The 230,686-nt window shown below is 31.4% G+C and carries 182 protein-coding genes, 2 tRNA genes, 1 other RNA gene, 15 pseudogenes and 1 riboswitch (2 of these 201 running past the window's edge); of the genes and pseudogenes, 26 read left to right on the forward strand and 174 right to left on the reverse strand.

Annotated elements, in window-relative coordinates:
* The 4 genes from argF to MPTP_RS04945 form a co-directional block, all read right to left on the reverse strand.
* Nucleotides 1-569: the 5' portion of an ornithine carbamoyltransferase gene (gene argF / locus MPTP_RS09580; RefSeq protein WP_013773986.1), read on the reverse strand. Its footprint begins 454 nt before the window's first position; the window shows 569 of its 1,023 coding nt (coding positions 1-569); the start codon lies at nt 567-569; the stop codon falls past the left edge of the window.
* Between the two features lie 21 nt (nt 570-590).
* Nucleotides 591-1,814 (reverse strand): arginine deiminase, encoded by a 1,224-nt coding sequence (arcA, locus tag MPTP_RS09585; protein WP_013773987.1) that lies wholly within the window; start codon nt 1,812-1,814, stop codon nt 591-593.
* Nucleotides 1,815-2,431: 617 nt separating this feature from the next.
* Entirely contained in the window at nt 2,432-4,471 is a 2,040-nt protein-coding gene (nagE, locus tag MPTP_RS04940) for an N-acetylglucosamine-specific PTS transporter subunit IIBC (protein WP_013773988.1), read from the reverse strand.
* A gap of 30 nt (nt 4,472-4,501) precedes the next feature.
* Complete coding sequence (locus tag MPTP_RS04945; protein ID WP_013773989.1) at nt 4,502-5,341, reverse strand: PRD domain-containing protein; 840 nt, start codon at nt 5,339-5,341, stop codon at nt 4,502-4,504.
* Nucleotides 5,342-6,187: 846 nt separating this feature from the next.
* Here MPTP_RS04945 and MPTP_RS04950 point away from each other — a divergent pair.
* The gene (locus MPTP_RS04950; RefSeq protein WP_013773990.1) at nt 6,188-6,529 is read left to right on the forward strand and encodes a metal-sulfur cluster assembly factor; all 342 of its coding nucleotides are present in this window, start codon (nt 6,188-6,190) and stop codon (nt 6,527-6,529) included.
* Nucleotides 6,530-6,809: 280 nt separating this feature from the next.
* Here MPTP_RS04950 and MPTP_RS04955 read toward each other — a convergent pair whose 3' ends face one another.
* The 15 genes from MPTP_RS04955 to parE form a co-directional block, all read right to left on the reverse strand.
* Entirely contained in the window at nt 6,810-7,151 is a 342-nt protein-coding gene (locus MPTP_RS04955) for a hypothetical protein (RefSeq protein WP_013773991.1), read from the reverse strand.
* 701 nt (nt 7,152-7,852) lie between these two features.
* Nucleotides 7,853-8,219, reverse strand: a transfer-messenger RNA (tmRNA) gene (ssrA, locus tag MPTP_RS09265).
* A 759-nt stretch (nt 8,220-8,978) separates the two neighbouring features.
* On the reverse strand, nt 8,979-9,608 hold the full coding sequence (locus MPTP_RS04960) for a putative bacteriocin export ABC transporter (RefSeq protein WP_013773992.1): 630 nt from the start codon (nt 9,606-9,608) through the stop codon (nt 8,979-8,981).
* Between the two features lie 2 nt (nt 9,609-9,610).
* Nucleotides 9,611-10,015: a DUF1430 domain-containing protein gene (locus tag MPTP_RS04965; protein ID WP_041363481.1), complete on the reverse strand. Its 405-nt coding sequence runs from the start codon at nt 10,013-10,015 to the stop codon at nt 9,611-9,613.
* Nucleotides 10,012-11,331: a hypothetical protein gene (locus MPTP_RS04970; RefSeq protein WP_013773994.1), complete on the reverse strand. Its 1,320-nt coding sequence runs from the start codon at nt 11,329-11,331 to the stop codon at nt 10,012-10,014. Before MPTP_RS04970 ends, MPTP_RS04965 begins: the two co-directional genes overlap by 4 nt.
* Before the next feature lie 27 nt (nt 11,332-11,358).
* Nucleotides 11,359-11,652, reverse strand: coding sequence for a hypothetical protein (locus MPTP_RS04975; RefSeq protein WP_013773995.1), 294 nt, complete (start codon nt 11,650-11,652; stop codon nt 11,359-11,361).
* Nucleotides 11,653-11,721: 69 nt separating this feature from the next.
* The gene (locus MPTP_RS09745; protein ID WP_080580431.1) at nt 11,722-11,907 is read right to left on the reverse strand and encodes a lactococcin 972 family bacteriocin; all 186 of its coding nucleotides are present in this window, start codon (nt 11,905-11,907) and stop codon (nt 11,722-11,724) included.
* Nucleotides 11,908-12,782: 875 nt separating this feature from the next.
* Entirely contained in the window at nt 12,783-13,436 is a 654-nt protein-coding gene (locus tag MPTP_RS04980) for a hypothetical protein (RefSeq protein WP_148267221.1), read from the reverse strand.
* Nucleotides 13,433-14,125: a helix-turn-helix domain-containing protein gene (locus MPTP_RS04985; RefSeq protein WP_013773998.1), complete on the reverse strand. Its 693-nt coding sequence runs from the start codon at nt 14,123-14,125 to the stop codon at nt 13,433-13,435. Before MPTP_RS04985 ends, MPTP_RS04980 begins: the two co-directional genes overlap by 4 nt.
* Nucleotides 14,126-14,302: 177 nt before the next feature.
* Nucleotides 14,303-15,241, reverse strand: a complete 939-nt coding sequence (locus MPTP_RS04990; protein ID WP_013773999.1) for a DUF1803 domain-containing protein — start codon at nt 15,239-15,241, stop codon at nt 14,303-14,305.
* Nucleotides 15,242-15,494: 253 nt separating this feature from the next.
* Entirely contained in the window at nt 15,495-16,421 is a 927-nt protein-coding gene (locus MPTP_RS04995) for a manganese-dependent inorganic pyrophosphatase (RefSeq protein ID WP_013774000.1), read from the reverse strand.
* A 91-nt stretch (nt 16,422-16,512) separates the two neighbouring features.
* Nucleotides 16,513-17,277: a pyruvate formate-lyase-activating protein gene (gene pflA / locus MPTP_RS05000; RefSeq protein ID WP_013774001.1), complete on the reverse strand. Its 765-nt coding sequence runs from the start codon at nt 17,275-17,277 to the stop codon at nt 16,513-16,515.
* A gap of 138 nt (nt 17,278-17,415) precedes the next feature.
* Entirely contained in the window at nt 17,416-19,662 is a 2,247-nt protein-coding gene (gene pflB / locus MPTP_RS05005) for a formate C-acetyltransferase (protein ID WP_013774002.1), read from the reverse strand.
* Between the two features lie 211 nt (nt 19,663-19,873).
* Entirely contained in the window at nt 19,874-22,315 is a 2,442-nt protein-coding gene (gene parC / locus MPTP_RS05010; protein ID WP_013774003.1) for a DNA topoisomerase IV subunit A, read from the reverse strand.
* Between the two features lie 11 nt (nt 22,316-22,326).
* Nucleotides 22,327-24,387, reverse strand: coding sequence for a DNA topoisomerase IV subunit B (parE, locus tag MPTP_RS05015; protein WP_013774004.1), 2,061 nt, complete (start codon nt 24,385-24,387; stop codon nt 22,327-22,329).
* Between the two features lie 333 nt (nt 24,388-24,720).
* Here parE and plsY point away from each other — a divergent pair, with 333 nt between their 5' ends.
* A complete protein-coding gene (gene plsY, locus MPTP_RS05020) occupies nt 24,721-25,350 on the forward strand; it encodes a glycerol-3-phosphate 1-O-acyltransferase PlsY (protein WP_013774005.1) in 630 nt (209 codons plus the stop codon).
* A 198-nt stretch (nt 25,351-25,548) separates the two neighbouring features.
* Here the strand turns inward: plsY and MPTP_RS05025 are convergent, their stop codons facing one another.
* The 18 genes and pseudogenes from MPTP_RS05025 to MPTP_RS05110 form a co-directional block, all read right to left on the reverse strand.
* Nucleotides 25,549-26,424: an aldose 1-epimerase family protein gene (locus tag MPTP_RS05025; protein WP_013774006.1), complete on the reverse strand. Its 876-nt coding sequence runs from the start codon at nt 26,422-26,424 to the stop codon at nt 25,549-25,551.
* A gap of 14 nt (nt 26,425-26,438) precedes the next feature.
* Nucleotides 26,439-27,227, reverse strand: a pseudogene (codY, locus tag MPTP_RS05030) (GTP-sensing pleiotropic transcriptional regulator CodY).
* 17 nt (nt 27,228-27,244) lie between these two features.
* Entirely contained in the window at nt 27,245-28,651 is a 1,407-nt protein-coding gene (gene hslU / locus MPTP_RS05035; protein WP_041363545.1) for an ATP-dependent protease ATPase subunit HslU, read from the reverse strand.
* 15 nt (nt 28,652-28,666) lie between these two features.
* On the reverse strand, nt 28,667-29,215 hold the full coding sequence (hslV, locus tag MPTP_RS05040; protein ID WP_013774008.1) for an ATP-dependent protease subunit HslV: 549 nt from the start codon (nt 29,213-29,215) through the stop codon (nt 28,667-28,669).
* A gap of 35 nt (nt 29,216-29,250) precedes the next feature.
* Nucleotides 29,251-30,150, reverse strand: a complete 900-nt coding sequence (gene xerC, locus MPTP_RS05045) for a tyrosine recombinase XerC (RefSeq protein ID WP_013774009.1) — start codon at nt 30,148-30,150, stop codon at nt 29,251-29,253.
* 192 nt (nt 30,151-30,342) lie between these two features.
* A complete protein-coding gene (trmFO, locus tag MPTP_RS05050; protein WP_013774010.1) occupies nt 30,343-31,653 on the reverse strand; it encodes an FADH(2)-oxidizing methylenetetrahydrofolate--tRNA-(uracil(54)-C(5))-methyltransferase TrmFO in 1,311 nt (436 codons plus the stop codon).
* 244 nt (nt 31,654-31,897) lie between these two features.
* A complete protein-coding gene (gene topA, locus MPTP_RS05055) occupies nt 31,898-33,979 on the reverse strand; it encodes a type I DNA topoisomerase (RefSeq protein WP_013774011.1) in 2,082 nt (693 codons plus the stop codon).
* 118 nt (nt 33,980-34,097) lie between these two features.
* Complete coding sequence (gene dprA, locus MPTP_RS05060; RefSeq protein WP_013774012.1) at nt 34,098-34,970, reverse strand: DNA-processing protein DprA; 873 nt, start codon at nt 34,968-34,970, stop codon at nt 34,098-34,100.
* Between the two features lie 63 nt (nt 34,971-35,033).
* Nucleotides 35,034-35,816 carry a ribonuclease HII gene (locus tag MPTP_RS05065; RefSeq protein WP_013774013.1) on the reverse strand — a complete coding sequence of 261 codons (783 nt, stop codon included), beginning with the start codon at nt 35,814-35,816 and terminating at the stop codon, nt 35,034-35,036.
* On the reverse strand, nt 35,816-36,670 hold the full coding sequence (gene ylqF / locus MPTP_RS05070) for a ribosome biogenesis GTPase YlqF (RefSeq protein WP_013774014.1): 855 nt from the start codon (nt 36,668-36,670) through the stop codon (nt 35,816-35,818). The genes MPTP_RS05065 and ylqF overlap by 1 nt, the downstream gene beginning before the upstream one ends.
* 162 nt (nt 36,671-36,832) lie before the next feature.
* Nucleotides 36,833-37,375: a membrane protein gene (locus tag MPTP_RS05075; RefSeq protein WP_013774015.1), complete on the reverse strand. Its 543-nt coding sequence runs from the start codon at nt 37,373-37,375 to the stop codon at nt 36,833-36,835.
* A gap of 8 nt (nt 37,376-37,383) precedes the next feature.
* Nucleotides 37,384-38,358, reverse strand: a complete 975-nt coding sequence (locus tag MPTP_RS05080; protein ID WP_013774016.1) for a nucleoside hydrolase — start codon at nt 38,356-38,358, stop codon at nt 37,384-37,386.
* 21 nt (nt 38,359-38,379) lie between these two features.
* Nucleotides 38,380-38,424, reverse strand: a riboswitch (PreQ1 riboswitch).
* Between the two features lie 357 nt (nt 38,425-38,781).
* Nucleotides 38,782-39,330 (reverse strand): signal peptidase I, encoded by a 549-nt coding sequence (lepB, locus tag MPTP_RS05085; protein ID WP_013774017.1) that lies wholly within the window; start codon nt 39,328-39,330, stop codon nt 38,782-38,784.
* Nucleotides 39,331-39,378: 48 nt separating this feature from the next.
* Nucleotides 39,379-40,856: pseudogene (locus MPTP_RS05090) on the reverse strand (S41 family peptidase).
* Between the two features lie 50 nt (nt 40,857-40,906).
* Entirely contained in the window at nt 40,907-41,125 is a 219-nt protein-coding gene (locus tag MPTP_RS05095; RefSeq protein WP_013774018.1) for a YozE family protein, read from the reverse strand.
* Between the two features lie 44 nt (nt 41,126-41,169).
* Complete coding sequence (locus MPTP_RS05100) at nt 41,170-41,811, reverse strand: YpmS family protein (RefSeq protein ID WP_013774019.1); 642 nt, start codon at nt 41,809-41,811, stop codon at nt 41,170-41,172.
* Complete coding sequence (locus MPTP_RS05105) at nt 41,811-42,707, reverse strand: SGNH/GDSL hydrolase family protein (protein WP_013774020.1); 897 nt, start codon at nt 42,705-42,707, stop codon at nt 41,811-41,813. The genes MPTP_RS05100 and MPTP_RS05105 overlap by 1 nt, the downstream gene beginning before the upstream one ends.
* Nucleotides 42,708-42,938: 231 nt before the next feature.
* Nucleotides 42,939-43,781 (reverse strand): DegV family protein, encoded by an 843-nt coding sequence (locus MPTP_RS05110; protein WP_013774021.1) that lies wholly within the window; start codon nt 43,779-43,781, stop codon nt 42,939-42,941.
* An 863-nt stretch (nt 43,782-44,644) separates the two neighbouring features.
* Between MPTP_RS05110 and MPTP_RS05115 the strand changes: the two genes are divergently transcribed.
* Nucleotides 44,645-45,736, forward strand: coding sequence for an iron-containing alcohol dehydrogenase family protein (locus MPTP_RS05115; RefSeq protein ID WP_013774022.1), 1,092 nt, complete (start codon nt 44,645-44,647; stop codon nt 45,734-45,736).
* Nucleotides 45,737-45,983: 247 nt separating this feature from the next.
* Here the strand turns inward: MPTP_RS05115 and MPTP_RS05120 are convergent, their stop codons facing one another.
* The 6 genes and pseudogenes from MPTP_RS05120 to obgE form a co-directional block, all read right to left on the reverse strand.
* On the reverse strand, nt 45,984-46,496 hold the full coding sequence (locus MPTP_RS05120) for an adenine phosphoribosyltransferase (protein ID WP_013774023.1): 513 nt from the start codon (nt 46,494-46,496) through the stop codon (nt 45,984-45,986).
* Nucleotides 46,497-46,501: 5 nt separating this feature from the next.
* A pseudogene (gene recJ / locus MPTP_RS05125) lies at nt 46,502-48,788 on the reverse strand (single-stranded-DNA-specific exonuclease RecJ).
* Between the two features lie 96 nt (nt 48,789-48,884).
* Nucleotides 48,885-49,694 carry an SDR family NAD(P)-dependent oxidoreductase gene (locus MPTP_RS05130; protein ID WP_013774027.1) on the reverse strand — a complete coding sequence of 270 codons (810 nt, stop codon included), beginning with the start codon at nt 49,692-49,694 and terminating at the stop codon, nt 48,885-48,887.
* An 8-nt stretch (nt 49,695-49,702) separates the two neighbouring features.
* The gene (rnz, locus tag MPTP_RS05135) at nt 49,703-50,635 is read right to left on the reverse strand and encodes a ribonuclease Z (RefSeq protein WP_013774028.1); all 933 of its coding nucleotides are present in this window, start codon (nt 50,633-50,635) and stop codon (nt 49,703-49,705) included.
* A 448-nt stretch (nt 50,636-51,083) separates the two neighbouring features.
* Nucleotides 51,084-51,617 (reverse strand): hypothetical protein, encoded by a 534-nt coding sequence (locus MPTP_RS05140; RefSeq protein WP_013774029.1) that lies wholly within the window; start codon nt 51,615-51,617, stop codon nt 51,084-51,086.
* Nucleotides 51,618-51,769: 152 nt separating this feature from the next.
* The gene (gene obgE / locus MPTP_RS05145; protein WP_041363482.1) at nt 51,770-53,098 is read right to left on the reverse strand and encodes a GTPase ObgE; all 1,329 of its coding nucleotides are present in this window, start codon (nt 53,096-53,098) and stop codon (nt 51,770-51,772) included.
* A gap of 723 nt (nt 53,099-53,821) precedes the next feature.
* Between obgE and gap the strand changes: the two genes are divergently transcribed.
* Nucleotides 53,822-54,832 (forward strand): type I glyceraldehyde-3-phosphate dehydrogenase, encoded by a 1,011-nt coding sequence (gene gap / locus MPTP_RS05150; RefSeq protein WP_013774031.1) that lies wholly within the window; start codon nt 53,822-53,824, stop codon nt 54,830-54,832.
* A gap of 169 nt (nt 54,833-55,001) precedes the next feature.
* Here gap and fur read toward each other — a convergent pair.
* The 7 genes and pseudogenes from fur to MPTP_RS05185 all read right to left on the reverse strand — a co-directional run bounded on the left by fur (nt 55,002) and on the right by MPTP_RS05185 (nt 65,715).
* Nucleotides 55,002-55,474: pseudogene (fur, locus tag MPTP_RS05155) on the reverse strand (ferric iron uptake transcriptional regulator).
* A 114-nt stretch (nt 55,475-55,588) separates the two neighbouring features.
* Nucleotides 55,589-56,455: a CvfB family protein gene (locus tag MPTP_RS05160; RefSeq protein ID WP_013774033.1), complete on the reverse strand. Its 867-nt coding sequence runs from the start codon at nt 56,453-56,455 to the stop codon at nt 55,589-55,591.
* 433 nt (nt 56,456-56,888) lie between these two features.
* Nucleotides 56,889-58,841, reverse strand: a complete 1,953-nt coding sequence (locus tag MPTP_RS05165) for a cell division site-positioning protein MapZ family protein (RefSeq protein WP_013774034.1) — start codon at nt 58,839-58,841, stop codon at nt 56,889-56,891.
* Between the two features lie 262 nt (nt 58,842-59,103).
* Nucleotides 59,104-60,213, reverse strand: a complete 1,110-nt coding sequence (gene rpoD, locus MPTP_RS05170; protein WP_013774035.1) for an RNA polymerase sigma factor RpoD — start codon at nt 60,211-60,213, stop codon at nt 59,104-59,106.
* Nucleotides 60,214-60,275: 62 nt separating this feature from the next.
* A complete protein-coding gene (gene dnaG / locus MPTP_RS05175; RefSeq protein ID WP_013774036.1) occupies nt 60,276-62,162 on the reverse strand; it encodes a DNA primase in 1,887 nt (628 codons plus the stop codon).
* 399 nt (nt 62,163-62,561) lie between these two features.
* Nucleotides 62,562-64,889, reverse strand: coding sequence for a cation-translocating P-type ATPase (locus MPTP_RS05180; RefSeq protein WP_013774037.1), 2,328 nt, complete (start codon nt 64,887-64,889; stop codon nt 62,562-62,564).
* A 211-nt stretch (nt 64,890-65,100) separates the two neighbouring features.
* The gene (locus MPTP_RS05185; RefSeq protein WP_013774038.1) at nt 65,101-65,715 is read right to left on the reverse strand and encodes a lysozyme family protein; all 615 of its coding nucleotides are present in this window, start codon (nt 65,713-65,715) and stop codon (nt 65,101-65,103) included.
* 173 nt (nt 65,716-65,888) lie between these two features.
* Between MPTP_RS05185 and MPTP_RS05190 the strand changes: the two genes are divergently transcribed.
* Together MPTP_RS05190 and mprF are read left to right on the forward strand one after the other, a co-directional pair.
* Nucleotides 65,889-66,620, forward strand: coding sequence for an alpha/beta fold hydrolase (locus MPTP_RS05190; RefSeq protein WP_013774039.1), 732 nt, complete (start codon nt 65,889-65,891; stop codon nt 66,618-66,620).
* Nucleotides 66,617-69,215, forward strand: a pseudogene (mprF, locus tag MPTP_RS05195) (bifunctional lysylphosphatidylglycerol flippase/synthetase MprF). The gene MPTP_RS05190 and the pseudogene mprF overlap by 4 nt, the downstream one beginning before the upstream one ends.
* A 409-nt stretch (nt 69,216-69,624) precedes the next feature.
* Here the strand turns inward: mprF and pyrE are convergent.
* The 16 genes and pseudogenes from pyrE to MPTP_RS05275 form a co-directional block, all read right to left on the reverse strand.
* On the reverse strand, nt 69,625-70,257 hold the full coding sequence (gene pyrE, locus MPTP_RS05200) for an orotate phosphoribosyltransferase (protein ID WP_013774042.1): 633 nt from the start codon (nt 70,255-70,257) through the stop codon (nt 69,625-69,627).
* A complete protein-coding gene (pyrF, locus tag MPTP_RS05205) occupies nt 70,248-70,976 on the reverse strand; it encodes an orotidine-5'-phosphate decarboxylase (RefSeq protein WP_013774043.1) in 729 nt (242 codons plus the stop codon). The genes pyrE and pyrF overlap by 10 nt, the downstream gene beginning before the upstream one ends.
* Before the next feature lie 2 nt (nt 70,977-70,978).
* Complete coding sequence (locus tag MPTP_RS05210; RefSeq protein ID WP_013774044.1) at nt 70,979-71,905, reverse strand: dihydroorotate dehydrogenase; 927 nt, start codon at nt 71,903-71,905, stop codon at nt 70,979-70,981.
* The gene (locus MPTP_RS05215; protein ID WP_013774045.1) at nt 71,902-72,684 is read right to left on the reverse strand and encodes a dihydroorotate dehydrogenase electron transfer subunit; all 783 of its coding nucleotides are present in this window, start codon (nt 72,682-72,684) and stop codon (nt 71,902-71,904) included. The genes MPTP_RS05210 and MPTP_RS05215 overlap by 4 nt, the downstream gene beginning before the upstream one ends.
* A 276-nt stretch (nt 72,685-72,960) precedes the next feature.
* Nucleotides 72,961-76,146 carry a carbamoyl-phosphate synthase large subunit gene (gene carB, locus MPTP_RS05220; RefSeq protein ID WP_013774046.1) on the reverse strand — a complete coding sequence of 1,062 codons (3,186 nt, stop codon included), beginning with the start codon at nt 76,144-76,146 and terminating at the stop codon, nt 72,961-72,963.
* Nucleotides 76,125-77,225: a carbamoyl phosphate synthase small subunit gene (locus tag MPTP_RS05225; RefSeq protein WP_013774047.1), complete on the reverse strand. Its 1,101-nt coding sequence runs from the start codon at nt 77,223-77,225 to the stop codon at nt 76,125-76,127. Before MPTP_RS05225 ends, carB begins: the two co-directional genes overlap by 22 nt.
* Before the next feature lies 1 nt (nt 77,226).
* Entirely contained in the window at nt 77,227-78,510 is a 1,284-nt protein-coding gene (locus MPTP_RS05230; RefSeq protein WP_013774048.1) for a dihydroorotase, read from the reverse strand.
* 3 nt (nt 78,511-78,513) lie between these two features.
* Nucleotides 78,514-79,313: pseudogene (locus tag MPTP_RS05235) on the reverse strand (aspartate carbamoyltransferase catalytic subunit).
* 12 nt (nt 79,314-79,325) lie between these two features.
* Nucleotides 79,326-80,606, reverse strand: a complete 1,281-nt coding sequence (locus tag MPTP_RS05240; protein ID WP_013774052.1) for a solute carrier family 23 protein — start codon at nt 80,604-80,606, stop codon at nt 79,326-79,328.
* Between the two features lie 25 nt (nt 80,607-80,631).
* On the reverse strand, nt 80,632-81,207 hold the full coding sequence (gene pyrR / locus MPTP_RS05245; RefSeq protein ID WP_375782335.1) for a bifunctional pyr operon transcriptional regulator/uracil phosphoribosyltransferase PyrR: 576 nt from the start codon (nt 81,205-81,207) through the stop codon (nt 80,632-80,634).
* A gap of 245 nt (nt 81,208-81,452) precedes the next feature.
* Nucleotides 81,453-82,361, reverse strand: coding sequence for an RluA family pseudouridine synthase (locus MPTP_RS05250; RefSeq protein ID WP_013774054.1), 909 nt, complete (start codon nt 82,359-82,361; stop codon nt 81,453-81,455).
* Nucleotides 82,312-82,824, reverse strand: a complete 513-nt coding sequence (gene lspA / locus MPTP_RS05255; RefSeq protein WP_013774055.1) for a signal peptidase II — start codon at nt 82,822-82,824, stop codon at nt 82,312-82,314. Before lspA ends, MPTP_RS05250 begins: the two co-directional genes overlap by 50 nt.
* A gap of 333 nt (nt 82,825-83,157) precedes the next feature.
* Nucleotides 83,158-84,831 (reverse strand): formate--tetrahydrofolate ligase, encoded by a 1,674-nt coding sequence (locus MPTP_RS05260; RefSeq protein WP_013774057.1) that lies wholly within the window; start codon nt 84,829-84,831, stop codon nt 83,158-83,160.
* A gap of 133 nt (nt 84,832-84,964) precedes the next feature.
* Nucleotides 84,965-85,393 (reverse strand): EbsA family protein, encoded by a 429-nt coding sequence (locus MPTP_RS05265; RefSeq protein ID WP_013774058.1) that lies wholly within the window; start codon nt 85,391-85,393, stop codon nt 84,965-84,967.
* A 211-nt stretch (nt 85,394-85,604) separates the two neighbouring features.
* The gene (gene ybaK / locus MPTP_RS05270) at nt 85,605-86,108 is read right to left on the reverse strand and encodes a Cys-tRNA(Pro) deacylase (RefSeq protein ID WP_013774059.1); all 504 of its coding nucleotides are present in this window, start codon (nt 86,106-86,108) and stop codon (nt 85,605-85,607) included.
* Between the two features lie 101 nt (nt 86,109-86,209).
* Nucleotides 86,210-87,388, reverse strand: coding sequence for a class I SAM-dependent rRNA methyltransferase (locus MPTP_RS05275; protein ID WP_013774060.1), 1,179 nt, complete (start codon nt 87,386-87,388; stop codon nt 86,210-86,212).
* A 445-nt stretch (nt 87,389-87,833) separates the two neighbouring features.
* On the opposite strand from MPTP_RS05275, the gene MPTP_RS05280 reads away from it, so the two are divergent.
* The 3 genes from MPTP_RS05280 to MPTP_RS05290 all read left to right on the forward strand — a co-directional run bounded on the left by MPTP_RS05280 (nt 87,834) and on the right by MPTP_RS05290 (nt 91,306).
* Nucleotides 87,834-89,954 (forward strand): LTA synthase family protein, encoded by a 2,121-nt coding sequence (locus MPTP_RS05280; protein ID WP_013774061.1) that lies wholly within the window; start codon nt 87,834-87,836, stop codon nt 89,952-89,954.
* 113 nt (nt 89,955-90,067) lie between these two features.
* Nucleotides 90,068-90,745 carry a hypothetical protein gene (locus MPTP_RS05285; protein ID WP_013774062.1) on the forward strand — a complete coding sequence of 226 codons (678 nt, stop codon included), beginning with the start codon at nt 90,068-90,070 and terminating at the stop codon, nt 90,743-90,745.
* A 279-nt stretch (nt 90,746-91,024) separates the two neighbouring features.
* Complete coding sequence (locus MPTP_RS05290) at nt 91,025-91,306, forward strand: hypothetical protein (RefSeq protein ID WP_013774063.1); 282 nt, start codon at nt 91,025-91,027, stop codon at nt 91,304-91,306.
* A gap of 70 nt (nt 91,307-91,376) precedes the next feature.
* Here the strand turns inward: MPTP_RS05290 and MPTP_RS05295 are convergent, their stop codons facing one another.
* The 3 genes from MPTP_RS05295 to MPTP_RS05305 all read right to left on the reverse strand — a co-directional run bounded on the left by MPTP_RS05295 (nt 91,377) and on the right by MPTP_RS05305 (nt 95,596).
* Nucleotides 91,377-92,852 (reverse strand): sensor histidine kinase, encoded by a 1,476-nt coding sequence (locus MPTP_RS05295; protein WP_013774064.1) that lies wholly within the window; start codon nt 92,850-92,852, stop codon nt 91,377-91,379.
* Nucleotides 92,849-93,571 (reverse strand): response regulator transcription factor, encoded by a 723-nt coding sequence (locus MPTP_RS05300; RefSeq protein ID WP_013774065.1) that lies wholly within the window; start codon nt 93,569-93,571, stop codon nt 92,849-92,851. The genes MPTP_RS05295 and MPTP_RS05300 overlap by 4 nt, the downstream gene beginning before the upstream one ends.
* A 1,506-nt stretch (nt 93,572-95,077) precedes the next feature.
* Nucleotides 95,078-95,596 (reverse strand): hypothetical protein, encoded by a 519-nt coding sequence (locus MPTP_RS05305; protein ID WP_013774067.1) that lies wholly within the window; start codon nt 95,594-95,596, stop codon nt 95,078-95,080.
* Between the two features lie 415 nt (nt 95,597-96,011).
* Here MPTP_RS05305 and MPTP_RS05310 point away from each other — a divergent pair.
* Nucleotides 96,012-97,705 (forward strand): annotated as a pseudogene (locus MPTP_RS05310) (NFACT RNA binding domain-containing protein).
* A gap of 955 nt (nt 97,706-98,660) precedes the next feature.
* On the opposite strand, the gene MPTP_RS05315 reads toward MPTP_RS05310, so the two are convergent.
* Genes MPTP_RS05315 through MPTP_RS05325 form a run of 3 tightly spaced genes read right to left on the reverse strand, consistent with a single transcriptional unit; the run spans nt 98,661 to nt 100,720 of the window.
* Nucleotides 98,661-99,320, reverse strand: a complete 660-nt coding sequence (locus MPTP_RS05315; RefSeq protein WP_013774072.1) for a TIGR01906 family membrane protein — start codon at nt 99,318-99,320, stop codon at nt 98,661-98,663.
* The gene (locus MPTP_RS05320; RefSeq protein WP_013774073.1) at nt 99,321-100,100 is read right to left on the reverse strand and encodes a TIGR01457 family HAD-type hydrolase; all 780 of its coding nucleotides are present in this window, start codon (nt 100,098-100,100) and stop codon (nt 99,321-99,323) included.
* Between the two features lie 5 nt (nt 100,101-100,105).
* Entirely contained in the window at nt 100,106-100,720 is a 615-nt protein-coding gene (locus MPTP_RS05325; RefSeq protein WP_013774074.1) for a YutD family protein, read from the reverse strand.
* An 824-nt stretch (nt 100,721-101,544) separates the two neighbouring features.
* Here MPTP_RS05325 and MPTP_RS05330 point away from each other — a divergent pair.
* Complete coding sequence (locus MPTP_RS05330; RefSeq protein WP_013774076.1) at nt 101,545-102,012, forward strand: methylated-DNA--[protein]-cysteine S-methyltransferase; 468 nt, start codon at nt 101,545-101,547, stop codon at nt 102,010-102,012.
* A 170-nt stretch (nt 102,013-102,182) separates the two neighbouring features.
* On the opposite strand, the gene MPTP_RS09435 is transcribed toward MPTP_RS05330, so the two are convergent.
* The 4 genes from MPTP_RS09435 to MPTP_RS05350 form a co-directional block, all read right to left on the reverse strand.
* Nucleotides 102,183-102,356: a DUF2273 domain-containing protein gene (locus MPTP_RS09435; RefSeq protein WP_080580432.1), complete on the reverse strand. Its 174-nt coding sequence runs from the start codon at nt 102,354-102,356 to the stop codon at nt 102,183-102,185.
* An 88-nt stretch (nt 102,357-102,444) separates the two neighbouring features.
* Nucleotides 102,445-103,002, reverse strand: a complete 558-nt coding sequence (gene amaP / locus MPTP_RS05340) for an alkaline shock response membrane anchor protein AmaP (RefSeq protein ID WP_013774078.1) — start codon at nt 103,000-103,002, stop codon at nt 102,445-102,447.
* Nucleotides 103,003-103,298: 296 nt separating this feature from the next.
* Nucleotides 103,299-104,477 (reverse strand): AI-2E family transporter, encoded by a 1,179-nt coding sequence (locus MPTP_RS05345; protein ID WP_013774079.1) that lies wholly within the window; start codon nt 104,475-104,477, stop codon nt 103,299-103,301.
* Between the two features lie 203 nt (nt 104,478-104,680).
* Nucleotides 104,681-106,366, reverse strand: coding sequence for a ribonuclease J (locus MPTP_RS05350; protein WP_013774080.1), 1,686 nt, complete (start codon nt 106,364-106,366; stop codon nt 104,681-104,683).
* A 767-nt stretch (nt 106,367-107,133) separates the two neighbouring features.
* On the opposite strand from MPTP_RS05350, the gene MPTP_RS05355 reads away from it, so the two are divergent.
* Both MPTP_RS05355 and spxB read left to right on the forward strand, forming a co-directional pair.
* Complete coding sequence (locus MPTP_RS05355; protein ID WP_013774081.1) at nt 107,134-107,592, forward strand: S-ribosylhomocysteine lyase; 459 nt, start codon at nt 107,134-107,136, stop codon at nt 107,590-107,592.
* A 170-nt stretch (nt 107,593-107,762) separates the two neighbouring features.
* Nucleotides 107,763-109,484 (forward strand): pyruvate oxidase, encoded by a 1,722-nt coding sequence (gene spxB, locus MPTP_RS05360; protein ID WP_013774082.1) that lies wholly within the window; start codon nt 107,763-107,765, stop codon nt 109,482-109,484.
* A gap of 236 nt (nt 109,485-109,720) precedes the next feature.
* On the opposite strand, the gene MPTP_RS05365 is transcribed toward spxB, so the two are convergent.
* The 29 genes from MPTP_RS05365 to MPTP_RS05500 all read right to left on the reverse strand — a co-directional run bounded on the left by MPTP_RS05365 (nt 109,721) and on the right by MPTP_RS05500 (nt 148,084).
* Nucleotides 109,721-109,936 carry a hypothetical protein gene (locus MPTP_RS05365; protein ID WP_013774083.1) on the reverse strand — a complete coding sequence of 72 codons (216 nt, stop codon included), beginning with the start codon at nt 109,934-109,936 and terminating at the stop codon, nt 109,721-109,723.
* Nucleotides 109,937-110,054: 118 nt separating this feature from the next.
* The gene (locus tag MPTP_RS05370; RefSeq protein WP_231849626.1) at nt 110,055-110,636 is read right to left on the reverse strand and encodes an alpha/beta hydrolase; all 582 of its coding nucleotides are present in this window, start codon (nt 110,634-110,636) and stop codon (nt 110,055-110,057) included.
* A 183-nt stretch (nt 110,637-110,819) separates the two neighbouring features.
* Nucleotides 110,820-111,515, reverse strand: coding sequence for an L-ribulose-5-phosphate 4-epimerase (locus MPTP_RS05375; protein ID WP_013774085.1), 696 nt, complete (start codon nt 111,513-111,515; stop codon nt 110,820-110,822).
* A gap of 11 nt (nt 111,516-111,526) precedes the next feature.
* Entirely contained in the window at nt 111,527-113,128 is a 1,602-nt protein-coding gene (locus MPTP_RS05380) for a xylulokinase (RefSeq protein ID WP_013774086.1), read from the reverse strand.
* A 288-nt stretch (nt 113,129-113,416) separates the two neighbouring features.
* Nucleotides 113,417-114,508: a GntR family transcriptional regulator gene (locus MPTP_RS05385; protein WP_013774087.1), complete on the reverse strand. Its 1,092-nt coding sequence runs from the start codon at nt 114,506-114,508 to the stop codon at nt 113,417-113,419.
* 238 nt (nt 114,509-114,746) lie between these two features.
* A complete protein-coding gene (locus MPTP_RS09985; RefSeq protein ID WP_231849676.1) occupies nt 114,747-115,409 on the reverse strand; it encodes a glycoside hydrolase family 43 protein in 663 nt (220 codons plus the stop codon).
* Nucleotides 115,378-116,388 carry a glycoside hydrolase family protein gene (locus MPTP_RS09990; RefSeq protein ID WP_013774089.1) on the reverse strand — a complete coding sequence of 337 codons (1,011 nt, stop codon included), beginning with the start codon at nt 116,386-116,388 and terminating at the stop codon, nt 115,378-115,380. Before MPTP_RS09990 ends, MPTP_RS09985 begins: the two co-directional genes overlap by 32 nt.
* 533 nt (nt 116,389-116,921) lie before the next feature.
* Nucleotides 116,922-117,962 (reverse strand): aldose epimerase family protein, encoded by a 1,041-nt coding sequence (locus tag MPTP_RS05395; RefSeq protein WP_013774090.1) that lies wholly within the window; start codon nt 117,960-117,962, stop codon nt 116,922-116,924.
* 274 nt (nt 117,963-118,236) lie between these two features.
* Nucleotides 118,237-118,794: an aggregation-promoting factor gene (gene apf / locus MPTP_RS05400; RefSeq protein ID WP_013774091.1), complete on the reverse strand. Its 558-nt coding sequence runs from the start codon at nt 118,792-118,794 to the stop codon at nt 118,237-118,239.
* 663 nt (nt 118,795-119,457) lie between these two features.
* On the reverse strand, nt 119,458-119,721 hold the full coding sequence (locus tag MPTP_RS05405; RefSeq protein ID WP_013774092.1) for a type B 50S ribosomal protein L31: 264 nt from the start codon (nt 119,719-119,721) through the stop codon (nt 119,458-119,460).
* A 99-nt stretch (nt 119,722-119,820) separates the two neighbouring features.
* The gene (gene rho, locus MPTP_RS05410; RefSeq protein WP_013774093.1) at nt 119,821-121,113 is read right to left on the reverse strand and encodes a transcription termination factor Rho; all 1,293 of its coding nucleotides are present in this window, start codon (nt 121,111-121,113) and stop codon (nt 119,821-119,823) included.
* A complete protein-coding gene (locus MPTP_RS05415; RefSeq protein WP_013774094.1) occupies nt 121,110-122,408 on the reverse strand; it encodes a UDP-N-acetylglucosamine 1-carboxyvinyltransferase in 1,299 nt (432 codons plus the stop codon). The genes rho and MPTP_RS05415 overlap by 4 nt, the downstream gene beginning before the upstream one ends.
* A 457-nt stretch (nt 122,409-122,865) precedes the next feature.
* A complete protein-coding gene (locus tag MPTP_RS05420; RefSeq protein ID WP_013774095.1) occupies nt 122,866-123,732 on the reverse strand; it encodes a class II fructose-bisphosphate aldolase in 867 nt (288 codons plus the stop codon).
* Nucleotides 123,733-123,981: 249 nt separating this feature from the next.
* On the reverse strand, nt 123,982-124,671 hold the full coding sequence (locus MPTP_RS05425) for a Bax inhibitor-1/YccA family protein (protein ID WP_013774096.1): 690 nt from the start codon (nt 124,669-124,671) through the stop codon (nt 123,982-123,984).
* Nucleotides 124,672-125,024: 353 nt separating this feature from the next.
* Nucleotides 125,025-126,365: a UDP-N-acetylmuramate--L-alanine ligase gene (gene murC, locus MPTP_RS05430; RefSeq protein ID WP_013774097.1), complete on the reverse strand. Its 1,341-nt coding sequence runs from the start codon at nt 126,363-126,365 to the stop codon at nt 125,025-125,027.
* A gap of 252 nt (nt 126,366-126,617) precedes the next feature.
* Nucleotides 126,618-127,511: a hypothetical protein gene (locus MPTP_RS05435; protein ID WP_231849627.1), complete on the reverse strand. Its 894-nt coding sequence runs from the start codon at nt 127,509-127,511 to the stop codon at nt 126,618-126,620.
* A 414-nt stretch (nt 127,512-127,925) separates the two neighbouring features.
* Complete coding sequence (locus MPTP_RS05440; protein WP_172956605.1) at nt 127,926-128,444, reverse strand: cell wall elongation regulator TseB-like domain-containing protein; 519 nt, start codon at nt 128,442-128,444, stop codon at nt 127,926-127,928.
* Nucleotides 128,445-128,520: 76 nt separating this feature from the next.
* Nucleotides 128,521-131,295, reverse strand: a complete 2,775-nt coding sequence (locus tag MPTP_RS05445) for a helicase C-terminal domain-containing protein (RefSeq protein WP_013774100.1) — start codon at nt 131,293-131,295, stop codon at nt 128,521-128,523.
* Nucleotides 131,296-131,959: 664 nt separating this feature from the next.
* Nucleotides 131,960-133,438, reverse strand: a complete 1,479-nt coding sequence (locus tag MPTP_RS05450) for an APC family permease (RefSeq protein ID WP_013774101.1) — start codon at nt 133,436-133,438, stop codon at nt 131,960-131,962.
* 126 nt (nt 133,439-133,564) lie between these two features.
* Nucleotides 133,565-137,917 carry a PolC-type DNA polymerase III gene (locus MPTP_RS05455; RefSeq protein WP_013774102.1) on the reverse strand — a complete coding sequence of 1,451 codons (4,353 nt, stop codon included), beginning with the start codon at nt 137,915-137,917 and terminating at the stop codon, nt 133,565-133,567.
* Between the two features lie 267 nt (nt 137,918-138,184).
* Complete coding sequence (locus tag MPTP_RS05460) at nt 138,185-139,909, reverse strand: proline--tRNA ligase (RefSeq protein ID WP_013774103.1); 1,725 nt, start codon at nt 139,907-139,909, stop codon at nt 138,185-138,187.
* A gap of 66 nt (nt 139,910-139,975) precedes the next feature.
* Complete coding sequence (gene rseP, locus MPTP_RS05465) at nt 139,976-141,244, reverse strand: RIP metalloprotease RseP (protein ID WP_013774104.1); 1,269 nt, start codon at nt 141,242-141,244, stop codon at nt 139,976-139,978.
* A gap of 666 nt (nt 141,245-141,910) precedes the next feature.
* Nucleotides 141,911-142,711 carry a phosphatidate cytidylyltransferase gene (locus MPTP_RS05470; RefSeq protein ID WP_013774105.1) on the reverse strand — a complete coding sequence of 267 codons (801 nt, stop codon included), beginning with the start codon at nt 142,709-142,711 and terminating at the stop codon, nt 141,911-141,913.
* Between the two features lie 19 nt (nt 142,712-142,730).
* Nucleotides 142,731-143,516 carry an isoprenyl transferase gene (locus tag MPTP_RS05475; RefSeq protein WP_013774106.1) on the reverse strand — a complete coding sequence of 262 codons (786 nt, stop codon included), beginning with the start codon at nt 143,514-143,516 and terminating at the stop codon, nt 142,731-142,733.
* Between the two features lie 253 nt (nt 143,517-143,769).
* Complete coding sequence (gene frr, locus MPTP_RS05480) at nt 143,770-144,327, reverse strand: ribosome recycling factor (protein WP_013774107.1); 558 nt, start codon at nt 144,325-144,327, stop codon at nt 143,770-143,772.
* Nucleotides 144,328-144,359: 32 nt separating this feature from the next.
* On the reverse strand, nt 144,360-145,076 hold the full coding sequence (pyrH, locus tag MPTP_RS05485; RefSeq protein ID WP_013774108.1) for a UMP kinase: 717 nt from the start codon (nt 145,074-145,076) through the stop codon (nt 144,360-144,362).
* A gap of 185 nt (nt 145,077-145,261) precedes the next feature.
* Nucleotides 145,262-146,143, reverse strand: a complete 882-nt coding sequence (gene tsf, locus MPTP_RS05490; protein WP_013774109.1) for a translation elongation factor Ts — start codon at nt 146,141-146,143, stop codon at nt 145,262-145,264.
* A gap of 123 nt (nt 146,144-146,266) precedes the next feature.
* Nucleotides 146,267-147,064: a 30S ribosomal protein S2 gene (gene rpsB / locus MPTP_RS05495; protein WP_013774110.1), complete on the reverse strand. Its 798-nt coding sequence runs from the start codon at nt 147,062-147,064 to the stop codon at nt 146,267-146,269.
* A 234-nt stretch (nt 147,065-147,298) separates the two neighbouring features.
* Nucleotides 147,299-148,084: a TrmH family RNA methyltransferase gene (locus tag MPTP_RS05500; RefSeq protein WP_013774111.1), complete on the reverse strand. Its 786-nt coding sequence runs from the start codon at nt 148,082-148,084 to the stop codon at nt 147,299-147,301.
* Between the two features lie 115 nt (nt 148,085-148,199).
* Here MPTP_RS05500 and MPTP_RS05505 point away from each other — a divergent pair, with 115 nt between their 5' ends.
* Entirely contained in the window at nt 148,200-148,475 is a 276-nt protein-coding gene (locus tag MPTP_RS05505) for an acylphosphatase (protein WP_013774112.1), read from the forward strand.
* A 253-nt stretch (nt 148,476-148,728) separates the two neighbouring features.
* Nucleotides 148,729-149,676 (forward strand): membrane protein insertase YidC, encoded by a 948-nt coding sequence (gene yidC, locus MPTP_RS05510; RefSeq protein ID WP_013774113.1) that lies wholly within the window; start codon nt 148,729-148,731, stop codon nt 149,674-149,676.
* Between the two features lie 197 nt (nt 149,677-149,873).
* Here yidC and glyS read toward each other — a convergent pair whose 3' ends face one another.
* The 11 genes from glyS to MPTP_RS05565 all read right to left on the reverse strand — a co-directional run bounded on the left by glyS (nt 149,874) and on the right by MPTP_RS05565 (nt 160,644).
* A complete protein-coding gene (glyS, locus tag MPTP_RS05515) occupies nt 149,874-151,955 on the reverse strand; it encodes a glycine--tRNA ligase subunit beta (RefSeq protein WP_013774114.1) in 2,082 nt (693 codons plus the stop codon).
* A gap of 1 nt (nt 151,956) precedes the next feature.
* Nucleotides 151,957-152,862, reverse strand: coding sequence for a glycine--tRNA ligase subunit alpha (glyQ, locus tag MPTP_RS05520; protein ID WP_013774115.1), 906 nt, complete (start codon nt 152,860-152,862; stop codon nt 151,957-151,959).
* Between the two features lie 519 nt (nt 152,863-153,381).
* Nucleotides 153,382-154,179: a DNA repair protein RecO gene (gene recO, locus MPTP_RS05525; protein ID WP_013774116.1), complete on the reverse strand. Its 798-nt coding sequence runs from the start codon at nt 154,177-154,179 to the stop codon at nt 153,382-153,384.
* Between the two features lie 73 nt (nt 154,180-154,252).
* Nucleotides 154,253-155,155, reverse strand: coding sequence for a GTPase Era (gene era / locus MPTP_RS05530; protein ID WP_013774117.1), 903 nt, complete (start codon nt 155,153-155,155; stop codon nt 154,253-154,255).
* Nucleotides 155,156-155,174: 19 nt separating this feature from the next.
* Entirely contained in the window at nt 155,175-155,573 is a 399-nt protein-coding gene (locus MPTP_RS05535; protein WP_041363484.1) for a diacylglycerol kinase family protein, read from the reverse strand.
* Nucleotides 155,551-156,030: an rRNA maturation RNase YbeY gene (ybeY, locus tag MPTP_RS05540; RefSeq protein WP_013774119.1), complete on the reverse strand. Its 480-nt coding sequence runs from the start codon at nt 156,028-156,030 to the stop codon at nt 155,551-155,553. The genes MPTP_RS05535 and ybeY overlap by 23 nt, the downstream gene beginning before the upstream one ends.
* A 5-nt stretch (nt 156,031-156,035) precedes the next feature.
* Nucleotides 156,036-158,225 (reverse strand): HD family phosphohydrolase, encoded by a 2,190-nt coding sequence (locus MPTP_RS05545; RefSeq protein ID WP_013774120.1) that lies wholly within the window; start codon nt 158,223-158,225, stop codon nt 156,036-156,038.
* 39 nt (nt 158,226-158,264) lie between these two features.
* The gene (locus tag MPTP_RS05550; protein WP_172956390.1) at nt 158,265-159,224 is read right to left on the reverse strand and encodes a PhoH family protein; all 960 of its coding nucleotides are present in this window, start codon (nt 159,222-159,224) and stop codon (nt 158,265-158,267) included.
* 220 nt (nt 159,225-159,444) lie between these two features.
* Nucleotides 159,445-159,897 (reverse strand): GatB/YqeY domain-containing protein, encoded by a 453-nt coding sequence (locus MPTP_RS05555; RefSeq protein WP_013774122.1) that lies wholly within the window; start codon nt 159,895-159,897, stop codon nt 159,445-159,447.
* A 25-nt stretch (nt 159,898-159,922) separates the two neighbouring features.
* Entirely contained in the window at nt 159,923-160,099 is a 177-nt protein-coding gene (rpsU, locus tag MPTP_RS05560) for a 30S ribosomal protein S21 (protein ID WP_002287321.1), read from the reverse strand.
* A gap of 152 nt (nt 160,100-160,251) precedes the next feature.
* Nucleotides 160,252-160,644, reverse strand: a complete 393-nt coding sequence (locus tag MPTP_RS05565; protein WP_375782336.1) for a Fur family transcriptional regulator — start codon at nt 160,642-160,644, stop codon at nt 160,252-160,254.
* Between the two features lie 134 nt (nt 160,645-160,778).
* Here MPTP_RS05565 and MPTP_RS05570 point away from each other — a divergent pair, with 134 nt between their 5' ends.
* Nucleotides 160,779-161,627 carry a pyruvate, water dikinase regulatory protein gene (locus MPTP_RS05570; protein WP_013774124.1) on the forward strand — a complete coding sequence of 283 codons (849 nt, stop codon included), beginning with the start codon at nt 160,779-160,781 and terminating at the stop codon, nt 161,625-161,627.
* 337 nt (nt 161,628-161,964) lie between these two features.
* On the opposite strand, the gene MPTP_RS05575 is transcribed toward MPTP_RS05570, so the two are convergent.
* The 3 genes from MPTP_RS05575 to MPTP_RS05585 form a co-directional block, all read right to left on the reverse strand.
* Complete coding sequence (locus MPTP_RS05575; protein WP_013774125.1) at nt 161,965-162,252, reverse strand: ArsR/SmtB family transcription factor; 288 nt, start codon at nt 162,250-162,252, stop codon at nt 161,965-161,967.
* A 198-nt stretch (nt 162,253-162,450) separates the two neighbouring features.
* Nucleotides 162,451-164,175 carry a phospho-sugar mutase gene (locus MPTP_RS05580; RefSeq protein WP_013774126.1) on the reverse strand — a complete coding sequence of 575 codons (1,725 nt, stop codon included), beginning with the start codon at nt 164,173-164,175 and terminating at the stop codon, nt 162,451-162,453.
* Between the two features lie 526 nt (nt 164,176-164,701).
* Nucleotides 164,702-166,135 (reverse strand): aminotransferase-like domain-containing protein, encoded by a 1,434-nt coding sequence (locus MPTP_RS05585; RefSeq protein WP_013774128.1) that lies wholly within the window; start codon nt 166,133-166,135, stop codon nt 164,702-164,704.
* Between the two features lie 115 nt (nt 166,136-166,250).
* On the opposite strand from MPTP_RS05585, the gene thiD reads away from it, so the two are divergent.
* The gene (gene thiD / locus MPTP_RS05590; RefSeq protein ID WP_013774129.1) at nt 166,251-167,072 is read left to right on the forward strand and encodes a bifunctional hydroxymethylpyrimidine kinase/phosphomethylpyrimidine kinase; all 822 of its coding nucleotides are present in this window, start codon (nt 166,251-166,253) and stop codon (nt 167,070-167,072) included.
* A 20-nt stretch (nt 167,073-167,092) separates the two neighbouring features.
* A complete protein-coding gene (locus MPTP_RS05595; protein WP_013774130.1) occupies nt 167,093-167,632 on the forward strand; it encodes an ECF transporter S component in 540 nt (179 codons plus the stop codon).
* Between the two features lie 137 nt (nt 167,633-167,769).
* Here the strand turns inward: MPTP_RS05595 and guaC are convergent, their stop codons facing one another.
* Nucleotides 167,770-168,747 carry a GMP reductase gene (gene guaC, locus MPTP_RS05600; protein WP_013774131.1) on the reverse strand — a complete coding sequence of 326 codons (978 nt, stop codon included), beginning with the start codon at nt 168,745-168,747 and terminating at the stop codon, nt 167,770-167,772.
* Between the two features lie 300 nt (nt 168,748-169,047).
* On the opposite strand from guaC, the pseudogene MPTP_RS05605 reads away from it, so the two are divergent.
* The 4 genes and pseudogenes from MPTP_RS05605 (at nt 169,048) to rpsT (ending at nt 173,205) form a co-directional block, all read left to right on the forward strand.
* Nucleotides 169,048-169,673: pseudogene (locus MPTP_RS05605) on the forward strand (MBL fold metallo-hydrolase).
* Nucleotides 169,674-169,708: 35 nt separating this feature from the next.
* A complete protein-coding gene (locus MPTP_RS05610; RefSeq protein WP_013774133.1) occupies nt 169,709-170,401 on the forward strand; it encodes a histidine phosphatase family protein in 693 nt (230 codons plus the stop codon).
* 479 nt (nt 170,402-170,880) lie between these two features.
* Nucleotides 170,881-172,743 (forward strand): heavy metal translocating P-type ATPase, encoded by a 1,863-nt coding sequence (locus tag MPTP_RS05615; protein ID WP_013774134.1) that lies wholly within the window; start codon nt 170,881-170,883, stop codon nt 172,741-172,743.
* A gap of 207 nt (nt 172,744-172,950) precedes the next feature.
* Nucleotides 172,951-173,205, forward strand: a complete 255-nt coding sequence (rpsT, locus tag MPTP_RS05620) for a 30S ribosomal protein S20 (RefSeq protein WP_013774135.1) — start codon at nt 172,951-172,953, stop codon at nt 173,203-173,205.
* Between the two features lie 83 nt (nt 173,206-173,288).
* Here rpsT and holA read toward each other — a convergent pair whose 3' ends face one another.
* The 34 genes and pseudogenes from holA to truB form a co-directional block, all read right to left on the reverse strand.
* Entirely contained in the window at nt 173,289-174,326 is a 1,038-nt protein-coding gene (gene holA, locus MPTP_RS05625; protein WP_013774136.1) for a DNA polymerase III subunit delta, read from the reverse strand.
* A 48-nt stretch (nt 174,327-174,374) separates the two neighbouring features.
* Nucleotides 174,375-176,711, reverse strand: a complete 2,337-nt coding sequence (locus tag MPTP_RS05630; RefSeq protein WP_013774137.1) for a DNA internalization-related competence protein ComEC/Rec2 — start codon at nt 176,709-176,711, stop codon at nt 174,375-174,377.
* Nucleotides 176,683-177,187: pseudogene (locus tag MPTP_RS05635) on the reverse strand (ComE operon protein 2). Before MPTP_RS05635 ends, MPTP_RS05630 begins: the two are co-directional and overlap by 29 nt.
* Before the next feature lie 145 nt (nt 177,188-177,332).
* A pseudogene (locus tag MPTP_RS05640) lies at nt 177,333-177,989 on the reverse strand (helix-hairpin-helix domain-containing protein).
* Between the two features lie 306 nt (nt 177,990-178,295).
* A pseudogene (locus MPTP_RS05645) lies at nt 178,296-179,359 on the reverse strand (SepM family pheromone-processing serine protease).
* Nucleotides 179,359-179,856, reverse strand: a complete 498-nt coding sequence (coaD, locus tag MPTP_RS05650) for a pantetheine-phosphate adenylyltransferase (protein ID WP_013774139.1) — start codon at nt 179,854-179,856, stop codon at nt 179,359-179,361. The pseudogene MPTP_RS05645 and the gene coaD overlap by 1 nt, the downstream one beginning before the upstream one ends.
* Nucleotides 179,849-180,412, reverse strand: a complete 564-nt coding sequence (rsmD, locus tag MPTP_RS05655; protein WP_013774140.1) for a 16S rRNA (guanine(966)-N(2))-methyltransferase RsmD — start codon at nt 180,410-180,412, stop codon at nt 179,849-179,851. The genes coaD and rsmD overlap by 8 nt, the downstream gene beginning before the upstream one ends.
* A 53-nt stretch (nt 180,413-180,465) precedes the next feature.
* Entirely contained in the window at nt 180,466-180,819 is a 354-nt protein-coding gene (locus tag MPTP_RS05660) for a YlbG family protein (RefSeq protein ID WP_013774141.1), read from the reverse strand.
* Nucleotides 180,809-181,249, reverse strand: a complete 441-nt coding sequence (locus tag MPTP_RS05665; protein ID WP_231849629.1) for a YlbF/YmcA family competence regulator — start codon at nt 181,247-181,249, stop codon at nt 180,809-180,811. Before MPTP_RS05665 ends, MPTP_RS05660 begins: the two co-directional genes overlap by 11 nt.
* Nucleotides 181,246-182,355 (reverse strand): CAP-associated domain-containing protein, encoded by a 1,110-nt coding sequence (locus tag MPTP_RS05670; protein WP_013774143.1) that lies wholly within the window; start codon nt 182,353-182,355, stop codon nt 181,246-181,248. Before MPTP_RS05670 ends, MPTP_RS05665 begins: the two co-directional genes overlap by 4 nt.
* A gap of 151 nt (nt 182,356-182,506) precedes the next feature.
* Nucleotides 182,507-182,779 (reverse strand): Fpa/YlaN family protein, encoded by a 273-nt coding sequence (locus tag MPTP_RS05675; RefSeq protein ID WP_013774144.1) that lies wholly within the window; start codon nt 182,777-182,779, stop codon nt 182,507-182,509.
* Between the two features lie 139 nt (nt 182,780-182,918).
* A complete protein-coding gene (gene recQ, locus MPTP_RS05680) occupies nt 182,919-184,691 on the reverse strand; it encodes a DNA helicase RecQ (protein WP_013774145.1) in 1,773 nt (590 codons plus the stop codon).
* 345 nt (nt 184,692-185,036) lie between these two features.
* The gene (gene typA, locus MPTP_RS05685; RefSeq protein ID WP_013774146.1) at nt 185,037-186,869 is read right to left on the reverse strand and encodes a translational GTPase TypA; all 1,833 of its coding nucleotides are present in this window, start codon (nt 186,867-186,869) and stop codon (nt 185,037-185,039) included.
* A 267-nt stretch (nt 186,870-187,136) separates the two neighbouring features.
* Nucleotides 187,137-187,910 carry an inositol monophosphatase family protein gene (locus MPTP_RS05690; RefSeq protein WP_013774147.1) on the reverse strand — a complete coding sequence of 258 codons (774 nt, stop codon included), beginning with the start codon at nt 187,908-187,910 and terminating at the stop codon, nt 187,137-187,139.
* Nucleotides 187,911-188,189: a UPF0223 family protein gene (locus MPTP_RS05695; protein WP_013774148.1), complete on the reverse strand. Its 279-nt coding sequence runs from the start codon at nt 188,187-188,189 to the stop codon at nt 187,911-187,913.
* A 416-nt stretch (nt 188,190-188,605) separates the two neighbouring features.
* Nucleotides 188,606-189,097 carry an HD domain-containing protein gene (locus MPTP_RS05700; protein WP_013774149.1) on the reverse strand — a complete coding sequence of 164 codons (492 nt, stop codon included), beginning with the start codon at nt 189,095-189,097 and terminating at the stop codon, nt 188,606-188,608.
* A gap of 125 nt (nt 189,098-189,222) precedes the next feature.
* Nucleotides 189,223-190,914, reverse strand: coding sequence for an arginine--tRNA ligase (argS, locus tag MPTP_RS05705; protein WP_013774150.1), 1,692 nt, complete (start codon nt 190,912-190,914; stop codon nt 189,223-189,225).
* Nucleotides 190,915-191,334: 420 nt separating this feature from the next.
* The gene (tsaD, locus tag MPTP_RS05710; protein WP_172956392.1) at nt 191,335-192,354 is read right to left on the reverse strand and encodes a tRNA (adenosine(37)-N6)-threonylcarbamoyltransferase complex transferase subunit TsaD; all 1,020 of its coding nucleotides are present in this window, start codon (nt 192,352-192,354) and stop codon (nt 191,335-191,337) included.
* Nucleotides 192,320-192,823, reverse strand: coding sequence for a ribosomal protein S18-alanine N-acetyltransferase (gene rimI, locus MPTP_RS05715; protein WP_013774152.1), 504 nt, complete (start codon nt 192,821-192,823; stop codon nt 192,320-192,322). The genes tsaD and rimI (MPTP_RS05715) overlap by 35 nt, the downstream gene beginning before the upstream one ends.
* Nucleotides 192,820-193,373, reverse strand: a pseudogene (rimI, locus tag MPTP_RS05720) (ribosomal protein S18-alanine N-acetyltransferase). The gene rimI (MPTP_RS05715) and the pseudogene rimI (MPTP_RS05720) overlap by 4 nt, the downstream one beginning before the upstream one ends.
* Entirely contained in the window at nt 193,357-194,079 is a 723-nt protein-coding gene (tsaB, locus tag MPTP_RS05725) for a tRNA (adenosine(37)-N6)-threonylcarbamoyltransferase complex dimerization subunit type 1 TsaB (RefSeq protein ID WP_013774154.1), read from the reverse strand. Before tsaB ends, rimI (MPTP_RS05720) begins: the two are co-directional and overlap by 17 nt.
* Nucleotides 194,080-194,250: 171 nt before the next feature.
* Nucleotides 194,251-196,290: pseudogene (gene pbp4, locus MPTP_RS05730) on the reverse strand (penicillin-binding protein PBP4(5)).
* Between the two features lie 481 nt (nt 196,291-196,771).
* Nucleotides 196,772-197,329 carry an aggregation-promoting factor gene (gene apf / locus MPTP_RS05735; RefSeq protein WP_013774091.1) on the reverse strand — a complete coding sequence of 186 codons (558 nt, stop codon included), beginning with the start codon at nt 197,327-197,329 and terminating at the stop codon, nt 196,772-196,774.
* A gap of 347 nt (nt 197,330-197,676) precedes the next feature.
* Nucleotides 197,677-197,760 (reverse strand) — tRNA-Leu (locus MPTP_RS05740).
* A gap of 103 nt (nt 197,761-197,863) precedes the next feature.
* Nucleotides 197,864-197,946 (reverse strand) — tRNA-Leu (locus MPTP_RS09595).
* A 247-nt stretch (nt 197,947-198,193) separates the two neighbouring features.
* On the reverse strand, nt 198,194-198,673 hold the full coding sequence (locus MPTP_RS05745; RefSeq protein ID WP_013774155.1) for a SprT family protein: 480 nt from the start codon (nt 198,671-198,673) through the stop codon (nt 198,194-198,196).
* The gene (locus MPTP_RS05750) at nt 198,670-200,868 is read right to left on the reverse strand and encodes a Tex family protein (RefSeq protein WP_013774156.1); all 2,199 of its coding nucleotides are present in this window, start codon (nt 200,866-200,868) and stop codon (nt 198,670-198,672) included. The genes MPTP_RS05745 and MPTP_RS05750 overlap by 4 nt, the downstream gene beginning before the upstream one ends.
* Nucleotides 200,869-201,180: 312 nt before the next feature.
* Nucleotides 201,181-202,341, reverse strand: coding sequence for a molecular chaperone DnaJ (gene dnaJ, locus MPTP_RS05755; RefSeq protein WP_013774157.1), 1,161 nt, complete (start codon nt 202,339-202,341; stop codon nt 201,181-201,183).
* A gap of 355 nt (nt 202,342-202,696) precedes the next feature.
* Nucleotides 202,697-204,544, reverse strand: coding sequence for a molecular chaperone DnaK (dnaK, locus tag MPTP_RS05760; RefSeq protein WP_013774158.1), 1,848 nt, complete (start codon nt 204,542-204,544; stop codon nt 202,697-202,699).
* Between the two features lie 51 nt (nt 204,545-204,595).
* On the reverse strand, nt 204,596-205,201 hold the full coding sequence (gene grpE / locus MPTP_RS05765) for a nucleotide exchange factor GrpE (RefSeq protein ID WP_013774159.1): 606 nt from the start codon (nt 205,199-205,201) through the stop codon (nt 204,596-204,598).
* Nucleotides 205,202-205,281: 80 nt separating this feature from the next.
* Entirely contained in the window at nt 205,282-206,328 is a 1,047-nt protein-coding gene (gene hrcA, locus MPTP_RS05770) for a heat-inducible transcriptional repressor HrcA (RefSeq protein WP_013774160.1), read from the reverse strand.
* 364 nt (nt 206,329-206,692) lie between these two features.
* Nucleotides 206,693-207,847 (reverse strand): radical SAM family heme chaperone HemW, encoded by a 1,155-nt coding sequence (gene hemW, locus MPTP_RS05775; RefSeq protein WP_013774161.1) that lies wholly within the window; start codon nt 207,845-207,847, stop codon nt 206,693-206,695.
* A gap of 155 nt (nt 207,848-208,002) precedes the next feature.
* Complete coding sequence (ribF, locus tag MPTP_RS05780) at nt 208,003-208,956, reverse strand: riboflavin biosynthesis protein RibF (protein WP_013774162.1); 954 nt, start codon at nt 208,954-208,956, stop codon at nt 208,003-208,005.
* Between the two features lie 36 nt (nt 208,957-208,992).
* Complete coding sequence (gene truB, locus MPTP_RS05785; protein WP_013774163.1) at nt 208,993-209,904, reverse strand: tRNA pseudouridine(55) synthase TruB; 912 nt, start codon at nt 209,902-209,904, stop codon at nt 208,993-208,995.
* A 333-nt stretch (nt 209,905-210,237) separates the two neighbouring features.
* Here truB and MPTP_RS05790 point away from each other — a divergent pair, with 333 nt between their 5' ends.
* Entirely contained in the window at nt 210,238-210,558 is a 321-nt protein-coding gene (locus MPTP_RS05790) for a magnetosome magnetite crystal formation protein family (RefSeq protein WP_013774164.1), read from the forward strand.
* A gap of 215 nt (nt 210,559-210,773) precedes the next feature.
* On the opposite strand, the gene rbfA is transcribed toward MPTP_RS05790, so the two are convergent.
* From rbfA to rimP, 6 genes are all read right to left on the reverse strand, one after another.
* Nucleotides 210,774-211,124 carry a 30S ribosome-binding factor RbfA gene (gene rbfA, locus MPTP_RS05795; RefSeq protein ID WP_013774165.1) on the reverse strand — a complete coding sequence of 117 codons (351 nt, stop codon included), beginning with the start codon at nt 211,122-211,124 and terminating at the stop codon, nt 210,774-210,776.
* Nucleotides 211,125-211,154: 30 nt separating this feature from the next.
* Nucleotides 211,155-213,641, reverse strand: a complete 2,487-nt coding sequence (gene infB / locus MPTP_RS05800; protein ID WP_013774166.1) for a translation initiation factor IF-2 — start codon at nt 213,639-213,641, stop codon at nt 211,155-211,157.
* A gap of 12 nt (nt 213,642-213,653) precedes the next feature.
* Entirely contained in the window at nt 213,654-213,956 is a 303-nt protein-coding gene (locus MPTP_RS05805) for a YlxQ-related RNA-binding protein (RefSeq protein ID WP_013774167.1), read from the reverse strand.
* Entirely contained in the window at nt 213,953-214,246 is a 294-nt protein-coding gene (gene rnpM, locus MPTP_RS05810; protein WP_013774168.1) for an RNase P modulator RnpM, read from the reverse strand. Before rnpM ends, MPTP_RS05805 begins: the two co-directional genes overlap by 4 nt.
* Nucleotides 214,247-214,263: 17 nt before the next feature.
* Nucleotides 214,264-215,454 (reverse strand): transcription termination factor NusA, encoded by a 1,191-nt coding sequence (nusA, locus tag MPTP_RS05815; RefSeq protein WP_013774169.1) that lies wholly within the window; start codon nt 215,452-215,454, stop codon nt 214,264-214,266.
* An 84-nt stretch (nt 215,455-215,538) separates the two neighbouring features.
* Nucleotides 215,539-216,012: a ribosome maturation factor RimP gene (rimP, locus tag MPTP_RS05820; RefSeq protein WP_013774170.1), complete on the reverse strand. Its 474-nt coding sequence runs from the start codon at nt 216,010-216,012 to the stop codon at nt 215,539-215,541.
* Nucleotides 216,013-216,401: 389 nt separating this feature from the next.
* Between rimP and rnhC the strand changes: the two genes are divergently transcribed.
* On the forward strand, nt 216,402-217,331 hold the full coding sequence (gene rnhC, locus MPTP_RS05825; protein WP_013774171.1) for a ribonuclease HIII: 930 nt from the start codon (nt 216,402-216,404) through the stop codon (nt 217,329-217,331).
* Between the two features lie 255 nt (nt 217,332-217,586).
* Here rnhC and MPTP_RS05830 read toward each other — a convergent pair whose 3' ends face one another.
* The 12 genes from MPTP_RS05830 to MPTP_RS05885 form a co-directional block, all read right to left on the reverse strand.
* The gene (locus MPTP_RS05830; protein ID WP_013774172.1) at nt 217,587-218,432 is read right to left on the reverse strand and encodes a helix-turn-helix domain-containing protein; all 846 of its coding nucleotides are present in this window, start codon (nt 218,430-218,432) and stop codon (nt 217,587-217,589) included.
* Nucleotides 218,433-218,816: 384 nt separating this feature from the next.
* A complete protein-coding gene (locus MPTP_RS05835) occupies nt 218,817-219,140 on the reverse strand; it encodes a DMT family transporter (protein ID WP_013774173.1) in 324 nt (107 codons plus the stop codon).
* A 420-nt stretch (nt 219,141-219,560) separates the two neighbouring features.
* Nucleotides 219,561-219,896 (reverse strand): PTS lactose/cellobiose transporter subunit IIA, encoded by a 336-nt coding sequence (locus MPTP_RS05840; RefSeq protein ID WP_013774174.1) that lies wholly within the window; start codon nt 219,894-219,896, stop codon nt 219,561-219,563.
* A gap of 14 nt (nt 219,897-219,910) precedes the next feature.
* Nucleotides 219,911-221,935, reverse strand: coding sequence for an alpha-amylase family protein (locus MPTP_RS05845; RefSeq protein ID WP_013774175.1), 2,025 nt, complete (start codon nt 221,933-221,935; stop codon nt 219,911-219,913).
* Nucleotide 221,936: 1 nt separating this feature from the next.
* Nucleotides 221,937-223,028, reverse strand: a complete 1,092-nt coding sequence (locus MPTP_RS05850) for a DUF871 domain-containing protein (RefSeq protein ID WP_013774176.1) — start codon at nt 223,026-223,028, stop codon at nt 221,937-221,939.
* A 14-nt stretch (nt 223,029-223,042) separates the two neighbouring features.
* Nucleotides 223,043-224,044: a PTS sugar transporter subunit IIC gene (locus MPTP_RS05855; RefSeq protein WP_013774177.1), complete on the reverse strand. Its 1,002-nt coding sequence runs from the start codon at nt 224,042-224,044 to the stop codon at nt 223,043-223,045.
* Entirely contained in the window at nt 224,022-224,378 is a 357-nt protein-coding gene (locus MPTP_RS10235; RefSeq protein WP_013774178.1) for a PTS transporter subunit EIIC, read from the reverse strand. The genes MPTP_RS05855 and MPTP_RS10235 overlap by 23 nt, the downstream gene beginning before the upstream one ends.
* A 72-nt stretch (nt 224,379-224,450) precedes the next feature.
* Nucleotides 224,451-224,762 carry a PTS sugar transporter subunit IIB gene (locus MPTP_RS05865; RefSeq protein ID WP_013774179.1) on the reverse strand — a complete coding sequence of 104 codons (312 nt, stop codon included), beginning with the start codon at nt 224,760-224,762 and terminating at the stop codon, nt 224,451-224,453.
* A gap of 59 nt (nt 224,763-224,821) precedes the next feature.
* Nucleotides 224,822-225,859, reverse strand: coding sequence for a LacI family DNA-binding transcriptional regulator (locus MPTP_RS05870; protein WP_231849630.1), 1,038 nt, complete (start codon nt 225,857-225,859; stop codon nt 224,822-224,824).
* Between the two features lie 422 nt (nt 225,860-226,281).
* A complete protein-coding gene (locus MPTP_RS05875) occupies nt 226,282-226,584 on the reverse strand; it encodes a DUF1292 domain-containing protein (protein ID WP_013774181.1) in 303 nt (100 codons plus the stop codon).
* Nucleotides 226,585-226,631: 47 nt separating this feature from the next.
* Nucleotides 226,632-227,063, reverse strand: coding sequence for a Holliday junction resolvase RuvX (gene ruvX / locus MPTP_RS05880; RefSeq protein WP_041363249.1), 432 nt, complete (start codon nt 227,061-227,063; stop codon nt 226,632-226,634).
* Nucleotides 227,063-227,329: an IreB family regulatory phosphoprotein gene (locus MPTP_RS05885; protein WP_013774183.1), complete on the reverse strand. Its 267-nt coding sequence runs from the start codon at nt 227,327-227,329 to the stop codon at nt 227,063-227,065. The genes ruvX and MPTP_RS05885 overlap by 1 nt, the downstream gene beginning before the upstream one ends.
* Nucleotides 227,330-227,686: 357 nt before the next feature.
* On the opposite strand from MPTP_RS05885, the gene MPTP_RS05890 reads away from it, so the two are divergent.
* Together MPTP_RS05890 and MPTP_RS05895 are read left to right on the forward strand one after the other, a co-directional pair.
* Nucleotides 227,687-228,439 carry a threonine/serine exporter family protein gene (locus MPTP_RS05890; protein ID WP_013774184.1) on the forward strand — a complete coding sequence of 251 codons (753 nt, stop codon included), beginning with the start codon at nt 227,687-227,689 and terminating at the stop codon, nt 228,437-228,439.
* A 15-nt stretch (nt 228,440-228,454) separates the two neighbouring features.
* Nucleotides 228,455-228,934, forward strand: coding sequence for a threonine/serine exporter family protein (locus MPTP_RS05895; RefSeq protein ID WP_013774185.1), 480 nt, complete (start codon nt 228,455-228,457; stop codon nt 228,932-228,934).
* A gap of 171 nt (nt 228,935-229,105) precedes the next feature.
* Here the strand turns inward: MPTP_RS05895 and MPTP_RS05900 are convergent.
* Nucleotides 229,106-229,955 (reverse strand): annotated as a pseudogene (locus MPTP_RS05900) (TIGR03943 family putative permease subunit).
* A 15-nt stretch (nt 229,956-229,970) separates the two neighbouring features.
* Nucleotides 229,971-230,686, reverse strand: a pseudogene (locus MPTP_RS05905) (permease); it runs 208 nt beyond the window's last position.

Genomic DNA, 230,686 nt, shown 5'->3' on the forward strand with positions numbered 1-230,686 from the left:
TGTTTTGGTGAACAAATATGAATATTTACACCTAAAATAGCACCTGTTACTAATAAACTATTTGCTACATTATTGCGACCATCACCAACATAAACCAGCGTAATATTTTCTAATGTATGAAAGTTCTCTTTCACAGTCATAAAATCAGCAATCATTTGTGTCGGATGCCATTCATCTGTTAAGCCATTCCAAACTGGAACGCCTGAATATTCTGCTAATGCTTCAGCTGTTCTTTGACTAAAACCTCTAAATTCAATGCCATCAAACATACTTCCTAATACCTTGGCTGTATCTTCAACAGATTCTTTTTTTCCAAGTTGGATATCGTTCGCGCCTAGAAATTCTGGATGTGCACCCAAATCAATAGAAGCAACTGTAAATGCAGCACGTGTCCGTGTAGAAGTCTTTTCAAATAATAAGGCAATATTCTTCCCTTCTAGATAACGGTGTGGAATGTTTCTTTGTTTTAAATTTTTTAAATGAAGTGAAAAATCAATCAAATAATTAATTTCTGCTTTTGTAAAATCTTTTTCTGCTAATAAGCTACGTCCTTGAAAAATTGAAGTCATCAGTTTACTCCTCCTTAATATTTAAATATCTTCTCGAACAACCGGCATGCTCATACAACGCGGTCCACCTCGTCCACGTACCAATTCACTACACGGAATATAGTTTAGTTTCACCCCAGCTTCTTCTAGTTTTTTATTTGTAATCACATTTCGATCATAAACAACTACTTCTCCTGGTGCGATAGTCAGTATATTTGAGCCATCATTCCATTGTTCTCTTGCTGCTGCTGTTAGATCATTGCCACCACAAGGAATTAATTGGACGGTCGGTAATCCTAGATAACGGCTAAGAATATTTTCAAGTTTATCTTTTTCTTCTACGATTTTTAATTTTCCTTTTTCCTTTGTAATTGAATAAACCGTTAACTCGCCTCTAATCTCTGGGTGAATCGTAAATTTATCGTAACCAACCATTGTAAAGACGGTATCCAAATGCATAAATTTCCTTTCTTCTCCAATGTTAAAAGCTAAAATATGTTCAAAATTCGGCTCATATTCAAAAACATTATGTGCAAGCGTGTCAATTGAAGCCACGTCGGTTCGTTGTGAAATGCCAACAGCTAATACTTTATCTGATAAAACTAGTTCATCTCCACCCTCTATTCGGGTAGGATAATCACGCCTATATAAATGATTGATTCGACTATTCTTAAACATTGGATGATGATCAAAAATATATTTTCCATAAAGCGTCTCTCTACGACGAGTTTCAGAATACATCCTGTTTAAAGAAACACCACCACCAATCATCGCAAAAGGATCTCTAGTAAAATAAAGATTTGGCATAGGATCAATAAAAAATGGGTAAACATCATCAACAATATCGGTTAGATCATTGGTATTTTTCAAAGTGAACTGATTCTTTCTAAGTCCTGCCATGGTATGATCAATAAATTCACGGGTATTTTCAATAGATAAGAAATAATCTCTAAGTTCTTTTTTTACTTCTTCTCCTTTAATATTTGCTTCGCTTAAATACTCATCAATAAATTGTTGTTTTATTTCATTTGAAGTTAAAGACTCAGCTGCTAAATCCTCTAAATATAAGACCTCTACTCCTTTTGAACGAAGTAGATCAGCAAATACATCATGTTCCTTTCTTGCTTGTTCTAGAAATGGTATATCATCAAAAAGTAAACGTTCAAGATAATCTGGCATTAAATTTTCTAATTCTTCACCCGGTTTGTGAAGTATTATTTTCTTTAATTTTCCAATTTCTGAAAATACATGAATGGGTTTGTCCATAAATAATCGCTCCTATCTATTATTCATTAATTTTTACTAAACTGTTTCAAAGTTAAATAAATGCAAAAGATTGATAATGATTAATAATAAATTCATCACTTTCTTTCTCATTGGAGAATAAAATCATCAAAAAATTTTTTTAGTTAGAATTGAACAATTTTGTTTTTCATTTAGCGCATTTTCTTTTTATTAAAATCATTGATAATAAAATAATTCCCATTACTAAATTTCAAATAGATGTAGTTTATTTATATTTTTTACATTTTTATAATTTTTTCGCTCCTTTCATTCATTATATTTTTATTTTAAAAGGAAAATATAATATTTACCAATTTAACCACTTCATTCATTTATTGTCAGAGTATTCAGAATTTAAATGCGGAATCAGTGGATTGTAATTAAGAAATGACTTATGAAACACTTTAAACGTTGATGGATAAACAATATTAATGCTTAGAAAACTATAAAGTTTTATGAGTATTTTTAAAATATGATTTTTACAACTAAAAAAGCTAGATAGATAAGGATTCTTTCTCCCTGTCTATCTAGCTTTTAATTTAATCATTGATCAAACAAACTGATTGTTATTACATCGATCTTCGTAATTAGCAAATAGCCTATTTAACTGTCAATTCTCCAACAAGTTCATTGGCTTTAACGTTTTGATTGTTCATTTTTAAATCATATTGCTCAACAATATCTTGATTTGTAAAAACAACAATAATATCTGAACTTTTCCCAGCTTTTTTCAGTTCAGCCAAATCGATGGTAGCCACTTTATCTCCTGCTTTAACAACCTGACCTTCCTTGACATGTAGGGTAAATGGTGCACCCTTCAACTCAACTGTATCAATGCCCATATGAAGTAATACTTCAACATTTGATGCTGTTTGTATACCTAAAGCATGCTTTGTTGGAAAAATATTTATAATCTTACCAGCAACTGGTGTATAAATATTGCCATCTTCTGGAAGAACCGCATACCCATCTCCCATCATTTTAGTTGAAAATACTTCATCATTTACCTCAGTAATTGGCACAGCCTTACCCGTTGCAGTGGCATATAAAGATGTTGTTTTTTCAGTCGAAGAAGTTTTCTGCTTAGAATTAGTAGATGTTTCTATTTTTTCTTTTTTTGATTCTGTTGTCTGACTTTCAACATTACCGTTTCGATAACTACCTGGATGATCTTGTAGTTTAATCATTTCATCAGCAACAAATTGAACTTCAGTACCTACAATGACCTGAATGTTTCTATCATTAATTACTTTTACACCTGGTACACCAGTCGCTTTTATTTTAGCTTGATCAACCTTACCAGTATCTTTTACAACCAAACGTAAACGAGTCGTACAATTATCAATAGAAACAACATTGTCATCAGCACCAAGAGCCGTATAAATTTTACGTGCAAGAACAGTAAATTTATTGTCACCAGGAACTATTGTATGATCAATATCTTCTGTTTCTTCACCAGTTCCCTTTTCACGACCAGGTGTCATTAAATTAAGTTTAGTAATAACAAAACGGAAACCAAAATAATAAATGACTGCAAAAACTAATCCTTGTAAAATAAGCATCATTGGATGATTTGCAACCGGATTTTTTAAACTTAAGAAGAAATCAACAAAGCCAGCACTAAATGCAAAGCCTGCCGTCCAATGCATAAATGCAGCAAATGCAAGAGATAGACCAGTAAATACAGCGTGAACGACGTAAAGTGGCCAAGCAATAAACATGAAAGAAAATTCTAAAGGTTCAGTAACGCCTGTAAAGAAGGAAGCAAAGCCGGCTGCTAACATTAAAGAAGCAACTTCTTTTTTCTTCTCAGGACGTGCACATTGATAAATAGCAAATGCTCCAGCTGGTAATCCAAACATCATAATTGGGAAAAATCCAGCTTGATACATCCCTGTTTTACCAATAATTGCTGCACCAGAATCAAGCGCTTTTTGTCCAGCCAAGAAATTACCAATATCATTAATACCTGCCACGTCAAACCAGAAAACAGAGTTTAATGCATGGTGTAGTCCAGTTGGAATTAATAAACGATTAAATAATCCATAAAGGCCAGCACCAACAAAGCCTAAACTTGAAATCCCTCTTCCGAAAGAAACCAATACATTATAAACCATTGGCCACACGAAAAATAAAACAGCGGAGATAATTAACATAGAGATAGCGGACATAATTGGAACAAGTCGTTTACCACTAAAAAATGACAAAGCCATTGGTAATTTTACATTGTGAAATTTATTGTACATCGCTGCGGCAACCAAGCCAGCAATAATACCGACAAACACGTTATTTCCCATTGTACCAAATGCGGGATTAACTTCACTAACATTTTTAAGTCCCTTAATGGCTTGAACAGATTCAGAAGATAATACCATTTTAGGAATTAAATAAGCAACCAAGCCGGCCAAAGCAGCTGCTCCATCTTTATTTTTAGACATTCCTAGAGCTAAACCAACAGCAAATAGTAATGCTAAATTATCTAAAATTGCTGTCCCGCCACTTGCTAAAAATGTAGTAGCTGGGCTTGCACCAATTGTACCAATCAACCAGTTAGCAATCCCTACAAGTAATGATGCTGCAGGCAAAACAGCAACTGGTAACATTAAAGAACGTCCCATTCTTTGCATGTAATCTTTCATTTGTAACACCCCAATATAATTTATTTTTATTTACTTTGAACTGACCATTTTTAGTCGTTCAATGTGAATAGCTAAATAACCTAGTTCCTCATCCGGTACATGATAATGAAAATTTTTACTCAAAAATAGCTGAATTTTTTGTGCAATTTGATAACTATCGCTGTATTTCTTTTTGACAATTTCCAAGATTTCATCATCTAAAACAACATATTGATTTTGTTGAAATCTTTGAATAAATAGTCGTAGGTGGTTAACAAGACGTGAATAATTAAGACTCATCTTTTCATCATGCATATTAATCTTTAATTCTTTTTCAATCAAATGAATGACTTCTGAAACAATGGTAATATCACGAATACTTTTACTATTATCTTTTTGGCCATTTCGTGCACTGTGAATATGAATGGCAATATACCCATCTTCATCATAGCTGAATGGAATATCAAGTGTCTTAGTTAAAAATTCTACTGCCCATTGAGCAATGGCAAATTCTTCACTGTAAAGCGTTTCAATTTCATGAAGCAATTTATTACGTACAATGATGTTATTTTGCGTATTTTCAGCTGCAAAAGCAATATGATCGCATAACCCAATATTAATATGTTCATTTAGCTTTTCGCCTAAAACCCTTTCAGCATAAGTAATAATTTCTTCCGTTGCTAGGAAGTATTGCTCGTCAATTTGTGATAATAAGATTTGTAGTTTTTGAATTCCCTCAGGTTCCATGATAAACATTCGCTCAACCATCGAAGCAGAAAGCAAATCATTTTTCTTCTTATTAAATCCAACTCCTTTTCCTACAGCTACTTTTTCCTGTCCATTATCAAGAACAAGTACAGCATTTTGATTCAATAGTTTTTTAATTTTCATAATGCCCCTCTTCTTTAGAAGTAGATTAATAACATGTCCAGCTAACATACAAATAAAAAAAGTATAGAACAATATCAGTAATGACATAAGCACGCAAAGTAGTCTATGCCATTGAAATTCTTCCATGCCTAGTATTATCTAGTCACATGAAAACGCTATTCACATTTATTAAATAACAGAACATATTCTACAAATATATAGACCATTTGTCAAGACTTTTTGAGCAAACTTAATGGAAAGGATTTTGATTCATGACGAATTATCAAATGAACCATCAATGATATCTATCTTTTAAAAAGATAGATTAGCTAAATAAAACATTAGTATTAAACAACTGTTAGAAATTTGCTATAGTATGAAACGGAGTAAAATTTTAAAGAAATATTTATTTCTATCATTTACAGCCATACGTTTTATCATTCCTATTGTTAATTCTCTAGTAATAAGAACATCTAAATCCTTCCTACTCCATCTGTTAAAGTCATAGTCTAAAAAAATAGTATTTTCTATCTATTGTAAGAATTGAAGCAAAGACTTTAATTTTTAGATAATGTTCTAAAGATTAGATTAAGCTTTTAAATAGCCATAAAATAACTATAGCAGCTAAGAAAATAACTAAAATAAAATTTAAAAATGAATACCAAATTATTATTTGTAAGACGTATGACTTGATTGAATTGACAAAAAATAATTTTGTCCTTTTATATCATTTAAATATTGCTACCTTACTAAAAAATTGATTTAAATACAAAGATACAAATGATTCTGAATAAGAGTTTTAATTTACAAAAATTATCAAAAAAGGTATAATTGACTGAGCGTTTTAAATAAAGGAGTCGATGAACTATGAGTGAAAAACCACAAGAATGGTCTGCTGAGGAAATTGAAGTTATTAAGGAACATATAATAACTGCTTTGGAAACAGTTATCGATCCAGAATTAGGCGTTGACATTGTTAATTTAGGTTTGATTTATGGTGTTGATTTTCAACCAACGGGTGAAACAGTTATTAAAATGACCTTAACCACAATGGGATGTCCGATAGTTGACCTTTTAACCGAGCAAATCCATGAGGCACTCAATGAAGTACCTGAAATTAAAACCGTTGAAGTAAAACTCGTCTGGTATCCAGCTTGGACAACCGATAAAATGTCTCGCTATGCTAGAATTGCTTTGGGAATCAGATAAATCATTAAAATTAATTTTTTAATATGTTATAAATAATAAAAAACTTTCTCATTTAATCGATTTAAAGGGAGAAAGTTTTTTTATTAAGGTTGTTTATTTTTTATTAAATTGTAAAGCGAGCTTTATCCTTTAGCTATTAAGCCTGCTTGTTGATTTAGAAACACTATCAATCCGATTGACAGACTATTTCACCGTGTTCCTTATCATTAAACCATAAAATTTAAATCAATTAAAAACAATCTTTCTATATAAAAAAGATGAAATTGATTTTAGAAATTCCTTAATCTTTAAAAACTTCTAAAAGATTAACACTATTCACCTTTTCTACAATAAATTCATATTCTGCAATATAATGACTGGTAGCATCATGGTTGCCATCTGCATCTGAAAGAATTAAAAAATGACCATATTCTTCATTATTCGCATGTGGAGTAATATTATCTGTATGTATTAGTTTGCTAATTGCATTTGTAACTTCTTTGGCATTCAATTCCTTAAAATCCATGGATTTTCTTATTTTCTTAGTTACTTCAGAACCGTCTATTGTTTGTCCATTTTCATCAAGTTCTGTTATTTCAACTGTCGTTAAGGTGACTCTATAATTTGTATATTGCTTTTCCATTCCTATTCCTTCTTTCTTTTTATTTATACTTCTATTCTACTAATCTATAAATGAAAAAATTCCACGATTTTTCTATTATTTTGATGGTCTATCTCATTAACTAATAGATGTACTAGGAATTACAAGAGCAAATAAATTCGCCATATTTGCCATTAGATATAAACAATTACTAGTCACTTCATTAAAGCGATTCAAGTCTTCTTTCGACAGTTCCAAAGGTTTATTTTCATCATAATATTTATTTGTGAAATTAATGTTGGCTCCTTAAAGTAATTAAAAAAGAAAAAATTTTAATCGATTACACTATTTTTTAATACAATCATCTAATGAATGCATATAGGAGAGCTAACATTAAAATGGAATGCTATAAATTTAAAGAAAATTCAATTGAGATATCAAAAATTCTTTTTCATGAAAAAATACAGTTAGTTTAACGTTGTCAATACTATCAAAAACACTTCAATCAAACTGATTAATTGGTATTGCTATTGAAATAATGGCAATATTGAATTAGTTTGATTGAAACAAGGCAGTGTAATAAATCATTTCATGTGTATTCGAATGAAAATTTTATATTTGCTGAGCTTAAAAGAATTGAATCAAGAAATTGTTGTATAAGTTTCTAAATTCTTAAGATCATGAATTTGATCAATAAAAAACACCTTAAAATGTGATAAAACAACATTTTAAGGTGTTTATCTGTATGGAGACGGCGGGAGTCGAACCCGCGTCCAAACATATCGCCACTTAAACATCTACATTCATAGTCATACTATTGAAGTTTCATAAAAGTTTATGCCGCATGACAGGCCTGAACTTTTACTAGTCTGATTATTTCTGATAAATTCTACAGACGGAAAAATTTATCATAGCCCACTTCATTTAAGACCCTTACTTGAGCACATGGGCGATGCCAAGAGGATCTACGCTAACTGTTTTTAGGCAGCTACAGCGTAAGAATAGTTTTGTTTTTTAGCAGTTATATTTAACTGTAACGTTTTTACGTAGACGTAACCTACGGAATGCCATTCAAGCTCAAACTATGCCTGTCGAATCCGTAACGCCCCCAAATTTTCAAATAGCAATACTTTAATAGTATAACATAATTTCAATCGCTATTCAAAGTGAAACATAAAATAATAGACATTAAACTAATTTTTTTATTCTTCAGATTATACAATGATAATGTTATTTCCAAACAAAAAATCAATCATCTAGAATCAATCTTTCCACCACTCTATTCCCTACACCAATCTTTATAATCCTATTTTTGATCTATTGCAAATAAGCTTTCTCATAGAAAGGTTCATTGCCCTATTATTTTGATGAACAGGAGATAAATTTAGTAAAAGCAATCATTATAAAAAGAAGATAACAGTTTTTCTTTCAAAAATTTTGTCATTATTAATCCTAGTTGAAAATTCTGATTATAAATGAAACTTTTATTGATATACCTGAGTACATGTATTGAAAATAAAGATTAGCGATTGCTTGTTTTTAATATCCAATAGATAGTAATCATATAATCATATAAAAAAAGACCTAAATTTCTAGATTTATTAAACAATTTTTAGCAATGAAAAAAGCGATACAAAAGTCGATTGATTGTCCTATTACAATGATCAGCATTATAACTAATTCTTATAACTTGGTGAGACAATTAGATAAACTGAATCTATTGTAAGTGATAGCTATATTGTAATGATCTAACTAAAAAATGTTGGAATGTTTTTTAGTTAGATATACTTGTTCTGTAATAATCCTAATTATTTCAGTAATAATCCTAACTATCAATAAACAGAGATAAATTCAATCCACCTAATTTTTTTATAGATTGATTATTCTGGAACATGAATTAGCTACTATTGTATCATGGTTAACGATAATGACTGTTTTGCCCTGTTGATTTAATAATTTTAATTCTTTTAAGATGGTATCTCTATTTTTATCATCTAGGGAACCCGTAGGTTCGTCTGCCAAAATCACACTGCTTGGTTTGATTAAGCATCTTGCAATAGATATTCTTTGCTGTTGTCCACCTGAAAGCTCAAAGACTTTATACTGTTCATAGCCGGATAATCCTACAACCTCTAAAACTTCCTGTATCTGTTTCTGTTTTTCTTGTTTATTTTTCTTGACGTATTTTTGTGCTAATGCTAAATTTTGATAAACCGTTTGATCGTCAATTAAAGCATAGTTTTGAAAAATATATCCAATGTTTTCACGGATAACTTTATTTGCTAGTTTGCTGTTAGGTTTAATATTTTTCTGATCGCCTATTTGATAGGTACCACTATTTAATCCTTCAAGTAAGCCTAATATATTTAAAACGGTGGATTTGCCAGAACCACTTTCTCCAACAATGGCAATCATCTCGCCATCATGAATCGTCAGATTGATATGATCTAATACCATTCTATTGCCGTATTTTTTAACAACGTTTTCAAGTACAATCATTTTTATTCTCCTTTAAGAATTCCTATGAGATTTTTACTTTCTTGATAATAAAATATTGACAGACTGATTAAGATGTCGATCAAGGCCAATAAAACGCCTGCACCCAACCCAACAATTGAATGGCTGAAAACTGTTGCTACGATTATTTGAATCAAATACACAAATAGCCAAGCAGCAGTGACTTTTCTATACCTATCAACCAATTTAATTCCTAATGCTCGTTGGATAGAGAGTGTCATTTTATTTGTTGTAAAGTACAATACACATACAAAAGCCGAAACGATTAAAGAGACTAAAAAGATAATCAGTAATAATGTTGCTGCCATTTGAAGACCTAATCGAATGGTATCTACTTGGGTACTTAGAATGGATGCTATTGTTGAGAATTTAAGATTGATGCCTTTCATTGTTTTAGAAGAAAGCTGTTTTGCAATATAGTTTCGATTTTTTTACTATTTTCTATTCTTATGGGACTGTTTACTTCTGTCGTTAATAATTGCATTTTACTTATATAATCTAAATGATTCGATGCTATAAGTTCATAGATTGGATTCGTAAATGTTACAATATCATCATTTAAAAATACATTGGTATTGATTGATTTATTGTAATAATCAATAGTGACTTTCGTCTTTTCTAGCGTGGTATTTTTTCTTGCTTGCTCACCCATACGATTATAAGCCATCATTTTACATAGTTCTTCTATTTTTGCTTTATTCGCTTTGAAAGAAAGTGGTACTAAGAAAACATTCTCATTATGCTCTTTTGGTATTTTCAATGAAATACTCTTTAAATAATTTTCATTTACCTTAATGGTTTGGTATTTATCACTTGGTTTAAACATTTTTCTCGGTTGGTAGAGTGGAAAATTTTTAATTGGATCGATAATGGTACCATAGAAAAAATAAGCATTAATATTTTTTTCCAAATCTAAAAAGAAAATTGATGTCTTATCCTCATTTACTCCATTGTTTAATCTAAAATTTTTGGTGGCCTCCTCAGTTGAAACTCCTATTTTATCAACGGTTAAAAATTTCCCTTCATTAGCAACCTTATTATAAATTTCAGTGGCCTTTAAAATTTCATGAATATTTGCCAAACTTCCAATTAATAATACGGTAGTTAAAATAATCATCAATATTTTTAAAATAAATGTTGTTCCAATTCCTAATCTGAATCTCTGAGAATTTTTAATAAGACTTGTCACTGTTATCTCTTTGATGATTGAATAGGCGAATAACACCGATAAGGATAAAAGGCCAAAAATAATGAGTTGTATAGCTATTAAAGACCATAAAAAATGCGTTGGTAAATAATCAAAATAAAGGATTACAAAACTATCAAAGATAAGAGACACAATTAGACTGGTTAAATAAGGAAATAAAAATAATTGTTTTAAAATCTCTTTTGATTTGAACCCGACTAATTTCCAGACACCTATATTTTTTATTTGCTTCATTGGAATTGAAAGTATACTTAATAGGGTTAGTAGACTTAATATGCTGAATATACCTATATAAATGAATAAATATTCATTTATGTATCCTTTTTTTGAATGCATTTTGGGTGTTTGTAAATCTTTAATTGTCAGTCCAAAAAAATCAGACATTTCTTTCAGAAGTACTTCTTTATTTTTATTTGATTTAGGTATAATAGTATAGATACCATTAGCAGATTTATCATTATTACTAAAATAATTATACAAACTTTGTAATTCAATCACCGGACTTGCAACAAAAGTCGGAATGGTTTAAAAGTTTTGGAAAGGGAAGCTTGCTTGGTTTATAATTGCAGATTTTAGAACTTTATCCTTCGGAAAATCTGTCCTAATAATACTTATTTTTTTTTCATCAGATAATTTTTGAAAAAAAGGAAGCATCTTGTCTGGTGTCTGCGTGGTATTGGAAACATAAATTTTAAATGAATTGCTTGTTTGCTCAATATTTTCCAGACGTTCTTGATCTTTTGTTTGATAAAGATTGATCACGATAAACCCAGAAAAAATGACCATTAGTGCTAAAAAGGCACTAACTATTTTTTTCATGTCTGATACCTCCATATAGAATTTGTATTATTACAAAAAGACGTTGTGCAATTTTTTAGTTATTTGTTATTAGTTTGTATGCGCCCACCAATAATGTAGTCCGGTAGGTGGTACCTTTGTATATTTTGCATTTGACCAAAATCCAGCGTCGCCATATGCACGATGCATATCATTTTCAATTCTACCAACAGATGAAGTATGGTTTTTACTAGCATGGAGATAATCTGAGTATCCAAATGTACCATTCCATCCTATATCATAATTCTATGTCCGCCGCCTATAGTAGCTGCTAAGGTCGTTGTTGCGACCCCAGTACCAAGTAACATCATCCTAACAATAAAGATAATGCATTTTTTCATCATAATTCCTCCCAAGATTAGGATTATCGCACAACTTCATACTAATTGTAAAAAATTTTTAAGAAAATTGCAAGCACTTTCTTTACAAATAGTTATTAAAAATTTTTATGAAGTACTTTTTGTTTTAAATTCTATTGACTATAAAATTAACTATATTTTTAATAATTTTTACTAAAATATACTTTTTTAATACATATTTTTTGAACTAAAAATTTGTTGAGCAGCTATTCTTCACCTCATTTTCCACCAAAATTCAAACTATTTCCTCCCTTATAAGAAATAGTTATCTATAAATTATCTGATTGTTTATTATAAAGTAAAAACAAAAATTCTATCTCTTCTATCCATAGATTTTTTCTACTTTTTATCAATTTAACTAACTAGACCAATTTGATAAGAATATGAAAAAAAGAGTAGAAAACTATGATTTTCTACTCTTTTTGTTATTTTTTCACTGCTTAATTAAAAGGGTAACTTAATTCAGATCAAATATTATTTTTGATCATCCTAGTTAACAATAAAAAGACTTAAATTGGTTTTCTTTTCTGTCTATCTAACTATAAATTATAGCTATTCCCTGTTTCCTTTATTTCTGCTACTTCAATGTAATGAATGGATAACATTTTTTATTAGTATCTGATATCTCTAATAGCAATTTTTAGAAAAATTTAGATAGAAATAGCCAAATAATGACATTTCCTGCTACTTCTCCTTAATATTTTTGCTTTTTCAATGGATAACTAAAAAATTTTTTCATTAAGTTTCTCTTTTTTATTTGCCGTAAAAAATTTCTTCAATCTTCTCACACAATTGCGAAAAATGTGTAGCATTGAAAAGTGGTTGTCCATAAAAGAAGAAACATTTTGGATATAATAGCTCCAATTGAGGCAGATAAAGATCAGAAAGAATCAATTGAGGCACATCTTGTAATGAGTTGACGTATAGAATTGGAACGTCTACGGTTGCTTTAATTCTTCTTTGCAATTGTTGTAGTTGTAAGTTAGGAATTTGTGTAAAAAATAGAATTTTGATTGACTGTTGGTTTTTAAGTTGTTTTTTCTTAAAGAATAGTAGGTAACTCGAAAGTAAAAGTTGCTGATCCACAATAGATGTATTTAGAGAAAGAAAACGACTCATTCTAGTATATTGTTTTTGCCAATAAAAGTCATTAAAAAAGAAGCATTTGATATCCAAAAATGCCGTTTCTGGCAATTGTTTTATGAGTTGTTTATATTGCATAAATAGTCTTTTGATCTTCTTTTGTTCAGCAATGGATAATGAACGGTCAAGAGAGTGAAACAAAACGGATTGTTTATGAACAATTGAATACTCATCGATTAAGGCATGAGGCATTTCTTTAAAGAAAATAGTTGAATTTGTTAACTGTTTAAATTCTTTTTGAAAAAAAATTTTTTTCTTCTTCAATTGCAAATTGTTTTAAAAAAAGCAGAATAATTTCGATTTCTACCAAAAAATCGATCGATCAAAAGCAACTGTTTGCCTTGTGTCTGTAAAATATCTTTAGACAATGAATGGCCATTTTGAATTCTTGATAGGTTAATACTTAAAATAACTTTTGCTTTTAAAAAATCTAAATAGGATACATTATCAAAATGGAGTTCCTGAATCAAAAAATTCTGCAATTCTTGTTCATTAATGGCAGGAAAAGGCCAATTTTCTTCTTCAAAACATTGCCAATAAAATTCAATGAAACAATGCCGAATAGCTGCTTCTTTTCCCTGTATTTTCTGCTTACTTCTTAAGTCGATTGTCACTCCATAGGTAGAAAAAAGACGGTTCACCTTTTTTAAGTACCTAATTAAGGTGGCAATACTAATATAATGTTGTTGTGAAAAAGCTAATAAGCTAGTAAATTGTTGTTGAAATAAAGCATGCACAATTTTATAATTTAAACTTTGTTTAAAATAGGTTTTATAGATCATTGAAAAAGAAGCACCAGGTAACAATCGAAAATAAACCATACGCTGATCAAGAATAAAAATCATTTGTTCATGCCAATAAAATTGATCACTCTCTTTTTGAAACCATTCCAAACTCTTTTTGATCGTTTGTTGGTCTAGATTGACTTGTTTTGCTATTTTGGCAAAAGACATTTTTTCTTTATTGTTCAAAAAAATTAATAATTTTATTAGTTGTCTGTAGGGTTTATCTAATAATTCTTGAAATATAGGCTTCTCCTTCTGTTCACAGTTTAGATCTTAGTTTAACATCTGATATAACCTATTTATTGTCTATGTAGTTAACATAATAAAATTATAGGAAACCAACTGTTATTTATAACTGCTTATTATTTTTATATAATTTAATTTTTGTATTTTTAAATGGTTTAGTAATTGTGCATATAAACACATTTTTTCATATTGTATTTGTTCAGTAGATTTATTTTTTAATGACAAAATTTGAGTTAGTTCATCTAACCATTCATCCCTTAAATCATTGATTGAATTTTCTTCTTTATTATCAAATAATGGATAAGACAAGTTAAAGCAATGATTTTCTGTTAAAGAAAAAATACCCGTCGACAGCATTGATTCATAGAAAATATTTCTTTTGCTTGGTATTTTTCGCTTTTTCGCTGCTCTTGTGACTAGGTATTGTGCTTGTGCTAAAAAATAATCCAATGATACATCCCCTAGTAACTGTTGAAGTTGTTGGAATTCATCGACTTCTGTTTTCCTTAAAGAGGATTTTAGTTGTAATTTCTTAAAATAGCTAGGTAATGTGAATGATGGGCTTGATTCATTTTGAATAGAAATAAAGGCAATCTTGTCATTCTTTATTTGATTTTTTTGAAAAAATGAATCGTTAGAATGGGAAACACCAAAAAAGAAACCACATGAATCCTTCAAAAAATGCCTCCAACATCCTTCTCCTAAAAACCAGACTTGGCTTTTTTCATCTATTTGTTGAAATTGTTTAAAAAAGACAGATTTTATTAATGGAAATTCAGGTTTTTTAGAAAAGATAGGAAATGTTAATGCATAATGTTTCTCTTTTCTTTGCAATAAATGATAGTGAATCATACGATCTATTATTTTTTCGAGGCCTTTTTCGCTATGAAATACTTGTTTTAAGTGTCTCAAGGTAATTGGTATATCCTGATGTTCATCTAAATAAACAACAACCTTATCAAATAGTTCATGTTGGGTAAGTGAATGAATAGCATGCTCATGTTCTTTTGATTGAAAATAATAATGCATTTCTGTCATGATTGTTTACTCCTATGTGCCATTACTATAATAACTGTCATTATAGCATATTTTTTTATCCATAGAATCAATAAAAAAATGAGTAAAGGAAATCTCCCTTACTCATTTTTGTTCAATTTATTTCTTTTATATAACTAAAATTCATAGTTATTTTAAATTTGTATAAATTAGTGGTTATTAAATAGAGATAAATAAAATAGGTGAACATTTAATAATTTCTTTTTATTGAAAAATCATTTTTAGACGATCAAATTTAATTAAATGCCTCAGTCAGTGCTGGAATGACTTGCTTTTTACGTGAAACAATTCCTTTTAAAAAGGCACGATTATTTTTCAATGTTACATTAAACGCTTGTTCTACTTTTTCAGGTGTTGAACCAATAACGAGTAATTCAGAATCACTTGCAATAATATCTGTAATGAGTAAAACAAATACATCATAAGCATTTTTTTCATTTGTGGCACGAATGGCAGTTTCTAATTCATTTTGACGATTCAATACTTCTGACAAATCTACAGTGTTTACTTGTGCCACTCTAACATTTTTTCCACCCATTGAAAAACTTTTTGCGTCTAAATCTAACAATGTTTCAGCAGATTTTGTTTCCAAGTTTGTTCCAGCCTTTAACATTTCTAGTCCATAGCTTTCCAAATCTATTTTTGCAATTTCTGCTAATTTTTTTGCAATATCAATATCCTCTTGAGTACAAGTGGGGGATTTAAATAATAATGTATCAGAAATAATTGCTGATACCATGATGCCTGCAATCGCTGTAGGAATAGATACATTATTCTCTTTGTACAATTTATAAAGAATAGTACAAGTACACCCTACTGGTTCTGATCGATAATATAGAGGATCAGAAGTTTTAAAATTAGCAATACGATGATGGTCTACAACGGATAAAATATTTAGCTCTTCAATGTCAGACACACTTTGTTGAAATTCATTATGATCTACTAGCATGACATCTTTTGTAATTTCAGAAGCCTTTTCTATAATTGTTGGTACTTCAATGGCAAAATGATTTAAAGCGTATAAGGTTTCCTCATTAGGTTCCCCTAAGGCAACTGCCTCGCAGTCTTTTCCTAATTCTTTTTGTAGGTGGGCAAAACTAATTGCTGCACCTATAGCATCTGTATCTGGATTTTGATGCCCAAAAACTAAGATTTTTGACATAGTATCCACTCCTTTTCTCAATTCATTATTAATGATAACAAAAAATAAAAAAGAAACAATAAAAATCGTCTCCTTTTTTACTTTTTCTTTTTTATCGTGTCAGATATCCCTTATAATCATCCACATGCAAGATTTTTTTAGCATTTTTTACACGCTCATCAGTAGGTGGTTCGATTCCTTCTAAAGGATAAGGGATCTTTAAATCTTCCCATTTATATTTTCCCATAGTATGGTAAGGTAACACTTCAAACTTATCCACATTGTTTAAAGTTTTAACAAACTTGTCTAACTCAATCAAATATTCATCATAATCACTTCGAAAAGGCACTAAAACGTGACGTATCCAAACAGGTTGCCCCACTTCAGATAAGTAATGTGCTAAATCAAGAATATTTTCATTATTGAAAGTAGTTAACTCTTTGTGTTTTTCACTATTGATATGTTTAATATCAAGCAAAACTAAGTCTGTGTATTTTAATAATTCATTAAATTGACTAAAAAATGGTTCTTCTCTTGTAAATGGTTTTCCACAAGAATCCAATGTGGTTGAAATTCCTAATTCTTTCGCTTTTTTAAATAGATCAATTAAGAATTCAATTTGAAGAAGTGGTTCTCCTCCACTGACTGTTATGCCACCTTTTTCTCCCCAGTAAGAACGATAATGTAAAGCTTCTTCAATAATTTGATCAGCTGTAACAAGTTTCCCTCCTGCGCCAATTCGCCATGTATCTGGGTTATGACAAAATTCGCAACGCATCCGACAGCCTTGCATAAAGACAACAAAGCGAACACCTGGACCATCTACCGTGCCAAAATTTTCAGTTGAATGAATACGTCCTTTTATTGTTTCAGTCATACTTTCACTCTTTTCTTTTATAAAAATAAAGAAGATGCAACAAGGCTTCTTTAAAATGAAAAAGCAGAGCGCCTTGTTACATTCTTCTTAAGAATAGCTTTTACAGAAATAGAATATCCTCTTAATGATTAGGTTCTATTACATTCTGTCATGTGATGTTCTTGAGATAACATCAGCTTGTTGTTCAGGAGTTAAATCACGGAATTTAACGGCATAACCTGAAACGCGGATTGTTAGGTTTGGATATTTTTCTGGATGTGCCTGTGCATCTAATAACAATTCATTTGTAAACACATTGACATTTAAATGGTAACCACCTTTATCAAAATAGCCATCCATTACATTACGTAAGTTATCAATTCTAATATCATCATCTTTACCTAATCCATTTGGATTAATTGTTTGTGTATTAGAAATGCCATCTAAGGCACATGTATATTCTAATCTTGCAGTAGAGTTAAGTGAAGCAAGTAACCCATTCTTTTCACCTAAGAATTTACCATCTTGATAACTTGGATTTGCTCCTGGAGCAAGTGGCTTACCAGCACGACGTCCATCAGGTGTATTACCAGTTGCTTTTCCATAAACAACATTTGATGTAATTGTCAATAGAGAAGTTGTTGGACGAGCGTTACGATAAGTATGATGACGTTTAATTTGTGTCATAAAGTATTCAAGAATCCAGTTTGCCATTTCATCTGCTTCTTCATTATCATTTCCATAAGTTGGGAATTCATTTTGAGGAACATAGTCAACAGCAACACCATCTTCATCACGAATTACTTTTACATTACCATATTTAATAGCCATTACACTATCTGTTGCATGTGAAATTCCTGCAATACCAGTTGCAAATGTACGTTTTAAATCACTATCCATGAAAGCTAATTGAGCTGCTTCATAAGCATATTTATCATGCATATAATGAATAACATTTAGTGTATTTACATACAATTCAGCCAACCAGTCCATAATGTCTTTATATCTTTCGATAAATTCATCAAAGTCTAGTGTATCGCCTTCCATTGGACGAAATTTAGGTCCTACTTGTGCTTTTGTTTTTTCATCTATGCCACCATTAATTGCATAAAGAGCAGCTTTTGCTAAGTTAGCACGTGCACCAAAGAATTGCATATCTTTACCCATTACTGTCGCAGACACACAACAAGCAATAGCACAATCATCTGATCCCCAGTTAGCACGTAATAAATCATCATTTTCAAATTGGATAGAAGAACTTTCTTTTGCAATTTTTGCAGCAAATGTTCTAAATCCTTCTGGTAAATGTGAAGAATATAAAACAGTTAAGTTTGGTTCTGGAGAAGGTCCCATATTTGTTAAAGTATGCAAAATACGGAAATCATTCTTAGTAACTAATGAACGTCCACTTAAAGCCATACCTGCTATAGATAATGTTGCCCAGATTGGATAACCAGAGAATAATTGATTGTATTCTGGTGTACGAGCAAATTTAACCATACGCAATTTCATAATCAAGTGATCAATCAATTCTTGTGCTTCAAACTCTGTAATTGTTCCATTTTCTAAGTCACGTTGAATATAAATATCCAAGAATGCTGAAATACGGCCAATAGACATTGCAGCACCATTTTGAGATTTGATTGCACCTAAATAACCAAAGTATAACCATTGAATTGCTTCACGGGCATTACCTGCTGGTTGAGAAATATCAAATCCATAAGAAGCAGCCATTTTTTTCAATTCGCCTAATGCACGAATTTGTTCAGTGATTTCTTCTCTTAAACGGATGACATCTTCAGTCATGCTCTTATAACCTGTATTGCTTAAATCTTTCATTTTTTCTTCGATTAAGCGATCAATACCATATAAAGCAATACGACGATAATCCCCAATAATACGGCCACGACCATAAGCGTCTGGCAATCCAGTAATAATTTTATTTTTACGAGCCGCTCTCATTTCTGGTGTATAAGCGTCAAAAACACCTTGGTTATGTGTTTTTCTTAACTCAGTAAAAATTTTTGTCATTTCTGGATCTACTTCATAACCATTTGAAGTTAGCGCATTGTTTGCCATGTTAATTCCACCAAATGGCATAAAAGCTTGTTTCAATGGTACATCTGTTTGTAATCCAACAATTTTTTCTTCTTCTTTAATCAAATAGCCAGGTTCATGTGAGGTTAATGTTGCAGGTACATTATTATCCATGTCATAAACACCGTTTTGTTGATGTTGAACTTCAAATAATTCTTGCAATTTTGTCCATAATTTGTCTGTACTTGGAGCGATTGGTTCCAAAAAGCTATCATCGCCTGTGTATTCTGTGTAATTTCTTTGAATGAAATCACGAGTGTCCACAGAAGTTTTCCACTTGTCTCCTTTAAAACCTTTCCATTGTTCCATCAAGGTAACCTCCTAATAATAAATATATGTATAACAGCTTTACAAACAAAGTATAACACATTCCCTTTTTAAAGCAAGTTTTTATAATTATATTATTATTTTTTTTTTAAAATAATAATAAAATAGCTAGAAAAAGCTTATATATAAAGGAAATTATTTTATAAATAATAAGTCAATTTTAATAGAACAGGTCATTGAAATTATATTTGATTTATTTATAGATATCCATTTGATGAACTTCCAAAATTTGACCTTCTGATTTCTCGTTAATGATAACTGATCCATTAGACATGCGATGGACAAGGGGATAATTTTGACCATTTATTTGTTTTTGTGTCCCTTTTTGAGTAAGAATTGTCAAGTTTTTCGGACTGCTTTCTGCCATAAAAACGATTCGATGCGGTAGATTTTTTAATTCTTTTAATACCATTAATCCACGTTTAGCACGCCCTAATAATGTTAATTCGTCCGTACTCATTCTTTTTATATTTCCTCTTTGTGTAATAAAGGTTACCTCAGTTTCTTTTGTATCATCAATCAATAATCCGTTAACAATAACATCTTCTTCCTTTAAATTCATTGATTTGACACCTGCAGCCTTCGTACCAATAATTGGTACTTCGGATAAAGGAAATCTTAAACCAAAGCCAAAATGGCTAACTAAAAAAACATCAAGATGATTTTGTTTGTCTGTTAGATAGACATTAACCAATTCATCATCATCAATTTTCAATTTCATACAATTTGTTGCTCGACTTTTATAGGTTCGCCATGGCGCAAAATCTGTCATTTTGGTTTGTTTGATCATACCTGCTTTTGTCATAAAGACAAATGTTTTTGTTGCACTTAACTCTTTATATAAATAAGCACCGATAATTGCCTCATCTGCTGATAAATTTAAAATTGTTCGAGAAAGGTGTTCTCCCAATTCTTTCCATCGTAAATCTGGTAATTCATGAACGGGCCGATAGATGACATTTGCCTTATTTGTAATCAATAATAAATGATCAAGAGTATTTACCTGTCTAGCTAGTAATAAAAAGTCTCCGCCTTTTATCCCAATTTCTTCGGGTTTAGACGCATTGTAAGATCTAATACTACTACGCTTGATATACCCTTCATGGGTAACTGTTACAATAACATCTTCTTGGGAAACTAATACCTCTGTATCAATTTTGATTTCTTGAATTTCGTTCTCAATTTTTGTTGCACGTTCATGTGTATATTTCTTTTTCACTTCACGTAATTCTTTTTTCATTACAGCGAACAATTCTTTTTCATTTTCAAGAATTTCAGTTAGCTTTTCTATTGATAATGCAAGCTCATTTGCTTCTTTTTCCAATTGAGTAATATCAGTATTGGTTAACCGATAAAGTTGCAAATTAACAATTGCTTCTGCTTGTTCCTCTGTAAATGCATAGGTTTTCACCAGATTTTGTTTTGCGTTTTTTTTATCTTTACTTTCTCTTATAGTAGCAATGACTTTATCTAAAATTGATAAGGCTTTGATCAACCCAGAGACAATGTGCTGTCTTTTTTTAGCTTTTTCCAACTCAAAATGACTGCGATTTTTAATTACAATTTTTCTATGTGAAATATAACTATTTAAAATATGTACCAAACCAACTTGTCTTGGTGTCATATTATCAATAGCAACCATATTAAAATTATAGTTAATTTGTAATTCAGTATTTTTAAATAGGTAATTTAAGATTCCTTGGGCATTAGCTTCTTTTTTTAATTCAATGACAATTCGTAAACCAGTTCTATCACTCTCATCACGAATTTCTGCCATGCCATCAATCTTCTTATTTAGGCGAATCTCATCCATTTTTTTAACCAAAACTGCCTTGTTTACTTCATAAGGAATCTCAGTTACAATAATTTGCTGTCTTCCACCTCTAAGTGATTCAATCGCTGTTTTAGAACGTAAAACGACCTTCCCTTTTCCTGTTTCATAGGCTTTTTTTAGTTCTTCTTTTCCTTGTAGGATACCACCAGTTGGAAAATCTGGTCCAGGAATAAATGTCATTAGTTTTTCTAATGATGTGTTCGGATGGTCAATGAGATAAATTGTGCCATCGATAACTTCTGATAAATTATGTGTTGGAATTTCAGTCGCATAGCCAGCCGAGATACCTGTTGAGCCATTAATTAATAGATTAGGTACTCTAGCTGGTAATACTGTAGGTTCTTTTTCAGTATCATCAAAATTCCAAACAAAGTCTACTGTCTCTTTTTCAATATCTTTTAAAAGTTCACCACTTAATTCTGACAAACGCGCTTCAGTATAACGCATAGCTGCAGGTGGATCTCCGTCCATACTTCCATTATTACCATGCATTTCAATTAATGTTTCTCGTAATTTCCAATCTTGACTTAAACGAACCATTGCTTCATAGATACTGCTATCTCCATGTGGATGATAATTTCCCATAATATTTCCGACAGATTTTGCTGATTTTCTAAATCCCTTATCAAAGGTATTGCCATCTTTATTCATTGAAAATAAAATTCTACGTTGAACTGGTTTTAATCCATCTCGAATATCAGGTAATGCTCGTTCCTGAATAATGTATTTTGAATATCTACCAAAGCGATCTCCCATTACTTCTTCTAGCGTTAGTTCCTGGATTTCTGATTGTTTTTCCATTTTCTCACTCCCTATTCCAAATCAAATAGGCTGATTGTTTCAGTTTTTTGATTTTGCTCATTCTCATTTGTTTCGTTTAATAATTCATTGGAGACAGAAGCTGAAATTTCTTTTTGATTTTCTTTTCTATCTAAGATACTGCCATCTTCTTCAAGACTAAATTGAACATGAGTTTCAATCCAGTTTCTACGTGGTTCTACCTTGTCACCCATTAGCGTTGTCACACGGCGTTCTGCTTGCGCTGTATCATCAATACGAACACGAATTAAGGTTCTTGATTCTGGCGCCATTGTTGTTTCCCATAGCTGTTCAGCGTTCATTTCTCCTAATCCTTTGTAGCGCTGAAGCATATAACCCTTACCGATTGATTGAATAACATCCTTTAGTTCTTCGTCTGTCCAAGCATATTCAATTTGGGCTTTTTTTCCTGATCCTTTAGATACCTTGTATAAGGGCGGTAAAGCAATATATACTTTTCCTGCTTCAATTAGTGGTTTCATATAGCGATAAAAGAATGTTAATAAGAGAATTTGAATATGGGCACCATCTGTATCTGCATCTGTCATGATAATGACTTTGTCATAATTACAATCTTCTATATTGAATTCAGGCCCAACACCTGCCCCAATAGTATAAATCATAGTATTGATTTCTTCATTTTTTAAAATATCCTGCATTTTTGCCTTTTCCGTATTAATTACTTTTCCTCTTAAAGGCAAGATTGCTTGAAATTTACGATCACGTCCTTGTTTGGCGGAACCCCCTGCAGAATCTCCTTCGACTAGATATAATTCATTTTTTTGAGGATTCCGAGATTGAGCAGGAGTTAATTTCCCAGATAAAAGAGATTCTCCCTTTTTTCGCTTTTTTCCATTACGACTTTCCTCTCGAGCTTTTCTAGCAGCTTCACGTGCCTCACGTGCTTTAATGGCTTTACGAATCAATGTTTGACTCAGTTCGCTATTTTCTTGTAAATAATAGCTCATCTGTTCACCAATTACACTATCCACACTATTTCTAGCTTGAGGTGTTCCCAATTTTTCTTTCGTTTGTCCTTCAAATTGAAGCAAACTTTCTGGTACACGGATTGAAAGAATCGCTGCTAAGCCTTCTCTAAAGTCACTGCCCTCTAAATTTTTATCCCGTTCTTTTAACAAACCAATCCGCCTAGCATATTCATTATAGGCTCTCGTCATCGCTGTTTTCATACCAATTTCATGTGTACCACCATCTTTTGTGCGTACGTTATTCACAAAGGATAAAACATTTTCCGAATAACCATCATTGTATTGATATGAAAGTTCTACTTCAATTCCTTCCTTTTCACCATTGAAGTAAACAATTGGTGTTAAGGTGTCTTTTTCTTCATTTAGATAGGAAACAAATTCTTTAATTCCTTCTTTATAATGAAATATTTCTTGTTTCGGTTCATCTTCCCTTAGATCGGTTAACGTAATTTTAATATCTTTCAATAAAAATGCAGACTCACGTAACCGTTCTGCCAAATTAGTATATGAAAATTGAATGGTTGAAAAAATCGTATCATCTGGTAAAAAAGTTACCACTGTTCCATTTGGCTTTTTAGTTTTCCCAACTTTTTCAAGCGTTCCAACTGGTTTGCCACCATTTTCAAAACGTTCCATATATTCTATGCCATCACGTACGATACGTACCTCTAACCATTTGGATAATGCATTTACTACACTAGCACCGACACCATGAAGTCCACCAGAAGTTTTATAACCGCCTTGGCCGAATTTACCACCAGCATGCAGTACCGTGAAAATTACTTCAACAGTAGGAATACCAGAGGCATGAATTCCTACTGGCATTCCTCTACCTAAATCGGCAATTTTTATACTATTATCTTTTTGAATGGTTACCTGGATGTCATTTCCAAAACCAGATAATGCTTCATCTACTGCATTATCAACAATTTCATAGACCAAATGATGAAGTCCACGATGATCTGTAGAGCCAATATACATTCCAGGTCGTTTTCTAACTGCTTCAAGACCTTCTAAAACCTGAATGGAAGTGTCATTGTATGCATTATTTATTTTTTTAGCCAAAGAAAAAACTCCTTATATATTGGATTCAAGTGGCTTCTTGCCACATTATTTATAATAATACTCTAAAAGTTAGTAAAAAAAAAGAACTTTCCATTTCGCTTTATCACTCTATTTTAAAATAAGCAATTTATTAATTTTTAATCTAGCTATTTATAATATGGTGAATAGCTTGATTTAAATTTAAGAAATAAAATAAATTAAATTGAATTCTTATTATTGAATAAATACGTAAACTATTGATTGCTTTTTCTTTTTTAGTAAAAAAATTGTCCTATTTAATGATTCATGTTAAAATAAGTGAGTTATTAGCTTGAATGAAAATGGGGTTGTTTTATGAAGATAATTATTTTGCTAGTTGTTGCTTATCTATTAGGTTCTATTCCATCTGGTGTTTGGATTGGAAAGTTTTTTTTTAAAAAAGATATTCGACAATACGGCAGTGGCAACACAGGAACTACAAATACATTTCGTGTTTTAGGAGGAACAGCTGGCAGTGTTGTTTTTTTAATGGATCTTTTAAAGGGGACAATAGCAACCTGTTTACCTTATTTATTTTCTCTTCCTATCAATCCTTTAGTTTTTGGTACTGTGGCTGTTTTAGGTCATATATTTCCAATTTTCACTCATTTCAAAGGAGGAAAAGCAGTAGCAACCAGTGCAGGTATGCTTTTAGCTTATAATCCCACATTTTTTGTTTTTTCACTCCTTCTTTATTTTGTGATTCTTTATATTACTAGTATGGTCAGTTTAACTAGTATGATTCAAGCAGTGATTGTGACTTTATCAACGATCATCTTACCAATGACTTTTCCAACGATTTTACCACATTTTGATTGGTTATTAGCTACGATTGCCATTATTATCACCACTTTCATTTTTATTCTTCATAGGGGAAATATCAAAAGAATTAAAAATGGTACTGAAAGTCGTATTAATTTTGGATTAAGTAAAAACAGACGATAATATTCGATAAAAAACTAAAAAACCTATTGAAAATGAAACAATTTCACTTATAAAATAATAAAATGACTACAAATTAATAAAAATAAGAAAAACTTCATTGATTTTAATATTTATGAAGTTTTTCTTATTTTATTGATTAAATTACCTTAATACAGCTATTTTTATATGTTCTTGATGATTGAATTACTAATAAACCATTTATTTAATTGTAAGTTGATAGTGTGTGTTGAAAATCCGATTTGGTGAAAGTAACTGAATCCCTAGTTTATTTGTTAGCTGACCGTCTGTATCGATGGTGTCTGCAATACCCCACCAGGGTTCAATACAAACAAATGGTGCCTTTTTCGGATAGGGCGACCAAATACCAACATAAGGTGCGTCTGTGTAACTTAGTGTAATCCCATGTTGACTTTTATCCGTTTCGATTGAAAAAGCATTATTGCCTTTTGTTTCAAAAATCAACGCATCATTTTTAAACAATTCATGAATTAAATCAATACTTGTATTTGTTTGTGCTAATGTTTTATTTTTAATATTCAAAGCAGAACCACTCAATGGAATTTGTGTTCGTGATTTTTTTGGAAAAAAATTTAAAAAATAATCTTCAAATGTTAATGTTTCTTCTAAAGGAACGTTAAATGCTGGATGGCCACCGATAGAAAAATACATCGTTTGAATCCCAAGATTCTCAACTTGGTAACGAACAATCAAGTTTTGTTCTTCTAATTCATAAGTTAAAACAAGCTCAAAATCAAACGGATAATATTGATAAGTTTCCTTTGTTGATTTTAATGAAAATGTAGCTGATTGATCTGACTGTTCAATCACTTGAAACAGTTGATCACGTGCAAAACCATGTTGAGGCAAATGATACGTTTTTCCTTCATATATATATTGATTGTTTTTTAAACGACCAACAATTGGAAAAAGGATAGGTGAATGTCGATTCCAAAACGCTGGATTCCCTTGCCAAATATATTCTATATTCATTGATTTTGAACGTAAACTAACTAATTCTGCGCCAGCTTCAGCAATTGTGGCAATTAAAAATTCATTTTCTAATTGTACCGTCATTACTAACCCCTCCCTTAATATTCCTTTTCTAATTCATTGATAAACTGATTATTTAAAATTTTTATATAGGTTCCTTTCATCCCCAGGGATTTTGAATCAATAATGCCAGCAGACTCAAGTTTTCGTAAAGCATTTACAATGACTGAACGGATAATACCGATATCATCAGCTATACTTGAAGTCGTTAACCATCCTTCTGTACCATCCAAAGCTTTAAAAATTGCTCGTATTGCCTTTAATTCACTATAGGATAATGTATCAATAGCCATTTTTACAGAAGTTGTATTTCGAACTTCTTCCTCAATGGTTCTAGCTTTTTGATGCAAGATTTGCATACCAACAACTGTTACACTATACTATGCTAAGATAAGATCTTCATCATCAAATTTCTTTTCCATTCGAGATAGGATAATTGTACCTAGTCTTTCCCCTGTTCCATAAATCGGTATAATTGTTGTAACCCCATTGAGAAATTTTTGTCGCCACTCAATAGGAAAAGCAGTTAAATCACTGGTTATAGGAATATTTACAGTTGTTTCATTTAGTTGTTTTGTTGCATTGGTGTACTCATACGGCAATTTTTTCTCTTCAAACATTGTCTTTATTCGGGCATTATTTACGTCTAGTCCTTCATAATAACCAAGTAAAATGCCTATATTATTAATAATATAGGCATTACTGTCAAGAATATCTCCTAAAGATATTGCCATTTTATCATAAGGTAAATCAGTATTCAAACTAAACATATTTTTCTGCTGAAGTAGCTGATTAATTTGGCGCACTTTTTCTATTAAGGTTGACATCTTCTCAACTATCCCTTTTATAAAATATATCGACTTAAATCTTCATTTTGAGCAATATCTATTAATTTTTCATCAACATAAGCTTCTGTAATTGTGATATCTCCCATTTGCATATCTGGTGATTCAAATAATAAATCTTCAAGTAAACGTTCCAAAATTGTATGCAACCGTCTTGCGCCAATATTATCTGTATCACGATTTACACGAAAAGCAATTTCAGCAATACGGGTGATCGCCTCTTGAGTAAAGGTTATATTGACATTTTCTGTACCTACTAAAGCCATATATTGTTTAATTAATGCATTATTTGGTTCAGTTAAAATACGAACAAAATCTTCTGCAGTTAGATCATCTAACTCTACCCGAATAGGAAAACGTCCTTGAAGTTCAGGAATCAAATCACTTGGCTTAGATAAGTGAAAAGCTCCAGAAGCAATAAACAAAATATGATCCGTTTGAATAGTACCATATTTAGTATTTACTTGTGATCCTTCAACAATTGGTAAAATGTCACGTTGAACACCTTCTCTGGAAACTTCACCAGTATTTTGTTGATTTTTTGATGTAATTTTATCCATTTCATCGATAAAGATGATGCCACTGGATTCTGCCAAACGAATGGCTTCGCTATGAATATCAGCTTCTTTGACAAGTTTAGCTAATTCTTCTTTGACTAATAATTCTTGAGCTTCTTTTACTGTAACAATTCTTTCTATCTTCTTTTTGGGAGTGAGTGAGCCTAACGTTTCATTTAGATCAATCCCCATTTGTTCCAATCCATTATTCATTGCGGGCATAGTCTTTTTAGGTTCGTCAATTTTGATCGTTACTTCTCTAGAACCTAATAAGCCTTTTTCCAATTGGTCTAAGACTGTTTTACGACTCACCTTAATATCTTCAGTTACTTCTTCTACTTCTTCTACAGGTTGTTGCATGGATGTATTAAACATTTGCATCATTTGTTCAAGCTGATTATTTGACGATTGCTTCTTCTCTTTTTTTATACCTGGAACTAAAATTTTCGCCAAACGCTGATTGGCTTTTTTTAGTGCCTGTGAATAAACACGACTATATTGTTCCTTTTCAACAATTTGGATGGCATTTTCTACCAGGTCACGAACCATTGATTCTACGTCACGTCCAACATAACCAACTTCTGTAAATTTCGTTGCTTCAATTTTAACAAAAGGCGCGCAAACAATCTTCGCTAAACGACGTGCAATTTCTGTTTTTCCGACACCTGTAGGTCCAATCATTAAAATATTTTTAGGTGTAATTTCTTGTTGCATGGATTCTTCTAGTTGTAAACGTCGATAACGATTTCTAAGTGCAACAGCTACAGATTTTTTAGCAGCTGTTTGTCCAACAACATATTCATCTAATTCTTTGACAATTTCTTTTGGTGTTTTATTTAATTTATTCATCATAAATTCCCTCGTTTATATTTCTTCTACAATAATATTATGATTTGTGAATACACAGATATCTGCAGCAATGGATAAGGCATTTTTAGCAATTTCTTTTGCTGATATTTCTTTATCTCCATAATTTTTCATTGCTCTTGCTGCAGCTAAAGCGAAATTCCCACCAGAGCCGATCGCTAAAATCCCATCATCTGGCTGAATAACTTCACCTGTCCCTGAAACTAAAAGCATTTCTTCCTTATTCATGACAATAAGCATCGCTTCTAATTTTTGCATAGATTGTTGTGTTCGCCATTCTTGTGCCAATTCAACAGCTGCCCTTGTCAAATTGCCATTGTATTCATTCAATTTTCCTTCAAATTTTTCTTCTAAGGTAAATGCATCGGCTACACTACCTGCAAAACCAACAACTACCTCATTATTATAAATTCTTCTAACTTTCTTAGCAGATCCTTTCATAACAACGGATTGTCCCATTGTTACTTGTCCGTCACCTGCCATAGCAAATTTTCCATCTTTTTCAATCGCACAAATTGTGGTTGAATGAAATTGTGATTCGACCATTTTATATTCCTCCATTTACATTTCTTTCCAACTTTTTAGGCACGTGGATGAAATGTTCGGTAATTTTTCTGTAAACTCTCTTTTGTAACATGTGCATAAATTTGTGTTGTTGACAAATTCTCATGTCCCAATAATTCTTGTACAGTCCGCATATCTGCGCCATTGTTCAATAAATGAGTAGCAAAAGTATGTCTTAACATATGCGGATGAATTTCAGTATTTAATGAACTTTTTCTGATTAACTGATTTAATATGTACTCAATACCAGCTGATGTCAATTGATCGCCATAATGATTTACAAAAACATATTTATGTTGTTTTTGATATTTGTTCATAAGAATGTCTCTTCCCTTATGAAAGTATTCTTTTAATGCATCATTTGCAAATGAGCCAAAAGGAATATAACGATCCTTATTGCCCTTTCCATGAACAAATAAGACAGAGGTATCAAAATCAATGGCTTCCATTGTCAAGTTGATGCATTCACCCACCCGAATACCAGTTCCATACAAAACTTCAAGCAATGCTCGATTGCGATAATCCAAGGGAGTATTTCCTGTTGTACTATCGAATAATAAAGCCATCTCTTTTTCATAAAAAAAAAGCGGCAATCGTTGTTGTTTTTTCTTCATATGGACGTAAGAAAATGGATTTTCTTGGATACGTTCATTCTTTAATAAAAATTGATAAAATGAACGTAGACTAGCAATTTTTCTACTAATCGTTGAACGACTGTAGTTGTTCTCATATAAAAAACTTAGATAGACACGAACGTCTAAATGATCAATTGTTAGGTAATCCGTATTTCCGGATTCTTTTAAAAATTGAAAATAATGAGATAGATCTTCCTGATAAGCCAATTTTGTTTTTTGCGAGTAACCGCGTTCAACAATTAAATAACGTAGAAAAAGTTCTGGCCAATTCGTATTTTCCATTATATTTTCCTCCATTAAATTACACAGTAACTTTAGCATAAAGCTTTTTGAAAAACAAATGAATTGTTAGAATTTAACGAATATTTCTAAATATATTCACAATTCAAATTATTTTTTCATTTTTTTAATGAATGATCTATAAACCGATCGTTAACAAATAAAGTATTCACTCTTTTTATACCTTAATATTCATTAATCAGTAACTGTTTTTAAAAAATCTTTTTCTATGTCCAATGCTCGAGTTGCTAATGCTTCATAGCGGATTTTTTTGTCTTTAATTCGTTCTGGTAATTCTGGCAGAAGGCCAAAATTTGCATTCATGGGTTGAAAATGTTTCTTTTCTGTATGTGTAATGTAATAAGCCATGCTTCCAAGTACTGTTTCCCTTGGGAAAATAAGTGGTACATTATTTTTGGTCAATCTTGCTGCATTAATACCAGCTAATAATCCACTAGCAGCACTCTCTACGTACCCTTCTACACCAGTCATCTGACCTGCAAAAAATAAATTATCTCTTTTCTGAGATTGATAGGTTGGTTTTAATAACTCAGGAGAATTGATGAAACTATTTCTATGCATAACACCATAACGAATAAACTCAGCATTTTCTAAACCAGGAATCATTTGAAAAACACGTTTTTGTTCTCCCCATTTTAAATGTGTTTGAAAGCCAACCATATTGTATAAAGAAGCCGCTGCGTTATCTTGACGTAATTGAATAACAGCGAAAGGACGCTTACCTGTTTTTGGGTCTTCCAAGCCAACTGGTTTCATCGGACCAAATAACATAGTTTTTATTCCTCGTTTCGCCATAACTTCAATCGGCATACATCCTTCAAAATATTTTTCTTTTTCAAATGTTTTTAAAGGAACAGTCTCAGCAGCAATCAATGCTTCATAGAATGCCTGAAATTCTTCTTGTGTCATCGGACAATTTAAGTAGGCAGCTTCTCCTTTATTATACCGTGATTTTAAATAGACTTTCTCCATATTAATGGTAGATTGATCAACAATTGGAGCTGCAGCATCATAAAAATAAAATCCCTCTGAATCATTGAAGCATTTAATTTCCTCAGATAAGCATTCTGTTGTCAGTGGCCCGGTTGCAATGACCGTATTATCATTCGGTATGTTAGTGACTTCTTCTTTTTTTATTGTAATCAAGGGATGTTTTTTAATTTTTTCGGTTACCATTCTAGAAAAATTTTCTCGATCTACGGCTAAAGCACCACCAGCTGGAACTGCTGTTTCATCCGCACTTTTAATAATCAATGAATTAAGTTGGCGCATTTCCTCTTTCAATACGCCAACAGCATTTGTTAAACTGTTTCCTCTTAAGGAATTTGAACATACTAATTCAGCAAAGTGATCTGTTTGATGTGCTGGTGTTTGTTTGTTTGGCCGCATTTCATAAAGCTCTACAGCCACGCCATTATTTGCAATTTGCCAGGCTGCTTCACTCCCAGCTAATCCTGCTCCAATTACCTTTACTACTTCTGTCATATTATCCTCTTTTCTTTAAAAGAGACTGAGAAGTTCTTCTCAGTCTAGTTCATTTATAAACAATCTATGTTAATAAAGGTTTCAATAATAAGTAACTTAAAAAGTGTTGTTCACTTGCTTGATTTACAATCAGGAAATATAAAAAAAGCATTTTTGAAAAAGTTATCCACTTTTTAAATGGCATCTAATACCAAAGATATCTAGTTATTTTACAGTTAAGGTACTTTATTTTATTAGAAAAAATTTACTTTTGAACATTTTCCTCATAATCACCATTAATACAGACAACTTGTTTGCCACCTTTTACTTTCTTTTCTACCAAGTATTTTCCACATTTAGGACAGAGACGCCCAACTGGTTTATCCCAAGAAGTAAAATCACAATCTGGATAACGGCTACATCCATAAAAAAGTTTGTTCTTTTTCGATTTTCTTTCAATGACTTGTCCTTCATGACAAATCGGACAACGAACACCAATTTCTTTAACAATCGGTTTGGTATTTCGGCAGTCTGGAAAATTGCTACACGCGTAAAACTTACCATATTTTCCTAATTTAATCACCATTGGATGGTCGCATTCCTCACAAGAAAAACCAGCAGGTTCATCTTTAATTTGGATCTTTTCTATTTTTTCTTCAGCATTGGTTAATTCTTTTTCAAAGGGTTGGTAAAATCGATCGACTACTGTTATCCATTCTTCTTTTCCATCCCCTATTTTATCTAGGTCTTCCTCCATTGCTGCAGTAAAATGGACATCAACAATCTGCGGGAAAAAATCAACAATCAAAGTATTAATAATTTCGCCTAGTTCTGTTGGTTCAAATCGTTTATTTGTTAATTTTACATAATAACGTTTTTGGATAGTTTCAAGTGTAGGAGCATAGGTAGATGGTCGTCCCACGCCATTTTCTTCCAAATTATGAATCAACGCCGCTTCGCTAAAACGAGCAGGTGGTTGTGTGAAATGTTGCTTAGGTTCAATATTGATAGAAGTAACACTATCTCCTTCAACCAATTCTGGTAGAATATTTTCTTTTTCTTCTTTTCCATCATCTCTACCTTCAATATATACCTGCATAAAACCTTTAAATTTTATTTTTGATCCGTTAGCAATAAACATGACCTGATTTTGTTCTAAGGTTACTTTCATTGTATCTAGTAGGGCAGGTGCCATTTGACTAGCTAAAAAACGTGACCAAATCAATGTATAGAGTTTTAATTGGTCTTTATTCAAATATTCTTTAATGGAATCAGGCGTTCTTAAAACACTAGAAGGACGAACAGCTTCATGAGCATCTTGTGTTCCTTGCGCTTTTTTTACTTTTCGCTCTTCTTGTATAGAGAACTCTTTTCCGTAAGTTTGCTCAATATATTCAGTGGCTTCTACTTTTGCTGAAGCCGATATTCGAGTAGAATCTGTTCGCATATAGGTAATTAATCCCACAGTACCTTGTTTTTTTCCAAGTGAAATACCTTCATATAACTGTTGAGCAATCATCATTATTTTTCTGGTTCTAAAGTTCAGCTTTCTTGCTGCTTCTTGTTGTAGACTACTTGTTGTAAAAGGTAAGGCTGGATTCCGTTTCCGTTCTTTCTTTTCAACCTTTGTTACTTGATATTTATTATCTTTTAATTTATCTGTAATTTCCTTCACCGAATCGGCTTTAGGTAATTTTTTCTTTTTACCTTCAATTCCCCAAAAAGACGCTTTAAATTTTTTTCTGCCTTTTTGGAAATTTCCATCTATTGTCCAATACTCTTCTGGAATAAATTCCTTAATCTCTTTTTCTCGATCGATAATAATTTTAAGTGCAACCGATTGGACACGTCCTGCGCTTAATCCCTTTTTCACTTTTCGCCAAAGAATTGGACTAATTGAATAGCCTACCAAACGATCTAAAATTCTTCTGGCTTGCTGGGCGTTGACTAAATCTAGATTGATCGTTCGTGGTTCTTTAAAAGCTGCTTTTACTGCTTCCTTTGTAATTTCATTAAAAACCACCCGGTTTTTTTCATTTGGATCAAGCCCTAATAAATAAGACAAGTGCCAGGCAATCGCTTCTCCCTCACGGTCTGGATCGGCTGCTAGATAAACTTTATCTGCCTTTTTAGCAGCAGTTTTTAAACTTTTAATGACGTCTCCTTTTCCACGAATGGAAATATAATGAGGCGCATAGTCATTTTCAATATCAATCCCCATTTTGCTTTTTGGCAGATCGCGGATATGACCAACACTGGCAACAACTTTATAATTTCTACCTAAATATTTTTCAATCGTTTTGGCTTTTGCAGGCGATTCTACAATTACGAGATATTTATACGCCATCCAAAATAACTCCTTTCGTGCTTCTACTATTATATATAACGACAAAATAGTAAAAACTCATAAATCGTAGTACATCATATGCCATATATTATCGATTTGTCAAGATAAAGGTGTTTTTTCAATAAATCACAAGTTCTTCTAGAATGTCTTGTACAGAAACCGTACACTTAGCGCCATCTTGAATTAAAGCATGACATCCAATGGAATTTGAATGAAAAATACTATCAGGAATAGCAAACACTTCACGTCCATATTCCATCGCAGCCTGTGCAGTAATTAAAGAACCACTTTGTTTTTTTGCCTCAATTACACAGGTTCCAAGAGTTAAGCCAGCAATAATCCGATTTCTAGCAGGAAAATGAAATTTTTTTGGTCCACTATCTGCTGGGTATTCACTAAGAATCAATTGGTCTTTTTCTAATTTTTTCTGTAGCCATTCTGAGTCTTTTGGATAAAAATAATCAAGTCCATTACCAATAACAGCAATCGTTTTCCCTTGACAATTTATTGCCATTTGATGCACATAACTGTCGACTCCCTTAGCTAAACCACTTACTATTGTGAACCCTTCATTTATTAATGAAGGGACAAATTGCTCAATGACTTGTTTGCCATAAATAGTCATCTGACGTGCTCCTACCATTGCCAGTTTTTTCCTATGTAATAATTGTAAATCTCCCTTATAAAATAACAGTGCTGGTGGATTATAGATTTCTTTTAATAATTGCGGATAAATCGAATCTAAAATAGTAAAAAATGAACAGTTTTGTTCATAAAATTTTAATATTTTTTCATGCTTAGACCAATAATACCAAGAATCTAGAAAAATTTTTTTATAAGTTGTAATTTCTGCAATCTTGATAATTTCTTCTACACAGAATTCAATAGTATTTGTTTTTAAGGCATATTGCAAATAGTTTAATCTTCCTAAATTGCCAATTCCTTGACACATGACTAGTTTAAATAGTAAAGAACGTTGTTTGTTTTCCATAAATAAATCCCTTTCTTACACTTTTTCTATTAAGAATATTCGCAAAAAAGAGCAATTTATTTATTAAATTGTTATCATGGTTTTTATTGGAGCAAACGTCTTTCTATGAATAGGTGAAATCCCTTGTTTTTTTAGTCCCTCTAAATGTTCCTTTGTTCCATAACCAGCATTTTTTTCAAATCCATAGCCCGGAAATTCTGCTGCATAATGGACCATCAAACGATCTCTTGTTACTTTTGCAACAATACTAGCAGCAGCAATAGATAAGGAACGTGCATCGCCTTTAATGATGCTTTGTTGGATGGTGGTAAGTGGTAATGTCATTGCATCAATCAATAAATAATCAGGTATTCGTTGTAGGTTTGCAACTGCCTGTATCATTGCTTGTTTTGTTGCTTGATAAATATTTATTTCATCAATCGTTTCATGACTGACTAGACCAATCCCAATAGCTAAAGCTTTTTTACCTATTTCATCAAATAGCCGTTCTCGCGTTTTAGCTGAAAGCTGTTTAGAATCATTTAATTCAAAAATCTGGCAATCTTCAGGTAAAATAACAGCTGCTGCAACGACCGGACCTGCTAGTGGACCACGTCCAACTTCGTCAATACCTGCAATTGCTTGATACCCTTCTTGCATTGCTTTCTTTTCGAATTGTTGCATCTTTTGATAGTGTATTTGTTTTTCTTGCTTTTTCTTTTGACGATTTTGCCACTGTTTCAATGCTTTTTGAACACCAATTCGTTGATCTAATTGCCAAATGGACAGGCGTGGGTCTTCCTCATCTGTTAGCAGGTTTAGTTGATCTTTGATTTGCTGAATAGATTCTGAATTTTTTTTGCTCATCAGTCTTCCTCTCCACAATCTGTGCATCGATCCAATGTATAGGTACCTAATCTACCACTTCTAATTTCTTGAATAATCATATTACTCGTTCGTTCATAATCTGTTTTAAATCCATGTTTCTCACTAATCATTATTAATAATTCCGCTGGAGGTAACTGTATATCTGATTCCGATAAATGAAAGCGTTCTTGTAAACTTTCGGGATAAAAAGTGGTAAAAAATTCTAATCCGTAGATAGCTAGGTCATCACTATATAATAGTTGATCTTTAATCGCTCCTGTTAAAGCTAACTTTTTACCGACCTCTGGATCTTCAAATTTTGGCCAAAGGATACCTGGAGTATCTAATAATTCCAGATCATTTCCAACACGCAGCCATTGTTGTCCCTTTGTAACTCCTGGTTTATTACCTGTTTGAGCAACCTTTTTTCCGATCAAGCGATTCATTAAAGTGGATTTTCCCACATTAGGAATGCCGATACACATCGCTTTAATTGGCCGCTTTTTTAGCCCTTTTTCCTTTTCACGTGCTTGTTTTTCTTTTAATGTTTCTTTAGCAGCTAAAACAATTTTATTTATCCCTTTGTCCTGCTTAGCATTAACCAGCAATGCCGTGTTTCCCAAATTTGTAAAATAATTCACCCATTTTTTATTTTGATCTGGATCAGCTAAGTCACTTTTATTCAATAAAATCAATCGCTTTTTTTGTTGAATAATCTGGTCTAGCATGGGATTTCTTGATGATAAGGGGAGCCTAGCGTCGATCAATTCAAACACAATATCTACATATTTTAATTTTTCGGTAACTTCTCTTTTGGCTTTGGCCATATGTCCAGGATACCATTGAATTGTCATAAATTTCTCCATCCTTTCTTGTTAAAATTTTATCCTTCATTATTGAAGTATAAAATCAATTTTTAACTATATTAGATTGTTAATCAATCACCTAAATTTATGATAAAAGAAAGCTAACAATTTTCAAAGACTAAAAATAGAATAAATATTTTAGTTTACCTTTTATAGACGAATTTTGCTATGATGTGATAATAAATTTATAGCACCTATAACCACACTGACTGTAAATAATCGATCTAAGTAATCAGTACCTACTTGTACAATAAAAACACTTAGTGTTTGATTTAGTCCTAACCCATACAACAATTGAACAATCATACTGGAACCTGAAGAGGTAATCCCACCAAATAACCAAACAGTAATGAAAGAAGATAACAATGTCCCTGGAAAGGTAATTAAGAATGCTTTAAGAGGCAATGCCCAAGTGATTGGTTTACGATATAACAATACTCCTGCCATAAAACCAATACATAGTTGAACTGGCAAAAAATAAAGCGAATATAAATCAACAGTTATTCCCATTAAAAAGGCACTACTGAACCCAACAATCATACCAGCAACCGGTCCAAAAATTGTTGCAGTTAAAATAGTGCCAATCGTATCTAGATAAATTGGTAATCGTAAAAAAAGTGCTAAATTACTAAGTGTAATGTTTAATGCAATTGATAATGCCATAATTGTTATTTTTAAATTATTCGTTTTCATTTATGAATTCATCCTAACCCCAATTGATTTAGATCAGTTGTGATAACTGTCTCTGGTGCATCTAAAAGGACGGTCAAAAACTGAATAAAGAATTCTTTTGTATTCACATCGTTTAAAATTTTACTATTTGCTTTTTCATGCCAAAAATCATAACGATCAACCAATGTTTGTCCGACACTGATTCCCTGTGTTTCAACTGCAACATAGCTCTTGAAACCAGTACAAATTTCAGGCGAAATATAATAAGCAACAGCAAGTGGATCATTGATGACACAACCAAGCAAATGTTCATATTCCCAATGAAAATTAAAATAAAAACGAGTGATTTTCTTTAAATATTCATAGGTTGATGGATTGATCCAACGACAGTATTCTAAAATAGTTGGTGAAAAAACAATTTTTCGAGTAACATCTAAACCAACCATTTCAATCATTCCACCTAATGAAGTAAAAACCTGGGCAGCAGCATCAGGGTCACACCAATAATTAAACTCGGCAACTGGTGAACAATTCCCATGACTTTTATAGGTGCCTCCCATGGAAACAAAACGCGCTATATTGTTACCTAGCTCTGTATTTTTAGTTAGCGCTAAAGCAATATTGGTTAAAGGACCTAAAGCTAAAATACCAACCGGTTGTTTTTTACTAAAAAAATCGGCTAAAAAATCGCTGGCTTTTTTTTCTTGTGGCTGTGTATTTGATTGCCTTGAAAGATGACTCTCTCCTAACCCATCAATGCCATGTGTATCTTGAGCAGATACAAAAGGACGATGCAATGGTTTTTCTGCTCCAAGATATACTGGAATGTCTAAACGATGGCAACGTTCTAAAACTTTAAATGTATTTTCTGCACCAATTTCCACTAGGACATTTCCTGCAACAACACAAATAGCAAGAACGTTTAATTTACCAGATTTAATAGCATATTCTAAGGCTAGAGCATCATCAATTCCTGGATCGCAATCGATAATTACTTGTTGCATTTTTTCCTACCTCCTTTACTGAGATTCTTAGTTTTTTATTCTGGGAAGTTTCCGAACCAGTCCGAGTAAAATTACTCGATTTTAAATGCACCTTATTATGATAATACAAAATAGATAGAAGGGAAAGGAAAATTATCATCTTGCCTAATTCATTTTGCATATACTTCATTATTAAAATCATTTATTCTCTTTAATTAAACTAATTTTATGCTGAGTACACATGTTATTTTATCAACAATCACAGTCAAGATACTTGTTATTTATTTCTTATAATAGTTTTAAATAAACTATTATTAATGATCAATTTCTATGCGCAGCTTCATTGTTTTATCTAGTTATTATTCAAAAAAAGGTTGCTTCTATTCAATAGAAACAACCTTTTTTGATATTTTTATAAACTGATCTTTTGTTTATTGATTTATTTTAAATTAATTTGAAATGATGAAGTGGATAATAGATACATCGAGCTTTTCCAATAATATATTTACTTTTAATTGTTCCAAATGATCGACTATCTTTTGACATTCGTCGATTATCTCCCAAAACAAAGTAACTTTTTTTAGGAATTGTTGTTCGATTGGTTAAATCCTTCAATGTAAAATTGGTTGTATAGGGAATCAACGCATGATCCTCACGTTTATTATTAAATAAAAACGTTTCCTTGACAGCATGATCATTTACATATAATTGATCATGCTTATAATAAATAGTATCTCCAGGCAGACCAATAATACGTTTAATATAGATTGATTGATTTGGCAATTTAAAAATAATAACATCAAAACGACGAATAGGAGAAATTTTTTCTATCAATACCATATCTCCTTGAACTAAGGTTTTACTCATCGAATTGCCATCCACCCGAACAGGAATCAATAAAAATCCTCTTAAAATAAATAAAATAAGTAAGGCAGGAAAAAATAATTTGACTAAAAAAATAAAATGATTTAGATACTTTTTATTTCTTTTCATTTTTTACTCCTTTTTTATTTATTTTCTGTTCATTTGCTAAAAATAATGCTACTTCTTTTTAGTCAGTAATTCTTTGACAGCGGCTTGATAAGCTCTATCATTATTTAAAATCTTCTCTCGTTGATGTAATAAGTACATCTATTATTGGACAACTTTAGTTTTTCTTCAATTACTGTAGCTGTCTTACTGTCTATTTCGCCATTAGCCGGTAACTGGGCCTTTGTTTGAATATCCTCAACAGCCTGTTGTGTTTCATTTGAAAAGACTGAACTCTCTTTATTTACATCATAATTTAAGCTCTGTAAAATGGCATTAGCATTTTTGCACTCATTTGAATTCTCACCTAATTTTAAAGGTTTGTCTACAGAGATTGGTAATAAATAAGCATATTCTGGATAATCTGCTTCAATCGTTGGTTTCAATCCTTTTTTATGAATCCAAGTTCCATTCGGTGTTAGCCATTTTAAAACAGTTAATTTTATCTATGTATCGTCTTTTAAATCTTTAACGGTTTGAACTGTACCTTTACCATAAGTTTTTGTTCCTATAATTGGAACTCCCGCCGATTCATGTAAGGCGGCTGCAAAAATTTCAGAGGCACTTGCACTACCACCATCTACTAAGAGTACAACTGGTTCTTTAACTTTGAACCCATCTTTATCTAATTTATTAGAAGCAACATCTTCGCCCATTTTTTTATGTCTATCTTCAAATTTAACAATAGTTTTTCCATCTTTTAAAAATAAATTCGCCATGTACTCTGCCTGATCTAACAAGCCACCAGGATTTTGACGTAAATCTAACACAAAAGAAGTAGCTCCTTGTTTTCTTAACGACTTAATGGTGGTTTTTAACTCATGATAGGTATTTTCACCAAATGTTGTAATATTAATGGCACCTATAGAGGCATCTTTCTTGTCTATTTCGCCACTCACCGTTTCCATTGGTAAAGTATCCCGTGAAATGGCAACATCAAATATCTTGTCTGCTCTTGAAACAGTTAATTTTACTTTTGTTCCCTTTTTACCACGAATTTCAGAAACAACTTCATCAAGTTGTTTATCTTTAGTTTCTTTTTCATTAACTTTTAAAATAACATCATTTACCTTAAGACCTGCCTTGGCAGCTGGCGATTCTTTAATCGGTGCCTGGACAATTGTTGGTAAGCCATCTTTAGTTGACAAGGTAGCTCCTGTCCCCTCAAAGCTTCCAGAAATTGAATCGTTCAATTTTGTTGAATTTTCCTTATCTAAATAGGTAGAGTAAGGATCATCAAGAGAATCCATCATTCCTTTTAATGCACCATCGACTAATTTTTTCTTGTCCACTTTACCAACATAATTATTATTAATTTCTTCATAAAGATTTTGTACTTTTGTTAGGTTTTCATCTGCTATGCCATTTTGCTTTAAAGTTAAGTTAAGTCGGTGATCAAAATAAATATAACAACCACCGCCAACTAAAAAAGCAGCACAAAATAAAGAAATAATATATTGATAATAGGGAACCATCCGTTTCTTCTTCATAAGACCCCTCTTTTATATAAGATATAATTTTAGATTAAGTTAATTAACAATTAATGATTATTTTCTTGATATTTTCCCCATAGCTCATCAAAAATATCCATGGTTGATAAATAATTAGCATTCATTTCTAGATAAGTAGAAAGCTCATGATAATCTGTTGCCTGTTTGGGAAATTGAATATCCTTAGCCACAGAATCTGCAAATTGATTGATAGAATTATTTGGTGTGCCTCTTAAGGTCATTAAATAATGATAAAAACTTCGTCTCACTTTTTTTAATTCTCTCCTTTTTTATCAGAATTATGGAAATTTGCTTAGTTTTTATAAGTTTTATCTTTTGGCAAATAAACACTTAATTGAATCTTGTCATCTACCAAGTTAATTTTATTTGCTCGAATAAACAGTCCATTTCTCATTTGAAAACGATCTAGATGGAGTACAACAAGTTTTTCTTCTGGATTGACAGTTACCCATTCCGGTAATTTATAACTTCTTTCTACAAATCTTAAAACATCTTTAATTGGCAATCCTAAGGTACCTATGGATAAACTTTTAGCCTTTAATTGCACATTCCCATTATTCATTACATAGGGATCAAAATATAAATAAAAAGCAATATCATGTCCTAAGAAACGAAGTGTTCCTTTCAGCATTGCTTCATTTTCTAAATAAAAATCATACTTAATTACCGCATCTTTTTGAAGATCCTTTAAATAAAAGTCCATAAATTGATTAACTTGTTTTTTTGTACTATGTACAGTCATAACAGGTGTACTTTCTTTTACTGTCGTTGCTTTGGATGAAAATTTGTATTCGGGTTCTCTGATTTGAGTAAGCCTTAATCCAAGAAAAAGAGCAGTGCCTGCAAGAAAACCGATTAAAATTAAAAAAGCAAATTTCCAAGGATTAATTTTCTTTTTTGTTTCTGTTTCTTTTAGCTGATTTGATCGTTTCATTAATTATCCAGCTCCCTCTCTCCTGCAAACCAGTTTTTCTGTGTCTTGTCTAGCTCTTTGCGGATAGCTTTGGCCATTAACTGATACCCCAAATTGTTTGGATGAAAATGATCTTCTTCGTATAATGCATCATTAGTAATGTCCATATTTTTTTTATTGCTTGAATCTTCAGCAACGATTCCCGTTTTGTTATTTATTCCTTTATATAAAAGATTATTAATTGAAATAAAATACATATCATTTTGTTTTTCTATAGCTGATAAAGTATGAATATTCCAATCATCGACAATCTCCTGAATTTCTTTAATATCAGGAAAATACAAATAAAAAGGATTATAAATTCCCAATATGTAAATAGGTGCTTTCTTATTATATGAACGTATCTCTTCTAGCAAAGAAGTCACTTTTTGCTCATAATGTTTTGCCGGTTGTTTAAAAGTAGCTACGGTTAAGCTTAACATATTCTTGCTAAATACCTGCATTAAATCATTTCCTCCAACAGTTACTGTAATAATATCCGCTGAAGTCAGACTTTTTTGAATCTCATGGTTCTTTTTAATGCGTTTAAGGATTTGATCACTTCGATCGCCATTTTTACCATAATTTTCTACTTGCACACCATTCAATTGATAATTTTCTTCTAAATCATTCGCAACTAAAGGAACAAATCCACCGGAATTCGTTTGATCCCCAATTCCTTCTGTTAAAGAATCACCAATGGCGACATAATGTATCACTTTTTTATTCATTTTTTTTGTTAAGGTTACTGAGCTATTTCCCATTCCCAATAATGGTTTCTGTCTAGGAAACAAAATTAAAAATAGACTAAAAACAAAAATAGCTATAACCAATGGAATAATCAATGTTTGCCAATAAATTTTTAAAATTTTTTTCATTTATTCAACGATTCACTTCCTTTTAAAGACCAAAAATGTAAATAACTACCCATCGATGAAATAATCCAATATTAAGATTTAATAAAGTAAGGCTAGAGTTTGATTCACCCCAGCCTTACTTCCTTGAAATACACTACTATGCTGTCAACTATTGATTGCCTATTTTGTTTCATCATAATATAAAAAGATTGATCATTCAAAGTTAATGCGGCTAATCATTTATTCATTTTTCTAAGCTGTATAATACATAATGGCAAAAGCTTTCTTGCCAGTATGTGTAGCGATAATTGGATTGGTATGAAGAACGGGAATATCCATTTTTGGAAATAGTGGTTGTAATCCGGCTTTGAATTCTTCTGCCAGTTCTAATCCATCAGCATGTGAAATACCAATTTGGCAAATATTCGTTAACTGACTTAATTCTTCTTTTAGTCCATCAAACCATTTATCAAAAGTTTTCATTCCACGTCCCTTAGCTACAGGAATCAGTTCTGTTTGATCAAAATCCATAACTACCTTCATATCAAAAATATTTGATAAGAACCCAGTTGTTCGACTGATTCTTCCTCCCTTAACCAAATTATTTAATGTGGAAATTCCAATGTATAGTTTTGTATTTTCTTTTACACGATGAATTTCTTCGAGGATCTCTGGAATACTGCCTCCTGCTTGCGCTAATTTGGCTGCTTGAATGACTTGAAAGGATAATCCTTGGTCAGTAAAATCACTGTCAATGACGGTAACATTTGTATTTGTTAGACTACTAGCTTGTCTAGCCGTTTCAACTGTCCCACTAAGTCCTTTTGTCATGTGAATGGAAATCACAGCACTTCCATCTTTGCCTAGTTCATCATAAAGCTCTATAAATTTACCAAGTGGAGGCTGACTGGTTTGAGGAAGAGCCTTAGCTTTTGCCATCATTTCCATAAAATGCTCCCCTTCTAAATGATCATCATCTGTATATACAACACCATCAATCATAATAGACAATGGAATAACCTGTATAGCTAATGCATCACGAATACTTTTTTTCATCGTACATGAAGAATCCGTTACAATTTTAACTTTTGCCATTATTATCACTCTTTCTTTAACCCAGATCTTCATTCAAGGTAAAATATTCTAGGACGTATTATTTGTTTATAGTATAACAGACAAATGTTAGTTTTTCATTAATTTATAATGATGAGTGAAATTTTATTAAAAAATAAAAATTTATTAAGTAATATTTACCTACTAAGCAATTCTTTATTCCCTTTAATTTAACTTAGGGTTCTAGATATCAATTTTTAATTATAAGTAATTATATTTGTTTTGCCTGTTAAATCCGTCTGTTTTAATTTTTATCCTTGTTTTGGTTATACAACATTTTATTGACGAAATAACTATGATTTATCCTTTATTAATGCATATATTAAATCATATAAAGAAAAATAAATGAACTCCCTAACTTAAATAATTCTAGTATTAAAAATATTTATCTAAATTAATCTTGCTTACTTTAATACAAATTATCAACTTTTTAGTGGCTCATATTCATATGCTATCGATTTTCTATTCCCTTCAGGCTTGTCTCTATTAATTAAAAAGGTGCATTTACCGGCTAACTGTAAATTGAAACAAAACTATATAGTGTGCTTATGTTAATTTCTTGCCAATAATTTTATATTTTCAATATAAAATTAAATTTTAATTTATATTTATATTTTTAATAAATATAAATATGATTAAACAATTTATATTTATTCATTTTTTTAATTATATCGTTAGATAAATTGGATTTAATCGAACTTCTTACCAAAAATAAAATTGATATACCAATTTAAATAAATTATTTATTTAATTTTTTTTATTTTTCAAATTATTATTATTTGCTTGACAGATGGATGAATACGCGCAATAATAGGTTTGCTTAAAAATAAATGGAGGGGATATTTATGAATTTAATCGATGCAGTAAGACCAGGAAGCAACCAATATATTAGTGGAGAAGAAATTATTCAAGAACTACCAGAATATCTAAAAGATTTTCATTCTCCTGCAATTATCACCGGAGAAAAATCTTTTGAAGTTTTTTCTAATTCTTTCTCATCAGAATTAGAATGGCCGGTTTTTCGCTATGATGGAACAAGTAGTGAAGAAGATATGGCTCGCTTAGCAGAAAAAGTTAAAGATCATGATATAATTATAGGTGTCGGTGGTGGCCGTGTTTTAGATACAACCAAGGGAGTTGCCGATATGCTATCAAAAGATTATGTATTAGTGCCAACGATTGTTTCAAATTGTGCACCCTATACACCTATCGCTGTTGTCTATTACCCAGATCGTTCCTTTAAAACAATTACTTATTGTAAAAAGGCACCTTATTTAACCATTGTTGATTTTAAATTATTGCTACAAACACCTAAAGATTATTTTATCGCTGGTATTGGTGATACCTTAGCCAAATGGTATGAAATTGAAGGAATTACGAGTAGAATGGATAAACAATTGAAGACAGCATTTATTCGTTTAGGAATTGCTAGCGCAAAAGAAATCTATCAAACATTATTTGATTATTCACAAACTTCTCTTGAATCACTTGAAAAACAAGAAGTAACAGATGCATTTTGTAAAATTACAGACACAATTATCGGAGTTGCCGGCGTTGTTGGTGGATTTGCTGGTGTTTATGGACGTTCTGCAGGTGCCCATGCTGTTCACAACGGTCTTTCTTACGTTTTTAAAACGCATGATGTTCTTCATGGTTCAAAAGTAGCTTATGGCATTCTTGTACAATTAGCTACCGTTGGTAATTTCGATGAAATAATAAAATTATTGCCATTCTATCGACAAATTGGATTGCCTACAAATTTAGCAGCCTTAAATATTTCTAATAATTTGGAAGATGCAATGCAAAAAACTGCAAAACAAGCTGCTTCACCAAGTGATGGATTCAAATTAATGTTGCCTGATCTTACAGAGCAACAAGTAGTTGAGGCGATGCAAAAAGTTGAAGAATTAATCGATTCATTAAGTATTGCTCAATAAAAAAAGAATAAAGATTTCTTATTAAACTTAGCTATTATTTATGAAAATCATTCAATGAAATAAACAATGGAGAACAAATAAATTATCAGTATTATTGATAATTTATTTGTTCTCCATTGTTTAAATGCAATTCATTTTTATAAAAATAGAAATTTCTATCGTACAAAAAATTGGACGAATGATAATGAATGATGAATAAATCAATAAATGCAGTTCTATAGAAAATTATATTCTACCTAATAATAAACTAGTAATTCATTAAGGCGATAATGTCATAATCGCTGATTTTTTTTCTACCCTGTAAGTCAGTTAGTTCAATTAAGAAAGCACAACCAACAACTATACCACCTAACTTTTCTATTAATTCTATTGTAGCCTTGATGGTTCCACCAGTTGCTAATAAATCATCGCATACTAGAACACGTTGTCCCGGTTGGATGGCATCTTTGTGAATGGTTAAATTATCTTGGCCATATTCTTTGTCATACGAAACTTCTATTGTTTGGCGTGGAAGCTTCCCTTTTTTACGAACAGGTGCAAATCCAACGCCTAATTCATAAGCCACAGGGCATCCAACAATAAATCCTCGTGCTTCTGGTCCCACAACCATGTCTATTCTTTTTTCTTTTGAATAGGTGACAATTTGGTTTGTTGCTTCTCGATAAGCATTTCCATTTGCCATTAGGGGTGAAATGTCTCGAAAAATAATTCCCTTTTCAGGATAATTAGGAATATTAGTAATATAATCTTTTAAATCCACTTTTACTACTCCTCCTCATTCCATAACCATTGTTGCAACGTATTTAAACTACTATACAACAAAAATTCTTCTGTTTTAATTTTTTTAAGACGTTCTTGATAACTTGTACTTTCTGTTAATGATTGTTTTTTAGGATTTTCTATTACTTTTAAATGATCATCTTTTATTGTAACAAATTCTAATTCGAAAAACACCTGAATCATAAAAGTTAACAATTTTTCTTTAATCTTTAAATATTTACTAATTTCAGGTAACTGAGTTAAATCAACTTGCTTATGTTGTTGAATAAATTTATACAGTTTACCGAATTGATCTCTAGTTCCCATACCATTTAAGTAGGCTTCTTCTTCAGAATTACATATCAAATAAACTCTTTTTACATTTAATTGTTGAACGATCCTTTTTATATCTTCTAATCTGTCAGGACAATCAATGAAAATCAGTTGCTCAACTTTTGATTTGATTGGCAATTCTGGATAAACAAATATGTTAGTCTCTATATCTTGAATAAATTGCTGACTTTCTTTTTTAAAACAAATATAGGCAGTATGATCAACGGGCCATTGATACTGGAACCCCTTTTTTCAACGTAAATCAAACAATTGTGCATTTTTAACCATAAAATCTGTTACCAATACTTGTGGTTTACAATTTCCACGCCATTCATTAATACCTAACTTACCTACAATCGTTACTTGTGTATTTGAAAATTCATCTTTATCTTTTCCCATTTGAAAGGCAATTGCATCTAATACTAACTGTTTATCTTTTAATTGAAATTTTAAATAATTATTATTTACACCAATTTGTTGAACATTTTGTATCATTGAATCTTGGAAAAGAAAAAGTGGGGCAGCGTTTTTTGTGCCAAAAGGTGCCAATAGTTGTAATCGCTTGATCAATGCTAACGATACCTCTGCTACAGGAATAGGCATGTCAATCAATATTTCTTGTTTTTCATCTAAATTGATCGTTTGTTGTTTCATACAATAGAATAAATATCCTTTGAGAAGAATTATATTTTCTACAGACAAGGTAAGTCCAGCTGCCATTGCATGTCCACAAAAGAAGTTAACCATGCTCTTTTTTCATTAAGTACTTCATATAAATTAATCGCAGGAATGCTTCGAGCTGATCCCTTGGCTAGCTTTTTAGCTGCGTCAATGGTAAGAACAATGGTAGGTTTTCCAGTTTCTTGTACAATTTTACCAGCAACAATCCCTAAAATTCCTTCAGGCCACTCTTCTTTAGCAATAATATGAATGGGATCATTGGGATTTATTTGTTGTAATGCTTCTTCCGTAACTGTAGAAACTAATTTTTTGCGTTGATTATTTTTTCATCAATCATTGTTGCTAATTGTTCAGCTTCTTGATCATCAAAGGTAGCTAATAATTGAACGCCAGGTCCAGCTTCTCCTAGGCGCCCAATGGCGTTAAGCCTTGGTGCTAATGAAAAACCAATATCTTCTTCGCTTATTGTCTCTTGTTTAAGACCACTTTTTTCAATTAAACATTTTAATCCAATTCGCTCACTTTTCTGTAAAATGACTAATCCAATCTTAACAAGCACTCTATTTTCATCTGTTAATGAAACCAGGTCTGCAATTGTTCCTAATGCAACTAAATCAAGAAATTCAACAGGCGGCTCCTCTAAAAGTGCACTAGCTACCTTAAATGCTACACCAACACCTGCTAAATCATCAAAAGGATATTTTCCATCCGGATGCCTAGGATGAACAATAGCATATGCTTGTGGCAAAGAAACAGGTAATTCATGATGATCAGTGATAATAACATCTACTCCTTTTTCTTGAGCTAATTGAATAGCTTCATGACCAGCTACCCCATTATCAATAGTTATAATCAACTGAATCCCTTGTTCAATTTTTTCCTTAAAAATTTCTTTATTGGGACCATAACCATGAATAAATCGATTCGGTAAAAAAAAGTCGACGTCTCCACCGATTGACTCAATGGTCTCTTTCATTAATACAGTACTTGTGATTCCATCGGTATCATAATCACCATAAATTAAAATACGTTCACCATTTTCCGCTGCTGTCTGGATACGTTGAATTGCTTTTTTCATATCATTCATTAACAATGGGTCATAGATATCTTCTAACGTAGGAGATAAAAATTTTTTTAATGCTGTTTCGTTGCGTAAATTTCGTTGCCACAGCAATTGTCCAATAAAAGGATCAATCTTTTGTTGATTTAATAGTTGGATAAACGACTGTGGCAGCACTTCTTGCTCTTTCAGTTTCCATTTATACTTAGCTTTTCTCACTTTGTCCCTCCTGACTCAGCAATTATATCAAAAGCGAAATGAAAACTAAAGGTCATTCAAATACCAGATTCATACTATATTACAAAGTTATATCGTTTATTTTGCATACTTTTTATCAAAAAGATTTTCTACTATCCAATCGCCAAAATGAGGGTACCATGTATATAGACGGGCAGCTCCTTCCATTATTCTTGGCCGATTAATTTCACGTTTTTTCGTTCCCATACTTTTTACAATAAATTTAGCTAATTCATTAGGATCTAATACAAAATGACCAAGAGCATCTAAATATTCACCTGAAGGATCAGCTTTATCAAAAAAATGTGTCCTAATTGGTCCTGGATTAACTGTCATTACATGAATTCCTAAGGGTTTTAATTCCATTCTAAGTGCATTAGAAAAACCAATAATCGCAAATTTGGTGGCAGAATAAATCGTTGATTTAGCTGTTGCAATTTTTCCTGCCATTGAAGCAATATTAATGATAGCGCCCTGTCTTTTTTCAGCCATTCCAATAGCGATTTTTTGTGTAAAAACCATCATGCCTAAAACATTTACTTCAAACATCTGTTTTATTGTCTCTTGATCAATATCTATAAAATTCTTAAATACCCCAAATCCCGCACTGTTCACCAATATATCCACAAAGCCTATCTCTTTTTGGATGTTTTCAATCACATAATCTATACTCTTCGGATCTGTAATATCTAGTTGAAACGCATAAGCAGATCGACCACTGAACTGATTACACATTGTTTTTATTTTTTCAATTTGATCTACTCTTCTAGCACAAACAACAACGATAGCTCCCTTTTTTGCTGCTTCATAACAAATTTGTTCCCCCAACCCACCTGAACCACCAGTAACTACAACTATCTTATTTGTTAAATCATAATGACTAAACATCTCAACACCTACCTTTCATTCAATGGGATATCAATAACATCTAGATCCTTTACAATTTTTGCATTTTTAAAAATCGCACGTGCTTCATTTTGCAATTGTAATGTGTCCTTAGTCAAATAACGAGCACTAATATGCGTCAAAATTAATTGCTTGGCATTTGCTTTTTTTGCTACCTCAGCTGCTTGTTCACTTGTTGAATGATAATAAGCTCTGGCCATTTTTGCTTCATCTTTATTAAACGTACTTTCATGGATAAGCACATCGGCATTTTCGGCTAATTTAATACTGTTCAGTGTTTTTCTTGTATCCCCTAAAATGGTAACAACTCGACCTTTTTTTCGTTGACCAACAAACTCCTTGCCATTAATAACCTGTCCATCTTTTAAAGTAACAGTTTCACCTTTTTTAATTTTTCCATATAATGGTCCTGAAGGAATACCTAGTTCTTTTAGCTTATCAACTTGTAGTTCACCTTCATGATCCCTTTCAACAATCCGATAACCATAGCTTGTAATACCATGCTCTAATAATCGGCAGCTAACCGTAAATTGTTCATCTGAAAAAACAATGCCTTCTTCATCAATTTCATGAAAAGATAATTCATAAGCTAGTCGTGTCTTAGAAATTCTCAAAGCAGTTTGAACAAATTCTTTCACACCTCTAGGTCCATAAATGACTAATTTTTCATTTCCACCTTGAAAAGATCGACTGCTAAGCAATCCAGGAAGTCCAAAAAGATGATCTCCGTGCAAATGTGTAATAAAAATTTTCGTTATTTTTCTAGGACGAATATTACTTCGTAGAATTTGCATCTGGGTGCCTTCACCACAATCAAAAAGCCAAATTTCGTTTCTTTCATCTAAAAGTTTTAGTGCAATTCCTGTAACATTTCGATGTTTTGCCGGTACACCAGAACCTGTCCCTAAAAATTGTATCTCCATAATTTACCTTACTTTCTATAAACTTTTCCACCTAATTTTAGAAGAAATTGACTATTTTAGCAAATATAAAATGAATTTGTTCTTTGAATTGTTAATTGATTTGTATACAAATGAAATGAATTTCATAACTAATTATAAGCATTTTATTTAGCCAAAAATAATTTTTATTTCTTCAATTAAGCTACTTTATTTCTCAAAGTAACTATCTTTTTTTATCTATTATATTTTATTAACTATTTTTATATTTATTGGCTTAATTAGATAAAAAGCACAATACATTTTTGATTTCGTTATTCTTATTACTTCATTCACAAATTTTAAATTTTCTAAATTAAAATCAAATAAAGGGCAATGAATATCCTATTTCACCGAAACTTCATTGCCCTTTATCCTCTTTTATTGTCATTAATTCTACTAAAGAAAGATGATCCTATCTACTTTTATTTTCTTATTCTTTTGATTTGAAAAGATTTTGCCTAAAGGAATTTTTTCCTAGCTGTTTTGCTTGATTAATTTCCTGTTCGACCTTATCAAGATTAAGTCTAATAATTTTACCATCAAGCTGATCAACCACCAGATAATTTAATAGTCGATTATCATTTTCAACAGCAATTAAAATTATCCCAGTTTCTCCCTTTTTGAGTTGTTCTGTCATTTGTTTAAAAACTGAGTCTTTTTTCATTTTTAGGTTTGTCCCAAGTAAACTGCCTGAAAACCATCCAAATAAAATACCTGAAGGTCCATCTAAAATGTCGATGAATACATGAATCAAACTGTCATTTATTGATTGATTTTGATCATTAAAATAAAAATCAACAAATTTATTTATGATAAATCGATGAATACCATCTTGAGCGTGTGTCACAATTGCTAACTGATCGCCTACAATTTTCTGTTCCGTCTGCCATTTTTTTATCTCAGAGACTGCCTGATATGCCTGATTGTTTACATCAAAATGCATAATAATCATTCGTTTAGACATAGTAATCTCAACCTTTTTTATTTGATTTATTCTATTCTAACAACAAATAAAATAAATAAAAAATAATGGCGACTCTTATCTATAATTAATTAAAAAAATTCTTAAACACTTACTAGAATAATGAATGTTATCAACCAATATTAATCGAGCACTTATTCAACAAATTCAAATTCATAATCAAAGATTCGAACAATATCGCCATCTTTAGCACCACGTGCCCGTAAAGCTTCATCAATTCCCATGCCTCTTAATTGACGAGCAAAACGCATGGTACTTTCATTATGTTCAAAATTCGTCATTTTAAACAAGCGTTCTAACTTCTTACCAGTTAATACCCAACTAGCATCTGAAGCTCGGGTAATGGTATACTCTGCTTCCTCATCTGGTTGAAAAGCATATTGATGAATAGCATTAATTTCTTGTTCCAATTCTTCTTCATAAAGTGGAAAGTCTGGTGTAAGTTCCAATAAATCAGCAGTCGCACATAGTAAAGATTCAATGCCCTGTTTTGTAATACTTGAAATTGGGAAAATTTGTGCTACCTTTATGTTTTGCTCATTTTCTGAGTTATGCAACAATTGTTTGAAATTTGCTAAGTTGTTTTCAGCATTAGGCATGTCCATTTTATTTGCTACAATAATTTGGGGACGTTGTAATAGATTTAGATCATAAGCGGCTAATTCTTTATTAATTGCTAAATAGTCTTGGTAAGGATCACGTTCTTCTAATCCACCACTCATGTCAATCACATGCAAAATCACTCGTGTACGCTCAATATGCCGTAAAAATTGCATCCCCAAGCCAACACCCTGAGAAGCTCCTTCAATTAAACCAGGTAAATCAGCAGCAGCAAAACTACGTCCGTCACTGGTAGTAACCATGCCTAAATTTGGTGATATTGTTGTGAAATGGTACGCACCAATTTTAGGCCGTGCAGAAGAAATCACAGATAATAATGTTGACTTTCCAACAGAAGGAAATCCAACCAATCCTACATCTGCTAAGATTTTTAATTCTAATTCAATTTTTCTTTCTTCACCAGGTTCACCATTTTCAGCTAGTTCTGGAGCGGGATTGCGAGGAGATGCAAATCGAATATTTCCTCGACCACCACGTCCACCATTAGCGATTACTAATTTTTGGCCAGATTGAGTTAAGTCACCAAGAAGTTCATGCGTTTCAGCATCACGAATTGTTGTACCTGGTGGAACCTTAACAAAGATATTTTCAGCACCACGTCCGTGCATTCCTTTGTTCATACCATTTTCTCCAGGTTTTGCTTTAAAATATCGATTATAACGAAAATCCATTAATGTTCGTAATCCTTCATCAACAATTAAGACAACATCCCCACCGCGACCGCCATCTCCACCTGCTGGTCCGCCATCTGGAACATATTTTTCTCTTCTAAAAGCAACCATACCATCTCCACCTTTTCCGGCTTTAACTTCAATGATTGTTTGATCTAAAAACATGGACATTGTTGTCCTCCATTCTATAATTCTTTCATTTTACTTTGTTTTAAACATTAATATAATCTTTTAGGCTTCTATCATTGTAAGCTTTCCCTGTTTATTTGTCTAGCATCAGAAAATTGATAATCTTTTATCAGACTAAATTAAGAATAATTTCACAGCAATCAATGAATCATTTTTAATTTAAAAAACATTTTTTTCAAATCTTTAATCAATTTTCTCATTCTACAAAAATACAACCAAAAAATCTATTAAACTACTCTGATGAATAAATAACAAACAATATAAACTAAGCAAACTAAATTATTCATTTTTTATTTAAAAATTTTATTTATTCTATACATTTACCCTTAAAAAACCAAGAACATTTTAGAAAACTACTAAAGGAATGTGCCTATTGATAAAGAATTACGTAATGGTTATATGATCTGGCCATTACTGATCATCTCGTTTATGTTTACATAATAAAATTATAGTAAACATTTTAACTCGTTACTATTATAATTTTTGATCATAAAGATTCTATTGTTAGGTAATTATATTGTTTAACTTGCAATTCTTAATAATCAATATAGCTATTTAAATTCCTTGTATAATAGGAATTCTTCTCTCTTTCTAAAGCGATATTTTTGACAAAAATTGAAAAATCTATCATGCTAACCATAGAACATATTTATTTTATCTCTAAAAATCATTTGATGTAATTATTTAAAGGAGGAATTTAGAAGAATGACAATTAAGGTAGGAATTAATGGTCTTGGTCGTATTGGTCGTCTAGCATTTAGACGCATTCAAGATGTATCAGAAGATATTGAAGTAGTGGCAATCAACGATCTGACAAGCCCTACTATGCTTGCTCAATTATTACAATTTGATTCAACACATGGGACTTATGATAAAACAATTACAGCAGCAGAAAATGCTATTATGATGAATGGAAAAGAAATTAGAATTTATGCAGAATCAGATGCTAGTAAAATACCTTGGGTAAAAAATGAAGGCGTAGATATTGTATTAGAATGTACAGGTTTTTACACTTCTGAAGAAAAGGCTCAAGCTCATTTGAATGCTGGTGTTAAACGTGTCGTTATTTCTGCCCCAGCTGGGAAAATGAAAACGATTGTTTACAATGTAAACCATGATACATTAACATCAGACGATCGAATTATTTCTGCCGGTTCATGTACAACAAATTGCTTGGCACCATTAGCCTATTTTTTAAATAAAGATTTTGGTATCAAGGTAGGAACCATGACAACTATTCATGCCTATACTTCTACTCAAATGTTATTAGATGGACCAGTTAGAGGAGGCAATCTTCGTGCAGCCCGTTCAGCAGCCGATAACATCATCCCTCACTCAACAGGTGCAGCTAAAGCAATTGGCCTTGTTATTCCTGAATTGAATGGCCGATTACAAGGACATGCTCAACGTGTTCCTGTGGTAGATGGTTCATTGACCGAATTAGTTTCTATATTGGATAAAAATGTAACTGCTGATGAAATAAATGAAGCAATGAAGAAAAATGCTCAAAATAACCCATCCTTTGGTTTTGATGATCGTGAAATTGTTTCGAATGATGTCATCAATACTATGTATGGTTCCATTTTTGATCCCACACAAACTGAAATTACTAGTGCTGGCGACCTACAATTAGTTAAAACTGTTGCTTGGTATGATAATGAATATGGTTTTACTTGCCAGATGATCCGTTTATTAGAAAAATTTGCTAGTTTATAATAATTAAAATAGAAATAAGAGAGGAGAATATATAGGTTCCCTCTCTTATTTTTATAGTCGTATAAATAAGTTTATTAATTTAAAAAGGATAGAATTTATTTTTTTAACTTGTAACAATTTAATTGTTATCATTTACCTAAGTTATAATAAGTTCCCTTTTTAATAAAATTTAAGTATCTGTTTTTTCATTTTTGTTCATTGCTTTTTGACAATTTCGACAAATGCCATGAAATGTCAATCGATGATCTTTAACTGTAAACAAGTATTTTTTTCTATCACCTGTTCAACCTTACCTAAAAGATCTTCAGGCACTTCTTCAATATTCCCACATTCTATGCATAATAGATGGTGATGAAAGTGTTTCTCACCAGATTTTCTAAAATCATATCGACTTACGCCATCATTAAAGCTTATTTTATCTACAACTTTCAGCTCAACCAGAATTTCTAATGTACGGTAAACAGTAGCTAACCCAATATCAGCATTTTTTCTTTTTACCAAAAAATAAATTTCTTCTGCTGATAGATGATCTTTTTCATTTTCTAGTAGGACTTGGACAGTCGCTTCTCTTTGAGGAGTTAACTTAAACCCTGATTGATGTAACTGTTGCTTTGTTCTTTTTAGGGCAGCTGTTATTTCCATACCAACACTCCTTAATTATAATAATTATAAATAAAATTCAATATTCCCATTAATAGATTAAAATTATTATAAAGTAATTCTTGAAGTAATGCAAGGTATTCTCAATTAGAAGAGTTAATTTTCATCTTTTGTTGTTAAAATAGTATAACCATCTTTTTGTTGAATCTTTCTTTGTTTCATCAAGTTGCCTAATGCCCGTTTAAATTGCCCCTTACTAATACCAAAAGTTTTTTGAATTTCCTCTGGCGTTGATTTATCAGTAAAAGCAATTCGTTTATCGGGAGAACGTTCGAGAAATGTTAAAATCATAGCCGCATCATCATCAATAATTTCGTAATTTCTTGGTTTTAACGATATATTTAATATTCCATCTGGTCGAACACCAATAACCCTACCGGATACCACTTCTCCTAATCGTGGTTCATTATATCTTTCAGAAGGATGAATAAAACCAATATAAAAATCATCTGTAATTATATAGGTACCAGCCAATTTTAAACGATAAACTGTTCCCTTCAAATTTTCATTTTGCATAAGGGAATTGCCAGTTTTGGCTAAAGATTTGAAAAATGTTTCATCTGCTAGTGTTCCCCAAACCCGTTCCTTAAGATCAACACGCAAAGCAATCATTAAACGATCACCCTGTTTAGGCCAAAGTGAATGAAGTAAAGGTAAGTCATCTAGAGAAACAACAACATCTTTATCTGTTAGTCCAATATCAACAAAGACTCCTAGATCCCTTCTTGATCCTGTAACGGTGCCAAACCCATAATTATCCTTACGAATTGAAGGAATCTGGGTAGTCATAGTTGGTTCCTGTTTTTGATTTAAATAGGCAAATCCCTCAACAGGTTCACCAATTGAAAAATCTCCTTCTGTTTTTAATAACTTAAAAGTAATACCATTTTTTTGTACAAAATAAGCAGAAGAATTTTCATCAATTACCAATCCAGTAAATATTGTTGCTAATAAGTCTTTCATCTTATCTCTCCTTTTTAATTAAATAATTAGTTCTCAATATATTTTCATGTATACACCAATTGATTAAAACATTTATCATGTTTTCTTCCTTGGTTGGTTAAACAACACTGTTAAGTAAATTAAGATGATCACGTTGATTCAAAAACGGACTGAGAAAAGTTGTTCTCAGTCCTTATCTTACAGGTATCCAATTTATAGGTTTTTCAATTAAAAATGTCTGCTAAACATTAATTTTTTAATATACATAAACGAAATAGCTATTTGAACTATTCAGAATAACTCATTTATATAGTTAACAATCTGAAAGATATGTAAAATTTTTATTTTTCGGTACATTCATTTTTAAAACTAGAGACCTAAAAACTAATTTTCTATCTATATTTATTCATTTTTTTATCCTTACAACCTAGCAATACTTATTATCTATTAAAACTTATCTGTTAGCGTTTCTTGATCCATTTCCTTTAAACCACCCAGTTTTGGCATTAATCGTTACTAAATAGGTAGGTAATTTTTTTTCTGTTGTTCCTCTTAGTAAACGTGAATGATTATTGGTTGCATATAAATTATAATAGCCTTCTCCATTAACAATTTTAACAGGTTCTAGCGTATAACCTCCTTCAACAATATAACCTCTTTTTATACAGGTAGCAATGACTTTTTCCTTTACCCCTGGATTCCATGTCCAAGCAGGATTATTTGTATCAGCAATGTCCGCCTGATTTGTTGGGTAAAGAGGTTCTGTATAAATACCTTTATTATTTGGTGAAGAATAACCTTGTTTATTTGTTTGAGTATGATGCATTGTGTTGTTATTGATTGAATTTTTCTCAACTGCTGATTTTTCTTGTGTATTAGAAGTCTCTGCTTTTTTAGCAGCTTCTTTTTCTATTAACATTTGATTGACCTTAGCTAATTGCTGATTTAATGGTTCACGTAGCTTTTCGTTTTTTATTTTATTTACTTCTGCCTGTGCATTCTTATAAGATTCGTTTGTAACCGTTTTAAGCACTTGTTGGTTGTCAAATAGCAGCTTTGTTAGCTCTTTTGCTTTTTGTAATTGTGAATACTGTTCATTCGCTTGATCGATCGCTTGGTTTGCTAATTGAGAAAAAGCATCTTTTTGATCTAATTTTTTTATGGTCATTGGTTTATCTGCAGCCATTGTAGCTACCGCTAACTGATTACCCTTAATAATTGGTTGAGTGAACCATTGATTTACTTGAGTAACAATAGATTGTTTGTCTTTTAATTCTTGCAAACGTCTATTTAAATTTTTATAAGAAGAATGATTGCTTTTTAGTTTTTCAATATTTTGTTGAATTTTATGTGTATTTACTGCCACTTGATCTGGTTTTAAAAATTGATGTGTAGTATCTGTATAGTAGGCATCAATTAACTGATTTGTCTGTTTGATAAGAGACGTTTGTACCTTTTCTGTTTTATGATGCTGAGCGTTTTCTTCCTGTGAAGAAGGTTGATTAGCATGGTACAAGACAATTCCACCTACCGCTAATACTACCACTGCAGTTAATGAAATTGTTACGCCTGCTCTTTTTGTTCTTCTTTTTTGATCCATTGAACGATTGTTTGCTCTTTTGCTTGGTTGAGCATTACTAGCTTGCTTTTTTTGTTGGTGATTATTATTACTTGGTTGAGCGTTTGATAAATTTTCTTTTTTAGTCGTGTATTCTTGTTGGTGATCAACCACTGTTTTTTCAATATTAGCTAACTGTTCATCTTTTTTTTCTTTCATTGGAATAGCAGGTACTTGTCCTTCTGACAATTCTTTGTCCATTCCTTGTTTTACTTCAGAAACATTCGCTATATTGTTTGAGTGATTTTGCTCTAGTTCTACCTCAGTTTGATCTGAGTCAGCTATATCAACAATTTCATTATTTAGGATTTTGTTCTCTTGTTCTTTCAATGATAAAGTTTGTTCTTTGTGTTCTTTAATATAGTTTTCTAATATCACCTGGTCCTCTGAGAATGAATCGGTAGTAATTTCTGGTTCTTTCTCTGGTTTGTGTACTACCTGGTTTGAAGTTTCAGAATGGATTGTCAAATTAGACGGATTCGTTGCATCATCTGTAGGTGTATCGTCTGTTTGCTGTCCATTCTGTTCATCAGGTTGTTGGTAATTTAAATCATTTTTTTCTTTTTCTTGTTGTTCATTAAACATTTCCATTACATGACCAAGACTAACATTTTTTAATTCAGACCAATCAATTGTTTCATCAATTTTTCTGTTATTTGAATGATCTGTTTGCTGTTCTTTTTTAAAATCAGTTTCTATTGATTTCTCATTGAATAAATAGCCGCAATTTTGACAAACTGTTACCTGGCTATCTTGCTCAGCGCTACAATTTGAACATTTTTTCGTCATTATCCAGCCTCACATTCTTTTCATTTCAATATCTCTAATCTAACATAACTTATGATTACTTCCAATAAGCCTTAGTCAATTTTTTCTGTATTTTATAAATTTTTTGAATGATTTAACTTCTAGCTCAATGCTAACTTATAAATAGGTAAATAAAAATGGTTGGCAAATCTTACTACATTAAGTGATATAGTAAGACTTGCCAACCTACAATCTCTTTAATTCTTCTTACAATAAAATTTTGGATCCTTGATTTTTATCTACTTTATTCTAAAAAGTCTTTTAACTGTTTTGAACGTGAAGGGTGTCTTAATTTACGCAATGCCTTTGCTTCAATTTGGCGGATGCGTTCTCTAGTAACACCGAATACCTTGCCAACTTCTTCTAATGTTCGTGTGCGTCCATCATCTAAACCAAAACGAAGACGCAGAACATTTTCTTCTCTGTCTGTTAAGGTATCTAATACGTCTTCTAGTTGCTCTTTAAGTAGTTCATAGGCTGCATGTTCCGCTGGACTAGTTGCTTCTTGGTCTTCAATAAAGTCTCCTAAATGGGAATCATCTTCTTCACCAATTGGTGTTTCAAGCGAGACAGGTTCTTGAGCAATTTTTAAAATTTCTCTTACTTTTTCAGTTGGTAAATCCATTTCAGCACCAATTTCTTCTGGCGTAGGTTCTCTACCCAAATCTTGAAGTAACTGCCGTTGAATTCGAATCAATTTGTTGATCGTTTCAACCATATGAACAGGAATCCGAATTGTTCGGGCCTGATCAGCAATTGCCCGTGTGATCGCTTGTCGAATCCACCAAGTGGCATAAGTAGAGAATTTAAATCCTTTTCGATAATCGAATTTTTCAACTGCCTTCATTAATCCCATGTTTCCTTCTTGAATAAGATCTAAAAATTGCATACCACGTCCAACATAACGTTTTGCAATAGAAACCACTAAACGTAAATTGGCCTCTGCCAGACGTTGTTTTGCTTCCTGGTCCCCTTCTTCAATTTTAAGAGCTAATTCTACTTCTTCTTCTGCTGTAAGCAATTGGACACGACCAATTTCTTTTAAATACATTCTGACTGGATCATTTATTTTAATTCCTGTTGGTGCTGATAGGTCTTCTAATTCTGCTTTTTTTGCTTCTTTTTCATCTTTTTTTAAACTATGTTCACTAGGTTCACCAGTTTCATCTACAATGCTGATACCATTATCTTCAATTTGTTGAATTAGTTTTTCCATTTCACCTGCACTTAATGTAAAAGGTGTTGCCAGTTTATTTGCTAAATCATCATACACTACTACACCTTTTTGCTTATTTTCCTTAATAAATGCTGATACTGCCTGTTTATATTTTTCCATTTCAGATTTTTTTTCCACAGAAAAAGACTCCCTTCAATTTGTTCAAATAGTTATTAGCAATACAAGAGTGAACACTTTAATTAGATAATTGATCGTTTTTTATCTAATTGTTGTACTAAATGAATAATCTCTATTGTTAATTCTTCAGCCAAAAGTTTATCGCCCAATTTTTCGGCATTTTTTTGCTGTTGTTTTTTCTCTGTGATTTTCTCTTTCAATTTAGCTGAGCGGATGACATACAAAAGATCATTTATTTCTCTTTCTGAACTTTTCTCCGAAATAATCTGCTGATCAATTTCGATCACTAACTTTTTGATTTCATCATTTTGCAAATAATTAACAAAATCTGCTAAATGAAAACTGTTATGTTCCATTAAATAAACGTTCAACAATAAATATAGTTCTTGATAATTATCATGGATAAAAGAAAAATTATTCTCATTATTTATTTGATCCCTAACCAACGGTTCATTCATTAATCGATAAATCAATGTCTGTTCTGCTTTTTCTTCTTGAGATAACGGCAGTTTGTTCTGCTGTTGCATGGATTGGAACAGCGAATAAGTCTGCTTTCTTTTTACTGTTGGTTCCTTAATTGCTAATTGTTTTTTTGTTGCTCTTTGTTCAACACGCTGTTTTTGTTTTAATTGATGAAATTGTTCTTCCAAGCTATGAAGTGATAAGTTAAATTGTTTGGCTAATTGTTGCATATAGTGATCTCGTTCTAATGGCGAGAGAACAAGCAACAGTTCACCCAATAATGTCTGTACATAATCTATCTGTTCTTTTTCATTCTTCATATTCCTTGATTGTCGATGATAAAACATCTTAAAACTGAAAACTGTCTGTTGTTCATGTGTGGCTAGTGTTTTAAATGAATCAACACCATACTTTCTAACATAATCATCTGGGTCAAGTTTTTCAGGCAGATTCAAAACACTTAACATCAAGCGACTTTGTTGATTTAATAGCTGAATCGCCCGATTTGTTGCTTCAATTCCAGCCTGATCACCATCATAACATAAAACAAGTTTCTCAGAGACCTTTTCCAAATATCTTATTTGTTGATTGGTTAAACTTGTTCCCATTGAAGCAATTCCATTATAAATACCTGATTGCCATGCAGCAATAACGTCCATAAACCCTTCAAACAAAAACACAGTATTTTCTTTACGAATATACTTCCTTGCTTGATTAAAATTAAACAAGGTTTCACGTTTATTGAATAATAAAGTTTCGGGACTATTTAAATATTTTGGTAAATTTTCACCTATGAATTGCTTTGTTTTCAAAAGACGACCAGAAAATGCAATCGGATTGTTTTGTACATCATAAATGGGAAAGACAATTCTTTGATAAAAACGATCAAAACTTTCACCAGTATCCCTTTTAACAAATAGACCAGAAGCATCTAAAATACTGACATCAAATTGATCGTTTTGAAATACGCGTTGCAAAAAATCTCTTTCCATAGGAGCAAAGCCAATCATAAATGTATCGATGATTTCTCTGGTTAATCCTCTTTCAATCAAATACTTGAGGGCTTCTTCTCCGGCCTTCGTATTAACCAATACATGGTGGTATAATTCTACTGCCTTTTTATGTACTTCAATTAATTGCCGCTTTTGTCGCATTTGAGGTGTTTCAGTTGCTTGAATAGGGTTCAAGTCAATAGAAACAGACAAATTTTCCATTTCAACTACTTTTTTTACAGCCTGTGGAAAAGAAATTCCTTCTATTTCTTGAATAAAATTAAAAATAGTTCCACCCTTTCCACAACCGAAGCAATGAAAAATTTGCTTATCTTCAGCAACAGAAAAAGAAGGGGAACGTTCTTCATGAAATGGACACAAACCCATATAATTTTTGCCAGATTTTTTTAATTGTACGTACTGACTGACTATATCTATAATATTTGTTTGGTGACGTATTTCTTCAATTACCTCTTGAGGAATTTGTTGTTTCATAACCATCACCTCCTAAAACAAATTATGCCATAAATCGGTAAAAAACGCACTGATTTTAGACTTCAGCGCGGTAATTGTTAAACATAATTTCACATCTTTAATTATAGCAAAAATTGGCAATAATTCAAGCAATTTATTTACAATGCTTTAACTTATTTACTTTTTTTCTTGCTTTAAAAAAATATAGAGATATTTTACAAAGGATTTAATTATAAAAAGACTTCAACCTATTTAGGTAGATCAGATAATATAAATGGATCTTATGAAAAAATAATATCACATTCATAAAATCCATTTATATTAAAAAACATATCAATTATAGCAAAAAAGTAATTTTACAATCTTTTTTAAAGATTCAATTCAAATTCAATTAAATATGGTCTACAACAAATAAAAAAATCAACTTTTTACTTTTTTACCATGATAAATGTTAGCAAGTAAATAAATACAGATATTTATTATCATCATTACAAAAAATACTGGCATTGTATGATGAGTCAAAAAACCAATTTCTAAGATAGAATGAAACAACATTGCAGCCAAATAAATACCACCTACTGTCGTAATAGACAAGAATAGTCGTAATGGATTAAAAGGTAAACATGTTTTAATAACAGCAATACAACTAATTCCAATTAATAAATAATACATTAATGTTGTTGTTTCAATAGCACTATAATTTCCATTCTGCTGACCAAGTAAATAAACAACAATAATATTCAAAACAACCAAAATAGCACTTAAAGTTGCTTTTCGTAAAGCTGTTGGTAAAAATTTCCCTCTTACCTGTTTTTTATTTTCTTCAAATGATAGGAAAAATGCTGGGTATCCCTCAATAACTAGATCAATTAATGTAATCTGAATTGGAATAAAAGGAAAAGCAATGGTTGTCAATGCACAAATAATGGATAAGATAAACGAATAAATCGTTTTAATGAAAAATACACCTGCTACCTTTGTTACATTATTAACGACACGCCGTCCTTCAAATAATACATCTGGCAAGGTAGTGAAATCAGAATCCAATAAAACCAGATTAGAAATTTGACGTGTAGCACTGTCTCCTTCTGCCATAGCAATACTACAATCTGCTTCACGTAAAGCTAGAACATCATTGACACCATCACCAGTCATTGCAACAACATGGCCAGCTACCTTTAATTCCTGAACAATAATCTTTTTTTGTTGAGGTGTTACTCGACAGAAGATATTATAGTCATGAACTGCTTGACGAACTTCACTATCTGTTTTTTTTGTTGATAAATCAACATATAAATTTGTATTTTTCATGCCTGCACGTTCAGCAATTTTGGCGACTGTAAGAGGATTATCGCCTGAGATGACTCGTAAATGAACACCCTCTTTTTCCAAATAGGCCAATGTTTCATTTGCGTTTTGACGGATAGGATCATCCATTGTAAAAATGGCTAAGGGTGTTAGATCAGGTACTAACTGTTCATCAAGTTCTTTGTCCATTTCTGTAATAGCAAACATCAATACACGATGTCCTGCCATTTGGGCATCTACTACCTCTTTTGGCAACTGTTCTTCACTAATTAAACGTTCAGGTGCACCGAGATAAACGGTGCCTAATTCTTCAAATTGTATAGCTCCCCATTTACGATCGGAAGAAAAAGCTAAACTATTCTGTGCTTGATAAACATTAGAACATTCAAAATAGTCACGAATCGCTTGCATAGTGATATTATCGTCCGTGCTTTCTGATAAGTAACTGCCAACGATGTTTGCGAATTCTTCTTTTAGTGGTTCATGCAAAATGGTTACTTCATGAACTTTCATTTTTCCCTCGGTAATTGTACCTGTTTTATCTAAACATAACATATCTATATGTGCTAATGTTTCAACAGAATACATCTCCTGAACAAGAATCCGCTTTTTAGCAAGTTTAATAACAGCCGAGGATAAAGCAATGCTGATTAATAGGACAAGTCCTTTTGGTAGCATTCCCAATAAAGCTGCCGAAGAAGAAATAACAGAAACTTTCAAATTTGTATGTCTAAGAAGAAAAGCTTCCATAAATAAGATAAGTCCCATAGGAATAATGACAAAACTGGTGAATTTTGAAACCTTACGAATTGAATTTATTAATTCAGACTGTATAGGTTTATGTACCTTGGCTTCTGATGTGATTTTTACTGCATAGTTTTCTTTTCCAACATGGATAACTTTAGAATAAACCTGTCCACTAACGATGAAACTACCAGATAATAGGATACTTTCTGCTTGTTTTTCTACTAGGTCTGACTCACCTGTCAATAAAGATTCATTAACTTCAACTTTTCCTTCAACAACTTCCATATCTGTTGGAATTTGTTCGCCAGCTGAAAGGATAGCTAAATCATCCATAACTAATTCTGTTGTTTCAATTTCACATTTTTTTCCTTCACGAATGACTTGAACCGTCTCTTTCGCTATAATTGATAACTTAGCTACCAAATTTCGAGCATGAATTTCTTGATAAATGCCAATCAACATATTTACTAAAATGATAGCGAAAAAGAACAAGTTACTATAGGCACCAACAATAAATAAACAAATTGCAATAATGAGATTTAAAAAGTTGAATAACGTAAATGTATTATCAAAAATAATATCTTTAGTCGATTTTGCCACATTGTCTTCATAATTATTTTGTAGCCCTTGTTGTTTTCGTAACTCGACGTCTTGATAGGTTAAGCCATTTTTAGTGTCTAACTTATTTCCCATGCACCTGGTTCCCTACTTTCCTTAATTTAAAATATATCCTCTTCAGTTTACTTGTTAACAATAAAAACTGCAAGAAAATCCTAAAAATGAATCGAAATAAGTTAAAATAAATAATCCAGATATCCTACTTAATTACAAAAATTACAAATAAGAGGGAATTAGCTTCAAATCAATAATGAATAATCAATATTAAGTTCATTAATTACACGGCTCATTTTAACCAATGAATCAAAAGTTGATTTAATTTAACAATATCAGCATAAAACATATTTCCACCATTATTGTATAGAAATCCACCATTATAAATAACCGCCTGTGGTTTATAATATTGGTATTTTTTGTTTTCATTATTTCCTAACAAAGGTGAAAGAACTTCTTTTGAGTAGTGTTCTGCTAACGGAACAGAATTTTTTCTTCCATGTAATTTAACATAATCAATATAGCCTAATCCAAAATTGTATGCTTGTACACCTGTCCATAAATCACAATGATTTGCCTCTGCTTTTTTTAAAGCCTGTGCCAAAAAATGAACGCCTTGGTGAATACTTTCCTCAGAACTATTAATTGTCTGCTCCGAATGCTTACTCTCACTACTTTGCATTAAATCGATTGATTTTCCTTTTGATTCAGTATAAATAATAGCTAAAATTAAATTTTCATGTTGTGGTATATCATTTTTTTTTGCTTCTTTAGCTACTTGTGCTTGAAAGGCTGTTACCTGTCGAATATTTCTATAGAGATTAAAAGCAAAATAACCAACGAATATAAAAAGAAGTATAACGATAAAGAAAATTATTCTTTTGATTGTTTTTTTTATTTTTGTCATGAAATCATCCAAATCTATCTGAGAATACTTTTTATAATACTCTCAAAAAAATTAAAAATCTAAATTTTATGTTCTTTTTTAAGATTATTTAAAAATTATTTAGTAAAGAATAAACTTTTCAGTTTAAAAATGTCTTGAAAACCTATATACTTTAAAAATAAGGTGGGAGGTATATGCAAACAACCAAAAAAGTACTGCAAACAACAGATGGAAGTAAAATATACTATGAAGTGAGTGGACAAGGCACTCCCCTATTTTTATTGCATGGAAATAATGATAGTGGCCAATATTTCACCTATCAAGTACCTGCTTTTAGTCAGTTTTTTCAAGTATACGTTATTGACAGTAGAGGACATGGTCGATCAACGAATAATAGTAATTATCTGTCTTTTCGCCAAATGGCACAAGATTTAAATGAATTGATTGAAAAAGAGAATTTAAAAAAAATAGATATCGTTGGTTTCAGTGATGGCGCAAACTTAGCGATGACGTTTGCTGTTTTGTTTCCACAAAAAACAGATCGTTTGGTATTGAATTCAGGCAATACACTGAGAAATGGTGTGAATAAATTTGCTCAACTTGCTACTTTAATTGAATACTGGTTATTCCGTTTTATAGCATTATTTAATAAAAAATTCCGAAAGCGTGTATTAATTATCGAATTACTTCTACAAAATATTGGTATTTCTGAATCTGATTTAAAAACGATTCAGGCCAAAACGCTGATTATTGTAGGAAAATACGATGTTATTAAACGAGCGCATTCCCTTTATCTGGCTGAAACAATTCCACATGCCACGTTTGTCCTAGTTCCTTATCAGGGTCATTCTTTTGCAAAAAAAGAACCATTAACATTTAATCGTGAAATTTTAACTTTTTTATTAGAAAAGAAGGTGCATCTTTGAAAAAATTTATTGAATGGATAAAGGCACACAGCAATTATTTTAAAATATTTTTTGTTATTTCTGTCTTAATTATTGTTATTGCTGAACTTTTTTTCACTTGGGAAGACGATTTCATTCCCTCAATTGGTAATAATATTTAGTGATATTCCCATTTGGAAAATCTTTGTTATGTTTCTGATTGGTTTAATTTCTGTTTTTCCAATGATTGGTTATGATGTTATTTTAAATCGGTTATTAAGGCAAAAACCAAAATGGTTCTATCTTATTGAAACAAGTTGGATTATCAATACAATTAATAATATTGCGGGTTTCGGTGGATTAATTAGTATTGGCTTGCGTTCTGAATTCTATGGAAAAGAAACTGATGGAAAACAAGTTGTAAAATCTTTATCAAAAATTCTAATTTTTTTAATGGCTGGTCTATCTATTTATAGTTTATTAGCCTGCTTTTTAGTTCTAGCAGGTAATACAACGGATTATATTGATCAATTCTTACCTTGGTTAATTGTTGGAGGCTTGTATTTTCCAGTCGTATTAATTGCTACAATGATAAAAAGAAATGAATACATTGGCAATATTGCTAGAAAAACCAAAATTGAATTGATTTTTATTTCATTTTTGGAATGGTCCGGTGTTGTCTTCAGCTTTTTTGCTATTGGTTGGCTTATGAATATTCCCTTTCATGTATTCCAAATTTTACCTTTATTTATTGCAGCCTCGGTCATTGGAATTATCTCTATGATACCAGGTGAATTAGGCAGCTTTGATGTTATGATGATTATTGGTTTGACAACCATAGATATTCCTAGAGAAACCGTTGTAGCTTGGATCCTTTTATATCGACTTTTTTATTATATTATTCCATTCTTAATAGGTGCGTTTTTATTTGTTAAAAACTTAGGTGTGACTATCAGCAAACGCTATTCCGGTGTCCCTTATGATTTAGCAACAGAAGTTGCTCATAAAATCGTTGTTTTTTTAATGTACTTTTCAGGTATTATGGTTGTGCTTTCTGCCACAATCCCAGAAGCTTTTGATCGTTTAAAATGGCTGAGTCGATTGAATCCATTACAATTTCACATTATTATTCAATTCCCTGCTATTTTACTTGGCTTTTTACTATTGATTACTGGAAGAGGAATATCTGCACGCGTAAAAAGAGCTTATTGGCCCACCATTGCACTCATTATTCTGACACTTGTTTATACATTTTTTGAAGATTTTAATCTAGGAATCATTTTTTTCCTTGCTATTTTACTTATTATTATCATTTTTTCGAAAAAAGAGCTATTCCGTGAACAACTTGTCTACTCTTGGGAAATGATTACCATTGATAGCATCATTTTTTCGGTCTTAATTTTGTTATATATTGCTATTGGTGTTTACAATCTGCCTAGTTTCTCGCATAGACATCATCACAGATTTGCTTCCTTTTTCTTAATCCCTTCTGAGCAAATCTGGTTTTCTGGATTTTTAGCTATTTTGTTTGTATTTATCTATATTTATTTATTTATTCGATATCTACAAGGAAATAAGCAAAAAATTGGTATTGCTTTTGATGAAGATATTGCCTTATCAATTTTGACCACCTATGGTGGAAATAGTGATAGTCAATTGGTTTTCTTAAAAGATAAAGATATGTTTATTTATAAAAATGCAGAAAATGAAGCTACCGTCCTTTTACAATTTAGAATTTATAATAATAAATGTATTGTAATGGGCAATCCATCTGGTAAAAAATCAGATTTTTCAAATGCTTTAGTTGCTTTTATGGATGAAACAGATCGTTTAGGATATTTACCAGTATTTTATGAAGTTTCGGAAGAAATTGTCATATTTCTTCATGAGTACGGCTATGATTTTATAAAGATGGGAGAAAAAGCTTTTGTCGATCTACCAAGCTTTACACTTTCTGGGAAAAAAAGAAAAAGTGAACGGGTGGTTATGAATCGATTTAATAAGGAAAATTATCATTTTGAAGTTCTTCAACCGCCTTTTTCAGCTGAATTTATGCAAACATTAAAAAATATTTCTGATGAATGGTTAGATGGTCGCAAAGAAAAAGGATTTTCTCTAGGATTCTTCTCTGTTGACTACTTACAACGTGGTCCTATTGCTGTTGTAAAAAATAAACAAGACGAGTTGATTGCCTTTTCAAATATTATGCCAACCTATAACTCAGCAGAAGGTACTATTGATTTAATGCGCTATCGAAAAAATGCGCCATCTGGTGTCATGGATTTTCTCTTTATTTCTTTATTTGAATATATGAAAGAAATGGGATTTCATTATTTTGATTTAGGAATGGCGCCTCTGGCAAACGTAGGAACTTCAAGAAAAAGTTTTATCCAGGAAAGAATTGCTTATCTGGTTTATGAATTTGGTTCGCATTTCTATTCCTTCCGTGGCCTAAGGGACTATAAAGGAAAATTCGCTACCGACTGGAGTGCACGTTATACGATTTATTCAAGGAACAGTTTTATTGTCTATGTAATGATTGCTTTATTGGTTAGTGATAATGCCTCTGTGGAAAAACAAAAACAGCCATCCTTACATGGAATAAGACGAATACTAAAAAATCGTTATAATCGCTAGAAAAAATTCTTAATAAATCTAATGAAATCATACGGCGTAAATAGAAAATAAAACTTATCTAATTAAAAATCTCTTAGATGCTTTAGAAATAGCTTCTAAGAGTATTTTTAGTTAGATACAAAAGGAATATTAGTAGTAAAAAAAACAATTATTCGTTGATTGAATTACAATGAATAATTGTTTTGATTCTTGCTATTAATATAGTTAGTTTGATATAACTAATATAAAGTTAAAACGAAAAATCGTATTTTACTAAATTTGTGAAAAAAGCTGATATTCATAGTGAAGCCCATTCATTTGGTAGAATCAAACGACGTTATCTTTATTAATGAGGATAATTCTATAGGTTATTTTGCTAATATTGATAGATAATAGTTCCTTACTTTTTTGTTATTCTTCTTGAATTTGCTTAATTTCCTTGCCATTTTTCTGGTGCTTTTTTCCATTCTTTTAATAAAATAACATCTTCAGATGTAATTGCACTTGAAGTATAAGCAACATCAATTAATGTCGAATAGTTCGTTAATGTAATTAAAGGTAGCTGCTGGTATTCAAAATTCTCTTTTCCTCTTGGCAGCTCATAAGTAAATATTGCTGCAATTCCTAGTACGTCAGCTCCCTCACGCTTTGCTGCTTCTGCTGCCTCTAAGACACTACCACCAGTTGAAATTAAATCTTCAATAATAACCATTTTTTCATTTTTAGTTATTCGACCTTCAATTTGGTTTCCCTTTCCATGATCTTTTGGTTTACTTCGAATATAAACCATCGGTAGGTTTAAAAGTTCAGCAACCCAAGCGGCGTGTGGAATTCCAGCAGTTGCAGTTCCAGCAATTACTTCTACCTCTGGATAATTTTCTTTAATTTTATATGCTAATCCCTGCGCGATTTCTTTACGTATGGCAGGATAACTCATTGTGATTCGATTATCACAATAAATTGGGCTCTTAATGCCGCTTGCCCATGTAAAGGGCTGATTAGGACTTAAAAACACTGCTTTGATGTCTAATAAATCTTTTGCAATCTTTTTTTCTATTGACATGTTTCACTTCCTCCATCCCATTCTTTTTTAATTTCCACATAGGTTTCATAAGGCATCGATGATTGAGTAATCGGGCGACCAACAACAATGAAATCTGAACCTAGCTGATGTGCTTTGTGTGGTGTGACAATTCTTTTTTGGTCTCCTATCTTTGAACCTTTTGGTCTAATTCCTGGTGATAAACAGATAAATTCAGGCTTGGTTGCTTTTTTTATATTTTTTACTTCTAAGGCAGAAGATACTACACCATCTAAGCCTGCTTGTTGTGCACATTTTGCATAATGGATCACACTTTCTTGTAAAGGCACTTCGATGAGCTGTTCCTTATGCATCTTTTCCTCAGTCGTTGAGGTTAGCTGAGTAATTGCTAATAACATCGGTCTTTTTTGTCCGGTCGGCGTTCCATTTTCTAAGCCATTGATTGCTGCTGACATCATTTGAATGCCACCTGCATCATGTACACAAGTTAAGTCGACGCCTAGTTTTGCAAGTCCGTACATCGCTTTTTCTACCGTATTTGGAATATCATGAAGTTTTAAATCAAGAAAAATACTATGTCCTTGCTGTTTTAACCAATGAACAATTTTAGGACCTTCTTGATAATATAATTCCATACCTATTTTAATAAACAGCTTTTCTTGTTTTGGAAAACCGTTTAAAAATGTTTCAACTTCTTGTTGATTTGGAAAATCAAGAGCAATAATTGGAAGTGTATTCATTTTTACTGATTCAGCTCCTCTTTCACTTCTTTTCTTAATAGTTCTAGGGATTCAATTCCTAATTCCGCCATTTTTATCGGTAATTCTTCGATTAATCTTGGGCAAATGTAAGGATCTGTGAAATTTGCCGTACCAATTGCAACTGCACTCGCACCGGCCATAAAAAATTCCAAAATATCTTCGACTGATTGGATGCCACCCATGCCAATAATTGGCAAATTTGTTATAGCTGCTACCTGTCTAATTAGCCGAATCGCCACCGGTTTGATGGCAGCACCAGATAATCCACCTGTTTGGTTTGCTAAAACCGGTTGTCTAGTTTTTAAATCAATTCTCATCCCTAACAAAGTATTAATCATCGAAAGGCCGTCTGCCCCACCAGCTTCAATTGCTTTAGCAATTGGAACGATATCTGTAACATTTGGTGATAATTTTACATAAATAGGGACTTGTGAGACTTTCTTTACTACCTGAGTAAGCTGAAATGCTACCTCTGGATCAGTGCCAAAAGCAATACCACCATGTTTAACATTTGGACAAGAAATATTTAATTCAATCGCATGTACATTCTTTACTTGACTGATTTTACTACATACCTCAATATAATCTTCTTCACAGGCACCAGCTACATTCGCAATAATTGGTAGCTGGTATTTTTCTAGAGCAGGTAATTTTTCATTTATTACTACTTCTAATCCTGGATTCTGTAACCCAATTGCATTCAACATGCCACTAGGTGTTTCTGCTACTCTTGGTGTTTGATTACCAAAACGTGCTTTTGGTGTAGTTGCCTTAATCATAAGTGAACCTAGCTGATTCAAATTATAATATCTTGCATATTCTTCACCAAATCCAAAGCAACCACTCGCAGGCATAATTGGGTTTTTTAAAGTTAATCCAGGTAAGGATACTGCTAATTTTTCATTCATAAAACCACCTCATTTGCCAAAAAAACAGGTCCATCTTCACAAACCTTTACGCTTCTTGTTCCTGTTTTATCTCCTTGAACAGGACAAACACAAGCATTGCAAGCACCAATCCCACAAGCCATTCTTTCTTCTAGCGAAAGAAAAATATTGGAAAGCGTAGAGAAAAGTTGGACGATAGTTTTTAACATGCCATTGGGTCCACAAGCATAAATAGCATCAGGAAACATCGTTTGACTCGCTTCTGCTAAAAGATTGCCAACATTTCCTTCTACTCCATAAGTTCCATCATCGGTAGCAAATTGTGTTTCACCTAAATTCATAAATTCTTCTTTAAAATAGATCAATTCTTTTGTTGCATATCCCAAAAAGTGAACAACATGAACGCCTCTTTTGGTTAGTTGCTTAGATAATTCATAAAGTGGGGGAATACCAATCCCACCACCAACAATAAAAGCGATCTGTCCAGAGTTTACCCCATCAATCTTAAAACCATTGCCTAAAGGACCCATAACGTCTAATTTATCATCAGCATTTAGAGTAGAAAGTATTTTTGTTCCTGTTCCTTCCGTTCGATAAATAATTGTGCAAGTATTTTTCTCATGATCTATCTGATTTAAACTAATTGGTCTACGTAATAAGAGGTCGGCTTTTGGAACCTTAATATGTAGAAATTGCCCAGGCATGTTCATTTCTTTTACCAGTTCACCAGTTAATGTCATCTGATAAATATGTGGTGCTAATTGTTTTTGCAAAACAACCGTCATTTGTTCTTGCTTCATTTCATTAACTCCTTTATTTGTTTCCAACTAATAGAAGAAGAATTTTTCTATCGAAAATGTTTATACATCCATAAATTCACAAAACAACTATTCCAAAATAAAAAATGATATCAAAAATCAGAACAATAAAAATGTTACTTTTCTTTTTATTTGTTATTTGTGAAATGCTATCAATCTTATGCTATCCTATAAATTTGAACTGGCAAATTGCTTATTTAGAATAAGAAAAAGAAATGAAACTACTTTCCCTTATTCTAAATACTACTCTATGTCCTTTTAAATCGGGTTAGTTGAAAAGGTATGTGCTTCTAGAACTTTCAAAATAGCATTTGCTGTATCTAATGAAGTAAACAATGGGATACCATGCTCCACAGAAGCTCTTCGGATATAAAAGCCATCTTGACTTTTTGTTTTGGAATGGTTTTTATCCATTGTATTAATAGCAACTTGAACTTCTCTTTTACGTATAACATCTAAAATGTTCTTTTCTTCTTTTTGCTCAATTTTTGAGACAAGCTGAACACATAGGCCTTGTTGAACAAAGTAATCTGCTGTTCCCTTCGTTGCAATTAAATTATAACCGATTTTGACAAATCGTTTAGCTAGATTTAAAGCTTCCTCCTTGTCTTTATCAGCAATCGTAAATAAAACTGTCCCATAACTAGGTAAATGTAATCCTGAAGCTTCAAAAGCTTTATATAAAGCTTTTTCTAGATTATTATCAGAACCCATAACTTCACCTGTTGATTTCATTTCCGGTCCCAAATAGGTATCTACTTTTTGTAATTTAGTAAAAGAAAAGACAGGTGCTTTTACGTGAACTTGATTACTTTCTGGATAGAGACCATCAGTATAGCCCAAATCTATTAGTTTTTCTCCAAGAATAACTCTTGTTGCCAGCTGTGCCATTTTTATTCCAGTAATTTTACTCAAAAATGGTACTGTGCGACTAGCTCTTGGATTGACTTCAATAACATAAACATCATCATGATGAATCACAAATTGAATATTCATGATCCCAACACAATTTAATCCTAATGCTAATTTTTTGGTATAAGTTTCAATCGTCTGTTTAATCTTTTTAGATAGAATTTGCGGTGGATAAACGGCCATCGAATCGCCTGAATGGACACCAGCTCGCTCGATATGTTCCATGATGCCAGGAATTAATACAGTTTGCCCATCACAAATTGCATCTACTTCACATTCTTTACCAACTAAATACCGATCCACCAAGACTGGATGTTCCTGAGAAGCTTTTACTGCGTATTTCATATAGTCTTCCAAGTCTGCCTGATTTTCAACAATTTCCATTGCTCTTCCACCTAAAACATAACTTGGTCTCAATAAAACCGGATAACCGATTTTCCCAGCAATTGAAATGGCTTCTGCCTCACTTATTGCAGTATTACCAGGTGGTTGAGGAATTTCAAGGATTTTTAAAGCTTGTTCAAACATATCTCTATCCTCGGCTCGATCTAGATCTTTCACAGTCGTTCCAAGAATTTTTATTCCTTGTTGATCCAAGGCAGCTGCTAAATTAATCGCAGTTTGTCCACCAAACTGAACAATTACACCTGTCGGTTTTTCTAATTCTATAACATTTAAGACATCTTCCAAAGTTAAGGGTTCGAAATAGAGTTTATCTGAAATAGAAAAATCTGTTGAAACAGTTTCTGGGTTATTATTCATAATAATCGCTTCATACCCAGCTGCTTGGATCGCTTTTACCGAATGAACTGTTGCATAATCAAATTCTACACCTTGTCCAATCCGAATAGGACCTGAACCCAATACCAAGATAGAGGGTTTATCAGAAACCAGACTTTCATTTTCATCTTCATAGGTACTATAAAAGTAAGGCGTTTGTGATTCAAATTCAGCAGCGCAGGTGTCCACCATTTTAAAAACTGGAATTAATTTATTTTGTTTTCTAAATTCAGTCACTTTGTCTACATGCCATTGCCAACAATCAGCAATTTTCTGATCAGTAAAACCATTTTGTTTTGCTTCTCTTAAATAATTACAATCACCGATATGCATGAATAGGTCTTTTTCTATTTCAAAAATATGTAACAATTTATCCAAAAAGAATAAGTCTATTTTGGTCAGTGTATGAAGTTCTTCAATCGTAAAGTTTCTGCGAATCGCCTCAGAAAGATAAAATAATCGATCGTCTTGTGCATGAATAATCTTTTCTGTTAATTGCTCATCTGAAATTTCTTGTAACTCTTTTAATTCATTATGATAACAACCAATTTCCAAAGAACGAACAGCCTTTAATAAAGATTCTTCAATGGTTCGACCAATACTCATTACTTCACCAGTTGCTTTCATCTGCGTACCTAATTGGCGTTCACCATTTTCAAATTTATCAAATGGCCAGCGAGGAATTTTAGCAACAACATAATCCAATGCTGGTTCAAATTCAGCATAAGTTGTTCCAGTTACCGGGTTTTTCATTTCATCTAAAGTAAGGCCAACAGCAATTTTTGCTGCTAATTTGGCAATCGGATATCCCGTTGCTTTACTAGCAAGTGCAGACGAACGTGATACTCTTGGATTTACTTCAATAACATAATAATTGAAGATTGAAGGGTCAAGAGCTAATTGAACATTACAACCACCTTCAATTTTTAATGCTCGAATAATTTTTAAAGAAGCATCACGAAGCAATTGATATTCTTGATCTGACAGTGTTTGACTTGGTGCAAAAACAATTGAGTCTCCAGTATGAATGCCAACAGGATCAAAATTTTCCATATTGCAAACAACAATAGCATTATCTGAAGAATCACGCATGACTTCATATTCAATTTCTTTATAACCTGCGATACTTTTTTCTATTAAACATTGAGTTGCTGGTGAAAGTTTCAATCCATTCACAGTGATTGCTCTTAATTCCTCTTCATTATCACACATGCCTCCACCAGTGCCACCTAAAGTAAATGCAGGGCGAACAATTACAGGATAGCCGATTTTATTGGTAAAACTCACCGCCTCTTCCACCGTATGAACAATTTCACTTTCTGGAATTGGTTGATTCAATTTTTCCATCAATTGTTTAAATAAATCACGATCTTCTGCTTGATCGATAGCACTTAATTTTGTTCCTAATAATTCAATCTTCAACTCATCTAAAATTCCTGAACTTGCAAGTTCTATTGCCATATTTAATCCTGTTTGTCCACCAAGAGTGGGAAGTAGTGCATCTGGTTGCTCCTTACGTAAAATTTGAGAAACAAACTCCAAAGTAATTGGTTCAATATAAACCTTATCAGCAATTTCTCGATCTGTCATAATGGTTGCAGGATTGGAGTTTACCAATATCACTTCATAGCCCTCTTCTTTTAACGCTAAACACGCTTGGGTTCCAGCATAATCAAATTCAGCAGCCTGTCCAATAACAATAGGACCAGACCCAATGACCATAATCTTCTTTATATCTGTTCGCTTTGGCATTTGTTTTGCTCCTTCCATGCGTCAATTAATTCCATAAATTCATCAAATAAATGAATAGCATCATGTGGGCCCGGTGCTGCATCTGGATGAAATTGAACACTAAATGCTGGATATTGTCGATGTTTAATTCCTTCAACAGATCCATCATTTACCTCTTCATGCGTTATCATTAATTTTTCTGGATCAATTGTCTGCTTGTCAACTGCATAGCCATGATTTTGCGATGTAAAATCAATACGTCCCGTTGCAATTTCACGTACAGGATGATTTAATCCACGATGGCCAAATTTCATTTTATAAGTATCTGCATCATTTGCCAGAGAAAACAATTGATGTCCTAAACAGATACCAAAAATTGGTACTTTTCCTTGAATATTTTTAATCATTTCAATCGCTTCTGGTACATCTTTTGGATCACCAGGTCCATTTGATAACATTACGCCATCCGGTTTAAGATCAAGAATTGTTGCTGCACTCGTGTTGTAAGGCAAAACAGTTAGGTTACATTGCCGTTTACCTAGCTCTCGTAAAATACTGTGTTTTAAGCCAAAGTCAATTACTACAATATTTCTGCCTATGCCTGGACTTGGATAAGGTTTAATAGTAGAAACCTGCGCTACTTGATTTTTCGGTAATACTGTTGCCTTAAGTTGATCGAAATCATGTGTTAAATTTTCTCCTTCATCAACCAAACTACCTTTCATGGTTCCAACTGATCTTAATTTTCTTGTCAATGCCCGTGTATCAATACCTGAGATACCAGGAATACCTTTGCCTTTTAAAAACTCATCCAATGTCATTTGGCTACGCCAATTGGAGGCTAACCGGGCATGCTCTCTAACAATTACGCCTTTGCAAGTTGGTGCAATTGATTCATAGTCATCACGATTAATCCCATAATTTCCAACCATTGGATAGGTAAAAGTAATGATTTGTCCATTAAAACTTTGATCAGTAATCGCTTCTTGGTAACCGGTCATACTCGTCGTAAAAACGACTTCTCCAAACGTACTGGTTTCAGCTCTAAAGGCTTTTCCTTTAAAGACTATCCCATCTTCTAAAATTAATAAGCGTTTCACCCTATATTCCTTCTTTCGACCATACTAGTTGACCATCAACAAAAGTCATCATTGTATTTCCTTTTACCTGGCGACCAATAAATGGTGTATTTTTACCCATTGATTCAAATTGTTCTTCATCAATGACTTCTTCTTTTTCAAGATCAAATATAGTAATATCAGCAGTAGCACCAATTGTTAATGTTCCCCCAGCCAGATTAAACAATTCTGCTGGTTTACTACTCATCCAACAAATCAATTGTTCTAAAGTAAAAATCTGTTTTTCAACAAAATAAGTATAGAGTAAAGAGAAAGCTGTTTCACTATCTACAATTCCAAAAGGAGACTTTAAGAAAGACTGATTTTTTTCTTCAATTCCATGAGGCGCATGATCAGTTGCAATACAATCGATCGTTCCATCAAGTAGACCTTCAATTAATGCTTTCTGGTCTTGTTCACTTCTTAAAGGTGGATTCATTTTCCAAAAACCATGATCTTCCGGAATATCTTGATCGGTTAATAACAAATGATGGGGAGAAACTTCCGCAGTCACATGAATACCTGCATGTTTTGCTTCACAAACAAGTTGGACACTTTCTCTTGTTGATACATGGCAAATATGATAATGGACGCCTGTTTCTTTAGCTAACATGATATCTCTAGCGATTTGTGAAGACTCAACAATTCCTAATATTCCGGGTAGATTTAATTCTTTTGATCTTTCTCCTTCATGCATTACCCCACCGAAGAGTAAGGAATTGTCTTCGGTATGTGCCACTAAAGGCATATTTAAAGACGCAGCATTTTTCATAGCCAGATACATCACTCCAGCATTTTGAACACCAACACCATCATTTGTAAAAGCAAAAGCATTGGCCTTTTTTAATGCTTTCTGGTTGGTTAATACTTCACTATTTAATTCTTCAGTAATTGGTGCATATTGTAAAATTTTTACGATTGATTCTTGTTTAATGATATCATAAATTTTTTGTAATTTTTCTGGTGTGTCAGGTACAGGATTCAAATTCGGCATGGCACATACAGTTGTAAATCCACCTCTTGCAGCTGCTCTACTCCCGGTTTTTATTGTTTCTTTATAGGTAAAGCCTGGTTCTCGCAAATGAACGTGAATATCAATTAAACCTGGTGTTATTAATTGTCCTTTTGCATCAAAGACATGATCAAAATTTTCATTGTCAAATGTGCTACCAATGGCTTTAATTTTATTATCTTCTATCCAGATAGCTGCTGAAATTCGTTTGTTTTTTTTATCAACAATGGTGCCATTCTTTATTAATGTCTTCATTTTTTATGCCCTTCCTTGTAAAATTGCTTCTAAAATAGCCATACGCATATAAACGCCATTGCTCATTTGTGTAATAATTCTTGATTGTAGGCCCTATACAAGTTGGTCTGCTAATTCTACATCTCGATTAACAGGTGCTGGATGCATAATAATTGCTTTTTTAGGCAATTTTTTTGCACGTTCAATTGTTAAGCCATATTCTCTATGATAAGTTTCCTTTGAAAATAATTCTGAACCGTCATGTCGTTCATGCTGAACTCGTAAAAGCATAACAACATCAATCTCTTCAATAATTCCATCTAATAGTCTATATTGTCCGTAAGCATCAAATTGTTTGTCATACCATTCTGGTGGACCTGAAAAGTAAATTTCTGCTCCCATGTGTAGGATGCTGGCCACTTCCATCTCCACCATTAATAATGGCACATTGAATCGTCTTACTTTGAATTAATTCTTCATAATAATTTTCTTGACTATGTCGTATTACTGCTACATCTACACCGATAGCTGACATGGTTAACACGGTATCATATAATGTTTCTCCTTTTTGAACCGAACTGGTTTTCGCTTCAAAATCAACGACTTCTAACCCAAGTTTTTTTCAGCTACTTCAAAGCTTTTATGTGTTCGTGTACTATTTTCAAAAAAAGATTAGTAGCAAAATAAGGTCTCTTGGCTGGTTGCCAATTCCTTCCTTGCTTAAATTCTCTTGCCCGTTGAATTAAGCCAATGACTTCTTGGTCAGTGAGTGATTCAATGGTTAAAAGGTGTTTTAAACTAATTCTCTCAGATGTAATAATCAATGTATTCTCCTCCTATTCCTCACTTCTTGCCTGCTCAGGTAAAATAAGATTTAAAATAATACCTAATACTGTAGCCAGTGCCATTGCAGAAAGTTCAAATGCGCCGAATTTGAAGACCAAACCACCAATACCAATTACCAAAATAACAGAAGCAATCAATAGATTTTTCTTTTTATCAAAATCCACTTGATTATCGATCAAAATTTTTAATCCACTAGCAGCAATAACACCGAAAAGTATAAAACTGATCCCTGAAATAACCGGTGCTGGAATACTTAAGATGACCGCACTTAACTTTCCTATAAAGCCTAAAACAATGGCAAGAATAGCTGCACCCAAAATGACAAACACACTATGAACTCGTGTGATGGCTAAAACGCCAATATTTTCACCATAACTAGTCACTGGAGGTCCACCGACAATTCCTGCAACAATTTGTGCCAAACCATCTCCAGTTAATGTTTTTGAAAGGCCCGGATCATTAAAGAAATTACGCTTGGTTAATTTATTTAATACCATTAGATGCCCAATGTGCTCTGTCATCGTAACAAAAGCTATCGGCGCCATTGTTATAACAGCATTTAGATAAAATTTTGGTTGATACTGAACAAAAGGAACTTCAAAATTAGGAAACGCTAGCCAACTTGCCTCAATAATTGGTTTAGTATCGACAATGCCAAACAAAAGAGCAACAACATAGCCACTAACGATACCAAGTAAGATGGGAATCAAACCTAAAAATCCCTTAAAAAACATATTATAAAAAATGGTTAGCCCCAATGTAATCAATGCAACAAGAATAAATTTCACACTGTATGCACCACTACTTGTATACATAGCATTATTTGCTGCATTGGCTGCAAGTCCTAAGCCAATAACCATAATTACCGGTCCTACAACAATGGGTGGTAAAATTTTATCTAGCCAGGCGGCTCCTATTTTGCTGATAATTAAAGCAACAATTAAATAAACAATTCCAGTAGTAATAGCTCCTTGAGCAATAGCTGGATAGCCATCACTTTTCATTAGCATCTGCATTGCAGCAATAAAAGCAAAACTACTTCCTAAGTAAGCAGGAATTTTTCCTTTGGTCACTATTAAGTAAACAATGGTTCCAAGACCTGAACTGACTAAGGCAATACCTGGGTTGATCCCTACTAAGATTGGTACTAAAACTGTTGATCCAAACATAGTAAATAAGTGTTGGATGCTTAATCCTAACCATGGCAGATGTTTTGGTTTATCATGGATATCTAAAACGGCATCTGGATTTCTAAATTTCTTATCGCTCAAATTTTTTCCTCTTTCTAATCTTTATTTATTCTTCATCTTTACTGATGATAATATGATCCTGTTTATCTAACTCTTCCATTTCGACAATAATTTCTTCGGCTAATGAAGTGGGAATATTTTTGCCTATATAATCCGCACGAATTGGTAGTTCTCTATGACCACGATCAACTAAAACAGCTAGAGAAATTTTTCTTGGTCTTCCTAAATCCATAATTGCATCCATCGCTGCCCGGATAGTTCGACCAGTAAATAATACATCATCCACTAAAATTACTTCTTTTCCTTCTAAAGATACCGGGATATCGGAAGAATGCAGTTTAGGTTCATTGATCATTGGCTGTTCTTTAACATCATCTCTGTATAAGGTAATATCTAATTCGCCTACTGGTACACTAATTTGTTCTAATTGTTTTAACCGTTCAGCAATCCGTTGTGCAATATAAATACCTCGTGTTTTGATCCCTACCAAGACAATGTTTTGAATTCCTTTATTTCTTTCGATAATTTCATAGGTTATTCTTGTTAAAGCTCTTTTCATCGTTACTGCATCTACTACTTCTTTTCTCACCATATTTGTTTTCCTCCTGTTTTTATTGATCATTATTCCTTTATTCGTTGGTTTAATCATAAATTTTTCAATAAAAAAACTCCTACCTGTTTTTGGATAGGAGTTAAACGAACAATTAGACTTATCTAAATTGTAAATAAGGTTGCAGAGAACCTTTCATTTACAATTTAAAGCGAATTGATGCAAAACACTAACTCCTTTTTAGCCTCACGGGACTACTCTTAAAGGATTTTATTTGATTTACTTTGTTAACAGCATAGCAGGTTTCTTTTTTAAAATCAATGATTAATTCTTAATTTTGTCAAAGTGTTTTGAAAAATTTCAGGTAAAGGTGCTTCAAACACCATTCTTTCATGGGTTGTTGGATGAGTAAAGCCTAATACCTTTGCATGTAAAAACTGACCCTCTCCTTTTAATGTTTTCTTTGGGCCATAAACAGGATCACCAGCAACAGGATGACCAATATATTTCATATGTACACGTATTTGATGAGTTCGACCGGTTTCTAGTTGAAGTTCTATCAATGTATAACCAGTAAATTTTTCTAATACTTTAAAATGTGTAACAGCTGATCGGCCATCTTTAATGATCGCCTGCATTTTTCGATTTGTTTTTGAACGACCAATTGGAGCATCAATTGTACCTTGCTCATGAGGAACCTCACCATGAACCAGTGCAATATACTTACGTAAAATAGTTTTATCTTTTAATTGTTTAGCTAATGCTTCATGTGCTTGATTGTTTTTAGCAACAATAAGTAAGCCAGAAGTATCTTTATCAATTCGATGGACAATGCCTGGACGAATGACATCATTGATAGAAGATAAATCTTTAATATGATAAAGAAGTGCATGTACCATTGTTCCCTTAAAATGTCCAGCTGATGGATGAACCACCATTCCTTGAGGTTTATTAATTACCACAACATCCTGATCTTCATAAACAATATCCAGTGGAATATTTTCAGGTGAAACAACCATCATTTTTGGTTTAGGTAATTGAATAATTACTTCATCTGCAGGTTGCACTTTATAATTTGCCTTTACTACCTTATTATTGACCCGTACCAGCGAATCCTTCAGCCATTGTTGAATTTGTGAGCGTGAATACGCAATTAGTTCTTCACTAAGTACTTTATCAATTCGACCTATTGTTTTTTCTGTGATTATCAGCTTGATATTTTCCATTTTTTTCTCCCTTTACAGCTTTTTCATCTAAAATTAAATAAATTATGATACAAATAACACCAACAACTAGTGAGGAATCAGCCACATTGAAAATTGGAAAATGGATAAATTCTGTTTGGATCATATCTACTACATAACCTAAGCGAATGCGATCAATAAAATTACCAAGTGCTCCTGCTAGAACAAAGCTCAATCCAATAGAAAGCCAATAACTTTTTTTATAAAATTTCACGAGAAGATAAATTAGCCCAATTCCCACAATCACTGTGATAATGATGAAAAATAGCATCTTACCTTCAAGCAAACTCCAAGCCGCACCTGTATTTTGTAAATAAGTAAAAGACAAAAAATTAGGAATAAATGTTTTTGTTTCCCCAAGCATCAGGTGTGTAACCGTTAAATATTTTGACCACTGATCAAGTCCAATAATAACCAAACTAATAAAGAAATAAATGATAATCAAAATTCTTAATTCCTTTCTAACTTTAGACCTAATGAGTGTATAAATAATATACCTTTAATCATACTCAATTGAATCCTAATTTTAGCATAAAATTTAATATTGATTAAAGTGCTTTTATCTTTTTATTAACTAAATTAATCGAAAGAAAATCACATTGTTTTCAAAAATAGGCATTTATTAATGCCAGAATGAATAATAATTGCTTTTGAATAAATCATTGACTGTTTCAAATTCAGCTTTTTTAAGCAAATATCTACTGTATGATTCAATGAGAAAATTCAGTCTTCATGTTCTTTTTAAATTTAAACATGTTTTATTGAAATGGGAAAAACACTAAAATAATCCGCTAGCATTTCCATTGTCATCGACATCCATATTTAAAGCAGCTGGCTTTTTCGGAAGACCAGGCATTGTCATAATATTTCTTGTTAAAGCAACAATAAAGCCAGCCCCAATCTTAGGCACCAATTCTTGTATTGTAATTGTAAAGTCTAAAGGTGCACCTAACTCTTTAGGATCATCAGTGAATGAATACTGAGTCTTTGCCATACAGATAGGTAAATTATCCCAGCCATAATTTTTGAACTCTTTCAATTGATTTGCTGCTTTTTGTGAGAACTCAACCTGTTTTCCACCATATATCTTTTTAACAATAGTGCCGATTTTTTTTTCTAATGTTAGATGCATTGGATAAAGTGGTTGAAAATGTATGGTCTTAGTTTGTTCAATCTGGTGAACCACCTCTTGAGCAAGTGCGACTCCACCAATTGCTCCATCCGCCCAAACCGTCGTCAATTCTATCGGTACATTTAAATTTTCACAGAGTTCTTGTAGCACATTAATTTCATTTTGAGTATCTTGAGTAAATTTATTGATTGCTACAATCACTGGAATGCCATAGCTGGACATATTTTCAATATGTTTTTTAAGATTAGCAAATCCTTTAGTTAATGCTGGAATATTTTCAATTGTTAATTCATCTTTTGATACACCACCATGCATTTTTAGCGCACGAATTGTTGCTACAATTACTACGACATCTGGTGCCTTTTCTAAATTAGGAACATTAATATCTAAAAATTTCTCTCCACCAAGATCAGCTCCAAAACCCGCTTCAGTCACTGCATAATCCCCCAAAGCAAGAGCTGCTTTTGTTGCCAAAACACTATTACAACCATGTGCAATATTCGCAAAAGGCCCTCCATGAATAAACGCAGGTGTCCCATGAATCGTTTGAACTAAATTTGGTTTAATGGCATCTTTTAACAATAAAGCTAAAGCACCCTGAACCTTTAGATCACTTACAGTAACCGGTTCTTTATCAACGGTATAACCAATAACAATTTTTCCAAGACGCATTTTTAAATCTTCAATGTCAACTGCCAAGCATAGAATAGCCATAATCTCACTTGCAACAGTAATATCAAAGCCATCTTCTCTAGGTACTCCTTGTAAAGGTCCTCCTAAACCAACTACAACATGTCGTAATGCACGATCATTTAAATCAACTACCCGCTTCCACTGCACTCTACATACATCAATGTGAAGTTCATTGCCTTGTTGAATGTGGTTATCGAGTAAAGCAGATAAAGCATTGTTCGCTGTGGTAATAGCATGGATATCTCCTGTAAAATGTAAATTAATATCCTCCATTGGAAGAACTTGTGCATAGCCACCCCCTGTTGCTCCACCTTTAATTCCCATAACCGGACCTAAAGAAGGCTCCCTGAGTGCAATAACAGCTTTACGACCAATATGATTTAATGCATCACCAAGTCCAATGGTTACCGTTGATTTTCCTTCACCAGCTGGTGTTGGATTAATAGAAGTAACAAGAATAAGTTTTCCTATTTCTTTTTCTCTTAATTTTTTCATTGTTTCTAAATTAATTTTTGCTTTATAATTGCCATAAAGTTCCAAATTTTCACTCTTTAATCCAATCTTTTCAGCAATAGTTTTAATTGGAAGTAAGGATGCTTGCTGAGCAATATCAATGTCTGTTTTCATTTATTTCTTCTCTCCTATCTATATATTTTTTATCCAATAAAGCTTCATTAATGAATGCCTTTTTAATTCATAGATATTTCATTTCATCCATTAACTCAAGATAGCTAAAGAACATAACATTAAAATATATTCGTTAACTTTTAGCTATCTCTTGATTTTCAACGACCATATCTTTTTTGTAATCTAATAATTCTGCAATAAACTGATCCCTTGTTTTTTTCATCATTAAAAATGTCTGGGAATCATTTTTAAATGCCTTGCTATAAATCTCAATTCTTCTTTTTTCTATTTGAATTTTTGTAATAGAAGAAAAAGGAACCCTTTTATTATTCAAAGAGAATAACGTATAAATAAATAAATTGTTTTTTTCTATTTTGAAATAACGTTTAAAGCCCAAAACGAAAAAGAAAAAAAAGATAGCAAGAATTAGATTACTTATCAAGTAAGGATGAGTATGCTCCAAAGATAGGATTAAGCTAATAAATAAAATGCCAAATGTAAAAGACCAATAAATGATAGTACTGGCTAATTCTGGCTGCCAATGATAGATTTTTTTCTTCACAAAGCGACCTCTCTCAATCTATGAAAATTTCATTTATACCAATAATAGCATATTTTCTTAATAACAAAGAATAAAGGAAATTAAATATATATTAAATTTTATTCTTTATTTACAAGAATTTATCTGAATTTGTTATTTCTTTTTAGTTATTCAATTCAATTGATTGATAAACTAGTAAAAATAACATACCTATATATTGGTTGTTTATTTACTATTCTGATTGTTTATTCACTGTTAAGTCTGAAATAACTCCCTTTGTTATTTTAAGTAAATCGTGCGGCGTTAATTCAATTTGTAATCCTCTTTTCCCGCCAGAAACAATAATTTTTTCAAATGATACTGCTTCTTGTGAAAGATAGATAGGAAAACTTTTTTTCATGCCAATTGGTGAACAACCTCCACGTATGTAGCCAGTCGTTTTTTCTAGATCGTTGACAGGCAATAGTTCTATTTTTTTATTCTTGCTAATTCTCGCTAATTTTTTTAAATCTAATTCGTTATTTCCAGGAATAACAGCTACAATGGTTCCAGTTCTATTACCAGTTGTAACTAGTGTTTTGAACACTCTTTCAGGATTTACGCTTAATTGATGTGCAACACTTACAGCATCCAAATGCTCCTGATTCCAATCAAATTCATAGCTATTATATAAAATTTTTTGCTTTTCAAGTAGGCGGACTGCATTGGTTTTATTAGATAATTGTTTTTTCTTCAATTTTCTATGCTCCTTCTGCTTTCCTACGCTTCAAATTCTGCTCTTATAGGAAATTTCTTATTTTATCATTACAACTAAAAAATGAGCATTTTGATTCATTTTCATTTATCCTTTTGAATGTGAATGAAGAACACTTTTAGATAATTTCCTTCAGCAAATGTTGTTGATACCGGAAAATCTTCAGGTAGACGGTAGGTATCTGTTATTTCATAAGAAACATTTTTTTCATTTAATGCATCAGTGATCAATTTTTGATATTTTTCTAAAGATAAATTAGCAGCATTCGTAGAAGCTAACAACCACCCATTTATTTCCAAACAGTCTACAGCTTTTTTAACCAATTCACCATAATCTTTAGCTACAGAGAAAACTTTTTTATTATTACGAGCAAAACTTGGTGGATCTAAAATAATTAAATCATACATTAACTTTTTTCGAACTGCATAATTAAAATATTCAAAAACATCCATAACAATAATTTTCTGATTATCAGCCGACAAATGATTATTTTCAAATTGTTCCTTTGTTTTTACTAGACTTCTTTTGGCCAAATCCACACTAGTCGTTGATTTAGCACCACCCATAGCAGAAGCAACAGAAAAGGCACCTGTATAACTAAACATATTTAATACCTTTTTCCCTCTAGCAAATCCATCTAATAGAGATTTTCGAACCATTTTTTGATCCAAAAAAATACCTGTCATTAGCCCTTCATTCAAATAAACAGCAAAGTTAATGCCATTTTCCTGAATGATTAATGGTTCTGGAGCTGTTATACCATAAACAAAAGCAGATTCAGGTAGTAAATGATTCGTAAAACGAATTTTTTCATAGATGCCCTTTATTTCTGGATAGCATTGCTGAAAGGCATTAATAACCTCAGTGCGATGTGTATATAGGGTAGCATTATACCAAGAAAAGACCACGTATTGATTATAATAATCAATCGTCAAACCCCCAATGCCATCTCCCTCACTATTAAATAGACGATAAGCAGTAGTAGCTTCATCTCTTTCAAATTTTTTCCTTTTGTTTCTAGCTTGTTGAAATTTTTGAATAAAAAAAGCCGTATCCACTTCGCCTGACCAATTCAATAACCACCCAATTCCCTTGTTTTGTTCACCTAAATAACCAGTGGCAATTTTTTGTTTATCTATAGTTACAAAGGTTAACCAATCTACTGGAAAAGGATGAGGAACAATTTGTAAGTCTTCTTTTTGGATCAGTGGATATCCCTGTCTTAATTTTTTCTCTGCTTTTCTATTAATGATTACTTCCATTTAAGTCACCCACTTTACAAATTCTTCATACAAATTCTTCATTAGTATAACAAAATTGTTGTTTTCTGTCGCCTATTATTCAGAAGAAGCAATACAACAATTCGGTTTCTTTCCTTTTAAAAGAATAATTACAAGTAAGTTTCATTTCTATACCATTTAATTATTCGTAACTTCATTCATTTCAAACAAAATAATTTCTATCTTATGGTTATTTAAATAAAAAGCTTGATTTAAATTACTATTTATGAATTAACTATTATTTCCCATTTTTTTCAAATAAACGTTAAAATTAAGTAAAGTTTCTCTAACTTATGTCAAAACAACCGCTCAAAAATTGACAGAAACAGGCGAACGGAGTAAAATTGTGACAGTTTAATGTATAGAGAAGAAAAAATTTAATTTATATTCTTTCCATTATGAAGGAATAGAGAGGACGACGTTTGTTATGAAAAAATTACATATGCCTAGTTTTTTTAATACTAGATTAGGCCTTTTTTCATTTGTAGCTATTTTAATTTGGTTAAAGAATATATTTGCTTATAGCGTAGATTTTCATTTACGTCTTGAAAATATGGATGAATATTTTATTTTGTTAATCAATCCTATTGCCACTACTATCTTTTTGCTTGCCATCGCACTTTATATTAGAAGAACAAAAGCTTCCTATATTACCATGATTATTATTTACTTTTTAATGAGTCTTCTATTGTTTTCTAATGCCATTTATTATCGAGAATTCACTGATTTTATTACCGTAAATACCATGTTAGGTGCAGGAAAAGTTTCAAGTGGTCTGGGTGAAAGTGCCATCCGTCTTTTTAGACCATATGATATTATCTATTTAATTGATCCAATTATCATTACTGGATTACTACTTACTAAAAAAATTAAAATGGATGTCCGTCCAGTAAAAATAAGAATGGCTGTTTCTATTAGTTTATTGTCCATCGTCTTCTTTTTATTTAATTTATTTATGGCAGAGACAGCTAGACCACAATTACTAGGACGTCAATTTTCACGTGATTATATTGTTAAATTTCTTGGAATTAATGCTTTTACAATTTATGATGGTGTAACTACCTATCAAACAAATCAAATTAGGGCTGAGGCTAGTCCAAATGATATCAAAAAAGTAAAAAGCTATATAGATCAACAATATGCAGCACCAGATAATAATATGTTTGGTATTGCTAAAGGGAAAAATGTTATCTATATTCACTTGGAAAGTTTTCAACAATTTCTGATTGATTATAAATTAAAAGATAAAAATGGTGTAGAACATGAAGTAACCCCCTTTCTAAATAGCCTATTCCACGATAAAAGTACTTTTGGTTTTGATAACTTTTTCCATCAAGTCGGTCAAGGAAAAACCAGTGATGCTGAAAACATGTTTGAAAATTCAATATTTGGATTAGATCAAGGTTCCTTATTTACACAAGTTGGTGGTAAAAATACTTTCGAATCTGCACCAGCTATTTTAAATCAAAAAGCTAATTATACGACTGCTGTTTTTCATGGAAATGCTGGGAACTTTTGGAATAGGAATGAAACATATAAACGATTAGGCTTTAACTACTTCTTTGATGCGAACTACTTTGATGTAAATGATAATAACTCATTCCAATATGGATTGCATGATAAGCCTTTCTTTAAGCAATCCGTTAAATATTTGGAACATTTACAGCAACCTTTCTATACTAAATTTATCTCTGTTTCTAATCACTATCCTTATTCACAATTTACAGGAGATGAAGCAGGATTTCCAATTGCTGATACGCCAGATGAAACCATTAATGGTTACTTTTCAACAGCTAATTATTTAGATAAAGCTGTCGAGGAATTCTTTAATTATTTAAAAGCTTCCAAAGTATATGAAAATTCAGTTATTGTTTTATACGGTGATCATTTTGGTATTTCAAATTCTCGTAATAAAGATCTAGCTGAATTATTAGGAAAATCCAAATCTGATTGGAATGATTATGACAACTCTGCTTTACAACGTGTGCCTTATATGATTCATATTCCGGGTCAAACAAAAGGTGGTATTAACCATACGTATGGTGGTGAAATTGATGCTTTACCTACCTTACTTCACTTGTTAGGTATTGACACTAAAAATTATATCCAATTAGGACAGGACCTATTTTCTCAACAACATAAACAAGTTGTGACATTTAGAAATGGCAATATAGTTTCTAAAAAATATACTATTTTAGGTTCAAACATCTATGATACAGCAACAGGTACACCAATTGATAATCAGAACCAGACAGAAACAACAAAAAATGAAATTTCTACATTAAAGAAAGAAGCACACAAACAATTAGAAATTTCTGATCAGATTGTAAATGGTGATCTACTTCGCTACTATGGAACAAGTGGTCTAAAAGCAGTTGATCCAACAGATTATAATTATAAAAAACAATTGCCAAGAATAGAGAAGATTGAAAAAGATAAAGGAAATAAATCAACAAGTATTTATAGTAAGCATAATAATAAATCTACTACTGATCTTTATCATACAAATTCCTACCAAGGATATTTAAAAGCAACTGAAAATAAATAATTTGGTTAAAAAGCTTAGGTACTAAAAGTACCTAAGCTTTTTATTCTTCTTCATAAATTATTCATACTCTTTTTTTATACTAGATTTATTGATTTTAAAGAGGTGAGTGTTTTATGAAAACCATTCATTATGTTTTCGCTAGTATGAAACATAAAAAGAGATTAACTATTAGTTTACTCCTTCTCTGTCTTTTTTTTCTTTTCTTACTTACAAATTTCTCACTATCAATCGATATTGAAAAAAATATTTTACTACAACTTTCACAGTTGCCAAATCATACTAAATTTATAAATTATCATCAACAACTCCTTGATTCTTATCGCTATTTTTATTTAAGTACGCTTGTTGTTATCATCTTATGTAGTTTAATTTTTAGTTATTTTTTTATTACTTCGGTAAAAAAAGATATCATTCGTTTACGATTGATCGGTTTTTCAAACTATTCTATCATTAAGCAAATGATACTATCCTTATTTATACCAATGATTTGTGCATTTCTTTTATTTTTATTATTTGTCACAATTTTTCAGCAAACATATGAATCAACTGTATATTATTTCCCATTTGTAGAGAAACGTACAATATTGCCATTTAATTCACTTTTAATGATTAAAAAAATGTCTACAGGTATCGTTGTAAAAACAACCAATCATTTAAATCAAAAGTTTGATCATCTAAGGTTATTAACGATTTATTTTATTAGTTTAAAAAATTTTTTCTATCTCTTTTTAATTTTTATGCTAACAATCTGTAATTATTTCTTTTTTATTCATTATCTGAAAAAGAACTAGAGGGTACAATAATTATGAAAAAACGAGCAACAAATACATTCAGTTGTACTTTTAACAACCAAATCCTAACTTTTTATGAGGAATGTTTAAATGTATTATTACTCAAAAAAGAGAACACTTTTTCTTTACTGGATTATGCACTTTCTTTGAACTGTTCAAACATTAGTTTTATCCTTGATGAAAAGATTTTTTTCCTTATTTATCATTAACAGAAAATTTTTTCATAGGGAGTTCGATACAAAAAAAAGAACAAAAAAATATTTAAACAAGGCGTTAGAATTGCTTCAATTAAATGAAAATATTCTAACTTATTCCTATGAACAACTTGATTTTTATCTGAGAATAAAAGTACAACTCATGCGTTCACTTTTTGTCGATAAAAAACTTATTGTTATTGATAATATTTTCGCTAAATTAACAACAGAACAAATTCAAGAATTGTTTCTTTTATTAAAAATACTGACAAAAAAGAAGCAATATACAATTATATTGCTTACAACAAATCAAAAAATCGCTAAGGTAAACGACATAGGCAATAATCTTAACTTTATAACCGATTAAAAATAGTTAACTATTTTTTCTTTCTCTAATAATGATAACAAATAGGTAGGAAGGAGATAATATCTCCTTCCTACCTATTTGTTATTTCGACATCTGGAAAACTAACAATGAATGTTGTTCCTTTTCCTTGTTCACTTTCAACGTCAATTTTCCCTTTATGAAGACGTACAAGCTGTTGAACAATTGATAATCCTAACCCTGATTCACCATATTTCGTATTTTTTCTTGATGGATCGACCTTATAATAACGGTCCCAGATATTTTTAATCTGATCTTTTGTCATTCCAATACCATTGTCAGAAATTTTTATAACGGTTTCTAAATAACCCTTGCTAAGTTCAATATGAATGTTTCCATTCTCTGTAAATTGAATAGCATTTTGTATAATATTAACGATAACTTGAACAAACCGATCATAATCTGCATAAACATCAATTGATTCTTCTGTATCTAGGTAAAGCGTGTCACCTTTATTTTCTGCTTTTTTTGTTAACTGGATTAAAATATTTTTAATAGCTTGCGTACCATCAAATTTTTTCACTACAATCGCAATTTGATTGGTACGTATTTTTTCATAATCAAGGTTTTCATTTACTAAGCGTATTAAGCGTGAAGTTTCATTTTGCATTAACTGAATAGCATTTTCACGCTGGTTTTCTGGAATGGCATTATATTGTAATCCCTCAAGTAGTCCATTGATTGTTGTAAGCGGTGTACGCATTTCATGTGAGGCATCTGCCATAAATTGTCGACGAAGTTCTTCTTGTCGTTCAATTTCTTCTTGTGATTCTTTTAATGATATTGCCATTTTATTAAAATCTTCTGCTAAATCGTCAAATTCATCTTTATCATAGGTAGGCAACTTGATATTAAAATTTCCACTGGTGATTTCTTTTGTCGCTTTACGCATACGATTAATCCGTTTTACTTGCATACGAGCAAAGAAGTAAGCAACAATTAAAGCAATAACAACTGAAAAAATCGATCCTTTTAATAAATTAACGACCATACTATGTAGACTTTTTGAGACATTATTTGCTGGTTGTGTAGCTACTAAAACACCAGTAAAATAGGTCTCATGTAAATTCGGTACTTCAGTAAAGACTGGTAACATCACATAAGCAGATGTATTTTGTCCACCATAGATATCTTTTTTATTTGTTGTATAGATTTTTTTTCCCTGGCTTAATCGTTCCCAATAGTTTCGAATCACAGAAACATCTAAACGTTTTTCATTGCTGACCCAATCAGGGTACTGAACGATTTGATCTTTATCGATAAATAAAAATTGAACATTTTGTTGATTTAACAGTTGTTCGGTAATTCGAAAGGAATCATTCAAACGCTCTTTTTCATTCTCCACTTCTGAATGTCTGGTGAGATTTGTTTTTATTTTCCATACAGATTCTGCATAACCATAGAGCTGATCATAATTTGTATCTTGAATCGTTTTTCTTGTTAATTGGGTAAATGAAGTGCCTAAAATTAAAATAACCAAAACAATAATACCAACAAAGGCTAATAACTGTTGATACAAAAATTTCATCCTGTTACACCTGAATCATCTAATTTATACCCTACACCCCAAACTGTTTGAATAATTTGCGGACCTACTTTTTCAATTTTCTGTCTTAATTTTTTTATGTGGGCATCAACTGTTCTTTCATCACCAAAATATTGATAATCCCAAACCAATTCTAATAATTGTTCACGAGAAAATACCTGACGTGGTTTTTTTGCCAATGTATAGAGTAAATCAAACTCTTTCGGAGTTAAACCTTCAATCAATTGATTATTTAGGTAAGCTTCACGAGTTTTGGTACTTAGTTTAAAATGTTCAGTTACTACATCGAAATCTTCCGTTGAATCATCTTTTTTTTCAATCATTTGGTTATTTACTTCAAAACGTCTGTGTAAAGCTTTCATGCGAGCGATTAATGTTAATGGACTGAATGGTTTTGTAACATAATCATCCGCACCCATTTCTAGTCCGATCACCTGATCACTTTCAGAATCTCTTGCGGTCAGCATAATAATTGGCACTGTATTAGATACCTTGCGTATTTCACGACATACTGTCATCCCATCGATCGTTGGTAAATTAAGGTCTAATAAAACCATATCCCATTTTTTAGGGTTTTCTAAAAAGGCTTCCAATCCAGCTTTTCCATCATACTGAAAAGCCAGCTCCCAGCCTTCATTTAAAAAGAACATTTGCATCATTTCTACTACAGATTCATTATCTTCAATCATTAATACATTCATTAATTTCACTCCTCGCCGTCCAATTATAGAGCTACACTCCTATTAAGTATACGCTAAAACGTTTAGGACGCCAATACATTCATTGATATTATAAAAAAATTGACCTAGATTCTATGCTATTAATATAGAATAAATGTATTGCTTAAAAGAAATACTATTCTATCTTTATTAAATAGTCAACAAGTTACCTAATAGAAATAATTCAGTGAACTAATTTACTATTAAATACATAGAAATAAAATAAAAATTCAGTTATCTAGATTTTCTTTTTATCTTTTTATATTTTTTCTTATAAAAGCAAGCACTTATACCAACCAATTGAATAAACAAAAGAAATAATAAGAGGTAGGTGAGAATGAGATGTTTATTATCAATTGTTTGTTTAATTAATAGTAATAAAATCAAAAAACTTATTGAATAAAGTAACCAGTTATTTCTCATCCGATCAGCTCCCTTCTTATACTAAGAGTAATTAAATCATAAAATTTTTCATCAAAAAATGCAAAAATTAATTGTTCGATTTCTGCTATCCTACATATTTAATTAAAATTATTCATATTAAAAATCTAATTTCTTTGAAAAATAAAATTAATTTTCTAGATTTAATTCTCTTCTTCTATTCAAATTAAATTTTTTAGAATACAGTGATTTTGTAAAATCGATAACTGATTTCTATCATGTATATATATGAGACCTTCTAATTTAGAAGATCCTTAAATGAAGATATATTTTTCTATTTTGCTTGTTTAATTGCTAATAGAGATAGTCAACCTTTTAGTTTTTTTCTAATTAATTCTATATTAGTCCTATATTGTTTCTTTTCAAATTAGAAGATTGGTGTAATAGCTAAATATAATTTTCCTATCAAAACATTTCTTGTCATTTCATTTATTGAATTACCAAGAAATGTTAATGAATGTTTCTTAGGACCATACCACCAACAAAACCATAATAGTAACCGATAGAAATACAAAATTTCATTAGTGGTTTCTCTTATAACAATTGGTATAGTAAGCAGCAATGATATTACCAGTTGAATATCATTGCTGCTATTTTTATGAGACAAAATGGTTTATTTCTCTTGGCAATTATTTTAAAGTTCTATGTCTATATTATTCTTTTTTTGTCTATTCATTTGATATTATTTTCAAATCTGATTACTTTGGTAAAATAATAACAAATTTTCAAGTAAACAAAGTCTAGTGATTAACAAAATTATTGAAAATTCGCAATCTTGCATTCTTTACCGAATTAAAAAACTGAAATTGCTTTCTTCTCAGAAAACAATTTCAGTTTTTTATTACTATATAATGATAAAAAGACTAATATAGAAATCATAGTAGGGTTGCTCTTTCTAGCGTTCTATTTACTTATAAGCATAACCTATCTAGCTATATTAAAAATAGTTATTTATTCAATATTTTTCCAAAAATTAATTCACCATTTTTTTTAAATACTCTTTATTATTATTATCTATTGTTAAAACATGTACTATTACAAACAAGATTAATTTTTTAAACTATCACCTGTCATTGGTAACAAATTCAATTCTGGTATTAAGGCCATATTCAAATCAATCGATTCATCGATGGATAGACTGTTCTTTTGTTGTCCATTTTCATAAAAAACAGCAATACTTTCATTATGTTTAAGTTGATATTTCTCAATTATTTCCTTTTTTTGATATACAATTGGACAAATATATATACGATGATTGAATGCTTTAATCTGCTTTTTATCATTAAAAATGGCCATTATCTTATCATAATTAGATGTCTTCGGATCTGAAAATAAAATTGTAACAGTTTTTTTATTTTTAATGAGATTATTCACCAATTCATAATTTGCATAGTGAATCTTGGTTGTTTTAACAGTAAGGGGCATCAATTCCTGAATTTGAGCTTGCCGAATATTTTGTTGGATCTTTGAGGTACTAGCAAATAAGACGAAAAGCATGGCAATGCCAATAGCTAGCGAGATTCTTCTTTTTTTTTTACTTAATTTATAGGAATTATTATTTTTCATGCACTTTCACACACCTTATCTAACTTTTGCTTTTACCGACTGACTTGTAATCAAGTTCGCAATTCATTAACAGATGAAGTAGGTCATCAATAGCTAGTATTTTATTTTATGCTAACAATTAAAACAACATTACCGTTTTATATTTCTTATATTTATTATACGAAAAAAATCATTAGAAATATACCTATTTTGCAATTTAAATCAAAAAATTCATCTCACAAAAAATTAGATAAAATAAAATGAAAACCCCTTAGATTTTTATAAAGAGAATCATTGTAAGTTATATAGGAAGATGAATGTATAGTGTGATTAGATAGTTATATTTATAAAAGAACTCAATAGACGGCCATTACTTTATTTAATGATTATTGTTCGTTATAATAAAAGTATTCGTTAAAAGAAATGAGTGATGTTAATGTCTTTCGATGGTGTATTTACGCATGCCATGGTTGAAGAATTAAACCAGAAATTAAATAAGGGACGAATATCAAAAATTCACCAACCTTATGACTATGAAATTATTGTAACTATCCGTGCAAATGGGAAAAACCATAAATTACTTTTATCCGCCCATCCTAATTATGCACGGATTCAATTAACAACTATTAGCTATATAAATCCTGAAAATCCACCAAATTTCGTAATGGTATTAAGAAAATTTTTAGAAGGAGCTATCTTGGAAATGATTCACCAGGTAGCAAATGATCGAATTATTCATTTTACTTTCAGTAAACGTAATGAATTAGGTGACTTACAAAGTATTGTTTTAGTGGTTGAATTAATGGGTAGACATAGCACAATAGTTCTAATGAATAAAGAAACAGGTAAGATCATTGATGCCATTAAACACATTGGTCCTTCACAAAATACCTATCGAACAATTTTACCAGGAATAAGCTATATTGCTCCACCTAAACAAAATTTAGTAAATCCATTTACTTTAGTTGATGATGAACAGATTTTTGAACAACTTTCTCTAGCTGATCCCCTAAATTCTCAATATCTACAGCAACATTTTCAGGGATTAGGCAAAGATACAGCCAATGAATTGGCCTTTCGATTGAATGAAAAACCGAACCAGAAACTAATGGTATGGAAAACTTTTTGGAATGAGGTACAAAAAATCACACCTACCCTATCTGTCATTAATCAAAAAGATTATTTTTCTTCTTTTCCTTTTATTAAAAACGTAGAAACTGTACAACATTTTACAACACTGAGTCAACTACTAGATGTTTATTATGAAAATAAAGCAGAAAAAGACAGAACAAAACAGCAAGGCAATGATCTAATTCATAAGATTGAAAATGAATACAAAAAAAATCAAAAAAAATTATCCAAATTAAAAACAACACTTGCTGAAACAGAAAATGCTGAGATATATCGTAGAAAAGGAGAATTATTAACAACATTTATGCAGCAAATACCTAGAGGAGCAAAAAGCGTTCTTCTGCCTAATTACTATGAAGAAGATAAATTACTAGATATCACCTTAAATCCTGCACTTTCTCCAAATCAGAATGCACAGAAATATTTTCAAAAATTTCAAAAATTAAAAAATGCTGTAAAAATAGTTCAAAATCAAATCCAACAGACGCTGGAAGAAATTGCTTATTTGGAATCTGTTCTCGCTCAACTAGAGATTGCCCAGCCATCAGATATTGAAATTATTCGTGAGGAATTGCTTGAACAAGGATATGTGAAAAAAAAGCAGAATAAAAAACGAAAAAAACACAAATAAGTAGACCTGAGGAATTTATTTCTTCTGATGGAACGCCCATCTTTGTCGGAAAAAATAACCTTCAGAATGATCAACTAACCTTAAAAACAGCTAAAAAAACAGATATCTGGCTCCATGCAAAAGATATTCCTGGTTCTCATGTCATTATTCGATCGCATAATCCAAGTGAAAAGACTTTATTGGAAGCGGCAAACCTAGCTTCCTATTATTCAAAATATCGTTTATCTGCCCGAGTTCCAGTTGATTATGTAGAAGTAAAATTTGTTCATAAACCAAATGGTGCAAAACCTGGTTATGTTATCTATGAAAATCAACAAACTTTATATGTAACACCAGAAAAAGAATTGGTATATCAATTAAAAAGGTAAATCAATTGAAAAATGAATATTACAAGTATATTTTATCTTATTATGTCTATTGAATTTTTATCTTATCTCAAAGTAAAATTTTAATTTATTAAGTTTGTTAATAAGTAGAGGATTTTTCATAAACAATGTTTTTTAAACAAATTATATTCCAACCATTTACTAAAAAAATAATTTATTATATAATATAAAATATAATAAGGAGGTAAATGAAATATGTTGGTACGTTTATCTTTATCATCCAAAAATATGGTGCTTGGCAATCTCCCACATATTTAAATGAAGGAAACAAAAGGCAAATGTTTTCATAACATTTGTCTTTTGTTTTTTTTTATTTTATTTAATAATCGTTTTTTAAGATATAAAAATAAAACATAACTATATAAATAATTTCTTCAATATTAGTTTTAATAACTATCCATTATTGGTATCCAATTATCTTAAAAAACTAGAATAAAATATTTTTTATAATTTTAAAAATTAATTATAAATAATTTATTTAATTTTAAATGATTGATTTATTCTATTTTACTAATTATCGATTGATATGTCAGTAGTTATCTTTATTGTAGTATATTCTGTTGAGTTTTAATTCTATCTAAGTAATCAAATTTAGATCATCATCCATTATATAAAGATCATCTAATTTATATAATAAACTACTAATTAAAAGTTTACCTGAAACTTAATTATGATTTACTATTGCCTAACAAAATATAACAAACTGCTTCGCTAAAATTTCTAATTTGAACTTATTTATTCATCCATTTAAAAAAAGAATCAAACTATTTTTGGTAAAAATTACATACATTAACTATATATAATTTTAAAATTTGAATAAAGAAAAATTAAAAACAACATTCAGTAAACGTTTTACTGAATGTTGTTTTATTTATGACTATGTTATTAAAATAAAAAATTTTAATTTTAAATTTGGCCAAATCGTAGAAAAGATAGATTAATCTAAAGTAGATATATTTTTTATAGCTATCTCTTTTTTACCCAAAAAATATCCTAATAAAAATAAACCTTCCAACAAAATAAAACATAAAATAAAGCAATGTAGAAAAAATTCAGCTGGTAAAATATTAATAACAGGATCAGTGACTGGATTGAACATCCAGTCATTATTATTAAATAAAAATTGATGAAAAAATATAAAAAACTGTTCAAAATTGAACATTACAACAACTATCAAAATAATTGGTCCCAATAAAAGTAACCTGAAAGGTTGCATAAGTCGCCAAAAACGTTTTTTATGCCAAAAATAATATAAATATAAACTACTTGGAAGCCAAGTTATTCCTAGCACACTATAACAAAATAAAAATAATCGTTTTACTTCATAAAAGTGTGAAGCGCCATTTTTTGACATAGAAAAATTTGGCAAAAAAAGCTTTTTTACAAAAGGATTGTTTAAATAGACCATTAAATGGTCAAAATTTTTTAAAATAGTTGCCCTACTCATCATAACCATTGATGGAATTTTTAGATAGGTCATATCAGCTATATACAAGGGTCGAAAATTTATAGTAATTGTGATACTTAAAGAAATAATTGTCAAAATAATACATATAATCCCTAGATTTTCTAACCACATTTGTTGTTTTAAACGCATCTATAAAGTCCATTCATCTAAAGAATCTACAATATAGGTAGGCAATGTTGGTAATGTTGGTAATGTTGGAATCTCTTCTTTCGATGTAAATCCTGATAATACTAACAGGCTATCAATCTGATTTTGAATGCCTGATTGAATATCTGTTTCATAATTATCTCCAACCATTAATACTTCTTGTTTGGGTAATTGAAGAATTTCTACAGCTCTTTCCATAATAACTTTATTCGGTTTTCCAATAAAAACGGGTTGGACATCTGTAGCCATTTCGACTAAAGCAGCAAATACACCTGCTCCAGGTAGTAAACCACGTTCAGTTGGAATATTTCTATCTGGATTCGTTCCAATAAATAGAGCACCTTGTCGTACAGCTAATACTGCCGTTGCCAATTTTTCATAAGTCACCTGTGTATCTAAACCAACAATAACATAATCTGGTTGTTTTTCTTCCCATTCAAAACCAGCTTGTAAAATCAGATCGATTAAGCCAGATTCACCAATGACATATACCTTTTTTCCACGATTATCTCTTTTCATATAATCAACGGTCGCTAAACTAGCCGTATAAATCGTTGAGGCTGGTACATGAATATCAAATTCTTGCTCTAAACGAGTAGAAACAGCTTCTGGAGTTTTTGTTGTATTATTTGTGATAAAAAGAAAGGGTAATCCTTTTTCTTGTAATCGTTCAACAAATCTCTTGCCAGCTGGTATTGGTTGTTTACCTAGATAAATAGTTCCATCCAGATCAATTAAGTATCCTTGATAGTTTTTTGACACTTTCATTACTCCTCACGTTGACGAATCGTAAACGTTCGTGCTTCTTTTTCATCAGACTTTTGTTTATTCATTGTTTTTTTACTTGCTTCTTTTTGTTCATTTCTTGCTTTTAGTACCGGTTTTCTATTTTTAGTTAAATTTTCTTGTTTTTCACTATATACTTTTTTAGGTCTTCGTTTTCTTTTTTTACGTGTTGGCTGTTTTTCTTTTCTCTCACCCACCTGCTCAAGAACAAAGTAAGCACAACCAAAATTGCAATATTCATATAAATAATCTTCTAAAGCATTGATGCGTTGATCTGGATTTGATCTATTATTGGTTGACTTAAAGAAGCCACGTAATCGTAATTGTTCATGCCCCCAATCGCCAACAATAAAATCATAGCGAGAAAGAATGGCACTATATCTTTCACCAAATTTTTCAATGTCAAATGCTTCTTTATATTCTTTCACTAATTGGTATTGATCTTCACCAACAAAGATTGTTTCACCATTTGAATAAACACTAGGTTCTTTTCTTTTTTCAATTGATTTTTCGGTTATTGTTTTAACCGTTGTTGTCTTTTCTATGATGGTTGTTTTTTTCTCCTGTTTAGTAGCTATTTCTTTTTCAGACGACATATATTCACCACCTACTTACCTTATTATATCTTGTTTTGATTCAATTGGATAGTACTACCTTAAAAAGTCTATAAGTATATTTTCAATAAATCTTGCAAGAAATTTTTATCTATTCAGCCAATTTTAGCATTGAAAAAAATAAAAAACATTATAAATAATTAATTGTTACAAAGATATTTTTGGATTTCAACTAAATGGGTTGTTTTAATGCCATCTCGTGTTTCTTTTTTGTCATAAGATAAGCTATAATAAAGCTTATCAAAAATTTTTCGTATAGTCCCATTTTACTGACTAAAAATTTTGTAAATAATTTCATTTTACCAACTAAATCAAGTAAGGAATATCTATTAATGTTATAGTATTCCACTACACCAAGAGAAATGATTAACTGTAGTGATCCTCATTATAATATTAGCTGATAAATCAGTTAATAATAAAGCATTATTTAATATTCTGGCTTGTACTTTTTAGCTATTGTTATTTTAAAGAATAAATCAACCCATAGATCTTTTATGATAGGTAAACTTGATGAAACCTAGCTATTCCCATCTTTTTAATCATTTATTCTATCAAAAAAATTTTATAAGATTAGATCACCATTCTATCTATTAATAATTTATAGTTTATGAATTAGAATAATTTTTTATAGATGCTTTAATTTTTTTTGTTTTGTCACTTGATATGGCGACAAATTTTGCGTTATCCTTAAGTTAGGAATATAAATTATCTATGTGCAAAAATATTATCTTTTCTATTTTTATTTCCTTACTTATTATAATAAAAGTAAGAATTATAATAAAGAAAATTTATCCAAGGAGAAAATCATGAAAATATTTACACCAATTGGTCCTATCTGGTTAAATGCAAATAATGAGGGATTAACCCAACTTTCATTTAATCCAATTTTACATACAATTGATAACCGATTTACCAGACAAGCTGCCGATGAACTCACCGAGTATTTTCTAGGTAAACGGAAACTTTTTACTGTTTCCCTCTCTATAACAATAGGTACCCCCTTTCAACAATTGATTTGGCAAACATTAAAAGAAATTCCCTATCACAAAACTATGACTTATTCAGAAATTGCTGAAAAGATAGGAAACCCAAAAGCCATTCGAGCAATTGGACAAGCAAATAGTAAGAACCCCCTGCCTATTATTATTCCCTGTCATCGAGTAATCGGGAAGAATGGAAAATTAACTGGTTATCTAGGTACTGCTGACAAAGATGGATTGCAACTAAAACAACAATTATTGAAAATTGAAGGAATATCAGTACCTGATTATTAATACTTTTCTTTACAAAACAAATAATGAGAATAAAATCGAATAAGGGAAATAGTAGTATTTTCCTAATTTTTGAATTTTATTCTCATTATTTTATTTTTTTCTAAATATATGGACTAGTTTATCAAAATAAGCAAATTTGATCGCTTTTTTGGTAATTTACTGAAACTTTCTTACTTTCCTATTGATTTGATCGAGTCAATTAATGAATAAATGTCTAAATTATCATCTCTCATTTTCCCAATGATATACCCAATTGCAGCAAATAGAATGAGAATAAATGATTTCCAAAAACCAATGGACAGCAAAACTAACGATAGCAAAAAGAACAAAAGCGACCACATCATTCGAAAACGATAAGGCTGTACATCTTTTTTTATTTTTCACCACGTTCTTCAATTTTTTTCTTTCTTTTTTCATCCATCTTTTTACCTCCTAAATAACTCTTGATTCCTTTTTATTCATGGCTGGTTGCATTTCTTTTTCTTTCAAGTGAACATTTACGCGAATAGCAGTAGTTTCTAGTGCATTTAGTAATGTTTGCTCAATTTTTTGTCGAATTTCTTCCACCATATCTGTATAATTTTCTTTATTGTGAACGAATAAATATACATAAACATCTAAACTCTTTTTCCCTTTAATTTTTACACGTAACTTGGTCTTTTCTGGTCCAATAATTGAACTGTAAGATTCCCGGATAATTTTTTCAATTGTTTTTTTGGGAATTTCAATTGTACCTGTTTTTCTTTTAAAAACTAATTGACTTTTTTGCCTTGGTAAGGCAATTAATGTTAATAATAAAATAAATAAAAATGCTCCCAAAAATAAAAGAATTCCCTTAAAAATGATAGATATAAAAGAATATCGTATTGCCCAATCATTTACCGTCTCGCTTAACCAAGGTATCTTAATCAATTGACTTAATAACCCGATTGTTACACATAGTGCGACGAATAAGATCAAGGATATTACAGTCTTTATTACTTTCCTCATAAGCATCCTCCTTATTTTAATCCTAAATAAATTGTAACTGTAGAAAAAAAATATTACAAAAGATATGAATGACTATTTCAAAAGATACAACCAATGATCCAATTATTAATTAATAAGTCATTATAGTAAGATTATCTTTCAACCTTTTAATTGGTTTAATTTATAACATAAAAATTGATTAAGTCATTTAATATTATAGATATATTGGTTATGCAATATTCATTTATATATAATTATTTAAAAACTACTTTTATTGAGAATGATCAATCCTTTTAATAAAAACTATACAGATAGCATTATTGTTTATCTAAATAATTCTTTTTAGAAAAATCGGTTTTTTCATACGGAGCAATTTCACCATAATAATTGTTATAACGTTGTTTAAATTTTTTAAATAAATAAGTAATACAAATTTTAATGAGGACATACATGGGAATTCCAAACAATAATCCGAATATACCCAACAAATCACCCATAACCAATAGAATGACTATAATTGTTAGCGGATGAACAACTAGGTTCTTCCCCATGACCTGGGGAGAAATAAAGTGACCATTTAAAGATTGAACAATCATCCAAACAACGCATAGTCTAATAAATAGATTCAAAGAACTTATAATGGCAATAATGGCAGAAGGGATAAAAGCAACAATTGGTCCTACATAAGGTATAATTGCCAAAAAACCAGTGATCATTGACAATGTTCCTGTATAAGGCATTTGTATTAATAAAAAACCTAGGAAGGTTAAAAAACCAACAGTAATAGAAACAATAACCTGTCCTTTTAAATAAGCACCGACCTGATTATTAATGGTTTTTCCAATCTCTCTACTATCTTCCCTAAAACGGGGTGGAATAATAGCTAATAATGATTCGAAAAATTTGTGATCATCTTTTAATAAAAAAAAGGCAATAAACGGTGCTGTAATCATCGTTAAAGCCACTGTTGTTAAGGTAGAAAAAACAACCGAAACACCGGCAAGAGCTTGTGTATAATAACTACCTAAACGATCAAAAAATGCATTGGTAAATGTTTGAATTCTTGTTGAAGCAAGTCTGATTGGTTCTTCAACCGGTGAATTTTTAAAAAATTGGATAGTTGAATGTGTAAAATTATCTACATATTTAGGAAAATGGGAAGATAAACTTTTTACTTGTTCTTCTAAGATAGGTACCAGTGCAATAATTCCTAAGCTGATTAGACCAATACTAATAATAAAAATCCCTGAAACGCTATATGTTCGCTTGATACCATGATGCTCTAGATAATTTACTAATGGATTAAATAAATAATACAATATAAGTGCAAAAATAACCGGATTAATCATTATCTTAAAAATAATTTGTAAGGGGTGAAAAATAAAAGAAATTTGCTGAAAAATAGAAATTGTACTACCGATTAATAAGAATACAACCAATGTAAAGATTAATCCCTTACCACCTAGGAATTGAATCCATTTTGTTTCTTTTTTCATTTATCCATCTCCTCTCTTTTATTTTAACGGAGAGAAATAAAGTTGTAAAAAATATACACTTTTAATCATTTTTTAAAAAATTATCTTGTTTTTCAAAGAACATGCGATCAGTTTTTATTCCTATAAAACAAAAAAAGAGACAATTAAGTTAGAAATTGATTAAACTCTCGTTTCTAACTCGGTTGTCTTATTTTTTATTTTGGTTAAACGTTTTTTGTATACCTTTTTTGATTAATTTCCATAATTACCGGTAAAATTACTGGTCGACGTTTGGTTTGTTCAAATAAATAATGACTAAGGTTTTCACGAATATCTTGTTTTAATTTACTCCATTCAAAATCATCATTAGCCAAATGTTTTTCAACAATTTCAGTAATCATATTACTACTTTCTTTCATTAAATCCTTACTCGCCTTTACATAAACAAATCCTCTAGAGGTAATCTTTGCTGGTGAAACAATTCGCTTCTCTTTTCGGTTGATAGTAATAACAGCAACAAAGATACCATCTTCTGAAAGAATTCGACGATCTCTTAAAACAATATTTCCTATATCACCAACACCAAGACCATCAATCATAATATTCTCAGCAGGTACACTTCCTGCCACGTTCATCTGATTATTCTTATATTCTAAAACATCCCCACGGCCAGTAATAAAAATATTTTTATACGGAATAGCCAATTCATACGCCAAATCAGCATGTGCCGCCAGCTGACGATACTCTCCTTGAATTGGAATAAAATATTTAGGTTTCATAAAATTCAACATTAATTGTAATCCATCTGGATTAGCATGGCCGGAAACACATAGATCACTAGAAATTAATTTAACAATGCCACCTGCCCGATAGACGATATTCTCAGTTTTTGCTACTGTCGTTTCCATGGCTGTTGATGGAGTCGTTGTAATATAGACAAGATCACCTTCTTGAATATGAATGTCTTCTTGTGGATTGTCTGCCATTTTTTGTAGGGCTTCAAGCGGTTCACCCATCCGTCCCGTTTCTAAAATCAATAATTGCTCAGGTTGATATTTTTCCATTTCTTTAATAGAAATAATTAAATCTTCACTTGGTAGTTGTAATTTTTCTGCCTGAATGGCTAGATGAATCACTTTTGTAAAGTCTTGTCCTCTAAGAACAATTTTGCGCTTTGATTGATGAGCAGCATTTAGTATTTGCTGTACACGCTGAAGGTTATTAGCTACACAGGCAACAATAATTCGTCCATCCCAATAACGAATCGTATCAAAGACTTCATCTGCAATCTGACGTTCTGAAGCAATTTGCTCTGGATTTTCAGCATTTGAAGAATCACTCAATAAAGCTAAGACATTTTCCTTACCAATTTCAGCCAAACGTCCAAAATCTGTCTGATACATTGGAATAGCACTGGGATCAAATTTGAAATCACCTGTATAAACAATCGATCCTTCAGATGTTTTTAAACTTATTCCAACAGAATCAGGAATTGTATGGGTCGTTCGAAAGAAACTAACCGTCGTATTTGCAAAATCAATTTCGGTATGTTCATCAATAATATGAAAATCATCAAAATTTTCTCTTCCTGAATGACCATGTATGTTTAATTTTGCTAATTCAATCGTTAACTTTGTGCCAAATACCGGTATTTTTAATTTAGACAATAAATAAGGCAATGCACCAATGGCATCAGCATGTCCATGTGTTAAAAATACACCAGCAATTCTATCACGATTTTCTTCTAGATAAGTAAAATCAGGAATAACAATATCAATACCTAAAAGATCGTTTTCAGGGTATTTTAACCCACAATCTAAAACAAAAATTTCCTCTCCTACTTCTGTAATATACATATTTTTTCCATTTTCGCGTACGCCACCTAATGGAATAATTTTAATTGTATCCACCAAATTCCACCTCTTTATATGTTTTTTATAGTAAGCCTTACTAATGTTCTAACTTTTTTATTCATTAAATTTATCTAATAAATGATCAACTTTTTATTAATGATCAATTTATCTATCTATAAGTCATTAAACGAACGATTAAGAAACAGATACAATCATAATGATTTCCTCTCCGTCTTATATGATCGATTTAAAGTCATTTATTTATTCAAAGAAATATTATGATAGATAGTCTTCTATCTATTTAATGGTTATACAATAGAGTAATCATACTAAAAAATAAATCAAAACAACTCACAATAAAATGAATGATACGTCCACAGATCATTTTACTCTCAGTTGACTAGTGAATTATTCCATCAATGAAATTCTCTATTTCACAGGAAATATTAATCATTATGCTCGGCCATCACTTTTTTGTCACATAAGTTATTCTAAATCTATGTTTTAAAAAAGGATCTATCAATTCTTCTACTGTAAAAGTTTTACACTTAAATGTCAACTTTTATATAAATATCATGAAAAATAATCACAAATTCAAGTTATTTTTCAGAAAAAATCAGTTAATTTGTCACTTGAATTGGATGTTTGCTTATCTTTTTATTTTTTCATGCTACATACAGACTTTATTCTATCATATTTCTTCTCTTTATTCATAGAAGATAAAATCATTTAAATGATTAACATCATAAAAATAAGATATTGACATTTAAATTACTTTTCCCTATAGTTAATTCGTATGAGTATTGATTAAGGGAGCGAAGAAAATGGCAAAAGTAGAGAGTTTTGAATTAGACCACACAAAAGTTCAAGCACCTTATGTTCGTCTAGCAGGAACAGAACAAAATAATGATATTTGGATGGAAAAGTATGACCTACGCTTCTTACAACCAAATCAAGATGCTATGTCTACAGCAGCTATGCATACGATAGAACATTTATTAGCTGTTAATCTACGTGATGAATTAAATGATATCATCGATCTATCGCCAATGGGATGCCGAACAGGTTTTTATTTAATTTTATGGAACCAACATTCAGCTAGAGAAGTGCGTGATGCATTAGTCAAAACATTAAACAAGATATTAGAAATGGAAACTGTTCCTGCAACTACTGCAAAAGAATGTGGAAATTATAAAGATCATTCATTATTTGGTGCAAAAGAATATGTAAAAATGGTTTTAGCAGATGGTTTTAGCTTAGATCCATTTGAAAGAGTTCTTTAATCTTTTATTCTATAAAAATTAAATTAGGCTGCTTTCTAAAAGATTCCTTTTAAGAAAGTAGTCTTTTTTGATCTATAAAAATTCCTTTGTTTCTTTTGGTTACTTATATTGGTCTGTTTAATTTAGACGCGTTATACTTTTTATATAAAAGTATCAAGGGAGGCGCCTTTATGGAAAAAATGATTAATGCAAGTATTGCTATGGTAAAAGTGCTAGAAAGTTGGGGAATTGATCATTTATATGGGATACCAGGTGGATCTATTAATTCAACCATGGATGCATTATATAAAGAACAAACAGCTATTAAGTATATTCAAGTCAGACATGAAGAAGTCGGTGCACTGGCTGCTGCTACTGACGCCAAATTAACTGGTAAAATTGGTGTTACCTTCGGCTCAGCAGGACCTGGGGCTACCCATTTATCAAATGGACTCTATGATGCAAAAATGGATAATATTCCAGTTCTTGCTATATTAGGCCAGGTTCTTTCGGCACAAATGAATTACAATTATTTTCAAGAAATGAATGAAAATCCTGTTTTTGCTGATGTTAGTATTTATAATCGAACTGTTATGACACCAGAGAGTCTACCTCATGTTATAGATGAGGCAATTAAAGCAGCCTATAAATATAAGGGAGTAGCAGTGGTTACAATTCCTAATGACTTTGGTACAAAAGAAATCCCTAATTTACTGTTTTCATCTGCTATTAATCATCAGACAAATGTGCTTCAGCCAAAAAAAGCAGACATTGAAAAAGCAATAACGCTTCTTCAAAATGCCAAAAAACCAGTATTATATATTGGACAAGGTACTAGAGGTGGTTGGGAAACTCTTAAACATTTTTCAGAGCATTTTTCTATACCTATCGTTTCTTCTGTTTTAGCAAAGGGGATTGTCCCAGACAATTATGAAAACTTTTTGGGTTTTGCTGGCCGTGTGGCAACAAAGCCTGCAAATGAGGTTGTTGCAGCTGCCGATTTAATTATTTTTGCTGGAAGTGATTTCCCTTTTGCTGCTAATTTTTTTAACCCAAATGCTAAATTTATTCAAATAGATATCGATGCTGCTAAATTTGGACGTCGACATAAAACAGATGTTGCCATTTTGGGAGATGCAATAACTGCTTTAGATGAATGGATTCATCTTGGAGAAAAACGTTCTGTTGATAAATGGTTAAAAGCCAATCAACAAAATAAACAAAATTGGGTAAATTGGTTAAGAAATTTTGAAAACAACAAAAATGAACCGTTACGTGTAGAAACGGTGTTTAAAGAAATTAACAAAATTGCAAAATCAGATGCCATATTTGCAATTGATGTAGGAAATATAACAATTGATGCGATTCGGTTATTAGAGATGAATGGTCAACAACGCTTTACTACATCAGGTTGGTTTGCCACAATGGGATGTGGAATCCCAAGTGGAATAGCCGCACAGTTAAGTTATCCAACGAATCAGGTATTTACATTATCTGGTGATGGTGGTTTTTCTATGGTGATGCAAGATATCATTACACAAGTAAAATACAATCTGCCGATTATCAATATTGTTCTTTCAAATAGATCTTTTGGTTTTATTGAAGGTGAACAAGAAGATAGCAAACAGCAAAAATTTGGTATTCTTTTACAAGATGCCGATTATGGAAAAGCTGGTGAAGCATTAGGCGCTAAAGGGTTTACTATTACAGAACATTCGCAATTAACCTATGCTTTTGAAGCGATTAAAAACACCAAACGGCCAGTTGTCTTGGACATCAAAATTGATAATCAACGCCCCTTACCAGTAGAAGAATTAGTTTTAGATCCTAAAAAGTATTCTGAAAAAGACATTCAAGTATTTAAAGAAAAATACGATGTACATGATATGCCTATACTAACTGAATTATTATAATCTAAATGAAAAGATGGCTATGAATAACTTTATTTCATAGCCATCTTTTCATTTTAAAAAAACCATTTAGCCATCGGTATCCAATACGTCAATGATTGCTAAATGGGTTTTTTCTTCCCTTATACTATTTTTACTCTGCTTTTTCTGAAATGTTTTGCTATTTATGACAAACAAGTAAACTTAAAAATAAGAGTAACCGATCTATTTAAGCTTATCAGTCAGTAGACCTTATTATTTTATTTGTGGAATTTGTTTGTTATATCCTTGAAGCCTGCTTTTACTTTATCCCATAATTTGTCTGCATCATTTTTCACATCTTTTTCTACATCTTTTGCTTTATCTTTTGTTTTTCCATAAGCCGATTGTGTTTTATCTTCTGCTTCTTTCCCTTTATCATTTGTTGCTTTTTCCAATTGTTTCTTTTGATTTTCCTTCTGCTTTATCTTTTGCATTATTCATTCTATCTTGCGGATCAGCCATATAAATTCCCTCCTCAATAATAATTAATTTAATAGATTATTCTACATAATAAGAATAGCATTTATTGAAAAACGTTCCAAATATTTTGCTTTATTTCTTTTCCAACCATTTTTTAGCAGCCAACAATTCTTCTTCTGCTATTTTGTTGGCTTTTTTCGATTGTTCTATAACAACAGTTGCTTTTCTGTTTCTGAATTGCTGAACCAATGATTGATCTTCATCAGGATGATTTTTTGAAAACCAAATGTGTGTTCCTTCTAATAAAAAGGTTTCTTGACTTTCAGAGACAGGCATTGGTTCAAATAAAATGGCTTGATGTAGAGTTGTTTTCTTTTCTAGCAAGAGATGGGCTGCTACGGTTGCCCCATAAGAGCGTCCAAGAAGAAACCAATTTTTCATAGGAATTTCTTCTTTCTCACTTAACATTCTAATTTGGCTTAATAGTTCATGACCCTCTTCCTCAAATTCAGCAGCATCAAATTGTTTTAACTGATTCTGACCGAAAGCTCTATTTTTTCCATCTTCACGAAAAGTATCTTTAAACGTCAATAATGTACTATCAGGATCTATGAACCGAGCAATTTCCATTAGCGAACGATCATTCCCATCCATTTCATATAATAAAATAAATTTATGTCCACTTTCTTTACCTGCTTTAAATTGATAGTTCATTTTTTCACCATCCTTTGACAATTACTCTCTTTTTAGAAGCGTAGCACCCTTTCAAAAAAAGGGCAATCTTTTTGCTCTTAGAAATCATTAAAAGAGTGAAGAAGAAAACAATCTTTGTTTCCGTCTTCACTCTAACATTAATAAATTGTTATTGTTATATTTAACTAATTTTAATAATAGTGATTATTTTTGTCCATAGTAAGCATCTTTTCCATGTTTTCTTAAATAATGTTTATCTAAAATGCGTTGGGGTAATTCTTCTGCAAATGAGTTTAATGACCTTGTAAACAAATTCATTTTACAAACTTCATTCAATACCACAGCATTCATTACCGCACTTTTCGCATCTTTTCCCCAAGTAAATGGTCCGTGACCATGTAATAAAACACCAGGAACTGCTAAAGGATCAAGTTTTCTTTCATTAAATGTTTGGATGATTATGTCACCCGTAGATTCTTCATAACCTCGATCAATTTCTTCCTGGGTCAGATAACGTGTACAAGGAACAGAGCCATAAAAGGTATCCGCATGCGTTGTTCCCATTGCTGGAACATCCAATCCAGCTTGTGCCCAAATTGTTGCCCAGGTTGAATGTGTGTGAACAATGCCACCGATTTCTGCGAAATGTTTATACAATACTGCATGTGTTGGTGTATCAGAAGAGGGATTTAACTTTCCTTCTACAACCTTTCTATCTAGATCACAAACAACCATATCATCTGCTTTCATCGCTTCATAGCTAACACCACTAGGCTTAATCACAAATAATTTTTCTTTTCGATCAATAGCACTCACATTTCCCCAAGTATATTTGATTAATCCATGTCTGGGTAATTCTAGATTGGCTTCAAACACTTCTTGTTTTAACGCTTCTAACATTATGTCTCCTCCTATTTTAAGTAATCAATAGCTGCCTGTTCAATTGGTAATCCGTTTTTATATCGTTCAATAAATTTTTCAAAACCATTGACATCTTCACTATCTGGCATTACTTGACTACTTTTATTTTTTTGAAAAATTTTATGATCAAGGAAATCTGCCAATGATTCATTAGGTTGTTTTTCCTGTAAATAGGCTGCTAATAAGGCAATGCCCCAAGCTCCACCCTCACCAGCTGTTTCCATTGTTTCAATTGGAGCCTGCATGGCTGCTGCAACAATTTTCTGACCAACATCTTTGGTTTTAAATAAGCCGCCATGTCCCATCAGTTTATCCACTTGAACTTGTTCGTCATTTCGAAGAATGTCCATACCAATTTTTAATGCACCCACAGCAGAAAATAATTGAAGACGCATAAAATTCGCTAAATTAAAATTACTTTCAGGTGTACGTATGAATAGTGGACGTCCTTCTTTTATATTTGTGATATTTTCTCCAGAGAAATAGCCATAAGCAAGCATATTTCCACAATCTTTTTCTCCCTTTAATGCTTGTTCAAATAATAATTGAAAAAGTTGATTGGTTGATAAAGAAATTCCGGCTAAATTTGCAAATTCGCCGAATAACTTTATCCAAGCATTAATATCAGAGGAACAATTATTTGCATGGACCATAGCGACTGGTTCACCAGCTGGTGTAGTTACTAAATCGATTTCTGGATGAACCGCTTTTAAATTTCTTTCAAGAACAATCATTGCAAAAATAGAAGTCCCGGCTGAAACATTTCCTGTACGGACAGCAACACTTTTGGTTACTGTCATGCCCGTTCCGGCATCACCCTCAGGTGGGCATAAAGGAATTCCAGCTTGGAGATTTCCCGATGGATCTAATAAATGAGCGCCTTTTTCAGTTAAATGACCGGCTGTAGTTCCAGCAGTCAATACTTTTGGAAAAATATCTTCTAATTTCAATGAGAATCCATGTTTTTCAATAAGTTGATTAAATTGTTTTGTTTTTTCTTGATCATAATTTTTAGTTACTTCATCAATTGGAAACATACCAGGAACATCGCCAATACCTAAAACCATTTCGCCCGTTAACTGCCAATGAATATACCCAGCCAAAGTTGTTATGTAATCAATTGTTGACACATGTGCTTCTTTATCTAGAATTACTTGGTATAAATGTGCAATACTCCAACGTTCTGGAATATTAAAATTAAACAGATTTGTTAATATTTTTGCAGCCTCTTCTGTATTACTATTTCTCCATGTTCGAAAAGACGTCAATAGCTGCTCGTCTTTATCAAATGCCATATAGCCATGCATCATAGCGCTAAACCCTATACAACCAATTTTTTCAATCGATAAACCAAGCAATCGTTTCACTTCTGCTGCCATCCCTGCATAGCTTGCCTGTATACCTTTCCAAATTTCGTCAATTGAATAGGTCCAATAACCATTTTCTAGTTGATTTTCCCATTCAAAGCTACCTGTAGCAATAGGTTCATGCTGACTATCAATTAAAACAGCTTTTATCCTAGTTGATCCTAATTCAATGCCTAAAGAAGTTTTTCCATTTTTGATATCTATAACAGCTTGATCTTTTTCCACTTCGATTTTTCCTCCCTTGCTACTTTCCTAACAGATCACATTAAAACGCTTTCCAAGAAAATTATAAAATATATGTTCGTACATTTCAACGAACATATATAAAATATACGTACAAAATAGCTGGAAATATATTATTTTAATAGCCAATTTGCTTATCTGGTAATTCAAAAGGTAATAAACCAATAGTTCCTAAATAATTGAATTGATGTTAGATTATAGTTGATTAACAAATAATTTATTTTTTTAAAAGTTGCTCTATAGCAGTTTAGGTAAATAATCGATTATATCTCAATTTGAAGATAAGGTCATTGTTGAATCCCTTTTAATTAACTTTGGTGTATACAAAATCTGTTGAGGAAGCTCTTTTTTTTCTTGTGTTGCTTCAATAATCCATCTTGCAGCATCATGTCCCATTTTTTCTTTTGGATGGGTAATTGTTGTTAAAGAAATTTCTGAAGCCTTACTCAAAAATGAATCATCTTGGCCAATAATAGATAGCTGGTCAGGAATTTTTAGGTTTAACTCTTTTGCTAAAGTTACCATTTCAAGTGCAATTTCATCATTATAACATGCAAGTGCAGTAATTGCCTGTTTTGGATCTAACAAGCTATTTTTAACCATCTGAAGCATTTGCATTTTACTTTCTGTAGTATAAGTAAAACTTTTTTCTGATTCAAATAATTTATGGTGTGATTCAAAGGCCCGAATATATCCCCGCATTCGATTTTTTCCTTGTAAATCATCAATCTTAGTAATTAATCCAATAGATGTATGTCCCTCACTTAATAAATAGTCAACTGCTAAATAACCAGCCTGTACATCATCCAAACAAATTGCTGGAACATCCAGTTCTTCATAGTAGGCATTAAGCATAACAAAAGGCGTACGTCTTTCTTTTAATGCTAAATAGTAAGAAAGGTTTGGATTATATTGATTACTTTTCGTTGGTTCAATAATCAATCCATCCACCTGTCTAGCGAGCATTTGTTCTAAACTCTTACGTTCTTGCGTCACATCGTTATTCGTACTTGCTAAAAGCAATGAATAATTATTGCGACTTAATTCTTTTTCTATGCCACGAATAATCGATGGAAAAATATAATCAGACAAATAAGTTGTAATAACGCCAATTGTCTTTTTATTTACAGGTTTTAATTGTTTCAGATACACATCACTGACATAGGTTCCTGAACCTCTTTCTTTTCTTAAATATCCTTCATTCACGAGTAAAGCCATAGCTTGTCTAACCGTGTGACGACTAACTTGATATTTTTTTTGTAATTGCAACTCAGATGGGATAGACGTATTCACTTGTAATGATTTAGAAAGGATTGCCGAACGAATATCATCTGCAATTATTTGATATTTTGTTTTTTTCATTTAAATACTCCTGTCTATGATCACTATTATAAAAGCTATCCTAAAAAAATACAAGGTAAGGCCATCTGCCAAATCCTAACTTTGTAAATAGAAAAAAATCTTTAGTACAATTCTTAGGTAAATTTTCTTTCTTTTATCATTAAAAAAATAATTTAAATGTAAGAAGATAACCTTGCATCCAAATTATTTTTTAATAATAAATAAAATATCTTTTTAAAAATTTTTTATAATAATTATTCTAATTGGCTATTTTACTTCCCCAAATTGTTTCATTATTATTACCGATTGCAGAAAATGTCACAACTTTTTTTGGTGCATGTTCTTGATTATCTTGCTGGAGAATGGCATTGCCTTTATAGGTAACTCCATTGATATACAAAGTAATATTGCCATTTTTCTTTAATTGCCAACTTCCTGATACACTTCCCATGATTTTTCCATCTCGAGATAAATAAATATTTTGTGTAGGTGTAATGGCATTAGTTGTGTTCGTTCCATGATTAATAAATTGATAGTGTCCAACTATTTCTTTAGTCTTCCCTACCTTATTTTCTTTATCCGCAAATTCATAAGGTGTTACAACAGGCCATAAATCTTCATTCATATACATTGAATGTACACGTAATTCATGGTATTCGCCACTATTGCTAAATCGAGTATGATAAACTGCATACCATTGCTTATCTTTAGTAATAATAGCCGAGTTGTGCCCTTGAGCTTTAGAGGCTTTTGTCATTTGATTAAATTGATAATTTCCCATTAGTTTAATTCCCCAATTATCATTATTGGAAGATGAATTAAAAATTGGAATATTACCTTTAGCATCTCTGTACGGACCTTGTGGAGAGGTTGAGCGGAACAATCGCATATTATAACCACCATCTGCTAAAAGTCCCCCCATAAGTTTCAAATAAATAATAGTAATTGGTAGATGGATCATAAACAATATAAGGAGATTCGCCAGATTTATGGTATCCCCCTGTTAATTTAGTACCAAAATATCGATCTACAATTTGACCATTTCCTTTATCGCCATCTACTTTAGGATAAATGGGATTTCCTGTTGTTGGATTTAATTCTAAAATAAAAATTCCACCTGACCAAGAACCATAAGTCATCCAAAATTTTCCGTCTTTATCAAAAAATACCACTGGATCAATCGCATTTGGCGCATAGTCTGTATTATATGTGTGCCCATTATTAATGCTCCATTTTGGATTGAAGCCTGTTACCTGTCCATTAGAAATTAATTTTTTCAGATTTGTATTTTGATAATTGGTATTACGATCACTGCCATCTGTTGAATCTTTTTCAGTAAATCCTGAATAAACAATGGTATTGGCATAAGTATATGGTCCCTCGACATTTTTTGAAACAGCAAAACCTATACAGGAACGACGCCAAGTAGAAGAAGCAGAATAAAAATACATATAAGCGCCTTTATCGCCATTTTTCCATTGATAATTCGCATTCCAGATAACATCTGGTGCCCAAATGGCATAACCACCCCTACTATCCGCATCATTGTATCCTGCCCATGCAAAAGATTCCTTTAAATTTTCTTTCAAATTACCTAATACTAAGTTATTTTCCGGATTTTCATATTCAGAATTAAAAGGTACCTGCCAATTCTTCAGATCGGTAGATTTTGCTTCAGTAATATGACTTCCAAAAATATAAAATGTTTCTTTTCCATTTTCCATAACAGAAATAGTAGAAGGGTCATGAATAGACACACGTTGTTTTGTCGTTGTTACCCATCTATTTGTATCTGTATGTTGTTTCTTTTTGTCTGCTGCCTGTACTTCAAATGTTCTGACAACACTAAAAGTTATTAATAATAAAAAAGCAAGTAGAATATTCATTTTTTTCTTATTCATAAAATTTACTCCTTATTTTTATTTTTCCAATTATTTATCTTTTAGTTCTCCCAAACAAAAATTTGAAAAATGAATGAAGCTTTTTGTGAATATTTTTATTTTATAAAAATCGGTTTCCTTACTTTGTGACTTCACCTCCCATAAAAAATAATATAAATAAGTCAATATTCATTATGATATTAATTATTTATATATATTAATGTTAATTTAAAATGTAAATATCGTCAAAATATAGTTATTAATCTAGCTGGCAAAAAATAAATTTAGCTAGGTGATAATGCCACATATTCTAAAATGTTATTTTTATCTACTAGCTAAAAAGTATGTATCAAACTCATTTCATTTATTAACATTATATAAGGATCATACTATTAAGAAGTTTTTCCTATTAAAATTAAAAAGATAAGAAAAAATTCAATTGAGAAATTTTCTTATCTTTTAATGAAACAACCTAATAAATCTATAAATAATTTTTTACTAACTAAATTGTATAAATAAATTGTTGGATAAATGATTAATCGAACAGATATTTATTATTGATCTTCCGTTAAAATTCGATAACATGTTCTACTTTCATAAATTTCTCCAGGAAATAAATCGATATTTCCAAATTCTGGAAATTCTTCTGCTCCTGGACAAACTTGGGTTTCAAAGGTAATTCCTCCATGATAAATAAGTGGTTTACCATGTATTAGCCATTTATCAGGTAATTGGGCAGTGAAAATAACAATGGCGGATTGATCTGTAAATACTTCAACAGCGACCCTTTTATCAGGTGCAATTAATTTTGCTTTAGCATTTTTAGTTCCAGGTTTGTTTAAGAAAAATGGATGATCCAATCCATCAACCAATTTATTTTGTTCATTTGTTGATTCAAAAGCCTGCTTTATTGGTGCTACCTTACGAAAATCAAATGGTGAACCTTCAACTGTTCGTTTTTCGCCCGTTGGTAAGGTCGCTTGATCGACGACAGCAAACTGATCTGCCTCTAACATTAACTGATGTTCTGCAACTGATTGACTTGGATCACCTGTTAGATTAAAATACACATGATTCGTTGGATTAAATAAGGTTGGTTGATCAGTTGTTGCTTTATAATTTATAATCCATTCATTATTATTATTAAGTGTATAGGTTACTGAGATTTGCAAGTTCCCTGGAAATCCATTCTCACCATCCTTGCTAGTTAGCGAAAATTCCACACTAACTCGATCTTTCGTTTGACCTGTTAATGCCGTCCAACTTTTTGTTTCAAAACTATCTGGGCCACCATGTAAAGTATTACCTTCTTGTGTATTTATAGCCGCCTGATACCATCTATCTTGAATATTAAACTCGCCTTTTCTAATTCGTCCAGCTACTCGACCAATTGTTGATCCTATATAAGTATCTTTTTCTTGATATTCTTCTGTGGAATCAAATCCAAAAACAATATTTCTTTTTTCGGTCTCTACGGGAACATACAAATTGACAATTCGAGCGCCAAAGGTTGTTACTTCTAAAATGATTCCGTTATTATTTACAAGTGAATACAATTTTTCTTCCTTACCAAAATCTTTTACCCTGATATCCATTCTATCCCTCCATTTTTGAATCCCTTTTCAATTATTTTTAAAAAATAATTTCATAAATAGTGAATCACTTTTTTTCTTTTCTAGGTAAAAAACAATCAATTATTCACTGTTTAATTTTTTTCAAAATTTCTAAACTACTTATTCACACCAGTCAGCCTAACATTATAAAACTGAATATAAATGAATCATTCAAGAAACAAAAAAACAGCAGAACGAATTTCGTTCTGCTGGTTTTTTCTGTTTCAAACAATGATTTTACTGAAAAAGAAACTTTTTAGTACCAACCATTATTCATCCAGAAAGTTTTTGCTTGTTCCCAAGAACCATAACGTTCTGAAACATAGTTTTCAGCAACTTTTTCTTGGTTTGCAGGTGAATAATCACCTTTTAAGTATGAAGCATCTAATTGATATCGACCTATGTATTTCCCATTTGTTGCATTGTATGAGCCACTTGATTCTCTTTGTGCAATCCATTCTTTTGCTGAATTTGAATCGCTCGTTGGCGCACTTGTTTGAGCTGGTGCTTGTTTTTGTACCGTTGATGCTGGTTGAGCAACTGGTGTTGCCTGCATAGTTTTTGGTGTAGCTACAGCTGAATCTACCGTTTTAATTTGTAATTGTTGACCTTCATAAATCATATTTATATTTGAAATTTGATTTTTGTTTGCAACTTCTTGTACATTTGTATGGTTTTTTGCAGCAATACTTGATAATGTATCTCCTGCTTGTACTTTATATAAACTGTCTGCATGAACATTTCCTGCTCCAAGACTTAATCCGATTCCTGCTGCTAGCGTAGTTCCTAATAAAATTGTTTTTAGTGATTTCATATAAATGTGTAATCCCCTTTTAAGTAATTTATTATTCGCCGCTATCAACGACAAGGAATACTTTATCATTTATTTGTATTACATGGGTATTTTTACCATAACAACTTGTATCTTTTGTTACATTCTAATTTCATTTCTGTAAAAAACTGTTTTTTATTTTATACTATTTATTTTAAATTTCATAATATAAAGCTAAATATTTAGCATATTTAGCATTATTTTCTATATAATAGTAAATGAAATCTATTTATTTTAAATACTCTAAAATAATATAAGCCATTTTAAATTTTTACCTTAATGCTATAATAACCATTCAGTATTTTCTATTAAAATAACTATCTCTTTCTAGAAAAAATTTTTTTAATCATATTTCTACTCAATTATAAAAATATACAGATATGACTATTTTAGAATAAACAATTAACAAAAATAAGATTTATTCCATATTACAATTAAATTGATTTTTTATTCTTATAATTTAACTATTAATTATTCTTTGAATAAAAATATTCATTACTATTCTGACTCATGAGTTTTTACGTTTTTTACCAATTGATAAATTGTATATATTATTCGAGTTTTATTTTTTGCTTCTTTACTAAAACAAAAAAGACTTCTTCCAAAAGAAGAAGTCTTTGCAGTATCGACTCACCGATAATTTGCTTATTCTGCAGCGTTTGTGTCTTTGAGTCCATATTTTTTGTTGAAACGATCCACACGTCCATCTGCTTGTGTGAATTTTTGACGTCCTGTATAAAATGGATGAGAGTCAGAAGTAACTTCCACACGAATTAATGGGTAAGTTTTACCATCTTCCCATTTAACAGTTTCTTGCGAGTTTTTTGTTGAACCAGATAAAAATTTAAACCCAGTTGTTGAATCCATGAAGACAACTGGATGATATTCTGGATGAATATTTTGTTTCATTTCTCATTCGCTCCTTTGCCCTGAATCATTTGCTGAGTCAGAGTTGTTTTTTCATTAAACAATTACATTTATTTTAACATAAATTGAATCAAGTTACAATTATCTTTTATAATTTCTTTTAATTTGCTTGCCAAATGAAACATCTTGAAAATTTTCAAAAATATCTTTATTATTTTTTGTTTTCTTTAAACATTGAATAAATTGTTCTGTATAATCTAAAGAGTCTCCAATCATGTGATTTCTTAATTTCCAAACTTCTTCCAAAGATTCAGCATTAACCAACAATTCTTCTTTTCTGGTTCCTGATTTTTTAATATCAATTGCTGGAAATAGTCGTCGTTCTGCTAGTTCTCTTGATAATTGTAATTCCATGTTTCCAGTTCCTTTGAATTCTTCATAAATAACATCATCCATACGACTACCAGTATCAACCAATGCAGTAGCTAAGATTGTCAAGCTACCACCTTCTTCAATATTGCGTGCTGCACCAAAAAATTTCTTAGGTTTGTAAAGTGCTGCAGGATCAATTCCACCACTAAGAGTACGTCCGCTTGGTGGTACTATTAAATTATAGGCACGTGCTAATCGTGTAATGCTATCCATTAAAATAATAACATCTCGCTTATCTTCAACAAGTCGCATAGCACGCTCTAATACCAATTCAGAAATTCGTGTATGATTTTTTGGTAATTGATCAAAAGTTGAAGAAATAACATCACCATTAACACTGCGTTCAAGGTCTGTCACCTCTTCTGGACGTTCATCAATTAATAATAAGATTAATTCAACTTCGGGATGATTCTTAGTAATGCCATTTGCAATTTCTTTTAAAATAGTTGTTTTTCCTGCTTTTGGTGGAGCAACAATTAGTCCTCTTTGGCCAAATCCAACAGGTGCAAAAATATCAATCATACGTGTGGATAGACGTCCAGCTGTAGTTTCCAAACAAAGTTGTCGATTGGGATAAAGAGGCGTTAAAGCTGGAAAATGTGGACGTTCCTTTGCTTCCTCAGGGTCTTTTCCATTTACACTTTCTACATGCATCAAGCCATAATAACGTTCAGATTCTTTAGGCGGTCTGGCTTTGCCAGCTACCTTATCACCATTTCGTAACCCAAAACGTCGAATTTGAGAGGAAGAAATATAAATGTCTTCAGCGCTTGGTCCATAATTAATTGGACGTAAAAATCCATAACCATCTTGAGAGACAATATCTAAAATTCCTTCCATAAAAAAGAAGCCTTGTTTTTCTGCTTGTGCTCGTATAACTGCTAAAGATAGCTCTTTTTTGTTCATTTGGCTATAATAAGGAATTTTAAAATCTTTGGCATAAGCATAAATGTCTTTTAACGTGCTATTTTCTAATTCTGCCATTGTTAGATAATCACTCACCTAGCCACCTCCGGCTCTTTTACCTCTTGTATTTCTTTACTTTCTATCATTTGTATATCGGCACCCAAAGCTGTTAATTTTTCAACAATATGATCATAACCTCGTAGAATATGTTCGATATCGCAAATAGTCGTTTTTCCTTCAGCCATCAAGCCAGCAATAACTAAACACGCACCCGCTCTAAGATCAGAAGCTGTCACTTCAGTACCATATAGTTTATTTGGACCTTCTATACAAATTTTATCTCCCTGAACAGAAATATTGGCACCCATCCGTCTTAATTCAGGAATATGTTTGATTCGTTTTGAATAAATCGTATCTTTAATTTCACCACTTCCAACAGCTTTTAACATCAATGGTGTAATAGGTTGTTGTAAATCTGTTGCAAAACCTGGATAAGGGAACGTTCGAATAGTCGTCATTTTTAACCTAGCTGACGGGTGAACAAAAATACTATCTTCCTTAATCGTCATCTGAACACCCATCTCTTGTAGTTTTGCAAGAAAGCTTTCTAAATGTTCGGAAATTATATTGTGTACTGTTACACCATTACCTACAGCAGCAGCAATTGTTAAGTAGGTACCTGCTTCAATTCGGTCTGGAATAATACAATGATGACAGCCATGTAACTTTTTAACACCCTCGATACGTATTATATCTGTTCCAGCTCCCCGGATATTTGCCCCCATATTATTTAATAAAGTAGCTACATCAATAACATCAGGTTCACGTGCAGCATTTTCAATTATGGTTTTTCCTTTTGCTTTTGTTGCAGCTAGCATCACATTAATTGTTGCACCAATTGAAGTAACATCCATGAAAATGCGACTACCCGTTAAACCTGTTTGTGCAGTCTTTAAATGCATCATTCCTTGTTCGTTAGTGATGGTTGCCCCCAATGCTTCTAACCCTTTTAGATGTAAATTAATTGGGCGCGGTCCCAAATGACAACCACCAGGCATGCCAACTGTACCTTCACCGAATTTGCCTAACAATGCACCCATAAAATAATAGGAAGCTCTTAGACTATTTATTCTGTCCGTTGGCAAGGAAATTGGAATTATTTCTGTTGGATCAATCGTCAATGTATTGCTTTTAAAAATTGTTTTAACATCCATATATTCCAAAATATCAATTAGTGAATAGATATCTTGAATATCTGGGACACCTTCTAAAGTAACTGGTGAATCGGCCAAAATTGCAGCTGGGATTAATGCTACTGCACTATTTTTAGCACCACCGATTGTAACTTCTCCTGATAATGAATGGGACCCATTAATAATTATTTTTTTCATCTATACTTTCACCTATCTATTTAATCAGCAAATTTAAAAAAACAGAATACTCGAATTATTTTAACATACCCAGCAAGAATAAAAAAGTAAACAAGTCACATAAAAATAATTTATATTTTTATAAAATTGAAAAAAGCGTCCTATTCACATTTTTTCTTGGTAGTTCTTAAAAAAACAACAGAATTATTTATTTGTTTTCTATTCATAAGATCTATTGAAATATATGAAAAATATTATTTATAAAGATAATTACAAAGTTTACTAATTATAATGAAAATTTATATGATAAACCAACAAGACTAATCACCCAATTTATTGAAAAATATCTTCATTTCTTTTAATAAAAAAAGTGAAATATTTAACATAATAAAATAAAGACATAGAATAGAGAACAACTTCCATGTCTTTATCTTACCAATATACTTTTAAAAAACGTAATTATCCATTAAATGATAAATTACGCTTTACCTTCAGAACCAAACCAATCAATCCGTTGTTTTACTAATTCAGTGATAGCTTTTGTACCTGGAGCTAATAATTTACGAGGATCAAATCCTTTTCCTTGCAAATCTTTTCCTTCTTCAATATATTCACGTGTTGCTGCAGCAAATGCTTGTTGACATTCTGTATTTACATTAACTTTTGAAATTCCCATTGAGATAGATTTTTGGATTTGATCCATTGGAATACCTGAACCACCATGTAATACTAATGGAATATCACCAACAGCATCTGCAATAGCTTTTAAATGATCAAAAGCTAGGCCATTCCAATTGTCTGGATATGCACCATGAACATTTCCAATACCACAAGCTAAGAAATCAATTCCAGTTGCAACCATTTGTTTGCATTCTTCAATATCAGCTAATTCTCCTGTACCAATAATGCCATCTTCTTCTCCACCAATTGAACCTACTTCACATTCAACAGAAATACCTTTGGCATGAGCTTTTGCTACAACATCTTTTGCTTTTTCAATGTTTTCAGCAAATGGAAGATGTGAACCATCGAACATAACAGAAGTATAGCCAATTTCGATACATTTTAAAGCTGCTTCATAATCACCATGGTCTAAATGGATAGCAACTGGTACGGTAATACCCATTGATTCAACTAGGTCATTTACTAAATCATAGCATACTTGATAACCACCCATATATTTTGCAGCGCCCATAGAAGTTTGAATTAGTACAGGTGCTTGTTTTTCTTCAGCAGCTTCAAGAATTGCTTTTGTCCATTCTAAATCATTTGTATTAAATCCCCCAACTGCATATTTTCCTTTATGTGCAGCGTTAAGAAATTTTGTTCCTGATACTAATGGCATAATAAATTCCTCCCAAGTTTTACAACTTATTTGTTAAGTTTTTCTCTAACTAACAGTTCTATTCTACCAAAATTTTAGAAAATTTTCTACTAAAAAAAATTTTCTTGAAATTTTATTAAATCATTTTTATTATTTTCAATTACTCTTTGGATGTCTATTTTTATAAAATTAGCATTGATATTTTTCTTTTTTTATGAACTTAAAAAAAATAAAGCAATGATTTATAACTATAAATCATTGCTTTATTTTTTAATTATTTTTACCACCTAAAATACTTACAAATGAAAGAAATAAATTGATAAAATCAAGATACAATTGCAATGCTAGAAAAACAGCAACGCCTGTACTTGATGGGACCATTGAATTATAATATACAGAGCGAATTTTTTGATTGTCATAGGCTGTTAAACCAGAGAAAATTAAAACCATTAAAATTGAAATAGCATAATCAACTGGCTCACTATGTAACAGAAAAGCATTCAACAACAAAGCGATGAAAACGCCAAGTAAAGCACTATAAGCCGCATGTCCTAGTGCAGATAAGTCACGTTTAGTAAATACGCCAATCAAGGACATAGCAAAAAAAGTAGCGGCTGTACTAATGAATGCACCAAAAATAGTAGCTTGTGTATATAATTGTAAAGTGACTGCCAAGGTTAATCCATTTAAGAATGAATAAGCGATAAACCCACTCATAGCTAATGTCGGCTGTTTGGCAGCTTTAAAACTCAGCAGCAAGACTAGCGCTATTTCCGCAAGCCAGATAACAGTAAATGCCATTGGTTTAGTGTAGAAAAAGAATAAAACCTGAACTCTAAAAACATTCATCACAAGGTAGGCAACAAGCGCACTAATACTAATTCCAATTCCTAATAAACCATAAATCTTTCCATAAAATTTATTCAATCCTTCTTTAGACTCTATTACTTGATTATTCAATTTACTTCCCTTCTTTCCCAGAATATCTTTCTGTTCAGACCAAATCATCCAATCTTATTTTAACCAAACAATGAATGATTAAAACCTGAAACGACTCATTGAATAAATAAAACAGTTACAAAAACTAATTTACACTAATTATGCATAAAAGACAACATTCTACTTATAAGTTTTAAATTAACTTAAATTTATGAATAAATAATCAATAAGTTATGTTTAATTGATGATTTATATCTTATAAAAAAGCAAAGAATTGAAGATTGTTCAAATAAAATATGAAAAAAAGAATTAAAAAATTAAATAAGTTATTATTTTTCGATAGCTAAGTATTACTTTCTTGATAAATGTCTGAATTATAATCTACTACGAGTTGTATTGCTTAATAAGGTTTCATAAGCTTGTTCAAATTTTTGAACATCACCAGCACCCATAAACATGATAACAGAATCAGTATAGTCAAGTAGTTCAGACATATCTTCTTCTTTAATAACCTGACCACCTTTTTTTATTTTATTACCTAAGTCTTCAATTTTAACATTGCCCTGTGTTTCTCTGGCAGAACCAAAAATATCACAAAGGTAAACATAGTCAGCTAAATCTAAAGCTTTACCAAATTCATCAAGTAAGGCAATAGTCCGTGTAAAAGTATGTGGTTGAAAAACAGCAACAATTTCTTTATTTGGATATTTTTGACGAGCCCCATCAATAGTAGCACTAATTTCTGTCGGATGATGTGCATAGTCATCGATAATTATCATATCACCAATCTGTTTTTCAGTAAAACGGCGTTTTACGCCTTTAAATGTTTTCATCTCTATAGCCACTTCATCCATGTCTAGTTCTTCAAAATAGGCAGCTGCAATTACCCCCAGAGCATTTAAAATATTGTGTTGACCATAGGCAGGTAAATCAAAATGCCCAATAAATTTTCCTTCATAATAAACATCAAATGAAGAGCCCTTTGTTGTTCGTTGAATATTTTTTGCTTGAATATCATCATTTTCATTTACACCATAATAATAAATCGGCACATCTGCGTTTAACTTACGTAAGTATTTATCATCTCCATAAGCAAAAATCCCTTTTTTTACCTGATTAGCTAAAGATTGAAAAGCTGAATATACGTCTTCAATGCTAGTATAATAATCTGGATGATCAAAATCAATGTTTGTCATAATGGCATAATCCGGTGAATAGGATAAGAAATGACGTTGATATTCACAAGCTTCAAATGCAAAGAATTCAGCATCAGGATTTCCATGTCCAGTTCCATCACCAATCAAATAACTTGTCGGTTTGACACCACTAAGCACATGGGCTAATAATCCAGTCGTTCCTGTCTTTCCATGGGCACCTGTTACAGCAATGCTAGTATAACTTTGAATAAATTGACCGATAAAATCATGGTAACGAATGACTTCATTCCCTAGTTTTTTTGCTTGCATTAATTCTTCATTTGTATCAGGAAAAGCATTGCCAGCTATAATTATCATGCCTTTTTTAATATTTTTTGAATTAAATGGTAAAATCGGTATATTTGCCATTTCTAAATTTTTTTGTGTAAAAAAGTATTCTTCAACATCCGATCCTTGTACTTTATATCCTTCTTCATGAAGAATTAGTGCTAAAGAGCTCATACCAGCTCCTTTAATTCCCACAAAGTGATAAACTTGGTCTTTTTGACTCTTATTCATTATCTTCACTTCTCTCTCTAATTAACTTATCAATATAATTTTAGGTTTCATTCAATTTAGAAGAATTATAGAGAACTTATCCTATAATTTTAAAAATAATGAATTGAAAATTGATAAAAAACAGCAATAAACTTGTTGCTCTTTGTTAATTTCACTCACCTATTAAGTTTCAATTTTATTAATTTCATATTAAACAACATTAAGATCTAAAAGTAAAGGAATTTTACTCCCTTGCTCTTTCATTAATGCTTGTTACGAATCAAAATACTTATTTTCTTTCATTTCTAAATTAGAGTCTTCAATCATACCTTCTAATGATTTATCTAGAACGTGTTTTTTTTCTTCAGCAGCTTTCTCTTCCAATTCACTCATTTTTTTACTATACGCTGTTTGATTTTTTGCTTTATCTTTAGCAGTTTTTAATTCTTTTCTGGAACGTGGCAATGAATAATCTGAATGATGACCAAATCTTTTAATATCTGGTCGAATTTGTTGATATTGCCTTCTAGTTACCGATATCTCTGGCATTTTTGAAGTTCTATTGAATTTTTTAACAACTGATTCATTTTCATGTTGTTTTACATTAAAATTTCCGGCTTCTTCAAATAACAAATAAGTAGATTGTTCCTTTTTCATTGCTGCCATTAGTGTATCGTTTGTCATTTCTGCTTTTTCTTGCTCATTTTCTTGTATCAGTGAAGCTGGTGTATAGGTTGGAACAAAAAAAGGATGTTCATCATACAAAGAATCTTTTTGTTTTATCTTTGATGATGGAAAATTATATTGATTTTTCTGCCTAACATCTTTAAAAAGCGATTTTTTTTGAAAATGTTCTGAAGTTGTAAATGAATTTTTTCCTAAATAGTCAGGCAAATCTGATTTATGTTTTGTTAAATGCTCTTGTTTTTGGTCTTTTTTAGGATGATTACCTCCTATTGGCATAGAAGATGAATTCTTTTTCTTTTCTGCCACATTTTTAGATGAAAGAGGACTTAACCCAAAGGCAGGTCCATCTGTAATTAATGGTTCATCTTGGAAAAGTACATGTTCACTGCTTATTGGTAATTTTACACCCAGTTCATCGCTATAAGCTGGAAACCTAAAATGCTTTCTCTTCACCTGTGTAGCATTTGACATTTCTTTCATTCCTTTTCACATTCTTTCTGTCATTCTAGCATAGAATAATAAAATGCAAAATAATTTCTATGTTTTTTATGAAAATTTTTGCCTTTTTTTACACAAATTACAAATTATTTCAATTCATTTAAAGCTTTGTTTTAAAACTGTTAACTATGCAATATATGCAAGCATTAGTCATGAATTCACCAACTAATTTTTTGTAAAAATTACTTTTACAAATTTCATTGAAAATTTAATTTGTGTTTTTCTATTAATTTGGTAAAAATAAAAAAGAGAACAAGGTAATTTCCTTGTTCTTTTTCAACATTTTACCAAATAGATGATGACTAAAGATAAATAGAATTTAACCAAACATAAAAGTAGTATTGTTGTAAGTTAAGGATGCTTTTTCATTAGCTTAATTGTATTTAACAGCTATTTTCATATATTATGAATTGTACTAAGATATTTGCCCTCTTTAAAAGAAACAACATAATAGTTTTCTGTCTTATTTTTACTTGTTGTCACAACTTCCCAGGCAGGTTTTCCTTTGTAAATACCTAGTGAGGCTTTCTTTATGGATTCCTCAGGTGATTGCTGTTGAACAAGTTGTCTTACTGCCTCTTCTGTTAGTCCATCTTTTTGATTTAAAACAGTTATTTTTCCACTTTTCTTAGGAATAATAACAGCAATCTCTTTTCCATCTTTTTCTTTTCCAGTTAAGCTGAAATAGACTTTCTTACGAGAAAATTGATAAAAATGATCGACTTCACTTAAATTTGTATGCTGTCTAGCAATTGCTATTGCTTCTTTTTTCGCTTGCTCAATTGGTTGGTTTGAGCGGGTAAGTAAAATGATACTAATAACAATTATAGCTAGAAGAATGACAATTAGACCTAAAAGAAAGGTAACCCTTTTCTTCTCTTTTTTTTCTTCTAGTTCTTCCAATATCTCCATCATCCCTTCATTAAATAGCTGATTTTTATTATAACAGATAATCTGTTCTTTAAGATAGTTGTAGTCAAAATATTTCTATTTATCCTAAAAATTCTTTTAAATCTTGTAAAATATCCTCAAAGGGTAATTCTTTTATTGGTAATTTTTTAGGGAATACTTTTAAAATTTTATTACTATAGTTTGCAGCAATCAATCGACGATCTAATACCAATAGCGCACCTCGATCCTCCTTAGAGCGAATTAATCTACCCAACGCTTGCCTAAGTTTTAAAGCAGCTTTAGGCAAGGATACTTCATTAAATGGCTGAAGTCCCTTGGCTTCCAAGTAAGTATATTTTGCCTTGATAGAAGGTCTATTCGGATTCTCAAAGGGCAATCTAGTTACAATTAATAATTGTAATGTATCTCCTGGTAGGTCTATCCCTTCCCAAAAGCTATCTGCACCCAGTAGAACACATTTCTTAGATTGCATGAAACGTCTTAAAATTTTTTCCCGATTTCCACTAATTCCCTGTGCAAGTATTTCATTTCCTTGTTCTATAAAAATCGGTTGTAACAATTGATAAACGATTGTCAGCAATTCAAGTGAAGTAAATAAAACTAGGATTGATCGATCTTCTTTATTCAATAATGCATTAATAATTGAAGCGATATACTTGGCAAATTCATTGGTGCTTTGTTCTTTAATTTGCAAGGCCTCTTGAGGAATATAAAGGCGTACATTTTCTTCATAATCATAGGGATCCGGTAAACGCTTAACAGAAGTTGAAGTAATTGGTAACCCTAATTGTGAAGATAAATAATTTTTATTTTTGTCAAACATAATTGTTCCACCAGTATAAACGATTCGCTCATAACGCTCATACCAAGATGTGGCCGGTAAATGATCCGCCTCTAAGTCTTTGACACTTAAGATTCCTTGTCTATCATTAATCGCAGTATAGGTTTTAATCCAACGCGCTTGCCAATGATTTATAAATAGATCGAAGCATTGATTTATCAAAACTACTTGATCAAATAGTAAAAATAAACGAACAAAATAAAGACGGTCAGATCGCTTAAATTCTTCAATATGTTTATAAATAATTGTCTGTATTTTTGTTTGTAACTCAAGCATTTCTTTCAAGATAATTTGAACAGTTTGAAGAGCCTTTTCTCCTTCAATAGAAAGATGAGCAAGTAAACTTTGTGAAATTAATTGTTCCTGTTGTTTTTCATTTTTTGTCTTTGTTAAATCTGCTAATTCACTAAAAAAATCAGAAATCTCTTCAGATAAATCAACAAGTGCAGTTTGATAAATCTTTAAATAATGTTTAATCGAGATATGTGCTGTCAATATCGTTTGTAATTTTTTAAAAAGTTGTTCTTTATCTCGAAAATGCAGCCATTGTTTTTTAAAAGACAAACTGTTCAATCGATAACTCGCAACAAATTCATTAATTTCTGGCAAATGTTGAGCTTCATCAATAATTAAATAGGGACTCCTAGGAAGAAGAGGTTCTTCTCGCATAGATTCCTGAATCAAAAATGCGTGATTAACAATCAACACATTACTTTGCACCATTTTTTTATACAGATAACGTACAAAATCTTCATCATAAAGTGGATGTTTTTGGATTAAAAACTGGATGCCACGGTGCTGAACTTCTTGCCAAAATATATAGTTGAAGTTTGTCAGCTGTAGCTCATCTAAATCACCAGTTTCAGTTTGAAGTAGCCAAACCAATAACTTCATTTGATACAGCCCATATTGCTTTTGTTTTATTGGATGTGCTAGCGTTTCTTTGAAACTTTGTAAATCTAAATAATGACGATGACTTTTAATTATTGTTGCTTGTAAGCAGTAAGGAGAAATTTGGTTAGATATTTTAATATTTTTCTGTAATAGCTGATTTTGTAATAAGATGGAAGCCGTACTAATTACCAATGGTCTTTCATTTGTGACAAGATAACTAAGTGGAAATAAATAACCAAATGTTTTTCCAATCCCTGTGGGTGCTTCAATAAATAAATTTTTAGAAGTTTCTTGTTCAGTAAAGTGTCTATAAACTAAATTCATCATTTGTGCTTGCTCAGTTCGATAAGTAAATGATAAATCAGCAAATAGTTTTTCTTTTCCCCTTTTTGTTTTTGGATAAGATTGCTTTTTATACAGATCATATTCATAGGTGGGGATCTCCTTTTTACGTAACGCCAATCCTCCAACGATATGAATCGTTTCATCTAATGCGACTGGGTGTTCCTTCATTTTTTTATAGATTGCTTGAATATACTCTCCAGTTTGTCTAACCAATTGTTCACCTAATTGACTTATCTTTTCCATAGTTATTAATGGTAAAGTATACATTTTTTGTTCAATTATCAACAGCAATTCTGCTGTTACCTGGGCATCACTATCTGCTTGATGTGGATGATTATGTAAAAGGCCTAAACTACTTGAAAGATCACTCAGGCGAAAACTCCTTTCAGTTGGCAAAAAAATCTGTGCCAGCTCTACTGTATCAATAGCATCAATAGTTAATGGAGGTAGTCCACATCTAACCAATTCATGAGATAAAAACCGATAATCAAAATGAACATTATGTGCAACAAAAATAGTATCTGTTAATAAATTAAAAATCATTATAGCAATATCTTCAAAATAAGGTGCCTTTTGTACTCTTGCATTACTAATACCAGTTAAATGTTGAATCTGTTTAGGAATGATACGATTTGGATTAACATCTGTACCAATGTGTGAAACGATCTCACCGTTTTCAATCAATACACAGCCAAATTGAATAATACGATCAACTGTTGGATCTACTCCTGTTGTTTCTAGATCGACAACAGCATAGATAGGGCCTTTTGCCATTGGCTTTCACGCCTTTCATTTATCTAAAAAAATTATACTACAAAAATAATTAATTACACGAATATTTTAGTTAATAAATTAACAACTAGCTGAAAATTTACAAGGATAACACTAGATACCATTCATCTTAATACCTAGAGAATAGTGAACTACAAAATTTATCTTGATAAATAAGTCATTTTTTAAACAAGCAGTTAGATATCATTAAACCTATTTAATAATTTTTAACTATCTTTTTTTAAAATTTAATTTATTTTTTAAGTTTATGAATATTAGGTTTAAATTAATTTTACCTGACCAGCTTTTATGCTCTTTAACTAGAATAATTTAAATGGTTGAAAAATTTTTCTTAGGTAATATCAATATTTTTCATCTATTATTTTTTAATACTCATTCATTAAATAGTGAAAATCGATAAAGATCATTAGCTAGCCAATGATCCTTATCGATTATTCCTTTTAAATAGCATATCAAACAAATAGAATTTACAATAGAAAAATAAAGCAAAATAAAAAGGTTTAGTTGTAAACTATTTTTTCTAATATTGCTTAAAAGTGTTAGCTGATATTCAAAGCATCCACCTTTAAACTGTTACTCATGACTTAGAATATCATTCTAGAATCGTTTTTGAATGTCTATTTAATCTTTTTTATCCAGGAGTTGTTTATTCACTAAGAGAGGAATCTTCCTCAACAGACACATTTTTTTTATTTTTTTCTTTATTATTTCTACGAGCAATGGCCGGCAAAATCATACCTAATAAAATTAATACAATTGGCGTAAGAATATTAGAGATTAGCTGAAATAGCCAAGCTTGTGGATCCGAATGAAAATCAATTTTTGGTATCATTCCTAAAAAACAAGCAACAACTGTAAATGAGAAACACCATAAGCCAAAAATAAATCCAAGTATAGGATTTTTAACAAACTTATACTCTGAATTAAATTTTTTGTAAGCTTTATTAAGTAGCATATAAGCTAAAAATACCCATAAATAACGCATTGGCATAACGATTGAATTTAAGTTAGTCAACCATTTAACCAATTCATTAATATTCTTTATACCGAACAAAGGCAAGATAATAATAATACTCACTAGTGTTCCTGTTAATAAATACCCATTAACCAATGTTCCTTTTTTACTTTTTTTACGCAGCCATGCAGGAATAAATTCAGGGTCAGCATCTGCTAGTAAAATTTTTAGTGGAGCATCAATAGAAAAAGCTAATGCAGCAATTTGGCCCATACCATTTGTTATCGCATAAATAATCATTAATAAATTACCTATGCCATAATAATGCCCTAACAATTGAAAAGCACTATAGGCACCATTAGCCATTAAATCTTTTGGAATATTGTTACTTGCAAATAGCATCCCCATAGCCAAAGAACCTAGAATTGCTGAACCACCAACCATAATTGCCAAGAAGATCATGCCTTTTGGAAATTCTTTTGCTGGATTTTTCATTTTATTAACATATGGAGAAATCTTCTCTGATCCTCCCACTGCAAAGACCAACATAGAAATCGTGGTAAAATAACTTAAATTAAACGTGGGAATATATGTTTTTATCTGATTCATATGAGGTGTAGCAAAGGTTACAGATTGGTTGATCATAGGTGCACCAATGGCAAATAAGATGAATAATAGTGACATAATTAAGGTAGCCGTTCCAGCCAACCCACCAATAATTTTTAATGTCGCAAACCCTCTTGTTGCCAATAATAAAAAAGTTAAGAAAATAATTAACGAAAGAATAGAAAGTTTTACCATAGAAAAGTTATTAATAATCTCACCATTTCCCTTGATGACCCAACCAAATGCAATTAAAATTAATTGTGTTTTTTGTGCTAAATAAGGAATATGAACGACCCAATAAGTCCAGGCAGCATAATAAGCTAAACGTTTTGTACTTGTCTGCTGTACCCATGAACTTACACCTCCATTGCTATTTTTAAAAGTAGAACCTAATTGACCTACAATGAGTACATAAGGAATAAAGAAAATAATCAATACGATAAACCAAGAGGTAACAACAGAGAGGCCTTGTTGTGCATAATTATTTACAACATTTCCTATTGACCAGATCATATTAAAAGCAATCAGTTCAACCGTAAACCAACGTAGCTGACTTTCTTTCATGAAAATATAACACTCCTCAATTGTGATAATTTATTTTTTCATTATAAACAATTTTATCAAATCAAATAGGATAATTCCTTAAAAATATATAACACATAAAAAGAATCAATAAAAATATTTCTTCTACTATAACATATCAAATAATGATAATTGATTTTCATCTGGTAAATCTTTTAATACGCCATTATTATTCATATACTCAATCAATGTTTTGGATACTTTTCCCCTATTTGATAAATCTTCCTTCGACAAAAAAGGTTGCTCTTCTCTTGCCTCAACAATTGATTTCGCTACATTTAATCCTAAACTTGGAACAGCACGGAAGGGTGCAATCAATGTATTTCCATCAATGACAAAATTTTCAGCTTCAGAATTGTATAAATCAATCATAGAAAAAGTAAAGCCGCGCTCCAACATTTCATTAGCAATTTCTAATACAGTTAATAAATTTTTTTCTTTTGTGGAAGCTTCCAATCCTTTATCAGTAATTTCCTTCATACGTTCTTTGATTGCTGTCTTACCTTTCACCATTGTTACGAGGTCAAAGTCATCCGCACGAACAGAAAAGTAAGCACAATAATAAAGAATAGGAAAATAAACTTTAAAATAAGCTACCCGTAAAGCCATTAGTACGTAGGCTGCAGCATGAGCTTTTGGAAACATGTATTTTATTTTTGAACAGGAATCAATATACCATTCAGGAACATTATTTTCTTTCATTGCCTTTAAATATGTTTGTCGTAAATCATTAGGAATTTTATTCCATTGGCCTTTACGAACAGTTTCCATAATTTTAAAAGCCATACCATCATCTAATCCAGCATGAATTAAGTAAACCATAATATCATCACGACAGCCGATCACCTCTGCTAAGGTCGTTTCACCTTTACGGATTAATTCCTCAGCATTTCCAAGCCAAACATCTGTACCATGTGACAATCCAGAAATTTGTAACAATTCAGCAAACGTTGAAGGATGTGTCTCTTCTAACATGCCACGTACAAATCTTGTCCCAAATTCAGGAATCCCCAATGTGCCTGTTTTAGAATAGATCTGCTCAGCAGTTACCCCAAGAACTTCAGAACCATCAAAAATGCGCATGACCTCTGGATCATCCGTTGGAATTGTTTTAGGATCAATTCCTGATAAATCTTGTAACATACGAATAACTGTCGGATCATCATGTCCCAAAATATCTAACTTTAAAATATTATCATGAATCGAATGGAAATCAAAATGCGTTGTGCGCCAATCAGAATCTTTATCATCAGCTGGATATTGAATCGGTGTAAAATCATAAACATCCATATAATCAGGAATGACAATAATTCCTCCTGGATGCTGTCCAGTCGTTCTTTTTACCCCAGTCGCTCCTTTAGCTAAACGATCAATTTCTGCTCCTCTAAATTGCAGATCATTATCCCGTTCATACCCTTTTACAAAACCGTAGGCTGTTTTATCAGCAACTGTACCGATTGTTCCAGCCTTATAAACGTAATCTTCTCCAAATAAAACTTTTGTATAATTATGTGCTTCGGCTTGATAATCACCTGAAAAATTCAAATCAATATCAGGTACCTTATCGCCATGAAATCCCAAAAAAGTCTCAAAAGGAATATCATGTCCATCTTTAAACAGTCGTTCACCACACCTTGGACATTCTTTCTCTGGCATATCAAAACCAGAACCATAGGTTCCATCTTCAAAAAATTCTGAATATTGACAGTTCAGGCAATAATAATGAGGGGCTAAAGGATTCACTTCTGTTATTCCAGTCATTGTAGCTACCAAGCTAGAGCCAACTGATCCTCTAGAGCCAACCAAATACCCATCTTCCATACTTTTATGCACCAGTTTTTGTGCGATTAAATAAATCACAGAAAAACCATTGCCAATAATACTATTTAATTCTTTTTTCAATCTCTTCTCAACGATAGGGGGTAAAGGATCTCCATAAAGTTCTTTTGCTCTTGTGTAACTTAAATTTCGAATTTCATCTTCTGAACCTGGAATTTTTGGTGTATATAATTCATCTTTTACCGGAATAATTACATCACAACTATCTGCAATTTTGTTAGAATTTTCAACAATAATTTTTTGAGCGACGTCTTTGCCTAAAAATTGAAACTCTGTCAACATTTCATCCGTTGTTCGAAAATAGACTTCTGGTAATTGATGACGGTTTAGTGGATTAGCACCTCCCATCGAACTAATTAAGATTTTTCGATAAATAGCATCTTCAGGATTTAAGTAATGAACATCTCCCGTAGCTACTACTGGTTTTCCTAATTTATCGCCAATTTTAACCAAATTTGCTATGATTTCTTCTAAATCTTCTTCATTTTTTATGAGTTCTTGTTCAATCAATGGTGCATATACGGGTTTTGGCATGACTTCAATATAATCATAAAATTTTGCTCGACGCTCAGCTTCATCAATTCCTTTTTGCATCATTGCCTCAAAGATTTCGCCACTTGAACAAGCCGATCCAACAATTAAACCTTCTCTTAATTTATTCAATTGCGAACGAGGAATTCTCGGTACCCGATAAAAATAATGAACATTTGACATTGAAATTAATTTGAAAAGGTTTTTCAAACCAGCTTGTGTCTTGGCAATAATCACCGCATGAAAAGGTCGTGCTCGTTTATAGGAATCTCCCTCACCAATGTGCATGTTTAATTCATCGTGATAATTCATCGAGAATTTTTCTTTGGTTTCTTTCAAAAAAATCCAACATAAATGTCCTGTTGCCTCAGAGTCATAAATTGCTCGATGATGCTGTTCTAATCCAACACCAAATTTTTTAGCTAATACATTTAAACGATGACTTTTCAAGGTAGGATATAAATAGCGGGCAAGTTCCAAGGTATCAATTACTGGATTTTCAGCTTCTGGAATCTTATATTTTCGGTAACTTGTGTTTAAAAATCCCATATCAAAAGCAGCGTTGTGAGCAACTAAGATAGTATTCTCTGAAAATTTCTTAAACATATTTAGCACTACTTTTTCAGATTTAGCATCGCTAACCATTTCATTAGTAATACCTGTTAAATGAATCGTTGTTTGGGATAATGGATGACCTGGATTAATAAATTGTTCAAACGTATCAATCACATTTCCTTTGTGCATTTTGACTGCTGATAATTCAATAATCGTATCGTAAACTGCAGATAGTCCGGTTGTTTCAACATCAAATACGACATAAGTAGCATCAAGTAACTCAACGTGTGCTTCATTATATGCGATGGGCACACCATCATCAATAATGTTTGCTTCAACACCATACAAAATTTTCACATTTGCTTTTTGTCCAGCGGCATGTGCTTCTGGAAAGGCTTGTGCACAACTATGGTCAGTGATGGCAATTGCTTTATGTCCCCATTTCCCAGCTTGTACAACCAAATCAGAAATACTATTTGTCGCATCCATGGTGCTCATATTACTATGTAAATGTAATTCAACACGTTTTTCATTCTCTGGTGCATAATCTTTTCTAGATTCATGGGTGACTTCAATTAAATCTTGTGCGTTCATAACTAGATCACGCATAAATGTATCTTCTTGGATACTTCCTCTAACACGTATCCAGCTATTATTCTGAATAGCATCAAAAATTTGTTCATCTTTTTCACTATTTGAAAATTTTTTTACAACAAATGAAGAAGTATAATCAGTAATTTTTAAAATCAAAATTTTTCGTTTTGATCGTAACTCCCGAATTTCTTTATTGAAAATAAATCCTTCAATTGTTACTCGACGTTCCTCTTCAGTGATAGTTTCCATTGCTAAAATAGGTTCATCATTCGGGATAGCACGACCTAATCGAATAGGTCCTTCTAAAGGGGCAACCTGCTTTTGTTCTTTTTTCTTTTGTTCATGTCTTAATAATGACTCTGTTGCCTGTTGTTGAAAAGCTGTTGCTTGTTCTCTCTTTTGTTCTTCAAATTGTGCTAATAACCGCTCTGCTTGCTGTTCATCCATCTCAGGTTCGATTTTGAAGACAGGAAAACCAAAATTTGTATAATTTTTTTCAATAATAGGTAAGTATTGCTCCTTTAAATAAGGAATAACCGCTTCATTATCAACAGGAAAAGTAATTCGACTATTCTTAATTTGAGGAAGTTGTGTTTTCAATGTTTTTGCTACAATAGGAGTATTGTAATCTTGATTTAATAAAGCTAATTGCCAATAATCGATTAATTGTTGTTCTGTAAATTGTTTTTGGTTAGAAGAAATTTTGACAGAAACCGTGGCAATTGATTGGAAAGCAAGCATTAAATGCTGGATAAAAGATTGATATAAATGAACAGGTAAAATTTCTTCAAATTCAAAATTAAATTCCCATAATCTGCTATGTTGATGAACAACTACCTTTTCAATTTTTCCTTGTTGCATGAGCTGATGCCCTTGTTCAGTTTCTTTTAATTGAATTTGTGTAAGTAACTTTGCAAATAGATCTTTTGCTTTTTCTGTCACAAAATGAGCCTCCCTCAAATAAAAAAACTCAGATACGATTACCATTTCTGAGTGCATCACTTGTAAGTAAGTATACTATTTTTTAATGAAAATTACAATGAAACAAGCAATGACTAAGTTGTTCAACCATTTAATTATTCAGACGAAAAATAATTAAAACTTAACCTATAGTAGCAATACAACCAATTGTCTGATTATTAGAATACTATTAAATTTGATTTTAAATATTTGAATAAAAAAGATGCAGAATTTTCTTCTGCATCTTTTTTATTCATTATCTTCAATTCCTTCTGGCTTTAACAAAATAGCCAAAGTACTTTTTAATTCCTCTTTTTTAACTTCTAGCATTTCACCAGTACGTTTGATTTTTATTTCGACAATATCATCTATTGCCTTCTTTCCAACTGTTATTCGAATTGGGCACCCAATTAGGTCAGCTTCAGCAAATTTAACTCCAGCGCGTTCATTCCGGTCATCTACAAGCACTTCATAACCAGCACTTATCATTAATTCTTCAATCTCTTCTGATAATTGTGTTTGTTCATCATCTTTCATATTCATTTGAACAACATGAATATCAAAAGGTGCAATACCAATGGGCCAATTCACTCCCTTATCATCTGCGTTCTGCTCAGCAATAGCTGCAAATAAACGACTAACCCCAATTCCATAACTACCCATTATTATGTATTGTTCTTTGCCATTCTCATCCAAGATAGTTGCATTCATGGATTCACTATAACGAGTGCCTAATTTAAAGATATGGCCAATCTCAATTCCCTTGGTAAAGGATAAAACACCATTTCCATCTGGAGAAGGATCTCCTTCTTGAACAAGACGTAAATCTTCATAGCTAATTGGCACGAAATCACGTTCTGGATTAACATTTACTAAATGATAACCTGTTTGATTTGCACCAGTAATGGTATTGGCTAAATTTTGGATATGTAAATCAGCATAGATTTTCACTTCGTCTGGTAAATTCACTGGTCCAATAGAGCCAAGCTCAGTCCCTAAATAATGTTTAATTTGATCCTCAGTTGCCTCGGTCAAAAAATCTACCTTCAAGAAATTCTTTAGTTTTACTTCATTTACTTTGTGGTCACCTCGGATTAAAACCATAACAGGTTCTTCATCTGCCATAAATAACATAGATTTAATGATTTTTTGTTCATCTACTTCAAAAAATGCAGCCACCTCTTCGACAGATTTAACATTCGGTGTAGCAATCTCTTCAATTTGAAGCTGTGTTTCATGAGACTTTTTAGACACGAATAAACTGGTTGCCATTTCTAAATTAGCCGCATAATCGCCTTCAGTTGAAAAACAGATCGTATCTTCACCAATATCAGAAATAGCCATAAACTCTTTAGAATCCTTACCACCCATAGCTCCACCATCTCCAATAATGGATCTAAAAACTAAACCACAACGCTTAAAAATAGCTGAATAGGCTTTTTCATAGTCATTATAAGTAGTGTCTAGGCTTTCCTCTGTTGCATGAAAAGAATAACCGTCTTTCATAATAAATTCTCTACCGCGTAATAGACCAAAACGTGGCCGTTTTTCATCACGATATTTTGATTGAATCTGATATAAGTTTAAAGGAAGACGTTTATAAGAATTTACGTCATTTCCAATTAATTCTACAAAGGTTTCTTCATGAGTAGGTCCTAGTATATATTGTCGTTCATTTCGATCTTTTAAACGATATAAATCAGGACCATAAGTTTGATATCGGCCAGATTTTTCCCATAACTCTGCAGGCAATATAGCTGGCAACAGCATTTCAATTGCATCGATTTTTTCAAATTCTTCTCGCATAATTTTTTTTAAATTTTCAATTATTCGATTAGCAAGTGGTAAATAGGCATATACTCCAGCAGCAATTTGTCTAATATAGCCTCCTCTTAAAAGAATTTGATGACTTAGGACTTCTGCATCATTTGGTATTTCTCGTAATGTAGGAATAAACATTTTTGACTGTCTCATTCATATTCTCCTTTGTTTTCGCATAGTTATTTGTTTATTATTATTTTTTATCGATTCAAATGACGATTAAAAGAAAAATCGTTGAATATCATTCCAGGTCACTAGGACCATTAATACCATCAGAAAACCAAATCCAACTAATGTTAACATTCCTTCTTTTTCCTGACTTAATGGTTTTCTAAAAATTGCTTCAAAAATATTTAAAATAATTTTTCCGCCATCCAATGCTGGAATAGGTAGCAAATTAACAATTCCTAGATTAATAGACAACATAGCCATCAACCAAATCACTGTACTAAGACCAGTTTTTGCTGCCTTTTCTGATAGTTGAAACATCATGACTGGTCCACCTAATTTATTCAAGCTAAATCCTGTAACTAATGATCCCAATGCTTTAAAAATTTGTGTTGAATTATCAACCGTTTGCTGAATACCACCTAAAAGTTTATCAGAAAAACTAGTCTTCATAGGAGCAGTTATGCCAATTGTACCAACCTTTGTACCATCCATTTTTTTGGTTTCTGGTATCACTGTTAACTTTCTTTGTTTTTCTGTACTTTTTACTACAAAAGTTAATTTTTTATCAGAATTTTTTTGAATGATCGATGTAAGGTCTGTCCAAGTATTTATTTTTTTATGATTGACTGAAAGAATTTCATCATTACTTTTTAGTCCTGCTTTCATTGCCGGACTATTTTCTAAAACCTGACCAATGTGATTTGTATTCGTTACGACTATACCACCCTGCACAAAAACCCATATAGTAAATAGAACAATTGCTAATAAAAAATTATTCATAGGACCAGCAAAATTTGTCAACATTCGCTGCCATAACTTAGCTGACTGAAACTGAACATCAATAGGAGCAATTCGAACTTTTGTGCCATCCGCTTCAATTATTGATGCATCATGCTTTATTGGGTAACATTTTTCTTGTGCACTATCTCCATTAATATTTCCCTTAATATATAATTCTCTCTCTAAATCACTAGCTGTCATCTCAAGAGGAATACTATTGGGTAATTGGATTTTTTTACTTGTATTAATTGTAATGATTTCCTGTTGATCATTTAATTCGATAGAAAGAGGGGTTCCTGGTTGCAATTCAGTATCTTCTTCTCCCATGCCCGCCATTCTTACGTATCCACCGATAGGAAGAATACGAATAGTATAGGCTGTTCCATCTTTCCCTTGATGTTCAAAAATTTTTGGACCCATACCAATGGAAAATTCTCGAACCAAAATTCCTGAACGTTTTGCAAAAAAGAAATGTCCAAATTCATGAACTAAAACAAGTACACCGAAGACAATAATAAACGTTAAAATTGTTTTCATCGAATTCCTTCTTTCTTTATAAACCTTGAATAACCAATGATAAATTTTCACATTTATACAATGAATAAGATCATTTCATTCATTTATTTAATTTCATTGAAAACATAAGTGAGTGATTCATAGAGTTTCTAATCGTTTTATCAATAAAAGATGAATGCTACCCTTTAATCAAAGGTAATCTAAAAGATAAATATCATTTTTGTCCAACTATAAAATAACACAATTGGAATTTTTAGCCATTCATTTTTCCATAAACAGATACCCAACATCATTTTATCAAGAATGAAGGGTGTTTAGAATAAAAATTAAACAAATTAAAAACGATTGAACTTTTTACATAAAACAATTTCTATTTTATCATAATTTTTATCAAATGACCAATGAATCTATATAACTTGCATTAAATATTTAAGTAAAATTTTTTTAATTTATAACTTTATTTTTTTTCATAAAAAATAAAAAGAATAACTTTTTGTTTAAATAATAAATTAATACTTATCATTTAAATCAATCAAAAAGAGTATAATTATTTTCAATAATAATATAAATCATTTAAACTATCTTTTCTACATGAAAAATTGAAATAAAAAATTTCTCAAAAGTTAGATTTTTATTCTAACTTTTAAGAAACAAAAATTAACTATAACAAAAATGATCATATATCTATTAAAAAATACCAAGTAAATGCATAATTGGAAAAACAAATAATAAACTGTCAAATCTATCCAGGATACCACCATGTCCAGGTAAAATATTGCCAGAATCTTTTACGCCATAATGACGCTTAATCGAGGATTCTACTAAATCCCCAAATTGCCCTATAATTGAAAACATACCAGTTAGTATCAGCATTACAGGTAAAGAATAGGGATAAACGATCTGCCTTGATGTAATCAGAATAAAAATAAAGGCAATAACGATTGCTGATCCCACACCTCCAATTGCACCCTCGATTGTTTTATTTGGCGATACAGCTGGCAACAATTTTTTTTTACCATATTTTCTACCAATCATATATGCACCTATATCTGTTGCCCAAACAACAAATAAACCATATAGTAAAATTATCAAACTAGCATCACGTGCATTGACAAAACTTTGAAATCCCATTCCAATATATAAACTAACAAGTACAGGAAAACCCGCTTCATCAATTGTATAATGATTTTTGGAAATCACAGAAATTCCTAAAATCAACATAACAATCAAATAAAAAAGAATAAAATTATTTGGTTGATTTGGTAAGAGGAAGGATAAGTAATATGTTGGGACAACTAGAAAAATTGCTCCAATAATCGATAATATTCCTTCCAAACTTGTTATACCAAGCTGATGCATTTTGAACATTTCATAAACACCTACACTCGCAAGTATAGCACCTGCTAATGCTATCAAAAATCCACCATAGATAATGATCGGTATAAAAATAATTAATGCTACAATTGCAGTTATTACTCGTTGTCTCACTCGTTTTTCTCTCCTTTATTTATTTCTTTAGGCCACCGAAACGACGACTCCGATTTTGAAATGAGGCAATTGCTGTTTCTAATAATTTATCATTAAAATCTGGCCATAAAGCATCGGTAAAAAATAATTCACTATAAGCTATTTGCCATAAAAGAAAATTACTGATGCGCTCTTCTCCACTTGTACGAATCAATAATTCTGGATCTCTCAAATTTGCTGGTAGGAAACGTGTCATCAAATTATCAGAAATTAATGCCTCATCAATTTCATCAATGGATAACAATTTATTTTCAATTTTTTCACCAATTTCTTTAACAGCTGTTACAATCTCTCCCCTACCTCCATAGTTCAAAGCAAAGTTTAAAATCATGCCAGTATTATTTTTAGTCTGTTCAATTGCCTGTTCTACGGCTTTTTGTGTATGTTTAGGTAGAAATTCCTTGTAGCCCATTACATGCACCTGAACATTTTCCTTGATCAATTCTGGTACAAATGTATCAAAAAAATCCACGGGAAGTTGCATTAAAAAATTTACTTCTTCTGTTGGACGTTTCCAATTCTCTGTAGAAAAAGCATATAATGTCAACACCTTAATACCTAGGTGATTTGCATGTTTTGTAATCTTTTTGACAGTGTTCATTCCTTCTTTATGACCGGCAATTCTTGGTAATCGTCTATTTTGTGCCCAGCGACCGTTACCATCCATAATGATTGCTATATGTTTAGGAATATCGCCATCTTGATCAAAAGTAAAGGAGCTTTCTTTTTGAATATATTTATTTTTTTGCGGAAAAAAACGTAGCATTTTTCCTCCTCCAATCCATTATATCTAGTCTATTATAGCAGTATCTGTAGAAAAAACCTATGCTAAATAGCATTTTTTCTAAATTATCAAATGGGTAAGTAAATGAATGAAAAAATTTTATTGGTATCTTATTAAGGTATTTCCCTAAAACATCGTTTAAAAAATAATTATCAAGCAAAAAAGCGATATAAAAATAAAAAATTTTTATATCGCTTTTTTGCTTGATAAAGATATCTTTCGTTTTTAACTTAATTTATACTTCTAGAATTTCTGCTTCTTTTTCTGAGGCAATATTATCAAGGTTCTTAATACTATTGTCAGTTAATTGTTGCACATCTTTTTCAGAAGTATGCAATTCATCTTCAGTAATATCTCCATTTTTGTTTTGTTTTTTTAAAGTATCCATTGTGTCTCTACGGATATTTCGAACAGCAATTTTAGCATTTTCTGCTTCTTTTTTGACTTCTTTTGCTAATTCTTTTCTACGTTCTTCTGTCAGTTGCGGAATAACTAAACGAATAATATTTCCATCACTTGTTGGACTAATACCTATATCGCTCGCTTGGATTGCTCGTTCGATATCCTTAATGGAATTTTTGTCAAATGGTGTAATCATTAAGATTCGTGCTTCCGGAATGCTAATTGTTGCCAATTGGTTTACCGGTGTCATTACGCCATAGTATTCAACTTGTATACGATCCAATAAACTAGCATTTGCTCGTCCAGCACGAATTTGTCCCAATTCACGTTGTAAATTCTGTTCTGCTTTTTTCATTCGTTCTGTTGTTTCTTTTAATAATTGATCTGTCATTCATTTTCCTCCTTAATTTAATTTATATTAAATTATCTTACTGTCGTACCGATATTTTCTCCCAAGCAGGCACGACGAATATTTCCAGGTTCATTCAAATTAAATACTACCAATGGAATATTGTTGTCCATACTTAATGAACTAGCAGTTGAATCCATTACTTGGAGTCCCTTAGAAATGACATCCAAATGGGTTAATTCATCATATTTTACAGCTGTCATGTCCACTTTTGGATCAGCAGAATAGATACCATCAACATTATTTTTTGCCATTAAAATAACATCAGCGTCTATCTCGGCAGCTCTGAGGGCGGCAGTAGTATCTGTTGAGAAATAAGGATTACCTGTTCCAGCAGCAAAAATAACCATACGTCCTTTTTCTAAATGACGTTCTGCCTTACGCCTAATATAAGGCTCTGCAATTTGACGCATATCAATTGAAGTTTGAACACGAGTTGGAACTCCTAAAGCTTCTAATCTGTCTTGTAGTGCTAATGCATTCATTACGGTAGCAAGCATCCCCATATAATCTGCCTGAGCACGTTCCATTCCCATCTGTGCACCAATTTGTCCACGCCAAATATTTCCACCACCAACAACGATTGCCATCTCAATACCTAGTTCGAATACATCTTTAATTTCTGCAACAATGTCTTTAATTACAGGAGGTTTGATACCGAAGCCATCCTCTCCAGCCAATGCTTCACCGCTTAACTTTAATATAACACGTTGATATTTTGGTTTAACCATCTAAAGTCCCTCCAATTTTTCTAAAAACATTTTATCATAAGTTGCTTTTTCTGCCACCTATTTAATAAAATTTCATTATTTACTCGTCTAATTCATGATACTGATTCGCCTAATAATAGAAATCAATCATTTTCAAAAAAAAGGAGCGCAATAATTATGCGTTCCTACCTGTTAGTTTAACAGTTTTATTTTTTCACTTGACTCATTACTTCATCTACAAAGTTATCTTCTCTTTTTTCAATTCCTTCACCAACTTCGTAACGAATAAATGATTTTACTGTTGCATCTTTAGAAGCAACATATTTTTTGACAGTTATATCTGGGTCTTTTACAAATGGTTGATCTACCAAGGTAATTTCGGCTTTAAATTTATTTAAACGACCAATAACCATTTTATCAACAATATTTGCTGGTTTTCCTTCATTCAATGCTTGTTCAGTTAACACTGCTTTTTCATGTTCCAATTCTTCATTAGGAATTTGTGATTCATCGACATAACGAGGATTAATAGCAGCAACATGCATTGCAATATCTTTTGCCATTGATTCATCAGTTGTTCCTTCTAAAACGCTTAATACAGCAATTCGTCCACCCATATGTAGGTAGGCACCGAAGGCTGCATTATCTGTTTTTTCAACAACCTCGAACCGACGGAAACTGATTTTTTCACCAATCACAGTCGTTGCTTCAATGATTTCAGATTCAATCGTTCCTTTATCTGTTTTAATGGCCATAGCTTCTTCTAAAGTTTGTGGTTTATTTTTTGCAACCGATTCAGCAATTGTTTTTACAAGTTCTTGAAACATATCATTTTTAGAAACAAAATCTGTTTCTGAATTCACTTCAACGATTGCTGCTGTATTTCCATTAACAGCAACGTTTGCTAAGCCTTCTGCAGCTACACGATCATTCTTCTTAGATGCTTTAGCCATACCTTTTTCACGTAAAAAATCAACGGCTTGCTCCATATCACCATTTACTTCGACTAATGCTTTTTTGGCATCCATCATACCAACGCCAGTCATATCACGCAATTCTTTCACCATTTTAGCTGTAATATCTGCCATGTTTATTCCTCCCTGGATAATATGATATCGTCTATCTAGTTTTTAAAAAAGCTATTTCAAAAAAAATTAGGCTGTGATCACTCATTCAGCTTTGATTTGAAATAGCTTAGGTTCATTCATTATTTATTCAGCAGTTTTATTTGCAGTGTCTTCATTTTCTGCTGCTTGATCGGCAACTTGTTCAATCGATGTTGGCTCAGAAGCTTCGTCAGTAAATACTTCTTCAACTGCTTGATCTTCTCCTTGATTTCCTTCGATAAATGCATCAGCCATCTTAGCAGTAAGTAATTTTACTGCACGAATCGCATCATCATTAGAAGGAATAACAACATCAATTTCATCTGGATCACAATTTGTGTCTACCATTGCAACGATAGGAATATTTAATTTTTGTGCTTCCTGAACAGCAATTCTTTCTTTTCTTGGATCAACAACATACATTACATCTGGAATTCTAGGCATATCTGCAATCCCACCTAAGAATTTTTCTAAACGTTCACGCTCTTTATTCAAACCAACAACTTCTTTTTTAGGTAACACGTCAAATGTACCATCTTCTTCCATTGTATTGATTTGTTTTAAACGAGCAATACGTTTTTGAATTGTATCCCAGTTTGTTAATGTTCCACCTAACCAACGATGGTTAACATAGTATTGTCCAGCACGAATTGCTTCATCTTTAATTGCTTCCTGTGCTTGTTTTTTAGTCCCAACAAATAACGCAACTCCGCCATCTTCAGCAACATTTTTCATGTAATCGTAAGCAGCATCCACCAATTTTACAGTCTTTTGTAAATCGATAATATAAATGCCATTTCTTTCTGTGAAGATATATTTCTTCATTTTAGGATTCCAGCGGCGCGTTTGATGACCAAAATGCACACCGGCTTCTAACAATTGTTTCATTGAAATTACTGCCATGTTTTTTTCCTCCAATTTGGTTTTTATTTATTCCTCTCTAGTTCTCTCTTTTATAAAGAACTGCATTACACAGCACCGCTTTATAAATCAAACTAGATGTGAATTTATGTCGTCAAAATAATTCAACGTACCCTTCATAGTATACAGCACTGCAAAGTAGAAATCAATATTTTTATCAATTCTATTAGATCGATTCTGTAAGATAGACAGCTACCCAAAAATTATTACTAAAAATCAGCCTTTTTTTATCTGCTCAAAATGAAAAATTAAAATGCCAGCAGCAACCGCCACATTTAATGATTCTGAAGCTCCCTTCATTGGAATATGAATCACTTGATCTACTTGTGTTAATAAGGACTGATTAATTCCTTGCCCTTCATTTCCAACCATTAATCCATAAGTATGAGGTACTTTTACCTGCGTATAAGCCACTGATCGTTGGGTAACTTCTGTTCCAAAAACTGGAATTTCTTTTTCTTGAAATTGAGAGAGGACAGCTGGTAAAGATGCATGCAGGATAGATAAATGATAATTGCTTCCTTGCATGGATCGTAGGGTTTTTGTACTATATATATCGGCAGTTCCCTCACCTAAAATAACTCCCGCTAATCCGGCTGCATCAGCCGTACGAATCATTGTTCCGACATTTCCTGGGTCTTGGATATTATCTAGTAATAACCAGCCACCGTCTACCATAATATCTTTTATTTCTCTCTCTTCCTGCATAGCTATAATGGCTAAAATTCCTTGCGGTGTTGGCAACTTTGATAAATAATGCATGACTTCCTCACTCACTATAATGATCTGAGAAAAATCCTTATCCAATAACCATTCTTCCCATTCCATTTTTCCTTTTGATGTTAATAAAATAGATTCAATTGATTGATTTGTATTTATAGCTTCCTCAACTAAATGAAAACCTTCAACAATATATTTTTTTTGATCTTGACGATATTTTTTTTGTTGAAGTTTTCTCCACTCTTTAATTAGGATGTTTTTTGTAGATAAGATTTCTTTCATTTTCACACCTCTCCGTTATTATAACATGAAAAAAATAAAGCAATGTTTGAAACTTGCAGATAAATAAAAAAATAGCTATCATTGTCTTATCAATAAAAAAGGATGTGTATATCTTATGAAAAAAGTCAGTATGAATATTCAGGGACACGTTCAGGGTGTTGGTTTTAGATATACAGCAAAAACACTTGCTGATCAGTTAGGTGTTACAGGAAATGTAAGAAACGAAGAAGACGGTTCTGTTACCATCAATGCCGTTGGTAAAAATAAAGCAATTGATGAATTTGTTTTAAAGATTAAAAACTCACCTTCTCCCTCTGGTCATGTTACCTATGTTGATATTAGCGACTCGCCTTATTTAGAAGATTTTGAACAGTTCACTATTACGATTTGAATAATAAATAACAATCCAACGAAATGAGTAAATATAAATAATAGTGAATACTTTGCTTACTGTTTACAAATCGGGAAATTAGCCTAAATGAAGAAGTCCGTACTAATGCAAGATTGAAATTCCTTCTATTAGCCTGCCATTTCGCTTGTAAATAACAGATTTAATCGAAACTTTTTGTGATTTTCATTGAAAAAAGGAAATTTTTCAAGTATAGTTAGATTTGTGAAAATTTTTTAGAAAAGGAACGAAATACATGCGAAAATTAAACCGATGGCTCTATGGTTCTGGGTTATTCGCTCTGTTGCTCTTTTTAGCAGGCTGTGTAAAAACTGGCAAAAATGGACAACCAACTGGTGATGGGATTGTTTATAATCTCCTTGTACAGCCAATGAGCAATATGATTACATACCTAGTAAATCATTTTAATTGGAATTATGGTTGGGCAATCATTGTTATCACAATTGTTGTTCGAATTATTATTCTTCCATTAGGACTCTATCAATCTCATAAAAGCTTGGTTCAATCAGAAAAAATGCAAGCACTTAAACCTCAATTAGATATTGCACAAAGTAATCTAAAACAAGCAAAAACTCAAGAAGAACAACTAAACGCACGTGCTGATATGCAACGCGTCTATAAAGAAAATAACGTTAGTATGGTTGGTGGTATTGGCTGCCTGCCATTATTGATCCAAATGCCAATCTTTTCTGCTTTATTTTTTGCAGCTAAATATACAAAGGGAATTACGCAAGCAAATTTTCTTGGCATTAGCCTTGGAAAACCAAGCTTAGTCTTCGTAGCTTTAGCAGGAGCTGCTTATCTTTTACAAGGTTACCTATCCACAATTGGAATTCCTGAAGAACAAAAGAAAACTATGAAATCAATGTTAATTGTTTCACCACTAATGATTGTCTTTATGTCATTTAGTTCACCGGCCGGTGTAGCTTTATACTGGGTTGTAGGTGGTATCTTTACTTGTATTCAAACGTTTATTACAAATGTTTTAATGCGACCAAAGATCAAAGCAAAAATAGAAGAAGATTTAAAAAACAATCCTCCAAAGCAAGTCGTCTTTGCTCGCAAGGATATAACTGCTGATAAATCAAAAGAAGATAAGACAACCAAAAATAAATCTTCAAAAAAGAACAATTCTACTAATGGCCGAAATGCAGGAAAACAAAAGAGAAATACAAATAAATAAATACAAAGATCTAATCAATCTTGTATTAAGTTAAATTGAGCGAATTATGAAACAATCAATTATTTCATAATTCGCTCAATTATTTTATGTTTTTTTCTATTTTATCTCTTATCTGATGAAAGTTTATGATAAATCACTCATATTAAACTTAACTAACACAAGTAATTTATTTATAGATTTTCTAAATGGGTAAATCATTATTTGGTGATCAAAAGATCAAAACGAGCAATAGATGACGCCATTTGAGCAATTTGAAGTAATTGCTTTAAGCGATTGTTCTTAATTGCTTTATCTTCTGTCATTACCATTGTTTGATCAAAATAATTTTCAATCAGAATTCTTAGGTTCATCAAAGCATCATAATTTTCATCAATGGTTTGTTCGTCAAAATTAGCTGAAATTTTTTGTACCGCTTCATATAATTTTTCTTCTGAATTGTTTTCAAATAATTCTAGCTCTACAGTTAATATTGGTTCTTTCATCAATTCTTTACCTTTTTCAGCTAAATTAATGACACGTGTTAATGCCTCAATAGAAGCTTTAAAATCATCATCAGCTAAATGTTTTCTTAAAGTCTTAGCCGTTGTCAATAGTTTTAATAGGTCTTGTTGTTCAGATGAAATGACTGCATCAATAATATCATGTCTAAAATGTTCAGATGATAATAATTGACGGATTCTTCCCTTAATAAAATCAACAACTTGCATATTATCATCATTCAGCTTAATTCCGAAAGATTCTTTGGCATTAATTGCTGCATAAATTTCTTTCTGTAATTGAATAATAGGAAATTCCCATTTATTTTCAGCAACGATCCGGATAATACCATATGTTTGACGTCGAAGCGCATAGGGATCATTAGATCCGCTAGGAATCATATCTTTAGCAAAGAATGAAAATACACTATCCAATTTATCTGCTACAGCTAATACAGAGCCAATTATTGAAGTTGGTAATTCTCCCTCACTAGATATTGGTAAATAATGTTCCCGAATCGCTTGAGCGACATTTGGTTTTTCGCCATGCAGTAAGGCATATTTTTCTCCCATAATTCCTTGCAATTCAGGAAATTCGTTAACAACATTTGTCACCAAATCAAATTTATAGATTTCAGATGCTCGTTTTAGATCCAATAATTCTGTTTTTGTTAGTCCTACTTTTTTTCCAATGATCTGGCTAATTAGACAAACACGTTGCATTTTTTCATATATGGTACCAATTTTATCATGGAAAGTTACCTGTTTTAATTTATTGACACACGTTGTAATAGAAAGTTTTTTATCTTCATTGTAGAAAAATTCTGCATCTTCTAAGCGAGCAACTAAAACTTTTTCATTCCCTTGAATTACATTTTTTAGGTGAACTTGATCCCCATTTCTAACTGAAATAAAGTGAGGGAGTAAATCACCTTCATGATTATATACTTCAAAGTAACGTTGATGATCTTTCATTGAGGTAATCAGTATTTCTTTAGGTATAGCAAGATATTTTTCAGAAAAATTACCAACAAAAGCAGTTGGATATTCGACTAAATTTGTTACTTCTTCTAGTAAAGCTTCATCATAGATGAGGTGCCAATTATTTTTTTGCGAAATTTCTTCCATTTGTTGTTGAATGATCCGTTTTCTCTCTTTTGGATCAGCAATTACAAATTGTTCACTTAATTTTGTCTGATAGTCACTTGCTTGTCTGATTATAATTTGATCACCTAAAGAGCGATGTCCTTGAGATATATTATTTGTTTGTACATTTAAAATTGAAAATGGAATAACTTGCTCACCAAATAAAGCTGTTATCCAATGAATTGGACGAATATAATCTAAATCATAATTTGACCAACACATCGTCACAGGAAAGGTCATACTTAAGATGATTTCTTTTAAACCAGTCAATACATTAACAGCAGCTTGTCCCTTGATGTATTTTGTTATGTAGGCATATTCTATCCCCATTAATTCCCTAAAGATAATAGCGTCTGTCTCAACGCCTTGTCCTATGGCAAATCCCTGGGCTGCTTTTGTCCAATTTCCCTCATTATCTAAGGCAATTTTTTTAGCTGGGCCTTTAACTTCCTCGTAAATATCTTCTTGTTCATCAGGAATTTCACTAACATAGACAGCTAAACGACGAGGAGTTGAAAATGTTTGAATCGTTTCATAGGTTAGACGTTGCTCATTTAAAAATTGAACGATCCGCTCTTCCAATTGTAGACGGCTAGGTGTTACAAGATTTGCTGGTATTTCCTCCAACCCAATTTCTAATAATAAATCTTTTGCCATACTAGTTTTCCTCCTCCATAATTGGTTTTTCATTTAATAAAGGGAAGCCTAATTTTTCTCTTTCAGCAACAAAAATTTTTGCTACTTCTTTTGCCATGCTTCTAATCCGTGCTAAATAACCAGCTCTCTCGGTAACTGACACTGCACCACGTGCATCCAATAAATTAAATGTATGGTTGCATTTTAAAATATAGTCGTACGCTGGATGGACTAAATTTTTCTTAATACAACGTTTAGCTTCATGCTCAAAACGATCAAAATTACCTAACAATAATTTTTGATCACTAATTTCAAAAGAATACTTAGAATGTTCATACTCAGGTTGTTTAAAAATTTCTCCATACTTGATTCCCTTTGTCCATTCAAGGTCATAAACACTATTCACACCCTGAATATAAGAAGCTAAACGCTCCAGACCGTAAGTGATTTCTGATGTTACAGGTTTACAAGAAAGTCCACCTACTTGTTGAAAATAGGTAAATTGTGTGATTTCCATGCCATCTAACCAGACTTCCCATCCTAAACCTGCACAACCCATTGATGGATTTTCCCAATTGTCTTCAACAAAACGAATGTCGTGCTCTAAAGCATTAATACCTAATAAATTTAAACTTTCAAGATAAAGTTCTTGTATATTTTCAGGTGAAGGTTTCATTACTACTTGAAATTGATGATGTTGATATAATCGATTGGGATTCTCGCCATAACGACCATCATCTGGTCGTCTGGCAGGTTCTACATAAGCTGCATTCCAAGGTTCTGGTCCAATTGCTCGCAAAAATGTATAAGGACTCATGGTGCCTGCACCTTTTTCAGTATCATAAGCTTGCATTAACATACAACCATTTTCTGCCCAGAATTTTTGTAATGTTAAAATAATTTCTTGTACCGTTAACTTGTTTTCCATATATTTTCCTCCTTGAAACCTATTTATTAGAAATTATTAAATAAAAGTAACCAATCATTTCTATTATAGAATTGATTTCTTGCCTAACAAAGACTATCTATAATCTGATTTGTGATCAGCAAATAAAAAAGTCCCTATGTCTTTAATAGACATAGGGACGAGAAGATCGCGGTTCCACCCTACTTCCGATTTATCAATCGGCAGCTTAATTTGTGTACTCAAAAGTGCCTTTCAAAAGTCCTTCATCTCTGGCTTTCACTTTCCCAGATTCGCTAAATAAAGAAATCTTTTTACTTTTCTTTTTCCTCGTACATATTCTAATTATTCTTATGATAAGCTCAGATGAACAGCTTGTCAAATTATTTTTCAATTTTCTTTATCTAGTTATTCATAATAGAATTTATTAGTTAAGTAGTAGTCTGCCTATTCATTGAAACAAAAAATAAAACTAATCCAGCTAATTCATTAAAAAACAAAATATTCCAATAAAAAGTAAAATTGTTTCTTACAAATTAAAAATCATTCCTTTTCCAATGCTTCTGGTTCCCTTGAAGGTATTTTTAATGTATGTTCCCAAGTATGCATTTTGTCAATAAATGTTTTACTTTTCAGATGAATTCCAACATAATCATCGTACAATTCATCGATTGTTTTGCGAATGGCCAATTTTGTCGTTTCTTTTACATGAATCGTTTGTACTTGATCATAGGAAATAGCTGAAAATAAACGAATGAAGTGAATACATCGTGGATCTGAGTGATAACGATGACTATCCAGTATCCAATGTTTTTCACATAAAATACCACTATATTTAGGAGAAAAATCAAACTTTCCATTCGTGTTTCCACAAACAGCACAAGCATGCCACTCAGGAATTACACCAAAACGATGTAGTAATTGGACTTCAAAAATGTTTGTAATAATTTCTGCATCTTTTCCCTCTTCCAAGGCGGTTAATGCTTGATTAGTAAATTGATATAAAAGAGGATCATATACACGATCTTCAATTGCTGCATCGACTAAATTTAATATATAAGTAGCATAAGCATTAATAAAAATATCCTGTTGAATATTTCGAAAACTGGTTACTTCTTTGCTATTATTTAAAAATGAAAGACCATCATGTCTAAAATCACCTATGTAAACTGCTTTAGTGAAAGGCAAAATAGCTGGGATCAATGGATTATTTTTTCTATAAGCATCTTTAACTAAAAACATCAATTTACCATGGGATTCAGTAAAAATTTTCACTAACTTATCTTTTTCCTTAAATTGTTTAGTAAACAGGATAATTCCTTTTGTATCACCTAAAACCATTTTGCTTTTCTCCTTTCACACTCAGTAAATATAGGCTAAAAAAGAAGGGGTCATTCAATCAAAAATAAATTACTTAATAATCTTCTTTTCTGTAACCAAAGTCTTGCAGATATAGTTTTTTATCACGCCAATCTTTTTGCACCTTTACCCAAAGTTCTAAATACACCTTATCATCTAGCAGATGTTCAATATCTTGTCTTGCTTTTATTCCTACTTGCTTCAGCATTTTTCCACCATTACCAATAATAATTCCTTTCTGGCTATCTCTTTCCACCACAATTGTTGCTTGAATGTGTACTTTATCGTTTTCATCACGCTTCATTGAATCAACAATTACAGCCACAGAATGAGGGATTTCTTCTCTTGTAAGTTGTAAGATTTTTTCACGAATTAACTCAGAAACAATAAAATATTCAGGATGATCTGTTACTTGATCTTCTGGAAAATACTGAGGACCAACAGGCATTTGTTCAACTAAAACATCCATGAGATGATCAAAATTATTTCCTTCTGTAGCCGAAATTGGAATAATTTCTTTAAAGGTCATTTGCTGTGAATAATCTTCAATAATGCCGAGTAGATCATCTGGATGTATTTTATCAATTTTATTAATCACAAGATAGACAGGATTTTGCATTTCTTTTAAACGTTCAATAATAAAGTCATCACCTTTTCCACGCTTTTGATCTGCACTGATCATAAAAAGTGTCGCATCAACTTCACGAAGCGCACTATAAGCAGTTTCTACCATAAAATCTCCAAGACGATGTTTTGGTTTATGGATACCAGGTGTGTCAATAAAAATTAATTGTGCTTTTTGTGTTGTGTAAATGCCTTGAATTTTATTTCTAGTTGTTTGTGCTTTATCGCTCATGATTGCTACTTTTTGACCAACAATTCGATTTAACAAGGTTGATTTACCAACATTTGGTCTACCAATAATAGCAATAAATCCTGATTTATGTTCTTTTTCCATCTCTTTCTTCCTTTCATGATTAATGCAAAAATTGCCAGAATTTCGATCCAAATAACAATACACCGATAATTACTGCAAAAATAGTTGCAATTAACACAGCTCCTGCTGCCATATCTTTCACTTTTTTTCCAATTGGATGAAAACAAAAGTCAGTAATCATATCTACTAAATTTTCAAAAATTGTATTCATAACTTCCATGATCCAAACTAAAAAAATAGCAAACAATAACCATAACCATTCGCCTAAAGTTAAATGAAAACTGATACCCAACACAATTGCAATTCCACCTAGTAAAACATGAATGCGCATATTGCGTTCTTCCTTAAATACTGTCTTAATACCTTGGCATGCAAACTTAAATGAAGAAATGAAACTTTTATTTTTTATTACCTTTCTATCTTTTGAGTCCATAATCATCCAATATCTTTCTTTGTAAGTCGAACATTTCCTTTTCATCTTCCTCATTCATATGATCATAACCGTTTAAATGTAGGAAACCATGTACAGCTAAAAAACCCAGTTCACGTTCAAAGGAATGACCATAATCTTGTGCCTGCTCTTCAGCTTTTTCAATCGAAATAATAATATCTCCTAAATTTTTAGGTGGCAAAGAAGTAAGCATCTCATCAAGAATAATTGGAAACTCATCTTCTCCTTCATCCTCTAAAGCAAAACTAATGACATCGGTAGGTACATTTTTTCCTCTAAATTTTTGATTGATTTGCTGAATTTTTTCATTGGTTGTAAATGTAACAGACATTTCAGTTGTATCAGGTAGCTTCAAGAAGTCCGCTGAAAACTGTAATAATTCTTTTATTTTAGTGAAGTAATTTTCAGAAAATTGATTTGTTTCATCAATAAAAGTAATATCCATAATATCTACCTCGTTTCTTGGTTCATGTTTTTAGATGTTTCTGATTTTATTTTTGGATATTGAATTCGTGAATGAAAAGTACTCAACAATCCACCAATTAATGATTTTTCAACAATACGAATTTCTCGCATGGTCAATCCAGAATCGTCCAATTGTCCATCCTCAATTCTCTCCTGAATCAAATTATAGACAAATTCACTAATTTTTTCTCGACTGGGATGATGCATAGCACGAATAGCTGCCTCACAAGTATCTGCTATACTGATAACACTGGCTTCTTTTGATTGGGGACGAGGTCCTGGATAACGATAATCTTCCTCATGAACATTGGGATCTCGTTCTTTTGCTTTAAAATAAAAAAATTGCATAAGGGTCGTACCATGATGTTGCCAACAAATATCAATCACTGCCTGAGGCATATGATATTCTTGTAATATTTGCGCTCCTTCTGTTACATGGCTAAAAATAATTTGTTTACTATCTTCAGGAAGTAAAAAATTATGTGGATTTTCACTACCAGGTGGTAGATTTTCTACAAAAAAGTTAGCGTGCTTTATTTTTCCAACATCATGATAATAACTAGCCACTCTTGTTAATAAAGAGTTTCCGCCAATTTCAGCTACCGCATTAGCACTCAAACTAGCAACCATCATACTGTGATGATAAGTTCCTGGTGCTTTTTCTAATAATTGTTTAAGTAATGGATGTTTAGGGTTACTAAGTTCATTTAAAACAATCATGCTGTCATCAGTCACTAAAAGTTCAATATAGGGATGTAGTCCTAATGTTGCTAAAAATGACAATACACTCCCTGCTAAGGCGCAGATTAAGGCAACCCAGGTTTTGCCATCATTCAGGCCCATTCCCTGATAAATCATTAAAATACCAGTTGCACATACAGGAATAATAATAATCCACATAATTGCTGGGAATCCTTGCTCGCTAATTCGCTGTCTTTTCACCACTGTAGCTAAAAAACCACTAAATGCATACATAACTAAAATAATTGTTAATGCATTTGTACCAATCATATTATAAAAAACAAATAAAGCAAAAATAAGTTGAAAAATAGCCACAAGAATGCCAGAACGTCTATTAATAAAATAACTCAAAACAAGTGGGGCAAATGCTGCTGGATAGAATAATGGTATATAGCTTAATTGCTCTGTTTGGAAAACTTGAAAGAATTTCATCATTAAAATACTTAAAAACATCGTAGATGTATAAAATAAAATGAAATATTTCTCTTTTCCATCTTCCGTCACCTGTGTTGTAAAAAATAGCAGCACAGCTACCTGCAAAATAATAGTTAATATCAGGGCAACAATTGGGAAAATAGATGTACTTTGATTCATCATACCCAAAAGTTTTAGTTTTTCAATAGCCTTAGCATCAATTTGATTGCCCTCACGTACAATAATTTCACCTTGATAAATCATGACCGGTTGTACAGAGTCTACCGCTTGTTGTACTAATTCCTTTGTTTTTTTATTATTCGTAAAATCATTTGGTACAATTCCCTGATCTACTACATAACGAATGGCTCGTTGCATAGACCCAGTAATATCCAAGTATTGAATTTGATCAAATGCTTTTTGTCTAATTTTTTCAATTTCCGATTCTCTAATATGCTTCTTCATTGCTTTATCAATAAGTGCTAAACTTTTTGTTTGGACAGTATCCAGCTGGTCATTATTTAATGAAAAGGCAGTTTGATAAAAGTTCGTAGGAAAATTCTGGTAAAAAGTAATAGTATCTTGATCAAACATTTCAAATCTGGATTTTAAGTCAGCTATCTTTTCGGCTATTGTGGGTTCAGGAACTGTTTCTCCCTCTTTAGCTTTTTGTTTTTTTTCTTGATATTCTTTATCTAGTCGATCATTCGTTGCTTTGATTAACTTAAATAGTTTTTCAGTCCAATTATGTTGATTTGTTGCTATGTCTTCTTGATATACATATTCAGGAGTTACAGATTCAGCAGCTAATTTTTTCTTTTGTTTTGTATCATAGGTATTTTCAATATTTTTATTCGCCCGAATGGTTTTTTCAGCCAATTGTCCTTCCTTAATTTCCATTTTCTTCTGATAAACACTAGTAAACATAATACCAAATAATAAACAAGAAAATAAAAATAATAAAATAGGAATATAGGCTTTATCTAATCGATTACAAAACTTTAATATAAATTTTTTCACGAATTCTTTTCACTTCCTTCATGAAATGCACTAACTAACTTATTGACCATTTTCATAAGCGTCTATAATTTCGGCAACAACTGGATGTCTAACAACATCTTCTGTCTTAAAATTAACAAAGCGAACCTGTTTGATCGTTTGTAATGTCTTCTTAGCATGCATTAAACCACTAGTAACGTTTTTAGGCAAGTCTACCTGACTTGTATCACCATTTACAACCATTTTAGAATTAAACCCTAAACGTGTTAAAAACATTTTCATTTGAGCAATTGTTGTATTTTGTGCTTCATCTAATATTACAAAAGCATCATTCAATGTTCTGCCACGCATATAAGCTAATGGGGCAATTTCAATAACTTTTCTTTCTATTAAACGTTCTGTATATTCCATCCCTAATGTTTGATATAAAGAATCATAAATGGGTCGCAGATAAGGATCAACTTTTTCTTTTAAATCACCCGGTAAAAAACCCAAGCTCTCACCAGCATCTACTGCCGGACGAGTGAGAATAATCTTTTGAACATTGCCTTTTTTCAAAGCAGCTACAGCCATTGTTACTGCTAGAAATGTCTTTCCTGTACCAGCTGGTCCAATACCAAAAACTATATCATGCCGATCAATTTGATCAACATATTTTTTTTGACCTAAATTTTTTACCCGAATTGGTTTACCATGATAATCCTTGAGTATTTCATCTTCAAACATCATCAAAAATACATCTAATTGATTTTTACGTGCCAGTTTTAAAGCAGAGACAACATCTGATAAGTGAATATGAATACCATGATGAATTAATTGTTGTAAGCTTTCTAAAATATCTTTTATTAAAAGCATTTCTTCTTTTTTACCAATCAGCTGAACCAATTGTCCACGATTATTAATCGTTACTTGTGTTTGTTCTTCTAAAAATTTTATATTTTTATCATGTATACCAAAAAGTAAACTTAAATCATCTAGATTATCTAAAGTAAAGGTGAGTGTTTCGGATTGGTCAGTTATCAAAAAGCAGCCATCTCCTTTTTTGATTTCCTATAATGATACCATATTCTGAATTGTTTAAAAAGTAGCCATCATTTTTAAACGTAAAGAGCAGTATAGATTAATGGTCGTTATTTCACCGTAATTTAATAAAAAGCAAGTTAATAACTTATTTTATTTATTTAAAAACAACAAACTGGATCAAGTTTACTAATAAACTTGATCCAGAACAGTTAAAAAATTATTCGTTTTTTTGCAATAATTCTTTTACAATTGTATTCACTTGATTTCCATCTGCCTTACCTTTTACTTTGGGCATAACAATTCCCATAACTTTTCCAAATTCTTTAGGTGAGTGTGCCCCGACCTGGGTAATTGTTTCCTGAACAATCTGGATAATCTTACTCTCTGAAAATTGCTCAGGCATATATCTTTCAACAATTGCAATTTCTATTTTTGTTTTATCAGCCAGATCTGTTCGTCCAGCCTCTTCAAACTCTTTTAGAGAATCTTTCCGTTGCTTCATTTCACGAGATAGCATCGTCAATTCTTCTTCTCCGTTCAAATTGTGGCCTTCTTTAATCTGCGCATTTTGAACGGCTGTTTTTAACATACGTAGTACAGATAAGGATTCCTTATCCTTTGCTTTCATAGCTGTTTTGATATCATCATTCAATGTAGTAAGAAGTGACATGTTCCCAGCTCCCATTCATAGAAAACTAGAATTTTTTGCGTTTTCTAGCTGCTTCAGATTTTTTCTTACGTCTTACACTTGGTTTTTCATAAAATTCACGTTTACGTGATTCTTGTAAGGTACCCGCTTTTGAAACGGAACGTTTGAAGCGACGAAGAGCATCGTCAAGAGATTCGTTTTTACGAACAACAGTTTTTGACATGTAATTCCCTCCCTCCGAGCTTAAAAAGTAACCGTTTTTCTATTTATGATACAAATGATCACCAATAAAATACTGTTCTTGTTCTATTATATCGAATGCTATTTTTGACGTCAACCATTCTTGAAAAAAAACTAAAAATAATAAACAAAAAATTAGACATTTTGACAATTTTCACATCTTCCAAGAATTTCAAATCGATGTCCCTCAATTGTACATCCTGGCAACTGATCTTCAAAAAAATCCATTGGACACATAGACACCTGCCTCGTTTTTCCACATACAATACAAATAAAATGATGATGATGTCCAATTCCTTGATGGCAATGAAACCGAAATAAGTGCTCACCATTCATTTCTGTTGTCTCTAATAAGTTTATTTCAACAAAATCACGAAGGTTTCGATAAATTGTATCATAACTAATTCCTTGATATTTTTCCTTCATAAATGTATAGATTTCTTTTGCAGCAACATAGCGATTCATCTTAATTAAATAATGCAGCATTTCTTCCCTTTTCTTCGTATACTTTAATCCATGCTGCTTCATAATTGCCAATGATTGTTGAATAATTGATGGTTGTTGTTTCAAATGATCATCTCCTTGATAAATCATCATTCTTACGAACAGGCAATAAAATTATGGTATAATAAACAAAGAAAAAAAGCAAGGAAGGGATAAAAATGTCAAAAAAAATAAACAAAGAAAAAAATATTGTGACTATCTTTGTTATTTCTGATTCTGCTGGAGAAACAGCAGCTAAACTTGTTGCTGCTTCAATGGCACAATATCCTACCGTTGATTTTTTGCTTTATCGCAGAGCCTTTATTGATAATGAAAAAAAATTAATAAAAGCATTAAATGAAGCAAAGGAAAAACAAGCATTGGTTCTTTATACGATTGTTAATCATGAATTTGTACAATTTGCAAAAAATTTTTTAACTGAAAATAATTTATATCAATTGGATCTTTTAACACCTTTAATTAGTAAAATTGAGTCTTTAACTGGTCATCCACCAACAAGAGAGGCAGGTGCCTTACACCATTTAAATGAAAATTATTTCAATCGAATTGAAGCAATGGAATTTGCAGTAAAGTATGATGATGGGAAAGATCCACGTGGCTTTTTAGAAGCTGATGTTTTACTTTTGGGGATTTCACGCACATCAAAAACGCCCCTTAGTCTGTTTCTGGCAAATAAAAATTTAAAAGTTGCTAATTTACCATTAATTCCTGAAGCTCATTTGCCCAAACAATTATGGGAAATGAACCCAAAAAAAATTATTGGATTAACAAATAATGCATCAACATTGAATACCATCCGAAAAGAAAGAATGCGTGCATATGGTTTACCTGAAAATAATTCTTATTCAGATATCGAAAAAATACGTAGGGAATTGGCATTTTCAAATGAATTGTATCAAAAACTTGGCTGTGTAGTGATTAATGTTGCTTCTCTTTCAATTGAAGAAACAGCTTCAATGATTATGAATGCCCTTCATCTAGAAGATCATAGTTATTTTTTATGTTAAATAACTATTTTGGAATACATCTTTAATCAAGTTTGTTAATTCTATTTTGCCCTTGTGAAATCTATAAAATACATAGCTATTGAAAAAGTGAAAGATTTATTTAGAATCCTATCATTTTTCAATACTATGTATTTTGTTTTGATAGTTGATTTCAAAGGTAGAAAAATTGTTATGATAGAAAATAGTATATTAAATTGCAGAATTTCAATATTATTTTTTGTCCACTTTCTATGTAATACTAAATAGATAATAGATTCAACAAGAAATTCCCATTATTTACAATTAACTAAAAACTTTATTATTCAATCTATAAATAAAGTAGATTTAATGAAATAAATTAGTTATGTTTAATATGTTGAATAGTTTGATTTAAAATATCAAGAACATGATGGTCGTCTAGGATATAAAAGATCGTTTTACCAACACGATCCGTTTTTACAACATGATTTTCTCTAAGTAATTTTAGTTGATGGGAAACGGCCGACTGTTCCATATTTAGCTTTTCACTAAGTGCTGTTACGTTTAATTCTCCTTGCTTCAAATATAAAAGGATTTTTAAACGTGTAGGATCGCTCAAAACTTTATATAATTGACTGACTTTTTGAATTTCTTCCTTTTCTTGCACGGGAATACTTCCTTCTTTCTTCAGCTTTATCCACAAACATAGGTTAAGTTTATCATGTTTAAAGAAAATTAAAAAGAAAGAAATCTAAAAGGGAGCAATTGAGTAACGAATGATTCATACCCAATTGCTCCCTTTTAAAAATAAAATACCTATGTCTTCTGTAGATAGTTTTTATGAAAATACACTAATAAAAATAATTTAAGCCATTAATTGTTGAATAACAGCTTCAAACTCATTAATTTTATTATTTGCTTCTGGTTGGGAAGTTGCCTTTGTAGCCAAATAAAACTTGATTTTTGGCTCGGTCCCTGAAGGTCTAATTGCAATCCAACTACCATCTTCCAACAAATATTTTAATACATCTGAAGAAGAGGTGGTTAAAGCTTCAACCTGACCATCAGCTGAAGTTTTCGTCAATTGTTTAAAGTCTTCTGTTTGCAGTACTTTAATTCCAGCAAAATCGGTTGGCGCTTCATTTCGAAATTTTTTCATTAATGTCTTGATTTTTTCATTTCCCTCAATACCATCCATCGTGATTGGAATTGTTTTCTCTTCATAATAACCATATTGTTTATAAATATCTTGCAATCCATCATATAACGTTTTGTCTTGTTTTTTATAATATGCAGCTACCTCAGAAAGCAAAGTGAGTGCCTGAATTGCATCTTTATCACGGACAAATGGTTTTACTAAATAACCATAACTTTCTTCGAAACCAAACATAAAAGTTTTTGAATGATCTTTTTCATATTGTTTAATTTTTTCAGCAATGAATTTGAAACCTGTTAGAACATTTACAACGTCTACATGGTAATCCTTTGCAATCATAGCTGGCAATTCACTTGAAACAATTGATTTTAAAATAACAGCATTTTCTGGCAAGGTACTTGCATTTTTATTTGCTTCTAGTAAGTATTTTACCATTAATGAACCTATCTGATTTCCAGTTAATAACTGATACTCGCCATTTGACAAACGAACGGCAGCACCAAGACGATCGCCATCTGGATCTGTTGCTATCAACAAATCTGCTTGCTCTTTCTTACCTAAACGAATAGCATATTCAAATGCAGATGGTTCTTCCGGATTTGGTGATTTTACAGTAGTAAAATCGGGATCTGCTATGGCCTGTTCAGGAACAAGCTGAAAATTCTCAAAGCCAGCTTGTTTTAATGCCTTCTCACCTAACATTCTCCCAGTTCCATGTAATGGTGTATAAATAATTTTTAATTTTTTACTCATTTCATGAATTAAGTCTTGATTCACAGTCACTGTTTTAATTTGTTCTAGATAGGCATTGTCAACTTCTTCACCAATCATATGAATAAGATTTTTTTGGTTTGCTTCATCTTCAGTTAAAACCGTTATTTCTAAGGGATTTTCTATTTCCAGAACAAATGCTGTCAAGGCATCCGCATCTTTTGGTGGCATTTGTCCACCATCTTCACCATAAACTTTATAGCCATTATAGATAGCTGGATTATGTGAAGCAGTAATCATAATTCCAGTAAATGTTTTTAAATAACGAACTGTAAATGATAATTCTGGTGTTGGTCTTAAGCTTTTAAAAATATAGGTTGGTATGTTGTGAGTTGCCAATACTCTTGCTGATTCCATTGCAAACTCAAACGACATATGCCTGGAATCATAGGCAATTGCGACGCCTCGCTCTTTTGTCGTTTCATCTTTTGTGTCCATAAAACGAGCCAAACCTTCAGTCGCCTGACGAACAGTAAAAATATTCATACGATTGATTCCTGCACCCATGAGTCCCCGCATTCCAGCTGTACCAAATTCCAAAGGTGCATAAAAAGCATCTTTTCGTTTTTCAGGATCATTTTTCAATTCCATTAATTCTTCTTTTAAATTGTCCGGTACATTTTTTTCGTCTACCCATTGTTCATAAACTTGTTCCCAAGACATGAAAATACACCTCTTTTAAATTTAGTTGTTTATTCGTTTCTTTACAAGTATAGCATTGTCTTTTATAAGAAGAAAGTAATGTCCTACTTTTTGCTCTTTAAATGGTATGTCATAAAAGATAAATTAGAAGTAAAATTACTATCAATGAAAAAAACGACAAAAATTAAACAAAATCATTTATTTTGTTTTTTATAATTGTGTAAATTATTTTTTATTATTTAAAATATATTTTATTATTGCATAGAATTTATCAACTAGAGTCAAAAAGAAGTAGCCGGCTAGTTAAACAAAGAATCCCAATTTGTCTTTTTAATTTTTTAATCTTAATTGCATTGGCCAATAAATATTCTGTGAATCAAAATATTTATGACTAGTACCACTTAATTTATTTATAATATCATTATTATCTTCTTACTAGATAGAAATAATTTGATGTTTAGATAACTTCTTTGTGGCTATTTAAATTATTTTAAAATCATTTATTTTATATCGATTTATTCAGGGATTTTTTATCCTAATCTAACTTTTAAGAATGACAAAATTTTTTTGTAAGTTTTCTTATTTTTTCTTTGAATAAAGAAAAATTAACAGCATTTAATTGTGAAAAATTAATTCGAAAACTATTGCTTTGTTTACCAAAAACAAAGCTTGGTGCAATTAGTAACTTTTCATCAAAAAAAGCTTGCCAATCTCGTAAGGAAAGGTCTATTTTTGTCCAATGAATCCAAAGATAGAATCCTCCCTGAGGTTTTTGAACTTCCCATTCTTCAAATTCTTGAAAAAATTGCCAAACTTCGTTCCCTCTTTGATCAATTTGTTTCTTTAATAAATCAATTTTTTGAGGAAAATTATTATCAGTTAATGTTATTTCCGCCATCAATTGAGGGAAAATACTCAAAGAAAAATCCATCATTTTCCTAGCCTGTGCCAATTGTAAATTTACGGAAGCTGGTGCACTTAACCAGCCAATTTTGGTTGTTGAACCTAAAATTTTTGAAAGTGAACCAACATATAAAACATTTTCAGGTGCTAATTTTTTTAGTGGTTGAATTTTATCTTTAGGTAAAAAACTTAATTGACTAAATACATCATCTTCTAAGATCGGAATTTTGTATTTTTGACATAATTCTATTAGTTCATAACGTCTTTTCATTGTCATTATATTTCCAGTAGGATTTTGAAATGTTGGATTTACTATAATCATTTTAATTTTATGTTGATGAATATTATTCACCAATTCAGTTATAGACATTCCTTCCTCATCTGTAGATATTCCATATAGCCGAATTCCAGTTGCTTGAAAGATTGGCAATGTATAAAAAAAAGAAGGTTTATCAACTGCAACGCTATCACCAGGTGCTAATAAAACTTGTAGGATAAGATATAATGCTTGTTGTGCACCTGATGTAATTAGAAAATTCTGTGGTGCTACTTCAAAATCATATTCTCGTTTTATCTCATCACTAATTGCCTTTCTTAATGGTAAATAACCTAAATCATCTTGTTTTTCTTCTTCTTGTAAAAAATGTTTCCAGATTAATGCAGGAAACTCAAAGGTAGGAATTAATTCCATTGCCAACTCACCTGTGTAAAGATCCAACCAGCCAGCCTTTTTAGTTGCAATAATTAATTCAATTTCCTTTATAAATGGATCTTTTTGAATAAATATGTTTTGCTTTAAATAGTGATGCCAATCTGTTTGTGATGCAGTTGCAATTCCCCATTTTTCCTGATTAACAATGGTTCCACTGCCTGGCTTTCGAATAATCCAACCAGAAGAAACAAGTTCTTCTAACGCATGAACAACGGTTGAACGATTGACAGAAAATAATTCTGCTAATTTACGTTCTGAAGGCAGTCGTTCACCAGGTAATAAAATACTAGTTTTAATATATGACAAAATAAGTTCTCTAATGCTAATATAAATAGGAGTGTTTTTCTCTTTTTTTAATTCCCACATAATAGGCTGCTCCTTATAATTGGATGAGTTGAAAATACTCCAATTGGCTGTTTTTGTCAAATAATCAATCCGTTATACTAATTATAAAATAATTTGAAAGAAAAGAGGCTGAAAAATGATAAAGAAAGTTTTAACCATTGCAGGTTCAGATGCAAGTGGTGGTGCTGGCATTCAAGCAGATCTTAAAACATTTGAAGAGTATGGCGTATTTGGTTTTTCTACTATAACAAGTATTGTAACAATGGATGAAGATAAAAACTGGGATCACACCATTACACCAATTGATCCAGAATTGGTAGATAAACAGTTAAAAACCGTTTATGCTAGTCGTCCAATAGATGCCTTAAAAACCGGCATGTTAGGTACCGTTGAGACAATCGAAATTACTAGACATTATATAGATAAATTTGATATGCAAAATATTGTTATTGATCCGGTTATTGCTTGCAAAGGCACTTGCCAACTTCTACAACCAGAAAATGTAGAAGCAATGTCTCATTTATTATTACCTAAAGCATTGATAACAACGCCGAACTTAGTTGAAGCAGGTATTTTATCAAAAATGGGTGATTTGACTTCTGTAGATCAGATGAAAGAAGCTGCTAAAAAAATAAAAGAACTTGGTGCAAAAAATGTAGTTATTAAAGGCGGTCATCGATTAAACATTGATAAAGCGATTGACCTATTTTATGATGGCAATGAATTCACCTTATTGGAAGGGCCTATGATCAAAACAAACTTTAATCATGGCGCAGGTTGTATATTTGCAGCTGCTATTACTGCCAGCATAGCTAAAGGTACTTCTGTCATAGATGCTGTTCAGCTAGCGAAAAAATTTGTTGCTGCAGCCATTGAACACGGTCAACAGATTAATCCATTCGTAGGCTATGCTTGGCATGGTGCTTATAATCAAGCTGAAAACCGAATGAACAATTAATAAAGAGGAGTGCAAAATTAATGATGAAAAAAACATCTTCTATTCATTCGATTGCCTTAATCGCCGTTTTCATTGCATTGACCTTTTTAGGTACAATGATTAAAATTCCATTACCTACTGGTGAATTCGTTCATTTAGGTAATATTGTTGTATTGTTGGCAATTTTGTTTATTGGTTATTTAAAAGGTGCTTTAGCAGGTGGTATTGGCTTTGCTTTATTCGATCTTTTTAATGGTTATGCTGCTACTGCTCCCTACTTTATCGTAGAAAGTTTTGTGGTAGGAGGTGCTGCCTCTTTGGTTGTTTTACTTTTCAACAATAATTTAAATCATCTATGGAAGGTTACTTTAGTTGCCTGCTCAGCAGGAATTGCAAAAATTATGATGACTCAAATAAAAAATACTATTGTCCTTTTACTTTCAGGTGCTAACTTGAAAAGTGCTTTTGTTGGTGCAGCCATTATGTTACCAGCTACCATAATCAATGCAGTTATTACTGTTATTGTTGTTTCAATTATTTATTTTCCCTTGAAAAAAGCGATTCATGCTTCTACGAAATAAAATATAGCTTACTTATTTTATTTATATAAAGAAAAATAATAAATAAAAATACTTTTCGATCTTGCTAATCATTGTAACCATTAGCAAAATCAAAAAGTATTTTTTATATCAATTTATCAAAAAACAGATTATAAGGATTAAATAGTATCACCATTGAAAATTGAATTTTTAACAATAACATAATCGACTTTTCTAATTGCCTCTAAATCACGTCCACCTGCATAAGAAATAGCTGATTGTAAATCTTGTTTCATCTCAATCAATGTGTCTTCTAAATTCCCTTTATGGCGAATCCAAATTTTCTTACCTTCAACATTCTTCTTTTCTCCCTTTTGATACTCAGAAGCACTACCAAAATATTCTTTATATAAAACATTGTTTTCAATTTTTGTTTCGCCTGGTGATTCTTCATGACCAGCAAATAATGAGCCAATCATCACCATGGTTGCACCAAAACGAACAGATTTAGCAATATCTCCATGGGTACGAATTCCCCCATCTGCTATAATAGGCTTTCTAGCTGCTTTTGCACACCAGCGTAGAGCAGCCAATTGCCATCCTCCTGTTCCAAAGCCAGTCTTGATTTTTGTAATACAAACTTTTCCAGGTCCAATACCAACTTTTGTTGCATCAGCTCCTGCATTTTCAAGTTCACGAACGGCCTCCGGTGTACCAACATTACCCGCAATAACAAAAGTCTCTGGTAAATATTTTTTTAGATGATAAATCATTTGAATTACAGCTTCAGAATGTCCATGAGCAATATCAATCGTTATATAATCTGGAATTAAATTTTTTTCAGCTAATTCTTCAACAAAGCGATATTCATTTTCTTTTACACCAACACTGATTGAAGTCAATAAATGTTTTTCTTTCATTTTTTTAATGAAGGAAAAACGTTTTTCTTCATTAAAGCGATGCATAATATAAAAATAACCATTTTTTGCTAAAAATTCAGCAATAGATTCATCAATAATCGTTTGCATATTTGCAGGAACAACCGGCATTTTAAATGTATGCTTACCTAGTGTGACAGAAGTATCACACTCAGAACGACTACCTACAATACATTTATTAGGGATTAATTGGATATCTTCATAATCAAAAACTTTCATTCATTTTGCCTCCTAGATACTATTTAATCATTACGTAAAAAGTTCGAACAATTGAAAAAGATTAAGTTTTTAATTGCCTATGCTAATTTACACTAATTAAACAAGAAAGTCAAAAATGATCAATAAAAATTTTTAAATATTTTTTTTATTAATTCTTTAGTATTTGTTTTAGTTTTTCTTGTTAATTCCTTTTGATCAAAACTTATTGATTTTTTAAATTGTATACTATCCATCTTTCTATTCTCCTTTTATTTTTGTATACTATAATAGTGAAGAAAATGAAAATTGGGAGGGATCACCTTGTTAAATATCGAACAAATTATTACTGGCAACATTCAAGAAAATTGTTATTTAATTTATAATGACACTCACCTATTAATCATAGATCCAGGTGCTGATGCAAAAAAATTACTGAATTCATTCAAAAATGCCAAAGACAACCTGTAGCCATTTTATTAACACATACACATTATGACCACATCGGTGCAGTTGAATCACTCAGACACCTTTACACCATTCCTGTTTATGTTAGTCCCTTAGAACAAAAATGGTTATCAGATCCAATTTTAAACCTATCTGGTCTAAACAGACATAATGATATGCCTGATATCATTGTCCAACCTGCAGAATTTGAATTTTAAATGCAAGATTATACTCTTGGAGATATTAAATTTAATGTTGTTCCTACTCCAGGGCATTCAATTGGTAGTGTTAGTTTTATTTTTGATGATTTTGTTGTAACTGGAGATGCATTGTTTAAGGGATCTATTGGTCGTACAGATTTATATACGGGTGATTTGCAACAATTGCTTCATAGTATTACTACCTATTTATTTACTTTACCTGAAGAATTTCCAGTTTATCCTGGACATGGTGAAGCAACAACGATTGAACATGAAAAGAAAACCAATCCATTTTTTAACTAAACTAACAAGCCAGAAATTTATTTAGGAGGAAAAAAATGACTGAAACAAAACTTTACATTGTTCGTCATGGGAAAACAATGTTTAATACAATTGGTCGAACGCAAGGATGGTCTGATACGCCACTCACAAAGGAAGGCGTTGAAATTATTCATTACCTTGGTAAAGGACTAAAAGAGATTCCATTTATTAATGCATATTCCAGTGATAGCGGAAGGGCAATGCAAACAGCACAAATTATCCTAGGAGAACATCCAGCAGGGTCGACTATTCCTTATCAAACGGATGCTAGAATACGTGAATGGTGCTTTGGATCTCTCGATGGTGGATACAATGGTGAACTCTGGGGAGTTGTTCCAAGAATTTTAGCTTTTAAAAATTATGATGAAATGATGACTCACCATATTACCTATAAAGAGTTAGCAAATGCAATCATTGAAGCGGATACAGCAAACTGGGCAGAACCCTATAGTAAAATTCACGAACGTGTATGGGAAGGATTTAAAAATATTGCACATCAAACTGAAAAAAATGGTGGTGGTAATACCTTAGTTGTGTCGCATGGGCTAACTATTTCTTTTTTACTTTCTTTAATTGATTCAACTTTGCCTATGCAGATAAGTTTAGAAAATGGCAGTGTTACAACCCTTCTTTACGCAAAGGATAGATTTACTATCGATAAAGTTAACAATATTCAATATATTAAAAATGGAAAAAAACAACATGATTAATCATAAATTCACTATTTTGTTCTCTAAAAACTAGTGATTTCTATCCTAATAAAAATAATTTATTTAAATTACAAGATCTAAAGTTAGAATTTTCAAGTATCATTCTAATTTTAGATCTATTTTCGTCTTTCACAATTTTACATTGATAGCTGCATCTATTCATCAATCCTTTCACCTATTGATATTTTACATTCTTTATTTTTTATCAATTAAATCTTAGAAATAAAAAATTAGTTTTTGCTCATTACATGGCTCTAATAAAATAGATTGTTTTCTAAAATTTTAAAAATATTATTTTTTTAATTGATTAATCATTTTCTCATATTCATTAATATTTATTATAATTATTACTATTTAATTTTAATTTTAATTATTTAGGTAACTTATATTTATTGATAACTACTATCATTATCATTTAATACATTTTATTATCAATAACAAATTATTTGTGCTATTCTTATGACGAAGGGAGATTTTTTATGAAACTATCAAACGAGCATAAAGCAATAGTGGAAACTATTTTTTGTTTCATTTTTATGTTGATTGGATTCATTATACAAAAAAATCAGTTATCATTTTATCCAGTTATTTTTATATTAGCCATTCTGATCGGTGGATATAAACAGACAATTACAGGTATTGAGGATATTATTCAAAACAAACATTTAAATGTTGATTTACTTATGTCGCTAGCTGCTATCGGTGCTTGTATTATTGGTGATTGGCTTGAAGGAGCTATGCTAACTTTTATTTTTTGTTTAAGTAATGCACTTGAAGAATACACAACGAATAAAAGCCAAAAAGAAATCAAACGTTTATTAAGTTTAAAACCCCAATCTGCTATTCTAAAATTAGCTGATGGACAAACAAAAGAAGTCTCTATTTCTGAATTGACGATTGGTGATGTGATTCAGGTACCAAAGGGCATTGTCATTCCCATTGATGGTATTATTCAACAAGGAAGCACAACAATCAATGAATCTGCCATTACTGGAGAAGCCATTCCTGTAGAAAAAAAGATAGGTGATGAAGTATTAGGAGGCACATTGAATGTTGGTCAATCGATTACTGTTACAATCAATAAAAAAAATGAAGATACAACATTTGCTAAAATTATTCAATTGGTCGAAGAAGCTCAAAACACGCCTTCTCAAACTTCGACCTTTATAGAAAAAATTGAAGGTATCTATGTGAAGTGTGTTTTATTACTGATTCCCTTAGTAGTTTTAATGATGTATTTTATCCTACATTGGTCCATCGAAGAAAGTTTTTATCGTGGAATTGTTTTATTGGTTGTTGCCTCTCCATGTGCACTGGTTGCTTCAGCTACGCCAGCTACACTAGCAGCTATTTCAAATGATGCAAAACGTGGTGTCCTATTTAAAGGAGGGCTCTTTTTAGAAAACCTTGCCAGCCTTAAAGCAATTGCCTTTGACAAAACGGGTACATTAACTAAGGGAACTCCAATAGTTACTGATACGTTATTTTTGGACAATCAACAAGAAGCAATAGAAATTATTTATGCAATTGAATGTCATTCTATTCATCCGCTTGCACAAGCTATTGTTAAATATTTTGAAAAAGAAGTTCAGCAGGTTTATGAGAATTTTGAAGTAAATGATATTACAGGTTATGGTATGGAAGCAGTGATCAACCAAAAAAAATGGCAAGTTGGCAAATATAATCAAGATCTTTTGATTGATGAAGCAACACAACTACAGGTCAAACAACTTCAACAAGAAGGAAAAACGGTTATTTTTCTCTCTAAAGAGCAGCAACTGGTAGCCATTTTTGCATTATTTGATGTTCCTAAAAAAGAAGCCAATGAAGTGTTAACCTATTTAAAAAGTCAAAATATTCATATCACCATGTTAACAGGAGATCAACAAACTACAGCAGAAACCATTGCTAAAATTTTACCAATTGATACATTTTATGCAAATTGTCTACCAGAAGAAAAAACAACATTAATTCAACAACAAAAAAAACAATATAAGATAAATGCAATGGTTGGTGATGGCATTAATGATGCACCTGCTTTGGCAAATGCAGCTATTGGTGTTGCTATGGGTGAAGGAACAGATATTGCGATCGATGTAGCTGATGTAGTCCTTATGAAAAATGATTTAAACAATTTAAAATTTAGTCATATGTTATCAAAAAAACTCAAAAGAATTGTTATACAAAATATACTTTTTTCCAGTAGTGTTATTCTACTACTTATCTTATCTAACATACTGCAATTGATTAACTTACCCCTTGGTGTTGTTGGTCATGAAGGAAGTACAATTTTAGTCATTTTAAATGGATTACGTTTATTAAAACCAATTTCAGCAAAATAAAATATAAGATCATTATTTACCCTTCTTTGAAAAAATAGTAAGATAAAATTATTTATGTGACTTATTAAAACGAGTCTTCATTTCCTGTTAAGGAAAAAAACTTGTCAACTTTTATTGCAAAGACTGTTTGTATTAGGTATAATAATTAGTGTTGAATTACATCTGGTTTTCCAGTGTGTAAGAACTTATCTATCGGAGGTGAAACACATGCCAAATATTGAATCTGCAATTAAACGTGTACGTAAAAACGAAAATGCAAATGAACAAAATTCATCTCAAAAAAATTCAATGCGTACAGCAATCAAAAAATTTGAAGAAGCTGTTACAGCAGGAGCCAACAATGTAGATGTTTTACATAAAGAAGCTATTAAAGCTATCGATATGGCAGAAACAAAAGGCTTGATTCATAAAAATAAAGCAAGCCATGACAAATCTCGTTTAAGTAAAAAATTAGTAAAATAAAAAGCTGTTCAGGAAGTTAACAATTTTGTTGGCTTCTTTTTACTTTTTATGTTTATTTATTACTATGACTTCTATTCATTTCATCAATACTTATATTTTTTTAACGATCCTGTCAATTTTAAAATAGTGAGTTGAAATAATAATTCTTTATCCATTTTACTTGTCTTCATTGCATAATCATTCTCAATAAATCCATCATAAATACCTTCTAAATGTTTTAATTCAGAATTTCTTACTTGTTGCATTGCAATTTTCACACGATAAGGATGAATACCTAGAGTTTCAACAATATTTGCTTGTTGGTATCCTAACTGAACTAAAATTTTTGTTTGTATTAATAATCTCATTTGGTTTATTAATATAGCATTTAATTTAATTATCTCTTCTCCTTGCAAAACTAAATCTTTATAAAGCTCTATTGCTTCATCCGTCTTGCCTATTAATAATTTATTAGCTAACTCAAACACATTATCTTCAAGAGACCTAGGTACTAATTCTTTAACCATAATATAAGTAATTATTTTTGTATCCCAAGCATAGGAAAATAATTTTTGTGTCTCATTTATTAGTTTAGATAGGTTAAAATTAGTTAATTGCATTAATAATTCAAGAGCATCCGCCCTGATAGTATAGCCTTCTGCTTTAATCGTCTCTTCGGTATATCGATATAACTCTCGTTCATTCATTGAATTTACATCGATGTTTTTTGCCTGCTTTTGTAGTAATTTTGTAATTTTTTTTCTTTGATCTAATTTTGCAACATTTGCAATTAAGACTACAACAGAAGTAGCTAATGGCTGCTTTATATAATCTATTAATCTATCTATATTCTGTTCAATTTCTTTGTTTTTTCTTTCAGACATTAAAAAATAGGGATTTTTTATAAAAATTAAGCGATAATCATCAAAAAATGGCACCGTCTCTGCTTCTTCAATGGCAACTTCTAGTGAAGTTTCTTCCATATCAAAAGACAAACTATTTAATTGGCCATCTCCTTTAAATATCGCTTGCGATAAATTTTTTTTAAAGAGCTCAATTAAATATTGTTCTGTTCCTGTTAATAAATAAATTGGTGCAATCTTCCCAGTCTGTAATTCTTTCAAGGCAGTTTGTAAATCCATAATTTTCTCCTTTTCTCTTCTCATCCTAACATTTAAAAAAGATAAAAGCTAGTTCGTTTTTTTAACAACTTTTCCTTTTGACAATTTACTTCCTGGTAACCATTCATAATAAATCATTCCTTGTTGGTCTGTACGAAAAAGATCTATTTGCCTTTTTTCAAGCTCTTTTAAAACTTCAATATTCGGATGATTAAAGTGATTATTACGACCACATGAAATAATTGCCTCTTGTGGTTTTAATTGATCTAAAAACATTGGGCTACTTGAAGTTTTGCTACCATGATGACCTACTTTTAAAATATCAATCGTCAATGTTGGCCAATACTTAATGAGTTGGTGCTCTCCCTCTATTTCCAGATCTCCAGTGAATAAAAAACTTTTGTCAGCAATTTTTGTATACATAACGAGAGAATCATTATTCTCACCTATTCCTTCTTTAAAAGGTGAAAGAAATTCAAAATGAAAATAACTATCTATATTATCACCTGCCAATAATTCATAACACCTTGTTCCATTTTTGCTTAGTTGTTTAATTGCTGATAAAAATTTTTTCTTTTTCGTTGTTCCATTTGGAAAATAGAGATTTTTAATTTTAATTTTTTTACTAATCGTTAATAAATCGCCAAAATTGTCTTCATCTCCATGGGTAATAAATACTTTATCTAGTTTTGTAACTCCTCTGCTTTTCAAATAAGGTATCACTGAATAGGTTGCTCCCGCTTTTTCCTGCTGACGCATTGCCCACTCCTCTTTTTTAAAAGCAAGTTTTCCACCTGTATCAATCAAAATATTTTCTTTATGAAAGGGTGCTTGCAAAAAAATACTATCTCCTTGACCAACATCTATGATAGCTACTGTTCCTATAGGAGAGAGAAATTTAAAATTAAGAACAAGTAAAAGACAGATAGAATAACTTATTGCTCGTCTTTTTTTATTTATCCAAGCATTAAAAAAACAAATCAGCAGATAAATTATTAATAAACAGGTAAAGAATGAAAAATGTCGAATACCTATATTTCCACTCCAAAATTGTTCAATTCTCATAAAAAGAATGGTTAACGATTGAAAAAACTGTTCTAAAATAACAATATAGATATTTATTTTACTAATAAATGAAAATAAAAAACTACTTAGTATAATTGGTAAAAGAATCTTTTTAAATAGAGGAAAACAAATCCAAGTTAACAAACTGCTGAAAACTTGCCATTCATAAAAGGTAACACCTGCTAAGGGAATCATGGTAATACCTAGCAATAAAGAAAGTAAAGAAGATTTCAACCATTTAGATGGATAATGAGCAATAATTTTTAAAATATAATAAATAAAAAAAGAAAGAAAATAACTAAATTTTCCAGCATTTGTGAACAAAAGATAAGGATTTCCTAATAAATGAACTATTAATGCCAAGCTCCAGCAATCTAAACTAGATAATTTTAATGAATATTTCTGATTTATTAATTGAAAACTCATTTGTAACAATGCTCGTATAACACTAATAGAAAAACCAGTCATTCCACTATAAAAAATAGCAAAAAGCAATTGTAACCAAAAAACTTTATTTGTTTGAATACCTATTCTAAGCAAAAAATATCGAAGACAATTCATAAAAAAAGTGGCATGCATTCCTGATAAGCTAAATAAATGTAAAATGCCTAGCGTTGAAAATGTTTCTTCAATTTCTGAGAATTCTGATTGTTTAATCCCTAAGAGCAACATATTCATATATATAGCTGTTTGTTTTCCAAAATTTCTTTGAATGTGCTGCGCCAGCCAACTTCTTAATATACCTATCCATCTGTCAAAGCGATAAATAGGTACTACAACAGCTGAAATAGAATGAATTTTTTTTACTGTAATTATTTGGTATATCTTTTGTTGTTTCAAAAATTTTTGGTAATTAAATCCAAATCGATTGATTTGATCTAATGGTTTCTGACTACTTCCCACAAAAGAAATTTCAACAGGTCTCATGCGCGTTTGCCAATATATTTTCTCTTCTTTTGAAGTTAATTTGTAAAAAGCAAGATTTTTAAAAGTGAATGTGGGATTATCTAGCTTTACTTTTCCTCTCAATTGTAGACGATCACCATCTACCCGAATATTATCTGGCCAAATAGTCAATTTTCCTGAACAATTTTTCATTTCGTCTAATTGATGTTTTTTCTCATGAATTAATAAATAGCCACTAGATAATAAGGTAAGAAAGGCAACCAATAAACAACATAATTGGATTTTTCTATGTTTGGTACAATAAATCCTTATTGCAATGATTCCTAATAAAAAGACATTTGATTTATGCATCTCTAATAAAAATATAGCAACACCCAAGGAAGCAAGTGCTGGAAAAAAATAATAGTTATTTATCTCTTGTAGATAATTCTTCAAACGGTGATGAATATTCTCCAAAATGTAATTCAGCAAAATAATCTTTTGAAAGTAAAACTTGTTCTATTTCTACACCAACTTTTTTTATTAAATTTATTGCATAGACATCATTTCTATAATTTTTTAAATAAAAATTTTTTAATTCCTGCCTGTAAAATCATTTTTGTACATTGCAAACACGGAAAATGGGTTACATAAATTTCTGCTCCTTCCGTTGGTATGCCAAACTTTGCACATTGCAAAATAGCATTCATTTCCGCATGGATTGTTCGTGCACAATGATTCTCCATCATAAGACAATCTTCATCAAGGCAATGAACGTCACCACTAACAGAACCATTATATCCACCAGCAATAATTCTTTTATCTTTAATAATTGTTGCACCGACTTCCAAACGTTTGCATGTACTTCGTAGTGATAACAAAACACTTTGAGCCATAAAATATTGATTCCAAGGAATCCTCTCAACTGTCATTTTATTCTCCTTTTAGACGATTTAATTTATTTCGTTACTTATGCAATGATTATCTGCTGATCAATAATATATTATATTACATAGTTAAATGGTAAGCGATCATAAAAAACTAGTCAATAAAACTTTATTTTTCCAGCCACTTTTATTAAGATACAGTAATAGCGTCTTTTAAACTTTCTACCGTTTTTGCACCAATTCCAGACACATTTTCAAGGTCTTCAATAGTCTTAAATTCTCCTTACTCTTCTCGATAACGGATGATTTCTTGAGCTTTTTTCAATCCAATACCATTTAATTGTTGTAATTGCTGTTCGTCTGCCTGATTTAAGTTTACTTTCTCATTTTCTAATTTTTTATTTAATTGATTTGTTTTTTCTGGAGTAGAATAAGAGATTTCTTGGATCTCTTCTCCTTTTATAGGTATATAAATGACCATCTGATCTGCTATTTTTTGAGAAAAATTTACCTGTTTTGTTTCTGCTTCTTCTGTTAAACCACCTGCTAGAGCAATGGCATCCCATACCCGCATATTTATTTTTCCTTTATACATACCTGGTGCTTTTACGGCACCTTTAATATCTAGATAAGGACTTTCGTTTTGTTGTGTCGCTTTTTCTGTCTTATCTATTTCTACTTTTTTCTCTTCTTTGGATATATCAAACGTCGGTTGTTGCTTTACAGTTTCCTCGCTTTTGCTCATTGTATAGTTTATACCAATCAATGCTATAAAAATTATTATTATAAAATCTATGCTAATAAATGATAGATAACTTTTCAACAATTTTTGGCATCTTTCCATCATCTCACCTCCTAAAAAAAGATACGTAAAATAAATGGATTTTGATGTTTTAATTACTAATAAGTAAAATAGCTAGAATAAATCATTTCTTTTAATCCTAACTATTAGATAGTTTTTTCTTATTCAATCGAATAACCATATATCATTCAAAAATTTTATTATAAAAATGGTTCTTTAAACGTTAAATTAAACATTTAAAGAACCATTAGAATAACATATTCTTATTAAATAAATTCAAATAATACACTTTGATTTTTATTCATCATTTTCACCTAGATGATACATAATTACCATTTTAAATTTCTCCCATCATTTACTACCTTTTTCTGGGAGTTTTTCTAGATAATTCACTGCTTCTTGAACAGTTTTAACAGGAATTATTTTCATTTTAGTATCTATTTTTTTTGCTGTTTGTTTTGCTTCTTTATAGTTTGATAGTATCTTTGGATTTGCCTTGCGTATTTCCTTTGTAATTTCATCATTTGGAGCGAAAAAGATATCAATATTATTTTTACTAGCAGTAACTATCTTTTTATCAATTCCACCAATCCGTCCAACAATCCCTTGATTATCCATTGTACCAGTTCCAGCAATTTTATAGCCTTTTTGTAGATCTTTATGCGTGAGTTGTTTATAGATTTCTAAAGTAAACATTAATCCAGCTGAAGGTCCACCAATATTATCTGTTTTAATGGAAACAGGTATGGAAGGAATAATCTCTGTATGATCAACTAAAGTAATTCCAATCCCCGCTTTTTTGGTTGTTGGCAACTGCATGAGTTTACCAGTTGTCTTTTTTTCTTTTCCATTTTGGACATAGGTAATTTTAGCTTTTTGACCAATTTTTTGTTTTTGAACATAATCCATAAAAGACTCTTTATTATTAAAAGTATGGCCATCAATTCCAACAACTGTATCTCCAACCTTAATTTTTTATTGAAATCTGATTTATCTTCAATTGCTAATACATAAACCCCTTTAAATGTCATTTTATAAGGAAGATGAGCTAACTTTAAAGCCTGTTCAATAGCCGCATTTTTTGATGAATCCATATAATATTGCTGGATTTGATTATACTCTTGATTGCTATTGTCTCCCATTAACTCTTTTTTATTTTCTAGTTCATAAAAGTCAGAGAATTTTGCTATTAATGCCGTAACCATTGTCGCTGGACGTATTCCTACAGTAGTTAGATAAAAACTACCCCTTGCATGATCTTTTTTATTATCAACACGAATAATTTCCTTTAAATTTTCTGTAGTTCCTGGCCCTTCAATATAATAAGGAATTGGAACAAAAAAAGCAACGGCTAAAATAAATATAAAGAAAGTTGGTAAAAATACTTTTAAAGAGAATTTTTTATTTTGTTTCATTAGCTATTCAGTCCTTTTTGCCTTTTCTCATTTAGCCGATTATTTACTTCAGTTGGTAGATAATTAGATACGTCTCCATTAAAATGAATAATTTCTTTTAAAATACTAGAACTAACTTGTGTAAAGTTCTGATCTGCTAACAAAAAGACTGTTTCAATTTCAGAGGCCAATTGTTGATTCATCGTGGCAATATCACGTTCATATTCATAATCTTTTACATTGCGAATTCCTCTAATTAAAAAATTAGCGCCTAATTGTTTGGCACTTGTTATTGTTAATTGTTCTTTTTGTGTAACTACCCTTGTATTGGGCAAAAAAGCAATCGTTTTATTAATCATTTCAACCCGTTCAGATAGAGTAAATAAAGGAGTTTTATTGGTATTGACAAAGATCCCAATAATTACTTCATCAAATAATTTGGCACTACGCTGAATAATATCTAAATGCCCTTTTGTTAATGGATCAAAACTGCCTGGGAAAAGAGCAATTTTATTCATAAGGAACCTCTCTTTTATAAATAGTAATTTTAGTAATACCATAATCCATTTTGCGTATTTGCTTTAATTGAGCAATACATACTGGCAATTCACACATTTTATCTGTTTCACAAACAACTAATGCTTCCTCTGCCAGCAAGTTATCAGTAGATAGTTGTTCAACTTGTTGTATAATCTTTTGCTCAGCATAAGGTGGATCTAAAAAAACTAAATCAAATTGACGATTTTCGGCTTTTAAATGGATTAAAGCTTTTTGTGCATCTGACTTTTTTATAATAAATTTTCCTGTTTCATCTACGTTTGCAACATTTTCTTTAATAATTTTAATTGCTTCATAATTTTTATCAACGCAAACTGCTTTTTCCATTCCTCTTGAAATTGCCTCAATCGCTAGATTTCCACTACCAGAAAATAAATCAAGAACAACTCCTCCATCAAAATACGGGCCAATGACATTGAAGATAGCTCCTTTAACTTTATCTGTTGTTGGACGAGTTAAGTTATTTTTTAATGTTTTTAATCGACGGCCTTTATAAATCCCAGAAATTATGCGCATATATGTTTTCCTTTTATATTATTTATAAAAAATCTTTTATTTTATATATTTTGCTAAATATAATCATCCAATTGTTCAGATAATTGGATTTTTGTTGTTCGTTTTTCTAGATCAAAACTATTTTCTATTTTTGAGGTATCTGTTTTATTATCAATCTTACCAGTAAAACTCATATTTAAGTCTGGCAAATAAGATTTTTCAACAGTTTTCACAAAATTCAATTCACTGATTTTATTTTTTATTATATCAATGCCTTCATCTTCAGTGTATAAAACAACATATTTTGCGCGATGAGATACATAATGAATAATTCCATACCGCTTCAATTGTTTTAATTGCCTTAAACTATACAGCCAAATAATTAAACATCGACGTTTTTGTATGGTTAATTCATGTTTAACATCCATGGCAGGAACCTCCACAATTTGCCTTTTTTTTTCCTTCAAAAAAAGGATTACCTGTATCTACATGAATAGTTTGAGAGATCGTGTTAGCGATTTGCGTTCCAATTACATCTAAAATCGTTTGTATTTCTAATTCAGCTTGACGAAATGTTGCTACTTCTGGTAATATATCCAGTTCTCTTTTAGCTTTATGTACATCTCGCTTTTTTTTGTAATAGTCAGGTACATAGTGATCATAATTTTTTATTGCTTCAAAAGATTCTCTACTATTTAGAAAAGCTTGTCGCTTTTTTAAAACAATTGAGGAAGTATTCATTTTCTGGTAAGCTTGATGATAATTTTTCATTTTGTTACTTGTTGTAATTGCGCTACTCAGTTGAGTAATTTGATCTTCAATGTTAAACAGCTGATTTGTAATAATCATATGATTCATTTTCCTTTATTCAGAGATTTTTCGTCTATATTCCTGTGTATTAAGATTAGCATGCTATGATTATCTAATGCAACACTCAACATTTCCTTTTGTTTATGGTTAAATTTTGGATAATCCAATGGATCAGAAAACCATGATAATAGTGTAAATACTGGATCATAGATAGGTTCTTGATAGATAATTGTTCTATTATTTTGATTCATATTCTCAATAGTTAACCATTGTTTGACTTCTTCACTTGATAAAGAAAAATAAAGATTAACAAAAGGAGAATTTTGGATTTCACTTAATTTTCTTAAACGTTCATCAGAAAGAAATAAGGTCTTTTTTTCATTAAATTCCTCTATAAATAGTTCTGCTTGTTTTTGGTTATCTCTATTCTCTGTATATACAGGTAGTTTTTCAGCTTTTCTTAATCGATTAATGACCTGAATAAGTTGTTTTTTAGAATAATTACCACTTTGTTGTTTATTAGGCAATAGTTGCTGGCCTTTATTTAATTGATAAGGCAGCATTGTCAGCAAACTTTCTTTATCTAGATAAATAATTCCTATTAATTTTTTATTTCCTTGACCAAAAAATAAAATAGCGAATGTATCATTATTAAAGGCAATGAGTGGGCGATAATTCATATCTTCCTCAGTTAATTCTAAATTATATTGTTTTTTATTATAAGAGAAGTTAAAATTTGAGTAAATTGTTATCTTGTGAGAGACTTCTGACAAAATCATACCTAAATGAAAAGGAGTTGTTTCCTGCGTTTTATTAAGTACCTTGATAGCAGCTATCTTTCCATCTTTTACATTTGCTTCTATATATTCACCATTTGAACGATTAAACTGCCAACATTCATAATTATAATTGGCAGTTATTTTTGCACTTGGCATTCCTAATTGATTAATTAAGAAAGAACTATTTTTACCAATATAATCAGCATAACCAGTTGTTGGTAATTTTTCATAAGGAAGCGCTTGTTGAAAATTGCTTTGTTGCTCAGTGTCTACTTTAGCAATTTCTGTTTTTTTTACTGGAAAATAGATTGGTTGTAAATAACCAAGAATTATTATAGTTATAAGTACGAAAACAAAAGCCAAAAATCGCTTCATAGCTTCTCCTATCCATCTTTACTCAGTTATTTTAATAATATATAAAAATAGCGATGATTTCAGTGTTTTTAATCACCGAATAGGTATGAGGATTAAACTTTATACTTAGATAAAATATCAAATCAGCAATTGTTTATTTTAATTCGATTGCTTATTCTTTTTCATAAATATCTGTATACAATTGGTCTAATTCTTTCCCAAGGTGTTTAATCAATTGTTGTCCTTCAGCTATAGTCAATAGACCTAAGCGTTCAGCATAAGTAACCTGTCTTGAAAATCCATAAATTTGTGTATCTATTATTTCTTCAAAAGCTTTACATTGAAAAATACAAAGACTATTTTTTTGACTTTGAATTAATTGTTTAATTTTACATGCATCTTCATTTAATAATTGGATGGCATGTTCTTTTGAAATAGGTTCCATACTTTTGCCTCCTACTCCTAATTGTTTAATTATATCATAAACGATATAAAGATTCATGATTTTTAAAACATCATTTGTCTTTTATTCTTGAAAAAAATAGCGACAATTGGTATTGAAATAATAAGAAAAAATGAATGAATCAAATTTTATTTTCTGATTGGAATTCCTTAATTTTATTAATAAATAGTTCACCATATTTATCTAGTTTATTTTGGCCAACCCCTTTAATTTGTAAAAACTGAATCGTATTTTTAGGTAACTTTTCACATATTTCTTTTAAGGTACTATCAGAAAAAACCAAATAAGGAGGAACATTTGCTTTTTGCGCCAAATCCATACGTAATTCTCTAAGCGTTTCAAATAATTCATCATTGTCAATTACTTTATGTACTTTTTGATCCTCTTTTCTAAAAACAGAACATTTTCCTAACAGAACTTCTATTCCCAAGGGAGACACCTGAAGAATCGGGTATTGTCCAGAAGTAGCAATCAATTGTCCCTTAGCTGTTAAATAATCAATTAGCTGAACAACTTCTTTTTGTGTTCGATCTTTTAATAATCCATAAGTAGGCAGTTGATCAAGATGCCACTGTTCAATTTTTTTATCTTTTGATCCAGTTAATACTCTACCAACTAGGCCTTTACCAAATCGCTCTCCCATTCGCTTGACACAGGATAATATTTTTTGAGCATCTATTGTAATATCAACCAACTCTCGTTGATCCAAACAATTTGTACATTTATGGCATTCCAGGCCATGATCACCAAAGTAATTTAAGATAAATTGCTGTAAGCATACTTGAGTATTTGCATATTGAGAAATTTCTTTTAGTTTTGTATATTGTTGTTGCTTATAATCATCTGTACAAGTCATTTGTTCAATAAAATAATGATGAATTTGTAAATCTTGAGGGGTGTAAAATAAAATCGCATCTCCTGGCAAACCATCACGACCAGCGCGTCCTGCTTCCTGATAGTAAGATTCAATATTACCAGGTGTCTGTGCATGGATAACAAAACGAACATTACTTTTATTAATCCCCATGCCAAAAGCATTGGTAGCAGCAATAACTTGTAGTTGATCGAACAGAAATTTTTCTTGATTGTCATTTCGTTCTTGTTCGCTCATTCCACCATGATAAATTCCAACAGCAATTTTTTTACTTTTTAATAATAAATAAATCCGTTCAGCTTCCTTACGTGTATTGACATAAATAATTCCTGCTTGTGCTTGGTTTAATTTGAGATATTCTAATAAGAATAAGTCGCGATTTTGGTCTCTAATTACCTGAAAAGATAGGTTTTCTCTTAAAAATCCTGTCTTTACCTGGTTATCAATAGGAATATATAATTTTTTTAGAATATCTTCCGCCACTTGTGGCGTTGCAGTTGCAGTCAATGCAATTATAGTTGGCTGTTGTTTAAATTGGTGAATAATCTCTGCTACCCGTAAATAGCTAGGTCTAAAATCGTATCCCCACTGAGAAATACAATGAGCTTCATCAACGGCTAGTACATCAATAGGTACATGTAATAAAAGTTGTTGAAAATCATAAGATTCTAGCCGTTCTGGTGCAATATATAATAACTTTACCTTCTTATCTACTGCTAATTGGATCCGATGATTCATTTCTTGAATAGAAATTGTGCTATTAATAAAGGTAGCTGGAATTCCTAACAGATTTAAAGCATCTACCTGATCTTTCATTAATGAAATCAAAGGTGAAATCACCAAGGTTAAATTGGGTAGCATCAGGGCAGGTAATTGATAACAGATAGATTTTCCTCCACCTGTTGGCATAATTCCCAGAACATTTTGTCTATTCAAAACACAATTAATTAATTCTTGTTGTCCAGGACGAAATTGCTCATATCCAAATACTTTTTTTAGTAATTGCTTTGTATCAGCCATTATTTACTCTCCCACCTGCATACTCTTACGATCCATTCTACCATTTACTATTCAACAGTTCAAGAAATCTTGTGAAACAAAAAAATTTATGAAACATTTTAAAAAATAAAATAGAATAAAATAGCGATGCATAAATAACTCATTTTTGCACTAGACCTAGTTATCCACAAAACGATTTCTCTTCATTCAAAAATAGACCTAAATTTATTAATTTATGACTACCATTTATGACTATTTTTTATTTTCATCTATTTTAATCATTAAAAGTAAAAAATAGCAAAAAGAGCTAAAAAATTTAATTTTCTAGCTCTTCCTACCTATTTATATAAATTTAAATGTTCTTGATTAACTTTTTTTCTTTTTATTTGCCTTTTCACGTTCACTTTTATTCAATAATTGTTTTCTTAAACGAATACTTTCAGGTGTTACTTCACAGTACTCATCATCATTTAGAAATTCTAATGATTCTTCTAAAGTCAGCGTTTTTGGTTTTTTAATAACAGATGTTTGATCTTTTGTAGCCGAACGAACGTTTGTCATTTGTTTTGCTTTGGTAATGTTCACCGTTAAATCATTCTCTCGGTTATTTTCACCAATAACCATTCCTTCATACACTTCTGTACCCGGCTCAACAAAAACTGTTCCACGTTCTTCAATACTCATGATACTGTAAGTTGTTGCTTTTCCAGTATCAATGGATACCAAAGTCCCTTGATGACGTCCACCAATTTGTCCTTTAATCATTGGCAAGTATTGATCAAAAGTATGGTGCATAATGCCATATCCACGAGTCATCGATAAAAATTCTGTCGTATAACCAATTAATCCACGTGCTGGTGCTAAGAAAATTAAGCGAATTTGTTCATTGCCTGTGTGTATCATATCTTGCATTTCACCTTTACGTTGGCTTAATGATTCAATAATACTGCCCATGTATTCTTCAGGTGTATCAATTTGAACACGTTCAAATGGCTCACAAATTACACCATCAATTTCACGTTCAATCACTTCTGGACGAGAAACTTGAAGTTCATAACCTTCACGTCTCATATTTTCAATTAAAATAGATAAATGTAACTCACCACGACCTGAAACTGTCCATCGATCTGGTGATTCGGTTGGATCTACCCTAAGAGACACATCTGTTTGTAATTGTGCCATTAGGCGTTCTTCAATTTTTCTAGCTGTGACAAATTTACCTTCACGTCCAGCAAAAGGTGAATTGTTCACCAAAAATGTCATTTGTAGTGTTGGTTCGTCAATATGAAGGATTGGCAGCGCTTCTTGTTGATCAACGGGTGTTACCGTTTCTCCTACAAAAATATCTTCCATTCCAGAAACAGCAATCAAATCTCCAGCTTTAGCTTGTTCAATTTCCAGACGTTGTAATCCAAAATAACCGAATAATTTTGTTACGCGGAATTTTTTAACAGAACCATCCAATTTCATTAAAGCTACCTGATCACCAACCTTAATTTCTCCTCTAAATACTCGACCAATTCCAATACGACCAACATATTCATTATAATCTAGTAAGGAAACTTGAAATTGTAATGGATCTTCACTATTATCAATTGGTGCAGGAATATGATTAATAATGGTATCAAAAACTGGAATCATGGTTTTTTCTTGATCAGCTGGGTCTTCTGATAAGCTAGAAGTTCCATTGATAGCAGAGACATAAATAACTGGGAATTCTAATTGGTCTTCATCTGCACCTAGTTCAATAAATAATTCTAATACTTCATCAACAACTTCAGCTGGACGTGCAGAAGGTTTATCAATTTTATTTACAACAACAATTGGTGTTAAATGTTGTTCAAGTGCCTTTTTCAAAACAAAACGTGTTTGTGGCATTGTACCTTCATAGGCATCAACAATTAATAGAACACCATCTACCATCTTCATAATTCTCTCTACTTCACCACCAAAATCCGCGTGGCCTGGAGTATCCATGATATTAATTTTTGTGCCTTTATATTTAACTGCAGTATTTTTAGCTAAAATGGTAATTCCACGTTCCTTTTCTAACGCATTCGAATCCATTGCTCTTTCTTGTAGCTCTATATGATCATCCAAGGTATCAGATTGTTTCAATAATTCATCGACTAATGTTGTTTTTCCATGGTCAACGTGAGCAATAATGGCTACGTTGCGAATATCATTTCTATAGTTCAATATAATTACTCCCTACTCTAATATTAACTGTAATGTAAATCCCGACTTTTTATTATACCAAATTTTAAGATTAAAATATAGTCTTTATCTATTAAATTTAAAAAAATTTACATTTTTTATTATTTTTTCTGAAAATTTCTATATTATTTTTTAATAATTTTTAATTTATTTTTTGCATTTATCTAGCCTAAAGTTCATCAAAAGATTTATACTACAAATAACGGACATGCCACACTGTTTTTAAATTTTCAACTCGATAATGAACAATTAAAGATTGAAATATTGACTTGTGATTTCTTGATAGGCTACTGGAGTGGCTGCTAAAAAGTATTCTCGTCCTGAGAATTTCAAAGGTTCACCCGAAACATTTGAATAGAAAAATCCAAATTCATTCAGTAGAACAATGCCTGCGGCATAATCCCAAGGATATAAGTTAGAAAGATAACCAATATGGTTTCCTTTCAACATAGCAATCAATTCTAAACCTGCACAGCCGGTGACACGAATACCACGACTAGTTTCACCAATTTCTTTTGCATGATGAATATTTTTACCAAACATAAAGGCATTCATTCCCATTAATCCATCAGATAATGATTTCATTTTAGGTGATTCTAATAAACGATCATTGCAATGTACACCTAAGTCTACTCCTCCCCAATAGCATTGATGATTCATTACATCATAGATGAAACCAAGTTCTCCTTTGCCATCAACATAAATTCCAATCATAATACAAAAATTTTCTTTTTCCATCACAAAATTCATTGTTCCATCAATTGGATCAATAATCCAAACACGTCCTGTAAAAGAATCAATGGAAGAATACCCTTTCTCCTCACCTAAAATGCGATCTTTTGGATAGTTTTTTTGGATTTTATCGATTAAGAAACCTTGAATTTCCTCATCCATATTTGTAACTAGGTCTGTACGACCAGATTTTTCAGTTACTTCTATTTCTGCTCTGATATTTTTTCGAATATACACTGCTGCTTCCTCTAGCCATTTTTTTATTTGTATAATTAGCTTTTCTTTCTCCATTTATTTATCCTCCAGTTTCAATAATCCTTTTTCCATTCCTTTTGCTTGTTGCAGTGTTTGATAGAGTGAGTAACCAGACACCTTTTGAAACTTTTTGCCTAATGCTTTTTCTTCACCAATACTAGGGATCACAGTTTTGAAGGTTCGATAAGTTTTCATAAATTCATTAACCTCGATACCAGTCTCGTTTGCCTGCTCAACAGCTGCCCATAAACGAGTTACTATAATAATCTCTTCCTTAGTCCAGTCTAGTTCTAATGGATATTGATAATTCTTCATGTTGATTCACCTCATGGCAAGTTTAGCATAATTAAAAGGAAAATAGGAATTATTCTTATTATTTCGTTTTTATTTCATTCTCAAAATTTGAAGTATTCATTAATTATTGAATGAACGAAAATTATTGAATGAACGAAATTTCTATTCATGAACTTAAAAATAATTCTATATCTTTTCTTAGAAGAAAAAAACAAGCATGATTATTTCAATTCATTGATAGCTTGTTTCCGCTCTTTTATTTTTTATAAAAATCCAATTAAATAAAAAGACATGAGAAATACTCATGCCTTTTTATTTAATAGATATGTTCGTAATTTATGAATTTTGTCCTGATAAGAATAAATGGATTGTTTTTATAGAATATTAAAAGATCTTTACCTGAGTAGGTTGTGAAAAACAATCAAATAAGAAGAACCTTATTTGGTTGTATGATATCGCCACTTATTTTTAAAGCTATACATTAATGGATTCATTACTTCTTTAAAAGCACAATATTTGTCTACCATTGTTACAATATAGCCTTCTTTATACCTAGGCGGCGCTATTGTTGCTCCCCACATATGTTTGATAATAATATCTTTTTCTAAATCCGACAATTCGGTGATACTTTCTGCATTTTTAGCTGCGATTCGTGGATGCATATAAGCATGTGTACCACCATCAAATTTAGTTGTTCGCCAATCATAAAAAAATAAATCATGCAATAAACCAGCTCTAGCTACTGCTCTTTTATTGCAATGCCAACGTTTTGCTAGCCTATAGCTATTATAAGAAACACTAATACAGTGTTCCAGACGGGTTGTATGAATATGATGTACATAATTATTTAAACGTTTCACTTCATCCGTTGCTAATAAATCTTCTACATACGAAACATATTCTGCATCTTCAAACCATTTTTCAGCCATTTTCTTACCACCTTTTTTAACGCTCTCTTTAAATTAATGAAAGTATAGCATTTAAAATAGGCGAAATCTAGGAATTTTCTTTAAAATTCTGCACTTTAATATTTACTTAATAAAGGATTCATCATTTACATTTCATTTGGCGCATGTAATCCTAATAAACGTAAATCTTCTTTTAAAATAATTGTTAAAGCATAAACCAAGGCTAATCGATTCTCTTTTTGATTATCTTCTGTTAGTATTTTTACTTGAGCATAATATTTATTAAATGCCTGTGCTAAACGAATAGCATGTTTAGCAATAACAGAAGGTTCATATTTATCTGCCGCAGTTAAAACAATTGTAGGAAATTCTTGCAACAATTTGATAATTCTCCAGCTTTCTGAATCATTTAATGCATAATTTGTATCTGCTTTAGGTATAAATTCTGCTTTTCTTAGAATACTCATTGCACGTGCATGGGTATATTGTACGTATGGTCCTGTTTCACCTTCAAACTGAACAACTTCATCTAAGACAAAATCAAAATTGTTCAAACGATCATTTTTTAAATCATGAAAAATAACTGCGCCAATTCCTACTTGTTTTGCTACTTCTTCACGATTCATTAATTCGGGATTCTTTTCTGCAATTTGTTGATTAGCTGATTCTATAGCTTCATTTAATACCTCTTCTAGTAAAACAACTTTTCCCTTACGAGTAGAGAGCTTTTTACCACCTTGAGTGATTAAGCCAAATGGAATATGCTTCATATCATCTGACCAATCAAATCCTAATTCTTTTAAAACAGCTTTTAGCTGTTTAAAATGAATGGCTTGTTCGTTACCAACAATATAAAGAGATTTAGCAAAATCATAGGTGCGTTTGCGATATAACGCAGCCGCCAAATCACGTGTAATGTATAAGGTTGCTCCATCAGATTTACGAATCAAAGCTGGATTTAGTTCGTAAGAAGAAAGATCAACAATCTCTGCACCTTTATCCTCTTCTAATAGATGTTTTTCTTCAAGCATTGTGACAATTTCATCCATCTTATCATTATAAAAGGCTTCACCATTATATGAGTCAAAAGAAACTTCTAGCATTGCATAGATCTTATTAAACTCTTGCAAAGATTCTTCGCGGAACCATTTCCATAGTTGTGTTGCCTCAGTGTCGCCTTCTTCTAATTTTTTAAACCAAACTCTAGCCTCATCGTTTAACTCTTCATTTTTTTCGGCTTCATCATGGAATTTAACATACAAATGGAATAGTTCAAGAATGGGTGTCATTTTTACTTTCTCTTCTGATCCCCATTTCTTGTAAGCCACAATTAATTTACCAAATTGGGTTCCCCAATCACCTAAATGGTTAATTCGAACAGGTTGATACCCAATTTTTTTCAAGATTAATGCAATAGAATTACCAATAACGGTTGAACGTAAATGCCCCATAGAAATTGGTTTTGCAATATTCGGAGAAGACATATCGATAGTAATATTGCGATTTTCACCGATTGTATATTCTCCATAATGATTTTTTTCTTGCAAAATAGTTTGAATAACTTGTTGACTAATCATTTCCTTACACATAAAGAAGTTCAAATATGGACCAACTACAGCAATTTTTTCAAATTCTGTTGTGTTGATTTTTTCAGCTAATTCAGTTGCAATTTGTTTGGGTGCTTTTCGGTAAGTTTTTGCAAGTATAAAAGTTGGAAAAGCAACATCTCCATGCTCTACTGCTTTAGGAGTTTCTAAAGCTTGTAAAATTTGCTCCATCTTCAGGTCATCTTTAACGACTTCATAAATTGCTTTTGCTACTATTTCTTTATTGTTCACTTTAATAGCCCTCCTATATAAAAATAAAAACAAATAAAAAATCTCTAATGGTTTAAAAACCATTAGAGACGAGAAAAATCCCGCGGTACCACTCTGATTGTCAGGAATGACCAACTTAACTATAACGGTAGCTGCCGTTTCATCTCAAAAGTGCGCTTTTCTATTTCCATTTATCTAGCTCACACTCTCCCAGATTCGCTTAAAAATAAAAAATAGAATTTTCTTCATCAACGATGAATCATTATTAATTTATATATTAACAGAAAAAATTCCATATGGCTAGTTGATTCTCTTATTATTAGTGGATAAATGACAATTCTGATCAGTCAAATAGAAATAAAAAGAACAACTGAAAATTAAATAGAAAAATGAATAACAAATGTTTTATTTTTCTATTTAATAATCCTTATAGTTTTAAAATTAGAGATAAGGAAAATTTAAACCTGGCAGAGCATTTAAATCCCATTCAGCAAAATGACCTTTTTCCCACTCTATGTACGCCGCTGCACCAATCATGGCTGCATTATCACCACATAATCGTAATGAAGGAATAATTAAGTGAGTTGTTGGTAAATTTTCCTCTAAGGATTTTTTCATTTTTTCTCTTAAGCCTTGGTTTGCTGCTACCCCTCCAGCAATAATTAATTGCTTGACAGAATATTCCTGACATGCTCGAATGGTTTTTTCCACCAAGACGTCAACCACACTTGCTTGAAAGCTAGCTGCTAAATCTTCTTTATTTAATTTTTCTTCACGTTGTTGTGCATTATGAACTGTATTAATAAAAGAACTTTTAAGTCCACTAAAACTAAAATCATAATTATCTTCTTTTAACATCGCACGTGGAAAATGATAGGTATCTTTTCCCTTATGAGCCAAGAGGTCGACTTCTTTTCCACTTGGATAGGAAAGACCTAAAACTCTACCAATTTTATCATACGCTTCTCCTGCAGCATCATCCCTAGTTTCACCAATAATTTCATACGAGCCAGCCTCTTTCATATAAACCAATTCGGTATGTCCACCACTAACTAGCAAAGAGATTAATGGAAATTTAAGTGGTTCAATCAAATTTGCTGCATAAGTATGACCAGCCATGTGATTCACTTGTACTAAGGGTAAACCATGCGCCCAAGCGAATGCTTTGGCTGCTGAGACGCCAATCAATAAAGCACCTACCAATCCAGGTCCATAGGTAACAGCAACACCACTAAGATCTTCTGGTCGAACAGCTGCTTCTTCCAATGCCTCTTCTATACAAAATGTTATCTGTTCAACATGGTGACGACTAGCCACTTCTGGAACCACACCGCCAAATCTTCGATGACTATGGATTTGTGATGCAATAATGTTTGAAAGAATTTGATGACCATCTGCAACAACTGCTACACTTGTTTCATCACAGCTACTTTCTATTGCTAATAGTAACACTCTTTTCATTTTCTCCATACTTTTCACCTTCTAACTTTTTACACATTACCCATGCATGTTCTTTTGGTGCTTGATAATAATTTTTTCGATGTCCTATCATTGAAAAACCTAACATTTCATAAAAATGCCTTGCCACTTTATTTGATTCTCTAACTTCTAAAAATACTTTTTCAATTTTTTCATCGATCAATTGCTGCTGAAAAGTAGCAAATAATTGTTTTCCAATGCCTTGTTTCTGTTTGTTTTTTGTGATTACAAAGTTATTAATCTGTACTTCAGATAAAAGTACATGATATCCAAGATAACCTAGCCATTCATTTTCTTCAATAAAAATAAGATACTGACTATGAGGCTGTAGTAAATCATCAAAAAATTGTTGTTCTGTCCAAGGTGATCCATTTACATAACTGACTTCACTTAATTGCCAAAGTTGAGATGAAGCTCTTTCTCTTGATAATTGTTCTTTTGTTAAAATCATTTTTGGCCTTCTTCTAAATAACAAATCATTTCTAAAGCATCTTCATTTTTTCAACATAGTATCCCTGCTTAATGCTTTTTGGTATAAAACCTGTTTTTCGATATAAGCATTGTGCAGAATGATTACTTATCCGAACTTCCAGCGATAATGTTTTACATTTATGAAAATAGGCATATCGTTTGATTTCTTCAATCAAATATCTTGCGATTCCTCTACCTTGATAAGCCGGTTTTACGGCAATATTTGTAACATGTAGATCCTTTTTAGCTAATCTACAACCAATAAATCCAACGGCTTCTTGTTTATAGCTAATTAAAAGATACAAATGAGGAGATAAGGTATGCAATTCAGATAAAAACATTGAATTCGTCCAAGGCAATTCGCCATTGTAGACTTCTCTTTCTATATCTAATAACACTTTAATATCTTTTATGGTAATTTCATGAATAAAATATTTTTTATCTTGAATGATTACCCAATCTTTGATACAAAAAGGTTGATCAGTAAAAAATAAACTTAAATTGGATAGCCAATTAAATTTTTTCCACATAATTGCATTCTCCAGCAGTGTGGGTTTTCAACCAATTTTCTTCTGCCTCAACTCGTTTCAAATAACTCGGTGAAAATGTATGAATATTCTCAAGCGGTGTTTGATCTTTTCCTAATTGAGCTAGAACAGCGCCACAAGGTATTTGCCATTGAGCAATTTTATTTATAGTCGCTTGAGGCAATTGTTTTTTAATAGTAACTTCAAATTTTTTAACGTCAACTCCGACAAAATAGATCTTTGAAAATTCTTGCAACATCATTAGCCAATCCGTTAATGCAATATGTCGATCTGAATAAATAGTCTGTAACTTTCCCTTCTCATCATAGGTATAAGCTCCCGTATAAATATTTTCCCTACGAGCATCAAATAAAGGAATAATGATACCATCAATTCCAACACAATTTGCTGCTAATGTTTCTAAACTGGAAACCGCAGTTAACTCTTTCTTCAAGGTATAGGCCAACGTTTTAGCAGTAGTTATGCCAATTCTCAATCCAGTATAAGAACCAGGACCCCTTGCAACCACAAAACGATCAATAGCTGTTGGCTTCAGATGAAGATCATGCATCAATCGATCAATGGTTGGCATTAATGTGATACTATGATTTTTATTTATTGTGGTCGTATATTCTCCTAAGATTTGATCCTCTTCACAAACAGCTACACTTAAAGCTTGATTAGACGTATCCATGGCTAATAATCGCAAACTTGATCCCTTTCTTTCTCTTTTATTCTCTTGTACTGTTAATCTGTCGATTATTGTAGCATAATTATTGTTTCTATAAAAGTCTGTTAGTTTTAATACGTTTTACTTTGTTAATTTTTTCATTAATCAGATACTTTTTTTCTTGTTTATCCTATTAAAGATGTTCTTTGATTATTTTATGTTTGCTTCTAAATAATCAATTAAAGGTTTCCCAATATTAACGGGTGTATTATTTTTTCTTGAATCTTCCGTCATAATAACTGTTAAAAATTTATTATTACTTCGATCCATTGTAAGTAGAAAACTATTTTCAGTACCTAAAGTGTCCTGTTTATTTTTTATTTCTGCTGTCCCTGTTTTAGCGGCTAAAGAGAAGGCTGGATTGTACATATTATGAACATATCCTGTCTCATCTTCAACACTTCCTAACAGATCATCGGCAATTAGATTTGCAGATGATTTACTAATAACATTTGCTTTTATTTTACGTGGCTGGTCCAATTTTAATTTTGGATAAACCAATGAACCGTTATTTTGAAATACGCTAAAAACTGTTGCTTGTTGAATAGGTGAAAGTAGTAATTGTCCTTGACCATAGCCAGTATCTGCCAACAAGATTTCTGAATCTAAATTATGATTAGAGATTTGTGCAGGCTGCATTTCAAACGGTAATTTTAAGTCTTCACCAAAAATAAATTTATCTAATCCATTTTTGAATGTTTTCTTTCCCATTCGTAATGTTTGCTGTGCAAAATAAATATTATCCGAATGAACGAGTGCTGTTTTTAAATCAACTAATGGATCTGCCTTTACCCTTGTTACATAGTAATCTCCCCAATCATGATTTTTCTGCCATTTTAAGCCACTGATTGGCAAGGATTCATTGGGTTTCAAGGTATTAGCATCTAAGCCAATTGCACCTGTAATTGTTTTGAATGTTGATCCTGGCGCATAACGTGTTGCATATCTTGCCGTAAAAGGTGAATTTTTATCTTTTAAATAAGCATCATAATCAGATGAAGAAATTCCTGCTACCATTTTATTTGGATCATAAGAGGGTGAGCTGACAACAGCTAATAAATCTCCTTGTTGTGGACTCTTAATAATAGCACTCCCCGGTTTATTATCAAAGATTGAAAAAGCTTGTTTTTGAGCAGTTTGATCAATCGTTAAATGAAGAGTTTGCCCATCTTGTTTTTTCGTTTTTTGTAAAATCGTTTTTTCGTTATTTTTTTCATCTGTAATCATAAGAGTCCCACCGCTTTGGCCTCTTAGTTGTTTATCATAATATTTTTCTAAACCAGTTTTTCCGACCATCCCTTCACTAGCTAAAGAGGGATCATTTTTAATTTCTTCAGCTGTGACTTGTCCTGTATAGCCAATTAATTGAGCTGCTGCCTCTTTTAAAGGATAATAGCGAACTTTTGTTTTTTGAATCATTGTTCCCTGTGGCAATTCATTCACAGGTGAATCAGAGATAGTCAGGGGAACAAATGAATCTGACTGTACCCATGATTGTGCTAATTTTTTATTTATTTCATCATCAGAAAAATGAAACTGTTGACCAATTTTTTTTATTGTTTCCTCTTTTTGTTGTTCATTTTCTCCCAATTTACCTGGTACAATTCCTACTTGATCCAGTTCTTGATTTACTGCTAAATCATTGTCATTACGATCAACAATTTTTCCTCTTTCTGCTTCATTTGTTTGGATAGAAACCTTGTCATTTTTTTCCATTTTTGGAAAAATTAAAGTTGGTGTCTATTCAATAAGATAATTCTTCCCAATCTTTTTAAGTGTTGCCTGGTAGTTAAGATTAGAAAGTTTTCCAAGTGGTGTGCTCATTTCTAATGTATAGTTTAATGTATATTGTTGATTATTTTTTTTAGCGATTGAAATATTTTGACTTTTGATATCCTGTGCTTGTATGCCAGTGAAAATTGTTTGATACTTCTTTTGCATAGATTGAACAGTATACCCATTTTTGCTTAAAGATTCTTCTTGAAGAAATTTTGCTAGTTGATTGAATTTTTGTTTTTTTATTGCTTGTAAAAAGTTACTTGCTACCTTTTCAGCCGCTTGCTGTTCTTGTTTTTGATGCCAACTATTATAAGCAAAATAACCACCAATTCCTAAAATAATGACACCTATCATTATTCCTAAGATTATGCTTTGTTTGTGATTGTTTTTTGGTTGCCTTCTCATTTCCATTTCCTAAACTCCTCTTCATCATACATATGTAGTCTTTCTTTATTGAACTTGAACTATGAACTTCAACTATAAAATTTTCATTACTATTTTTTTCAATAAAAAATAAATAAGTTTTTTATTAAGAATTTTTATCCTAATTAATATAATTACTGAATTGTATAATAAAAAACTATAAAAAATTTAGTTGATCAGCTATAGGACCTACTGAAATTATAATAACAAACTACCTATCAATCTTCCTATAGTTTATTAAATTGGTCAATACTAAACTTAATTAAAAAGCTAATTACCATAAACAGCTAGTTGATTAAAAAAAATTAAAAGTGATAATATTTTACTCTCTAATTATTTAATTTAGATTTTTAATCTATTATTAGATTACTTTAAATGAATCATTCAAAGAAACAAAAAAACAGCAGAACGAATTTCGTTCTGCTGTTTTTTCTGTTTTAAACAATGATTTTACTGAAAAAGAAACTTTTTAGTACCAACCATTATTCATCCAGAAAGTTTTTGCTTGTTCCCAAGAACCATAACGTTCTGAAACATAGTTTTCAGCAACTTTTTCTTGGTTTGCAGGTGAATAATCACCTTTTAAGTATGAAGCATCTAATTGATATCGACCTATGTATTTCCCATTTGTTGCATTGTATGAGCCACTTGATTCTCTTTGTGCAATCCATTCTTTTGCTGAATTTGAATCGCTCGTTGGCGCACTTGTTTGAGCTGGTGCTTGTTTTTGTACCGTTGATGCTGGTTGAGCAACTGGTGTTGCCTGCATAGTTTTTGGTGTAGCTACAGCTGAATCTACCGTTTTAATTTGTAATTGTTGACCTTCATAAATCATATTTATATTTGAAATTTGATTTTTGTTTGCAACTTCTTGTACATTTGTATGGTTTTTTGCAGCAATACTTGATAATGTATCTCCTGCTTGTACTTTATATAAACTGTCTGCATGAACATTTCCTGCTCCAAGACTTAATCCGATTCCTGCTGCTAGCGTAGTTCCTAATAAAATTGTTTTTAGTGATTTCATATAAATGTGTAATCCCCTTTTAAGTAATTTATTATTCGCCGCTATCAACGACAAGGAATACTTTATCATTTATTTGTATTACATGGGTATTTTTACCATAACAACTTGTATCTTTTGTTACATTCTAATTTCATTTCTGTAAAAAACTGTTTTTTATTTTATACTATTAGATTTTAAATAACTAATAATTAGATAACTATTTAGTAATTTTAAATAAGTAGTTCAATCAAAGACAAAAATAAAAATACCTAAAAATTTATTTTTAATAGCAAAAATAAATTTTTAGGTATAGAAAAATTATTTAAATCATCAGCCATAATTTAGAGAAAGACACGTTTTACACACAATGCGGCCAAGAAGATTCGAACTTCCACGGTATTTCTACCACTAGCGCCTGAAGCTAGCGCGTCTGCCAATTCCGCCATGACCGCAAATAGAAAACTAAGAATATTATCGGCTATTTATAAAAATAACTCTCTCTATCATTTTCATTTGGTACTAAGACAACAATTTTCTGATAAAAAATCATATAAATGCGGACGATGGGATTTGAACCCACACGAGCTAATGCTCACAAGACCCTCAATCTTGCATGTCTGCCTTTCCATCACATCCGCTAAAATACTCTATATAGGGGTAAATTTGTAGCTGTATTTTTTAAAAAAAATAACAAATACCGCTTACTACTTTAACAATGGTAATATAGAATAAAAAAAATGTCAATGAACAGTCTGTTAGAATAAATAGAAAATCTTAAAATTATCTTTTTAGGAATTTGAAAAAGATTAAAATAGTCGAACGTCATAAATTAATTTTTCTTTCAATAATTTATGACATTCATCTACCTATCTTAATTCATTAATTTTAACTAAATTCATTTTGGCGCAAAATTAAATGTCCACCACATTTCCCACAAACAAAACGTTCAGTGTTCAATTTACGTTTTCTTAAAAATGTTGTTCGGCATTGCTCACATTCATAATGATGAAGAGATTTTGCTTTTTCGTCTATTAATGGAGGAACAAAGCGACTTCCCCCTGTTTGCTTTAATAAACGTTTAAATTCCTTATCTTTATGCTTATATCCTTTTCCAGCCAGGTGCAAATGGTAATGACAAAGTTCATGCTTAATCACTTTTATTAATTCATCAATACCATACCGATCAATAATTTTAGGATTAAACTCTAAATTATGGGAAGCCAGATAATAACGTCCGCCTGTTGTTTTTAATCTATAATTAAATGAAGCCATATGTGAAAAAGATTGATTGAATGATTCATTTGATATTTTTTCCACTAATAATTGCAATGGTTCATTTGTGATAATTTTTTCTTTTGTTATCATTCGTTTTCATTTCTTCTTGTCTGTGGTAGCATTGTTAAACTAATTCTTGCTTTTTTCAAATCGACTTCTTCCACCCAAACTGTTACAATATCACCCACAGAAACAATATCTGTTGGATGTTTAACGAATTTTGTACTCATTTTTGAAATATGAACCAACCCATCTTGTTTGACACCAATGTCAACAAATGCACCAAAGTCAATGACATTTCTTACCGTTCCTTCTAATTCCATTCCAGGTTTCAAATCTTCCATTGAAAGAACATCCTTTCTTAGAAGCGGTGCAGGCATCTCATCACGCATATCACGACCAGGTTGAATTAAAGCTTTAATGATGTCTTTTAGAGTTTCAATTCCTACATCAACTGTCTTTGACAACTCTTCTACAGACAGTTGTTTCAATTGATCATTAGTTTGTTGACTGCCTAATTCTTTTAAAGTAGTATTAGCAAGCGTTATAATTTCTTTAGCAATCGGATAACTTTCTGGATGAATGCCCGTATTGTCTAAAATATTTTTACCATTTGGAATTCTTAAAAAACCAATCGCTTGTTCGTAGGCTTTAGGTCCTAAACGAGGCACCTTTTTAACTTCATCACGTGCCATAAAAGCACCATTTTCATCTCGATAGGTGACCAAATTTTTTGCTGTTGTTTTATTTAAACCTGAGATATATTGTAGTAACTGTGGACTTGCTGTGTTGATATCAATACCTACCTGATTAACTACTGTTCCTACAACAAAATCAAGTTGTTCTGCCAAACGTTTTTGTGAGACATCATGTTGGTATTGACCAACACCCACTGCTTTTGGTTCAATTTTAACTAGTTCAGCCAAGGGATCTTGAAGTCTACGGGCAATGCTGACAGCACTTCGTTCTTCAACATGCAAATCTGGAAATTCTTCTCTGGCCACATCACTTGCTGAATAAACAGAAGCACCTGCTTCATTGACAAGTATATAAAAAACTTCTCGTTCAATTTGTTTTAGTTGTTCAGATACAAAAATTTCAGATTCTCGGCTGGCTGTTCCATTTCCAATAGCAATCATTTCAATTTGATATTGTTCAATTAACTGATTAAAGATTTCACCTGCAGCCGCACGCTTTTCTTTTGATGCTGGTTTATGAGGATAAATGACTTGGATGGCTAAAACTTTTCCAGTTGGATCAATAACTGCTAACTTACAACCGGTTCGATAAGCCGGATCAAATCCTAAAACGATTTTTCCCTTCAATGGTGGCTGTAAAAGCAAATGTTGAAGATTCTCGCCAAAAATATTAATTGCCTGTTCATCTGCTATTTCTGTTAATTGATTTCTAATTTCTCTTTCAATTGCTGGAGCGATAAACCGTTTATAACTGTCCAAATAGGCAGTTGTTATATAAGCAGCTGATAAAGAATTTGTTTTATTTCCAATTAATTGATTCGCAAAATAATTATCGATTCTTGTTTCATCTACAATTAATGCAATTTTCAATACTTCTTCTTTTTCACCACGGTTTGTTGCAAGCACACGATAAGGAACAATTTTACTAACAGATTCTGAAAAATCATAATACATTTCATAAATGCCTTTTTCATCTTTTTCCTTATTCTTTATCTTACTAACATATTGGCCATGTTTCCAAGTAAAGTCACGAATCCATTTACGAAATTTTGGTTCATCACTAATTCGTTCAGCTAAGATTTCATGAGCACCCTGTAAGGCTTCTTCAGCACTTGTAACTTCATTTTTTTCATTTATATAAAGTTCAGCCTCAACAAGTACGTCTGCATTCTCTTTTAATGCCAATAACCAATCTGCTAAAGGTTCTAATCCTTTTTCCTTAGCAATGGTTGCCTTTGTACGACGTTTTTGTTTATAAGGGCGATAGAGATCTTCAATTTGTTGCATTTTTGTTGTTTGTTGTATTTCTAATTTGAGTTCATTTGTTAACTTTCCTTGTTCCTCAATAAGACGAAGAACTTCTTTTTTACGTTTTTCTAAATTTAATAAATAATGATAGCGTTCTTCAATTTGCCGAATTTGTACTTCGTCTAAACTTCCTGTCATTTCTTTACGATACCGAGCAATAAAAGGAACTGTATTTCCTTCACTTAATAATGTTAAAATCGTCGTTAACTGATTGGTTCGATAGTTTGTTAATTCTTTTTGAAGAAGTCCAACTATTTCTTGGTTATACGTTTCAGTCATGGCAAAATCCCTCTTTTCTTCAAATACATACTGATTTATTTTAGCATATTCTTTTTCTAGCGACTACTAGTTCAGTATTTTATTATTTCTTGTACTAAACCTGGTGAATCAAAAAATTAAAAATACAGCAAGTTTTTAAAAGAGAAAAACCCACCATCGATTTCCATAGCGTCTAACGAAGAATCAAGAGCATAAAATTTTAAAAAGTATCTAACACAGACAAAAGAGTCATCTGGTTTAGATACTTTTTAAATATACTATTAATTGATCATTAAAAACATTCAATCTATCTACTAAATCGGAAATTTTTAATTACTTTTTCTTCTTACCACCAAAAGCATCCTTCATTTTATCAAAGAATCCTTCTTCTTGCTGTTCATCAACCGACTGACCACCTGCTTCAGCAAATGCTCTTAAGGCCTCTTTTTGTTCTTCATTTAATTGTTTAGGAATAATTAATTTTGTTTGAACATGCTGATCACCTGTACCGTTTCCGCGCAATTTAGGTGCCCCTTTACCACGTAAACGGAAATTGGTCCCTGTTTGGGTACCAGCAGGAATTTTTAATTTTATATCACCATGTACGGTAGGTACTTGAACTTCATCTCCCAAAGCAGCTTGAACAAAGCTAATTGGCAATTCATAATAAATTTCAGAACCTTCACGATCAAATATTTGGCTCTCTTCCACACTGAATACGACATATAAATCACCATAAGGTCCACCATTTTCTCCTGCTTCACCTTGATTTGATAAACGCATTTGCTGTCCATCTTCAACGCCGGCAGGTACATTCACCTTAACAGTATGAGGTTTCTTTTCATGTCCAGTACCATGACAAGTTGGACATGGTTCTTTAATTTCTTTTCCGGTTCCTCGACAGACATCACACGTTTGTTTACTCATCATTCGTCCTAAAGGCGTTTGGCGTTCAACATTTATCGCCCCTGTCCCATGACATTTATGACAAACTTCTGGTTGTGTGCCTGGTTTAGCACCATTTCCACCACAAGTATGGCATGTATCTTCTCGATTATATTTTATCTCTCTTTCAATTCCAAAGATTGCTTCTTCAAATTTCAACTCTATTGTATATTGTAAATCAGCGCCTTGTCTTGGTTCGTTTGGATTTGTACTTTGACCACCGCCACCAAAAAATGAATCAAAAATATCTTCAAATCCACCAAAACTACTGCCGCCAAAACCACCAGTATCAAAACCGCCAAAACCACCGCCACCATAATTTGGATCAGTACCAGCATGTCCATATTGATCATAAGCTGCTTTTTTCTGTGGATCACTTAATATCTCATAAGCTTCTGAGATTTCCTTAAATTTTTCTTCAGCATCCGCTTCTTTATTGATATCTGGGTGGTACTTCTTGGAAAGTTTACGATATGCCTTTTTTATTTCATCATCTGAAGCACCCTTTGATAAACCAAGCACTTCATAATAATCTCTTTTTGTAGCCATTAGCTTCCCTCCAAGCTTATTCCCTTCAAATTTATTTACACGAATAAATATCGTTGTAATCATATCATAATTTATGAATAATCTGAATAGAATTTCTAAAATTAATATGTAACTCCTGTTTTTCTGACAAAAAAGAGGCAGGACAATAGTTTACACTACTTACCCTTGCCCCATTTATAAATAAATAGCTGAGACAAAATCAATTTGTTTGACTGTCTTATCATTATTCATTCTTTTTCTGTCTATTTTGCATGGATAGAAAAGTCTAGTATAAACATCATAGACGTTCATTTATATTAATCAGAAACAAACGATGTCATCTCAGCTGAATTATTTACTAGTTATTTTCATATAATTATTTATTTTGATCTTTATCTTTGTCTTTGTCATCTACTTCTTCAAAATCAGCATCTACCACATCATCACTACCACCTTGTGCAGCGTCTGGGTTTTCTTGTGCTTGTTGTTGTGCAGCTTGTTCATAAAGTTTCACTGTTAAACCTTGAACAATTTCATTCAATGCATCACGTTTTGCTTTCATTTCTTCGATATTATTTGCTTCTGAAGCAGCTTTTAATTCATCACGAGCAGTTTCTGCTTTTTTAACTTCTTCAGCGTCTACTTTTCCTTCTAATTCTTTTAATGTTTTATCGATGGTAAATAGTAAAGTATCTACTTCGTTACGTAAATCAACTTCTTCTTTACGTTTTTTGTCTGCTTCAGCATTTGATTCTGCATCTTTTACCATTTGCTCAATTTCTTCATCTGATAAACCTGAAGAGGATTTGATTGTAATAGTTTGTTCTTTTTGTGTACCTAAATCTTTAGCACGAACGTTAACAATACCATTTTTATCAATATCAAAGCTTACCTCAATTTGAGGAACACCACGTGGTGCAGCTGGAATATCTGTTAACTGGAATCTTCCAAGTGTCTTATTATCTGCTGCCATTGGACGTTCACCTTGTAAAACATGGATATCTACAGCAGGTTGATTGTCAGCAGCTGTTGAAAATACTTGAGATTTACTTGTTGGGATGGTTGTATTGCGATCGATTAATTTAGTAAATACACTACCCATTGTTTCAATTCCCAAAGATAGTGGTGTAACATCAAGTAAGACAACATCTTTAACATCTCCGGTAATCACACCACCTTGAATTGCTGCTCCCATGGCAACTACTTCATCAGGGTTTACTGATTTATTTGGTTCTTTGCTTGTTTCTTTCCGAACTGCTTCAACAACAGACGGAATACGTGTTGATCCACCAACCAAAATAACTTCATCGATTTCAGAAGGATTCAAGCCAGCATCTTTCAAAGCTTGACGAACGGGTACTTTTGTACGTTCTACTAAGTCACTTGTTAGTTCATCGAATTTTGCACGTGTTAAGTTCATTTCCATGTGTAATGGACCAGATTCACCAGCAGTAATAAATGGTAAACTGATTTGTGTGCTTGTTACACCAGATAAATCTTTTTTCGCTTTTTCAGCAGTATCTTTAAGACGTTGCAAAGCCATTTTATCTTGAGCTAAATCAATACCGTGTTCTTTTTTAAATTCTGCTACCATATGATCAATAATTTTATTATCGAAGTCATCGCCACCTAGATGATTATCCCCTGCAGTAGCCAATACATCAAACACGCCATCTCCTAATTCAAGAATTGATACGTCAAAGGTTCCTCCACCTAAATCGAATACTAAGATTTTTTCATCTTTTTCTGTTTTGTCTAAACCATACGCTAATGCAGCCGCTGTTGGTTCATTAACAATACGTTCTACTTCTAAACCAGCAATTTTTCCGGCATCTTTTGTTGCTTGGCGTTGTGCGTCATTAAAATAAGCGGGTACTGTAATCACTGCTTTATCTACTTTTTCACCAAGATAATCTTCTGCAAAACCTTTTAAATACTGTAGAATCATTGCAGAAATTTCTTGCGGTGTATAAGATTTTCCTTCAACATCTACTTTATAGCTAGCTTCGCCCATATGACGCTTGATTGATGAAATTGTATTTGGATTTGTTACGGCTTGTCGTTTTGCAACTTCTCCTACTTGAATTTCACCATTTTTAAAAGAAACAACAGAAGGAGTAGTACGATTTCCTTCTGGATTTGCAATAATTTTTGCTTCGCCGCCTTCTAAAACTGCGACAGCTGAATTTGTAGTTCCTAAGTCAATACCAATAATTTTACTCATTTTACTTATCTCCTATCTTCATTTAAATTCAAATTTATTAAGAAAGTCTTACTACTGAGAAACAACAACCATACTTGGTCGTAACACTCTTTCTTGGAGTTTATATCCTTTTTGTAAAACTTCTACTATTGTATCTTTTGGTATTTCTTCTGTTGCTGGCACTGTTTGAACTGCTTGATGAAGTATTGGATTGAATTTTTCGTTTGTTGCCTGGATTTCTTCAATTCCTTCTTCTTTCAATGCATCCTGTAAACTTGTCATCACCATAGAAATTCCTTTTTGTAAGCTTGATCCTTGTTCATCTGTAACATCTATTGCTAAAGCTCTTTCTAAATTGTCTAATGCAGGTAAGATTTTTTTGCCTAAGTCTTGTGAGCGATAACGAACAAGTGATTCACGTTCGTTTTTGAAACGATTGTTCATATTTGCAATCTCTGCTTGGGCTCTTAAAAACTTATCTTCCATGTCTGAAAGTTCTGATTGAAGTTTTTCTATTTCTGATTCTTCTGTTTCCACTTCAGAAACACCAGCATCATCAATTGCTTCCATTTCTTGCTCGTTTTGTTGTGCTTTTACTTCCTCAGATGATTCTATTGTTTGTTCATTTGTTTTTTTTGTTTCTGTTTCTTCAGACGATACTTTTTCATTTTTTTTCATATTAGCATCTCCTTTTCTAAAAGCACTACTTTTATAATTCCATCATTAGCATTGCTATTTCTTTTTATTATTTAGTTATTTTATTCGCCAAGGAAGCGATAATAATCATCCAGCTTTGAAGCAAGTTCTTCACGAAATAGGTTAACCAAACTAAACATATGTGAGTAAGGCATACTTGTTGGTCCTAACAATGCGATGACCCCTTTTCCATGTCCACTCACTTCATAAACTGCAGTAATCATGCTCATATCTTCTAAGAGATCATTTCCTATTTCTGAGCCAATTTGAATAGCAATAGGTGGTGTATTGGCTTTTTCAGCTTCATTAAGTAGTTGTGCTAATTCATTTGTATCTTGCATAAATGAATAAACAGATTTTATTTGTTCAATATCTTGTTTTACCCCAAAATCTAGTAAGTTCATACGTCCACTAACGAATATACGTTCCTTAAACGCTTGTCCCAATAAGGTATCAAATAAATTCATTACACCATCTGGTGTTTGAAAATAGCGATGTAAAATCATCGGAATTTCCGTACGTAAACGATGATAAACAGTCAAAAGTGGTTGTCCAACCAATTTATCATTAATGATTTTAGTCATTCTTTCCAAATCTTCTCCTGATAAATTTGGTGGAATAAAAAATACCTGATTTTCAACGTTGCCTTTATCTGTCACTACAATTGCAAGTACCTGACGATCATTTAAAGGAATCATTCGAAAGCCAGTTAATTTTCTTTCTTTTACTTCAGGTCCTAAAGAGAAAGCAGTATAGCTCGTTAATTTAGAGAGAATTTCTGTCGATTTTTCAATAATATCATTAATTTCATTAAATTCCTGTCCAAATGAATACTGAATGGTTTGTACCATTTCTTGATCAATTTTTTCAGGTTGCAATAAGTAGTCTACATAATATCGATAGCCTTGCATAGAAGGTATTCTTCCAGAAGAAAGGTGTGTTTTAAGCAGTAGTCCTTCTTCTTCTAATACTCTCATATCGTTACGAATAGTGGCTGAACTGGAATTAATCCCAGCTTCCATTAATTTTTTAGAACCAACCGGCAATCCGGTATTTGTATAGTGTTGGATGATAAGTCGCAAGATATTTTTTTGTCTCTCAGTAATCATATTTGCCACCTTCCCCATTAGCACTTATTTATTTCAAGTGCTAATCACAACTATTAATATACGCATTCGTGATTCGTTTGTCAAGTAAAAAATAACTTTTTTAGCACTCGGCTTGAAAGAGTGCTAAAGATGCAGATTTTTTAATTTTATACTTCTCTTACCTATACAAAAAGATTTGGTAATAAATAAACAAACAGTTTCTAGGCAACATTTTAAAAAATTGTTCTTATAAAAAATGTTATGGCTGTAGTTTAAAAAATTAAAGCAGATTAAGCAAAAATTTTCTCTTGGTTTTTCTAAAATTTAATCATACTATTTTTCTTAGTAAAAATAGCTTAGATTTTTGTTATCACTTACTCTTTTACTAGTCCAATAAGAACGCTTCAAATACCTCATTTCCTAAAAATATTCCTTCTGAAGTCAAAGCAATTGAATTTGTTTGTTCATAGATCAATTTTCTAATCTTTAATTGCTGGATTGTTTCGCCATAGATACTTTCCATTGAAACACCAAATTTTTGATAGAATTTTTCTTTTGAAACGCCTTTTTTCATTCTAAGACCTAAAAACATTTCTTCCTCTATTTGATGTTTTGTTAATAGTTCTTCTCTTTCAATAATCGGTAATTGATTATCCTCTAAAGGCATCAGATAATGCTGAATGGGGCCATGGTTTTTATAACGTAAATTATCAATATAACCGCTTGCACCAGCACCAAAACCGTAATAATGTTCATTATCCCAATATCTAGTATTATGTCGGCTTTCCTTTCCAGGAATTGCAAAATTACTGATTTCATAATGCCTTCTCCCCGCCTCTTCCATGAGTTGAATGGCAGATTTAAGCATACTTACTTCGATATCTTCTGAAGGAAAATGAATTTTTCCCTGTCTTGCCAAATTCATAAACATCGTTTGATTTTCCAAAATTAAAGAATACAAGGCATAATGCGGTAAGTTTAATTCAATTGCTTTGCATAAACTCTCTTTAAAATTTTCTAATGTTTGACCGGGCAACGCATAAATTAAATCAATACTGATATTATTAAAATTTGCCTTTTCAAGTCGTTGAATAGCTTGATAGATTTCCTTTACTGTATGTTTACGTCCAATTTTTTTTAATATCTGATTATCAAAAGATTGTACCCCCATTGATAAACGATTTACGCCATAATTTTTCATTATTTGTATCTTTTCAGGTGTTAAATCACCTGGATTTGCTTCAACGGTAAATTCAATTGTGTTTGAAAAAGTAAACTGTTTTATAATCCCACTTAATAAATAATCCAGTTGTTTGGAAGATAATGCTGAAGGTGTCCCTCCACCAATATAAAGGGTTTCAAGTTCACAAGAAACATTGCCTGTTACCAATTCTATTTCTTTTAACAAGCTTTCTAGATACCTATCAACCGGTTGTTCTTTGATAAGCACTTTATTAAAATCACAATAATAACAAATATGTTCACAAAATGGAATGTGAATGTAGGCAGAAGAAATAGCAGAAGGCGTTTTATTCATCATTTTTTTAATTTTTTCACCTCACAATATTTCTTAAATTTTCATCAATTAATGGTTGTTCATTAAATAAATTTTTTATTGATACTAAAAATCAACAGAAAATGATATGTCTATTTGTTGTAAACTAAATAAAGCGACCCAGATTCTAAAAAAAATAATTAATTATCATTTTTTAAAAAATAATGCAAGGTATCGTTTTTATCTTGATTTAATTGTTGAACCAATGCATCAATATTTTCAAACTGTATTTGATTTCTTAGATAATCATGCCATTCAACAATGACTTTTTCATCATAAATCATTTGATTAAAATGAAAAATATTAATTTCAACAGTTAATTTGCGATTACTGCCAAATGTATCGTTATGCCCAATCGATCCCATTCCTAAATACCAGATGTCTCCAACTTTCATTCTAACCGCATAAACACCATTTTTAGGCAAGTAAACTGAAGAATCTACCTGTACATTAGCTGTTGGAAAACCTAATAAACGCCCTCTAGCATCTCCATGTACTACAATTCCAGTAGTAGTATAAAAATGTCCTAGCCGTTTTGCAACACCTAGCATATCTCCTTCTTGCATCAATAAACGTATTTTTGTGGAACTGATTTTTTCATTTTCCAGTAATTCCTCATCGACTATTACAATTTCAAAACGATTTTTCGCATACTTAGGCAGAATTTCTACACTAGTTTCTTCTTTAGTTCCATGACCATAAGTGTAATCAAACCCAGCAACAGCAACCTTAGTGTGAAGATCAACAATATATTCATCCACAAACTCTTGAGGAGATAGTTTGGAAAATTCCTCTGTAAAATCAACAATATATAAAATGTCTACTCCTAAATCTGCCATTCGTTTTTCTTTTTCTTCCAAATTTGTTAAATAGGTTACTTCGGTAGGCATCTTACGTTGAAAAATAATGGCTGGATGTTGATTAAATGTCATAACTGCCAGTTTTAATCCACGCTTTTTTGCTATTTCTCTTCCCGTTTGAATGACTTTTTGATGTCCTTTATGTATACCATCAAAAAAACCTAACACCATTACAACTTCCTCTGTCAAAAGTTGTAATGGATCATGTGGATGATGAATAGGAATAACCTTCATAAATAAAAATTCTCTCCTTTTATACAAATTTAACTATTAGATTACCTTACTTGGTTTTAAGTAATTTTCTTTTGTAGGATGAGCCATGTATAGACTGACCAATGTATTTTTGTGAAATAATGCAAGCAATTCTCTTGGCATTTCTGTTAATCCAAGTTGCTCTTTTCTTAAACAGACACCATTTTTAACTAATTGAGCAAGTTCATCAGACAATTGAATTTTTGGAAAATCTTTAACAGCCACACTAAGTGGTAATAATAATTCTTCTGTTTGTCCTTTTTCTGCTACCTGTGCAACTTGTTCTAGAGTTATACACTGATCTGCGAATAATCCCCCACTAGCTAGTCTTGTTAATGCTGACATGTGAGCTGGAAATCCTAATTTTAAACCAGTATCTACTGCCAACGTCCGAACGTAGGTTCCTTTTCCGCAAACAACACGAAATTGCCAGGTCATTGTTCCATTTTTTTCATTAAAAATAGGTTGACTGATTCTTCGAAACGAAATAATCGTTGTTTTTCTAACGGGACGCTCTACTTGCTCATGATTACGTGCATATTCATAAAGTCTTTTTCCATTGACTTTAACCGCTGAAAACATCGGTGGTACTTGAGTAATTTCTCCCTCTAAAGATTGCATTGCCTGGTCAATCATTACTGTCGGTAAGGGATTAGTCAGGCGTTTTTTTTCGACACACTCGCCACTTTTGTCTTCAGTAGTAGTTGAAACACCTAATGTGATTTCTCCCTCATAAATTTTACCAGCATTTGCCATATATTCAATCACTTTTGTTCCCTTGCCTATACAAATAGGCAGAACGCCATCAACATCTGGATCTAGTGTACCACCATGCCCAATTTTTTTTGTATGTAGTATCTTTCTTAAGTGGAAGACACAATCATGACTTGTCATTCCATTATTTTTCCATAAAGGTAAAATACCATCCATTAATTACACTCCTTCTTTTGTCCCGGAATTATTATAGCATAATCATAAATGTCTCTATATTCCTTATTAATAAAAACAGCCTTGAATGATTGATATTTCTTAATTCCTATTCTCTTATTCAATGTTAATCTTAAAAATTGAATTATTTGACGAATAAATTAATGAAATTATATAATCTAATATAAATAAAATTTCTTTTATTTATTAAATGCCTGATTTTGATCTTTGTGTTTTGTCATTTTGTTATGACAAAACTGTTAGCTATTTAAACTAGGAAATTAGGATAAAAGATGTTAGAATCTGCTAGAAATGAATATAAAAGGAGTTTTAATTATGAAATCATCAAGAATTCTCTCTAGTTTATGTTATCTTTCGATTCTGGTTGTTCCATTACTTTTTCCAATTATTGTCTGGCTATTGTCACATAGAAATTCAGAAGTTCACTATCATGCTTCCCGTGCCATAACACTTCATCTAATCCCTATTCTCTTAGGTGTTTTTACCTTTCTTGTCATTGGTTTTATGGGTATTTCAAAATTTACTGCAGATACTGCAAATATGGTACTCGTTATATTGGCTATTATCATGGCAGTAACCTCAATTTTATTATTTATTTACAATATCTATTACGGTATAAAATTACTTGTTTCATAAATAGATAACTTTTAACTAAAAAGTGAAATTTAACTATAAAAATAACTCAACTACTGACTTTCTGATAAACAATTTCAAGTAATTGCAACAATATTATAAAATTATCTAACGATAAAAAAGCAGTAAGAGTAGACAACAATACTTCTAACTCATAAAATAATTAGGTATTACCGAATAAAAATTTAGGCATGAGATTTCTTCTCATGCCTAAATTTTTATTCATCTTTATTTAGCTCTCTTAACAACTTATCAACATGATTTCCATACTGAACAGACTCATCTTTTTCAAAGAATAACTCTGGCGTTTTATACAAAGTTAATCGTTGTCCTAGTTCTCTTCGAATCAATCCTTTTGCCTTTTCCAATCCTTGTTGTACTTTTTGTTGATCAGAAGCTAGATCAGATAACAAGCTATAATAGATTGTTGCTTGCTGTAAATCACCTGTTACCCGAACATCTGTAATTGTTATCTCTTGGAGCCTGGGATCTCTGATTTTTTTGCGCAAAATATCATTAATTTCATGTAAAATTTCTTGTCCTACACGACGATCACGATAGTTAGTCATGGTTAGTTTTCTCCCTTCATTTATCTTCAATTAAACATTTTTAATTTCTTCCATGATAAATCCTTCAATATTGTCATCTACCTTAATATCATTGAAATTCTCAATCATAGCACCACATTCAAAGCCTAGTCTTACTTCTTTTACATCATCTTTGTAACGTTTCAAGCTCGCTAATTTTCCTTCATAGATAACAATACCGTCCCGAATAACCCGAACACCACCATCTCTTTGAATAGCTCCTTCTGTTACATAGCAACCAGCAATCGTTCCAACTTTTGATACACGATACAGTTCACGAACAACCATTTGACCAGTAATTTTTTCTTTAAATTCTGGATCAAGCATGCCTTTCATAGCCGTTTCAATTTCTTCGATTGCTTTATAGATAATTTTATGCAGACGAATATCTACTTCATCAAATTCTGCCTGTTGTTTAGCTTGTGGTGTTGGACGAACATTGAAACCAATAATAATAGCATTACTTGCTTGAGCTAGGGTGATATCACTTTCATTGATCGTTCCTACAGTAGAGTGAACAATTTTTACCCGAACCCCTTCAACATCAATTTTTTGTAAACTTGCAGCTAATGCTTCTGCAGATCCTTGAACATCAGCTTTAATAATGACATTTACTTCTTTTAGTTCACCTTCTTTAAGGCTTTCAAATAGATTATTTAAAGTTACCCGACTAGTCGTGGATCGTTGTTCTAAAAGTGCACGTTTCGCTCTTTCTTCACCAGCCTGACGAGCTGTCTTTTCATCTTCAAAAATAACAAAATGATCACCTGCTTGTGGTACATCATTTAACCCAGTAATCTCTACTGGTGTTGCTGGTCCTGCTTCTTTCTCTCTTCTACCGATATCATTTGTCATTGCTCGAACACGACCATAAGTATTGCCAACCACAATTGGATCTCCAACATGTAGTGTTCCTTGTTGAATTAACAAGGTAGCCACAGTCCCTTTTCCTTTATCTAATCGAGCTTCAATAACAGTTCCAATAGCACGTTGTGTTGGATCTGCCTTTAAATCCTCGATTTCAGCAATTAATAAAATATTTTCTAAAAGTTCATCAATATTTTGATTGTATTTTGCTGAAATGTTAACAAAAATTGTATCGCCACCCCATTCTTCTGGGATGAGTTCATATTCACTTAATTCCTGCTTCACATGATCAGGATTAGCTCCAGGTTTATCTACCTTATTAACAGCAACAATGATCGGTACATTGGCTGCTTTAGCGTGATTGATCGCTTCAACTGTCTGAGGCATTACACCATCATCTGCTGCAACAATTAAGATAGTAATATCAGTAATACTTGCACCACGTGCACGCATACTTGTGAAGGCAGCATGACCAGGTGTATCAAGAAAAGTGATTGGTTTACCTTCAATGGACAGCTGATATGCACCAATATGTTGAGTAATACCCCCAGCTTCTCCAGAAGTTACTCGTGAATGACGTAAGGTATCTAATAATGTTGTTTTTCCGTGATCTACATGTCCCATAATTGTTACAACAGGCGGACGCATAGTTAAATTTTCTTCAGCAATCGCTTCTGGTTCAAAAAATTTATCAATGTCGGCTAAATCAACCTGGACTTTTTCCTGAGGTTCCATCCCATAATCAACGGCTAACAACTCAATAGTATCCTTATCTAATGCTTGATTTTGGTTAACAATAACGCCCATCATAAATAGTTTCTTAATAATTTCAGCAGGTTCACGATGAATTTTTTTTGCAATGTCCGCAACATTCATCCCTTCACTATATTCCAATACATCAGGTAATTCACGGAATTTGCGTGGTGGCACAGCAGGCTTAACAGCTTCTTGTTGTTTCCCTTTCTTGCCTTTTTTTCCTTTTTTATTAAATTTGTTTGAATTATTATAACTATTATTTGTTGTATTTCTAAATTGATTTCCGCCCATTGGATGGTTGCGCTTATTACTTCCAGTGTTATTTCGATGTTGATTATTGTTTTGAGTATTTGTTTGAGTATTTGTTTGGTTTCTTGTATCCATTGATTTTGTTTGTTCATTATTCTTTGGTTGTTTATTTACATTTTTTTTATCATTACTAGTTGTAGTATTTCTATTTTGATTGTTAAATGAATTATTTTTTCTTAGATCTCTTGATTCGTGATGGTTGACTGTTTTATTTGTTGATTGGGTAGTATGATTATTTTCTGGTTTTTTTGTATAATTATTCTCTTTTTTTATTGGGTGTTGATTTTTTTCTTTTTGCATATTGACTGGCTTTGTTTTTGAATTATTATCAGCTGTCACTTTTTCATTTGATCGTTTTTGAGCACTATGATTTGTTTTGTTATCTTTTGTGTTGTTCATATTTTTTTCCTTTGATTGGAAAATATTTCGCAATTTTGCTTCATCGTCTGGTGTAATTGCACCCATGTGATTTTTTACATTAATCCCTACTTCATTTGCTTTTTGTACGACGATTTTACTTGATTGGTTCAACTCTTTTGCCAATTCATAGATTCTTTTTTTACCCATACGATCACCTTCCTATTCCTTCATTAATTCTTTGATTTTCTTGGTAAATCCCTGATCATTCATTCCTACAATCATTCGTACTTTGCCAATTGCCTGACTGATTTCTAACTGTGTAAACTGTTCATTAATAGGAATATGATAATAAATGCATTTATCTGCTAGTTTTTTTTTAGTATTTTTACTTGCATCCTTTGCAATAAAAACCAATGCTGTTTTTTGATTGCGTATATCTTTAATTGTTAGTTCTTCACCAGTGACAATTTTTCCAGCTTTTGTTGCTAAACCCAACAAATTTAAAATTTTTTGGTCATTCATTTACCAAACAACTCTTTTCGAGCTTTTTGATGTTCCACATAAGCAAATAATTCTTGATAAAATTCATCTGTTAAAGAAACTTCTAAAATACGATCTAAAATTCGTTTGTCCCAGGCCTTTTGAGCTTCTTCCGGTTCTAAAGCTATATAGGCACCTCGACCAGACATCTTGCCAGAAGGATCAATGGATACAATGCCTTCTTTTGAACGAACGATACGAATAAGTTCTTTTTTAGGTTTCATTTCACCAGAAACAACAGATTTACGCATTGGAATTTTTCTTTTCTTCATTTTAAACCTCCAACAAGTTAAATTTGTTCTTCACTTTCATGTTCAATTGCTTGTTCCTGCTCTGATTCTTGTTCGTCATTTGTATGTTTAATTAATTCATAATCATCTGAAGTCATTTCTGAATGTACAATTTCTTCATCTTCGATTTCTTCTTGTTTTTGTTCATAGTAATCAGCCATATTTGATTCTGCTTTAATATCAATTTTAAAACCAGTCAGCTTAGCAGCTAGTCGCGCATTTTGTCCACGTTTTCCAATGGCCAATGAAAGTTGATGATCAGGTACAACAATCGTACAAACTTTATTATTTTCTGGATCAAATATAACATCAACAACTTGAGCTGGGTTTAATGCATTGCTGATATAAACTACCGGGTCTTCATTCCATTCAACAATATCCATGTTTTCACCTTTTAATTCATTAACGATAGCCTGTACTCGCTGTCCTTTTGGCCCAACGCAAGTTCCAACAGGATCAATATTCGGATCTATTGAACGAACCGCTATTTTAGAACGATCACCAGCTTCACGAGCGATGCTAACAATTTCTACAATACCATCATACACCTCTGGAATTTCTTGTTCAAATAAACGTTTTAACAAGTCAGGATGACTTCTGCTAACAAATACTTGAGGTCCCTTGGAAGTATTTTCAACTTTAGATACATAAACTTTAATGCGATCATGTGCCTGATAAAATTCATTTGGCATTTGATCCTGTTTTGATAATACAGCTTCAATTTTTCCAAGATTAACATAAATATAACGACGATCTTGTCGTTCGACAATTCCTTGCATAATATCATTTTCATATTCACTAAATTCATTATAAATAATAGTTCGTTCAGCTTCTCTTACCCGTTGCAAAATAACTTGTTTTGCAGTTTGGGCAGCAATTCTTCCAAAATCTTTTGGAGTGACTTCAAAATGAATGACATCTCCAATTTCATAAGCGCCATTAATCGCCAATGCATCTTCTAAAGCAATTTCTAATTGTGAATCCATGACTTCTTCAGTTACTTCTTTCACTGCATAAACATGAATATCTCCTTTTTTATTGTTAAACTCTACTTCAACATTTTGAGCTTGACCATAATGACGTTTATAGGCAGAAACCAATGCGGCTTCTAAAGCATCAATCACTATTTCTTTAGAAATTCCTTTTTCGGCTTCTAATGCGTTTAATGCATTTAATATTTCTTTGCTCATTTTTATTTTTTCCTTCCTTATTAATCAAAATTAGCTAAGTATGTGTTTTTTTATTGCCTGTTTCTTATGTGTTAGAAATAGACTTTAAAATTGGATCGCCAAACGAGCTTTAGCAATATTCTTTCTATTAATTATATACTTCTTTCGCTGTGTTTTAATTTTAACTTCTATTACTACTTGTTCTTCATCTATACTTTCTAAAATACCTTCAAATTGTTTGATACCTTCAACTGCTTGATAAAGAGATAGATGGATATATTCACCAATAGCATTGAAATAATCATGTTCATTTTTTAATGGTCGTTCGGCTCCTGGAGAAGAGACTTCTAAAAAATAAGCCTGCGGAATTGGGTCTGGCTCAAGACTATCTAACTGTTCGCTAAGTTGTTCACTTACAAAAGCACATTCCTCAATGTCAATTCCACCTTTTTTATCAATAAATACTCGTAAATACCAACTTTTTCCTTCTTTTATAAATTCTACATCAATTAGTTCAAACTGTTGTTTTTCCAAAATAGGTGTAACTAGCTTTGTAACAGTTTCTATAATACTACTCAACCTCTTCACCCCCTAAACTAGTAATGATTTTTATTCACTTGAATTCACTTGAATTCACTTTTTCCATTAAAAAGAGTGAGCAGAAACCCGCTCACTCACCATTACCATCATTACATTAATCTAAGTGTAGCATAATTCTAAGAAAAACTCAACTTTAGATCCAATATGACACCTAAAATGCTCACATAAACTGCTATTTTAACCCAAATTGGAAAATGAATAAAACCAATTCATTTTATTTCAATTTACTTTTTATACCGATTTTATTATCATAAGATAGATGGATAGGTTTATAATACATAGCAAGCTAATCAATTGAGTAATCCTATAAATATTTTAATATAAAATAATTTAATAAATTAAACTTTGATAAGAAAAAGAGGCTATTTATGAGTCAAGTTGTGATGAAAGTAACTAAAAAAGAATTAACAAAAATGCAATCTTTTTATTCAAAAAAATTGATCGACAAAAAGGTACCTTATACATTATTCATAGCTAAATATAAGAATGTAACTATTACTGCCTATCAATCAGGTAAAGTATTATTTCAAGGAGAAGACGCAGAAAAGGAAGCTGCCTATTGGAAGTCCTCTACCCATTCAGATTTATACCAATCGAAAGATTCAATCAAAGATTCACTACCGGAAAATTTAGCAGGTTTATCAGTACTAGGTAGTGATGAGGTAGGTAATGGTAGTTATTTTGGTCCATTAACGGTTTGTGCCGCTTATGTTGCTAAAGATAACATCAAAATGTTAAAAGCTGCTGGTGTTAAGGATTCTAAGAATCTAACTGATAATCGTATTATGCAATTAGCCGAAATGCTTAAAGAAAAGATTCCATTCAAATTATTAATAGTAACACCAGAAAAATATAATCAAATTCAAACAACCTATAATGCTGTACATATGAAGGTTGCTCTACACAATCAAGCAATTGCCTTACTTTTGGCTAAATTAGCACCAATTAAACCAGAAGCTATTTTAATTGATCAATTTACATCGCCCAAAAATTATTATAATTATGTTCAATCTGAGCAGAGACAGGTAAAAGCTCCCATTTATTTCACTACAAAAGGAGAGAGCTATCATGTATCTGTTGCAGCTGCATCCATTATTAGTCGTGCAGCCTTTTTAGCAGAGTTGACCAAAGCTTCAAATACTATAGGATTTTCCCTGCCTTCAGGAGCTGGTGATCAATCCGATCAAATTGCTGCAAAAATTCTTAAATTAGGAGGAATGGACCTTTTGAAAAATTATGCTAAATTACACTTTAAAAATACAAAAAAGGCAATAAACTATTTAAATCATTCATCATAATTCTTATTATTTATCTATGAATAACAAAAAAGACGAAGAAATTTAACAAGCTTTAAAGACAAAGATAAAAATTCATCATTTAAAGCTAGTAAATCCGTTAAATTCCTCGTTTTTTATTTATAAATTTTACTGTTTTAACAAAACAAATTGTTAATAATGTAATAAAAACCAATTAAGAACAATATATTAAATAATTAAACAAACTAAATGGAAATGTTTCAATTTTGCTTATTCTATGATTGCATTTTAACTTAATTAATAAGTAATACCAAAATTTTTCATATCTTTTTCAACATAACTCAAAATGTTTTCATTTCTGAAAAAGCGTGTAAAGTAATAAGCAATACGGTAATCCTCTGCTGCATCGCTTCCTAACATATGTTTGTTAAATGCTGTTTCATATAATAAACAATCCAAGACATAGGTTGTATGATGAACACGATTAATATCGATTCCTTTTTGGCTTAATTCAATACTTTTCTCATAGTCCTTAATCAAAGAATAAAATTTTGCTGTATTGTAGTAAATACGACATTGTTCTAATGGGAAATCTTGCTTAAAGTCATTGAGTAGTTGTAACGATTTATCATAGTAAACTTTTGCTTTTTCCAAATCATCTTCTAATTCATACAAAATACCAATTGAATTTACACTTAAAATATTGTAAATATTGATATCTTTGTCAATTTCTGAACCACGATGTAAATAAAATAATGCCTCATTTGTATTCTTTTTTCCTAATAAGCTAGTAATACCTTTATAGTAAAAAAACTTTGTTTCTAAAATCCGGTTAGTCGTATCAATTTCATCTGGACATTCATTTAATAATTCATAGGCTTCTTCATGTCTAAAAGTATCGCATAAATGTTCAACTTTATTTAAAAGACTTTCCAATTTTTTTTCATTAGATCCTTCAATACATTCTTCCACCTGTAAATCAAGTCGAAGACAGACAGAAGAGAAAATATCCAGACTATCACAAACATTTTTATTTTCAATATTACTAATTGTTGCTTGTGTACAGATTCCCTTAGCTAATTCTGCTTGTGATAATTTTTTTTGTTTTCTTGCTATTTTGATTTTTTCTCCTGCAACTTTCAATTAAGAATTCTCCTGTTCTGTATATTAAATTTTTTGATTATTTAAATAGTTTTAAAAATTACAATTCAGCGCCTATATTTTTACAAAAAGCAAAAAATAGTAATAAAAATAAATAGCATTCTACTATTTCTTTAATAAATTATCATTTAAAATAAATCATTTAAAACAGCTAATAAATAACAATAACAACTTTATTTGTAGATTAACAAAACATATTATACATTTTACAATAAACAACACAAAAGTCAATATTTTATTTATAGATAATAAAATCCAGATAATCTTTTATATTTAAGAGAAATAATTAATTTTCTTAAAATTTTACATCAAAAATCGTTAGATATATTGTACGTTATTACAATTATAATACTTGAAAATCATTGATTAATCTACAGAACCATATAGGTTAACTAACAAAGTTCCAATTACAATGAAAGCCAGTCCAATTAATGTAGGGATATTAATACTTTCTTTCCAATAAAGAACAGAAATTAATGTAATTAGGATAATACCAATCGCTCCCCATGAAGCATAAGCTACACTTAAAGGTATAAATGTAATTGCTTTTGAAAGTGTATAAAAACAAAAAAGATAGGAAATAAGACATTCAGCAACTTGCAAAGGCTTGGTAAATCCATCTGTTGTTTTTAACAAATTTGTGCCAAGAATTTCACAGATAACTGCTATAAATAAATACAAATAACCCAATTTATCGCCAACCCTCTTAGTAATTTAAGTTCTATCTACTTAGTATAAACAAAAATTAAAAGTATTCAATGTTCCAATTAAAAAAGCTAAATTTCTTTATATAAAAATTTAGCTTTACTCTATGCAGGTTGTTCAATTTATGTATTATATCTAATAAAAATAAACTACTATTTCTTCTAAATATAATGAATAATAATATCTTATCAATACATAATTTTAATTGTTAGAAAAATAGAATAATTTTAATTGTTATAATGAATAAATAACAATTAAAATTATTTTTAATATTTTTTTACCATTAAAATATTATTTTTTCGATAAAAAGCCTTTTTAATTAATTTTGAAATTATTATCTTATTAAATAAATGTTTAAAATTACTTTTCTAGTAATCAAATTGATACGAAACAAATTTGAATAAACTATTGTACAGTCATTTGTTTTTTTAGATAATAAACATCCTGATTGATTTCTAATAGTTCTTTAGCTATATCTATTAAGGTAACTGTTGACATTAATTGATCTTCTGCATGCATAAACAAAATTGTAAATTGAATATTCTTTTCTCTTGCTTCCTGTGTGATTACTTTAAAGTGTTCTTTCTCTCCCTTGGTTAAATATTCATTTGCAGCTTCGATAAGTTGTTGTGCCTCTTCAAATTGACCTGTTCGAGATTTTTGTAAACTTTCCATAATCATTGATTTTGCTGTGCCAATATTACTAATAATATTAAATGATAATAATTCTAGTCCTTCCATGATATCCGCTCCATTTATTTATAATTGATTGTAATTAGTTGATAGCCATTAATTTCAGGAATGTTAAAAAACAGTTTGTTATTTTCATCGTTTTTCTGATGAAAAGGCAGATTGGTCACTTTCTTTCTGATTGATTTAACCGTTGTTATTTCCTGAATAGTTGTTTTTGTTCTCTCGCCAATTTTTTCTAAATTTAATTCGATTTGGTTATCTTTTAAGGGAATTACTTCTTCAATGGTATCCAATAAAACAGCTTTTCTTTCAGGAATATAATGTAGTATATTAATTATTAGCTGTTTTTGTTCTTTTTTATGGTTTAAAACGATTTCTGCTGTCGCTGGTAAGTTTGTTTTAACTACTTTTTGATCATTTAGTAAATACTCTAAAGCAGCTATTATTAAAGATTTGTATGGCTTCATTCCATGTAGTTTGTACATTTCAAATAAAGGATGAGTGAAATAGACGAGTGAATCGTTTTTAATTGTTACCGGATAGGCACTTTCTTTATTTGCAGGTGCCTGAAAGTGAGAATAATAGTGTTCAAAATTTCTTTGATAAAGTGGATGGATTTCTTTTCCTAATACTTCATTCGATTTTGAGCAAATCAATGCACTTTTCCCATGCAATACGAGTTCACCTTTTGGTAAAACTTTTGCTATTGGATCCTTATATGTACCATAGGTTGAAATGAATGAATTCTCATCGATATATTCAATTTGCCAGGAAGCTGGGAAATGATTTGTTTCATCAAGACCACTATGGTATGAAGCAAGTATTTTTCCACCCTGATTTTGAAATGTCCTTAATTTGTTTTTTAATGTAGCATTAAGTACAATTTTATCTGGTAAAATAATCATTTTATAGGCTTGCCAATCCATTTGATCATCAATAATATCAAACTGATAATGTGCTTCATTTAGCATATTAACAGCTCCGGCTAATGACAGATCTACCTTTTCTTCACTAATTTGACAAATACCTGGATGGACAATTGCTAGCTCTGTAATAGGCAAGGTGTTATCATTATACTTTTCTATTTCTTTAACTTGGGTATAAACAGAACCGATTAAATCATAGGTAGCCAATTGTAGGGTACCGTCTGGATACATTTGATCCCCAATTGAACATTTAGCTCCATGAGCAAGTGCTAGAAAGGTTTCATATTCAAGTGCAGCTTTATTCTTATAACTACCAAAATCTGCCCACACTTTATGAAATTTTCCCGTCATACCTACATATTCTTTTCCAAGATTTTTGGCATATCGAACGACCGTTGGAAAATGTTGATATCCCCATTCGCCACTTGGTAATGATTCAATCTCTAAATGACTGTATTCATGTAAATTTGTACGAATGGTAGGTAAAATATTTCCCTCGTTAAAAAAAATTGGGCATGTTGGATTGATAGATTGAATTGTTTGATAAATTTCATCTTTTAAAAATTGTTCTGTTTCTTTTGCAAATCTTTCACGTGCCTTCTCACTGTAAATATCGTAATTTTTCTCAATCATTTTCATTGTACAACAAGAACAATAACAAGAATCCTGCCAAACAATATCAAAAAATAAGCCATCAAGCTTTTTACCAAAATGTTTTATAGTATCAATAATTTGTTCTTTTAAATAATCAAGATAAGCAGTATTGAAACATAACGTTTTCCAATCAGGTGAAAGTTGATCGGTATCTCCAAAGCCATACAAACTACCGTCTTTTTTTCTTTCTAACCATTCTGGATGATGATCAGCAGAAAAAGCATCCCAACCAACGGTCAAATAGATAGGTGCTCTAATTCCTATTTCATGACATGCGTCTATCTCTTCCATTAAAAAATCATTTTCCATTTGTGGATGTTCTGCTGGCAAGTCGGTTTTATAATAAATATAACCATGATGACATCTACCAGTTAACGTAATTGAATTGACACAAGCTTGTTTAAGTGTTTTTTGAAATATATCTTTATTAAAATTTTTACCCAATTTAAAAGGAAGTCTAGGTGTATGAAAATCTAGATGAACTTGGCGATAAGGAAGTGCATTCATATTAGTCTACCTCTTTAAACCGAAATTTTGACCAAGGATGAATATAGGAAAGTAAAAATAATTCTTCTTCAATAATTTTAGCCACATTATTCTTTTCATGCTTATGGTTTGGCATTGGTTGTTTAACAATATTCACTTCACCTTTATATTGACCAAAAGAGTTGTTACCAATAGTAATATCTCCAAGTGCTAATTGTTCTTTAGGATGATTGATTTCAATTGTTTGATCTGCATATTTTAGTTTGACAAATGTTGAACGAATACTATAACTATTAATGTCTCCACGATTTAAATGTTGATTGTCTAAAACAATTTCTTTTTCAAGTGGAGTGACAGTTGAAGTGAATTCCACGTTAAATTCAATTTGTTCACTATTCACTTCACTCATTGCTTTCAATTCTGCTTCACTTGCATAGGCATTAGCAATAATAACGTCATCAATCAATCCAGTTGCAAAAAGATGTTTTGCTTGTAGAACGATTGGCCAATCACGATGCATCTCTACGGTACATAAACCATCTGTATATACATGAGGACCATGATCTGCTACCTGTGAATTTACAAAGGCCGCTGTTTTTAATCCTAAAGCTTTATATTTTTTAGAACATTTGACAAAATAATCATAATCTAACCCTGTAAAACGTTGTGGATAAAAATTGTGACACCCAATGATTCGTTTTTTATCCGGCTGATAAGATAAAATATTTTCTAAATAGGCAGTATCATTACTGATATTTATTTCTAAGTCCAAATTTGTTTGATCAAATGTCATAAGGGATTCTACCAAGCCGTCAAAAGTCATATCTAACCGTAGTCCAGTTGCTCCCATCTCTTTAAATGGTGCTAAATTTTGATAACTTATACCTAACTGATCAAATACAGCTGGATTTACATCAAGAATGACTTCCATATTAAATTTTCTAGCACAAGCAATCGCTTTTTTCATTTTAGCAATTACTGCTTTCTCTTTTCCAGGTTCGGTCATTAACAAATTGGTAAATACTCTCTGATAACCATATTTTGCTGCCAATTCTATATAAGCCATTGTTTCTTCTTCATTTTCTTTATAAGGATAAATTGAAATTCCTAACATGTTTTTCCTACCTTCTACACTGGTTGTGTCACACTATTTCCTAGATTAATTTTTTCTTCTTCTTTTGCTTTTAATTCTTTTTCTACCATGCTCTTGTCAAATGCCTTAAAGAAAGGTAAATAAATGACACAGGAAACCATAATATTAACCATTGCTAAAACTGCCGCCCTCCAATCAAATCCAGTGGCCATCATAGCAACTAAAGGAGCTGGCAATGTCCAAGGTGCAATGGCAATAGGATAATTTACTAGGTGAAAGACGCCCATGGCCAAATAAGTAATGATTCCCATCATAATTGGTGCGGCAATAAACGGGATTGCAAAAAAGGGATTCATAACAATGGGTACACCAAAGATCAATGGTTCATTAATATTAAAAATTCCTGGAATAAAGGTGAAACGTCCCATTTTTTTGCAAAATTCTGATTTTCCTAAGAATGCCATTAATAAAGCTAAAGACAAGGTTGCGCCTGCCCCACCAATCCAAATAAACCATTGAAAGAATTGTCCGGTCATTAGATGAGGTATAACCTTACCAGCTGCTGCTGCAGTTGTATTTACGTTTAAATTTTCATACCAAAATGGATATAATATAGGTGTTGCAATCACCATGCCATGAATACCAAAAATCCAAACAATTGTAATCAATAAAATAGGTACAATGACTGATAAAATATTATCTCCAGCAAAATAACGAATCGGTGAAAAAATCCATTGTAAAATACTATTAATATCTAACTTTAGTCCAATTTTAATTACAAAAGTTGTAATAATTACAATAGCCCCAGGAATAAGTGCTGCAAATGAATGAATAACAGAGGTTGGGACAACATTTGGCATTTTTATAACGATATTTTTCTTTAAACAAAACCGAACAACTTCAACAGTAAAGATTGAAGCTACAATTGCTGTAAATAGACCGCTGGCACCAAAATTTCCTAGAGGTAGTACAGTACCACTTACATGAATTCCTGCTTTTGTTGCTAGTTTATCATCAATAGTTAGTGATCGTAGCAATTAGAAAAGCTAAGACAGACAAAACACTTGTAGATACTTTATCAATTTTATAATCATTACATAAACTAGAAGCAATACCAATACAAACATAAACAGACATGAAATCCATTGTAAAGTTCATTGGAATTTTTAAACTATCTGAAAAGGGTGCAATAAAATCCTTCCAAGCATCAATCGGTAAATTTAATGCAATAACAAAAATGGAACCAATAATTGTTACAGGAATAATAACACTCATTCCATTGCGAATAGCCGTTAGATATCTATTATCGGCAATACTTCCCATAACATTTACAACTTTAGTAAAATCAAATTTTTTGTTTTGTGTTTCCATTTGGACCTCCTTTTATTTTTGAACCGTTTTAATTTTTGTTAGCAATGATAATAATTGTGAATGTATAGGCAATTAAAGCACTTCTTTTTGAATTAACTTATATAAATCAGGAACTCCCATTGGCGTATACAAGATTCCTTCAATTGGAATTAGAGGGATATTTCTAGCATCCGCTTCTTTTTGCAAATGAGCTTTCCTGAAACTTACCTGTGGAGCCAATAATAATGCATCCCACTCTTCTTGCTGCATCTTCAATCCTACTTCTTCTGTCCCAGTTGCTTCCATGATAAAATCATTATTTCCATTTTTTTTAGCTTCTGCGATTAAATTTTCTGCTAAAATCGAAGAACTCATGCCACCACCACAAGCTAATAATACTTTCATTTTTACTTCCTCCAATTAAACCGTTTTAATTTTATAAAATAATTATAATTTGCAAACGTTTAATTTGCAAGATCTTTTTTTAACTCTCTTACTGAATCTCTCCATACCAATTTTGTTTTTAATTCAATTGTTAGTGGTTGATCTAATGTAGAATGATTAATCTGTTTTAAAATCAGTTTGCCAATCGTTAAGCCTATTTCTTCAATAGGTTGTTCGACTGCTGTTAATTTAGATTGCATAATATTACTTAATCCAAAATGATCGAACCCAATGAGTGAAATATCTTTAGGTATTGAATAGTTTTCTTCTATTAATGCCTGAATTGCTCCAATAGTCATATAATAATTTGTGGAATAAAGAGCCGTCAGCTGGTTCCTCTCTATTAATTGTTTTGTTTTTATATAACCAGATTCTTTTGTATAATTCCCTACAGCTATTAACTTTTCATTATAAATATTTTTATTTTTCATGCTATCAATATAACCGGCTAAGCGCTTACGTCCGATAAAACGATCTGTTTTTCCAGCTATAATACCAATTTTTTTATGACCAAATTTAAATAACTTCTCTACAACTTCATAAGAAGCATCATAATTATCAACCAGTACGGTATCTGTTTTAATCGTTTTAATGGGTGCATCTACAGCAACAATAGCTATATGTTTAGCTATTGATTGTTTTAAACAATCTAAATTTTTGTCTAAAGGAAAAATTACCATTCCATCTACAAAACGATTTTCTAAAAATGCTAATTTTTCTTTAAGTCGTTTGTTATTATTTTGGTAATCGCATAGTAACAAACTATAATTATACTTTTCGAGATAGTTCTCTAAGTAGGAAACAATTGACATTGCGAAAATATCTGTAAAAGAATTAACTAAAACACCAATTGATAAGCTTCGATTATTTTTTAAGCCCTTGGCAATAATATTCTCTTTATAACCTAATTTTTTAATGGCTTTTTTAATATTTGTTTGATTTTTTTGTTTTAATTGATGGCCATTTAAATATCTTGAAACTGTACCAATAGAAACATCGGCCTCTTTTGCCACTTCTCGAATAGTTACCAATCTCATCCCTCCGATTTTATTCTTCATTTTTTAAGAGCTATAAAAAATCCATCTTTTAACAAAATTGTAAAAGATGGATTTGAATATAGCAATTATTAAATGAAAGTTTTAAATTCATTTTGTCTGTAATTTTTTTCTATTTAATGAATTTTTTACCAAAAATCCTTATTTTAAATATAACAACTAAAATTCAAGTAATCATCTTATTTATTATAGAAAAATAGGTAAAACAATATACTACTGTTCTATTTTTGTTTATTAATTTTTATGTTTTTTTTATTTTTAACATTTTATGACATACTTAGTTAGTATACTGAACATCAACTATTAGACAACTACCTATTATTAGTCTTATAACAATATTTTTTACGACTACCTCTATATACAAAATTACCAAATCAAAAAAATGGCTGTAACACTTTCATCAAGTGTTACAGCCATTTTTTAATTTATTTTTCTTCTTCATCATCCATGAATGTGTTGAAAACTTCTTCAATCATATCCCATTCTTCGTCTGTTTCAATCTGTTGTAATTCGCCTTCTGTGCCTTCTTCATTTTCAGTATATGCATAAGCCTGTAATTCAACATCTTCTTCTCCAGAAACACAGGCTGGATAAAGTAAAACATAATTTCTTCCAAATTCTTCTTGACCATCAATGGTTAAAAGAATTTCATATAGTGTTTCGTTCCCTTGTTCATCAACTAATGTAATATGTTCATGATTGTCGTTATTTTCGATAGGTTCTGTCATTGGTGACACACTCCTTTATCCATTAATAGTGCTATAAGCGAAATAACCTAGTTGGCACGATGCTTCTGACTATCTAAGTAATTTTGTAAAATCATTACAGCTGCCAATTTATCGATTACTTTTTTTCTTTTTGCTCTAGATGTATCTGCCTGTTCTATAAGCATACGCTCTGCTTGAACTGTTGTCAAACGTTCATCTTGATAAACAACTGGTAGCTGGAATAATTCCTGAAGTTTTTCACCAAAAGCTAAGGAAGCTTCTGCTCTTGGTCCAATTGAATTGTTCATATTTTTAGGTAGCCCAATCACAAATTTTGTAATTTCATATTCCTCAGCTAATTCTTCTAATCGATCAAAACCAAATTGTCCCTTTTCCTCATTAATACGAATAATTTCAATTCCCTGAGCCGTCCAACCTAATAGGTCGCTAACAGCCACTCCAACTGTCTTTGAGCCGACATCTAATCCCATTATTCTCATTAAACAATCGTTCCATTATTAGATAAATAATATTTAACAAGCTCATCTAAAAGTTCATCTCTTTCATAACGACGAATTAGATTACGAGCATTTTGATAACGAGGAATGTAGGCCGGGTCTCCAGAAAGTAAATAACCTACTATTTGGTTAATTGGATTGTATCCTTTTTCCTCTAAAGATTGGTAGACTGTTGTAAGTATTTCATTTAATTCTTTCTTTTTATTGTCACTAAAATCAAAGCGAACAGTTTCATCTGTAAAACCCATCAGCTACACCTCACTCCTTTTTATTTATACATATTCATTTTACTAAAAAAAGACCTAAACTACAAACAATTTTTGTTATTCTTTCTTTTTTATTTTATTTCCATCTGCTTATTCTAATAGAACCTTGCCACTTTCTTCAAAGTTATCACTTATCTCTTGTAATATTGGTTTTTTTTATTATTATGATACATAAAATATAGTAAGATATTTTACTCTAAATTATTTTCATTCTTCATTTTATTTTCCCTTTTAAAAGTATATGTCCTATAAGTAATTCATTCACCTATCTTTTATAGTAAATAACATAATGATTGAATCAAATTTTTCTAACCAAGATCATAGATTGGAAGTGTAAGGATGCTTGATGAAAAAAATGAATTAATTTTAGAAACTTGTCTGCTAGCTGGTAAAATTATGATTGAAAATAATGCAGAAATGTATCGTATAGAGAATACAATGGAAAGGATTGCTATAACATCTGGAAATAACCATCTAGTAAGTTTTGTTACACAAACGGGTTTATTTGTTGGTTTTGATAATACTTCATCAATGAAAATGGCAAAAATTTTACACCGAACAATTGATCTTGAATCCATTTCTAAAGTTAATGATTTATCAAGAAATTACTCAGCTGGAAATTTTTCCTTAGAAGAATTATTAAATAAACTTAAAAAATTGGAAGATAAAAAAGCATCTTTTTCACTACAATTAATTATTTTTTGTGCAGCTATACTAAGCGCTACCATTATGGTGTTGTTTGGCGGTAAGCTGAGTGATTGTCCCATAACTTTTCTGATCGGATATTTTAGTTATACTATTTATCACTATAGTTCTAAAATTTTACATATTAATTTTTTACCTGAGTTTATTGCTTCACTTTTTATTAGTGCTGCTACTATCTTATGTGTAAAATTGAATTTTGGCAGTAATCAAGACATGATTATTATTGGCTGTATTATGCCTTTAGTACCTGGCGGTCAAATTACAAATTCCATCAGAGATCTTGTAGCAGGACATTATTTATCTGGCGTTTCTAGAGGTGCTGAAGCAGCAATGATTGCTTTTGCTATTGGGCTTGGTGTGGCGATTAATTTTCAATTTTTTTATTAGAGAGGGCAATTTAAAATGACCATTATCCTGATTGAAATTACTTTTAGTTTTATTGCCTCTGTCGCCTTTGCTATCATGGTTAACGTGCCAAGGCGTTCTCTTATTGGATGTGGACTAACTGGAATGGCTGGTTGGCTAGTTTATTGGTATTTAAAACAATTAGGTGTTAATGCTGTTATAAGCGCGTTGGCCGGTTCAATTATTGTTGCATTACTGAGTGATTTTTTCTCAAAGTATTATAAACTGCCAGTGACCATATTTAATATACCTGGGATGTTTGCTTTAGTACCTGGATATTTATCTTATCAAACGGTTCGTAACTTAGTTACAGGAAATTATCAAATAGCTATTCATGCCGCTACCCAGGCTTTTATGGTAGGTGGTGCAATCGTCTTAGGGCTTTTTTTATCCGAGGTATTTAATCATAATATTCGTAATTTTAAACAAAAGAAAGAGAAAGATAAAAAAAATTTGCATAAAAAAAAGAAATTCTGAGTATTTCTCTTATGTACGATTATTTATATTAAAATGTTATTCATTAAACCAAATTGATTCAGCATTTTATATAAAAAACAGACTACAGTTATTTTTAATGTATAATTAAGTAAAGGATTAAGCAAAGTATTGCTTAATCCTTTTTTATGTTTCTATATATTAATCCACAGATCAATATTTCCGATAAACATATTGGTTCGCTGGTTTTTTTATCACCTGAGTTTCCATAACTTCCAAAGTAGGTAGATCTCTTCGTAAAGGTGGATAGTACTCAAAATGAATTTGCCCTTTTGCTTTTATCCATGTGTTATTTTTGAACTGTTGGTTATTCGGTAAATGGTTTAATAATCCATATACACCGGAATCAGCAATACAATGAATAATGCCAAAACGAAAAACAAAAACAGATGAAGTTAAATTTTTTGAAGAATTAAAAACAAATCCTGTATAAGATATTATCTTTCCAGCAAATTCACTTGGATAGTTATAAATTAATTCCATTATTTCCAAATAATTCTCATCAGTAATCATTATTTCTTTCTTTTTTTATATTTTTCTAAATTTTTTTCATTTGTTGATTATAAACATCTTTATTGAAAAAAATACTGGTGTCTGGCTTTAAATATTGAATTTGAATGTCCGCATATTTTGCTGTTGCTTCTTGACTTAATGGAAAATTAAAACCTTTTGCTTCAACAATTGTCGTATCCAGACTAACCGTTGGGAAAAAATAGCCAACAACAAGTGGCATTACAAGCAAAAAATAGGCCATTAGATAGGAATATTTTTTGGCTGTTCCATGGCAATGCAAATGATGAGAAGTTTCATCTGACGATAATTCTTTTTGTGTGTCCTGTTGATTCCAAACAATCAACTGAACAATAGCTAAAATGAATGCTAAAAACATCGATAAAGTAGCCAAATATTTATAGTGAACATTAATATATTGATTTAACTCACTTGTAATTTGTAAATACATCATGAGTCCCATATAACCAATTAAAATTAGAAATCGAATCATAAACATGCTTCCTTTCTAAATAAGGTAAGCGTAAGCTGAAACAAAAAGGGCAGCTAACGCAACAAATTTTATTGTGAATGAGGTTTTCATATATCGTTTCATCATTAAAAGATTCTTAATATCTACCATTGGTCCAAACACCAAAAAGGCAATTACCGGAGCGGTTCCAAAAAGACCTAACAACGAAGAACTGATAAACGCATCGGCCTCTGAACAAAGAGATAATGTCACAGCAATTATTAACATAATGACAATGGCTAGGAATTTTGTTTTACCCAGTTGCATAATAGCAGCAGTTGGTAAATAAGTCTGCATAAGTGCTGCCAGAAAAGAGCCGATAATTAGATAACGCCCTGTATCAAAAAATTCATCTAAGCTATGAACCAGCATTGACCAAAGATTTTGCTTAAAAGATACTTTTTTATGTTCATTCTTAGCTATTCCTATTTTACATGATGTTGAATTACCAAAGTTTTCTACAGCCAACTTTTGAGTTAGAATTGTATCTTTATGTATATAAGCAAGCCAAAGTCCGATTAACAAAGCAACAAACATACTTCAAAAAGCTTGTAAGAAAACATAATACAGCGAATTATTGAAAGCAATATAAGTAGAGAATAAAACGATTGGATTAATGATTGGAGCAGTTAGCATAAAAGCAAAAGCTGTGTAACTTGGTACGCCTTTTTTTATAAATTGATTAACAATCGGAACAATTCCACATTCGCAAG

Source organism: Melissococcus plutonius ATCC 35311 (assembly GCF_000270185.1).
GTDB classification, from domain to species: domain Bacteria; phylum Bacillota; class Bacilli; order Lactobacillales; family Enterococcaceae; genus Melissococcus; species Melissococcus plutonius.

Bases quoted from the DNA above. Each gene is read 5' to 3' on its own strand.
- arcA (WP_013773987.1), bottom strand. From the start codon at position 1,814: ATGGACAAACCCATTCATGTATTTTCAGAAATTGGAAAATTAAAGAAA.
- nagE (WP_013773988.1), bottom strand. From the start codon at position 4,471: ATGAAAGATTACATGCAAAGAATGGGACGTTCTTTAATGTTACCAGTT.
- MPTP_RS04945 (WP_013773989.1), bottom strand. From the start codon at position 5,341: ATGAAAATTAAAAAACTATTGAATCAAAATGCTGTACTTGTTCTTGAT.
- MPTP_RS04950 (WP_013773990.1), top strand. From the start codon at position 6,188: ATGAGTGAAAAACCACAAGAATGGTCTGCTGAGGAAATTGAAGTTATT.
- MPTP_RS04955 (WP_013773991.1), bottom strand. From the start codon at position 7,151: ATGGAAAAGCAATATACAAATTATAGAGTCACCTTAACGACAGTTGAA.
- MPTP_RS04960 (WP_013773992.1), bottom strand. From the start codon at position 9,608: ATGATTGTACTTGAAAACGTTGTTAAAAAATACGGCAATAGAATGGTA.
- MPTP_RS04965 (WP_041363481.1), bottom strand. From the start codon at position 10,015: ATGAAAGGCATCAATCTTAAATTCTCAACAATAGCATCCATTCTAAGT.
- MPTP_RS04975 (WP_013773995.1), bottom strand. From the start codon at position 11,652: ATGAAAAAAATAGTTAGTGCCTTTTTAGCACTAATGGTCATTTTTTCT.
- MPTP_RS04985 (WP_013773998.1), bottom strand. From the start codon at position 14,125: ATGTCTTTTGCCAAAATAGCAAAACAAGTCAATCTAGACCAACAAACG.
- MPTP_RS04990 (WP_013773999.1), bottom strand. From the start codon at position 15,241: ATGACAGAAATGCATTATTATTTTCAATCAAAAGAACATGAGCATGCT.
- MPTP_RS04995 (WP_013774000.1), bottom strand. From the start codon at position 16,421: ATGTCAAAAATCTTAGTTTTTGGGCATCAAAATCCAGATACAGATGCT.
- pflA (WP_013774001.1), bottom strand. From the start codon at position 17,277: ATGACTGAAACAATAAAAGGACGTATTCATTCAACTGAAAATTTTGGC.
- pflB (WP_013774002.1), bottom strand. From the start codon at position 19,662: ATGGAACAATGGAAAGGTTTTAAAGGAGACAAGTGGAAAACTTCTGTG.
- parC (WP_013774003.1), bottom strand. From the start codon at position 22,315: ATGGAAAAACAATCAGAAATCCAGGAACTAACGCTAGAAGAAGTAATG.
- plsY (WP_013774005.1), top strand. From the start codon at position 24,721: ATGAAGATAATTATTTTGCTAGTTGTTGCTTATCTATTAGGTTCTATT.
- MPTP_RS05025 (WP_013774006.1), bottom strand. From the start codon at position 26,424: ATGACGGTACAATTAGAAAATGAATTTTTAATTGCCACAATTGCTGAA.
- hslU (WP_041363545.1), bottom strand. From the start codon at position 28,651: ATGAATAAATTAAATAAAACACCAAAAGAAATTGTCAAAGAATTAGAT.
- hslV (WP_013774008.1), bottom strand. From the start codon at position 29,215: ATGGTCGAATCACAATTTCATTCAACCACAATTTGTGCGATTGAAAAA.
- xerC (WP_013774009.1), bottom strand. From the start codon at position 30,150: ATGGAAAATACGAATTGGCCAGAACTTTTTCTACGTTATTTAATTGTT.
- trmFO (WP_013774010.1), bottom strand. From the start codon at position 31,653: ATGACAGAAGTAGTAAAGGTAATTGGAGCAGGATTAGCTGGGAGTGAA.
- topA (WP_013774011.1), bottom strand. From the start codon at position 33,979: ATGGCGTATAAATATCTCGTAATTGTAGAATCGCCTGCAAAAGCCAAA.
- dprA (WP_013774012.1), bottom strand. From the start codon at position 34,970: ATGGAAAACAAACAACGTTCTTTACTATTTAAACTAGTCATGTGTCAA.
- MPTP_RS05065 (WP_013774013.1), bottom strand. From the start codon at position 35,816: ATGAGCAAAAAAAATTCAGAATCTATTCAGCAAATCAAAGATCAACTA.
- ylqF (WP_013774014.1), bottom strand. From the start codon at position 36,670: ATGACAATTCAATGGTATCCTGGACATATGGCCAAAGCCAAAAGAGAA.
- MPTP_RS05075 (WP_013774015.1), bottom strand. From the start codon at position 37,375: ATGAAAACGAATAATTTAAAAATAACAATTATGGCATTATCAATTGCA.
- MPTP_RS05080 (WP_013774016.1), bottom strand. From the start codon at position 38,358: ATGCAACAAGTAATTATCGATTGCGATCCAGGAATTGATGATGCTCTA.
- lepB (WP_013774017.1), bottom strand. From the start codon at position 39,330: ATGAAAAGAAATAAAAAGTATCTAAATCATTTTATTTTTTTAGTCAAA.
- MPTP_RS05100 (WP_013774019.1), bottom strand. From the start codon at position 41,811: ATGAAACGATCAAATCAGCTAAAAGAAACAGAAACAAAAAAGAAAATT.
- MPTP_RS05105 (WP_013774020.1), bottom strand. From the start codon at position 42,707: ATGAAAAAAATTTTAAAAATTTATTGGCAAACATTGATTATTCCATTG.
- MPTP_RS05110 (WP_013774021.1), bottom strand. From the start codon at position 43,781: ATGGCAAAAGTTAAAATTGTAACGGATTCTTCATGTACGATGAAAAAA.
- MPTP_RS05115 (WP_013774022.1), top strand. From the start codon at position 44,645: ATGAATTTAATCGATGCAGTAAGACCAGGAAGCAACCAATATATTAGT.
- MPTP_RS05130 (WP_013774027.1), bottom strand. From the start codon at position 49,694: ATGTTTAGTCATTATGATTTAACAAATAAGATAGTTGTAGTTACTGGT.
- rnz (WP_013774028.1), bottom strand. From the start codon at position 50,635: ATGGAGATACAATTTTTAGGGACAGGTTCTGGTGTACCGGCAAAACAT.
- MPTP_RS05140 (WP_013774029.1), bottom strand. From the start codon at position 51,617: ATGTCTAAACGAATGATTATTATGCATTTTGATGTAAACAATCAGGCA.
- obgE (WP_041363482.1), bottom strand. From the start codon at position 53,098: ATGTCCATGTTTTTAGATCAAACAATCATTGAAGTTAAAGCCGGAAAA.
- gap (WP_013774031.1), top strand. From the start codon at position 53,822: ATGACAATTAAGGTAGGAATTAATGGTCTTGGTCGTATTGGTCGTCTA.
- MPTP_RS05160 (WP_013774033.1), bottom strand. From the start codon at position 56,455: ATGAAAGACTTATTAGCAACAATATTTACTGGATTGGTAATTGATGAA.
- MPTP_RS05165 (WP_013774034.1), bottom strand. From the start codon at position 58,841: ATGACGAAAAAATGTTCAAATTGTAGCGCTGAGCAAGATAGCCAGGTA.
- dnaG (WP_013774036.1), bottom strand. From the start codon at position 62,162: ATGAAACAACAAATTCCTCAAGAGGTAATTGAAGAAATACGTCACCAA.
- MPTP_RS05180 (WP_013774037.1), bottom strand. From the start codon at position 64,889: ATGGGAAATAAGTTAGACACTAAAAATGGCTTAACCTATCAAGACGTC.
- MPTP_RS05185 (WP_013774038.1), bottom strand. From the start codon at position 65,715: ATGACAAAAATAAAAAAAACAATCAAAAGAATAATTTTCTTTATCGTT.
- MPTP_RS05190 (WP_013774039.1), top strand. From the start codon at position 65,889: ATGCAAACAACCAAAAAAGTACTGCAAACAACAGATGGAAGTAAAATA.
- pyrE (WP_013774042.1), bottom strand. From the start codon at position 70,257: ATGTCAATAGAAAAAAAGATTGCAAAAGATTTATTAGACATCAAAGCA.
- pyrF (WP_013774043.1), bottom strand. From the start codon at position 70,976: ATGAATACACTTCCAATTATTGCTCTTGATTTTCCAAATCAACAAGAA.
- MPTP_RS05210 (WP_013774044.1), bottom strand. From the start codon at position 71,905: ATGAATGAAAAATTAGCAGTATCCTTACCTGGATTAACTTTAAAAAAC.
- MPTP_RS05215 (WP_013774045.1), bottom strand. From the start codon at position 72,684: ATGAAGCAAGAACAAATGACGGTTGTTTTGCAAAAACAATTAGCACCA.
- carB (WP_013774046.1), bottom strand. From the start codon at position 76,146: ATGCCAAAGCGAACAGATATAAAGAAGATTATGGTCATTGGGTCTGGT.
- MPTP_RS05230 (WP_013774048.1), bottom strand. From the start codon at position 78,510: ATGAAGACATTAATAAAGAATGGCACCATTGTTGATAAAAAAAACAAA.
- pyrR (WP_375782335.1), bottom strand. From the start codon at position 81,207: ATGATCAATAAAAACAGGAGGAAAACAAATATGGTGAGAAAAGAAGTA.
- MPTP_RS05250 (WP_013774054.1), bottom strand. From the start codon at position 82,361: ATGGAAAATATCAAGCTGATAATCACAGAAAAAACAATAGGTCGAATT.
- MPTP_RS05260 (WP_013774057.1), bottom strand. From the start codon at position 84,831: ATGAAAACAGACATTGATATTGCTCAGCAAGCATCCTTACTTCCAATT.
- MPTP_RS05275 (WP_013774060.1), bottom strand. From the start codon at position 87,388: ATGGAAGTAATCATTAATAGAAAAGCAGAGAAAAAATTAAGACAGGGA.
- MPTP_RS05280 (WP_013774061.1), top strand. From the start codon at position 87,834: ATGAAAAAATTACATATGCCTAGTTTTTTTAATACTAGATTAGGCCTT.
- MPTP_RS05285 (WP_013774062.1), top strand. From the start codon at position 90,068: ATGAAAACCATTCATTATGTTTTCGCTAGTATGAAACATAAAAAGAGA.
- MPTP_RS05295 (WP_013774064.1), bottom strand. From the start codon at position 92,852: ATGAAATTTTTGTATCAACAGTTATTAGCCTTTGTTGGTATTATTGTT.
- MPTP_RS05300 (WP_013774065.1), bottom strand. From the start codon at position 93,571: ATGAATGTATTAATGATTGAAGATAATGAATCTGTAGTAGAAATGATG.
- MPTP_RS05305 (WP_013774067.1), bottom strand. From the start codon at position 95,596: ATGAAAAATAATAATTCCTATAAATTAAGTAAAAAAAAAAGAAGAATC.
- MPTP_RS05315 (WP_013774072.1), bottom strand. From the start codon at position 99,320: ATGCGTTTAAAACAACAAATGTGGTTAGAAAATCTAGGGATTATATGT.
- MPTP_RS05325 (WP_013774074.1), bottom strand. From the start codon at position 100,720: ATGTCGTCTGAAAAAGAAATAGCTACTAAACAGGAGAAAAAAACAACC.
- MPTP_RS05330 (WP_013774076.1), top strand. From the start codon at position 101,545: ATGAAAATATTTACACCAATTGGTCCTATCTGGTTAAATGCAAATAAT.
- MPTP_RS09435 (WP_080580432.1), bottom strand. From the start codon at position 102,356: ATGATGTGGTCGCTTTTGTTCTTTTTGCTATCGTTAGTTTTGCTGTCC.
- amaP (WP_013774078.1), bottom strand. From the start codon at position 103,002: ATGAGGAAAGTAATAAAGACTGTAATATCCTTGATCTTATTCGTCGCA.
- MPTP_RS05345 (WP_013774079.1), bottom strand. From the start codon at position 104,477: ATGAAAAAAGAAACAAAATGGATTCAATTCCTAGGTGGTAAGGGATTA.
- MPTP_RS05355 (WP_013774081.1), top strand. From the start codon at position 107,134: ATGGCAAAAGTAGAGAGTTTTGAATTAGACCACACAAAAGTTCAAGCA.
- spxB (WP_013774082.1), top strand. From the start codon at position 107,763: ATGGAAAAAATGATTAATGCAAGTATTGCTATGGTAAAAGTGCTAGAA.
- MPTP_RS05365 (WP_013774083.1), bottom strand. From the start codon at position 109,936: ATGCAAAAGATAAAGCAGAAGGAAAATCAAAAGAAACAATTGGAAAAA.
- MPTP_RS05370 (WP_231849626.1), bottom strand. From the start codon at position 110,636: ATGAACTATCAATTTAAAGCAGGTAAAGAAAGTGGACATAAATTTATT.
- MPTP_RS05375 (WP_013774085.1), bottom strand. From the start codon at position 111,515: ATGTTAGAAGCGTTAAAACAAGAAGTGTTTGAAGCCAATCTAGAATTA.
- MPTP_RS05385 (WP_013774087.1), bottom strand. From the start codon at position 114,508: ATGAAAAAAACAAAATATCAAATAATTGCAGATGATATTCGTTCGGCA.
- MPTP_RS09985 (WP_231849676.1), bottom strand. From the start codon at position 115,409: ATGGGGGGACTTTTAGCAGATGGTGGTTATAATATGCGATTGTTCCGC.
- MPTP_RS09990 (WP_013774089.1), bottom strand. From the start codon at position 116,388: ATGAATAAGAAAAAAATGAATATTCTACTTGCTTTTTTATTATTAATA.
- MPTP_RS05395 (WP_013774090.1), bottom strand. From the start codon at position 117,962: ATGGATATCAGGGTAAAAGATTTTGGTAAGGAAGAAAAATTGTATTCA.
- apf (WP_013774091.1), bottom strand. From the start codon at position 118,794: ATGAAATCACTAAAAACAATTTTATTAGGAACTACGCTAGCAGCAGGA.
- MPTP_RS05405 (WP_013774092.1), bottom strand. From the start codon at position 119,721: ATGAAACAAAATATTCATCCAGAATATCATCCAGTTGTCTTCATGGAT.
- MPTP_RS05415 (WP_013774094.1), bottom strand. From the start codon at position 122,408: ATGAAAAAAATAATTATTAATGGGTCCCATTCATTATCAGGAGAAGTT.
- MPTP_RS05420 (WP_013774095.1), bottom strand. From the start codon at position 123,732: ATGCCATTAGTATCAGGAACAAAATTTCTTAACGCTGCACATAAAGGA.
- murC (WP_013774097.1), bottom strand. From the start codon at position 126,365: ATGAATAAGAGTCAAAAAGACCAAGTTTATCACTTTGTGGGAATTAAA.
- MPTP_RS05435 (WP_231849627.1), bottom strand. From the start codon at position 127,511: ATGAAAGAAATGTCAAATGCTACACAGGTGAAGAGAAAGCATTTTAGG.
- MPTP_RS05440 (WP_172956605.1), bottom strand. From the start codon at position 128,444: ATGATGGAGATATTGGAAGAACTAGAAGAAAAAAAAGAGAAGAAAAGG.
- MPTP_RS05445 (WP_013774100.1), bottom strand. From the start codon at position 131,295: ATGGCAAAAGGCCCTATCTATGCTGTTGTCGATCTAGAAACAACAGGA.
- MPTP_RS05450 (WP_013774101.1), bottom strand. From the start codon at position 133,438: ATGAAAGAAAGTCAGCTACGTTGGTTTACGGTTGAACTGATTGCTTTT.
- MPTP_RS05460 (WP_013774103.1), bottom strand. From the start codon at position 139,909: ATGAGACAGTCAAAAATGTTTATTCCTACATTACGAGAAATACCAAAT.
- rseP (WP_013774104.1), bottom strand. From the start codon at position 141,244: ATGAAAACAATTTTAACGTTTATTATTGTCTTCGGTGTACTTGTTTTA.
- MPTP_RS05475 (WP_013774106.1), bottom strand. From the start codon at position 143,516: ATGCTACGTTTTTTTCCGCAAAAAAATAAATATATTCAAAAAGAAAGC.
- frr (WP_013774107.1), bottom strand. From the start codon at position 144,327: ATGACAGATCAATTATTAAAAGAAACAACAGAACGAATGAAAAAAGCA.
- pyrH (WP_013774108.1), bottom strand. From the start codon at position 145,076: ATGGTTAAACCAAAATATCAACGTGTTATATTAAAGTTAAGCGGTGAA.
- tsf (WP_013774109.1), bottom strand. From the start codon at position 146,143: ATGGCAGATATTACAGCTAAAATGGTGAAAGAATTGCGTGATATGACT.
- rpsB (WP_013774110.1), bottom strand. From the start codon at position 147,064: ATGGCAGTAATTTCAATGAAACAATTGTTAGAAGCCGGTGTGCATTTT.
- MPTP_RS05500 (WP_013774111.1), bottom strand. From the start codon at position 148,084: ATGAAAGAAATCTTATCTACAAAAAACATCCTAATTAAAGAGTGGAGA.
- MPTP_RS05505 (WP_013774112.1), top strand. From the start codon at position 148,200: ATGAAAAAAGTCAGTATGAATATTCAGGGACACGTTCAGGGTGTTGGT.
- yidC (WP_013774113.1), top strand. From the start codon at position 148,729: ATGCGAAAATTAAACCGATGGCTCTATGGTTCTGGGTTATTCGCTCTG.
- glyS (WP_013774114.1), bottom strand. From the start codon at position 151,955: ATGGCAAAAGATTTATTATTAGAAATTGGGTTGGAGGAAATACCAGCA.
- glyQ (WP_013774115.1), bottom strand. From the start codon at position 152,862: ATGGAAAACAAGTTAACGGTACAAGAAATTATTTTAACATTACAAAAA.
- recO (WP_013774116.1), bottom strand. From the start codon at position 154,179: ATGGTTTTAGGTGATACAAAAGGAATTATCCTGTTTACTAAACAATTT.
- era (WP_013774117.1), bottom strand. From the start codon at position 155,155: ATGGAAAAAGAACATAAATCAGGATTTATTGCTATTATTGGTAGACCA.
- MPTP_RS05535 (WP_041363484.1), bottom strand. From the start codon at position 155,573: ATGATTATGGACTCAAAAGATAGAAAGGTAATAAAAAATAAAAGTTTC.
- ybeY (WP_013774119.1), bottom strand. From the start codon at position 156,030: ATGGATATTACTTTTATTGATGAAACAAATCAATTTTCTGAAAATTAC.
- MPTP_RS05555 (WP_013774122.1), bottom strand. From the start codon at position 159,897: ATGTCACTTCTTACTACATTGAATGATGATATCAAAACAGCTATGAAA.
- rpsU (WP_002287321.1), bottom strand. From the start codon at position 160,099: ATGTCAAAAACTGTTGTTCGTAAAAACGAATCTCTTGACGATGCTCTT.
- MPTP_RS05565 (WP_375782336.1), bottom strand. From the start codon at position 160,644: ATGAAGCAGCATGGATTAAAGTATACGAAGAAAAGGGAAGAAATGCTG.
- MPTP_RS05570 (WP_013774124.1), top strand. From the start codon at position 160,779: ATGTCAAAAAAAATAAACAAAGAAAAAAATATTGTGACTATCTTTGTT.
- MPTP_RS05580 (WP_013774126.1), bottom strand. From the start codon at position 164,175: ATGTCTTGGGAACAAGTTTATGAACAATGGGTAGACGAAAAAAATGTA.
- MPTP_RS05585 (WP_013774128.1), bottom strand. From the start codon at position 166,135: ATGTGGGAATTAAAAAAAGAGAAAAACACTCCTATTTATATTAGCATT.
- thiD (WP_013774129.1), top strand. From the start codon at position 166,251: ATGATAAAGAAAGTTTTAACCATTGCAGGTTCAGATGCAAGTGGTGGT.
- MPTP_RS05595 (WP_013774130.1), top strand. From the start codon at position 167,093: ATGATGAAAAAAACATCTTCTATTCATTCGATTGCCTTAATCGCCGTT.
- guaC (WP_013774131.1), bottom strand. From the start codon at position 168,747: ATGAAAGTTTTTGATTATGAAGATATCCAATTAATCCCTAATAAATGT.
- MPTP_RS05610 (WP_013774133.1), top strand. From the start codon at position 169,709: ATGACTGAAACAAAACTTTACATTGTTCGTCATGGGAAAACAATGTTT.
- MPTP_RS05615 (WP_013774134.1), top strand. From the start codon at position 170,881: ATGAAACTATCAAACGAGCATAAAGCAATAGTGGAAACTATTTTTTGT.
- rpsT (WP_013774135.1), top strand. From the start codon at position 172,951: ATGCCAAATATTGAATCTGCAATTAAACGTGTACGTAAAAACGAAAAT.
- holA (WP_013774136.1), bottom strand. From the start codon at position 174,326: ATGGATTTACAAACTGCCTTGAAAGAATTACAGACTGGGAAGATTGCA.
- coaD (WP_013774139.1), bottom strand. From the start codon at position 179,856: ATGAATAAAATTGCTCTTTTCCCAGGCAGTTTTGATCCATTAACAAAA.
- rsmD (WP_013774140.1), bottom strand. From the start codon at position 180,412: ATGCGCATAATTTCTGGGATTTATAAAGGCCGTCGATTAAAAACATTA.
- MPTP_RS05660 (WP_013774141.1), bottom strand. From the start codon at position 180,819: ATGGATGTTAAACATGAATTAACCATACAAAAACGTCGATGTTTAATT.
- MPTP_RS05665 (WP_231849629.1), bottom strand. From the start codon at position 181,249: ATGAATCATATGATTATTACAAATCAGCTGTTTAACATTGAAGATCAA.
- MPTP_RS05670 (WP_013774143.1), bottom strand. From the start codon at position 182,355: ATGAAGCGATTTTTGGCTTTTGTTTTCGTACTTATAACTATAATAATT.
- MPTP_RS05675 (WP_013774144.1), bottom strand. From the start codon at position 182,779: ATGGAACCTATTTCAAAAGAACATGCCATCCAATTATTAAATGAAGAT.
- recQ (WP_013774145.1), bottom strand. From the start codon at position 184,691: ATGGCTGATACAAAGCAATTACTAAAAAAAGTATTTGGATATGAGCAA.
- MPTP_RS05690 (WP_013774147.1), bottom strand. From the start codon at position 187,910: ATGGAGAAAGAAAAGCTAATTATACAAATAAAAAAATGGCTAGAGGAA.
- MPTP_RS05695 (WP_013774148.1), bottom strand. From the start codon at position 188,189: ATGAAGAATTATCAATATCCATTAGAACTAGACTGGACTAAGGAAGAG.
- MPTP_RS05700 (WP_013774149.1), bottom strand. From the start codon at position 189,097: ATGGCTGAAAAATGGTTTGAAGATGCAGAATATGTTTCGTATGTAGAA.
- tsaD (WP_172956392.1), bottom strand. From the start codon at position 192,354: ATGAAAAGAGTGTTACTATTAGCAATAGAAAGTAGCTGTGATGAAACA.
- rimI (WP_013774152.1), bottom strand. From the start codon at position 192,823: ATGATTTTAACAAAAGAACAATTATCAAGAGAAAGAGCTTCATCTCAA.
- apf (WP_013774091.1), bottom strand. From the start codon at position 197,329: ATGAAATCACTAAAAACAATTTTATTAGGAACTACGCTAGCAGCAGGA.
- MPTP_RS05745 (WP_013774155.1), bottom strand. From the start codon at position 198,673: ATGATAACAAAAGAAAAAATTATCACAAATGAACCATTGCAATTATTA.
- MPTP_RS05750 (WP_013774156.1), bottom strand. From the start codon at position 200,868: ATGACTGAAACGTATAACCAAGAAATAGTTGGACTTCTTCAAAAAGAA.
- dnaJ (WP_013774157.1), bottom strand. From the start codon at position 202,341: ATGGCTACAAAAAGAGATTATTATGAAGTGCTTGGTTTATCAAAGGGT.
- dnaK (WP_013774158.1), bottom strand. From the start codon at position 204,544: ATGAGTAAAATTATTGGTATTGACTTAGGAACTACAAATTCAGCTGTC.
- grpE (WP_013774159.1), bottom strand. From the start codon at position 205,201: ATGAAAAAAAATGAAAAAGTATCGTCTGAAGAAACAGAAACAAAAAAA.
- hrcA (WP_013774160.1), bottom strand. From the start codon at position 206,328: ATGATTACTGAGAGACAAAAAAATATCTTGCGACTTATCATCCAACAC.
- hemW (WP_013774161.1), bottom strand. From the start codon at position 207,847: ATGATGAATAAAACGCCTTCTGCTATTTCTTCTGCCTACATTCACATT.
- ribF (WP_013774162.1), bottom strand. From the start codon at position 208,956: ATGAAGGTTATTCCTATTCATCATCCACATGATCCATTACAACTTTTG.
- truB (WP_013774163.1), bottom strand. From the start codon at position 209,904: ATGGATGGTATTTTACCTTTATGGAAAAATAATGGAATGACAAGTCAT.
- MPTP_RS05790 (WP_013774164.1), top strand. From the start codon at position 210,238: ATGAAATCATCAAGAATTCTCTCTAGTTTATGTTATCTTTCGATTCTG.
- rbfA (WP_013774165.1), bottom strand. From the start codon at position 211,124: ATGACTAACTATCGTGATCGTCGTGTAGGACAAGAAATTTTACATGAA.
- infB (WP_013774166.1), bottom strand. From the start codon at position 213,641: ATGGGTAAAAAAAGAATCTATGAATTGGCAAAAGAGTTGAACCAATCA.
- MPTP_RS05805 (WP_013774167.1), bottom strand. From the start codon at position 213,956: ATGAATGACCAAAAAATTTTAAATTTGTTGGGTTTAGCAACAAAAGCT.
- rnpM (WP_013774168.1), bottom strand. From the start codon at position 214,246: ATGAAGAAAAGAAAAATTCCAATGCGTAAATCTGTTGTTTCTGGTGAA.
- nusA (WP_013774169.1), bottom strand. From the start codon at position 215,454: ATGAGCAAAGAAATATTAAATGCATTAAACGCATTAGAAGCCGAAAAA.
- rnhC (WP_013774171.1), top strand. From the start codon at position 216,402: ATGAGTCAAGTTGTGATGAAAGTAACTAAAAAAGAATTAACAAAAATG.
- MPTP_RS05840 (WP_013774174.1), bottom strand. From the start codon at position 219,896: ATGGAAGGACTAGAATTATTATCATTTAATATTATTAGTAATATTGGC.
- MPTP_RS05845 (WP_013774175.1), bottom strand. From the start codon at position 221,935: ATGAATGCACTTCCTTATCGCCAAGTTCATCTAGATTTTCATACACCT.
- MPTP_RS05850 (WP_013774176.1), bottom strand. From the start codon at position 223,028: ATGTTAGGAATTTCAATTTATCCTTATAAAGAAAATGAAGAAGAAACA.
- MPTP_RS10235 (WP_013774178.1), bottom strand. From the start codon at position 224,378: ATGGAAACACAAAACAAAAAATTTGATTTTACTAAAGTTGTAAATGTT.
- MPTP_RS05865 (WP_013774179.1), bottom strand. From the start codon at position 224,762: ATGAAAGTATTATTAGCTTGTGGTGGTGGCATGAGTTCTTCGATTTTA.
- MPTP_RS05870 (WP_231849630.1), bottom strand. From the start codon at position 225,859: ATGAAGAATAAAATCGGAGGGATGAGATTGGTAACTATTCGAGAAGTG.
- MPTP_RS05875 (WP_013774181.1), bottom strand. From the start codon at position 226,584: ATGACAGAACCTATCGAAAATAACGACAATCATGAACATATTACATTA.
- ruvX (WP_041363249.1), bottom strand. From the start codon at position 227,063: ATGAGAATAATGGGATTAGATGTCGGCTCAAAGACAGTTGGAGTGGCT.
- MPTP_RS05885 (WP_013774183.1), bottom strand. From the start codon at position 227,329: ATGGGTTTTACAGATGAAACTGTTCGCTTTGATTTTAGTGACAATAAA.
- MPTP_RS05890 (WP_013774184.1), top strand. From the start codon at position 227,687: ATGCTTGATGAAAAAAATGAATTAATTTTAGAAACTTGTCTGCTAGCT.
- MPTP_RS05895 (WP_013774185.1), top strand. From the start codon at position 228,455: ATGACCATTATCCTGATTGAAATTACTTTTAGTTTTATTGCCTCTGTC.